The 230686-nt window shown below is 71.4% G+C and carries 191 protein-coding genes, 7 tRNA genes and 6 pseudogenes (1 of these 204 only partly in view); 135 read left to right on the top strand and 69 right to left on the bottom strand.

Going from position 1 to position 230686, the window contains the following annotated elements; translation table 11 throughout:
• The 5 genes from OG242_RS09715 to OG242_RS09695 form a co-directional block, all read right to left on the bottom strand.
• Nucleotides 1–827: the 5' portion of a carbohydrate ABC transporter permease gene (locus tag OG242_RS09715; RefSeq protein WP_405897761.1), read on the bottom strand. Its footprint begins 76 nt before the window's first position; the window shows 827 of its 903 coding nt (coding positions 1–827); it begins with the start codon at nt 825–827; the stop codon falls past the left edge of the window.
• A gap of 1 nt (nt 828) precedes the next feature.
• Nucleotides 829–1770: a carbohydrate ABC transporter permease gene (locus OG242_RS09710; protein WP_405897760.1), complete on the bottom strand. Its 942-nt coding sequence runs from the start codon at nt 1768–1770 to the stop codon at nt 829–831.
• A gap of 10 nt (nt 1771–1780) precedes the next feature.
• Complete coding sequence (locus OG242_RS09705) at nt 1781–3118, bottom strand: ABC transporter substrate-binding protein (RefSeq protein ID WP_405897759.1); 1338 nt, start codon at nt 3116–3118, stop codon at nt 1781–1783.
• A 79-nt stretch (nt 3119–3197) separates the two neighbouring features.
• Nucleotides 3198–4418 carry an ROK family protein gene (locus OG242_RS09700; protein ID WP_405897758.1) on the bottom strand — a complete coding sequence of 407 codons (1221 nt, stop codon included), beginning with the start codon at nt 4416–4418 and terminating at the stop codon, nt 3198–3200.
• A 165-nt stretch (nt 4419–4583) separates the two neighbouring features.
• Nucleotides 4584–5642 carry a mechanosensitive ion channel family protein gene (locus OG242_RS09695; RefSeq protein WP_405897757.1) on the bottom strand — a complete coding sequence of 353 codons (1059 nt, stop codon included), beginning with the start codon at nt 5640–5642 and terminating at the stop codon, nt 4584–4586.
• 281 nt (nt 5643–5923) lie between these two features.
• Here OG242_RS09695 and OG242_RS09690 point away from each other — a divergent pair, with 281 nt between their 5' ends.
• Nucleotides 5924–6460, top strand: coding sequence for an HNH endonuclease (locus OG242_RS09690; RefSeq protein WP_356322447.1), 537 nt, complete (start codon nt 5924–5926; stop codon nt 6458–6460).
• Nucleotides 6461–6571: 111 nt separating this feature from the next.
• Here OG242_RS09690 and OG242_RS09685 read toward each other — a convergent pair whose 3' ends face one another.
• On the bottom strand, nt 6572–9574 hold the full coding sequence (locus OG242_RS09685) for a beta-N-acetylglucosaminidase domain-containing protein (protein ID WP_405897756.1): 3003 nt from the start codon (nt 9572–9574) through the stop codon (nt 6572–6574).
• A gap of 313 nt (nt 9575–9887) precedes the next feature.
• Between OG242_RS09685 and OG242_RS09680 the strand changes: the two genes are divergently transcribed.
• The 5 genes from OG242_RS09680 (at nt 9888) to alc (ending at nt 14863) form a co-directional block, all read left to right on the top strand.
• Nucleotides 9888–10154, top strand: a complete 267-nt coding sequence (locus OG242_RS09680) for a hypothetical protein (RefSeq protein WP_405897755.1) — start codon at nt 9888–9890, stop codon at nt 10152–10154.
• Entirely contained in the window at nt 10155–12287 is a 2133-nt protein-coding gene (gene malQ, locus OG242_RS09675; protein ID WP_405897754.1) for a 4-alpha-glucanotransferase, read from the top strand.
• 20 nt (nt 12288–12307) lie between these two features.
• Complete coding sequence (locus tag OG242_RS09670; protein WP_405897753.1) at nt 12308–12538, top strand: hypothetical protein; 231 nt, start codon at nt 12308–12310, stop codon at nt 12536–12538.
• A 127-nt stretch (nt 12539–12665) separates the two neighbouring features.
• Complete coding sequence (locus tag OG242_RS09665) at nt 12666–13661, top strand: LysR substrate-binding domain-containing protein (protein WP_405897752.1); 996 nt, start codon at nt 12666–12668, stop codon at nt 13659–13661.
• A 65-nt stretch (nt 13662–13726) separates the two neighbouring features.
• A complete protein-coding gene (alc, locus tag OG242_RS09660; protein WP_405897751.1) occupies nt 13727–14863 on the top strand; it encodes an allantoicase in 1137 nt (378 codons plus the stop codon).
• 100 nt (nt 14864–14963) lie between these two features.
• Here alc and pepN (OG242_RS09655) read toward each other — a convergent pair whose 3' ends face one another.
• Nucleotides 14964–17540, bottom strand: a complete 2577-nt coding sequence (gene pepN, locus OG242_RS09655) for an aminopeptidase N (RefSeq protein WP_405897750.1) — start codon at nt 17538–17540, stop codon at nt 14964–14966.
• 114 nt (nt 17541–17654) lie between these two features.
• Between pepN (OG242_RS09655) and OG242_RS09650 the strand changes: the two genes are divergently transcribed.
• The gene (locus OG242_RS09650; RefSeq protein ID WP_405897749.1) at nt 17655–18155 is read left to right on the top strand and encodes a DUF1203 domain-containing protein; all 501 of its coding nucleotides are present in this window, start codon (nt 17655–17657) and stop codon (nt 18153–18155) included.
• A gap of 141 nt (nt 18156–18296) precedes the next feature.
• Here the strand turns inward: OG242_RS09650 and OG242_RS09645 are convergent, their stop codons facing one another.
• From OG242_RS09645 to pepN (OG242_RS09630), 4 genes are all read right to left on the bottom strand, one after another.
• Entirely contained in the window at nt 18297–19325 is a 1029-nt protein-coding gene (locus OG242_RS09645; RefSeq protein WP_405897748.1) for an aspartate-semialdehyde dehydrogenase, read from the bottom strand.
• Nucleotides 19326–19503: 178 nt separating this feature from the next.
• Entirely contained in the window at nt 19504–22812 is a 3309-nt protein-coding gene (locus OG242_RS09640) for a S8 family serine peptidase (protein WP_405897747.1), read from the bottom strand.
• A gap of 210 nt (nt 22813–23022) precedes the next feature.
• Nucleotides 23023–24066, bottom strand: a complete 1044-nt coding sequence (locus tag OG242_RS09635) for a hypothetical protein (RefSeq protein WP_405897746.1) — start codon at nt 24064–24066, stop codon at nt 23023–23025.
• Nucleotides 24067–24221: 155 nt separating this feature from the next.
• Complete coding sequence (pepN, locus tag OG242_RS09630; RefSeq protein ID WP_405897745.1) at nt 24222–26813, bottom strand: aminopeptidase N; 2592 nt, start codon at nt 26811–26813, stop codon at nt 24222–24224.
• A gap of 143 nt (nt 26814–26956) precedes the next feature.
• On the opposite strand from pepN (OG242_RS09630), the gene OG242_RS09625 reads away from it, so the two are divergent.
• Together OG242_RS09625 and OG242_RS09620 are read left to right on the top strand one after the other, a co-directional pair.
• A complete protein-coding gene (locus OG242_RS09625) occupies nt 26957–27607 on the top strand; it encodes a DsbA family protein (protein WP_405897744.1) in 651 nt (216 codons plus the stop codon).
• Between the two features lie 123 nt (nt 27608–27730).
• Nucleotides 27731–28618 (top strand): DUF4232 domain-containing protein, encoded by an 888-nt coding sequence (locus OG242_RS09620; RefSeq protein WP_405897743.1) that lies wholly within the window; start codon nt 27731–27733, stop codon nt 28616–28618.
• 4 nt (nt 28619–28622) lie between these two features.
• On the opposite strand, the gene OG242_RS09615 is transcribed toward OG242_RS09620, so the two are convergent.
• Together OG242_RS09615 and OG242_RS09610 are read right to left on the bottom strand one after the other, a co-directional pair.
• A complete protein-coding gene (locus OG242_RS09615; protein ID WP_405897742.1) occupies nt 28623–29462 on the bottom strand; it encodes an MOSC domain-containing protein in 840 nt (279 codons plus the stop codon).
• A gap of 165 nt (nt 29463–29627) precedes the next feature.
• Nucleotides 29628–30269 carry a superoxide dismutase gene (locus OG242_RS09610; protein ID WP_329025207.1) on the bottom strand — a complete coding sequence of 214 codons (642 nt, stop codon included), beginning with the start codon at nt 30267–30269 and terminating at the stop codon, nt 29628–29630.
• Between the two features lie 355 nt (nt 30270–30624).
• Here OG242_RS09610 and OG242_RS09605 point away from each other — a divergent pair, with 355 nt between their 5' ends.
• From OG242_RS09605 to OG242_RS09585, 5 genes and pseudogenes are all read left to right on the top strand, one after another.
• Complete coding sequence (locus tag OG242_RS09605; RefSeq protein ID WP_405897741.1) at nt 30625–31218, top strand: biotin transporter BioY; 594 nt, start codon at nt 30625–30627, stop codon at nt 31216–31218.
• Nucleotides 31219–31360: 142 nt separating this feature from the next.
• Nucleotides 31361–31849, top strand: coding sequence for a ribose-5-phosphate isomerase (locus OG242_RS09600; RefSeq protein ID WP_405897740.1), 489 nt, complete (start codon nt 31361–31363; stop codon nt 31847–31849).
• A gap of 77 nt (nt 31850–31926) precedes the next feature.
• Nucleotides 31927–32736 (top strand): Fpg/Nei family DNA glycosylase, encoded by an 810-nt coding sequence (locus tag OG242_RS09595; protein ID WP_405897739.1) that lies wholly within the window; start codon nt 31927–31929, stop codon nt 32734–32736.
• Nucleotides 32737–32841: 105 nt separating this feature from the next.
• Complete coding sequence (locus OG242_RS09590; protein ID WP_405897738.1) at nt 32842–33987, top strand: PP2C family protein-serine/threonine phosphatase; 1146 nt, start codon at nt 32842–32844, stop codon at nt 33985–33987.
• An 87-nt stretch (nt 33988–34074) separates the two neighbouring features.
• Nucleotides 34075–34257: pseudogene (locus OG242_RS09585) on the top strand (phosphohydrolase); the annotation flags it as partial.
• A 69-nt stretch (nt 34258–34326) separates the two neighbouring features.
• On the opposite strand, the gene OG242_RS09580 reads toward OG242_RS09585, so the two are convergent.
• Nucleotides 34327–35478: an acyltransferase family protein gene (locus tag OG242_RS09580; protein WP_405897737.1), complete on the bottom strand. Its 1152-nt coding sequence runs from the start codon at nt 35476–35478 to the stop codon at nt 34327–34329.
• 490 nt (nt 35479–35968) lie between these two features.
• On the opposite strand from OG242_RS09580, the gene OG242_RS09575 reads away from it, so the two are divergent.
• Nucleotides 35969–36163: a hypothetical protein gene (locus tag OG242_RS09575; RefSeq protein ID WP_093708837.1), complete on the top strand. Its 195-nt coding sequence runs from the start codon at nt 35969–35971 to the stop codon at nt 36161–36163.
• Between the two features lie 86 nt (nt 36164–36249).
• Here OG242_RS09575 and OG242_RS09570 read toward each other — a convergent pair.
• Nucleotides 36250–36323: transfer RNA gene (locus tag OG242_RS09570), tRNA-Gly, on the bottom strand.
• Nucleotides 36324–36476: 153 nt separating this feature from the next.
• Here OG242_RS09570 and OG242_RS09565 point away from each other — a divergent pair.
• From OG242_RS09565 to clpX, 5 genes are all read left to right on the top strand, one after another.
• Nucleotides 36477–36553 (top strand) — tRNA-Pro (locus OG242_RS09565).
• Nucleotides 36554–36704: 151 nt separating this feature from the next.
• Complete coding sequence (gene tig / locus OG242_RS09560; RefSeq protein WP_405897736.1) at nt 36705–38090, top strand: trigger factor; 1386 nt, start codon at nt 36705–36707, stop codon at nt 38088–38090.
• A gap of 266 nt (nt 38091–38356) precedes the next feature.
• Nucleotides 38357–38962 (top strand): ATP-dependent Clp protease proteolytic subunit, encoded by a 606-nt coding sequence (locus OG242_RS09555; RefSeq protein WP_191134184.1) that lies wholly within the window; start codon nt 38357–38359, stop codon nt 38960–38962.
• Nucleotides 38963–39040: 78 nt separating this feature from the next.
• The gene (locus tag OG242_RS09550) at nt 39041–39724 is read left to right on the top strand and encodes an ATP-dependent Clp protease proteolytic subunit (protein ID WP_405897735.1); all 684 of its coding nucleotides are present in this window, start codon (nt 39041–39043) and stop codon (nt 39722–39724) included.
• Between the two features lie 154 nt (nt 39725–39878).
• The gene (clpX, locus tag OG242_RS09545) at nt 39879–41177 is read left to right on the top strand and encodes an ATP-dependent Clp protease ATP-binding subunit ClpX (RefSeq protein WP_018103185.1); all 1299 of its coding nucleotides are present in this window, start codon (nt 39879–39881) and stop codon (nt 41175–41177) included.
• Between the two features lie 79 nt (nt 41178–41256).
• On the opposite strand, the gene OG242_RS09540 is transcribed toward clpX, so the two are convergent.
• Nucleotides 41257–42261: a hypothetical protein gene (locus OG242_RS09540; protein ID WP_405897734.1), complete on the bottom strand. Its 1005-nt coding sequence runs from the start codon at nt 42259–42261 to the stop codon at nt 41257–41259.
• Nucleotides 42262–42400: 139 nt separating this feature from the next.
• Between OG242_RS09540 and OG242_RS09535 the strand changes: the two genes are divergently transcribed.
• The 20 genes from OG242_RS09535 to obgE all read left to right on the top strand — a co-directional run bounded on the left by OG242_RS09535 (nt 42401) and on the right by obgE (nt 69492).
• The gene (locus OG242_RS09535; RefSeq protein ID WP_405897733.1) at nt 42401–45049 is read left to right on the top strand and encodes a valine--tRNA ligase; all 2649 of its coding nucleotides are present in this window, start codon (nt 42401–42403) and stop codon (nt 45047–45049) included.
• A 121-nt stretch (nt 45050–45170) separates the two neighbouring features.
• A complete protein-coding gene (locus OG242_RS09530; RefSeq protein ID WP_405897732.1) occupies nt 45171–46691 on the top strand; it encodes a bifunctional folylpolyglutamate synthase/dihydrofolate synthase in 1521 nt (506 codons plus the stop codon).
• A gap of 2 nt (nt 46692–46693) precedes the next feature.
• Nucleotides 46694–47050 (top strand): DUF4233 domain-containing protein, encoded by a 357-nt coding sequence (locus tag OG242_RS09525; protein WP_405897731.1) that lies wholly within the window; start codon nt 46694–46696, stop codon nt 47048–47050.
• Nucleotides 47051–47159: 109 nt separating this feature from the next.
• Nucleotides 47160–47573, top strand: coding sequence for a nucleoside-diphosphate kinase (gene ndk, locus OG242_RS09520; RefSeq protein WP_405897730.1), 414 nt, complete (start codon nt 47160–47162; stop codon nt 47571–47573).
• A gap of 293 nt (nt 47574–47866) precedes the next feature.
• A complete protein-coding gene (locus OG242_RS09515) occupies nt 47867–48886 on the top strand; it encodes a rod shape-determining protein (RefSeq protein ID WP_405897729.1) in 1020 nt (339 codons plus the stop codon).
• A gap of 99 nt (nt 48887–48985) precedes the next feature.
• Nucleotides 48986–50014: a rod shape-determining protein MreC gene (mreC, locus tag OG242_RS09510; protein WP_405897728.1), complete on the top strand. Its 1029-nt coding sequence runs from the start codon at nt 48986–48988 to the stop codon at nt 50012–50014.
• Nucleotides 50015–50025: 11 nt separating this feature from the next.
• Nucleotides 50026–50691: a rod shape-determining protein MreD gene (gene mreD, locus OG242_RS09505; protein ID WP_405897727.1), complete on the top strand. Its 666-nt coding sequence runs from the start codon at nt 50026–50028 to the stop codon at nt 50689–50691.
• A gap of 73 nt (nt 50692–50764) precedes the next feature.
• Nucleotides 50765–52930 (top strand): penicillin-binding protein 2, encoded by a 2166-nt coding sequence (mrdA, locus tag OG242_RS09500; RefSeq protein WP_405897726.1) that lies wholly within the window; start codon nt 50765–50767, stop codon nt 52928–52930.
• Complete coding sequence (gene rodA, locus OG242_RS09495) at nt 52930–54120, top strand: rod shape-determining protein RodA (protein ID WP_405897725.1); 1191 nt, start codon at nt 52930–52932, stop codon at nt 54118–54120. The genes mrdA and rodA overlap by 1 nt, the downstream gene beginning before the upstream one ends.
• 31 nt (nt 54121–54151) lie before the next feature.
• Nucleotides 54152–55666, top strand: coding sequence for a CHAD domain-containing protein (locus tag OG242_RS09490; protein WP_405897724.1), 1515 nt, complete (start codon nt 54152–54154; stop codon nt 55664–55666).
• A 50-nt stretch (nt 55667–55716) separates the two neighbouring features.
• On the top strand, nt 55717–57642 hold the full coding sequence (locus OG242_RS09485) for a TIGR03960 family B12-binding radical SAM protein (protein WP_405897723.1): 1926 nt from the start codon (nt 55717–55719) through the stop codon (nt 57640–57642).
• A 77-nt stretch (nt 57643–57719) separates the two neighbouring features.
• Nucleotides 57720–58937, top strand: a complete 1218-nt coding sequence (locus tag OG242_RS09480) for a hypothetical protein (protein ID WP_405897722.1) — start codon at nt 57720–57722, stop codon at nt 58935–58937.
• A 121-nt stretch (nt 58938–59058) separates the two neighbouring features.
• Nucleotides 59059–59841, top strand: a complete 783-nt coding sequence (locus tag OG242_RS09475) for a TIGR03936 family radical SAM-associated protein (protein WP_405897721.1) — start codon at nt 59059–59061, stop codon at nt 59839–59841.
• A gap of 232 nt (nt 59842–60073) precedes the next feature.
• Nucleotides 60074–64264 (top strand): Rne/Rng family ribonuclease, encoded by a 4191-nt coding sequence (locus OG242_RS09470; protein WP_405897720.1) that lies wholly within the window; start codon nt 60074–60076, stop codon nt 64262–64264.
• A gap of 103 nt (nt 64265–64367) precedes the next feature.
• Nucleotides 64368–65258: a UTP--glucose-1-phosphate uridylyltransferase GalU gene (gene galU, locus OG242_RS09465; protein WP_405897719.1), complete on the top strand. Its 891-nt coding sequence runs from the start codon at nt 64368–64370 to the stop codon at nt 65256–65258.
• Nucleotides 65259–65322: 64 nt separating this feature from the next.
• Nucleotides 65323–66075, top strand: a complete 753-nt coding sequence (locus OG242_RS09460) for a sugar phosphate nucleotidyltransferase (RefSeq protein ID WP_405897718.1) — start codon at nt 65323–65325, stop codon at nt 66073–66075.
• Nucleotides 66063–67124: an iron-containing alcohol dehydrogenase family protein gene (locus tag OG242_RS09455; protein WP_405897717.1), complete on the top strand. Its 1062-nt coding sequence runs from the start codon at nt 66063–66065 to the stop codon at nt 67122–67124. The genes OG242_RS09460 and OG242_RS09455 overlap by 13 nt, the downstream gene beginning before the upstream one ends.
• Before the next feature lie 197 nt (nt 67125–67321).
• On the top strand, nt 67322–67642 hold the full coding sequence (gene rplU / locus OG242_RS09450) for a 50S ribosomal protein L21 (RefSeq protein WP_014045903.1): 321 nt from the start codon (nt 67322–67324) through the stop codon (nt 67640–67642).
• Nucleotides 67643–67656: 14 nt separating this feature from the next.
• Nucleotides 67657–67914, top strand: coding sequence for a 50S ribosomal protein L27 (gene rpmA, locus OG242_RS09445; RefSeq protein ID WP_018103204.1), 258 nt, complete (start codon nt 67657–67659; stop codon nt 67912–67914).
• Nucleotides 67915–68052: 138 nt separating this feature from the next.
• Nucleotides 68053–69492, top strand: a complete 1440-nt coding sequence (gene obgE / locus OG242_RS09440) for a GTPase ObgE (protein WP_405897716.1) — start codon at nt 68053–68055, stop codon at nt 69490–69492.
• A 90-nt stretch (nt 69493–69582) separates the two neighbouring features.
• On the opposite strand, the gene OG242_RS09435 is transcribed toward obgE, so the two are convergent.
• The gene (locus OG242_RS09435; protein WP_405897715.1) at nt 69583–71805 is read right to left on the bottom strand and encodes a CDP-glycerol glycerophosphotransferase family protein; all 2223 of its coding nucleotides are present in this window, start codon (nt 71803–71805) and stop codon (nt 69583–69585) included.
• A gap of 189 nt (nt 71806–71994) precedes the next feature.
• Between OG242_RS09435 and galE the strand changes: the two genes are divergently transcribed.
• From galE to rfbD, 4 genes are all read left to right on the top strand, one after another.
• Entirely contained in the window at nt 71995–72966 is a 972-nt protein-coding gene (gene galE, locus OG242_RS09430) for a UDP-glucose 4-epimerase GalE (protein WP_405897714.1), read from the top strand.
• Between the two features lie 238 nt (nt 72967–73204).
• Nucleotides 73205–74275, top strand: a complete 1071-nt coding sequence (locus OG242_RS09425) for a glucose-1-phosphate thymidylyltransferase (RefSeq protein ID WP_405897713.1) — start codon at nt 73205–73207, stop codon at nt 74273–74275.
• Nucleotides 74272–75261, top strand: a complete 990-nt coding sequence (rfbB, locus tag OG242_RS09420) for a dTDP-glucose 4,6-dehydratase (protein WP_405897712.1) — start codon at nt 74272–74274, stop codon at nt 75259–75261. The genes OG242_RS09425 and rfbB overlap by 4 nt, the downstream gene beginning before the upstream one ends.
• On the top strand, nt 75258–76232 hold the full coding sequence (rfbD, locus tag OG242_RS09415; protein ID WP_405897711.1) for a dTDP-4-dehydrorhamnose reductase: 975 nt from the start codon (nt 75258–75260) through the stop codon (nt 76230–76232). The genes rfbB and rfbD overlap by 4 nt, the downstream gene beginning before the upstream one ends.
• On the opposite strand, the gene OG242_RS09410 is transcribed toward rfbD, so the two are convergent.
• Nucleotides 76142–76804 (bottom strand): dTDP-4-dehydrorhamnose 3,5-epimerase family protein, encoded by a 663-nt coding sequence (locus tag OG242_RS09410; RefSeq protein ID WP_405897710.1) that lies wholly within the window; start codon nt 76802–76804, stop codon nt 76142–76144. The genes rfbD and OG242_RS09410 overlap by 91 nt on opposite strands.
• 235 nt (nt 76805–77039) lie before the next feature.
• Between OG242_RS09410 and proB the strand changes: the two genes are divergently transcribed.
• The 5 genes from proB (at nt 77040) to OG242_RS09385 (ending at nt 82052) form a co-directional block, all read left to right on the top strand.
• Complete coding sequence (gene proB / locus OG242_RS09405) at nt 77040–78125, top strand: glutamate 5-kinase (RefSeq protein WP_405897709.1); 1086 nt, start codon at nt 77040–77042, stop codon at nt 78123–78125.
• 141 nt (nt 78126–78266) lie between these two features.
• Complete coding sequence (locus OG242_RS09400) at nt 78267–78770, top strand: hypothetical protein (protein WP_405897708.1); 504 nt, start codon at nt 78267–78269, stop codon at nt 78768–78770.
• Nucleotides 78771–78852: 82 nt separating this feature from the next.
• The gene (locus OG242_RS09395; protein ID WP_405897707.1) at nt 78853–80136 is read left to right on the top strand and encodes a glutamate-5-semialdehyde dehydrogenase; all 1284 of its coding nucleotides are present in this window, start codon (nt 78853–78855) and stop codon (nt 80134–80136) included.
• Nucleotides 80137–80201: 65 nt separating this feature from the next.
• Nucleotides 80202–80783, top strand: a complete 582-nt coding sequence (locus OG242_RS09390; RefSeq protein ID WP_405897706.1) for a hypothetical protein — start codon at nt 80202–80204, stop codon at nt 80781–80783.
• A 150-nt stretch (nt 80784–80933) separates the two neighbouring features.
• Nucleotides 80934–82052 (top strand): hypothetical protein, encoded by a 1119-nt coding sequence (locus OG242_RS09385; protein WP_405897705.1) that lies wholly within the window; start codon nt 80934–80936, stop codon nt 82050–82052.
• On the opposite strand, the gene OG242_RS09380 is transcribed toward OG242_RS09385, so the two are convergent.
• The gene (locus OG242_RS09380) at nt 81985–83103 is read right to left on the bottom strand and encodes a M48 family metallopeptidase (protein ID WP_405897704.1); all 1119 of its coding nucleotides are present in this window, start codon (nt 83101–83103) and stop codon (nt 81985–81987) included. The genes OG242_RS09385 and OG242_RS09380 overlap by 68 nt on opposite strands.
• 112 nt (nt 83104–83215) lie before the next feature.
• Here OG242_RS09380 and OG242_RS09375 point away from each other — a divergent pair, with 112 nt between their 5' ends.
• The 7 genes from OG242_RS09375 (at nt 83216) to OG242_RS09345 (ending at nt 87454) form a co-directional block, all read left to right on the top strand.
• Nucleotides 83216–83368, top strand: coding sequence for a hypothetical protein (locus OG242_RS09375; RefSeq protein ID WP_405897703.1), 153 nt, complete (start codon nt 83216–83218; stop codon nt 83366–83368).
• Between the two features lie 83 nt (nt 83369–83451).
• The gene (locus OG242_RS09370) at nt 83452–83613 is read left to right on the top strand and encodes a hypothetical protein (RefSeq protein ID WP_018518201.1); all 162 of its coding nucleotides are present in this window, start codon (nt 83452–83454) and stop codon (nt 83611–83613) included.
• A gap of 38 nt (nt 83614–83651) precedes the next feature.
• Nucleotides 83652–84269, top strand: coding sequence for a nicotinate-nucleotide adenylyltransferase (gene nadD, locus OG242_RS09365; protein WP_164635327.1), 618 nt, complete (start codon nt 83652–83654; stop codon nt 84267–84269).
• A gap of 19 nt (nt 84270–84288) precedes the next feature.
• Nucleotides 84289–86040 (top strand): LCP family protein, encoded by a 1752-nt coding sequence (locus OG242_RS09360; protein WP_405897702.1) that lies wholly within the window; start codon nt 84289–84291, stop codon nt 86038–86040.
• A 142-nt stretch (nt 86041–86182) separates the two neighbouring features.
• Nucleotides 86183–86614: a ribosome silencing factor gene (gene rsfS / locus OG242_RS09355; RefSeq protein WP_405897701.1), complete on the top strand. Its 432-nt coding sequence runs from the start codon at nt 86183–86185 to the stop codon at nt 86612–86614.
• A complete protein-coding gene (locus tag OG242_RS09350; RefSeq protein ID WP_405901562.1) occupies nt 86611–87264 on the top strand; it encodes a histidine phosphatase family protein in 654 nt (217 codons plus the stop codon). Before rsfS ends, OG242_RS09350 begins: the two co-directional genes overlap by 4 nt.
• 117 nt (nt 87265–87381) lie before the next feature.
• Nucleotides 87382–87454, top strand: a tRNA-Ala gene (locus OG242_RS09345).
• Between the two features lie 49 nt (nt 87455–87503).
• On the opposite strand, the gene OG242_RS09340 is transcribed toward OG242_RS09345, so the two are convergent.
• Entirely contained in the window at nt 87504–88397 is an 894-nt protein-coding gene (locus OG242_RS09340; protein WP_405897700.1) for a helix-turn-helix transcriptional regulator, read from the bottom strand.
• Between the two features lie 102 nt (nt 88398–88499).
• On the opposite strand from OG242_RS09340, the gene OG242_RS09335 reads away from it, so the two are divergent.
• From OG242_RS09335 to OG242_RS09280, 12 genes and pseudogenes are all read left to right on the top strand, one after another.
• Complete coding sequence (locus OG242_RS09335) at nt 88500–89972, top strand: MFS transporter (RefSeq protein ID WP_405897699.1); 1473 nt, start codon at nt 88500–88502, stop codon at nt 89970–89972.
• A 133-nt stretch (nt 89973–90105) separates the two neighbouring features.
• Entirely contained in the window at nt 90106–90339 is a 234-nt protein-coding gene (locus tag OG242_RS09330) for a hypothetical protein (protein WP_018103228.1), read from the top strand.
• A 114-nt stretch (nt 90340–90453) separates the two neighbouring features.
• Nucleotides 90454–90526: transfer RNA gene (locus OG242_RS09325), tRNA-Ala, on the top strand.
• Between the two features lie 291 nt (nt 90527–90817).
• On the top strand, nt 90818–93691 hold the full coding sequence (gene leuS / locus OG242_RS09320; protein WP_405897698.1) for a leucine--tRNA ligase: 2874 nt from the start codon (nt 90818–90820) through the stop codon (nt 93689–93691).
• A gap of 149 nt (nt 93692–93840) precedes the next feature.
• Complete coding sequence (locus OG242_RS09315; protein WP_405897697.1) at nt 93841–94551, top strand: hypothetical protein; 711 nt, start codon at nt 93841–93843, stop codon at nt 94549–94551.
• 156 nt (nt 94552–94707) lie between these two features.
• On the top strand, nt 94708–95553 hold the full coding sequence (locus OG242_RS09310; RefSeq protein WP_405897696.1) for a DegV family protein: 846 nt from the start codon (nt 94708–94710) through the stop codon (nt 95551–95553).
• 428 nt (nt 95554–95981) lie between these two features.
• Entirely contained in the window at nt 95982–96716 is a 735-nt protein-coding gene (locus OG242_RS09305; RefSeq protein ID WP_405897695.1) for a helix-hairpin-helix domain-containing protein, read from the top strand.
• Nucleotides 96713–98602 (top strand): annotated as a pseudogene (locus OG242_RS09300) (ComEC/Rec2 family competence protein); the annotation flags it as partial. The gene OG242_RS09305 and the pseudogene OG242_RS09300, both read left to right, overlap by 4 nt.
• A 54-nt stretch (nt 98603–98656) precedes the next feature.
• Nucleotides 98657–100201, top strand: a complete 1545-nt coding sequence (locus tag OG242_RS09295; RefSeq protein WP_405897694.1) for an integrase — start codon at nt 98657–98659, stop codon at nt 100199–100201.
• Complete coding sequence (locus tag OG242_RS09290) at nt 100198–101946, top strand: hypothetical protein (protein WP_405897693.1); 1749 nt, start codon at nt 100198–100200, stop codon at nt 101944–101946. The genes OG242_RS09295 and OG242_RS09290 overlap by 4 nt, the downstream gene beginning before the upstream one ends.
• Nucleotides 101943–104060: an integrase gene (locus OG242_RS09285; RefSeq protein WP_405897692.1), complete on the top strand. Its 2118-nt coding sequence runs from the start codon at nt 101943–101945 to the stop codon at nt 104058–104060. The genes OG242_RS09290 and OG242_RS09285 overlap by 4 nt, the downstream gene beginning before the upstream one ends.
• Nucleotides 104057–104476: a hypothetical protein gene (locus tag OG242_RS09280; protein ID WP_405897691.1), complete on the top strand. Its 420-nt coding sequence runs from the start codon at nt 104057–104059 to the stop codon at nt 104474–104476. Before OG242_RS09285 ends, OG242_RS09280 begins: the two co-directional genes overlap by 4 nt.
• A 634-nt stretch (nt 104477–105110) precedes the next feature.
• Here the strand turns inward: OG242_RS09280 and OG242_RS09275 are convergent.
• Complete coding sequence (locus tag OG242_RS09275; protein ID WP_405897690.1) at nt 105111–105413, bottom strand: helix-turn-helix transcriptional regulator; 303 nt, start codon at nt 105411–105413, stop codon at nt 105111–105113.
• A gap of 30 nt (nt 105414–105443) precedes the next feature.
• Between OG242_RS09275 and OG242_RS09270 the strand changes: the two genes are divergently transcribed.
• The 5 genes from OG242_RS09270 to OG242_RS09250 all read left to right on the top strand — a co-directional run bounded on the left by OG242_RS09270 (nt 105444) and on the right by OG242_RS09250 (nt 111839).
• Nucleotides 105444–106574, top strand: a complete 1131-nt coding sequence (locus OG242_RS09270; RefSeq protein ID WP_405897689.1) for a site-specific DNA-methyltransferase — start codon at nt 105444–105446, stop codon at nt 106572–106574.
• 123 nt (nt 106575–106697) lie between these two features.
• Nucleotides 106698–107822 carry a hypothetical protein gene (locus OG242_RS09265; RefSeq protein ID WP_405897688.1) on the top strand — a complete coding sequence of 375 codons (1125 nt, stop codon included), beginning with the start codon at nt 106698–106700 and terminating at the stop codon, nt 107820–107822.
• A gap of 42 nt (nt 107823–107864) precedes the next feature.
• Nucleotides 107865–110093, top strand: coding sequence for an ATP-binding protein (locus OG242_RS09260; RefSeq protein ID WP_405897687.1), 2229 nt, complete (start codon nt 107865–107867; stop codon nt 110091–110093).
• Between the two features lie 29 nt (nt 110094–110122).
• Nucleotides 110123–110455, top strand: coding sequence for a winged helix-turn-helix transcriptional regulator (locus OG242_RS09255; protein ID WP_405897686.1), 333 nt, complete (start codon nt 110123–110125; stop codon nt 110453–110455).
• 100 nt (nt 110456–110555) lie between these two features.
• Nucleotides 110556–111839, top strand: a complete 1284-nt coding sequence (locus tag OG242_RS09250; protein ID WP_405897685.1) for an endonuclease domain-containing protein — start codon at nt 110556–110558, stop codon at nt 111837–111839.
• Nucleotides 111840–112012: 173 nt separating this feature from the next.
• On the opposite strand, the gene OG242_RS09245 is transcribed toward OG242_RS09250, so the two are convergent.
• On the bottom strand, nt 112013–112864 hold the full coding sequence (locus OG242_RS09245; RefSeq protein WP_405897684.1) for a hypothetical protein: 852 nt from the start codon (nt 112862–112864) through the stop codon (nt 112013–112015).
• A 47-nt stretch (nt 112865–112911) separates the two neighbouring features.
• Nucleotides 112912–114420 (bottom strand): AAA family ATPase, encoded by a 1509-nt coding sequence (locus OG242_RS09240; RefSeq protein WP_405897683.1) that lies wholly within the window; start codon nt 114418–114420, stop codon nt 112912–112914.
• Between the two features lie 116 nt (nt 114421–114536).
• Here OG242_RS09240 and OG242_RS09235 point away from each other — a divergent pair.
• The 3 genes and pseudogenes from OG242_RS09235 to OG242_RS09225 all read left to right on the top strand — a co-directional run.
• A pseudogene (locus tag OG242_RS09235) lies at nt 114537–115283 on the top strand (ComEC/Rec2 family competence protein); the annotation flags it as partial.
• A gap of 67 nt (nt 115284–115350) precedes the next feature.
• Nucleotides 115351–115860 (top strand): annotated as a pseudogene (locus OG242_RS09230) (arylamine N-acetyltransferase); the annotation flags it as partial.
• 146 nt (nt 115861–116006) lie between these two features.
• Nucleotides 116007–116891: a YceI family protein gene (locus OG242_RS09225; protein WP_405897682.1), complete on the top strand. Its 885-nt coding sequence runs from the start codon at nt 116007–116009 to the stop codon at nt 116889–116891.
• A 23-nt stretch (nt 116892–116914) separates the two neighbouring features.
• Here the strand turns inward: OG242_RS09225 and OG242_RS09220 are convergent, their stop codons facing one another.
• Nucleotides 116915–117160: a hypothetical protein gene (locus tag OG242_RS09220; protein ID WP_405897681.1), complete on the bottom strand. Its 246-nt coding sequence runs from the start codon at nt 117158–117160 to the stop codon at nt 116915–116917.
• Nucleotides 117161–117243: 83 nt separating this feature from the next.
• On the opposite strand from OG242_RS09220, the gene holA reads away from it, so the two are divergent.
• Entirely contained in the window at nt 117244–118239 is a 996-nt protein-coding gene (gene holA, locus OG242_RS09215) for a DNA polymerase III subunit delta (protein ID WP_405897680.1), read from the top strand.
• Between the two features lie 308 nt (nt 118240–118547).
• Here holA and rpsT read toward each other — a convergent pair whose 3' ends face one another.
• Nucleotides 118548–118814: a 30S ribosomal protein S20 gene (rpsT, locus tag OG242_RS09210; protein WP_405897679.1), complete on the bottom strand. Its 267-nt coding sequence runs from the start codon at nt 118812–118814 to the stop codon at nt 118548–118550.
• A 215-nt stretch (nt 118815–119029) separates the two neighbouring features.
• Between rpsT and lepA the strand changes: the two genes are divergently transcribed.
• The 4 genes from lepA (at nt 119030) to hemW (ending at nt 126431) form a co-directional block, all read left to right on the top strand.
• Entirely contained in the window at nt 119030–120904 is a 1875-nt protein-coding gene (gene lepA / locus OG242_RS09205) for a translation elongation factor 4 (RefSeq protein ID WP_405897678.1), read from the top strand.
• 226 nt (nt 120905–121130) lie between these two features.
• Nucleotides 121131–123020, top strand: a complete 1890-nt coding sequence (locus OG242_RS09200; RefSeq protein ID WP_405897677.1) for an AMP-dependent synthetase/ligase — start codon at nt 121131–121133, stop codon at nt 123018–123020.
• A 221-nt stretch (nt 123021–123241) separates the two neighbouring features.
• On the top strand, nt 123242–125134 hold the full coding sequence (locus OG242_RS09195; RefSeq protein WP_405901561.1) for a SpoIIE family protein phosphatase: 1893 nt from the start codon (nt 123242–123244) through the stop codon (nt 125132–125134).
• Nucleotides 125135–125189: 55 nt separating this feature from the next.
• Nucleotides 125190–126431 carry a radical SAM family heme chaperone HemW gene (gene hemW, locus OG242_RS09190; RefSeq protein ID WP_405897676.1) on the top strand — a complete coding sequence of 414 codons (1242 nt, stop codon included), beginning with the start codon at nt 125190–125192 and terminating at the stop codon, nt 126429–126431.
• Nucleotides 126432–126456: 25 nt separating this feature from the next.
• Here hemW and OG242_RS09185 read toward each other — a convergent pair whose 3' ends face one another.
• The 3 genes from OG242_RS09185 to OG242_RS09175 all read right to left on the bottom strand — a co-directional run bounded on the left by OG242_RS09185 (nt 126457) and on the right by OG242_RS09175 (nt 131091).
• The gene (locus OG242_RS09185) at nt 126457–129327 is read right to left on the bottom strand and encodes an ABC transporter substrate-binding protein (RefSeq protein WP_405897675.1); all 2871 of its coding nucleotides are present in this window, start codon (nt 129325–129327) and stop codon (nt 126457–126459) included.
• Between the two features lie 117 nt (nt 129328–129444).
• Complete coding sequence (locus tag OG242_RS09180; RefSeq protein WP_405897674.1) at nt 129445–130263, bottom strand: DUF3097 domain-containing protein; 819 nt, start codon at nt 130261–130263, stop codon at nt 129445–129447.
• A 108-nt stretch (nt 130264–130371) separates the two neighbouring features.
• Nucleotides 130372–131091, bottom strand: coding sequence for an MBL fold metallo-hydrolase (locus tag OG242_RS09175; RefSeq protein ID WP_405897673.1), 720 nt, complete (start codon nt 131089–131091; stop codon nt 130372–130374).
• A gap of 185 nt (nt 131092–131276) precedes the next feature.
• Here OG242_RS09175 and hrcA point away from each other — a divergent pair, with 185 nt between their 5' ends.
• The 9 genes from hrcA (at nt 131277) to OG242_RS09130 (ending at nt 141879) form a co-directional block, all read left to right on the top strand.
• Complete coding sequence (gene hrcA / locus OG242_RS09170) at nt 131277–132293, top strand: heat-inducible transcriptional repressor HrcA (protein ID WP_405897672.1); 1017 nt, start codon at nt 131277–131279, stop codon at nt 132291–132293.
• Nucleotides 132294–133430, top strand: a complete 1137-nt coding sequence (gene dnaJ / locus OG242_RS09165; RefSeq protein ID WP_405897671.1) for a molecular chaperone DnaJ — start codon at nt 132294–132296, stop codon at nt 133428–133430.
• Between the two features lie 108 nt (nt 133431–133538).
• Complete coding sequence (locus tag OG242_RS09160; protein WP_405897670.1) at nt 133539–134612, top strand: nitronate monooxygenase; 1074 nt, start codon at nt 133539–133541, stop codon at nt 134610–134612.
• Nucleotides 134609–135355: a 16S rRNA (uracil(1498)-N(3))-methyltransferase gene (locus tag OG242_RS09155; protein ID WP_405897669.1), complete on the top strand. Its 747-nt coding sequence runs from the start codon at nt 134609–134611 to the stop codon at nt 135353–135355. Before OG242_RS09160 ends, OG242_RS09155 begins: the two co-directional genes overlap by 4 nt.
• A 72-nt stretch (nt 135356–135427) precedes the next feature.
• Nucleotides 135428–135961 (top strand): hypothetical protein, encoded by a 534-nt coding sequence (locus tag OG242_RS09150; RefSeq protein ID WP_405897668.1) that lies wholly within the window; start codon nt 135428–135430, stop codon nt 135959–135961.
• A gap of 123 nt (nt 135962–136084) precedes the next feature.
• Nucleotides 136085–139303, top strand: a complete 3219-nt coding sequence (locus tag OG242_RS09145; protein ID WP_405897667.1) for a S41 family peptidase — start codon at nt 136085–136087, stop codon at nt 139301–139303.
• Between the two features lie 273 nt (nt 139304–139576).
• Entirely contained in the window at nt 139577–139936 is a 360-nt protein-coding gene (locus tag OG242_RS09140; protein WP_405897666.1) for a histidine triad nucleotide-binding protein, read from the top strand.
• Nucleotides 139937–140845 carry a ribonuclease Z gene (locus tag OG242_RS09135; RefSeq protein ID WP_405897665.1) on the top strand — a complete coding sequence of 303 codons (909 nt, stop codon included), beginning with the start codon at nt 139937–139939 and terminating at the stop codon, nt 140843–140845.
• Nucleotides 140846–140886: 41 nt separating this feature from the next.
• Nucleotides 140887–141879 carry an adenosine deaminase gene (locus tag OG242_RS09130; RefSeq protein WP_405897664.1) on the top strand — a complete coding sequence of 331 codons (993 nt, stop codon included), beginning with the start codon at nt 140887–140889 and terminating at the stop codon, nt 141877–141879.
• Here OG242_RS09130 and OG242_RS09125 read toward each other — a convergent pair.
• Entirely contained in the window at nt 141843–143195 is a 1353-nt protein-coding gene (locus OG242_RS09125) for an MFS transporter (RefSeq protein WP_405897663.1), read from the bottom strand. The genes OG242_RS09130 and OG242_RS09125 overlap by 37 nt on opposite strands.
• A 303-nt stretch (nt 143196–143498) precedes the next feature.
• Between OG242_RS09125 and OG242_RS09120 the strand changes: the two genes are divergently transcribed.
• The 7 genes from OG242_RS09120 (at nt 143499) to era (ending at nt 150529) form a co-directional block, all read left to right on the top strand.
• Nucleotides 143499–144605 carry a PfkB family carbohydrate kinase gene (locus OG242_RS09120; protein ID WP_405897662.1) on the top strand — a complete coding sequence of 369 codons (1107 nt, stop codon included), beginning with the start codon at nt 143499–143501 and terminating at the stop codon, nt 144603–144605.
• A gap of 121 nt (nt 144606–144726) precedes the next feature.
• Complete coding sequence (locus OG242_RS09115; protein WP_405897661.1) at nt 144727–146859, top strand: PhoH family protein; 2133 nt, start codon at nt 144727–144729, stop codon at nt 146857–146859.
• Nucleotides 146860–146868: 9 nt separating this feature from the next.
• On the top strand, nt 146869–147366 hold the full coding sequence (gene ybeY, locus OG242_RS09110) for an rRNA maturation RNase YbeY (RefSeq protein WP_405897660.1): 498 nt from the start codon (nt 146869–146871) through the stop codon (nt 147364–147366).
• Entirely contained in the window at nt 147363–148658 is a 1296-nt protein-coding gene (locus OG242_RS09105; RefSeq protein WP_405897659.1) for a hemolysin family protein, read from the top strand. The genes ybeY and OG242_RS09105 overlap by 4 nt, the downstream gene beginning before the upstream one ends.
• The gene (locus OG242_RS09100; protein WP_405897658.1) at nt 148655–149008 is read left to right on the top strand and encodes an MmcQ/YjbR family DNA-binding protein; all 354 of its coding nucleotides are present in this window, start codon (nt 148655–148657) and stop codon (nt 149006–149008) included. The genes OG242_RS09105 and OG242_RS09100 overlap by 4 nt, the downstream gene beginning before the upstream one ends.
• Before the next feature lie 60 nt (nt 149009–149068).
• On the top strand, nt 149069–149422 hold the full coding sequence (locus OG242_RS09095) for a cytidine deaminase (RefSeq protein WP_405897657.1): 354 nt from the start codon (nt 149069–149071) through the stop codon (nt 149420–149422).
• Between the two features lie 132 nt (nt 149423–149554).
• Nucleotides 149555–150529: a GTPase Era gene (gene era / locus OG242_RS09090; RefSeq protein ID WP_405897656.1), complete on the top strand. Its 975-nt coding sequence runs from the start codon at nt 149555–149557 to the stop codon at nt 150527–150529.
• Nucleotides 150530–150744: 215 nt separating this feature from the next.
• Here the strand turns inward: era and OG242_RS09085 are convergent, their stop codons facing one another.
• Together OG242_RS09085 and OG242_RS09080 are read right to left on the bottom strand one after the other, a co-directional pair.
• Nucleotides 150745–151011: a protealysin inhibitor emfourin gene (locus OG242_RS09085; protein ID WP_405897655.1), complete on the bottom strand. Its 267-nt coding sequence runs from the start codon at nt 151009–151011 to the stop codon at nt 150745–150747.
• Between the two features lie 58 nt (nt 151012–151069).
• Nucleotides 151070–152146 carry a M4 family metallopeptidase gene (locus OG242_RS09080; RefSeq protein WP_405897654.1) on the bottom strand — a complete coding sequence of 359 codons (1077 nt, stop codon included), beginning with the start codon at nt 152144–152146 and terminating at the stop codon, nt 151070–151072.
• Between the two features lie 293 nt (nt 152147–152439).
• Here OG242_RS09080 and leuA point away from each other — a divergent pair, with 293 nt between their 5' ends.
• The 6 genes and pseudogenes from leuA to OG242_RS09050 all read left to right on the top strand — a co-directional run bounded on the left by leuA (nt 152440) and on the right by OG242_RS09050 (nt 158548).
• The gene (gene leuA / locus OG242_RS09075; RefSeq protein ID WP_405897653.1) at nt 152440–154227 is read left to right on the top strand and encodes a 2-isopropylmalate synthase; all 1788 of its coding nucleotides are present in this window, start codon (nt 152440–152442) and stop codon (nt 154225–154227) included.
• Between the two features lie 209 nt (nt 154228–154436).
• On the top strand, nt 154437–155114 hold the full coding sequence (locus tag OG242_RS09070) for a TerB family tellurite resistance protein (RefSeq protein ID WP_405897652.1): 678 nt from the start codon (nt 154437–154439) through the stop codon (nt 155112–155114).
• Nucleotides 155115–155206: 92 nt separating this feature from the next.
• Nucleotides 155207–156235, top strand: a pseudogene (locus OG242_RS09065) (sensor histidine kinase); the annotation flags it as partial.
• Nucleotides 156232–156903 carry a response regulator gene (locus tag OG242_RS09060; protein WP_405897651.1) on the top strand — a complete coding sequence of 224 codons (672 nt, stop codon included), beginning with the start codon at nt 156232–156234 and terminating at the stop codon, nt 156901–156903. The pseudogene OG242_RS09065 and the gene OG242_RS09060, both read left to right, overlap by 4 nt.
• A 58-nt stretch (nt 156904–156961) precedes the next feature.
• Nucleotides 156962–157708: a DNA repair protein RecO gene (gene recO / locus OG242_RS09055; protein ID WP_405897650.1), complete on the top strand. Its 747-nt coding sequence runs from the start codon at nt 156962–156964 to the stop codon at nt 157706–157708.
• Between the two features lie 21 nt (nt 157709–157729).
• On the top strand, nt 157730–158548 hold the full coding sequence (locus OG242_RS09050) for an isoprenyl transferase (RefSeq protein ID WP_405897649.1): 819 nt from the start codon (nt 157730–157732) through the stop codon (nt 158546–158548).
• A gap of 50 nt (nt 158549–158598) precedes the next feature.
• Here OG242_RS09050 and OG242_RS09045 read toward each other — a convergent pair whose 3' ends face one another.
• From OG242_RS09045 to OG242_RS09030, 4 genes are all read right to left on the bottom strand, one after another.
• A complete protein-coding gene (locus tag OG242_RS09045; RefSeq protein WP_018518251.1) occupies nt 158599–159033 on the bottom strand; it encodes a Fur family transcriptional regulator in 435 nt (144 codons plus the stop codon).
• A gap of 65 nt (nt 159034–159098) precedes the next feature.
• Complete coding sequence (locus OG242_RS09040; RefSeq protein ID WP_405897648.1) at nt 159099–159992, bottom strand: metal ABC transporter permease; 894 nt, start codon at nt 159990–159992, stop codon at nt 159099–159101.
• Nucleotides 159993–159994: 2 nt separating this feature from the next.
• The gene (locus tag OG242_RS09035) at nt 159995–160777 is read right to left on the bottom strand and encodes a metal ABC transporter ATP-binding protein (protein ID WP_405897647.1); all 783 of its coding nucleotides are present in this window, start codon (nt 160775–160777) and stop codon (nt 159995–159997) included.
• 56 nt (nt 160778–160833) lie between these two features.
• A complete protein-coding gene (locus OG242_RS09030; protein ID WP_405897646.1) occupies nt 160834–161802 on the bottom strand; it encodes a metal ABC transporter substrate-binding protein in 969 nt (322 codons plus the stop codon).
• 146 nt (nt 161803–161948) lie between these two features.
• Here OG242_RS09030 and OG242_RS09025 point away from each other — a divergent pair, with 146 nt between their 5' ends.
• Together OG242_RS09025 and OG242_RS09020 are read left to right on the top strand one after the other, a co-directional pair.
• Nucleotides 161949–163331: a glycine--tRNA ligase gene (locus tag OG242_RS09025; RefSeq protein ID WP_405897645.1), complete on the top strand. Its 1383-nt coding sequence runs from the start codon at nt 161949–161951 to the stop codon at nt 163329–163331.
• A 247-nt stretch (nt 163332–163578) separates the two neighbouring features.
• Nucleotides 163579–163815: a DUF6243 family protein gene (locus OG242_RS09020; protein ID WP_405897644.1), complete on the top strand. Its 237-nt coding sequence runs from the start codon at nt 163579–163581 to the stop codon at nt 163813–163815.
• Nucleotides 163816–163905: 90 nt separating this feature from the next.
• On the opposite strand, the gene OG242_RS09015 is transcribed toward OG242_RS09020, so the two are convergent.
• Nucleotides 163906–165327, bottom strand: coding sequence for an MFS transporter (locus OG242_RS09015; protein WP_405901560.1), 1422 nt, complete (start codon nt 165325–165327; stop codon nt 163906–163908).
• Between the two features lie 163 nt (nt 165328–165490).
• Here OG242_RS09015 and OG242_RS09010 point away from each other — a divergent pair, with 163 nt between their 5' ends.
• On the top strand, nt 165491–166381 hold the full coding sequence (locus tag OG242_RS09010; protein WP_405897643.1) for a helix-turn-helix domain-containing protein: 891 nt from the start codon (nt 165491–165493) through the stop codon (nt 166379–166381).
• A gap of 77 nt (nt 166382–166458) precedes the next feature.
• Here the strand turns inward: OG242_RS09010 and OG242_RS09005 are convergent, their stop codons facing one another.
• Nucleotides 166459–167940: an MFS transporter gene (locus OG242_RS09005; protein WP_405897642.1), complete on the bottom strand. Its 1482-nt coding sequence runs from the start codon at nt 167938–167940 to the stop codon at nt 166459–166461.
• A 15-nt stretch (nt 167941–167955) separates the two neighbouring features.
• The gene (gene bla / locus OG242_RS09000; protein WP_405897641.1) at nt 167956–168873 is read right to left on the bottom strand and encodes a class A beta-lactamase; all 918 of its coding nucleotides are present in this window, start codon (nt 168871–168873) and stop codon (nt 167956–167958) included.
• Nucleotides 168874–169027: 154 nt separating this feature from the next.
• Between bla and dusB the strand changes: the two genes are divergently transcribed.
• The 4 genes from dusB (at nt 169028) to OG242_RS08980 (ending at nt 175475) form a co-directional block, all read left to right on the top strand.
• A complete protein-coding gene (gene dusB / locus OG242_RS08995) occupies nt 169028–170176 on the top strand; it encodes a tRNA dihydrouridine synthase DusB (protein ID WP_405897640.1) in 1149 nt (382 codons plus the stop codon).
• A gap of 561 nt (nt 170177–170737) precedes the next feature.
• Nucleotides 170738–173449, top strand: a complete 2712-nt coding sequence (ppdK, locus tag OG242_RS08990; RefSeq protein WP_405897639.1) for a pyruvate, phosphate dikinase — start codon at nt 170738–170740, stop codon at nt 173447–173449.
• Between the two features lie 504 nt (nt 173450–173953).
• Nucleotides 173954–174958 carry an ArsR/SmtB family transcription factor gene (locus OG242_RS08985; RefSeq protein WP_405897638.1) on the top strand — a complete coding sequence of 335 codons (1005 nt, stop codon included), beginning with the start codon at nt 173954–173956 and terminating at the stop codon, nt 174956–174958.
• 106 nt (nt 174959–175064) lie between these two features.
• Nucleotides 175065–175475 (top strand): VOC family protein, encoded by a 411-nt coding sequence (locus OG242_RS08980; RefSeq protein WP_405897637.1) that lies wholly within the window; start codon nt 175065–175067, stop codon nt 175473–175475.
• A 1-nt stretch (nt 175476) separates the two neighbouring features.
• Here the strand turns inward: OG242_RS08980 and OG242_RS08975 are convergent, their stop codons facing one another.
• The 3 genes from OG242_RS08975 to nirB form a co-directional block, all read right to left on the bottom strand.
• Entirely contained in the window at nt 175477–176400 is a 924-nt protein-coding gene (locus OG242_RS08975) for an oxidoreductase (RefSeq protein WP_405897636.1), read from the bottom strand.
• Nucleotides 176401–176485: 85 nt separating this feature from the next.
• Nucleotides 176486–176845 (bottom strand): nitrite reductase small subunit NirD, encoded by a 360-nt coding sequence (nirD, locus tag OG242_RS08970; protein WP_405897635.1) that lies wholly within the window; start codon nt 176843–176845, stop codon nt 176486–176488.
• Nucleotides 176845–179436: a nitrite reductase large subunit NirB gene (gene nirB, locus OG242_RS08965; protein ID WP_405901559.1), complete on the bottom strand. Its 2592-nt coding sequence runs from the start codon at nt 179434–179436 to the stop codon at nt 176845–176847. The genes nirD and nirB overlap by 1 nt, the downstream gene beginning before the upstream one ends.
• A 270-nt stretch (nt 179437–179706) precedes the next feature.
• Here nirB and OG242_RS08960 point away from each other — a divergent pair, with 270 nt between their 5' ends.
• A complete protein-coding gene (locus OG242_RS08960; RefSeq protein WP_405897634.1) occupies nt 179707–180495 on the top strand; it encodes a sulfite exporter TauE/SafE family protein in 789 nt (262 codons plus the stop codon).
• Between the two features lie 8 nt (nt 180496–180503).
• Here OG242_RS08960 and OG242_RS08955 read toward each other — a convergent pair whose 3' ends face one another.
• The 4 genes from OG242_RS08955 to OG242_RS08940 form a co-directional block, all read right to left on the bottom strand.
• Nucleotides 180504–181127: a class F sortase gene (locus OG242_RS08955; RefSeq protein ID WP_405897633.1), complete on the bottom strand. Its 624-nt coding sequence runs from the start codon at nt 181125–181127 to the stop codon at nt 180504–180506.
• 101 nt (nt 181128–181228) lie between these two features.
• Nucleotides 181229–182017, bottom strand: coding sequence for a hypothetical protein (locus OG242_RS08950; RefSeq protein WP_405901558.1), 789 nt, complete (start codon nt 182015–182017; stop codon nt 181229–181231).
• Between the two features lie 380 nt (nt 182018–182397).
• A complete protein-coding gene (locus tag OG242_RS08945; protein ID WP_405897632.1) occupies nt 182398–182877 on the bottom strand; it encodes a DUF5990 family protein in 480 nt (159 codons plus the stop codon).
• Nucleotides 182878–182881: 4 nt separating this feature from the next.
• Nucleotides 182882–183682 (bottom strand): aminotransferase class IV, encoded by an 801-nt coding sequence (locus tag OG242_RS08940; protein WP_405897631.1) that lies wholly within the window; start codon nt 183680–183682, stop codon nt 182882–182884.
• 93 nt (nt 183683–183775) lie between these two features.
• On the opposite strand from OG242_RS08940, the gene OG242_RS08935 reads away from it, so the two are divergent.
• Nucleotides 183776–184399 (top strand): NADPH-dependent FMN reductase, encoded by a 624-nt coding sequence (locus OG242_RS08935; RefSeq protein ID WP_405897630.1) that lies wholly within the window; start codon nt 183776–183778, stop codon nt 184397–184399.
• A gap of 66 nt (nt 184400–184465) precedes the next feature.
• Nucleotides 184466–184807 (top strand): divalent-cation tolerance protein CutA, encoded by a 342-nt coding sequence (cutA, locus tag OG242_RS08930; protein WP_405897629.1) that lies wholly within the window; start codon nt 184466–184468, stop codon nt 184805–184807.
• A 15-nt stretch (nt 184808–184822) separates the two neighbouring features.
• Here the strand turns inward: cutA and OG242_RS08925 are convergent, their stop codons facing one another.
• The gene (locus OG242_RS08925; protein ID WP_405897628.1) at nt 184823–185401 is read right to left on the bottom strand and encodes a vancomycin high temperature exclusion protein; all 579 of its coding nucleotides are present in this window, start codon (nt 185399–185401) and stop codon (nt 184823–184825) included.
• A gap of 279 nt (nt 185402–185680) precedes the next feature.
• Between OG242_RS08925 and OG242_RS08920 the strand changes: the two genes are divergently transcribed.
• The 6 genes from OG242_RS08920 (at nt 185681) to OG242_RS08895 (ending at nt 193611) form a co-directional block, all read left to right on the top strand.
• On the top strand, nt 185681–186511 hold the full coding sequence (locus OG242_RS08920; RefSeq protein ID WP_405901557.1) for a Cof-type HAD-IIB family hydrolase: 831 nt from the start codon (nt 185681–185683) through the stop codon (nt 186509–186511).
• A gap of 89 nt (nt 186512–186600) precedes the next feature.
• Entirely contained in the window at nt 186601–187410 is an 810-nt protein-coding gene (locus OG242_RS08915) for a sirohydrochlorin chelatase (RefSeq protein ID WP_405897627.1), read from the top strand.
• 36 nt (nt 187411–187446) lie between these two features.
• Complete coding sequence (locus OG242_RS08910; protein ID WP_405897626.1) at nt 187447–188784, top strand: deoxyguanosinetriphosphate triphosphohydrolase; 1338 nt, start codon at nt 187447–187449, stop codon at nt 188782–188784.
• An 88-nt stretch (nt 188785–188872) separates the two neighbouring features.
• Nucleotides 188873–190132 (top strand): NAD(P)/FAD-dependent oxidoreductase, encoded by a 1260-nt coding sequence (locus OG242_RS08905; RefSeq protein ID WP_405897625.1) that lies wholly within the window; start codon nt 188873–188875, stop codon nt 190130–190132.
• A gap of 116 nt (nt 190133–190248) precedes the next feature.
• The gene (gene dnaG / locus OG242_RS08900) at nt 190249–192159 is read left to right on the top strand and encodes a DNA primase (protein WP_405897624.1); all 1911 of its coding nucleotides are present in this window, start codon (nt 190249–190251) and stop codon (nt 192157–192159) included.
• Nucleotides 192160–192513: 354 nt separating this feature from the next.
• The gene (locus OG242_RS08895) at nt 192514–193611 is read left to right on the top strand and encodes an RNA polymerase sigma factor (RefSeq protein ID WP_405897623.1); all 1098 of its coding nucleotides are present in this window, start codon (nt 192514–192516) and stop codon (nt 193609–193611) included.
• A 74-nt stretch (nt 193612–193685) separates the two neighbouring features.
• Here the strand turns inward: OG242_RS08895 and OG242_RS08890 are convergent, their stop codons facing one another.
• The 4 genes from OG242_RS08890 to OG242_RS08875 all read right to left on the bottom strand — a co-directional run bounded on the left by OG242_RS08890 (nt 193686) and on the right by OG242_RS08875 (nt 199306).
• The gene (locus tag OG242_RS08890) at nt 193686–195617 is read right to left on the bottom strand and encodes an ABC transporter ATP-binding protein (protein ID WP_405897622.1); all 1932 of its coding nucleotides are present in this window, start codon (nt 195615–195617) and stop codon (nt 193686–193688) included.
• The gene (locus tag OG242_RS08885) at nt 195617–197350 is read right to left on the bottom strand and encodes an ABC transporter ATP-binding protein (protein ID WP_405897621.1); all 1734 of its coding nucleotides are present in this window, start codon (nt 197348–197350) and stop codon (nt 195617–195619) included. The genes OG242_RS08890 and OG242_RS08885 overlap by 1 nt, the downstream gene beginning before the upstream one ends.
• A gap of 135 nt (nt 197351–197485) precedes the next feature.
• Nucleotides 197486–198931, bottom strand: coding sequence for an FGGY family carbohydrate kinase (locus OG242_RS08880; RefSeq protein WP_405897620.1), 1446 nt, complete (start codon nt 198929–198931; stop codon nt 197486–197488).
• A gap of 69 nt (nt 198932–199000) precedes the next feature.
• Complete coding sequence (locus tag OG242_RS08875) at nt 199001–199306, bottom strand: YtxH domain-containing protein (protein ID WP_405897619.1); 306 nt, start codon at nt 199304–199306, stop codon at nt 199001–199003.
• A gap of 180 nt (nt 199307–199486) precedes the next feature.
• Between OG242_RS08875 and OG242_RS08870 the strand changes: the two genes are divergently transcribed.
• The 5 genes from OG242_RS08870 (at nt 199487) to OG242_RS08850 (ending at nt 200875) form a co-directional block, all read left to right on the top strand.
• A tRNA-Asn gene (locus tag OG242_RS08870) sits at nt 199487–199559 on the top strand.
• Nucleotides 199560–199564: 5 nt separating this feature from the next.
• Nucleotides 199565–199637 (top strand) — tRNA-Asn (locus OG242_RS08865).
• Between the two features lie 166 nt (nt 199638–199803).
• Nucleotides 199804–199880: transfer RNA gene (locus OG242_RS08860), tRNA-Ile, on the top strand.
• Nucleotides 199881–200237: 357 nt separating this feature from the next.
• Nucleotides 200238–200471 carry a type II toxin-antitoxin system VapB family antitoxin gene (locus tag OG242_RS08855; RefSeq protein ID WP_015577068.1) on the top strand — a complete coding sequence of 78 codons (234 nt, stop codon included), beginning with the start codon at nt 200238–200240 and terminating at the stop codon, nt 200469–200471.
• Nucleotides 200468–200875 (top strand): PIN domain nuclease, encoded by a 408-nt coding sequence (locus OG242_RS08850; protein WP_405897618.1) that lies wholly within the window; start codon nt 200468–200470, stop codon nt 200873–200875. The genes OG242_RS08855 and OG242_RS08850 overlap by 4 nt, the downstream gene beginning before the upstream one ends.
• Nucleotides 200876–201308: 433 nt before the next feature.
• Here the strand turns inward: OG242_RS08850 and OG242_RS08845 are convergent, their stop codons facing one another.
• Both OG242_RS08845 and OG242_RS08840 read right to left on the bottom strand, forming a co-directional pair.
• Nucleotides 201309–201797 carry a cupin domain-containing protein gene (locus tag OG242_RS08845; protein ID WP_405897617.1) on the bottom strand — a complete coding sequence of 163 codons (489 nt, stop codon included), beginning with the start codon at nt 201795–201797 and terminating at the stop codon, nt 201309–201311.
• Nucleotides 201798–201926: 129 nt separating this feature from the next.
• On the bottom strand, nt 201927–202565 hold the full coding sequence (locus OG242_RS08840) for an NADPH-dependent F420 reductase (RefSeq protein WP_405897616.1): 639 nt from the start codon (nt 202563–202565) through the stop codon (nt 201927–201929).
• Between the two features lie 335 nt (nt 202566–202900).
• Between OG242_RS08840 and OG242_RS08835 the strand changes: the two genes are divergently transcribed.
• Nucleotides 202901–203536 carry a TetR/AcrR family transcriptional regulator gene (locus OG242_RS08835; RefSeq protein WP_405897615.1) on the top strand — a complete coding sequence of 212 codons (636 nt, stop codon included), beginning with the start codon at nt 202901–202903 and terminating at the stop codon, nt 203534–203536.
• A gap of 183 nt (nt 203537–203719) precedes the next feature.
• On the opposite strand, the gene OG242_RS08830 is transcribed toward OG242_RS08835, so the two are convergent.
• The 5 genes from OG242_RS08830 to OG242_RS08810 form a co-directional block, all read right to left on the bottom strand.
• Complete coding sequence (locus OG242_RS08830) at nt 203720–203983, bottom strand: Txe/YoeB family addiction module toxin (protein WP_185301023.1); 264 nt, start codon at nt 203981–203983, stop codon at nt 203720–203722.
• Entirely contained in the window at nt 203980–204264 is a 285-nt protein-coding gene (locus OG242_RS08825; RefSeq protein WP_405897614.1) for a type II toxin-antitoxin system Phd/YefM family antitoxin, read from the bottom strand. The genes OG242_RS08830 and OG242_RS08825 overlap by 4 nt, the downstream gene beginning before the upstream one ends.
• A 678-nt stretch (nt 204265–204942) precedes the next feature.
• Entirely contained in the window at nt 204943–205401 is a 459-nt protein-coding gene (locus tag OG242_RS08820) for a S26 family signal peptidase (protein ID WP_405897613.1), read from the bottom strand.
• The gene (locus OG242_RS08815) at nt 205398–206159 is read right to left on the bottom strand and encodes an ABC transporter ATP-binding protein (RefSeq protein ID WP_405897612.1); all 762 of its coding nucleotides are present in this window, start codon (nt 206157–206159) and stop codon (nt 205398–205400) included. Before OG242_RS08815 ends, OG242_RS08820 begins: the two co-directional genes overlap by 4 nt.
• Nucleotides 206160–206264: 105 nt before the next feature.
• The gene (locus OG242_RS08810) at nt 206265–209048 is read right to left on the bottom strand and encodes an FtsX-like permease family protein (RefSeq protein ID WP_405897611.1); all 2784 of its coding nucleotides are present in this window, start codon (nt 209046–209048) and stop codon (nt 206265–206267) included.
• A 279-nt stretch (nt 209049–209327) separates the two neighbouring features.
• Between OG242_RS08810 and OG242_RS08805 the strand changes: the two genes are divergently transcribed.
• The 5 genes from OG242_RS08805 to OG242_RS08785 all read left to right on the top strand — a co-directional run bounded on the left by OG242_RS08805 (nt 209328) and on the right by OG242_RS08785 (nt 214083).
• Nucleotides 209328–209537, top strand: a complete 210-nt coding sequence (locus OG242_RS08805) for a hypothetical protein (protein ID WP_405897610.1) — start codon at nt 209328–209330, stop codon at nt 209535–209537.
• 120 nt (nt 209538–209657) lie between these two features.
• A complete protein-coding gene (locus tag OG242_RS08800) occupies nt 209658–210215 on the top strand; it encodes a MauE/DoxX family redox-associated membrane protein (protein ID WP_405897609.1) in 558 nt (185 codons plus the stop codon).
• Nucleotides 210216–210289: 74 nt separating this feature from the next.
• Nucleotides 210290–210823, top strand: coding sequence for a TlpA family protein disulfide reductase (locus OG242_RS08795; RefSeq protein WP_405897608.1), 534 nt, complete (start codon nt 210290–210292; stop codon nt 210821–210823).
• A 4-nt stretch (nt 210824–210827) separates the two neighbouring features.
• Nucleotides 210828–212723 carry an ABC transporter ATP-binding protein gene (locus OG242_RS08790; protein ID WP_405897607.1) on the top strand — a complete coding sequence of 632 codons (1896 nt, stop codon included), beginning with the start codon at nt 210828–210830 and terminating at the stop codon, nt 212721–212723.
• Nucleotides 212724–212790: 67 nt separating this feature from the next.
• The gene (locus OG242_RS08785; protein WP_405897606.1) at nt 212791–214083 is read left to right on the top strand and encodes an MFS transporter; all 1293 of its coding nucleotides are present in this window, start codon (nt 212791–212793) and stop codon (nt 214081–214083) included.
• 6 nt (nt 214084–214089) lie between these two features.
• On the opposite strand, the gene OG242_RS08780 is transcribed toward OG242_RS08785, so the two are convergent.
• The 4 genes from OG242_RS08780 to OG242_RS08765 form a co-directional block, all read right to left on the bottom strand.
• On the bottom strand, nt 214090–214887 hold the full coding sequence (locus OG242_RS08780) for a VOC family protein (RefSeq protein ID WP_405897605.1): 798 nt from the start codon (nt 214885–214887) through the stop codon (nt 214090–214092).
• 54 nt (nt 214888–214941) lie between these two features.
• Nucleotides 214942–216297 (bottom strand): carboxyl transferase domain-containing protein, encoded by a 1356-nt coding sequence (locus tag OG242_RS08775; protein ID WP_405897604.1) that lies wholly within the window; start codon nt 216295–216297, stop codon nt 214942–214944.
• The gene (locus tag OG242_RS08770; protein WP_405897603.1) at nt 216290–217747 is read right to left on the bottom strand and encodes an acyl-CoA synthetase; all 1458 of its coding nucleotides are present in this window, start codon (nt 217745–217747) and stop codon (nt 216290–216292) included. The genes OG242_RS08775 and OG242_RS08770 overlap by 8 nt, the downstream gene beginning before the upstream one ends.
• Nucleotides 217748–217841: 94 nt before the next feature.
• Complete coding sequence (locus OG242_RS08765) at nt 217842–219053, bottom strand: nitrate/nitrite transporter (protein ID WP_405897602.1); 1212 nt, start codon at nt 219051–219053, stop codon at nt 217842–217844.
• Nucleotides 219054–219158: 105 nt separating this feature from the next.
• Between OG242_RS08765 and OG242_RS08760 the strand changes: the two genes are divergently transcribed.
• Nucleotides 219159–219590: an Lrp/AsnC family transcriptional regulator gene (locus OG242_RS08760; RefSeq protein ID WP_093708939.1), complete on the top strand. Its 432-nt coding sequence runs from the start codon at nt 219159–219161 to the stop codon at nt 219588–219590.
• A 9-nt stretch (nt 219591–219599) separates the two neighbouring features.
• Here OG242_RS08760 and OG242_RS08755 read toward each other — a convergent pair whose 3' ends face one another.
• The 4 genes and pseudogenes from OG242_RS08755 to OG242_RS08740 form a co-directional block, all read right to left on the bottom strand.
• Entirely contained in the window at nt 219600–221183 is a 1584-nt protein-coding gene (locus OG242_RS08755) for a GAF domain-containing sensor histidine kinase (protein WP_405897601.1), read from the bottom strand.
• Between the two features lie 21 nt (nt 221184–221204).
• The gene (locus tag OG242_RS08750) at nt 221205–222242 is read right to left on the bottom strand and encodes a rod shape-determining protein (protein ID WP_405897600.1); all 1038 of its coding nucleotides are present in this window, start codon (nt 222240–222242) and stop codon (nt 221205–221207) included.
• Nucleotides 222243–222771: 529 nt separating this feature from the next.
• Nucleotides 222772–223196, bottom strand: a pseudogene (locus tag OG242_RS08745) (hypothetical protein).
• A gap of 16 nt (nt 223197–223212) precedes the next feature.
• Complete coding sequence (locus OG242_RS08740) at nt 223213–223638, bottom strand: MarR family winged helix-turn-helix transcriptional regulator (RefSeq protein ID WP_405897599.1); 426 nt, start codon at nt 223636–223638, stop codon at nt 223213–223215.
• Nucleotides 223639–223757: 119 nt separating this feature from the next.
• Between OG242_RS08740 and OG242_RS08735 the strand changes: the two genes are divergently transcribed.
• The 3 genes from OG242_RS08735 (at nt 223758) to OG242_RS08725 (ending at nt 226133) form a co-directional block, all read left to right on the top strand.
• Nucleotides 223758–224777 carry an NADP-dependent oxidoreductase gene (locus OG242_RS08735; protein ID WP_405897598.1) on the top strand — a complete coding sequence of 340 codons (1020 nt, stop codon included), beginning with the start codon at nt 223758–223760 and terminating at the stop codon, nt 224775–224777.
• Between the two features lie 88 nt (nt 224778–224865).
• Nucleotides 224866–225294 carry an organic hydroperoxide resistance protein gene (locus tag OG242_RS08730; protein ID WP_405897597.1) on the top strand — a complete coding sequence of 143 codons (429 nt, stop codon included), beginning with the start codon at nt 224866–224868 and terminating at the stop codon, nt 225292–225294.
• Nucleotides 225295–225347: 53 nt separating this feature from the next.
• Entirely contained in the window at nt 225348–226133 is a 786-nt protein-coding gene (locus OG242_RS08725; RefSeq protein ID WP_405897596.1) for an EI24 domain-containing protein, read from the top strand.
• Nucleotides 226134–226135: 2 nt separating this feature from the next.
• On the opposite strand, the gene OG242_RS08720 is transcribed toward OG242_RS08725, so the two are convergent.
• Together OG242_RS08720 and OG242_RS08715 are read right to left on the bottom strand one after the other, a co-directional pair.
• Nucleotides 226136–227134, bottom strand: a complete 999-nt coding sequence (locus OG242_RS08720; RefSeq protein WP_405897595.1) for an aldose epimerase family protein — start codon at nt 227132–227134, stop codon at nt 226136–226138.
• 11 nt (nt 227135–227145) lie between these two features.
• Complete coding sequence (locus OG242_RS08715; protein WP_405897594.1) at nt 227146–228063, bottom strand: SGNH/GDSL hydrolase family protein; 918 nt, start codon at nt 228061–228063, stop codon at nt 227146–227148.
• A 277-nt stretch (nt 228064–228340) separates the two neighbouring features.
• Here OG242_RS08715 and OG242_RS08710 point away from each other — a divergent pair, with 277 nt between their 5' ends.
• Complete coding sequence (locus OG242_RS08710) at nt 228341–228835, top strand: DUF3145 domain-containing protein (protein WP_164643353.1); 495 nt, start codon at nt 228341–228343, stop codon at nt 228833–228835.
• Nucleotides 228836–228992: 157 nt separating this feature from the next.
• Here the strand turns inward: OG242_RS08710 and fabF are convergent, their stop codons facing one another.
• Both fabF and OG242_RS08700 read right to left on the bottom strand, forming a co-directional pair.
• Nucleotides 228993–230255 (bottom strand): beta-ketoacyl-ACP synthase II, encoded by a 1263-nt coding sequence (gene fabF, locus OG242_RS08705; RefSeq protein ID WP_405897593.1) that lies wholly within the window; start codon nt 230253–230255, stop codon nt 228993–228995.
• A 77-nt stretch (nt 230256–230332) separates the two neighbouring features.
• Entirely contained in the window at nt 230333–230581 is a 249-nt protein-coding gene (locus OG242_RS08700) for an acyl carrier protein (RefSeq protein WP_018518371.1), read from the bottom strand.
• Nucleotides 230582–230686 lie beyond the last annotated feature (105 nt).

Genomic DNA, 230686 nt, shown 5'->3' with positions numbered 1-230686 from the left:
GCCATGACCAGAACGGTCGCGGCCATGGTCAGGTTCCAGTCGGTGTGGTGTGCGCCCTTGAAGGACTCCAGTCCGTAACTCAGCGTCCAGGCGCCGGGGTTCTCGGAGGCGTAGATCTGGGGGCCGAAGTAGTCGTTCCAGGCGTAGAAGAACTGGAAGAGGGCGACGGCGGCGATGCCCGGCTTGGCCATCGGCACCACCACGCGCAGCAGGGTGCGCAGTTCGCCGCAGCCGTCGACCTTCGCCGCGTCGAGGTACTCGTCGGGGATGGTCAGCAGGAACTGCCGCAGCAGGAAGATGGAGAACGCGTCGCCGAAGGCCATCGGGATGATCAGCGGCCACAGCGTGCCGGACAGGTCCAGCTGCTTGGCCCAGAACAGGTACATCGGGATGACCACGACCTGCGGCGGCAGCATCATCATCGAGATGACGAGCATCAGCGACAGATGCCGGCCGCGGAAGCGGAACTTGGCGAGCGCGTACGCCACGGGCAGCGAGGACACCACCGTGAGGACGGTGCCCAGACCCGCGTACAGCAGGGTGTTGCGCCACCAGGTCAGGAAGCCCGGGGTGTCGAACACCCGCTTGTAGTTGGCCCACTCGAAGGGGTGCGGCCACAGGTCCCGGGTGAGGGCCTGCTGGTCGCTCATCAGCGAGGTGAGCACGAGGAAGACGAACGGCAGCACGAAGAAGAGCGCGGCGGCCACGCCGAGCGAGTGGACGGCGATCCAGTGCAGCAGCGCCTTGCGGCGCGCCACGCGCTGGGCCGGGGTGACGGGGTCACTCACCGGTCCGGCGGCCTTCGGGTGGTCGAGAACCTGCGCCATGTCACTCACCTGCCTGGATCAGTCCGCTGCGGCGCCGCATCAGCAGTGCGGTGAACGCCATGGCGAGGACGAAGAGTACGAGCGCGACCACACAGGCGGAGCCGTAGTCGAAGCGCTGGAAACCGAGGTTGTAGACCAGCTGCGGAAGCGTCAGTGTCGACTTGTCGGGATAGCCGGGTTCGAACTGCTGGCCCGAGCCGCCCATGACACCGGACGCGACCTTCCCGGCCACCAGGGGCTGGGTGTAGTACTGCATCGTCTGGATGATGCCGGTGACCACGGCGAACATGATGATCGGCGAGATGTTCGGCAGCGTGACGTACCGGAACCGGTGGTACGCGGTCGCCCCGTCCAGCTCCGCCGCCTCGTACTGCTCCTTCGGTACGTCGAGCAGCGCGGCCATGAAGATCACCATCAGGTCGCCCACCCCCCACACCGCGAGCGCGGTCAGCGCGGGCTTGGACCAGGTGGCGTCGGTGAACCAGCCGGGCGTCCCCATCCCCAGGTCCCCGAGGATCGAGTTGACCGGCCCGGTCCCGGGGTTGAGCAGGAAGACGAAGCCCAGCGTGGCGGCGACCGGCGGGGCCAGGTACGGCAGGTAGAACAGCGTCCGGAAGACGCCCGTACCTGTCTTGATCTTGGTGATCAGCAGCCCGACACCGAGTCCGAAGACCACCCGGCAGGCCACCATCACGACGACCAGCCACAGCGTGTTGCGCAGCGCCGGCCAGAACAGGGGGTAGTCGTTGAAGACGAACGACCAGTTCTTGAAGCCGCTGAACTCGGGGGCGGTGAAACCGTCGTAGCTGGTGAAGGAGAAGTAGACCGTGGAGATCAGCGGGTAGGCGAAGAAGACGCAGAACCCGATCAGCCAGGGCGACATGAAGGCCGCCGTCCGAAGCGCCGACCTGCGGCGCTTCGAACGGAGTGTGTACGTGCTCATGGTGTCGGCTCTACTTCGCCTGGGCGATCGCCGCGTCGATTTCCTTCGCGGTCTTCTCCAGGCCCGCCTTGATGTCCTTCTGCTCGCCCTTCTCGACGTCGTAGCCGAGGTTCTGCAGCGAGGTCAGGTACGCGCCGCCGTTCACCGAGGGCGGGGTGGTGGTGGACTTCGGGTTGGCCGCGATGTCCAGGAAGGTCTTGAAGCGCGGGTCGTACTTCAGCTTCGGCGACTTCAGCGCGGCCAGCGTGGAGGGCACGTTGTGGATGGCGTTGGCGAAGTTCACCACCGCGTCGGTGTCGGTCGTCATGAACTTGACCAGCTCCCAGGCCGCGTTCTGCTTGCTGGAGGTGGCCGCGATCCCCGCGATCGTGCCGGTCAGATACCCCTTGCCGTACGTGTCGGCCTCGTCGTCGGCGACGGGCATCGGGGCCACGCCGATCTCGAACTTCGGCTTGGTGTCCTCGGCCATGCCGAGCCGCCACTCGCCGTCCAGCTGCATCGCCACCTGGCCGGTGTGGAACGGGTGCTTGGCGCCCCACTCGTCACCGAAGCCGGCACGGAACTTCTCCAGCTTCGTGTAGCCGCCGAGCGAGTCGACCAGCTTCTTCTGGTTGGTGAGCATCGCGGCGAACGCCGGGTCCTTCGCGATGTTCGACTTGCCGTCGGCGTCGAAGTAGCTGGGGTTCCAGCCGCCGAGGTAGTGCTCGGTGGTCGCCTCGTAGCCGTGGTAGGTCGGCATGAAGCCCAGCTGCTCGTACGAGTCGCCCTTGGTCTTCGTCAGCTTCTTCGCGTCGGCCGCGAACTCGGACCAGGTCTTCGGCGGGTTCGCGATCCCGGCCTTCTCGAACGCGTCCTTGTTGTAGTACAGCCCGTACGCGTCACCCAGCAGCGGGACCGTGCAGCGCACCCCGTCGAACTGGGTGTACTCGTTCATCGCCTTGGGGAAGGTGGTCTCGGGGTCGATGCCGTCCTTCTCCAGGAACGGGTTGAGGTCCACGAACGCCTTCGAGGAGCAGAACTTGCCCACGTTGTTCGTGGTGAACGACGAGACCACGTCCGGCGCCTTGGAACCGCCGGCCCGCAGCGCCTGGTTGATCTTGTCGTCGGTCATGTTGCCGACGACCTTCACGTGGATGTTGGAGTGGGCCTTCTCGAAGGCGGCGATCGTCGCCTCGATGCCCTTCACCTCGCCCGGCGCGCTCCAGCCGTGCCAGAAGGTGATGGTCGTCTCCTTGGACGCGTCGTCGTTGGCCCCGGAGCCGCTCTGCCCGGTACAGGCGGAGGCGAACAGGGCTATCGCGGCGGTCGCGGCGAGTGCGGCGGCCGGCTTCCGGCGGTTTCCGGACATGGTGAGGTCTCCCGGTGAAGCGGTGGGCGGCGAAGGACGGAAGGACGGAACGTGTACGGGGAAGCGGTGGCGCGAGGGGTCAGCGCGAGGTGTCGAACACTTCGTCGCGGGTGGTGGCGAGCGCGCTCTCCAGCGCGCCGCGCAGTACGGGCCGGTGGGTGACGTCCCCGGCGAGCAGCCGGGGCCTGGACGCGGCGAGTTCGGCCAGCTCGGCGGCGACCCGGCCGCGCAGCTGCTCCCCGCCGCGCGAGAACAGCGCACCGGAGAGCACGACGATCTCCGGGTCGAGGACCGCGACCAGGGAGGCGAGACCGGTCGCGAGGCCGGTGGCGAACCGGTCGAGCAGCGCGGCGTACGGCCCCTCCTGACCCTGCTCCACGGCCTCGGCGGCCCGGCCCACCAGCTCGGCGGCGATGTCGTGATGGGTGCCGGAGCCGGGCACCACGTCCTCGATGCCGAGCTCCCGGGCCAGCCGCGCGAGCACCTGGGCGCCCGCCAGCTCCTGGAAGCCGCCCGCGTTGGCCTTGGTGACCTGGCGGACCAGCGGCGCCCCCGGCACCGGCAGGAAGCCGACCTCGCCGGCGCCCCCGGTGAAGCCCCGGTGCAGCCGGCCGTTGATCACCAGGGCGGCGCCGAGCCCCTCCTCGTTCCACAGCAGGACGAAGTCGTCGTGCCCCCGGGCCGCGCCGCGCCGCTGCTCGGCCACCGCGACCAGGTTCACGTCGTTCTCGTACTCGACGGGCATCGGCAGCACGGCCGCCAGCTCGTCCAGCAGCGCGGGGGAGTGCCAGCCGGGCAGGTGCGAGGCGTAGCGCAGCCGCCCGGTGTTCGGGTCGAAGGCGCCCGGCGTGCCGATGACCACGCGGTGCAGATCCGCCCGGGTCAGCCCGGCGTCCGCGACCGCCCCGTCCAGCGCCTCCGTCACCTCGCGCACCACGCTGTCGGCGCGCCGCCCGGGGGTCCGCAGCTCGAACTCCCCGACCGTCTCGCCGGTCACATCGGCGACGGCGGCGACGATCCGGTGGGCGTTCACATCGAGCCCGGCGACATGGGCGGCCGCGGCGTTGACCGCGTACAGCTGGGCGTTCGGCCCGGGGCGGCCGGCCGCGGTCCCGGTGGCGACGACGAGCCCGGCGGCTTCGAGACGGGCCAGCAGCTGGGAGGCGGTGGGCTTGGAGAGCCCGGTGAGCTTCCCGATCCGGGTCCGCGAGAGGGGGCCGTGCTCCAGGAGCAGATCCAGGGCGGCCCGGTCGTTCATGGCGCGCAGAACGCTGGGGGTGCCCGGCGTGGTTCCGGCCATGAGCACTGCACCTGTCCCTCTGTTAGGAAAGTTTCCTGTTCGGTGAGAGGAAGGTAGGGCCGGGGACGTCGGGGCGTCAATGACCTGACCACCGGTGGCAACCAAAGCGTTACCTGGCTGGAAACGACAGCGGCCGGGGACCACGCGGGTCCCCGGCCGGGAGGGCTACTTCGTGGTGCTCGGCGGCGGGATCGGGGTCGCCGCCAGCGACTGCGGGGAGGTCGCCGATGCGTACGCCGAGGGGGCGGCCATCCCGGCCGTGGGATCGGCGCCCTCCGGGGCCTCTTCCGGGGTGCCGCCCACCATGCTGATGCCCGCCGCGTCCAGGGCCACCTTGATGCGCCAGCGCAGCTCGCGCTCCACGCCGACCGCCTGGCCCGGCATGGTCTTGGCGCTCACCCGGACCGTCATGGACTCCAGCAGCACCGTGTCCAGGCCCAGGATCTCGACCGGGCCCCACAGGCGCTCGGTCCAGGGATCCTCCTTGGCCATCTCCTGGGCGGCCCCGGTGATCACCGCACGGATGCGTTCCAGGTCCTCGGTGGGGCGGACCTGGACGTCGACGCCGGCGGTGGACCAGCCCTGGCTGAGGTTGCCGATCCGCTTGACCTCGCCGTTGCGGACGTACCAGATCGCACCGTTCTCGCCGCGCAGCTTCGTGACCCGCAGGCCCACCTCGATGACCTCGCCGGAGGCGACGCCCGCGTCGATCTGGTCGCCCACGCCGTACTGGTCCTCCAGGATCATGAAGACCCCGGACAGGAAGTCGGTGACCAGGTTGCGGGCGCCGAAGCCGAGCGCCACACCGGCGACACCGGCGGAGGCGAGCAGCGGGGCCAGGTTGATCTGGAACGCGCCCAGGATCATCAGCGCCGCGGTGCCCAGGATCAGGAACGAGGCCACCGAACGGAGCACCGAGCCGATCGCCTCCGACCGCTGGCGGCGCCGCTCCGCGTTGACCAGGAGACTGCCCAGCGCGGTGCCCTGGACGGCCTGCGCGCTGCGGTTCATCCGTTCTATGAGCTTGGTCAGGGCGCGGCGGATCGCGATGCGCAGGACGATCGCGATCGCGGCGATGAGGACGATCCGCAGGCCGGTGTTCAGCCAGGTGGACCAGTTCTCCTCCACCCACCCCGCGGCGTTGCCGGCCTGCTTCGCGGCTTCGTCCAGCGAGCCGCCCGGCTCGGGTGACGGGGCTGCGGCCAACAGGGCGGACAGGGGCACGGCTGAACCTCCAGGGGGCGAGCGCTGAGCGGAAGAGCGCTGAACAACCACACTAACGGGGCATCACCCGTGCTCCGTTGCCGTGACCGGGGGGAGAGACGCGGCTCACCCGGAGATACGGAACGGATAAGGACCGAGGAGGCCCCGAGCGGCCCGGCGGGGAAAATTCCTTCCCGCCCGTTACCCGCACGTGGTGGCGCTTCGACCAGGCGTGAGGGGAGACTGAGAGCGGAGATCGTCCCGGCGCGAGCCACGTGCCGCCGGCGTACAAGGAGGCATCCGTGCCGCATGTCCTGGTTCTCAACGCGTCGTACGAGCCGCTCGGCGTCGTACCGCTCCGCCGCGCGCTCGTCCTCGTCCTCGAGAACAAGGCCATCTGTCTTGAGGAGTCCGGCGCCCTCATGCACAGCGCCACCCGGGCCGTCCCGGCCCCCAGCGTCGTCCGTCTCAAGCGGTTCGTCCGCGTCCCCTACCGGGGGCCCGTGCCACTGACCCGGCGGGCCCTGTTCGCCAGGGACGGCGGGCGCTGCATGTACTGCGGGGCCGCCGCGACCAGCGTCGACCACGTCATTCCGCGCAGCCGCGGCGGGCAGCACGCCTGGGACAACGTGGTGGCGGCCTGCCGCCGCTGCAACCACGTCAAGGCCGACCGCCATCTGCCCGAGCTCGGCTGGCGGCTGCACCAGCAGCCCGCCCCGCCGACCGGACTGGCCTGGCGGATCATCGGCACGGGCCACCGCGACCCGCGCTGGCTGCCCTATCTGCAACCGTTCGGCGCGGACGACGCGATGGCCCGGATCGACGGCATCTCAGCCTGAGACCGGGCCTGTGCGCTTTCCGGGGCGGTACGCCGTGCCGGGGCCCGGTCCGGGGTGCGCGGCGGCGGTCCGGCACGTGGTCCGGGGGCGGTCAGCCACGCCCTGGTCCCGTCAGTCGCCCTTCGCCACCGCGTACGCCCGGACGGACCACAGCGAGATCCCGTACTTCGTGGCCCGCTCGTCGCCCTGGACGCGGACGAACCGGGTGTCCTTGGCGTCCATGCGCACCGACTCGTGGCCGCCCGCACCCTCGCGGACGGTCGCGGCGGTGCGCCAGGTGCGGCCGTCGGCGGAGACCTGGACGCGGTAGCGGGAGGCGTACGCGTCCTGCCAGTCCAGCTCCACCTTGCCGAGGCGGACCGCGGCGGGAAGTTCCGCCTGCCACCACGCGTCGTCCTCGGCCGGTGAGGACCAGCGGGTCTCCGGGTCGCCGTCGGACGCGGCGGACGCCGGGAAGCCGGCGGTCTCGTCGCCCGACGAGGAGGCGGTGGCCCCGCGCAGCAGGTCGGGACCGGCGGTGCGCGGGTAGGCCCGGACGGTCAGCGTGGTCTTCTCGTCGCCGAAGGAGAACGGCACCTCGTACTCACCGGCCGGGGTGTCCGCCGGCACGGTGATCTCCACCGGGACCTCGGTCCGCGTCCCGCGCGGCACGGTCGTACGCTTCGGCACCCGGACCTCGATGCCCTCGGGCGCCTTCGCGGTCAGCCTGCCCCGCACCTCGGCCGGGCGGCGTCCGGACAGCCGGGCCCGCACCTCCTGCGGCCCGCCGCCGATCACCGCGTCCGTCTCGCCGCGCGCCAGGTCCAGCCGGGCGGCGGGCTCGTCGCCGAACCAGGGCACCAGGGAGCGCACGTCCGGGGCCGTCCCCGCGCCGACGGACACGCCGGCCAGCGGCGGGATGATCAGCGGCGGCGCCCCGGCGACCAGGGGCGTCGCGGCCGGCCAGCTGATCCGGACCGCGTCGGCCCGCAGCCCCTCGCCCGCCGCCTGGGTCCAGCCGCTCGCCGACAACGGGCCGAGCGTCAGCCAGCCCTCGTCCGGCACATGGGCCTGGACCGTCGCGCCCGCCGCCGCCTCGCCGCCCGGCAGGGTCGTCGCGGTGACGGCCTCCAGCGGGCGGGCCCGGTCCAGCCGCACCGTATAGCTGCCCGGCGCCTCGCTCACCCTGCCGCCGGACCGGTCCGTGCCGGTCCAGGAACGGGCCTCGTCGCGGACCCGGTCGAGGAACGGGCCGAGCACGCCCTCGCCGACCTTCGCGCCGCCCGCCGCGACGTCCTCGCGGACCGGCTCCAGCGCCAGCGACGCCCGCCACGCGGCGGCCCCGTCGCCCCGGGCCTGGGCGCGCAGCAGGTCGACGGCCAGCTCGCCCGCGTGGCCGTAGCGCGCCAGCTGCGAGGTCCAGGGGCGTACCTCGGCGCCGAGCCGGCCCCCGGCCACGCCCGCGAGCCGCCCCGGGGCCCCGCGCATCTCGCCGAACGCGGCCCGCAGCCGGTCCGCCGCCGTGTCGAGCGCCTTGGCGTCGTCGCCCGCGTACGCCTTCCAGAACGCGGCGATCAGGGGCCGCAGATACGCGGACTCGGTGGAGCCGAGCACGGAGCCCGCGCTGTTGCCCGCCAGGGCCCGCAGCGCGTCGCCGCTGCCGCCGGCGGAGCCCGCGAGGTCGTCGATGGCGGCCTGCCAGGACTTCTCGGAGTCGTAGGCCCTGGGATTCCACGCGAAGTCGGCGGCCGTGAACAGCGGGATGCGGGAGGCGGCCGGCTGCTCCATCGCGTTGGCCAGCAGCGCCGCCGAACCGGCCGCGACCGCCGGGTCCCGGCCGGTGTACGGGCCGAGGAAGATCCGGTCCTGGGCGTAGTCGTTGACCGGGTAGTTGTCCATGGTCACCAGCGGATGCCCGAACGCGGCGCGCGCCTGCGCCAGTTCCGTGCCGGTGATGGTCCTCGGCACGACCCCGACGCCCGTCCAGGCGACCTCGACGCCGTCCGCCAGCTCCCCAGCGAGCGCGGTGCGGTACTCCGTGGTGCCGTCCTGGTAGAACTCCGTCGGCATCACCGACAGCGGCCGCGCGCCCGGGTGACGCTCCGCCAGGTGCCGGGCCACGCCGTTCACGACGCGGGCCTGAGCCCGGGCCGCCGCCCGGGGCCCGCTGCCGAAGGCGTCCGCGTCGGCCGCGCAGTGCCACTCGCTGTAGCTGACGTCCTGGAACTGCACCTGGAAGACCCGCACCCCCAGGTCCCACATCGCGTCGATCTTCCGGCTCAGCGCCTTCAGGTCGCGGTCCGAGGACAGGCACATGGACTGGCCGGGGGCCACCGCCCAGCCGAGCGTCACGTGCGAGGCCGCGGCGCGCTCGGCCAGCGCCCGGAAACCGGCGCGCCGCGCCGCCGGGTACGGGTCGCGCCAGCGGGCCTGCCGGTACGGGTCGTCGCCCGCCGCGTAGAGATAGCGGTTCTGCTTGGTGCGCCCCAGGAAGCCGATCTGCGCGAGCCGGTCCTCCTGGCTCCACGGCTGCCCGTAGAACCCCTCGGTGAGCCCGCGCACCGGGGTGGAGGGCCAGTCCCGGACGGTGACCCCGGCGGCCTTGCCGCCCCGGACGAGCTGGCGCAGCGTCTGCACGGCGTGGAACAGGCCGTCCTCACCGACGCCCTCCAGGGCCACGGTGTCCCGCTTCGCGACCCGGCCGGCCGCCAGCCGGTAGCCGCCCGCGGGCAGGTCCGCCCGGTCCGCCGCGCCCAGCGCGCGCAGCGCGTCCGCCGCCCCGTCGCCGCCCACCCGGATCACCGGCCCGGCGCCCGGCAGAGCCTCGTGGACCGTCCGCACCCCGGCGTCCCGCAGGACCGTGCGCAGCGCGTCCACGGCGTACGGATCGGCCTCCGCGTCCGCGACCAGGGTGACCTCGCCGGTCAGCGCGACGGCCGGTCCGGCCGCCGCCATGTTCTGCGGGCGCGGCCACACGGCGGGCGGAGCGGAGCCGGCCGCACGGTCCCGGTCCGCGGCGGAGCGGGACGCCGGGTCCGGGGGAGCGGCGAGCGCCGGCGGCGCCCCTGCGGCGAGCAGCCCGCCGAGCACGGCCACGGCGACAGCCGTCGCCCGCGTCCTGGCACTGAGCCGCATCCCTGTCTCTCCCCTCGTCCCACCAGTGGGTTCCGAGCCCACCACCCCGCGCGCGAGAGTGTCAATGCGCGAGGCGATCGGTGCGGAAATGCCCGGTTGTGACCGGTGTGATGAGCGGGGTGCGTGCGACGGGCTGATACGCGAAAGACAGCGCCGAATGGCCGAAAAAGGCGGACGTCTTGCGGACAGCGGGCCCTTCGGGAACGGAATGTGACCCGGAGCACGTTGAACTCGTTGTTGTAACGCCTACGTCTGCGGCAGCGCCCGCTGGGTAGGCCGTCTCTGTCCTGTTCTCCACGGCCAGGAGGCCACCATGCCCGCCACCGCGCAGCTCCCGCTCTCCGCCCTCTCCAAACAGGCATCCGGTCCCGCCCCGCTGATCAGCGCGTCCCCCGCCACCGTGCCCGGCCCGCTCACGAGCGAATCGCCGCTCGCCGACGCCATACCCCTGACCAGCGAGCCCCCGCTCGCCGAGGCCGTCCCCCTGACCAGCGAGCCGCCGCTCGCCGTCCTCGCCCCGCTGACCAGCGAACCGGCCGCGTCCGGCAGCGCGTGGGGCCCGGAGTCCCCAGGAGTCTGAATGGGCTTGTCCCGGCTCGCCGCACTGCACGGCGTCGCCACCTCCTTCTCCCCTTCCGCCGGTGTCACCGAGCCCGTCCCCGAGACCACGGTCGTCGCCGTGCTCGGCGCGCTCGGCGTCGACGCCACCACGCCCGAAGCGGTACGGGACGCGCTCGCCGCCGCCGAACCGGCGGCCCGCGCCCGGCTCCTCCCGGCCACGCTGGTGGTGTGGTCCGGAGAGCCGCTGCCGCCCGCGCTCACCGCCCTGCCGCCCGGCACGGAGCTGTCCGTCCGGCTGGAGGAGGCCGACGAGCCGGTGCCGCTGCGGGTGCCCGCCGGGGAGCCGGATCCGGCCGAACCGGGAAGCGCCTGGTGGGCCGAGCCCCCGCTCGGGGTGCACCGGCTCACCGCCCACGCGCCGGGCCGCGAGCCGCAGGACTGCACGCTCGTCGTCGCCCCGGACCGCGTACCGCAGCCGCCCGGCCGCAGCCACGGCCTCCTCGTCCAGCTCTACTCCCTGCTCTCCGCCCGCTCCTGGGGCATGGGCGACCTCGGTGACCTCGCCGACCTCGCCTCCTGGTCCGGCCGACGGCTGGGCGCCGGCTTCGTCCAGATCAACCCGCTGCACGCGGCGGTGCCCGGCGACCCCACCGACCCCTCGCCCTACCGCCCGTCCTCCCGCCGCTTCCCCGACCCGGTGCACCTGCGCGTCGAGTCCGTCCCGGAGTACGGGCACGTGCCGGACCCGCTGGCCCTGGACGCGCTGCGCCGCAAGGGCGCCGAGCTGCGCGAAGCCGTCCTGGACAAGGGCGCCCTCATCGACCGGGACGCCGTCTGGGCGCTCAAGCGGCAGGCCCTCGACCTGATCCTCGGCGTCCCCCTCACCCCCGGCCGGCACGCCGCCTACTGCGACTTCCTCGCCGCCCAGGGGCAGGCCCTGGAGGACCACGCCCTGTGGTGCGCCCTGGCCGAGGTGCACGGCCCCGACTGGCACGGCTGGCCCCAGGAGCTGCGGGATCCCCGCTCCGACGCCACCGCCCGCGCCCGCGCCGGACTGCTCGACCGGGTCGACCACCACTGCCGGCTCGCCTGGCTGACCGACACCCAGCTCGCCGACGCCCAGCGCGCCGCCCTGGACGCCGGGGCGGCCGTCGGCATCGTCCACGACCTCGCGGTCGGCGTGCACCCCGGCGGCGCCGACACCTGGGCCCAGCAGGACGCCTTCGCCCACGGCATGTCCGTCGGCGCGCCCCCGGACGCGTTCAACGCGCGCGGCCAGGACTGGGGCCTGCCGCCCTGGCGCCCCGACGCCCTCGCCGCCTCCGGCTACGCCCCGTACCGCGGGCTGCTGCGCGGCCTCCTCGCCCACGCGGGCGCCCTGCGCATCGACCACGTCATGGGGCTGTTCCGGCTCTGGTGGGTGCCCGAGGGCCGCCCGCCCACCGAGGGCACCTACGTCACGCACGACGCGGAGGCGATGCTCGCCGTCCTGGTCCTGGAGGCGCACCGGGCCGGCGCCGTCGTCATGGGGGAGGACCTGGGCACGGTCGAGCCCGGCGTCCGCGAGGCGCTGGCCCGGCGCGGCGTCCTCGGCACCTCGGTGCTCTGGTTCGAGCGGGACTGGGCGGGCGACGGCCGCCCCCTCGCCCCCGAGCGGTGGCGCGCGGACTGCCTGGCCACCGCGACCACCCACGACCTGCCCTCCACCGCCGCCCGGCTGACCGGCGACCATGTGACGCTGCGCCACCGCCTCGGCCTGCTCACCCGCCCGCTCGACGAGGAACTGAGGGAGGACCGCGCGGAGATCGCCGAGTGGCTGGCCCTGCTCACCCGGCTCGGGATGCTCCCCGAGGGCGGCGGCGACGAGGAGGCGGCCGTCCGGGCCGTCCACCGCTTCCTGCTGCGCACCCCCGCGCGCATGGCCGGGGTCTGGCTGCCCGACACCGTCGGCGACCGCCGCCCGCAGAACCTGCCGGGCACCTGGGACCAGTACCCCAACTGGCGGCTGCCCATCGCCGACGCGGAGGGCGTCCCGGTCACGCTGGAGCAACTGGCCGCCTCGCCCCGGCTGCACCGCCTGATGGACGTCCTGCGCACCGCCGAGGCGCCCCCGCAGACTCGTACGGCACCCCCGGGCGCGCGGCCCGCGTAGGCGTTCGCTACGTTTGCACCGTGGACAAGAAGAACGCTATGCGCGCCGGCGCCGTCGCCGCCGGAACGACGCTGATGATGCTGCTCATGTCGTCCCCCGCGCTCGCGCTCACCCGCGACGACGGCGACGACCCGGGTCCCGGCCTGAGCGTGATCGACACGATCGGCCTGTACGTCGTGGCGCCCATCGCCCTGTTCGCGGTCATCGCGGGCCTGGTCATGGTCCTCGACAAGTCCAAGAAGCAGGCCTGACCCACCTGCCCGGCGACCGGGGCCCCGCCCCGGTCCCGCCCCGCACGGCACGGGTGCGCCGCACGGTAGCCACTACCGCGTGGCGCACACCCATGTCCGGACCCGGATGCGGCGGTAGGTTGCGGCCATGACCGAGTGGGACGTCAAGAAGCTCCGCATCCTGCGCACCCTGCGCGACCGGGGCACGGTCACCGCGACCGCCGACGCCCTGCTGATGACCCCGTCGGCCGTCTCCCAGCAGCTCTCCAACCTGGCGAAACAGCTCGGCGTGCCCCTCCTGGAGGCCCAGGGCAGGCGCGTCCGGCTGACCGACGCCGCCCATCTCGTCCTGCGCCACGCCGAGGCGGTCTTCGCCCGACTGGAGCGCGCCGACGCCGAACTGACCGGCTATCTGCGCGGCGAGGCCGGCGAGGTCCGCGTCGCCGCGTTCGCCACCGCCGTGCCCGCCCTCGTCGTCCCCGCCGTGCAGCGGCTGCGCGCCGACGGCCGCCCCGGCCCCGAAGTCCGGGTACGCGAGGCGGAAGCCGCCCAGGCGTTCGAACTGCTCGCCGCCGCCGAGGCGGACCTCGCCCTGTCGCTCGCCGCCCACGCCCCGACGGCCCGCGACCCCCGGTTCTCCGTACTGCCGCTGCTCGCCGACCCCCTCGACGTGGCCCTCCCGGCCGGCCACCGCCTCGCGGACGCGCCCGGGCTGCGGCTGGCCGACCTGTCCGCCGAGCCGTGGATCTTCGGCGGGTCGGAGCCCTGGTCGGAGATCACCGTCTCCGCGTGCCGGGCCGCCGGCTTCGTACCCGAGCAGGCGCACAGCGCGTCCGGCTGGACCGCGATCCTCGCCATGGTCGCCGCCGGCCTGGGCATCGCCCTGGTCCCGCGCATGGCGTCGGCGGAACGGCACGGCAGGGACGGCGTCGTGATGCGGGTCCTGGACGCGGACCGGCCCCGGCGCCACGTCGTCGCCGCTGTCCGGCGCGGGAGCGAGGACGCCCCGGCGGTGTCCCGGGTCCTCGCGGCGCTGCGCGAGGCGGCGGAGCCGTACGGGGACGGCGCGGAGCCGTACGGGGACGGCGCGGAGCCGTACGGGGACGGCGCGGAGCCGTACGGGGACGGCGCAACCGTTCAGTAGAGCTGAACGATTCGTGCGGAAACTTTCGATGGACCTACCGACTTCCGTCGTACGACAGTGGGCGCATGACCACCGAACAGAATGAGATCCGGCACGACGATCCCCACGCCAACGACGCGGCCCCGTACGGGGGCGGTGACCCCTACGCCGACTACCGCACCGCCGACCTCCCCTTCACCGAGCTCGTCGACCTCGCCGACCGCCGCCTCGGCGCGGGCGTGATCGCCGCCAACGACGAGTTCTTCGCCCAGCGAGAGAACCTCCTCGTCCGGGAGCGCGCGGTCTTCGACCCCGAGCACTTCGGCCACAAGGGCAAGATCATGGACGGCTGGGAGACCCGCCGCCGGCGCGGCGCCGACGCCGGGCACCCCTTCCCGGCCCCCGACGAGCACGACTGGGCGCTGATCCGCCTCGGCGCCCCCGGCGTCATCCGCGGCATCGTCGTCGACACCGCCCACTTCCGCGGCAACTACCCGCAGCGCGTCTCCGTGCAGGCCACCTGTGTCCCGGGTTCGCCCGGTGCGGAAGAGCTCCTCGCCGACGACGTGAAGTGGGAGGAGATCGTCCCGCCGACCCCCGTACGCGGCCACGCCGCCAACGGCTTCGAGATCACCGGCGGACGCCGCTACACCCACATCCGCCTCTGCCAGCACCCCGACGGCGGCATCGCCCGCCTCCGCGTGCACGGCGAGGTGGTCCCCGACCCGTCCTGGCTGGCCACGCTCTCCACCTTCGACCTGATCTCGGTCCTCAACGGCGGCAGTTACGAGGACGCCTCGGACCGCTTCTACTCCTCGCCGACCCAGATCATCCTGCCCGGCACCTCCCGCAAGATGGACGACGGCTGGGAGAACCGCCGCCGCCGGGTCCGCGACACCAACGACTGGGTCCGCTTCCGGCTGCCCGCGCAGGGCGCCGTCCGCGCGGTCGAGATCGACACCGCCTACCTCAAGGGCAACGCGGCCGGCTGGATCGCCCTGCACGGCCGGGACGGCGAGAGCGGCGAGTGGTTCGAGATCATCCCGCGCACCCGCCTCCAGCCCGACACCCCGCACCGCTTCCCGCTGCCGACGGAGGCCGTGGTCACCCACGTACGCCTCGACGCCTTCCCCGACGGCGGGGTCGCCCGGATGCGCCTGCACGGCTCCCTGACGGAGTCCGGCGCGGCCGACCTGACCGCCCGCTACGAGGCGTCGGCCTAGGGGGTGTCCCGCCCGGCGGACGGCTGCGCTTCAGCGCCTGCCCGCCGGGCGGTTTCCAGCAGGGCCGGGGCCTGTCCGGCCCCGACCCGCAGGACACGGCCTACGCGGTCGCGGCCGCCGCGTCCGCCGTCCGGGCCCGCAGCGCGCGCTCCACGCCCGAGCGGGACTCCGAGATCAGCCGGCGCAGACCCGCGCCCGGCTCCGCCGAGGCCAGCCAGGCGTCCGTGGCGTCCAGGGTCTCCTGTGAGACCTGGAGCGCCGGGTACAGGCCGATCGCGACCTGCTGGGCCATCTCGTGGCTCCGCGAGTCCCAGACGTCCTTCACCGAGGCGAAGAACTTCTCCGTGTACGGGGCCAGCAGCTCACGCTGGTCCGTCTGCACGAAGCCCGCGATGACCGCCTCCTGGAGGGAGTTCGGCAGCTTGTCGGACTCGACGACCGACGCCCACGCCTCGGCCTTCGCCTCCTCGGTCGGCCGCGCCGCACGGGCACAGGCCGCGTGCCGCTCGCCGGCCGCCGTGCGGTCGCGCGCGTACTCGGCGTCGATCTCCTCCTCCTCGATCAGCCCGGTGGCCGCGAGCCGCTGGACGAGCGCCCAGCGCAGGTCGGTGTCCACGGTCAGGCCCTCGACCGCCTCGGTGCCGTCGAGCAGCGAGCGCAGCAGGTCCAGCTGCTGCGGGGTGCGGGCGGTGGCCGCGAAGGCGCGCGCCCAGGCCAGCTGGTGGTCGCTGCCCGGCTCCGCCGCGCGCAGGTGCGCGAGCGTCGCGTCGGTCCACTGCGTCAGACCCGCCTCGCGCCACTCCGGCGTCGCGTACTGGTCCAGCGCCATCTTCACCTGGCGGTGCAGCGACTGCACGACGCCGATGTCCGACTCCTTGCCGATGCCGGACAGGACCAGCGCCAGGTAGTCGCGGGTGGCCAGCTCGCCGTCGCGGGTCATGTCCCAGGCGGACGCCCAGCACAGGGCGCGCGGCAGCGACTCGGTGAAGTCGCCCAGGTGCTCGGTGACGACCCGCAGCGACTCCTCGTCGAGGCGGACCTTCGCGTACGACAGGTCGTCGTCGTTGAGCAGGATGACGGCCGGGCGCGCCTGGTCGGCCGGGAACGGCACGGTGGTGCGCTCGCCGTCCACGTCCAGCTCGATCCGGTCCGTACGCACGAGCTTGCCGGCCTCATCGAGGTCGTAGCAGCCGATGGCGATCCGGTGCGGGCGCAGCGTCGGCTCGCCCTTGGCGCCGGCGGGCAGCGCGGGCGCCTCCTGGAGCACGGTGAACGAGGTGACGCGGCCGTTCTCGTCGGTCTCGGTCTCCGGGCGCAGGACGTTGATGCCGGCCGTTTCCAGCCACGCCTTCGACCAGGTCTTCAGGTCGCGTCCCGAGGTCTCCTCCAGCGCGCCCAGCAGGTCGGTCAGCCGGGTGTTGCCGAAGGCGTGCGCCTTGAAGTACGCCTGGACGCCCTTGAAGAACTCGTCCATGCCGACGTACGCCACCAGCTGCTTCAGGACCGATGCGCCCTTGGCGTACGTGATGCCGTCGAAGTTGACCAGGACGTCGTCCAGGTCGCGGATGTCGGCCATGATCGGGTGGGTCGACGGCAGCTGGTCCTGCCGGTAGGCCCACGTCTTCATGGAGTTGGCGAACGTGGTCCACGAGTGCGGCCACCCCGAGCCCTCGGCGTACGCGAGGCAGGCGATCGAGGTGTACGTGGCGAACGACTCGTTCAGCCAGAGGTCGTTCCACCACTCCATCGTGACGAGGTCGCCGAACCACATGTGGGCCAGCTCGTGCAGGATGGTCTCGGCGCGCGTCTCGTACGCCGCGTCCGTCACCTTGGACCGGAAGACGTACTGGTCGCGGATGGTGACCGCGCCCGCGTTCTCCATCGCGCCCGCGTTGAACTCCGGTACGAAGAGCTGGTCGTACTTGGCGAACGGGTACGCGTAGTCGAACTTCTCCTGGAACCAGTCGAAGCCCATCCGGGTCACGTCGAAGATCGCGTCCGCGTCCAGGTACTCGGCGAGCGAGGGCCGGCAGTAGATGCCCAGCGGGACGGTCCGGCCGTCCTTCTCGTAGCTGCTGTGCACCGAGTGGTACGGGCCGACGATCAGGGCCGTGATGTACGAGGAGATGCGCGGCGTCGGCTCGAACGACCAGACGTCGTCCTTCGGCTCCGGCGTCGGCGAGTTGGAGATCACGGTCCAGCCGGACGGGGCCTTCACGGTGAACCGGAAGGTCGCCTTCAGGTCGGGCTGCTCGAAGCTCGCGAAGACCCGGCGGGCGTCCGGCACCTCGAACTGGGTGTACAGGTAAGCCTGTTCGTCGACCGGGTCGACGAAGCGGTGCAGGCCCTCACCGGTGTTGGTGTACGCGCAGTCGGCGACGACCTTCAGCTCGTTGGCGCCGGCCTGCAGGTGCGGCAGCGTGATGCGCGAGTCGCGGAACACCGCCGCGACGTCCAGCGCCATGCCGTTCAGCTCGACCTCGTGCACCGCGGGGGCGACCAGGTCGATGAAGGTCTCCGCACCGGTTTCGGCGGAGTCGAAGCGCACGACGGTGACGGACCGGTAGGTCCCGCCCTCCTGCGCTCCGGAGAGGTCGAGATCGATCTCGTACGCGTCCACGGTCAGCAGGCGCGCCCGCTCCTGTGCCTCTTCGCGGGTCAGATTCGTGCCAGGCACGCGGTCATCTCCTTGTTCTGTGATGTTTCCCGCCATACTTCCACGGGACCCACACCCAGGGCGATGTCCGTTTTCCGCCGGACCGGGGCGTCGCGGCGCGGCACGCTCGGGACCATGACCACTTACGAGGCACGCGCCATCGAACCGGACGCGCTCGGTGAACTCCGGAAGACCGACGACGCCGGACAGCCCTGCGTCCCGTACGCCGCCACCGAGGGCGGCGACCCGCTGCGGTGCTGCCTGCGCGGCAGCGAGCCGGGGGAGCGCATCGCCCTCGTCTCCTACGCCCCGCTGCGCCGCTGGGCCGCGGCGGCCTGGGCCCGCCCGGGGGCGTACGACGAGCAGGGCCCGGTCTTCATCCACGCCGACGCCTGCGAGGGGCCGGAGCCCGGCCGGAAGGGCTACCCCTTCTCCCGCGCGGGCGCGCTGCGCACGGTCCGCCGCTACGACGCGGACGGCCGCATCGTGGGCGGCCGGCTGCTGGGGATCCCCGCGGACGAGGAGCGCGGCTACGACGAGGCGTTCACGGAGGCCTTCGCGGACCCGGCGGTGGCCCTGGTCCACGTACGAGCCGTGGAGTACGGGTGCTGGCACTTCGAGGTACGGCGCCCCTGAGCGCCCCCGGGGCTCCGCCCCGGACCCCGCTCCTCAAACGCCGGAGGGGCTTGTTTCCCTCGGTCGAGCGGAACCTGAAGCCCGAGGAGGGGACAGCTCCGCGCAGCGGCACCGCACCCGCACCCCGCGCCGCACCCGGCGTCAGCCGGCGAGCTCCGCTGCGACGAGCTCCGCGATCTGGACCGCGTTCAGCGCGGCGCCCTTGCGCAGGTTGTCGCTGGAGACGAACAGCGCCAGCCCGTTCTCCACGGTCTCGTCGTTGCGGATGCGCCCCACGAAGGACGCGTCCTTCCCCGCGGCCTGCAGCGGCGTCGGGATCTCGGACAGCTCGACGCCCGGCGCGTCCTTCAGCAGCTCGTACGCGCGCTCCACGGAGACCGGGCGGGCGAAGCGGGCGTTGACCTGGAGGGAGTGGCCGGAGAAGACCGGGACGCGGACGCACGTACCGGAGACCTTCAGCTCCGGGATCTCCAGGATCTTGCGGGACTCGTTGCGGAGCTTCTGCTCCTCGTCCGTCTCGAAGGAGCCGTCGTCGACGATCGAACCGGCCAGCGGCAGCACGTTGAAGGCGATGGGGCGCTTGTAGACGTCCGGCTCCGGGAAGTCCACGGCCGAGCCGTCGTGCGTGAGCCTGTCCGCGTCGGCGACGACCTTGGACGCCTGGCCGTGCAGCTCGGCGACACCGGCCAGACCGGAGCCGGAGACCGCCTGGTACGTGGCGACGGTCAGCGTTTCGAGCCCCGCCTCCTCGTGCAGCGGGCGCAGCACGGGCATGGCGGCCATCGTGGTGCAGTTCGGGTTGGCGATGATGCCCTTGGGGCGGTCCGCGACCGCGTGCGGGTTGACCTCGGAGACGACCAGCGGGACCTCGGGGTCCTTGCGCCAGGCGGAGGAGTTGTCGATCACGACGGCGCCCTGCGAGGCGACCTTCTCGGCCAGCGCCTTGGAGGTCGCGCCGCCGGCGGAGAACAGCACGATGTCCAGGCCCGTGTAGTCGGCCGTGGCGGCGTCCTCGACGGTGATCTCGCGTCCCTGCCACTCGATGACGGAGCCCGCCGAGCGCGCGGAGGCGAACAGCCGCAGCTCGTCGGCCGGGAACTTCCGCTCGGCCAGGATGCTGCGCATGACTGTGCCTACCTGACCGGTGGCGCCGACGATTCCGACCTTCACAGGAACTCCCTCAGACGTACGAACGGGCACGGTTGCCGGTCCATGATGCGTCTGTCCACGGCAGCCTTGTCCAATCCATTGTCCGACCTGCGGACGAGTGGCGTGCAGCACAGTGGGGCGGGTGCCCGGTGAGCACCCGCCCCACTGCCGTACGGATCACACGTTCAGCACGGTGTGACTACGAGATGACCTTCTGGATCACGACGCTGCCGGTGCCCGCCGAGGTGCCCCGGGCGTTCACCAGGCTCACCTCGCCGAAGAACTGCCGGCCCGCGGGAGCCGCGCCGGCCACCTTCACCTGCGCGCCGACCGTGGCCGACGCGCCGGCGGCCAGGTTCACGGCCTTCGACTCGTCGACGGAGATCGTGCCGAGTGACGCCGAGTAGTACACGTCCCGGTAGTCGTACTCGGTGGTCCCGGCCGGGACGTCGTACCCGTCGATGAGCACGGTGTACGTGCCGGCGGCCGGCTTCACCAGGCTGACGGACTCCTCGGAGCCCGCCGTGGTGGAGGCGCCCACCTGAGCGGCACCCTTGTACACGTACAGGTCGAGGTCGGCGTTGGCGTCGGAGGTGCCACCGATGGCGACGTCCAGCTTCTCGACGCCCTCACCGATGGTGACCTCCTTGACGTACGAGCCGCCGGTGGAGATCGACGGGCGCTCGACCGCGGCCGAGCCCAGCGAGCCGCCCTTGAGCTTGCCCTCCAGGGCGCCGGCGTTGTTGGTGACCTTCCAGTCGACCGGGGCCGGGGTGCCGATCTTCGCCTCGGCGAGGGTCCGCACCGCCGGGTCGAACGTCGCGCCGAGCAGCGCCACGTCCAGCTTGTACGGGTTGTCCAGCAGCGGCGACGTGCGCCGGGCCTCGACCTCGATCTCCCAGACACCGGGCTGCGGGTCCGCGTAGGAGCGCGCGTCCGGGCGGCAGGTGTTGGACGGGTTCTCGTAGTTCGGGTAGCAGTACGGCGTACCGCTGTCGTCGACCGGCACCCCGTACGGGTGGATGGAGATGAAGCGGGTCTGGCTGCCCGAGCGCAGGGCGCTCATCGCGACCTCAAGGGTCCTGGCGCCCTCCGGCACGGTCACGAAGTACGACGTGGTGCCGTTGCGCTGCACCGAGCCGGACGCCTTGAACGCGTAGGACGGCTTCACCAGCTCCTTGGAGACGACGACCGTGGTCAGGATCTGCTGGTCCGTCCCGGCGGTCTTCTTGTCGTCGAGCTGCAGGATCGCGCTGTGCACGCCCGCGCTGCCCGGCTTCGCCTGGACCTTGACCGTCACCGGCTTGCCCAGCGGCAGCGAGACCTTCTTCGAGCCGACGAGCTTGAACGTGCCGTCGTTGTACTTCCAGGAGAGCTTGTGCGCGACCTTCTTGTCCGGGCCCGTGGTGCGGGTGACCGTGACGTCGTAGGTCTTCTTCTGGCCGGCCTTGAGGCCGCCCTCGCGGTCGTACAGGCCGGTGCCGAAGCCGGGGGTCTTCAGCGCGAAGTCGATCGCGGTGTCGACGGGGGCCTTGACCGTGTACTCGTGTGCCGGGGCGCCCTGCTTCGCGATCAGCTTCCAGGCGTCGACGATGTTGATCAGACCGGCGCCCTGGGCGTGCGCGGGCACGTCCTTGATCTTGGTGGCGGTGCTGGTCAGCGCGGTGCGCAGGTCGGCCGGGGGCAGCTCGATGTGCTTCTGCTTCGCGGCGGACAGCAGCAGCGCGGTCGCGCCGGCGGCCTGCGGGGAGGCCATCGACGTGCCCTGGAGCATGGAGTAGCCGGCCGGGAGCGAGTAGCCCGCCTCCTTGACCGGTGAACCGGGCAGCCAGGTCTGCGTCGAGTTGATCGCCGCGCCGGGGGCCGTCAGGGTCGGCGCGAAGCCGCCGTCCTCGCGCGGACCCGCCGAGGAGAAGGGCAGCATGTCGTACTTCTTGGTGACGTTCGAGCCGTAGTTGGCGGCCCAGGTCTCCTTGGAGATGGACGCGCCGACCGAGATGACGTGGTCGGCGAGGCCGGGGTCACCGATGGTGTTGACGCCGGGGCCGTCGTTGCCGGCCGAGATGACCAGCTGGACGCCGTAGATGTCGACGAGCCGCTTGTACAGCTCGGCGCGGGCGTTGTTGCCGTCGTTCAGCGGCGGCAGGCCGCCGATCGACATGTTGACGACGTCGACGCCGCGGTTCACGACGAGGTCGATCATGCCCTCGGTGAGTGCGATGTTGGTGCAGCCGCCGGACCAGGTGCAGGCGCGCGAGGAGACGATCTTCGCGCCGGGCGCGGCACCGTTCATCTTGCCGCCGAACAGGCCGTTGGCGGCGGTGATGCCCGCGACGTGCGTCCCGTGCTCGGACTCGATGACGCCGATGGAGACGAAGTCGGAGGTGTCGCCGGCCGCGTTGTAGACGACGTCCGCGCGGTTCTCGACGACGAACGGGATGCGCTCGGAGACGTCGGTGCGCGGGTTGTCCTTGCCGAAGTAGGAGACCTGGTGCTTCTCCTTGTACGGCCTGAGGGCGGTGTCGTCGGTGAAGTCCGCGTTGTCGTTCAGGTCGACGCGGGAGGCGCCGGAGACCGGGTCGTACAGCACGGCCCAGGTGTCGGTGGTGTCGCCGTCGCGGTTCAGGTCGCCCGCCATGTCGCCGCCCTTGGTGGCGGCCTCGGCGAACACGCTGATGCGGTACGAACCCTTGGGGGCCTTGTACGTACGCCCCTTGTACGTGAACACCGGACCGGAGACGGCGTCCGTCATCCGCAGCCAGGTGCCGTCGCCGTCGCTCACCGGGTCGGTGGCGGTCACCCAGTCGGTGATCTTGCGCTCGCCGGTGGTGGTCTTCTGCAGCGCGGGGTGCGCGATGTCGACGCCCGCGTCCAGGACGCCGATGGTGATCCCGCGGCCGTCGGCCTTGGGGTGCTGCTTCACGAAGTCGACCGCGCCCGTCTCGAAGGACGGGTTGTACGGGTTCTTCGCCGGCGTCTTCTTGCCCGGCGCCGGGTAGCTGCCGGTGGACTTCACCTTCGCCTTGCTGCCCGTCGCCCGGTCGGCCGCGGGCGTCGGGTCGTCCAGCTCGACCTCCTGCTTGAGGTCGATGCCGTGGACGGAGCTGAGCTTGGAGGCCGCCTTGATGGTGGCCTCGGCGGTCGCGGTCGGCACGGTCGCCCGTACGTACCCGAGCTTGTCGTACGCACGCCCCAGCACGGAGCCCTTGACGGCGTCCAGCTGCTCGGTGACCTGCTCGGTCGCGCCGGGGGCGGTCGCGACCATCATGGTGACGTTCTTCTCGCCCTTGGCCTTGGCCTTGGTCAGGACATCGGCGTCGGCGGTGCCCAGCTTGTCCGCGGGAGCGGTGCCGGCGGCCTTGACGGGTGCGGTGGCCGGGTCGTCGGCGGCGAACACGGGGGCGACACCGGTGGCGGCCAGCGCGGCCACCAGACCGGCGGCGGCCGCCACCCGGGCGGCACGTCTCGCTCCGGATATGTGAGCGGGGGATTCGGAGGTCATCAGCATCCCTGTATGTGAAAGAGAGAGTCCGGAAATCGGTACCGGATGACCGCTCACCCTGTCGTAAATGACAGGGCCTTGTGGAGAGTTGCGGGATGCTTGTTGCGGACATGGCGGAATTCCGCCACCGGGTCCGAAGTGTCACAGGGGACGAATGGGCCCATAGGTGACGAGAATTCGGTCATGTCGGGCGATCGGCAAGGTGTCGCCGCCGATTCAGCGGGGCAGGATCATCACATACGCCGCCGGCTCCCGGTCCGCCGCGGCCATCAGCGCTGTCCGGACCACCGTCGCCTGCTGCTCGCGCGCGTCGCGCAGATTCCTCGGCGTGAGATGGACGACCGTGACACCGAGCCGCTCCAGGTGCTCGCGCCGCGCGGCGTAGGCGGACCAGTCCGCCTCGTGCTTCTCGTCGTGCCGGCTGTGGCGCGGCGCTCTGGTGTCCAGTTCCACGGCGACCGCCTCCTCGGGCCAGTAGGCGTCCACGCCGCCCAGGTGCGGTCCGCCGGGCAGCCGCAGGTCCACGTTCCACAGGGGCTCCTTGAGCCCGTGCGTGCGCACCATGTCGTACAGCCGCTCCTCCGCCATGGCCCGGCCCTCCGCCAGCAGGGTGTCCACCGCGTGCACCACCTGCGGCCGGCCGAGCACCTTGGCGCGGTTCAGCTCGCCGACCACCGCGGCCGGTTCGCAGTGGCCGCCGCGCACCGCCTCGGTGAGCAGCCGGCGCACCGTGACCCCGTCCCCGAGCCCGGCCACCGCGTCCGCCAGTGCCCGCGCCACCGGGGCCGCCGGCAGCCCCTCCACCCGTTCCGGGCAGGGCGGTTCGGCGGTCCGCAGCAGCCTGGCGTATCCGGCCGACCGCAGCCGCCGCACCCGGGGCACCAGCACGTCGATCCGCTCCACCGAGGCGGCGGGCGGCGCGACGGCGAAGCCGTACAGCGAGAGCGCGGCGAGCCCGGTGAGCATCGCCTCGCCGTACGCCGGGTCGGCGGCCCGCGAGGATGCCGCCCGGCGCCCGGAGACCGGCGGGCGGCCCGCGTACAGCAGGGCGGACCGCAGCCGCTCCGGGCCGCTGAGCGGGCCCGGGTGCAGGACGAAGACACCGGGCAGCGGCTGCTGCCACGGCCCGCCCGCCCCGCACTGCTCGACGGCCCGCGCTGCGGGCACGCCCATCGCCTTCAACTGGGCGGCGGACAGCACACGTTGACGCGCACGGGCGGTGACGGAGTGACAGGGCGGGAGCGGGGTGTTCTGGGTCATGCTCCGGTGTATCCCGCCGACGGACGGGACTTTAACCCCTGTTACAGGGCCGTCGACATACCCGGACAAGAACACCGTCCTGCATCACAACCCAGCCCGTCCGGCGTTTGAGGACGGAACCCCTGCCCGGGACCGGGGCAAGGGTTCCCGGACGGTCAGGCCACCGAATCCGCCGCCTGCGCCCGCAGACCCCGGGCCAGGTCGTCCCGAGCCTCCAGCACCAGCCGCCGCAGCGCCGGCGCCGCGTCCGGCCGGGACTCCAGCCACGCGTCGGCAGCCTCCAGCGTCGCCGGGTCGTCCTGCAGGGACGGGAACAGCCCCTTGACCACGGCCATCCCGATCTGGATCGACCGCTCGGCCCAGACCCGCTCGATCGCCTCGAAGTACCGCTGGGCGTACGGCGCCAGCAGCTCCCGCTGGGACGACTGCGCGAAGCCCGCGATCGTCGCCTCCACCAGGGCGTTGGACAGCGCGTCCGATTCCACGACGTCCGCCCACGCCCGGGCCTTGACCCCGGCGGACGGCCGGGAGGCCAGGCACCGCACGTGGTGCCGCTTGCCGGAGGCCGTGTCGTCCCGGGCCAGCTCCGCGTCGACCGCCGCCTCGTCGGCCGCGCTGTGGGCGACCAGCGGCGACAGGAACGCCCAGCGCAGCTCCTGGTCGACGTCGAGCCCGTCGATCCTGGCCGTGCCGTCGAGCAGCCCGGACAGCAGCTGGAAATCGGTGTCCGACGTGGCGACCGACGCGAAGAACCGCGCCCAGGCGAGCTGGTGCTCGCTGCCCGGCTCGGCGAGCCGCAGTTCGCCGAGGGCGCCCTCGGCCAGCGCCCGGCCGCCCTCCGCGCGCCACTCGGGAGCGGCGTAGTGGACCAGCGCGGTACGGGTCCAGGCGTGCAGCATCTGGAGCACCCCGATGTCCGTCTCGCGCCCGGCGAAGGCCAGGACCAGGGAGACGAAGTCGCGGGCCGGCATCAGCCCGTCCCGGGTGAGGTTCCACAGCGCCGACCAGCACAGGGCGCGGGCCAGGGGGTCCGTGATGTCGCCGAGGTGCGCGCGCAGGGTCGCGAGGGAGACCTCGTCGAAGCGGACCTTGCAGTACGTGAGGTCGTCGTCGTTGACGAGGATCAGCTCGGGCCGCTCGGCCCCGGCCAGCTCCCCGATCACCGTGCGCGGGCCCGACACGTCCGCCTCGGCGCGCGCGTAACGCACCAGCTCCCCTTCGGGGGTGCGGCGGTACAGGCCGACGGCGACCCGGTGGGGGCGCAGCTCCGGGTGGGACTCGGCGGCCTCCTGGAGGACGGCCAGCTCGGTGATCCGGCCGGCCGCGTCGTACGTCGCCATCGGGGTCAGCGAGTTGACGCCCGCGGTCTGGAGCCAGGAGCGCGACCAGGCGGTCATGTCCCGGCCGGACGTCTCGGAGAGCACCGACAGCAGGTCCCCGAGCCGGGTGTTGCCGTAGGCGTGCTTCTTGAAGTAGCGCCGGGCGCCCTCCAGGAACGCGTCCCGTCCCACGTACGCCACGAGCTGCTTGAGGACGGAGGCGCCCTTGGCGTACGTGATGCCGTCGAAGTTCAGCTTGGCGTCCTCCAGGTCACGGATGTCGGCCGTGACCGGGTGCGTGGAGGGCAGCTGGTCGGCGCGGTACGCCCAGGACTTGCGGTTGTTGGCGAAGGTGATCCAGCCGTCCTCGAAGCGGGTCGCGCCGGTCATCGCGAAGACGCCCATGAAGTCCGCGAAGGACTCCTTCAGCCACAGGTCGTCCCACCACCGCATGGTGACGAGGTCCCCGAACCACATGTGCGCCATCTCGTGCAGGATGACGTTGGCCCGGCCCTCGTACGCCGCCTGCGTCACCTTGCCGCGGAAGATGTACTCCTCGCGGAACGTGACGCAGCCCGGGTTCTCCATCGCACCGAGGTTGTACTCCGGTACGAACGCCTGGTCGTACTTCCCGAACGGGTACGGGTAGTCGAAGTTGTCGTGGAAGAAGTCGAGGCCCTGCTTGGTGATCAGGAAGACGTCGTCGGCGTCGAAGTGCTTGGCGAGCCCCTTGCGGCACATCGCGCCGAGCGGGATCTCCAGCGTCGTCCCGTCCTCGAAGGTCCGGCTGTAGGAGTCGGTGACGTAGTGGTACGGGCCAGCGACGACGGCCGTGATGTACGTGGAGATCGGCTTGGTCTCCGCGAACCGCCACACCCCGCCCTCGCGGGACTCCTCCGCGCCGTTGCTCCACACCGTCCACTCCGCGGGCGCCGTCACCCGGAATCGGTAGGGCGCCTTGAGGTCGGGCTGCTCGAAGTCGGCGAAGACGCGGCGCGCGTCGGCCGGTTCGTACTGGGTGTAGAGGTAGACCTCGCCGTCCTCCGGGTCCACGAACCGGTGCATGCCCTCGCCGGTCCGGCTGTACGCGCACTGCGCGTCGACCACCAGGACGTGTTCGCCCTCCGCCAGGTCCGTCAGCGCGATCCGCGTCCCGTCGAAGACGGCCGCCGGGTCCAGCCCGGTGCCGTCCAGTGTCACCGCGTTCACCGAGGGAGCGATGAGCTCCGCGAAGGTGGACGCGCCGCCGCGCGCCGCGCGGAACCGGATCGTCGTCACCGAACGGAAGGTCAGCGGACCCTCCGCCCGCTCGTCCCGGCCGGGCTCGCCGATCGCGGAGCGGACGTCGAGTTCGACGTCGTAACCGTCGACGGTCAGCAGCTCCGCCCGCTCGCGGGCCTCGTCTCGGGTCAGGTTCTCGCCGGGCACGGCACACTCCTTTGTGTCACGTTCGAATAATTTGATCCTCCCATGCCGCCTCCCGGCCCCGCGGGCGGGAATGGCCGGAGCGTCGTCCGGTGTTCTCGCGCACAGACTTGCCTACAAATGCGATCGTCCGTTCGAGGAGAGAGATGTCTGACAACAGCACCGCGACCGGCAGGACCCCCGTCGACTTCTGGTTCGACCCGGTCTGCCCCTGGGCCTGGATGACCTCCCGCTGGATGCTGGAGGTGGAGAAGGTCCGCGACGTCGAGGTCCGCTGGCACGTGATGAGCCTGTCCGTGCTCAACGAGGACCGGCTCGACGACCTGCCCGCCGAGTACCGCGACATGCTGGAGAACAAGGCGTGGGGCCCGGTACGCGTGGTGGTCGCCGCCCAGCAGCTCCACGGCGACGAGGTGGTCGGCCCCCTCTACACCGCGCTCGGCACCCGCTTCCACAACCTGGGCGAGGGCGTCACCCGCGAGGCCGTCGAGGCCGCGCTGAAGGACGTCGGCCTCCCCGTCGAGCTGGCGGACCATGCGGACTCCGACGCCTACGACACCGAGCTGCGCGCCTCCCACAAGGAGGGCATCGGCAAGGTGGGCCAGGAGGTCGGCACGCCGGTCATCGCCGTGCCCGGCTCCGACGGCGAGCAGCTCGCCTTCTTCGGCCCGGTCGTCACCCCCGCGCCCAAGGGCGAGGAGGCCGCGAAGCTCTGGGACGGTACCCTGATGGTCGCCTCGATCCCCGGCTTCTACGAGATCAAGCGCACCCGCACCCAGGGCCCGATCTTCGACTGAGCGCACACCGCGTCACGGGGACCGGTCGCGGACCGGTCCCCGCCGCCGTCTGTGACGCCACCGTGACGCAAGATGTGACCTGGCACACAGCCCGGCCCCGGCGCCCTTTGATCTTCTGGGCGGATGCGTCCCGCCACCGCCACCGCCCTCGTCCTGTGTGCCGCCCTCGCGAGCACCGCGCTGCTCGCCGGATGCGGAAAGGAGACGGCCGCCGGTGGTGCCTCGCCCGGGGCCACCTGCACGCCCGCCGAGCCGGTCGCGGACCCCGCCGGGCGGACCTGGGACAACGTCCGGGTCGTCAGCGGCGAGTGCGGCCCCTCGGGCGCCCCGTCCACCGGGTTCGAGGTCACCAACACCGACAAGGTGCCGCTCACCTTCACCCTCACGTTCACCCTGGTCAACGGCTTCGGCGAGGCCATGGACAGCACCACGCGCACCGTCGAGGCGGTCGAGCCCGGCCAGACCGTGCGGCGGCCCCTGGACGCCGAGGACGGACCGGGCTCCGCGCGGACGTACCGGGCCAGGATCACCAAGGTGCGGGCCGTCCCGGCGGACGGAGCGGGCGGCGACTGCCCGTCCTCCGGGGTTCGCATCACCAACGACCGGGGCGACGCCGCGATGGGCCTGCGCGTCGTGGGCATCCACCTCGCCAACTGCGGCACCACCGACTACCGCCTGAACGGCTACCCCGCCCTCCGGCTCCTCGACGAGGACCGCGAGCCGGTGAGCGGGGTCGAGATCCTGCACGGCACCACCGCGATCTCCACCGGCATCGGCGGCGACGCGGCGCCCCGCCTCGTCACGCTGCACCCGGGCGAGAGCGCGTACGCCAACCTCGCCTGGCGCAACACCACCACCGAGGGCGACCCGGTGAACGCCCCCTACGCCGAGGTCACCGCGAAGCCCGGCGCCAAGCCCGTGACGGTCACCCCGGAGCTCGACCTCGGCACCACGGGCCGGCTCGGCGTCGGCCCGTGGACGAAGACCCCGGCAGGTGCCGGTCAGGAGTAGGCGTTCAGCCGCCCACCGGGCTGTGCACGAGGACCGGGTCGCCGACCCGCACCACACCCTCGCGGACCACCGCGTTCTTCACGCCGAAGCTCAGCTTGTTCCCGAAGTCGGGCTCCCTGCGGTACGTGGCCAGCGTGCGCACCGGCTCCGGACCGGCGCGGCGGCCGGTGCGCTGGTCGACGAGGGGGACGTTGCACCGCAACGCCCGTACCGAGTAGGCGAGTTCGGCGGTGCCCAGGGTCATCCGCGCCACCCGGTCCTCGAAGTGCGGCTCGTCGTCACCGGTCAGCACGATGTTGGCCCGGAAGCGGTCCATGGGGACGGGCGCGGCGTCGCCCCGGGCCGCGATGCGGGCGTTGAGACCGGCCAGCGAGGACGTCGAGGCGACCAGGACCGCGTGCGCGTCGGCGAAGTTGAGCTTGCCGGGGGTGTCTCCCCAGCCGTCCCGGTCGAAGCCGGGACGCACCCGTACCAGCCGGGAGGCGGCTCCCAGCACCTCGGAGAACCACTCGGCGGCCTCGTCCCCCTGGTCGACGGCCTCTCCGAGGTCCCGGCCGAACATGCCGACCTCGCGGCGCGGCCCGTCCGGGGTCACGTCGAACCGCAGCGGTCCGGTGCCCTCTGCGGACAGGGCGAGGACCGCCCCGGAGTCCACGACCCGGGCGCCGACCGCCGCCATCGCGGGGTGGGTGCGCTGACTGCGGAAGGCGCCGTCGGCCGCGTCGACCACCATGAAGGTCCGGTCGTGCGCGAGGCCGGTGGCGGTGACCCGCGCGGAGTCGACCGCGGTCCCGGCACAGCCCTTGACCGGGTAGTACACCAGCTCGTGGACGGTGATCGTCATGACGTGCTCCTCATGCCGGACATCATGACAGCCGGGGGATGCGACAGGGAGGCCCCCGCCTGTCACGTCCAGGCAGGGGCCTCCCCTTCATCCGCCTGCCCGGTGAAGGCTGAGAAGACGATCACGAGGCAGGACGTTCGGCGCGCCCCGGTGCGGGGCGCCGGCTCAGGGCGCGAGCAGCAGGACGTCCGCGCGCTCCTTGGCGGCGGCGTAGCGCTTGGCCACGTCCTGCCAGTTGACGACGGCCCACATCGCCTCGATGAAGTCGACCTTCTGGTTCTTGTACTGGAGGTAGAAGGCGTGCTCCCAGGCGTCGAAGACGAGGACCGGGACCGAGCCCTGGCCCACGTTGCCCTGGTGGTCGTAGACCTGCTCGACGATCAGCTTGCCGCTGACCGGCTCGTACGCGAGGACGCCCCAGCCGGAGCCCTGCGTGGTGGCCGCGGCCTTCGTCAGCTGGGACTTGAAGCCGGCGAAGGAGCCGAAGGACTCGGTGATCGCGTCCGCGAGGTCGCCGACACCGTCCGCGGCCAGGGGCTCGCCGCCGCCGTCACCGGTCATGTTGTGCCAGTAGATCGAGTGCAGGATGTGGCCGGACAGGTGGAAGGCGAGGTTCTTCTGGAGGCCGTTGACCGCTCCCCACGCCTCCTTGTCCCGCGCCTCCTCCAGCTGCTCCAGGGTGTCGTTGGCGCCCTTCACGTACGCGGCGTGGTGCTTGTCGTGGTGGAGCTCGATGATCTGCGGATTGATGACCGGTTCGAGCGCGGCGTAGTCGTACGGAAGTTCCGGGAGCGTGTACGTGGCCATTGGTTTCGAACCCTCCAACTGCTGACAAGTTGTTATTGCAACCTCTATGCAGGAGCAGGCTAACAGCAGAAAGGCGAAACGCCGGGTCAGTCCTTCGGCTTAGGACTCGTGTCTTGGAGGAAGTGCACAGTTCCGTCTACGTGCTCCCGCCGGCCCGCTCCTGACGCATCCGCCCCCACCTCCGTGACAAGCGTCACGCCCCGCGGCGATTGCGCGGCCCTTCTTGTGTGAATCCCACCAACGCCCCAACCGCCGCTTTGTGGGCCGTTGATGGTGATCGAGCACGGCTCCGTCGGATAGCGTCACGATCAGCCCGTCCCCGTATGCCCCACCCTCAACCCCCGCGGAGTCCCCGATGAGCACTGCTGCCGCCCCCGCCCGCACCGGAGCGGTCCTCGCCGACCTGCTGCCCGCCGCCCGGCACCGCTACGCCGTGGACACCGCCCTCGTGCTCGGCGGCGCCGCGCTCACCGGCATAGCCGCCCAGATCGCCGTGCCGGTCCCGGGCTCCCCGGTCCCCGTCACCGGCCAGACCTTCGCCGCCCTCCTCGTCGGCACCGCGCTCGGCGCCCGCCGCGGCTTCCTCTCCCTCGCCGTGTACGCCCTCGTCGGCATGGCGGGCATGCCGTGGTTCTCGGCCGGCAGCTCCGGCGCTGGCGGCGCCTCCTTCGGCTACGTCCTCGGCATGCTGCTGGCCGCCACCGTCGTCGGCGGCCTCGCCCGGCGCGGCGGCGACCGCTCGGTGCTGCGGACGGCCGGGACGATGGTCCTCGGCTCGGCCATCATCTACGCGGTCGGCGTGCCGTACCTGGCGCTGTCCACCGGCATGTCGGCGAGCGCCGCGATCGCCGCGGGCCTGACGCCGTTCCTGCTCGGCGACGCGCTGAAGGCGGCGCTGGCCATGGGCGCGCTGCCCGCCTCCTGGAAGCTCATCGGCCGCCGGGGCTGAACACCGCAAGAGCTCCGCAAGACTGCAGCGGAGGCCCGCCGTCCCGCACCGCGGACGGCGGGCCTCCTCGCGTCTGCCCGGCACCGGGCACGCCCCACCCCCTTCGTCGGCGCCCCTGCGCCGCACGTGCCACACTCCTCCCATGCGCGTGTACCTCGGATCCGACCATGCCGGTTACGAACTCAAGAACCACCTCGTCGAGTGGCTCAAGGCACAGGGCCACGAAGCCGTCGACTGCGGCCCCCACATCTACGACGCCCAGGACGACTACCCGCCGTTCTGCCTCCGGGCCGCCGAGAAGACGGCAGCCGACCCGGACAGCCTCGGCATCGTGATCGGCGGCTCCGGCAACGGCGAGCAGATCGCCGCCAACAAGGTCAAGGGCGTACGCGCCGCACTCGCCTGGAGCGAGCAGACCGCCGCGCTCGGCCGCGAGCACAACGACGCCAACGTGCTCTCCATCGGCGGTCGGATGCACACGGTCGAGGAGTCCACGAAGTTCGTCGAGATCTTCCTCGCCACCCCGTACTCCGGCGAGGAGCGGCACACCCGCCGCATCGACATGCTCACGGCGTACGAGAACACCGGCGAGCTCCCCCCGATCCCCGCCCACCACCCGCAGCAGGGCTGACCCCGCTTCCCGTGCCGCCGGTCCGTCCGGCGGCACAGCCATGTCCGCCCCCCGTACCACCCAGGAGACCCGCCAGCGTGCCCGAGGGACACACGATCCACCGCCTCGCCGCCGACCACCGCGAGCGCTTCGCCGGCGGGCCGGTGCGGGTGAGCAGCCCGCAGGGGAAGTTCGCGGACAGCGCCGCCCTGCTCGACGGCCGGGTCCTCGGCACGGCCGACGCCCACGGCAAGCACCTCTTCCTCGGCTTCCCGGACACCGGCTGGGTCCACATCCACCTCGGCCTGTTCGGCAAGCTGAACTTCGGTACGGTGCCGGCCCCGCCGCCCACCGACACCGTCCGGCTGCGCCTGGTCAACGACGCGCACCACGCGGACCTGCGCGGCCCGACCACCTGCGCCCTGATCACCGACGCCGAGAAGCGCGCGATACACGACCGGCTCGGCCCCGACCCGCTGCGCGCCGGCGAGGACGGCGAACGGGCCTGGCAGCGGATCTCCCGCAGCCGGACCACCGTCGCCGCCCTGCTGATGGACCAGAAGGTCATCGCGGGCGTCGGCAACGTCTACCGCGCCGAGGTGCTGTTCCGGCACGGCATCGACCCGTACCGGGCGGGCAGGAACCTCACCCGCCGCGAGTGGGACGCGATCTGGGCGGACCTGTGCGAGCTGATGCGCGAGGGCGTACGGAACAACCGGATCGACACCGTCCGCCCCGAGCACCTGCCCGAGGCGATGGGCCGCCCGCCACGCGTCGACGACCACGGCGGCGAGGTCTACGTCTACCGGCGCGCCCGCCAGGGCTGCCACATCTGCGGCACCGGAATCCGCACCGCCGACCTCGCGGCCCGCAACCTCTTCTGGTGCCCCGGCTGCCAGTCCGCGTAATCCGCACGGTCTACTCGCCGGTACGGCACCGAGCGCGCCGATTTCGAACACATTGTCACCGGGTCCCCCTGCACCGGAGGCCCCCGGGTGGATAAGGTCCCCGCAATGGCCCGACGCGCAGGAGCAGAGACGTACCCGGCCCGATTGCGGAAATCGGCGCACCGGGCCTACAGCACGCTGCGCCGGTCCGGGGTCGACTACTTCCGCGGCGACGGCTCCGACTGGATCGCCCTGGCCGGCCTGCTGCTCGTCATCCCGGCCATCACCGCGGTCACCCTGGCCGACCCGGTCTGGTGCGCGCCCACCATGCTCGTCCTGCCGATCGTCGCGGGCGGCCTGCTGCTGCGCCCCGCCAGCCTCCTCGGCCTGTACGCGACGGCCGCCGCCGCCCTCATCGTCGAGTCCATCTGGCTCGGCCCCTACGAGGACGGCCCGGCCAGGGTCACCCCCGGCACCGTGCTCACCGTCGCCGCCTGCGGGCTCTTCGGGCTCGTCCTCGCCCAGTTCCGCGCCCGGGTCGGCGTGCCCTGGCGGCGCGGCGGCACCATGCTCTTCGACCTGCGCGAACGCATCCGGGTCCAGAGCTCGCTGCCCCGCCTCCCGCAGGGCTGGCACCGCGAGATGGCCCTGCGCCCGGCCGGCGGGCAGTCCTTCTCCGGGGACTTCGTCGTCGCGGCCCGCACCCACGGCGGCCGCACCCTGGAAGCCGTCCTCACCGACGTCTCCGGCAAGGGCATGGACGCCGGCTCCCGCGCCCTGCTGCTGTCCGGCGCCTTCGGCGGGCTCCTCGGCTCACTGCCCCCGCACGGCTTCCTGCCCGCCGCCAACGGCTACCTGCTCCGCCAGGACTGGGACGAGGGATTCGCCACCTCCATCCACCTGGTCCTCGACCTGGAGACGGGCGACTACGAACTCCTGTCGGCGGGCCACCCGCCCGCCCTCCAGCTCCACGCCGGCAGCGGCCAGTGGGAGGAGATGGCGGCGGAGGGCCCGCTGCTCGGGGTGTACGACGGCGCCGAGTTCGACCCGGTGAAGGGCCATCTCGCCCCCGGCGACGTGCTGATGCTGTTCACCGACGGACTGGTGGAGGCGTCCGACCGGGACATCGCGGAGGGCATCGACCGGCTGACCGGGGAGGCCGACCGCTATGTCAGCACCGGCTTCGAGGGCGCGGCCTGGCACCTGATCGAAGCCTGCGCCAAGGACGTCAACGACGACCGGGCCCTGCTGCTCCTGTCACGGAAGTCCTGAGCCGGCCCCGACCGGACCGGGCTCACGAAGTGCCGGCCAGGATGGTGGAGGGAGGCTGACCGCGACGGCGGCCGGCACCGGCCACAGCGCATCCTGGCCACCCCCGGCGCCCTGCTCGTCAAGGAGGCCGATCTCGCGCACAACGCCGACCCGGCCCGCCTCGCGGTGCTGGAACCGGCCACCCGTACCCGGCTGACCGCGAAGTATGCGCGGACACGGAGGTTGTTGGGGCTCACCGCGCCGGACGCGCCCCCGAAGCGTCAGGATTGAGCCAACACCGCCCGATGACACGACGAAGCCCGGCCACCGGGGCCGGGCTTCGTGAGGTGCGCGGAGACGTCAGATCTTGGCGGCGTCCCGGCGGAACGCCCAGTCCATGTCCGGTTCGGTCACACAGCGCAGCGCCCGCCGCACCGGCGGCGTGCACAGCAGGGTGACGGCGGCGGAGGCGACCACGGTCACGATCACCAGGCCGGCCGGGCCGACCAGCCAGGGGTGGTCGTCGAAGATCCCCGCGTAGTCGGCGCCCTTCACCAGGAAGCCGTGCAGCAGGTAGCCGCAGATCGTGCCGGCGCCGAGCACCGTGAACCACATGTGGCGGCGCGGGACCAGGGCCAGGAACCCGGCCGTCAGCAGCACCGCGCAGCCGAACATCGCCAGCGTCATCACCGCGCCCGACCACCAGGGCGCGCCCATGTCCTGGGCGCTGGAGTCGCGCAGGAACCAGCCCAGCTGCATCCGGGGCGCCGCCCAGTACGCGAAGACCAGCGCGACGGCGAACAGCGGGAGGGCGAGCAGCCGTGCCTCGCGGCGGCGGACCAGGTCGAAGTGCTCGGGCTTCAGCTGGAGTCCGAGCACGAAGAAGGGCAGGAACTGCAGGACGCGCGGCAGGTCGAGGTCGTCGCCGACGCTGGGGGCGAGCGAGGCGAGGACGGCGATCACGAGCGAAACGGCCAGCGGGTGGCGGAGATTGCGCCACAGCGGTGTGGTGAGCCGCCAGATGAACAGGGCGGCCAGGAACCAGGTCAGGTACCAGGGCTCCAGCAGGCTGACGGCCGCGTCCGGCTGGTCGTTCGCGTACCGGCGGAACAGCGAGTACGCCGTCTCGAACACCACGTACGGCACGGCGACACCGGTGACCAGCCGCTTTACCTTGGCGGGACTCAGGTCGAACGACCGGGAGAAATAGCCCGAGATGAGGATGAAGGCGGGCATGTGGAACGTGTACACCACCATGTACAGCGCGCGGGCCGTCCGGCTGCCGTCCATGACCGGGACCCACGAGTGCGCCACCGCGACGAGCACGATGGCGAGGTACTTGGCGTTGTCGAAGAAGGCGTCACGCTTCTTGGCCGGGCCGCTCCGGGCGGGCCGCTCCGCCACCGGCGCCGGGGCCTCCCGGACGGCCGTCGGCGCAGGGCGTCTGGGCTCCGGCTCCCCGGTCGCCGGGGGAAGCGTGGCCCTCTGCATTGCGTTCGGAGCGTGGAACATCTCAGGCACCCTAGACGTCTCGATTGCCATCCGTAAAACCGCCGTTGAATAGCGCGTCTTCCCTGCATATCAAATGGCAAACCCATGGAACGTGCCCCCTATGACCCGTTTCATGCGCATCAAATGGTGCAAACCGCCGGGTGGTTGACGGAAGTGAATTACCTCGCGTTCGCCACCCAATTCGCCTGTGAATAAACTGTGTGGATACGGAAACGATCAACGTTGCATATCGCGTCCGAAGTGCGGTCGCGTGAGAACGGGCGGACCGGTGCCGACGGCCCGGAACGCCGCCCGGGCCCCGGACCGTGCGGTTCCGTTCCCGCCGGGCGCACAGGGGGCGCAAGGGGCGCAGGATGGCGCGATATCGACAGGTCGCTACGTCACCCGGCCACACCCCGGGGGGAGTTGGTGGCACGATGGATACGACGGAGGGTGCACGGCCGCACATCTCCGGGCCGGCAAGGCGGACCGACCGAGGGTGTGAGCAGTCGTGGCCATTTCGCTGTCTGTGGTGCTTCTGTTGGGGATCATCCTGGTGGTCATGATCCGAAGCGGCTCCATCAAAGCCGGGCCTGCGATCGTCGCGGCGCTCTTCGGCTTCTTCCTGGCGCCGACGGGCATGGGCCCGTCGATCAACAGGTTCATCGACTCGATCGTCGACTCGATCAGCCAGATCACCTTCTGAGCCGCCGCACGGCGCCTCGCGGCCCCGGGCCGCGAGGCCGGTGCGACGCGGAAAGGGCCCGGTCCACCGGACCGGGCCCTTCGCGATGGAGCGGGCGACGGGAATCGAACCCGCGTAGCTAGTTTGGAAGACTAGGGCTCTACCATTGAGCTACGCCCGCAGACACGGCACCGCAGGTCACGACGACCGCGGCACGGAAAGCATCGTAGCGGGTCGCGGGCGCCGCCCGCACATCCCTTCCCCGGGCGACGCGCGCCGCGCGCAAAGCGGGCCGCCCGGCGCCGGGCGCCATGTACCCTACGTGTCGCACCGACGGGGTGTGGCGCAGCTTGGTAGCGCGTCCGCTTTGGGAGCGGAAGGTCGTCGGTTCGAATCCGGCCACCCCGACCATCGGCAAGATCGCATTGCGGGAGTTCTCCCCCTTGCCGTTACTATGCAAAATGCGTGCCCGTGTGTCTGATGTACCGGGCTCGGTCCGCGAAGCCGCCCCCCGTGCGGTGGAGCAGAACCCCAAGAAGTCAGCCACCAAGGAGACCGAACCGTGAAGAGCGCCGTGGAGACCCTGAACCCGACCCGGGTTCGGCTCAGCATCGAGGTGCCCTTCGAGGAGCTCAAGGACAGCCTCGACGCGGCGTACAAGAAGATCAACCAGCAGGTCACGGTGAAGGGGTTCCGCAAGGGCAAGATCCCCAGCCGGGTCATCGACCAGCGGTTCGGCCGTGGTGCTGTGCTGGAGGAGGCCGTCAACGACGCGCTCCCGAAGTTCTACACCGAGGCCGTCAACGAGGGTGAGCTCAACGTCCTCGGCCAGCCCGAGGTCGACATCACGGAGCTGAAGGACGGCGAGCTGCTGGCCTTCACCGCCGAGGTGGACGTGCGCCCCGAGATCGAGATCCCGGACTACTCCGGCATCGAGGTCACCGTCGACGCCATCGAGGTCACCGACGAGGACCTCGAGAAGGCCGTCGAGCAGCTGCGCGGCCGCTTCGCCTCCACCAACCCGGTCGAGCGCGCCGCCGCCGACGGCGACGTCGTCACGATCGACCTGGAGGCCAAGGTCGACGGCGAGATCCTGGAGGACGGCGTGGCCGAGGGTGTCTCGTACACCATCGGTTCCGGCGAGCTCCTCGAAGGCATCGACGAGGCCGTGACCGGTCTGGAGGCCGGTGGCGAGGCCACCTTCACCTCGCAGCTGAAGGGCGGCTCGGCCGAGGGCAAGGACGCCGAGGTCACCGTCAAGGTCAGCGCCGTCGCCGCCCGCGAGCTCCCCGAGCTGGACGACGACTTCGCCCAGATGGCCAGCGAGTTCGACACGCTGGAGGAGCTGAAGGCCGACAGCCGCAAGCGCCTGGAGAGCACCAAGCAGTACGACCAGGCCACCCAGGCCCAGGAGCGCGTCCTGGAGGAGCTGCTGAAGCTCGCCGAGGTCCCGATCCCGGAGAAGCTGCTCGCGGACGAGGTCCAGACCCGCAAGCACAACCTGGAGCACCACCAGCTCGGCCAGATGGGTCTCACCCTCGACAAGTACCTGGAGATCCAGGGCAAGACCCTCGAGGAGTTCGAGGCCGAGACCTCCGAGCAGGCCGTCAAGGGCATCAAGACCCAGTTCATCCTGGACGAGCTCGTCAACAAGGAGAAGCTCAACGTCAACCAGGAGGAGCTCACCGAGCACCTCATGCGGCGCGCCGCTTCCTCCGGCATGAGCCCGGACCAGTTCGCCCAGGCGGTCGTCGAGGGCGGCCAGGTGCCGATGCTCGTCGGCGAGGTCGCCCGCGGCAAGGCGCTCGCCGTGGTCGTCGAGGCCGCCAAGGTCGTCGACACCAACGGTGAGGTCGTCGAGCTGGAAGATGATGAAGACGCGGCGGAGGAGACCACGGAGGCCGCTGAGGCCACCGAGGCCGCCGCCGAGGAGAAGACCGAGGCCTGAGCCTCGCGCCGACCCCGTACGACGGGCCCCGGACGCCACCGCGTCCGGGGCCCGTCGTCGTACCGGCGGACGTTTCGCCACAACCCGCGTGCCCGCTGCGGACCTTGCGCTCCCAGCGAACAGTCGCGGAAGCGGGATGGCGTTGTTCCACCTGCGCGTTAGGGTCCATGAAGAGGAAGGGTCGGGTAGTCCCGGCCCACCCGGTACGAAGACGCTGAGACGGCCGGAGCCGTCAGAGACGAGCAGGTGGATACGTGACGAATCTGATGCCCTACGCCGCCGGAGAGCCGTCCCTCGGTGGAGGCCTCGGTGACCAGGTCTACAGCCGGCTGCTCGGCGAGCGCATCATCTTCCTCGGTCAGCAGGTCGACGATGACATCGCCAACAAGATCACCGCGCAGCTGCTTCTCCTCGCCGCCGAGCCGGAGAAGGACATCTACCTCTACATCAACAGCCCCGGCGGCTCGGTGACGGCCGGCATGGCGGTCTACGACACCATGCAGTACATCCCGAACGACGTGGTCACCATCGGTATGGGCATGGCGGCCTCGATGGGCCAGTTCCTGCTCACCGGCGGCACCGCCGGCAAGCGCTTCGCGCTTCCGAACACCGACATCCTCATGCACCAGGGCTCGGCCGGCATCGGCGGTACGGCCTCGGACATCAAGATCCAGGCCCAGTACCTGCTGCGCACCAAGCAGCGCATGGCGGAGATCACCGCCCGCCACTCCGGCCAGACCGTGGAGACGATCATCCGCGACGGCGACCGCGACCGCTGGTACACCGCGGAGGAGGCCAAGGACTACGGCCTCATCGACGAGATCATCTCGATCGCATCGGGCGTTCCGGGCGGCGGCGGCACCGGCGCCTGATCCGGGCCCCCGGACAGCGCCGTACCGCACCGCGCATCTCTCGTACGCCGAGACACCCAGCCACAGAACGCCACCAGGATGGTGAACACCCACATGAACAACTTCCCCGGCGCCTCCGCGAGCGGCCTCTACACCGGCCCGCAGGTGGACAACCGCTACATCGTCCCGCGCTTCGTGGAGCGCACCTCGCAGGGCGTGCGCGAGTACGACCCGTACGCGAAGCTCTTCGAGGAGCGCGTGATCTTCCTCGGCGTGCAGATCGACGACGCCTCCGCCAACGACGTCATGGCGCAGCTGCTCTGCCTGGAGTCGATGGACCCGGACCGGGACATCTCCATCTACATCAACAGCCCCGGCGGCTCGTTCACCGCGCTCACCGCGATCTACGACACGATGCAGTTCGTGAAGCCGGACATCCAGACGGTCTGCATGGGCCAGGCGGCCTCCGCCGCCGCGGTGCTGCTCGCCGCGGGCACCCCCGGCAAGCGCATGGCGCTGCCGAACGCCCGCGTCCTGATCCACCAGCCGTCCTCGCAGACCGGCCGCGAGCAGCTCTCCGACCTGGAGATCGCGGCCAACGAGATCCTGCGCATGCGGACCCAGCTGGAGGAGCTGCTCGCCAAGCACTCCACCACGCCGATCGACAAGATCCGCGACGACATCGAGCGCGACAAGATCCTCACCGCCGAGGACTCCCTCGCCTACGGGCTCGTCGACCAGATCGTGTCGACCCGCAAGAGCGCGGCCGGAGCGATCGCCTGACACGCCCTGGCCCCTTGGCACGGTGGCGAAACCCGGCTCCGGCCGTGTGAACCGTGCCAAGGGGGGCCCGAATGGGGGGCCAGGCAAGGTACCGTCGGATAGAGGCACAGGAGCCGCTGAACCAGGCGTCTCCCAGGCGAAGGGGAAGCACCTCGTGGCACGCATCGGTGATGGCGGCGACCTGCTCAAGTGCTCGTTCTGCGGAAAGAGCCAGAAGCAGGTGAAGAAGCTCATCGCGGGACCCGGTGTGTACATCTGCGACGAGTGCATCGATCTCTGCAACGAGATCATCGAGGAGGAGCTCGCCGAGACGAGCGAGGTCCGCTGGGAAGAGCTTCCCAAGCCGCGCGAGATCTACGAGTTCCTCGAGGGATACGTCGTAGGCCAGGAGCCCGCGAAGAAGGCCCTCTCGGTCGCTGTGTACAACCACTACAAGCGGGTCCAGGCCGGCGAGAACGGCGGCGGCGCGGGCCGCGACGACGCGATCGAGCTCGCCAAGTCCAACATCCTGCTGCTGGGCCCCACGGGCTCCGGCAAGACGCTGCTCGCGCAGACGCTGGCCCGCATGCTCAACGTCCCGTTCGCCATCGCCGACGCGACGGCGCTGACGGAGGCCGGCTATGTCGGCGAGGACGTCGAGAACATCCTGCTGAAGCTGATCCAGGCCGCCGACTACGACGTCAAGAAGGCCGAGACCGGGATCATCTACATCGACGAGATCGACAAGGTCGCCCGCAAGAGCGAGAACCCGTCGATCACCCGTGACGTCTCCGGCGAGGGCGTCCAGCAGGCCCTGCTGAAGATCCTGGAGGGCACCACCGCCTCCGTACCGCCGCAGGGCGGCCGCAAGCACCCGCACCAGGAGTTCATCCAGATCGACACGACGAACGTCCTGTTCATCGTGGGCGGCGCCTTCTCCGGCCTGGAGAAGATCATCGAGTCCCGGGCCGGCGCCAAGGGCATCGGCTTCGGCGCCACGATCCGCTCCAAGCGGGAGATCCAGGCGAGCGACCAGTTCCAGGAGGTCATGCCGGAGGACCTGGTGAAGTTCGGGATGATCCCCGAGTTCATCGGCCGCCTCCCCGTCCTGACCTCGGTCCACAACCTGGACCGCGAGGCCCTGCTCCAGATCCTCATCGAGCCGCGCAACGCGCTGGTCAAGCAGTACCAGCGCCTCTTCGAACTCGACGGCGTGGAGCTGGACTTCGAGCGCGAGGCGCTGGAGGCCATCGCCGACCAGGCGATCCTGCGCCAGACCGGCGCGCGCGGCCTGCGCGCGATCATGGAGGAGGTCCTCCAGTCGGTGATGTACGAGGTCCCGTCCCGCAAGGACGTCGCCCGCGTCGTCATCACCGCCGACGTGGTCCGCAACAACGTCAACCCCACCCTGGTCCCGCGCGAGCCGCGCACGATCGGCAAGGGCGACGAGGGCCGCCACGAGAAGTCCGCGTAACGCTTCGCGGTAGTCGCACGTGCGCGAAGGGGCGCCCCGCCGGAAGAACCGGCGGGGCGCCCCTTCGCGTCGCCGCGGGTCAGATCTTGGTGCGGGAGGCGTTGTAGAGCTTGGCGGCGAGGTCGGCGACTTCCTCGGTCGGCATGCTCTTGTCGGTCATGGCTGCGCCGAGGTCGACGGCGATGACGATGCCGACGGTGCTGTAGTCGGTCCAGATGCACACCGGGGTGAGGATCTCCTTGGGCCCGTTCTGCACGGTCCCGTCTGCCTTCTTGTTGACAGTCTTGAAGGTCTGGCACTTCATCAGCGCCCCGTCGAAGTCCTTCGGACTGGCGGCCTCGGGCGAGCCGACGAGCGAGACCTCGGTGTCGCCGTCGCCCTCGTCCTTGATCATCGCCTCCTTGGCGCTGGCGAAGGCGGCGTCGAGCGTCTTCGCCGGGTTCTCGACCTCGCCCCACACGCCCTTGAGCATGAGCATCTTTGACGTGAGCGGGTTCTTCTCGATGTCCCCGCTGCCGTAGACGGCGCTGGCCTCGACGGGCGACTTGACGCCCATCTCCTCGGTCTCGGTCTTGTCCTTGCCGGTCAGCGGCCCGGTCTTGTTGTCGGAGTCGGTCTTGTCCTGCTTGTACTCGCCCACCGCGTCCGGCGGCGTCAGCTTGTAGCCCTTGGTGGAGGACGCGACGGAGGTGCTGCCGCCGTCCGACGTCAGGAAGTACACCCCGCCCCCGATGACGGCCAGCGCGACGACCGCGGAGGCAACGATCAGGCCCGTCTTCTTCTTCTGTGGGGCCGGGGCCAGCGGCGGGAAGCCCGGCTGCTGGCCGTAGGCCTGCTGGCCGCCGTACGGGGGAGTGGGGGGCTGCTGGCCGTACGGGCCGGGCTGCTGGGCCGGCGGGTAGCCGTAACCGGGCTGGGGCTGCTGTTGGGGCGGAACGCCCTGGGGGGCCTGCTGCGGGTAGCCGTAGCCGGGCTGGCCCTGCGGCGGCTGCTGACCGCCGTACGGGCCCGGCTGCTGGCCGTAGGGTCCGGGCTGGCCCTGCGGCTGCTGGCCACCGTACGGACCCGGCTGGTTGTAGCTCATCTGCGGTGTCCCCTGTTCGTGATACTTACGCGTTGCGAACATCCTGACGGAAGGCTCGCGCGCGCGGACCACCGGGAGGCACACCGTTACGGAACAAACCGGTTTCAGTGCACTCCTGTGACGGCTCTAAACTGTCCGCGTGACCGAGAACCCAGCGCAGCAGCCAGCCAGCAACCCCGAACTGCCGACCCAGTACACGCCGGCCGAGGTAGAGGGGAAGCTGTACGAGCGCTGGGTGGAACGCGGGTACTTCGAGGCGGACGCGAAGAGCGACAAGCCGCCGTTCACGATCGTCATCCCGCCGCCCAACGTCACCGGCTCGCTCCACCTGGGCCACGCCTTCGAGCACACGCTGATCGACGCCCTCGTCCGCCGCAAGCGCATGCAGGGCTTCGAGGCGCTGTATCAGCCGGGCATGGACCACGCCGGCATCGCCACCCAGAACGTCGTCGAGCGCGAACTCGGCAAGGAGGGCAAGTCCCGCCACGACCTGGGCCGCGAGGCGTTCGTGGAGCGCGTCTGGCAGTGGAAGAACGAGTCCGGCGGCCAGATCTCCGGCCAGATGCGTCGCCTCGGCGAGGGCGTCGACTGGACCCGCGAGCGGTTCACCATGGACGAGGGCCTGTCCAAGGCCGTCCAGACCATCTTCAAGCGGATGTACGACGACGAACTCATCTACCGCCGTGAGCGCATCGTCAACTGGTGCCCCCGGTGCCTCACCGCGATCTCGGACATCGAGGTCGAGTACCAGGAGGACGACGGCGAGCTCGTCTCCATGGCCTACGGCGAGGGCGACGAGACCATCGTCGTCGCCACCACCCGCGCCGAGACGATGCTCGGTGACACCGCCGTCGCCGTCCACCCGGACGACGAACGGTACAAGCACCTGGTCGGCAAGCAGATCAGGCTGCCGCTGACCGACCGCACCATCCCCGTCGTCGCCGACCACCATGTCGACCCGTCGTTCGGCACCGGTGCCGTCAAGGTCACCCCCGCTCACGACCCGAACGACTTCGAGATCGGGCAGCGCCACGACCTGCCCTTCCTCACCGTCCTGGACGAGCGCGCGGTCATCACCGTCCCCGGCCCCTTCGAGGGCCTGGACCGGATGGAGGCCCGCTCCGCGATCGTCGCCGCACTGCGCGCCGAGGGCCGGATCGTCGCCGAGAAGCGGCCGTACGTCCACTCCGTCGGCCACTGCTCGCGCTGCAAGACCACCGTCGAGCCCCGGCTGTCGATGCAGTGGTGGGTCAAGGTCGCCCCGCTCGCCAAGGCGGCCGGTGACGCCGTCCGCGATGGCAAGGTCCAGATCCACCCCCAGGAGATGGAGAAGCGCTACTTCGACTGGGTCGACAACCTCCACGACTGGTGCATCTCGCGCCAGCTCTGGTGGGGCCACCGCATCCCCGTCTGGCACGGCCCCGACGGCGAGATGGTCTGCGTCGGACCGGACGACGAGCCGCCCACCGGAGAGGGCTGGACCCAGGACAGCGATGTCCTGGACACCTGGTTCTCCTCCGGCCTGTGGCCGTTCTCCACGCTCGGCTGGCCCGAACAGACCGAGAGCCTCGCGAAGTTCTACCCGAACTCCGTCCTGGTCACCGGCTACGACATCCTCTTCTTCTGGGTCGCCCGGATGATGATGTTCGGTCTGTACATCAACAAGGACGTCCCGCCGTTCGAGAAGATCGTGCTGCACGGCATGGTCCGCGACGAGCACGGCAAGAAGATGTCGAAGTCCTTCGGTAACGTCGTCAACCCGCTGGACTGGATGGACAAGTACGGCTCCGACGCGCTGCGTTTCACGCTCGCGCGCGGTGCCAACCCGGGCACCGACGTCCCGATCGGCGAGGACTGGGTCCAGGGATCCGCGAAGTTCTCCAACAAGATCTGGAACGCGACCCGGTTCGCCCTGATGAACGGGGCGACGATCGAGGGTGAGCTGCCGTCCGCCGACGAGATGTCGGTGACCGACCGCTGGATCCTCTCCCGCCTGAACAAGACGGTCGCCGAAGTCGACGCGTACTACGAGGACTTCCAGTTCTCCAAGCTCAGCGAGGCGCTGCGGCACTTCGCCTGGGACGAGGTTTTCGACTGGTACGTCGAGCTGTCCAAGACCACGTTCTTCGGCGGCGGCCGACCGGCCGAGGTCTCCGGCCGGGTCCTGGGCGAGGTCCTCGACGTGATGCTGCGCCTGCTGCACCCCGTCGTCCCCTTCGTCACCGAGACCCTGTGGACCGCGCTCACCGGCCGCGAGTCCGTCGTCATCGCCGACTGGCCGAAGGCTGCGGTCGTTCCTGGCGCTGACGCGCCGGGCGGCTTCCGCGACGACGCCGCCGAGCGCGAGATCGAGCTCGTCCAGCAGGTCGTCACCGAGGTCCGCCGCTTCCGCTCCGACCAGGGCCTCCAGCCCGGCCAGAAGGTCCCCGCCGAGCTGACCCTGACCGGCACCCCGCTCGCCCCGCACGAGACGGCCATGCGGCAGCTGCTCCGGCTCCAGCCGGCCGGCGACGGCTTCCACGCCACCGCCTCGCTGCCCGTCGCCGGGGCGACCGTCGCGCTGGACCTGTCCGGCACGATCGACGTGGCGGCCGAGCGCAAGCGCCTGACCAAGGACCTGGAGGCGGCCCGCAAGGAGAAGGGCCAGGCCGAGGGCAAGCTCGGCAACGAGGCGTTCCTGGCCAAGGCCCCGGACAACGTGGTCGACAAGATCCGCGGCCGGCTCGCCAAGGCCGAGGCCGACATCGAGCGGATCACCGGCCAGCTGGCCGCCCTGCCGCAGAGCTGAGCCGCCCGCCGGAACGCACCCGGAGCCCCCGCACCCCTCACCCGTAGGGCGCGGGGGCTCCGGCGTGTCCGGCCCCCGGGCGGCTGCGCGCGATGTCCGCGGCCATCCGTAGACTGGCCCCGTGAGTGAGCCCCGCCCCGACCGGCCCGACGCGTCCGACCCCGACGACACCTTCGCGGAGATCGTCGACGAAGCGACCCAGCGCGACCCCGACCTGGCGGTGATCGAGGCCGGCAGCCGCACGCTGCGCGCCGCCTCGGGGCCGCCCCCCACCGATGAGGTCCCCGCCCGCCCCGCCGACCCGGAGGTCGACAGGGCGCTGCGCGCGGTGGAGCAGGAGCTCGCGGGCCGCTGGGGCGAGACCAAGCTGGAGCCGTCCGTCACGCGCATCGCCGCCCTGATGGACGTGCTCGGCGAGCCGCAGCGCGCGTACCCCTCGATCCACATCACCGGCACCAACGGCAAGACGAGCACCGCCCGCATGATCGAGGCGCTGCTCGGCGCCTTCGACCTGCGCACCGGCCGCTACACCTCGCCGCACGTCCAGTCGATCACCGAGCGGATCAGCCTCGACGGCGCCCCGATGGACCCGGAGCGGTTCGTCTCCACGTACGAGGACGTCAAGCCGTACGTCGAGATGGTCGACGCCCAGCAGCCCTACCGGCTCTCCTTCTTCGAGGTGCTCACCGGCATGGCGTACGCGGCCTTCGCCGACGCCCCGGTCGACGTCGCCGTCGTCGAGGTCGGCATGGGCGGCACCTGGGACGCGACCAACGTCATCGACGCCTCGGTCGCCGTGGTCACGCCCATCTCGCTCGACCACACCGACCGCCTGGGCTCCACGCCGGGCGAGATCGCGACGGAGAAGTCCGGGATCATCAAGCAGGGCGCGACGGTCATCCTCGCCCAGCAGCCCGTCGACGCCGCCCAGGTCATGCTGAAGAAGGCCGTCGAGGCCGACGCCACCGTGGCCCGCGAGGGCATGGAGTTCGGCGTGGTCTCCCGGGAGATCGCGGTCGGCGGCCAGCTGCTGACCCTGCGCGGCCTCGGCGGCGAGTACGACAACGTCTTCCTCCCGCTGTACGGCGCCCACCAGGCGCACAACGCGGTGGTGGCGCTCTGCGCGGTCGAGGCGTTCTTCGGCGTCGGCGCCGAGCAGCCCGGCGCACTGGACGCGGACATCGTGCGCTCGGCGTTCGCCTCGGTGATCTCGCCCGGCCGCCTCGAAGTCGTCCGCTCCAGCCCGACCGTCGTCCTGGACGCCGCGCACAACCCGGCCGGCGCCCGCGCCACCGCCGAGGGCCTGTCCGAGGCGTTCGGCTTCTCCCGGCTGATCGGAGTGGTCGGCGCCAGCGGCGACAAGGACGTGCGCGGGCTCCTGGAGGCCTTCGAGCCGATCTGCGCCGAGGTCGTCGTCACGCAGAACTCCACCCCGCGCGCGATGGACGCCGACGCCCTCGCGGCCGTCGCCGTCGAGGTCTTCGGCCACGACCGGGTGCAGGTCGAACCCCGGCTCGACGACGCGCTGGAGGCGGCGATCACCCTCGCCGAGGAAGAGGACGAGTACGCGGGCGCCGGAGTCCTGGTGACCGGTTCCGTGATCACGGTCGGCGAGGCCCGGCTGCTCCTGGGAAGGCGCTGACCATGCGCATGCTCTGTGCGTCCACGCTGATCGGCGAGTTCTTCGTGATCGGCTTCGCCGGACTCGTCGCGATGAAGTCGGACGACCTGACGAACGCCACGGTCTGGACGGTGTGCGGCATCGGGATGCTGGTCTCCGTGCTGCTGTGCGGCATGATCACCCGGCCCGGCGGCATCCAGCTCGGCTGGGCCCTCCAGGTCGCGCTGGTCGCGAGCGGCTTCGTGATCCCGGTGATGTTCGTCCTCGGCATCGCCTTCGGCGCGCTGTGGTGGGCCTCGGTGCACTACGGCCGCCGCATCGACGACGTGAAGGCCCGCTGGGCGGCCCAGGCGGAAGCGGAATCGCCCGCCGGCGGCTGACCCCCGCGCCGCCCCGGCCGCGCCCGCCACCGCAAACCCGGCGGCGGGCCCGTCGCCGGGCCCCTGTACTGTCGCCTCACCGCACCCGTATGCCTGCAAGGAGCCGCAGATGACCCAGCGCACCCTCGTTCTTCTCAAGCCCGACGCCGTCCGCCGCGGACTGGTCGGCGAGATCGTCGGCCGCATCGAGCGCAAGGCCGGCTGGAAGATCACGGCGCTGGAGCTGCGTACCCTGGACCGCGCCACGCTGGAGCAGCACTACTCCGAGCACGTCGGCCGCCCCTTCTACGAGCCGCTGGTCGAGTTCATGCAGTCGGGTCCCGTCGTCGCCCTGGTGGCCGAAGGCGAGCGGGTCATCGAGGGCGTCCGCGCCCTGGCCGGCCCCACCGACCCGATCGCCGCCGCGCCCGGCTCGATCCGCGGTGACTTCGGCACGATCACCCGGGAGAACCTCATCCACGCCTCGGACTCCGAGGAGTCCGCGGAGCGGGAAATGAAGCTGTTCTTCCCGGGCCTTTCCTGAACCGCGCTCAGCCGAACAGCGCTCATGACCTGGGGCGACCGAATTAATTCGGTCGCCCTTCGGCATAGGGTGTCCGATCGCGGGAACGCATCCCCCCGACGTAACGTCACCATGAGTGGAACGGCCACCCGTTCTGCCCAGCAGGGCGGCGTACCCTCGCGCTGTGTCGGTGCATCCGGCACTACGATGGAACCTTCCACGCCCGCAGCGCCCATCTCGCCTACCAAAACAAGCCATCCTCGCTTTCGCTTGGGAAGGCCCGACGCATCCTCATGGGGAACAAGGGGAACTCAATGTCGTTCATCGGCCGTGACATGGCTATCGACCTCGGGACTGCCAACACGCTGGTGTACGTCAGGGGGCGCGGCATCGTCCTGAACGAGCCGTCCGTCGTGGCCATCAACACCAACACCGGCGGAATCCTGGCGGTCGGCGCCGAGGCCAAGAAGATGATCGGCCGCACGCCCGGCAACATCGTCGCCGTACGGCCCCTGAAGGACGGCGTGATCGCCGACTTCGAGATCACGGAGCGGATGCTCCGCTACTTCATCCTGAAGATCCACAAGCGCCGCTACCTGGCCCGCCCCCGGGTCGTGGTCTGCGTGCCCTCCGGCATCACCGGAGTCGAGCGACGCGCCGTGATCGAGGCCTCCACGCAGGCCGGCGCCCGCCAGGTGCACATCATCGAGGAGCCCATGGCGGCGGCCATCGGCTCGGGCCTCCCCGTCCACGAGGCCACCGGCAACATGGTCGTCGACATCGGCGGCGGCACCACCGAGGTCGCCGTGATCTCGCTCGGCGGCATCGTCACCGCCCAGTCCATCCGGGTGGCCGGCGACGAACTGGACAACGCGATCATCCAGCACATCAAGAAGGAGTACTCGCTCCTCCTCGGGGAACGCACCGCCGAACAGATCAAGATCACCATCGGCTCGGCGTTCGAACTGGAGAAGGACGAGCACACCGAGATCCGCGGCCGCGACCTCGTCTCGGGCCTGCCCAAGACCGTGGTCATCTCGGCCGGCGAGGTCCGCAAGGCCATCGAGGAGCCGGTCAACGCGATCGTCGACGCGGTCAAGACGACGCTCGACAAGTGCCCGCCGGAGCTGTCCGGCGACGTCATGGACCGCGGCATCGTCCTCACCGGCGGCGGCGCCCTGCTGCGCGGCCTGGACGAGCGGCTGCGCAACGAGACCGGCATGCCGATCCACATCGCCGAGGACCCGCTGGACTCGGTGGCGCTCGGCTCCGGCAAGTGCGTCGAGGAGTTCGAGGCGCTCCAGCAGGTCCTGGACGCCCAGCCCCGACGCTAGTAACCCCACGGCCCTCCGCGCGGACGCTGCCGCTCCGCGCGGGGGACCGCCGACACACAGGCACGATCATTCCTACGAGGAAGGCACGGCCGCCGCACTGTGAGGGACACACGAGAGAGCCGGCTGCTCCTGGTGCTGCTGATCGCCATCGCGTTCGCACTGATCACGGTGGACATCCGCGGCGGTGAGGCGTCACCGGTGGACGGCGCCCGGCAGGCCGCCGCCACGGTCTTCGGACCCGTGGAGAACGGCGTGGCGTCGGCGGTCGACCCGGTGGGCAACGCCATAGGAGCGGTACGCGCCTCCGGCGCCCGCCACGACAAGATCGCCACGCTGGAGAAGCAGAACGCCGAGCTGAAGGCCAAGCTCGGCAGCGACGACCGCAACCGCAGCCGCGTCCGCCAGCTGGACGACATGCTGAAGAAGTCGGCCACCGGCCAGTACGGCATCAAGGCCGCGGAGGTCATCGCCATAGGAGCGGCCCAGGGCTTCTCCTGGACGGTCACCATCGACGCGGGCTCCAAGGACGGCGTCAAGCGCGACATGACCGTCCTCAACGGGGACGGGCTCGTCGGCCGCGTCACCACCGTCGGCCCGGACACCTCCACGGTGCTCCTCGCCAACGACCCCGACTTCACCGTCGGCACCCGGATGGAGTCCACCGACGAGCTGGGCTTCGCCACCGGACAGGGCTCCCGGCCGCTGGCGGTGCAGTTCCTCAACGGCAAGGCCAAGGTCAAGAAGGGCGACCGGCTCGTCACGTTCGGCTCCAGCAAGGACAAGCCGTTCGTGCCCGGCGTCCCGGTCGGCGAGGTCGTCCGTGTCGACCCGTCGGGCGGCGACCTCACCCGTACCGTCTACGTCCGCCCGTACGTCGGCTTCACCAAGCTCGACATCGTCGGCATCGTCGTCCAGGCCCCGCGCGAGGACCCCCGCGACATGGTCCTGCCGAAGAAGCCGAAGGCGCCCGCCAAGCCGAAGCCCACCCCGACCGTCACCGTCACCATCTCGCCCAACGGCGACATCGTCGACACCGAGGGCAACGTGGTCGGCAACACCCACGAGAGCCCGAGCCCCAGCGGGAACGCCACCCCGAACGCCGACAACGCGGTCAACGAACAGAGGTAGAGCTGATCCCCATGCACGTCAACCGGACCCTGCTCTCCATCGTTCTGGTCGTATTCGCCCTCGTCGTCCAGGTGTCGGTCCTGGCCCGGCTCCAGCTCCCCGGCGCCGTACCCGACCTGCTGCTCATGGTCGTCCTCGGCCTTGCCTTCGTCTACGGACACGTCAGCGGCGCACTCATCGGCTTCGGCGCGGGCCTCCTCGCCGACCTCGCGCCCCCCGCCGACCACGCCGCCGGGCGCTACGCCCTGGTCCTCTGCGTCATCGGCTACCTCGCGGGCCTCGCGCGGCCGGAGAACGGCCAGCTCAAGTCCGCGTTCCTGCCGATGGCCGTGGTCGTCGCGGCGGCGATCGGGTCGACCCTGCTGTACGCGGGCGTCGGCGCCCTCGTCGGCGACACGGCGGCCCGTCACGTGGGCCTCGGCAGCCTGCTGTTCACCGCCGCGGTGTACGACCTGCTGCTCGCGCCGTTCACCGTGCCGCTCATCATGGCGCTCGCCAGACGTACGGTGAACGACCCCGTCGCCGAGTCCTCGTCGGGCCGCGGCGACGTGGCGGCCGGCTGGCTCGCGGCGGGGACCGGGCTGCGGATCGGCGGCCAGCGCGGCGGACTGCGCGTGAAGGCGGCCCGCAACCGGGCGGCACGCGCCGGACGGATCAAGGGAGTCAAGCGACTGTGAGGCTGCATTCCGCCGGGCCGAACCCCCGGCACCACGCCGGGCCCCGGCCCCGGAACACCACCGGGGGCGCCCCGTGAGCAACATCCCCGAGACGGGCCGGACCCAACGCGTCCAGATCCGGCTCATCGTCATCCAGGTCCTCGTCTTCTCACTGCTCCTCACCCTCGGCGGCCGCCTCTGGTACCTCCAGATCCGCAACGGCCAGGAATACTCCGACGAGGCGAAGAACAACCACGTCCAGCAGGTCGTCCAGCCCGCCGCCCGCGGCTCCATCCTCGACGCGCGCGGCGTACCCCTCGCCGACAACGAGACCCGCCTCGTGGTCTCCGCCAGCCGCACCGACCTCATGAAGATGGACGACGACGGCAAGGCCGTGCTGACCCGGCTCGCCGGCGTGCTCGACATGAAGCCGAAGGACGTCTTCGACAAGGTCAGGCTCTGCGACGCCAAGACCCCGCAGCCCTGCTGGAACGGTTCGCCCTACCAGCCGATCCCCGTCACCGACGAGGCCACCACCCAGCAGGCCCTGACGATCCGCGAGCGCGCCGAGGACTTCCCCGGCATCACCGCGGAGCCCACCGCCGTACGCCGCTACCCCGCGCCCGGCAAGGCCAACACCGCCCAGGTCCTCGGCTACCTCTCGCCCGTCACCGACGAGGAGATCACCAAGGCCCAGGACAGCGAGTCGCCGTACCTGCGCTCCGACATGGTCGGCCGCTCCGGCCTCGAGCGCACGTACGACAAGGAGCTCCGCGGCAAGGCCGGCGTCACCCGCTACGAGGTCGACAACCTCGGCCGGGTCATCGGCCAGGCCAAGAACGACAAGGCGGAGGCCGGCGCCAGCGTCGTCACCTCCATCGACGCCCGCGTCCAGGCCGTCGCCGAGTACGAACTCAACGACGCCATGAAGAAGGCCCGCCTGGAGTTCGACCACAACACCGGCGAGAACTACAAGGCGGACTCCGGGGCCGTCGTCGTCATGGAGGCCAAGACCGGCCGGGTCGTCGCCATGGCCTCCCTGCCCAACTACGACCCCAACGCCTGGGTCGGCGGCATCTCCGCCAAGGACTACGCCGACCTCACCGGCAAGAAGTCCAACTTCCCGCTGCTGAACCGGGCCATCCAGGGCCAGGCCGCCCCCGGCTCCATCTTCAAGGTCATCTCCTCGACCGCCGCCGTCAACGCCGGCTACCCCTTCGACGGCCACTACCCCTGCCCCAGCTCGTACTCCATCGGCGGGCAGACCTTCACCAACTACGAATCCCAGGGCTACGGCGACATCACCATCGGCCGCGCCCTGGAGGTCTCCTGCGACACCGTCTACTACGGCCTCGCGCACAAGGAGTGGCTGAAGGACGGCGGCAACAACCCCAAGAAGCACCCCAACGACTGGTTCTACAAGACCGCCCACCAGTTCGGCCTCGGCAAGGAGACCGGCATCGACCTCCCCAACGAGGTCACCGGCCGCGTCCCCGACCGCGAGTGGAAGAAGAACTTCGCCAAGGCCAACCACGACGCCTGGTGCAAGCAGGGCAAGAAGGACGGCACGTACGTCGAGAAGATCGCCTACGAGAACTGCCTCGAAGGCGACAAGATGCGCGCCGGTGACTCCGTCAACTACTCCATCGGCCAGGGCGACACACTCGTCACCCCGATCCAGATGGCCACCATCTACGCGGCCATCTCCAACGGCGGCACGCTCTACGACCCCACCGTCGGCAAGGCGATCGTCAGCGGCGACGGCAAGACCGTCCAGGAGATCGAGCCCGAGTCGCACGGCAAGCTGCCCTTCACCAAGAAGACGCGCAACGAGATAGACCAAGCCCTCGCGGGTGTCGCGACCCGCGGTTCGGCCGCCTGGCGATTCGGCGGCTGGCCGCAGGACAAGATCCCGATGCACGCCAAGACGGGCACCGCCGAGGTCTACGGCAAGCAGACGACCTCCTGGTTCGCCACGTACACCAAGGACTACTCGATCGTCATGACGATCTCCCAGGGCGGTACGGGTTCCGGCGCGTCCGGGCCCGCCGTCCGCAACATCTACAACGCGCTCTACGGGCTCGACGCCACCGGCAAGCAGGACCTCAAGAAGGCCCTCCTGCCCACCCCCCAGAAGGGCCTGCCGAAGGTCCGGACGGACGGCACCATCGACGCCCCGACGGTCAAGCCCTACGACCCCGCCTCGCAGAAGCCGCCCACCGAGCAGACGCTCGCCGCAGTGCTGGGGAGGCGCGACTGATGGCCGGATTCTCCGTCCCGCGCTACGGCCCCGAGCGGTCCGGCTGGGGCCGGCTCATGGCACGCGACTCCGTCGTGCGCCGGCTCGACTGGCCGCTCCTAGGCTCGGCGCTCGCCCTCTCCTTCATCGGCTCGCTGCTGGTCTGGTCGGCGACCCGGGGACGCGACTCGCTGACCCACGGCGACCCGTACTACTTCCTCATCCGGCACGCCCTCAACACCGGCATCGGCATAGCGCTGATGATCGGCACGGTCTGGCTCGGCCACCGCACCCTGCGCGGCGCGGTGCCGGTCCTGTACGGGCTGTCCGTGCTCCTGGTGATGGTGGTCCTCACCCCGCTGGGCGCCACGGTCAACGGCGCGCACGCCTGGATCCTGCTGCCCGGCGGGTTCTCCCTCCAGCCCTCCGAGTTCACCAAGATCACCATCATCCTGGGCATGGCGATGCTGCTCGCCGCCCGCGTCGACGCCGGCGACCAGGACCACCCCGACCACCGGACCGTCGCCAAGGCCCTCGGCCTGGCGGCCCTCCCGATGGCCGTCGTCATGGGGATGCCGGACCTCGGCTCCGTGATGGTCATGGTCGTCATCGTGCTCGGCGTGCTGCTCGCCTCCGGCGCGTCCAACCGCTGGGTCTTCGGGCTCCTCGGCGCGGGCGTGGCCGGGGCGGTCGCCATCTGGCAGCTCGGACTGCTCGACGACTACCAGATCGCCCGCTTCGCCGCCTTCGCCAACCCGGCGCTCGACCCCGCCGGCGTCGGCTACAACACCAACCAGGCCCGCATCGCGATCGGCTCCGGCGGCCTGCACGGCACCGGCCTCTTCCAGGGCACCCAGACCACCGGGCAGTTCGTCCCCGAGCAGCAGACCGACTTCGTCTTCACGGTCGCCGGCGAGGAACTCGGCTTCCTCGGCGCCGGGCTCATCCTCGTCCTGCTCGGCGTCGTCCTGTGGCGCGCCTGCCGCATCGCCCGCGAGACCACCGAGCTGTACGGCACGATCGTCGCCGCCGGGATCATCGCCTGGTTCGCCTTCCAGGCCTTCGAGAACATCGGCATGACGCTCGGCATCATGCCGGTCGCCGGCCTCCCGCTGCCGTTCGTCTCCTACGGCGGCTCCTCGATGTTCGCCGTCTGGGTGGCCGTCGGCCTGCTCCAGTCGATCCGGGTGCAACGGCCGATAACGGCCTGAGCGTCGAGCCGCAGCGGGTTAGATTCGATACATGGCGGACTCCAAGCGCGAGGTCGAGCGGAAGTACGAAGCCACGGACGCCACCCGGCTGCCCGACCTGGGCCGGGCGGCCGGGGTCGGGGCCGTCGAACACGAGGGCGTCATGGAACTCGACGCCGTCTACTACGACACCGATGACCTGCGCCTCGCCGCCGCCAAGGTCACCCTCCGCCGCCGCACCGGCGGCTCGGACGCCGGCTGGCACCTGAAACTCCCCGTCGCCGCGGGCGTCCGCGACGAGATCCGGGCCCCGCTCTCCGAGAGCGTGCCGGACCGCCTTACCGCCCTGATCCGCTCCCGGGTCCTGGACACCCCCGTCGTCCCCGTGGTCCGGCTCGTCTCCACCCGCGACGTCCATGTGCTCACCGGCCCCGACGGCACGCCCCTGGCCGAGCTCAGCGTCGACGAGGTCCTCGCGGAGCGGCTGCACGGCGGGGACCGCACCGCGGCCTGGACCGAGATCGAGGTCGAGCTCGCCGACGACGGCGACCCCGCCTTCCTCGACACCGTCGGCCGCGCGCTGGAGGAGGCCGGCATCCGGCCCTCCGCGGCCCACTCCAAGCTCGCCCGCGCCCTGGAGGAGACGGCGCCCGACGCCGCGCGCCCCCGGGAGGACGAGCCGCGCACCACCGGCGACCACGTCCTCCTCCACGTACGCCGCCAGGCCGAGGCGATCGTGGCGCTCGACCCCGCAGTGCGGCGGGGACTGCCCGACTCCGTGCACAAGATGCGCGTCGCCACCCGCCGGCTGCGCAGCGCCCTGCGCACGTACCGCCGCGTCCTGGACCGCGAGGCCACCCGCGCCCTCGGCACCGAGCTGAAGTGGCTCGCGGGGGAGCTGGGCGTCGACCGCGACCAGGAGGTCCTGGACGCCCGGCTGCGCGCCCGGATCGACGAGCTGCCCCGCACGCTGGCCATCGGGCCGGTCGAGGCGCGGCTGCAGCTCCGGTCGGCGGCGGCCCGCAGCGGTTCGCGCCGGCGCACCACCGCCGTCCTGGACTCCCCGCGCTACCTGGACCTGCTGCGGGCCCTGGAGGCCCTGCTCGCCGATCCGCCGCTGCTGCCCGGGGCGGACGCCCCGCCCGGCGACGAGCTGACCCGCGCCGTCCGCAAGGACCACAAGCGCCTCGCCGGACGGGTGGCCCACGCCCTGGAGCTGAACCCCGGGCCGGACCGGGACGCCGCCCTGCACAGCGCCCGCAAGGCCGCGAAAAGGGCCCGGTACGCGGCGGAGGCCGCCCGCCCCGCCCTGGGGAAGCCCGCGAAGAAGGCCGCCAAGCGGCTCAAGGCCGTACAGAGCCTCCTCGGCGACCACCAGGACGGCGTCGTCGCCCGCGAGACCCTGCGCGCCCTGGCCGTACAGGCGCACGCGGCGGGCGAGCCGTCGTTCACCTGGGGACTGGTGTACGGGCGCGAGGAGGCGGCCGCCGCGGAGGGCGAGCGCGAGCTGCCCGGGGTGTGGCACCGGGCGGCCCGGGCCCGTATCCGGCGGTCCTCCAGAAGCTGAGCAGCGAGGTACGCTGGATGGTCACCCCTGCCGGCTCTCGAAAGTTCGCGATGTCTGTCGATTCGGTCTTCCCACAGCTCGAAGCTCTGCTCCCGCATGTGCAGAAGCCCATCCAGTACGTCGGCGGTGAGCTGAACTCCACCGTCAAGCCGTGGGACGAGTGCGACGTCCGCTGGGCGCTGATGTACCCGGACGCGTACGAGGTCGGGCTGCCCAACCAGGGCGTCATGATCCTGTACGAGGTACTCAACGAGCGCCAGGGCGTCCTCGCCGAGCGCACCTACAGCGTCTGGCCGGACCTCGAAGCGCTGATGCGCGAGCACCGGGTGCCGCAGTTCACCGTGGACAGCCACCGCCCGGTCAACGCGTTCGACGTCTTCGGGCTCAGCTTCTCCACCGAGCTGGGCTACACCAACATGCTCACCGCCCTGGACCTCGCCGGCATCCCGCTGGCCGCCAAGGACCGGGACATCGACGACCCGATCGTGCTCGCGGGCGGCCACGCCGCGTTCAACCCGGAGCCGATCGCGGAGTTCATCGACTGCGCGGTCATCGGCGACGGCGAGCAGGCGGTCCTGGAGATCACCGAGATCGTCCGCGCCTGGAAGGCCGAGGGCCGCCCCGGCGGTCGCGAGGAGGTGCTGTTCCGCCTCGCGAGGACCGGCGGCGTGTACGTCCCCGGCTTCTACGACGTGGAGTACCTCCCGGACGGCCGCATCGGCCGCGTCGTACCGAACAAGTCGGGTGTGCCGTGGCGGGTGTCCAAGCACACCGTCATGGACCTCGACGAGTGGCCCTACCCGAAGCAGCCGCTGGTCCCGCTCGCCGAGACCGTCCACGAGCGGATGTCCGTGGAGATCTTCCGCGGCTGCACCCGCGGCTGCCGTTTCTGCCAGGCCGGCATGATCACGCGCCCCGTGCGGGAGCGAAGCATCACCGGCATCGGCGACATGGTGGAAGCCGGCCTCAAGGCGACCGGCTTCGAGGAGGTCGGCCTGCTCTCGCTGTCCTCCGCCGACCACACCGAGATCGGTGAGATCGCCAAGGGCCTCGCGGACCGCTACACGGACGACAAGATCGGCCTCTCGCTGCCGTCCACCCGTGTCGACGCGTTCAACGTGGACCTGGCCAACGAGCTGACCCGCAACGGCCGCCGTTCCGGTCTCACCTTCGCCCCCGAGGGCGGCTCCGAGCGCATGCGCAAGGTCATCAACAAGATGGTCTCGGAGGAGGACCTGATCCGCACGGTCGCCACCGCGTACGGCAACGGCTGGCGGCAGGTGAAGCTGTACTTCATGTGCGGGCTGCCCACCGAGACCGACGAGGACGTCCTCCAGATCGGCGACATGGCGGTCAACGTGATCGCCAAGGGCCGCGAGGTCTCCGGGCAGAACGACATCCGCTGCACGGTCTCCATCGGCGGCTTCGTGCCAAAGCCGCACACCCCGTTCCAGTGGGCGCCGCAGCTCTCCGCCGAGGAGACCGACGCCCGCCTCGGCAAGCTCCGGGACAAGATCCGCGGCGACAAGAAGTACGGCCGCTCGATCGGCTTCCGCTACCACGACGGCAAGCCCGGCATCGTCGAGGGCCTGCTCTCGCGCGGCGACCGCCGGGTCGGCTCCGTCATCCGCGCGGTCTACGAGGCCGGCGGCCGGTTCGACGGCTGGCGCGAGTACTTCAGCTACGACCTGTGGATGAAGAGCGCCGAGGCGACGCTGCCGGACTTCGGCGTGGACGTCGACTGGTACACCACCCGCGAGCGGACCTACGAGGAGGTCCTGCCCTGGGACCACCTGGACTCGGGCCTCGACAAGGACTGGCTCTGGGAGGACTGGCAGGACTCGCTCGACGAGACCGAGGTCGAGGACTGCCGCTGGACCCCGTGCTTCGACTGCGGGGTGTGCCCGCAGCTCTCCACGAGTATCCAGATCGGCCCCACCGGCAAGAAGCTCCTGCCGCTGACGGTCGTGAAGTGACCGCCGGCGTGTGACAGCTCGGTGACGAAGGCCCGGTCCGGGGAAACTCCCGGCCGGGCCTTCGCGTCATTGAGGGCATGGAACAGGGAAAGCACCGGGCACCGGCGGAGTACGGCGCCCATCAGGCGCCCGCGCACTACGAGGGCGGTGACGGCTGCCTCACCACGCTGATCCGGATCCCGGTCCGGATCGTGGTGCTCCTCGTCGTCCTGCCGGTCCGGATGCTGTGGGACGCACTCGTCGTCACCGCCCGCGCCGCCGAACGGGTGCTGCTCCGGCCGCTCGGACGCGCCCTGGCCTGGCTCTTCGACGTGCTGGTGGCGGTGCCGGCGCGGTGGCTGTGGCGGTACGTGTGCGTCCCGCTGGGGCACGCGCTGGTGTGGCTGGCGCGGGCGGTGTTCGTCTGGCCGTGGGTCGCGCTCTGGCGCTACGTCGTGGTGCCCGTGGTGCGGTACGGGATCGTCCTGCCGCTCCAATGGGCGTACGCGCATCTGCTCACCCCGCTCGGCCACGGGCTGCGCTGGGTAAACCGCGAGGTGCTGGTCCCGGTGGTGCGGTGGCTGGGCACCGGACTGAAGTGGCTGCTCGCCGTGGTGCTCGTGCTGCCGGTGGTGCTGCTGTGGCGGTACGTCCTGGTGCCCGTCGGGCTCGCCGTGGCCTGGCTGGTCCGGTATCTGATCGTGGTCCCGCTCGTGTGGACGTACCGGAACGTGCTCACCCCGGTGGGCCATGGCATCGCCTGGGCGCTGGATCTGCTGATCCGGGGGATCGAGGTGTTCTTCCGGGGGCTGGGCATCGCCCTGCGGTGGCTGGTCGTCACGCTGCTCGTGGCCCCCGTCGTCCTGGTGTACCGGCACGTCCTGACCCCGGTGGGCCGCGAGGTCGCCGCCGCGCTCGGTGTCGCCTGGCGCGTCGCCGGGTTCGTCTCGCGGGCCGTCGGCCGGGGGATCGCCTGGTTCGCCCGGAACCTGATCGCCGCGCCGGTGCGCTGGGCGTACCGCACGGTGTGCGTTCCGGTCGGCCATGCGGTACGGGGCGCGGTCCTGGTTCCCGTCGGGCGCGGGCTCCGGGCGGTCGGCCGCACGGCCCGGCAGACGCTGCGCGCGGCCCGGGAAACGATCAGGCAGGCGCGCCGCGACGCATGGCGCGCGCTGGTCGGCGGGCCCGCCGAACATGAGCCCGGGGAACTCGGAAGCCCCCTTGCGCGTACTCTGGGTAGTGCAACGACCGTGCCCAGCGCGGTGCCCGGACCAGAGATCTCCCCGCTCCCGGAGAAATCCGCACAGCAGGGGTGAGCCGGTCCGGACCCCCGGGCCACCCGTATTTCGAGGGCGGCGCGCCACCGCGCCCGCCCCGCACCGAGGAGAAGAACCACTGGGCAAGCGACAGCCCGAAGGCCCGCCGCCCGCACCGGCGGTGCAGCGCATCCGACTGCGCTACACCAAGCGCGGCCGCCTCCGGTTCACCAGCCACCGCGACTTCCAGCGTGCCTTCGAGCGGGCGCTGCGCCGCTCCCAGGTACCCATGGCCTACTCGGCGGGCTTCACCCCCCACCCCAAGGTGTCGTACGCCAACGCCGCCCCCACCGGTACGGGCAGCGAGGCCGAGTTCCTGGAGATCGCCCTCACCGAAGCCCGTGATCCGGGCGTCCTGCGTGAGCTGCTCAACGACTCCATGCCGGACGGTCTGGACATCACGGACGCCGTCGAGGCCCGCACCTCGGGTCTCGCCGACCGGCTGACCGCCTCCATCTGGGAGATCCGCCTCGACGGGGTGACCCCGCAGGACGCGGAGAAGGCCGTTTCCGCCTTCAACGCGGCGGAGACCGTCGAGGTCGAGCGCCGCACGAAGAACGGCATGCGGGCCTTCGACGCCCGTTCCGCCGTGGTCGACCTCAAGACCCTCGATCTTCCGGCTGATAGGTCCGGTGACAGGGCCTGTGCGATACTGCGGCTGGTTGTTCGGCACGTGACACCTGCCGTACGGCCTGACGACGTCCTGTCCGGTCTCCGCGTTGTGGCCGACCTGGCGCCGCCGGTCCCCGCAGCGGTGACCAGGCTGGCGCAGGGGCTCTTCGACGAGGAGTCCGGCACGGTGACCGACCCGCTCGCGCCCGACCGCGAGGCAGCCCCGGCCGCATCAACCACGGCCACCGGGACCGCCGTCGCGACGGCGCCGGAAGGTTCAGGTTCCGCGTAAGGCGGTCGTTGTAGCGCAGCCCTCGCGCTCGGGAGCCACCTGGGCCGGGCCGCGCGCTGACCCATAAGACTTTCGCCAGGCCGTCCGCACACCGCGGACGGAACCGGCGAGCCAGACATTCAGCTCCCGTGCGGCGCCCGCGCCCCGGACGGCGGTGCCGCGAACACCAAGCGGACCGAGCCGGACCGGAATCAGGTGCGGCGCCCGGGAGCGCGACGGGAGAAACGCCCGCATGCCCCAGCCGAACGAATCCGGCACCGCCGGGAACGCAGAGGACAACAACACCCCCGGGGACAAGCTGCCGCCGCGCCGCAGGCGCCGCGCCGCTTCCCGCCCCGCCGGCCCGCCGTCCGCGGGCGAGCGCGCCGCCGCCGACGCGTCGGCCATACCGGCCGTTGACGCCGGAGAGTCCCCGAACAGCGCGGAACCGGCCGCCGAGGCCACCCCGGCCCGCCCCCGCCGCCGCGCGGTCCGCAAGGCCACCTCCCCGGTCGGCGCGCCGCAGGCCGCCGAGCCGGCCGAGACCGTCGAGTCCGCTCCGGCCGCCGCCGAGCCGGTCACCGAGGAGCCCGCGGCCGAGGCGCCGCGTACCCGCCGCCGTGCGGTCCGCAAGGCCACATCGCCCGCCGGCGCGCCCGAGAAGGCCGCCGAGAAGGCCGCCGAGGAGGAGGCCCCCGTGGTGGAGAGCTCCGAGCCCGCCGCCGAGCCCGTGGCAGAGGCGCCCCGCGCCCGCCGCCGTGCCGTGCGCAAGGCCACGTCCCCCGCCGGTGCGCCCAAGGCCGCCGAGCCGGCCGAGATCGTCGAGGAGGCCCCCGTGGTGGAGAACCCCGAGCCCGCCGCCGAGTCCGCGGCCCCGGCACGCCCCCGCCGTCGCGCGGTCCGCAAGGCCACGTCCCCGGCCGGTGCGCCCAAGGCCGCCGAGCCCGTGGAGATCGTGGCCGAGGCCGCGCAGGCCCCCGAGCCCGCCGCTGCCGAGCCGGCCGCCGAGCCCGTCGAGGCGGCCCCCCGCGGCCGCACCCGCCGCCGCGCCTCCGCCCCGGCCGGTGCCCCGCAGGCCACCCCCGTGGAGCCGGCCGCCGAGGTCACCGACGAGACGGAAGATGCGGAGGAGACCGAAGAGGTCACCGAGCCGGTCGCCGCCGAGCCGGTCGCCGACGAGACGCCCGCCGAGGCCCCCCGCGGCCGCCGCCGCGCCACCCGCAAGGCGACGTCCCCGGCCGGTGCGCCGAAGGCCGCCGAGGAGAAGCCGGCCGAGCAGCCCGCCGAGGCCCAGGCCGGTGAGAGCCTGCCCGAGGCCGCCGTGGAGGAGCTGGCCGCCGAGCCCGTCGAGGTCGAGGAGGCCGCCCCGCGCGGCCGTCAGCGCCGCCGGGCCACCGCCGCCGCCGGCCGCCCCGAGTTCACCGCCAAGGCCGAGGAGCCCGCGCGCCGGAGCCGTCGGGCCACCCGCCCGGCCGTCGCCGTCTTCCAGGCGCCGGTCTTCGCCGAGCCGATGTTCCAGACCCCGGAGACCGCGGCCGCCGCAGCGGCTGCCGCCTCGCCCGAGGAGGAGCCGGAGGACGAGATCACCCCGGCCCAGGAGGAGCGGACCGCGCCCGCCGAGGCCGCGCCCGCCGAGGCCGCGTCCCAGGGTGGTTCGCGCCGCCGTCGCCGCCGTCGCGGTGAGGCCGCCGAGACCGACACCACCGAGGCCGTGCCCGCCGCCCAGGCGCCGGAGCAGGCCGAGGACGGGCAGGAGCCGGAGGCCGCGGCCGAGCAGGACGGCGAGGACTCCGACGAGTACGGCGACCGCCCGTCGCGCCGCCGTCGCCGGGGCGGCCGTCGCCGTCGCCGGGGCGAGGCCGCCGACGACGAGTCCGCCGAGGCGCAGCACGCGGACGACGCGGACCACGCCGAGGACGAGCACGAGGCCGCCCAGGAGTCCGAGGACGAGGGCGACGAGGAGGACGACGAGCACGAGTCCGCCGCCTCCGGCACGAGCAGCAGCCGCCGTCGCCGGCGCCGCCGTCGTCGTAGCGGTGACACGGTGTCCGACGCCGGGAACGGCTCGGACGACCCGGAGCGCACGGTCGTCAAGGTCCGGGAGCCCCGCAAGAAGGAGGAGCGGGAGCCCGGCACCGGCTTCGACGAGGTCCAGTCCATCAAGGGCTCGACCCGCATGGAGGCCAAGAAGCAGCGCCGCCGCGAGGGGCGTGAGCAGGGCCGCCGCCGGGTGCCGATCATCACCGAGGCGGAGTTTCTGGCGCGCCGCGAGGCCGTCGAGCGCGTCATGGTCGTCCGCCAGAGCGGTGAGCGCACCCAGATCGGCGTCCTCGAGGACAACGTGCTCGTCGAGCACTACGTCAACAAGGAGCAGGCCACCAGCTACGTCGGCAACGTCTACCTGGGCAAGGTCCAGAACGTGCTGCCGTCCATGGAGGCCGCGTTCGTCGACATCGGCAAGGGCCGCAACGCCGTCCTGTACGCCGGTGAGGTCAACTTCGAGGCGCTCGGCATGGCCCACGGGCCGCGCCGTATCGAGACCGCGCTGAAGTCCGGCCAGTCCGTCCTGGTCCAGGTCACCAAGGACCCGATCGGCCACAAGGGCGCCCGACTGACCAGCCAGGTCTCGCTGCCCGGCCGCTACCTGGTCTACGTGCCCGAGGGCTCGATGACGGGGATCAGCCGCAAGCTGCCCGACACCGAGCGCGCCCGGCTGAAGACCATCCTCAAGAAGATCGTCCCCGAGGACGCGGGCGTCATCGTGCGCACCGCCGCCGAGGGCGCGAGCGAGGACGAGCTGCGCCGCGACGTCGAGCGGCTGCAGCAGCAGTGGGAGGACATTCAGAAGAAGTCGAAGAGCACCGGCAGCTCCAACGCGCCGACGCTCCTGTACGGCGAGCCGGACATGACCGTCCGGGTCGTCCGCGACATCTTCAACGAGGACTTCTCCAAGGTCATCGTCAGCGGCGACGACGCGTGGGAGACCATCCACGGGTACGTCTCGCACGTGGCGCCCGACCTGACGGACCGGCTGTCGCGGTGGACCTCCGAGGTCGACATCTTCGCGACGTACCGGATCGACGAGCAGCTCATGAAGGCGCTGGACCGCAAGGTCTACCTGCCGAGCGGCGGCTCGCTGGTGATCGACAAGACCGAGGCGATGGTCGTCGTCGACGTCAACACCGGCAAGTTCACCGGCCAGGGCGGCAACCTGGAAGAGACCGTCACCAAGAACAACCTGGAGGCGGCCGAGGAGATCGTGCGCCAGCTGCGGCTGCGCGACCTCGGCGGCATCGTGGTCGTCGACTTCATCGACATGGTGCTCGAGTCCAACCGGGACCTGGTGCTGCGGCGCCTCCTGGAGTGCCTGGGCCGTGACCGTACGAAGCACCAGGTCGCCGAGGTCACCTCGCTGGGCCTGGTCCAGATGACCCGCAAGCGGGTCGGCCAGGGGCTGCTGGAGTCCTTCTCCGAGACCTGCGTCCACTGCAACGGCCGCGGTGTGATCGTCCACATGGAACAGCCCGCCTCGCAGGGCGGCGGTGGCAGCGGCAAGCGCTCCAAGAAGCGCCGCGGCGGCGTCGGCCAGGACCACGGCCACGAGCACGACCACGGTCACGAGCACGCCGTCGAGGTGGAGGCCGAGACCGAGGCCGAGGTGGCCGCGGAGGTCGCCGCGCCGGTGGCCCTGCCCGAGCCGGAGTTCGTCCCGGACGAGGAGCTGTACAGCAGTGCCGCCGAGGCCGAGGCGGCCGTGGCGCGCGGTCGTGGCCGCCGCCGGGCGACCCGCAAGGCGTCGGCCCCGGCCGGTGCCCCGAAGTCCGCCGCCGCCCCGGCACAGGAGATCGTGGCCGAGCCGGCCGCGGAGCCCGTCGCGGCCCCGGAGCCGGTGGCCGAGACGCCCGCCGAGGCACCTCAGGGCCGTACGCGCCGCCGGGCGACCCGCAAGGCGACCGCCCCGGCGGGTTCGCCGGCCCCGGCCGAAGCGGTCGTGGCCGAGCCCGCCCCGGCGGCCGAGCCCGCGCCGGCCGCCGCCGAGGAGCCGGCCCAGGGCCCCGACCCGGTCGCCGCCGAGGACCCGGTCGTCGAGGCGTCGCACGCCGAGGCCCCGGCCGAGGAGTCCGCCGCGCCGCCGCGTGTCCGGCGCCGCGCCACCCGCAAGGTGAGCGCGCCCGCCGGTTCGCCCACGGGCGCCGAGGAGGCCGCCGTGGTCGTGGTGGAGGCCCCCGAGGCCGAGCCCGAGGCCGAGCCCGAGGCGGCTCCGGCCAAGAAGGCGGCCCGCAAGACCGCCAAGAAGGCCACGGCCAAGAAGGCGGCCGTGAAGAAGACCGCGGCCAAGAAGACCGCCGCGAAGAAGACGACGGCCAAGAAGGCGGCGGCGAAGAAGACGGTGGCTGCGGAGCAGAGCGGCTCGTCCGTCACGGCCGCGGCCGACGAGGCCTGACCTCCTCGTACCGTGCGCGGCGCGGTCCGGCCGGTCCCTTCCGGGGCCGGCCGGCCGCGTCGCGGCGCCGGGCCGCTCCTGCCCCCGACACGAAAGCCCCGAGATGCGCAAGATCCAGAAGGCCGTCATACCGGCCGCCGGGCTCGGCACCCGGTTCCTGCCGGCGACGAAGGCGACTCCCAAGGAGATGCTGCCGGTCGTGGACAAGCCGGCGATCCAGTACGTCGTGGAGGAGGCCGCCGCCGCGGGCCTGAGCGACGTCCTGATGATCACCGGGCGCAACAAGCGGGCGCTGGAGGACCACTTCGACCGGAACTACGAGCTGGAGTCGGCGCTCACCCGCAAGGGCGACGCCCAGCGACTGGTCCGGGTCCAGGAGTCGAGCGACCTCGCGACCATGCACTACGTCCGCCAGGGCGACCCGCGCGGCCTCGGCCACGCCGTCCTGTGCGCGGAGCCCCATGTGGGGGACGAGCCGTTCGCGGTGCTGCTCGGTGACGACCTGATCGACCCGCGCGACCCGCTGCTGACCAGGATGACCGAGATCCGGGAGCGCGAGGGCGGCAGCGTCGTCGCGCTGATGGAGGTGGCGCCCGAACAGAGCCACCTCTACGGGTGCGCGGCGGTGGAGCCCACCCCGGACGGCGACGTCGTACGGGTGACCGGCCTGGTCGAGAAGCCGGACCCGGGCGACGCCCCCAGCAATCTGGCGGTCATCGGCCGCTATGTCCTGGACCCCGCCGTCTTCGGGGTGCTGCGCGAGACCGAGCCGGGCCGGGGCGGCGAGATCCAGCTGACCGACGCGCTGCAGCAGCTGGCCGCCGACGAGAAGCTCGGCGGTCCGGTGCACGGCGTGGTCTTCCGGGGCCGCCGCTACGACACCGGCGACCGCGGCGACTATCTGCGGGCCATCGTCCGCCTCGCCTGCGAGCGCGAGGACCTGGGCCCCGACTTCCGTACCTGGCTGCGCGACTACGTGGCGTCGGAACTCTGACCCGCCCGCAGGGCCCCGTACTCCTGATCCCAGACACCCGTACCACCGCATTGAGGAGAACCCCATGATCGGCATGATTCTGGCCGCCGGCGCCGGCCGCCGTCTGCGCCCCTACACCGACACGCTTCCCAAGGCCCTGGTGCCCGTCGGGCCCGAGGGCGACGAGGAGAGCCTGACCGTCGTCGACCTGACGCTCGGCAACTTCGCCGAGGTCGGCCTGACCGAGGTCGCGATCATCGTGGGCTACCGCAAGGAGGCCCTGTACGAGCGCAAGGCGGCGCTGGAGGCCAAGTACGGCGTCAGCATCACGCTGATCGACAACGACAAGGCCGAGGAGTGGAACAACGCCTACTCCCTGTGGTGCGGCCGGGACGCCCTCAAGGACGGCGTGATCCTCGCCAACGGAGACACCGTGCACCCGGTCTCCGTCGAGAAGACGCTGCTGGCCGCGCGCGGTGACGGCAAGAAGATCATCCTCGCCCTCGACACGGTGAAGACCCTCGCCGACGAGGAGATGAAGGTCGTCGTGGAGGAGGGCAAGGGCGTCCGGCGGATCACCAAGCTCATGGACCCGTCCGAGGCGACCGGCGAGTACATCGGCGTCACCCTCATCGAGGGCGAGGCGGCCGAGGAGCTGGCCGACGCGCTGAAGACCACCTTCGAGCGCGACCCGGACCTGTACTACGAGGACGGCTACCAGGAGCTCGTCAACCGCGGCTTCAAGGTCGACGTGGAGCCGATCGGCGACGTGCGGTGGGTCGAGATCGACAACCACGAGGACCTGGCCAAGGGCAGGAAGATCGCGTGCCTGTACTGACCCGGCTGATACCCGCGCCGGTCGTCGTCGACATCCGGGCCGGGGCTCTCGCGGATCTGGCGGGCGTCCTCGCCGATCAGCGGATCTCCGGCTCGGGCAAGCTGGCGGTCGCGATCAGCGGGGGGTCCGGCCGGGCCCTGCGGGAACGGCTCTCGGACGGCCTGCCGGGCGCCTCCTGGTTCGAGGTGGGCGGCGGCACGCTGAACGACGCCGTCAAGCTCGCCGAGTCCATGAAGTCCGGCCGGTACGACGCCGTGGTGGGCCTCGGCGGTGGCAAGATCATCGACTGCGCCAAGTTCGCCGCGGCGCGCGTCGGGCTGCCCCTGGTCGCCGTCGCGACGAACCTGTCCCACGACGGGCTCTGCTCCCCGGTGGCGACGCTGGACAACGACGCGGGCCGTGGCTCCTACGGCGTGCCGAACCCGATCGCCGTGGTCATCGACCTCGACGTCATCCGCGAGGCCCCCGCCCGCTTCGTACGGTCCGGGATCGGGGACGCGCTCTCCAACATCTCCGCCGTCGCGGACTGGGAGCTGGCCCACCGGGTCAACGGCGAGGACATCGACGGCCTGGCCGCCGCTATGGCCCGGCAGGCCGGCGAGGCCGTGCTGCGCCACCCCGGCGGCCTGGACGACGACACGTTCCTCCAGGTGCTGGCCGAGGGCCTGGTGCTCACCGGGATCTCCATGTCGGTGGCCGGTGACAGCCGCCCGGCCTCCGGCGCCTGCCACGAGATCAACCACGCGTTCGACCTGCTCTTCCCGCAGCGGGCCGCCAGCCACGGTGAGCAGTGCGGGCTGGGCGCGGCGTTCGCCATGCATCTGCGCGGCGCCGTCCAGGAATCCGTCCGGATGACCGAGGTGCTGCGGCGCCACGGGCTTCCGGTGACCGCCGAGGACATGGGCTTCGATGTGGCGGAGTTCGTACGGGTGGTGGCGTTCGCGCCGAAGACCCGGCCGGGCCGCTACACGATCCTGGAGCACCTGAACCTGTCCGAGGACGGCATCAGGGACGCGTACGCCGAGTACGTGAGAAGCGCCGCGGTCTGAGGGGCCGGGCCCGGTTTGACCGGCTGTGCCGGGCCCCGTAACCTTGACCGTCGGCGTTTGTTCGCCACACCTCTGAGCACCGACCTCCCGCTCGTACGGGAGAGGCCGCTCGTCCACTCCGGATCGTCATGGGTCTCAAGGACCCGTGTGAGCGGCTGGCATCAGGGGTTTCCGTTTCGAGTGAGAGTGAGATCCGCGTGTACGCCATCGTGCGCAGCGGTGGCCGCCAGCACAAGGTTGCTGTCGGCGACATCGTTGAGGTTGACAAGATTTCCACTGCCAAGGTTGGCGACACGGTAGAGCTCTCTACCCTGCTCGTTGTCGACGGCGACGCCGTGACCAGCGACCCGTGGGTGCTCGACGGCATCAAGGTCCAGGCCGAGGTCGTGGACCACCACAAGGGCGCGAAGATCGACATCCTTCGCTACAAGAACAAGACCGGCTACCGCCGTCGCCAGGGTCACCGCCAGCAGTACACGGCGATCAAGGTCACCGGTATCCCCGCGGCTGCGAAGTAAGGGACTGAGAACACATGGCACACAAGAAGGGCGCATCGTCCACCCGGAACGGGCGCGATTCCAATGCTCAGCGGCTCGGCGTGAAGCGCTTCGGCGGCCAGGCCGTCAACGCCGGTGAGATCCTGGTCCGCCAGCGCGGCACCCACTTCCACCCGGGCACGGGCGTCGGCCGTGGCGGCGACGACACGCTGTTCGCCCTCGCCGCCGGTGCGGTCGAGTTCGGCACGCACCGTGGCCGCAAGGTCGTGAACATCGTTCCGATCGCCGGCTGAATTCCCGGCGCTCGTCGAGCGGTATGACGTGGAGGCGGACCTCACTTCCTGTGAAGGGAAGTGGGTCCGCCTTTCGCGTGTTGTCCCTACGGGGGCGAGCGAAGTATTTCCGCAGGTATGCAACTGGAGGTTCCACCCATGACCACCTTCGTGGACCGCGTCGAACTGCATGTCGCCGCGGGTAACGGAGGCCACGGCTGTGCCTCCGTTCACCGTGAGAAGTTCAAGCCGCTCGGCGGCCCGGACGGCGGCAACGGCGGCCGTGGCGGTGATGTGACCCTGGTCGTCGACCAGTCCGTCACCACGCTTCTCGAGTACCACCACCACCCCCACCGCAAGGCCACCAACGGCCAGCCCGGCGCCGGCGACAACCGCACCGGCAAGGAGGGCCAGGACCTGGTCCTGCCCGTGCCGGACGGCACCGTCGTCCTCGACCGCCAGGGCAACGTGCTCGCCGACCTCGTCGGCCAGGGCACCGCCTTCGTCGCGGGCCAGGGCGGCCGCGGCGGCCTCGGCAACGCCGCGCTGGCCTCCGCCCGCCGCAAGGCCCCCGGCTTCGCGCTGCTCGGCGAGCCCGGCGAGGCGCGGGACATCGTCCTGGAGCTCAAGACCGTCGCGGACGTGGCCCTGGTGGGGTACCCGAGCGCCGGCAAGTCCTCGCTGATCTCGGTCCTGTCGGCCGCGAAGCCGAAGATCGCGGACTACCCGTTCACCACGCTCGTGCCGAACCTGGGCGTGGTCACCGCGGGCAGCACCGTCTACACCATCGCCGACGTCCCGGGCCTGATCCCGGGCGCCAGCCAGGGCAAGGGCCTCGGCCTGGAGTTCCTGCGCCACGTCGAGCGCTGCTCGGTGCTCGTGCACGTACTGGACACGGCGACGCTGGAGTCCGACCGCGACCCCGTCTCCGACCTCGACACGATCGAGGAGGAGCTGAAGCTGTACGGAGGTCTTGAGGACCGGCCCCGCATCGTCGTCCTGAACAAGATCGACATCCCGGACGGCCAGGACCTCGCGGACATGATCCGGCCCGACCTGGAGGCGCGCGGCTACCGCGTCTTCGAGGTGTCCGCCGTCGCCAGGACCGGGCTCAAGGAGCTGTCCTTCGCCCTGGCCGGCGTCATCGCCGAGGCGCGCGCCGCCAAGCCGGTGGAGGAGGCCACCCGCATCGTCATCCGGCCCAAGGCCGTGGACGACGCCGGGTTCACCGTCACCCTGGAGGAGGACGGCGTCTACCGGGTGCGCGGCGAGAAGCCGGAGCGCTGGGTGCGCCAGACCGACTTCAACAACGACGAGGCCGTCGGCTACCTCGCGGACCGGCTGAACCGGCTGGGCGTCGAGGACCAGCTGCGCAAGGCCGGGGCCCGGGCGGGCGACGGCGTGGCCATCGGCGCCGAGGACAACGCGGTCGTCTTCGACTGGGAGCCGACCGTGTCGGCCGGTGCCGAGATGCTCGGCCGCCGGGGCGAGGACCACCGCCTGGAGGAGCAGCGTCCGGCCACCCAGCGCCGTCGCGAGCGCGAGGCCGAGCGCGACGAGGCCGTCAAGGAGTTCCAGGACTTCGACCCGTTCGCGTAGAGCGGCCGGCGTCCACGAGGACGACCGCGGTCCCGGCCCCTTCCGTATGACGGAGAGGGGACCGGGACCGCGGTCGTTGTACGAGGCCCGTCAGGCGCGGGCGGTCGCCTCGGTGGGGGAGGGGACCGGCGTCCGCCCGGCGAGCGGGACGACCGGCAGCAGGGCCTCCTCGCCCAGGAACACCTTGCGCACCACGCGCTCGGCGGCCCGCCCGTCGTCGTAGTCGCAGTAGCGCTCCCGGAACGCCGTGCGCAGCGCCGCCGCCTTCTCGTCGCGCCACTCGTCCGAGCCCAGGATCGCGGTCAGCCGCTCCTGGGTCGTCGCGACGGCGCCCGGCGGCTCGGCCATGAGGTCGAAGTAGGTGCCGCGTACCACCCGGTAGGTGTCCCAGTCGTCCGCGTGGATGACGATTGGCCGGTCCAGGTTGGCGTAGTCGAACATCGCCGAGGAGTAGTCGGTGATCAGGGCGTCCGCCGCGAGGTAGAGCTGCTCGACGTTCCCGTGGCCGGAGACGTCGATGATCCGGCCGCCGGCCTGGAGCTCGGCGAGCCGGCCCGCGGGCTTGTAGAAGTAGTGCCCGCGTACCAGCAGGGTGACGTCCGGGCCCAGGTCCTCGGCCAGCTGCGACAGGTCGAGCCGGGGCGCGAAGGACTTCTCGTACTCGCGGTGGGTCGGCATGTACAGGAAGGCGGTCGTGCCGTCGGCCAGGCCGAGCTCCTGACGGGCCTTCACGACGTCCGCCGCGGTGGCGTTGACCAGCACGTCGTTGCGCGGGTAGCCGGTCTCCAGCGTGGTGTACCGGCAGGGGTAGACCCGCTCCCAGACGGTGGTGGAGAACCGGTTGGCGGACAGGCTGTAGTCCCAGCGGTCGCACCGGTTCAGCAGCTTCTCCATGTCCATGGAGGTGGACGCGGGGTACTGCGCCTGGTCGAGGCCCATCGTCTTCAGCGGGGTGCCGTGGTGGGTCTGGAGGTGGATCTGGCCCTCGCGCTTGACGATGGTGTCGCCGAAGTTGACGTTGTTGGTGAGGTACTTGGCGCGGGCCATGACCGCCCAGTAATCGCGTGAGCCGACGATCACCTTCTCGACGCCCGCGGGGACCCGGTCGCGGTGCTCGGAGCGCACGGCCCAGACGCGGCGCACCCGCGGCGCGAGGCGGCCCAGCTCGGCCTCGATCGCGGCCGGGTTGCAGGAGTACCCGCGCCCCCAGTACGCGGAGAACACCGCGAGGTTCTCGTCCAGCGGCATCCGCAGCTGGGACCGGTAGAACATGCCGAGGGCGGCCCGCTTGGCCCGGCCGACGCGGGCCTGCCCGCCCAGCCGGGCGCGGTGGCGGACGTTGTTGGCGCGGGTCAGGCCGTAGAACGCGGAGTACGAGTCGATGCCGAGCAGCGCGTACTTGTAACCCCGCCCGCCCGGCGGCCGCTCGAAGCCCTCCGGCAGGCGTGCGCGGTAGTCCTTGGCGGCCCGGTGGAAGAACTCGCCGCGTGCGTTGCGCGGCAGCCGGCCCGGCTTCTCCAGCACGGTCAGGAAGTGGTCGACCATTTTCCGGAAGAGCGCCGGACGCCAGGAGTCGAACTCGGGCCGCTCGTCCAGGAAGGCGAACACCCGGTCGTACTGGTCGAAGACGTCGAAATGTTTCCGGCTGACCGTGCGGAGGATGTTGCCGCCCTCACGCCGCTGCCGGTAGAGCACGCAGGAACGGTCCAGCACCGCGATGCGCTCCGCCGCGATGAGCGAGCTGTACGTCCACGGCGCGTCCTCGTAATAACCGGGCGGGAACCGGAAGCCGTGCCGGGTGACGAAATCGCGGCGGTAGGCCTTGTTCCACACGATCTGCAGCAGATCCAGCAGCTGCGGGCGCTCCGCGAGCGAGAAGACGGCCGGGCCGTCCTCGGTCATCAGCTCGGCGCGCTTGTTGCGCAGGTGCCGCCCGTCCCAGTACGTCCGGGTGTAGTCGTAGACCAGGACGTCCGGGTCGTCCGTCGCGTCCAGCCGCGCCGCGATGGCCGCCAGCGAACCCGGCGCCAGGGTGTCGTCGCTGTCCAGGAAGAGGACGTAGTCACCGGCCGCCAGCTCCAGACCCGCGTTGCGCGCCCGGCCCAGGCCCACGTTCTCCGTGAGGTGCAGCACGCGCACCCGGTCGTCACGCGCCGCGTAGGTGTCGAGGATCGCGCCGGAGCCGTCCGGGGAACAGTCGTCGACGCCGATGACCTCGAAGTCGGCGAAGTCCTGCCCGAGCACGGAGTCCAGACACTCTCCGATGTACCCCTGCACGTTGTACGCAGGCACGATGAGTGTCAGTCGAGGCATCGTCCACCAGTTCCAGAGGGCTGTCCGAGGGTCTGTTACGAGGGGCGCGGTCGGACCGTGCAACAGTGGTCGGCGTCCGGCTCCCGGACAGCGTAATTGATGGCCCCGGCCGCCCTCGGGGGGTGCCCAGGGGCGTCCACGTAGGGTGGAACGCCGACGGGGTTCAGCATCCGACAGGAGACGCACGACATGACCTGGATGGTTACAGGCGGGGCGGGGTACATCGGGGCGCACGTGGTGCGCACGATGCTTGCGGGTGGTCAGCAGGTGGTCGTGTTCGACGACCTGTCCACCGGCAGCGCCGACAAGGTCCCCGCAGGGGTTCCCCTGGTGACCGGCAGCGTTCTCGACCGCCGGGTCCTCGACGCCGCGATCCGCGAGCACGGGGTGACCGGTGTCGTGCACATCGCGGGCAAGAAGCAGGTCGGCGAGTCCGTGGAGCGTCCCCTGTACTACTACAAGGAGAACGTCACCGGCCTGGAGGTCCTGCTGGAGAGCATGGTCGCCGGGGGCGTCGACCGGCTGGTGTTCTCCTCGTCGGCCGCGGTCTACGGCATGCCCGACGTCGAGCTCGTCACCGAGACGACGCCGTGCGCCCCGATGAGCCCGTACGGCGAGACCAAGCTCGTCGGCGAGTGGCTCATCCACGCCGCCGCCAGGGCCCACGGGCTGCGCTGCGCCTCGCTGCGCTACTTCAACGTGGCGGGCGCGGCCGAGCCGGAGCTGGCCGACGCCGGGGTCTTCAACCTGATCCCGATGGTCTTCGAGCGCCTGGAGGCGGGCGAGTCCCCGCGCGTCTTCGGCGACGACTACGCGACGCCGGACGGCACCTGCATCCGCGACTACATCCACGTCGAGGACATCGCCTCCGCCCACCTCGCGGCCGCCCGCCGGCTGGAGTCCGCCGAGGCCGGGACGGACCTCACGCTGAACATCGGCCGCGGCGAGGGCAGCTCGGTGCGCGAGATGGTCGACCGCATCCTCAAGGTCACGGGCAACGAGGACACCGCCGCCGAGGTCGTGGCGCGCCGCCCCGGCGACCCGGCCCGCGTGGTCGCCGGCGCCGACCGCATCCGCGCGGAGCTGGACTGGTCGGCGCGGTACGGCGTGGACGAGATGATCGAGTCCGCCTGGCAGGGCTGGCGCCTGCGCCACCCGTAAAAGCCGCACGAAGGGCCCGGCACCGCTCCACGGGGAGCGGTGCCGGGCCCTTCGCGTGCCGTCAGGCGGTCCGGGTTACGGGCGACCACCACTTTTCCTCCGGATGTGGGGGCAATGGGTGGCAGAGGCCCGTTTTGTCACGGAAGTGCGGCCGCATCTCAGTATGGTCGGCCGATAGGTCGCGGCTACGAAGCGGCCACCGTCTCATCGGCCACATCTCATCGTGGGGGCAGAAACTGTGAAGGCTCTCGTACTTTCCGGTGGGGCGGGCACCCGGCTTCGTCCCATCACCCACACCTCCGCCAAACAGCTGGTGCCGGTGGCGAACAAACCGGTGCTGTTCTACGGCCTGGAAGCCATCGCGGAAGCCGGGATCACCGAGGTCGGCATCATCGTGGGCGACACCGAGGAGGAGATCCGGGCGGCGGTCGGCGACGGTTCCCGCTTCGGCATCGACGTCACCTACATCCGGCAGTCCGAGCCCCTCGGCCTCGCCCACGCGGTCCTGGTCGCCCAGCGCTTCCTGGGCGACGACGACTTCGTGATGTACCTGGGCGACAACTTCATCGTCGGCGGGATCGCGGACCTGGTCGAGGAGTTCCGCGCGGACCGGCCCGACGCGCGGATCCTGCTGACCCGGGTGCCCGACCCGGCCTCGTTCGGCGTCGCGGAACTGGACGGGGACGGCAGGGTGGTGGCCCTGGAGGAGAAGCCCGAGCACCCCAAGAGCGACCTCGCGCTCGTCGGCGTCTACCTCTTCACCCCGGCCGTCCACGAGGCCGTCCGCTCGATCCGCCCCTCCTGGCGCGGCGAGCTGGAGATCACCCACGCCCTCCAGTGGCTGATCGACCGGGAACGCGACGTGCGCTCCACGATCATCCGGGGCTACTGGAAGGACACCGGCAACGTCACCGACATGCTGGAGGTCAACCGGACCGTGCTGGAGAGCGTCGAGCCGTCCACCGAGGGCGCCTACGTCGACGGCGAGAGCGAGATCATCGGCCGCGTGCTGATCGAACCGGGCGCCCGGGTCACCCGCAGCCGGATCGTCGGACCCGCCATCATCGGGACCGGTTCGGTGATCAGCGACGCCTATGTCGGCCCGTTCACCTCGGTCGCCCGGAACTGCCGCATCGAGGACAGCGAGATCGAGTACTCCATCGTGCTCGGGGGCGCGTCCATCGACGGGGTACGGCGCGTGGAGGCGTCGCTGATCGGCCATGACGTCGAGGTGACGCCCGCGCCCCGCAGCCCCTCCGCCCACCGACTCGTCCTCGGCGACCACAGCAAGGTGCAGATCTCCTCATGACCGCGTCCCGCATCCTCGTCACCGGCGGTGCCGGCTTCATCGGCTCCCACTACGTCCGTACGCTGCTCGGCCCGGGCGGCCCCGGGAACGTCGCCGTCACCGTGCTCGACGCCCTCACCTACGCGGGCAACCCGGCCAACCTCGACGAGGTCCGGGACCACCCCGGCTTCTCCTTCGCGCACGGCGACATCTGCGACGCGGAGCTGGTGGGGCGGCTGACGGCCGGCCACGACCAGGTGGTCCACTTCGCCGCCGAGTCCCACGTCGACCGCTCCATCCACGGCGGCGCCGCCTTCGTCCGTACGAACGTCGTGGGCACCCACACCCTGGTCCACGCCGCGCACGAGGCGGGCGTCCGCACCTTCGTCCACGTCTCCACCGACGAGGTCTACGGCTCCATCGACGAGGGCTCCTGGACCGAGCACGAACCCCTCGCCCCCAACTCCCCGTACTCCGCCTCCAAGGCGTCGAGCGACCTCATCGCGCTGGCCTACCACCGCACCCACGGCCTCGACGTCCGCGTCACCCGCTGCTCCAACAACTACGGGCACCACCACTTCCCCGAGAAGGTCATCCCGCTCTTCGTGACCAACCTGCTGGAGGGCCGGCCCGTCCCGCTCTACGGGGACGGCGCCCACGTACGCGACTGGCTGCACATCGACGACCACGTCCAGGGCATCGAACTCGTCCGCACCAAGGGCCGCCCCGGCGAGGTCTACAACATCGGCGGCGGCACCGAACTCTCCAACAAGGAGCTCACCCGGCTGCTCCTGGAGGCGTGCGACGCCGACTGGGACACCGACGTGATCCACGTCGAGGACCGCAAGGGCCACGACCGGCGCTACTCCGTCGACTGCACCAAGATCCGCGAGGAGCTGGGCTACGCGCCCCGCAAGGACTTCCGCACCGGCCTCGCCGAGACCGTCCGCTGGTACCGCGAGAACCGCTCCTGGTGGGAGCCGCTGAAGGAGAGGGCCGCCCTGTGAACCGGCGCTGGCTGGTCACCGGGGCGGGCGGCATGCTCGGCCGGGACCTGACGACCGCTCTGGCCCGTGCCGGCGCCACCGTCTTCGCGGCGGACCGCACGGCCCTGGACATCGCCGACCCGGCCCGCGTCCGCGCCGCCTTCGACGCCCACCGGCCCTCCGTCGTCGTCAACTGCGCCGCCTGGACCGCCGTCGACGACGCGGAGAGCCGGGAGGAGGAGGCGCTCCGGGTCAACGGCACCGGCCCCGCCGTCCTCGCGGACGCCTGCCGCGCGCACGGCAGCGTCCTGCTGCACGTCTCCACCGACTACGTGTTCGCGGGCGACGCGGACCGGCCGTACCCGGAGGACGCCCCGACCGCCCCGCGCGGTGCCTACGGCCGCACCAAGCTGGCCGGCGAGCGCGCGGTCCTGGAGACCCTGCCCGACACGGGCCACGTCGTCCGCACCGCCTGGCTCTACGGCGCGGGCGGCGCCAACTTCGTCCGTACGATGATCAGGCTGGAAGCCGTCAAGGACACCCTCGACGTGGTGGACGACCAGCGCGGACAGCCCACCTGGACCGCCGACCTCGCCTCACGCCTGGTCCTGCTGGGCCGCGCCGCGCTCGACGGCACCGCGCCGGCGGGCGTCTACCACGGCACCAGCGGCGGCGAGACGACCTGGTACGGCCTGGCCCGGGAGATCTTCCGGCTGCTCGGCGCCGACCCGGCCCGCGTCCGCCCGACCAGCAGCGCCGCCTTCGCCCGCCCCGCGCCCCGGCCCGCGTACAGCGTGCTCGCGCATGACCGCTTCACGGCCGCCGGCATCGACCCCGTCCGCGACTGGCGTACGGCGCTGCACGCGGCCTTCCCCGCACTGCTCGCCGCCGAACGCCCCACTCAGCCGGCGGCCGGGCTGAGCGGGGCGTTCGGCGGCGAGCCCGACCTGACCCCCGGGACCGCCGGGCCGCCCGCCCGCAGCCGCGCGTAGTACGCCTCGCACGCCGCGTACGAGGGCAGCAGCCCCCGCTCCCCGGCCTCGGCGAGCGTCGGGGCCGAGGCGTCCTTCGGGGACAGCAGCGGTGCGATGTCCGCCGGCCACTCGATGCCCAGGTCCGCGTCGAGCGGGTCGACGCCGCGCTCGCGCTCCGGCGCGTACCCCTCGGAGCACAGGTACAGCACGCACGCGTCGTCCGTCAGCGCCATGAAGCCGTGCCCGAGGCCCTCCGCGAGGTAGACCGCCCGGTGATCGGTGTCGTCCAGCCGGACCGCCTCCCACCGCTTGTACGTGGGCGAGCCCGCGCGTACGTCCACGATCACGTCGAGCACCGCGCCCCGCACGCACTTCACGTACTTCGCCTGGCCCGGCGGCACGTCCGCGAAGTGGATCCCGCGCAGCGTGCCCCGGCGCGAACTGGAGAAGTTGGCCTGCGCGAGCCCCAGTTCGTGACCGGCCGCGGCGCCCAGGTCCGCCGCCCTGAACCACTCGTGGAAGCTGCCGCGGCCGTCCGGGATGACCTGGGGCTCGTGCACCCAGGCCCCGGGAACGGAGAGCCGGCGCATGCGATCACATCCTCTTCGCGGTCCGCGGGACCTCCTGCCGGCCCCGGTACCTCTGTCCAACGAGTCCGCGGACCGAACGGACACGGAACGGGACGCACCGGTACGTACGGGGTTCCACGGTACGGAACGCGAAGGCGCCGGAATCCGCTCTCGCGTAGATTGCGGGGTCCAGCGAGCCAACTTGGGGGACCGGGTGTCAGGGGCAAGGCAGGGCGTCACAGAAGCCCGCAGGATCGTGGTCAAGGTCGGTTCCTCCTCCCTCACCACCGCCGCCGGGGGCCTCGACGCCGACCGGGTCGACGCGCTCGTCGACGTACTCGCCAAGGTCCGCGACGGCGGCGAACGCGAGGTCGTCCTGGTCTCCAGCGGCGCCATCGCGGCCGGCCTCGCCCCGCTCGGGCTGCACCGCAGGCCCAAGGACCTGGCCCGCCAGCAGGCCGCCGCCAGCGTCGGCCAGGGGCTCCTCGTCGCCCGCTACACCGCCTCCTTCGCCCGCTACGGCGTCCGCGTCGGCCAGGTCCTGCTCACCAGCAACGACACCAGCCGCCGCGCCCACTACCGCAACGCCTACCGCACCCTGGACCAGCTCCTGGACATGGGCGCCCTGCCCGTCGTCAACGAGAACGACACCGTCGCCACCGACGAGATCCGGTTCGGCGACAACGACCGGCTCGCCGCCCTCGTCGCCCACCTGGTCCGCGCCGACCTGCTGGTCCTCCTCTCCGACGTGGACGGCCTCTACGACGGCGACCCGAGCATCCCCGGCACCACCCGCATCGCCGAGGTCACCGGCCCCGCCGACCTGGCCGGGGTCAGCATCGGCAGCGCCGGCAAGGCGGGCGTCGGCACCGGCGGCATGGTCACCAAGGTCGAGGCCGCCCGGATCGCCACCGCCGCGGGCGTCCCCGTCGTGCTCACCTCCGCCAGCCACGCCGCCGACGCCCTCGCGGGCCGCGACACCGGCACCTACTTCCACCGCACCGGCCGCCGCTCCGCCGACCGGCTGCTCTGGCTCGCCCACGCCTCGACCCCGCGCGGCGCGCTGACCCTGGACGACGGAGCGGTGCAGGCGGTCGTGGAGCGCCACAGCTCGCTGCTGCCCGCCGGGATCGCGGCGGTCGAGGGCGACTTCACCGCGGGCGACCCGGTGGAGCTGCGCGACCTGAAGGGCCGGCCGGTGGCCCGCGGGCTCGTCAACTTCGACGCCAAGGAGATGCCGCAGCTCCTCGGCCGCTCCACCCGGGACCTCGCCCGGGACCTCGGCCCCGCCTACGAGCGCGAGGTCGTACACAGGGACGATCTCGTCGTCCTGCACGGCTGACACACCCCTGAAACGGCTGAAAGTCCAGCCATCGGACGGAGACCTTCACGAAAACCGCCCCAGACCGGGCCGCGGACTGGTCCACTTTGTAGCAGGGAAACTGCGGGGTACAGCAAGGCAACACATCACAGGAGGCCGCCGGTGAGACGAGCGCGCCCGGGGGCGCCGCCCCGAGGAACGGGTGGCCGCACCCTGACCAGTGTCGGTGCGGGGTCCGGTTTCGACGGGAGCGGGCCCGTGGACCGGACGGACGAGCGCACCACCGCCCGGCCGGAGCCGAGACCGGCCGGCCATGAGCACGCCCCGTCGAAGCTGTGGCACATCACCCTCTGCGTCTCCGGGACCGAGTTCCCGCTGAAGGAGGTCAGACGCGGTCTCGAACAGCTCGCGCACGACCACCCGTTCCTGCTGACCAGCCGTTATGCCAACGACCACGCGGAGATCCGCTACTGGGAGGAGGCCCGCGACCTGCACGACGCGGCGGCGGTGGCCCTGCGGCTGTGGGGCGAGCACCGCTCCAGCGCCGGCCTGCCGCCCTGGGCGATCGTCGGCCTCGAAGTCATCGACCGCGAGACCTACCACCAGCGCGTCGCCGAGGGGTACGGACCGCCCCCGGCCGCCCCGGTCGGCGTCCACCCGTACTGACCCGGCCGCAGCCGGTGGGACGGCCGTCTCGCATCACGGGATGCGTGCGGAATGCCCGCAGTGTGCGCACTACTCTGCGGGCATGACCACGCTCTCGCCGTACGACAACATGTCTCCCGTGGCCCAGGCCGCCTACCGGGCCCGCTCAGCGGCCGCCGACATCGCGCCACTTCCGCGCGCGGCGAAGGACGACGCGCTCCTGGCGATCGCGGACGCGCTGGAAGTACGGACGAGCGACATCCTCGCGGCCAACGCCGAGGACGTGGCCCGCGCCCGTGAGGCGGGGACCAGCGAGTCCGTCGTCGACCGGCTGACCCTCACCCCCGAGCGCATCCGCGCCATCGCCGCCGACGTACGGGACGTCGCCGCCCTGCCCGACCCGGTCGGCGAGGTCGTGCGCGGCTCGACCCTTCCCAACGGCATCGACCTGCGCCAGGTCAGGGTGCCGCTCGGCGTCGTCGGGATCATCTACGAGGCCCGGCCCAACGTGACGGTGGACGCCGCGGCCCTCTGCCTGAAGTCCGGCAACGCCGTCCTGCTGCGCGGCTCCTCCTCCGCCTTCGCCTCGAACACCGCCCTGGTGCGGGTCCTGCGCGACGCGGTGGGCGGCTCCGGGCTGCCGGCCGACGCGGTGCAGCTGGTCCCCGGCGAGAGCCGCGACTCGGTGCGCGAACTCATGCGCGCCCGGGGCCTCGTCGACGTGCTCATCCCGCGCGGCGGCGCCTCGCTGATCCGCACGGTGGTCGAGGAGTCCACGGTCCCGGTCATCGAGACCGGCACCGGCAACTGCCATGTGTACGTCGACGCGCAGACCGACCTGGACATGGCCGTGGAGATCCTGGTCAACTCCAAGGCCCAGCGCCCCAGCGTCTGCAACGCCGCCGAGACCCTCCTCGTCCACAAGGACATCGCCGACGCCTTCCTGCCGCGCGCCCTGGACGCCCTGGCCGAGGCCGGGGTGACCGTGCACGGCGACGAGCGTGTGCTGGAGTACGCCGAGGGCTCCAAGGCCGCGGTGGTGGCGGCGACGGCCGAGGACTGGGAGACCGAGTACCTCTCGTACGACATCGCGGCAGCCGTCGTGGAGTCGCTGGACGCGGCCGTGGCGCACATCCGGCTCTGGTCCTCCGGGCACACCGAGGCGATCGTGACCACCTCGCAGGCCGCGGCGCGCCGTTTCACCCAGCTGGTGGATTCCACCACGGTGGCCGTCAACGCCTCGACCCGGTTCACCGACGGAGGCCAGTTCGGGTTCGGCGCCGAGATCGGTATCTCCACGCAGAAGCTGCACGCCAGGGGCCCCATGGGCCTGCCGGAACTCACCTCGACCAAGTACATCGTCACCGGCGACGGCCACGTGCGATGACTCCCGGCCGGGGCGAATCCGCCGTCTCCCTGCCCAAAGCGGTCTCGCGGGTCTAGTCTGAAACCGTGCCGGACGACGTGGGGGGCAGGCCGTATCCGAACGGCCGGGAGCCCGACGACGACCGCGGGGGTGCGGACGAGGACTTCGCCTCCGTGGTGTTCGACGAGGACTTCGTACGGGCCGCCGCCTTCCACGAACCCACCGCCGTCGAGCGGCTGCTGGCGGCGGCCGAGGCGCGCGCCGAGGCCGACGCCCGGCGCGCCGGTGCCCGCGGCGGCCCCTTCGGCGACGAGCTGTACGACGAGGGCTACGGCCCGGGCGGCTACGACCCGCTGGACGCGGACGACGACGGCTTCTACGAGCACGGCCCCTACGGGCGCCACGGCGGCTCCCTGCGCCCGTACAAGGGGGCGGCCCGCTGGCACCGGCCGGTCGCCTGGCTGCTGGCCGTCCTGATGGGCGTCGGCATGGTCGCCCTGGCCTTCAGCGCCGTCTACCGCAACAGCTCGGGCGACCGGCAGGACCAGGTCCCGCCGCCCGCCACCAGCGGCGTGGACAGCGCGCCGGGCCCCGGCCCGGGTTCCGCCCCGTCGGACGCGGACGAATACTCCCGCCCGATGGTCTCCGCCGTCCCGCGCACGCCCTGATCCCTCCACCGGCGTAGAACGGCTCCCCGGCGGAACTCCCCGGTGGTTGCCGGGCGTCACCGCGTTTACCGTCGTCGTGTTCGACCCACCCTGAATGTATGACCCCTCCTCCGCTCGAAGAGGGGACTTCTCACGGAGTCGGGAGAAGTCATGGCACACGGCGGCGACCCACCCGATGGCCCGGCGGACAACGGCGCGGGCGGCCAGGACGACGAGTACGGCTCACTCGTCTTCGACGAGTCCTTCGTACGGGCCGCCCGGCTGCAGGAACTGTCCGCCCAGGAACGCATGGGCGACCACGCCCGGGCCGTCCGCAGCCTGCCCGGACGGGCCGTCCGCAGCGGCTCCCGGATCGCCCTCGCCCTGATCATCCTGATCGCCCTGGCCTTCGGCGGGGCCGTCTTCATGGGCCTGAGCCACCCGTACGAGACCCCGGACGCCCGGCGGCCCGAACCGCTGCGGATGACCCTCGTCCCCCTCGCCCCGCGCGGCACCGTGCCCGGGGGCGCCCCCGCCGCCCTCTTCGCGAGCAGCCCCGCCGCCCACTACCCGAAGGGCAGGGACGGCATCAGCCCACCGGCCGCCCGGGCGACCGCCGACTTCTCGGAGAGCCAGGTCAGCGCCGCCCTGGCCACCGTCAAGGACTACCTGGCGGCCTCCTCGCTCGACCCCGACGTGCTCAGCGGGAACGCCGTGCGCCCGGTGGAGTCCCTGCTCGACCCCGACCAGATGGAGCAGTTCGCCCGCAGCGTCGACGAGCCCTACGACGACGGGCAGCACGCCGCGACCGGCTGGCTCGTCCGCTTCGACCCGGCCCGGGTCACCCCGGACCCCGAGATCCGGGTCCGGGGCACCCTGCGCTATGCCCAGACCGGCTCAGACACCCTGGAGGTCGTCTCGGACCACACCTTCACGTACGCGCTGCGCCCCGCCGCCTCCGGGCCCCAGCCCAAGGGCGGCGCCTCGCTGTTCACCGTGCGGCGGGAGATGCGCTTCCGGTTCGACCGGGAGGACCTGCGGCTGCACCGGCTGGAGGTGCAGACCAGCTACCTCCAGGCGGGGCCTCAGTCCTGCCCGGCCGACGCCTCGGGCGCCCTGCGGCCACTGCTCGCCGGGGAGCGCGCGGCCTCGCGCGGACCGGCGGGCACCGACCCGTACGCCACGGAACGGCCCGTCGCCGCGCTCTGCGGGTCGCTGGAGGTCAGCTCCCCTCCGTCCGGGGCCCCTGAGAGTCCTCAGGGCCCTCCGTCTCCGACGAGCCGCCCGTAGCACCGCCCTTGGCGCCACCGGCGGCGCCGCCGGTGAACTTGTCCCGGAGCTTGCCGCCGAGGTCCCCGGCGCCGCCCGCGATGTCGCCGACCAGCTTCATCAGCGGGTCCTTGCTGTTGCGCACCGAATCGGCGTAATGCGAGGCGGACTCCTTGAACGAGTCCGTCACCGAGGTGTCCTTGTCCTCGTCGCGGCGCGGGTAGTGGCCGTCCATGATCCGCTGGTGGTCACGGGTCTCCGACCACTTCTTCAGCTCGGCCGCGCGGACCGTGGTGAACGGGTGCGATCGGGGGAGCACATTGAGGATCTTGAGCACCGAGTCGCGCAGGTCCCCGGACTTCTCGTACTCGTCGGCCTGGGCGAGGAACGCGTCCACGTTCATCTCGTGGAGGTGGTTGCCGCCGGCGATCTTCATCAGGCCGCGCATCGAGGCCTGTATGTCCTGCCCGACCAGCAGCCCGGCCCGGTCCGCCGACAGCTCCGACTTGCGGAACCACTCGCGCAGCGCCGTCACGATCGCCATGATCGCGACGTTGCCCAGCGGAATCCAGGCGACCTTGAGCGCCAGGTTGGTGAGGAAGAGCAATATCGTCCGGTACACCGCGTGACCGGACAGGGCGTGTCCGGCCTCGTGGCCGATGACCGCCCGCATCTCCTCCTCGTCGAGCAGCTCCACCAGCCCCGTGGTCACCACGATGATCGGTTCGTCGAGCCCGATGCACATGGCGTTGGGCCTGGGGTCCTGGTTGACGTACATCGGAGGGACCTTCTCCAGGTCCAGGATGTAACAGGCGTCGCGCAGCATGTCGTTGAGGTGCGCGAACTGGGCGTCGCTCACCCGGACGGAGTCCGACAGGAAGAGCAGTCGCAGGCTGCGCTCGGGCAGCAGTCCGCTCAGGGCCTTGAAGAGGGTGTCGAAGCCGCTCAGCTTGCGCAGCGCGACCAGCGCGGAGCGGTCCGCGGGGTGTTCGTAGGCCCGGGAGGAGATCCCCGGGAAACGCTTGCGCTGCCTGCTCGGTACGCCGCCGCGGTTCTCGTGGCTGTCGGTCATGAATGGGCCCCCTGTGTTCGTACGAGACGTCGCTCGCCCCCTGACGCCGCCCAGCCTAGGTGCTGGGGCTACGGTGTGCGGGGGGCTGTGGATAACTGAGGAGACGCCCGACATGCCGCACACCGTTGCTCTGTTCGCCGCCGCATCCGGGGACCAGGGACCGGGCAACACGATCCGCGTCGTGCTGGTCGTCTCCCTCCTGGGCGTCGCCCTGCTGGCCTGGTTCCTGCTGCGCGGGTACCGCAACGACGACAACAACGACTGAGTCGGCGTGAGCGTGCCCGGGGCGCCCGCATACGATGTCCGCGACGTCTTCCCCCGACTCCCGATCGATAGGTCCTGCCGAAGATGAGCCTCACGAGCACCGCACACCAGCTGGTCACCGTCGCCGCCGAGGGCGAGCACGGCGGCAATCACGAGAGCCTGAGCCCCTACCTCACCGGTGGCGGTGCCTTTGTCGTGCTTCTCCTCCTTCTGTGGATCACCACGCGCTTCAACCGCGACCGCTGAGGCCGAGGCGTACAGCTGTGCCAGTAGGCTCTGCACGCATGGGAGAGCAGGAAGTGCCTACCGGCCGCGGAAAGCGCCGACTCGGCGTGATGGGCGGGACGTTTGACCCGATTCATCATGGACACCTGGTGGCGGCCAGTGAAGTGGCCGCCCAGTTCCACCTCGACGAGGTGGTCTTCGTACCGACCGGGCAGCCGTGGCAGAAGAGCCACAAGCACGTCTCCCCGGCCGAGGACCGTTATCTGATGACGGTCATCGCGACGGCGTCCAACCCCCAGTTCTCGGTCAGCCGCAGCGACATCGACCGCAAGGGCCCCACCTACACGATCGACACCCTGCGGGACCTGCGCGAGGTCCACGGTGACGCGGACCTCTTCTTCATCACCGGCGCCGACGCGCTCGCCCAGATCCTGACCTGGCGCGACGCCGACGAACTGTTCTCGCTGTCCCATTTCATCGGTGTGACCCGGCCGGGCCATGTGCTCACGGACGACGGGCTGCCGAAGGGGGGCGTCTCCCTGGTGGAGGTCCCCGCGCTCGCGATCTCCTCGACGGACTGCCGCGCGAGGGTCGCCCAGGGGGAGCCGGTCTGGTACCTCGTGCCCGACGGTGTGGTCCGCTACATCGACAAGCGCCAGCTGTACCGCGGCGAGTGAGCCACGGAAAGGGGCACCGGTGAACGACCGACAGAACCCGTACGACCCGTACTACCAGCAGCAGCCGCAGATCATCGGCTACGACGAGTACGGGCAGCCGGTGTACCAGCAGCCGGGGCAGCAGCAGTACGACCCGTACGGGCAGCAACAGCAGCAGTCCTACGGGAACCAGCAGGCGCCGCAGCAGGCTCCGCAGGGCGGTGGGCAGGGGTACGGCTACGACCCGTACGCCCAGCAGCAGCCCCCTGCTCCGCCGCAGGGCTACGACCCCTACGCGGACCGCTCCCAGCAGGCCCCGCAGCAGGACTACGGCTACGACCAGTACGGCTACGACACCGGGCAGACGCCCGCGTACGACACCGGGCAGATGCCGGCAGCGGTCGACACGACGCAGCAGTGGAGCGTCCCGCAGCAGGCACCGGCCCCCGCGCCCGCCCCCGCCCCCGCGCCTCGCCGGGAGCCCGAGCCGCAGCCGGCGCCGGAGGCGGCCGTGCCCGGGCAGCGCCGCGGCGGCGAGGACTACCGCACCGAGCAGTTCGCGTTCATCGAGGAGCCCGACGAGGACTCCGAGGACGTCATCGACTGGCTCAAGTTCACCGAGAGCCGCAGCGAGCGCCGTGAGGAGGCCCGCCGCCGGGGTCGCAACCGGATCATCGCGCTGATCGTCGTCGCGGTCCTGGCCGTGCTCGGCGGCGTCGGCTACCTGTGGTCGGCGGACAAGATCCCCGGCCTGTCCGGCGGGGAGAAGGAGAACACCGCGACGACCGGTCCGCAGCGCCGGGACGTCATCGTGGTGCACCTTCACAACACCAAGGGCGGCGGCACCTCCACCGCGCTGCTCGTCGACAACGTCACCACCAAGCAGGGGACCACGGTCCTGCTCCCCAACTCCCTCGCCGTCTCCGACGACGACGGGACGACGACGACGCTCGGCAAGTCGGTCGACGACGACGGCACCTCCGGGACCAGGGAGTCCCTGGACGCCCTGCTCGGCACCGACATCAGCGGGACCTGGCGGCTCGACACCCCGTACCTGGAGAACCTCGTCGACCTCGTCGGCAACATCGAGGTCGACACCGACACCGCGGTGCCGGGCGCCAAGAAGGGCTCGGGCGACCTGGTGAAGAAGGGCGAGGCGCAGACCCTCAGCGGCCCGATGGCCGTCGCGTACGCCACGTACCGCGGGCCCGGCGAGGCCGAGGCCAAGCAGCTGATGCGGTTCGGGCAGGTCATGCGCGGGGTGCTGCGGAAGATCTCCGACGACCCGAAGGCCGCCACGGTCACCGTCCAGACGCTGGCCCAGATCCTCGACCCGTCGCTGCCCGAGAAGGACCTCGGGGCCTCGCTGGCCAAGCTCGCCGAGCACGCCAAGATCGGCGACTACAAGACGGCGCTGCTGCCGGTCCAGGACGACGGCACCCTCACCGACGCGGCCACCGACAGCGTGGTCAAGGACATCCTCGGCGGCACGGTCAAGGCGCCGTCCGCGGACGGGGTGATCCGGGTCGGCATCAAGAACGCCACCGGGGACACCGGCTCCACCGAGTCCGCCCGGGGCAAGCTGGTCAACGGCGGTTTCGCCTTCGTCAACAGCGGGAAGGCCGACGCGGTCGCCTCCTCGCAGGTGGTCTACGCCGAGGCCGCCGACAAGGAGAAGGCGACCCAGGCCGCCAAGACCCTCGGACTGCCGACGAGCGCGGTGAAGAAGGGCAAGCCGGCCGGGAACGCGGACGTGTCCGTCCTCCTCGGCCAGGACTACAAGATCGAGTAGCGGGCGGCGGGAGGAGGGGCCGGTCCCTCCTCCCGCGAGACGGCCGGGGCCTTCCCCGGCCGGCCCTGGAATATGGCTGCGTGCGCCGGTGGTTCGCCGTGAGACCCTAGGGGTCTATTCGACCGACGACGAAAGCCTGCTTGTGACCGCCACTGACCGCTCCATCGAGCTCATCAACGCCGCCGCTCAGGCGGCCGCCGACCGGCTCGCGCACGACATCATCGCCTACGACGTCAGCGAGGTGCTGTCGATCACCGACGCCTTCCTGCTGGCCTCGGCCCCCAACGACCGCCAGGTCAAGTCGATCGTCGACGAGATCGAGGAGCGGCTCCAGAAGGAACTCGGCGCCAAGCCGGTCCGCCGCGAGGGCGACCGCGACGCCCGCTGGATCCTCCTCGACTACGTCGACATCGTCATCCACGTCCAGCACAGCGAGGAGCGCGTCTTCTACGCGCTGGAGCGCCTGTGGAAGGACTGCCCGGAGATCGACCTGCCCGAGGACGCCGTGAAGACCCGCGGCAAGGCCGCCGAGCACGCGCAGCTCAACGGCGGCACGGAAGGTGAGCAGAACTGAACGGCAGCAGAAGCGGCAGGGGCCGCAGGATCGTCCTCTGGCGGCACGGGCAGACGGCGTGGAACCTCGAGCGCCGTTTCCAGGGCTCCACGGACATCGAGCTGACCGAGACCGGCGTCGCGCAGGCCCGTCGGGCCGCGCGGCTGCTCGCCTCGCTGAAGCCGGCCGCCATCGTCGCCTCCGACCTGCGGCGGGCCGCTGCCACGGCTGCCGAGCTCGCCGCGATCACCGGTCTCGACGTGGTGCACGACCAGGGCCTGCGGGAAACCTACGCGGGTGCCTGGCAGGGCCTCACCCACGAGGAGATCGTGGAGCGGTACGGCGAGCAGTACGCCGCCTGGAAGCGCGGCGAGCCCGTGCGGCGCGGCGGTGGCGAGCTGGAGACCGAGGTCGCCGACCGGGCGGCACCCGTGGTCCTCGGGCACGCCGGGAAGCTTCCCGACGAGGGCACACTCGTCGTCGTCAGCCACGGCGGCACGATCCGGACCACCATCGGCCGGCTGCTGGGCCTGGAGGCGCACCACTGGGAAGGGCTCGGCGGGCTGACCAACTGCTGCTGGTCCGTGCTGGGCGAGGGCGCCCGCGGCTGGCGGCTGCTGGAGCACAACGCCGGCACCCTGCCGGAACCGGTGCTCGGCGACGACACCTGAGCCGGCCGCCGCGGGCCGCCCCCGGGCGGCAGGGGCCGGATTTCACTTTCCGGCTGGTCACAGGCTAAAGTTCTTCTTGTCCGCAGCGCACAAGCGCAGGGAAACGCAGCGGACAGCGGGGCTATAGCTCAGTTGGTAGAGCGCTTGCATGGCATGCAAGAGGTCAGGAGTTCAATTCTCCTTAGCTCCACAATCGGAAATCCCGTCCCCACCAGGGGGCGGGATTTCCGCATGTACGGTCACGTGCAGGCCGCGGGGCCCCGGCGGTGTGTCCGCAGGTCCGCGAGCAGTTGCCTGCTCTGCTCGTCGGCCGCCGTGTACGTGACGATCCGGCACTCCGGCAGCCCGTTGACGGTCAGCGAAACCGAGGTCATCCGTATCTCCCCGGCCACCGCGCGGTGCTGGAAGGTCTTCACCCGGCGTCCCGGCGGAAGGACGTCCCCACTGAGCCACAGCTTCGCGAAATAGGGGCTGGCCTCCGACAGTGCCTCGATGAACGTCTCCCACGCCGGCTCGCCGACATGGCGGCCGTAGCCGCTGCGCAGGGTCGCCGCCATCAGGGGCAGCTCCTGGGCGCGGTGGACGATTGGGCAGTCCTCCTCCGAGGCCGTGAACACCGACCACAGGGCGTTGCGGACCCGCGTCCCCTTCATGGGGGAGACGCCGAAGAGGTCGAGGTAGGCCGGATTGGTCGCCAGCACGTCGTAGCGCGCGTTGTAGACGACCGAAGGCAGCGGATCGAGCGCGTCGATGATGCCCTGGATCTCTTCGCCGACCTCGAAGACGTCGGACGCCCGGCCCGGCAGGAAGGGGGCCCCGGCCAGCTCGTAGAGGTGCTCGCGCTCCGGCGGGTCCAGCCGGAGCGTCCGCGCCACCGCGTCCAGGACCTGCGAGGAGGCGTTGATCGGGCGGCCCTGCTCCAGCCAGGTGTACCAGGTGACACCGACGCCGGAGAGCTGGGCGACCTCCTCACGGCGCAGTCCCGGCGTGCGGCGGCGTAATCCGGGGGGCATGCCCACGTCGGCCGGGGTCACCCGGGCCCGGCGGCTGCGCAGGAAGGCGGCGAGCTCGGGCCGCTTGCCGTGCGCCGGTCCCTTCCGCCGCGTGTGCTGTTGTGTCGTCACCGTCGTCACGCCCCCATCGTCCGTGCTGCGCCCGGGTGTTGCCAGGTGCTGCCAGTACCAGCATCAGTGGGCTCTCGTTACCCGTATGCGCCCGGCACCAGCCTGGAACGCATGACCGCGACATCCGAGACGACGGCCTCACGCTCCGTCACCAGTAAAGCCCCCGCCACTGACAAGGCACCCGCACGGCTGCTCGCCGTGGTGCTCACGGCCCAGTTCATGGCCATGCTCGACATCTTCATCGTGAACGTCGCAGCCCCGACGATCCGTACCGAACTCGGCGCCTCCGGGGCCCAATTGCAGCTGGTGGTGGCCGGATACACCATCTCGTACGCCGTCCTCCTCGTCGCCGGCGCACGGCTCGGCGGCCTGCTCGGCCACGGCCGCGCGCATCTGGCCGGGCTCGCGGTCTTCACCGCGGCCTCGCTCGCCTGCGGACTGGCGGCGGGCTCGGGCCAGCTGATCGCCTTCCGGGTGATCCAGGGGGCGGGCGCGGCGGTGATGATCCCGCAGGTGCTCAGCCTGATCCAGCAGCACTTCACCGGGGCGGCGCGGGTCCGCGCGATCGGCGCCTACAGCGCCGTGCTGGCCACGGGGGCCGCCGCGGGACAGGTCGTGGGCGGGGTCCTGGTGAGCGTCGACCTGTTCGGGGCGGGCTGGCGCCCGGTCTTCCTGGTCAACGTGCCGATCGGGCTGGTCCTGCTGGTGCTCGGCGCCCGCGTCCTGCCGGGCGAGCCGCGCACCGGGCAGGCCCGGCGCGAGGCGCGGGCGCGCGGCTTCGACCCGGTGGGCCTGGTCGTGCTCGCCCTGGGCGTCACCCTGCTGACCGTCCCGCTGGTGCTCGGCCAGGAGCTGGGCTGGCCCGACTGGACGTGGATCTGCCTGCTCGCCAGCGCGGTGGTCCTCGCCGGCTTCGTGGCGTACGAGACACGGCTCGCCGCACGCGGCGGTGCGCCCCTGATCGCGCCCCGTGTGCTCCGGTTGCCCGGAATCGCCGTGGCGTCGGTGCGCATCCTGCTGGTGATGGCGGTCAACGCGGGCTTCCTCTTCACGCTGACCCTGCACCTCCAGGGCGGTCTCGGGTACGCGCCGCTGCGCGCCGGGCTGATGTGCGCGCCGACCGCGGTGGCCTTCGGCGTGGCCGGGCTGACCTGGCGGCGGTGGCCCGCCCGGCTGCAGAGGGGCCTGGTCCCCGGCGGCTTCGTGCTGGTGGCCGTGGGCAACGCGCTGATCGGGCTGGCGCTGCGGGGCGGTGACGGCGGGGGCCTCATGCTGTACGCGGGTTTTCTGCTGCTGGGTACGGGTATGGCTCTCGCGTTCAGCCCCAACCTCGCGGGCGCCCTGGCGGACGTACGGCCCCAGGACGCCGCCGACGCCAGCGGTGTGCTGGTGACCGTGACCCAGCTCGGCCAGGTCGTCGGCGTCGCCGCCATCGGCACCCTCTACCTCAACCGCCTCGGTGGCCCGGGGCCGCAGGGTTCGGGGCACGCGCTGTGGGTCTGTGAGCTGGCCCTGGCCGGGGTCGCGTGCGCGGGCGCCGCCGCGGGGCTCGTACGGCGGCGGGCGGTGACTCGCGCGGGCTGACCCCCTTGCGGGGTCATGGCAGAATCGGACCGCCGGAGGGAGCGACGGACCGAACGGGAGGGTGTGCGCGATGCCTGGGAGCCGCCACGAGGTCCCGAAGCCCCCCTCCTTCCGCCGGAGCCGGAGCTGATCCATGGGTGCACACAGGCGGAAATGCGACTGGTGCGGCAGCGGTACGCCCATCGTCAGGGACATGGACCCGGTCAACGCGGACTACCAGTACTGGTGCGAGGAGTGCGCGCGGGCGCTGATCATAAAAGGCGACCCCATCGAGACCTACCGCGAGCTGGAGGGGGAGCCGATCTACGGCCGGCTCCTGGAGGAGCACTGCACGCTCAAACGGTTCTACTCCTTCGCGACGGCCTGACCGCTTCCCCTCCCGAGGCCGGCGGAAACCGGTCAGCCCGGAATCGATTTGGTGGACGGCCGGGGTGACCGGTACTGTTCTCGATGTCGCCAGGGAAACCGGGCGGCGCAACGAGGGGCTATAGCTCAGTTGGTAGAGCGCTTGCATGGCATGCAAGAGGTCAGGAGTTCAATTCTCCTTAGCTCCACAATAAAGAGGAACGGCGGGTCATCCGGATCGGATGGCCCGCTGTTCTGCGTGCGGGGGCCGGTCAGCGGCTGTCGCCCGGAGGCCGGCCGGCTCTGTGCGGTACCCTGACGCCATGCGTGCCGTAGGCCTTCTGCTTAGCGAGCCGCGCTGATCAGTCCCGACCGGTGAGAATGCCTGGTCGGCATCAGCGCGGCGTCCCCTCCTGTGCGAGGGGATTTTTCGTTTCCGTGGACGTGTGTCCGTACGACGTGGGCGCCGGCAGATGACGATCGATGGAGCTTTGAGGATCATGAGCGAGACGAATTCCGCAGCCGACGTTGCTGCGCCGCACCGCTACACGGCAGCGATGGCCGCCGACATCGAGGCACGCTGGCAGGACTTCTGGGACGCCGAGGGCACGTACGAGGCACCCAACCCGACCGGTGACCTGGCGGGCGACCCCGAGCTGGCCGCCAAGCCCAAGAAGTTCATCATGGACATGTTCCCGTACCCCTCGGGTGCGGGACTGCACGTCGGCCACCCGCTGGGTTACATCGCCACCGACGTCTTCGCCCGCCACCAGCGGATGACCGGGCACAACGTCCTGCACACCCTGGGCTTCGACGCCTTCGGCCTGCCCGCGGAGCAGTACGCCGTACAGACCGGCACCCATCCGCGGATCTCCACTGAGGCCAACATCGAGAACATGACGGCGCAGCTGCGCCGGCTGGGCCTGGGCCACGACAAGCGCCGCTCGTTCGCCACCATCGAGTCCGAGTACTACAAGTGGACCCAGTGGATCTTCCTGCAGATCTTCAATTCCTGGTACGACACCGAGGCGGACCGCGCCCGGCCGATCGACGAGCTGGTCGCCCAGTTCGAGAGCGGCGAGCGCGCCACCCCCGACGGCCGTGACTGGAGCGCGCTGAGCGCCGCCGAGCGCGCCGACGTCCTGGGCGAGTACCGGCTGGCCTACGCCTCCGACGCGCCGGTCAACTGGTCGCCCGGCCTGGGCACCGTCCTGGCCAACGAGGAGGTCACCGCCGACGGCCGCTCCGAGCGCGGCAACTTCCCCGTCTTCAAGGCCAAGCTGCGCCAGTGGAACATGCGCATCACGGCCTACGCCGACCGGCTGCTGAACGACCTGGACGGGCTGGACTGGCCCGAGGCCATCAAGCTGCAGCAGCGCAACTGGATCGGCCGCTCCGAGGGCGCGCGCGTCGACTTCCCGGTCGACGGCGCGGGCAGCGTCACCGTCTTCACCACCCGCCAGGACACCCTGTTCGGCGCCACCTACATGGTGCTGGCGCCCGAGCACGAACTGGTCGAGCGGATCATCCCCGCCGCCTGGCCCGAGGGCACCCACCCGGTCTGGACGGGCGGCCACGCCTCCCCGGCCGAGGCGGTCACCGCGTACCGCAAGCAGGCCGCGTCCAAGTCCGACGTCGAGCGGCAGGCCGAGGCCAAGGACAAGACGGGCGTCTTCACCGGCGCGTACGCCACCAACCCCGTCAGCGGCGAGCAGATCCCCGTCTTCATCGCCGACTACGTCCTGATGGGCTACGGCACCGGTGCGATCATGGCCGTACCCGCGCACGACGCCCGCGACTTCGCCTTCGCGCGCGCCTTCGAGCTGCCGGTGCGCTGCGTCGTCGAGCCGTCGGACGACCGCGGCACCGATGCCTCGACGTGGGAGGACGCCTTCGCCTCGTACGACGCGAAGCTGGTCAACTCCGCCAACGACGAGATCTCGCTGAACGGTCTGGGCGTCGCCGACGCCAAGGCCCGCATCACCGAGTGGCTGAAGGAGCACGGCGTCGGCGAGGGCACTGTCAACTTCCGGCTGCGCGACTGGCTGTTCAGCCGCCAGCGCTACTGGGGCGAGCCCTTCCCGATCGTGTACGACGAGGAGGGCATCGCCCACCCGCTGCCCGAGTCGATGCTGCCGCTGGAGCTGCCCGAGGTCGACGACTACTCGCCGCGCACCTTCGACCCGGACGACGCCGACACCCAGCCCGAGACCCCGCTGTCGCGCAACGCCGACTGGGTCAACGTCACACTGGACCTGGGCGACGGCGCAGGCCCGAAGAAGTACCGCCGCGAGACCAACACCATGCCCAACTGGGCCGGCTCCTGCTGGTACGAGCTGCGCTACCTGGACCCGAACAACTCCGAGAAGCTGGTCGACCCGGCCATCGAGGAGTACTGGATGGGCCCGCGCGAGGGGCAGCCGACCGGCGGCGTCGACCTGTACGTGGGCGGCGCCGAACACGCCGTGCTGCACCTGCTGTACGCCCGCTTCTGGTCGAAGGTGCTGCACGACCTGGGCCACGTCTCCTCCGCGGAGCCGTTCCACAAGCTGTACAACCAGGGCATGATCCAGGCGTTCGTCTACCGGGACAGCCGCGGCATCGCGGTCCCGGCGGCCGAGGTCGAGGAGCGCGACGGGGCGTACTACTACCAGGGCGAGAAGGTCTCCCGCGTCCTGGGCAAGATGGGCAAGTCCCTGAAGAACGCCGTCACGCCCGACGAGATCTGCACCGAGTTCGGCGCGGACACGCTGCGCCTGTACGAGATGGCCATGGGCCCCCTGGACGTGTCGCGGCCCTGGGACACGCGCGCGGTCGTCGGCCAGTACCGGCTGCTGCAGCGGCTGTGGCGCAACGTCGTCGACGAGGAGACCGGTGAGGTCACCGTCGTCGACGCCGAGCCCGGCGAGGACACGCTGCGTGCGCTGCACAAGGCGATCGACGGCGTCGGCGGCGACATGGCCGGCATGCGGTTCAACACGGCGATCGCCAAGGTCACCGAGCTGAACAACCACCTGACCAAGGCGGGCGGCCCGCTGTCCCGCCCGGTCGCGGAGGCCCTGGTGCTGCTGATCGCGCCGCTGGCCCCGCACATCGCCGAGGAGCTGTGGCGCCGGCTGGGCCACCCGGAGTCGGTCGTGCACCAGGACTTCCCGGTGGCCGACCCGGCGTACGTCGTGGATGAGACCGTGACCTGCGTGGTGCAGATCAAGGGCAAGGTCAAGGCCCGCCTGGAGATCTCCCCGTCGATCACGGACGTGGAGCTGGAGGCCCTGGCCCTGGCCGACCCGGCTGTCGTCGCCGCGCTGGACGGGGCGGGCATCCGCAAGGTGATCGTCCGCGCGCCGAAGCTGGTGAACATCGTTCCCGCGTAGTCACGGACGCGCCGGCACGAGCGCGTGAGGGCTTTCCCCTACGGGCAGGTTGGGGGTTCCGTCGGAACCCCCAACCTGCCTGTTCCGTTTACGGTGGAGAGGACCGGTGTACCTGTACCGGAGGCCGTCACACCATCCGAGGAGCGCTCATGGAAGCCGTGTTCCTGATCCTGGGGCTGCTCGTGGTCTTCATGGCCCTGGGCGTGTACGCGACCGTCAAGGCCGTCGGGGCGGCCCGGCGCGGTGTGGACCGCACGATCACCCAGGCGCGCCGCACCGTCGAGGACACCACCCTGCGGGCCAAGAGCTACGGACAGCTGGGCGTCGGCGGCGAACTGGCCCAGCTGCGCCTCTCGCTGCGTACGTCGATGCGGGCCACTGAGGAAGCGCTGCGGGCGGGCGTGGCCGATGACGCGTCGCTCTCCGAGTCCCTGGGCCTGTTCGACCGGCTGAGCGTGTACGGGCGTGAGCTGGACGCGGAGCTGAAGGCGCTGGAGCGCGAGCCCGACAAGGCGACGGTGACCTCGCGGCTTCCCGGCCTGAAGGAGCGCACCGCACAGATCACCCGGTCCGCCGATGCGCTGCGCTGGGCCGCCCGGGACCGGGCCCGCAAGTTCGCCGACGACGAGCTGTCGGCGCTGAACGCGCAGATCGATGTGGAGGCGGGGGCCCTGCGGCACTGGACCACGGGCCCGGAGGAGCTGGTGGCGGGCCAGGGCCCGCGTCAGGGCCGGGGTCCGGGGGCGCCGGGGGAGCGGAGTGCGGAGCCGGACACACCGGAGGCCATCACCGCCCGGGATCCCCGGCAGAGCACCACCTGCCTGTGGCAGAAGACGGCCCGGCCGGAGACCTCCAACTGAGCGGGCTCCCTGGGTGAACCGGCCGTGACGCGCCGGGAGAAACGCTGCGACCACCGGTGACCGAGGGTGGCAGGATGCGGTGCGAAGCGACCGCGGCTGATCACTCGCGCGGGGCCGGACTGCCGACTCCCCGGCCCTGCGGGTAACCTCCCGCTCATGTCCCGCCATGTCGCGATCGTCACCGATTCAACGGCCTACCTGCCGCCCGACACGATGCGGCGGCACGACATCACCGCGGTGCCGCTGACCGTGGTCCTGGGCGATCAGGCCCTGGAGGAGGGCACCGAGATCTCGGCCCGTTCCCTGGCCCTGGCCCTCCAGAAACGCCGTTCCGTGACGACGTCCCGGCCCAGCCCCGAGGTCTTCGCCGCCGCCTACCGGGCCGTCGCGGAGACCGGTGCGAGCGGCATCGTCTCCCTCCATCTGTCCGCGGAGTTCTCCGGTACCTACGACGCGGCGGTGCTCGCGGCCAAGAACGCTCCGGTGCCGGTGCGGGTGGTGGACACGGGGATGGTCGCGATGGCCCTCGGCTTCTGCGCTCTGTCGGCCGCGGAGACCGCCGAGAGGGGCGGCGGCCTGGACGAGGCGGTGGCGGCGGCCGAGAAGCGTGCGGCGGGCACCTCCACGTACTTCTATGTCGACACCCTGGACTATCTGCGCCGGGGCGGCCGGATCGGGGCCGCGCAGGCCCTGCTCGGCTCGGCGCTCGCGGTCAAGCCCCTGCTCCAGCTGGACGGCGGCCGGATCGAGCTGCTGGAGAAGGTCCGGACGGCCTCGAAGGCCATCGCCCGGCTGGAGGAGATCGTCGTCGAACGCGCGGGCAGCGGGTGCGTGGACATCGCGGTGCACCATCTGGCGGCGCCCGAGCGCGCGGACCGGCTGGCCGAGCGGCTACGGGAGCGCGTGCCCGGGCTGGGGGACCTGCACGTCAGTGAGGTGGGCGCGGTGATCGGCGCGCACACCGGCCCGGGGCTGCTGGGCGCGGTGGTCTCGCCGCGCTGACGGCCGCTCCGCCGACCCGTCGCTCTCCGGAGTGGCCGAGTTATCCACATCGGGTTGGTTATCCACTGAAATCGCATGTGCTCAGCGGGCTTTGGCGGGAGTGCCTAGCGTCCTGAGGCATGGCTTCCCGATCACATCGTGCAACCAGCGGGCCCGGACGCGACCAGGCTTCCGACGGCCGCGTCCGGCGGACGGCGGGCTCAGGACCGGGCCGCCGCCGGCGGACCACGGGCCGCGCGGAGGCGGCCGCGGCGGCAGCGGCGGCGCGCAGCCGGGCCGATGCGCTCATGGCGGGCGGGTATGGGGGACGGGTCGCGCGGTGGGGAGTGGGCGCGGCCTCGGCTCCGGTTTCGGGTGTACCGGGAGCCGGGGACGGTGTCACGGACGCACCGGGGGCCGTGGATACGGGGGTGGTCGACGCTGTTCCGGTGGCGACTGCTCCCGTGGGGCGGTGGGCGGCGGCCGTGCTCGCGGTGCGGGAGCGGCTGCCGGTGTGGGTGCAGCTCAGGTGCGGCCTGGAGCCGAAGACCCTTGCCGCGCTGGTCGTGGTTCTGGCCGCCGCCGCCGTGTTCGCCGGTATGCACTTCTGGTCCGCCCGGCCCGAGGGCGTACGGGCTCCGGACGTGGTCGGTGAGGCGGTGCACGCGCCCGGGCCGGAGACGGACGCGGAGCCGGAGGACGACGATCGGCCCGAGCCGTCGCCCGGTGCCGTGCCTGCCGCGGGGCCCGGTGGGCAGATCGTGGTGGACGTCAGCGGGAAGGTGCGGGACCCGGGGCTGCGCCGGCTGCCCTCCGGGTCACGGGTGGACGACGCGTTGACGGCGGCGGGCGGGGCGCGGCCCGGGACGGACCTGGCGGGGCTCAACCGGGCCCGGGTGCTCGTGGACGGCGAGCAGATCGTGGTGGGCGCCCCGCCGGCCCCGGTCCCGGCCGGGGGCGCAGGCGGTCCTGCGGCTGCCGGGGGCGGCGGCGGGCCGGTGCGCCTGAACGCCGCGACGGCGGACCAGTTGGAGGGCCTGCCGGGCGTCGGCCCCGTCCTCGCCCAGCACATCGTCGACTACCGCACCCAGCACGGCGGATTCCGGTCCGTCGACGAACTCCGCGAGGTCAACGGGATCGGTGACCGCCGGTTCGCCGATCTGCGCCCGCTGGTGCAGCCGTGAGCGCGCCGGACGTCCACGCGGCGTCGGGCAGCGCGCCGGACGTCCACGCGGCGTCGGGCAGCGCGCCGGACGTCCACGCGGCGTCGGGCAGGCGCCTGGGCCTCTCCGACCCCCGCCAGGAAGGTCCCGCCGATCTCCGCCTGCTCGCCCCGGCAGCGGCGGCCTGGGCTGGTGCGGGGTTCGCCGTCGGCGTTCCCGGGCGCTGGGCGGCGATGGGGGTGGTGCTGTGCCTGGGAACGGCGATGGTCCTCCTGTCGGTGCCGGGGCTCAGAGGGCCCCGCAGGGCGGCCCCGGGACGGGACGGGTCTCCCGCCCCGGCAGGACAGGGCGATGTCGGGGGAGGGGCCGGCGAGGGAAGGCCGGCCCGTGCGGCCCGTGCGCGCCGGCGGCTGCCCGCCACCGCTGCCGCGGCCGTGCTGCTCTGCGCAGCGGCAGGGGCGGCGTCCGCCGGGCTGCACAGTGCCGATGTACGCCGGGGCCCGGTGCCCGGACTGGCCCGGCAGTTCGCACGCGTCGAGGCGGAGATCACCCTCACCTCCGACGCCCGGCGCACGTTCCCCCGGGTGCGCGGCGACCACAGCACGCCCGCCTCCCTGCTCCTGGACGCGGAGGTCACGCTCCTGACGCGGCCCGACGGCACGGCCGTGCGGCTGCGCACGCCGGTGCTGGTCATCGTCCCGCCGGGTGACGCGACGGCCTCCTGGCAGCGGCTGCTCCCCTCCACCCGGCTGCGGATCAGCGGGCGGCTGGCGCCACCGCTGCACAAGGGCGAACGGCTCGCCGCCGTGCTGCGGCCCGACGGCAAGGCCCCGCCCCGGGTGACCGGCCCGCCCAGCCTCCTCCAGCGCACGGCGGGGCGGCTGCGCGCCGGACTGCGCGAGGCCACCGACGGACTGGGCCCCGACGCACGGGCGTTGCTGCCCGGTCTGGTCGTCGGCGACACGTCACGGGTCACCCCCGAACTGCACGACGCGTTCCGGGCGACCGACCTCACTCACCTGATGGCGGTATCCGGATCGAATTTGGGCATTCTTCTCGTTCTGCTCATCGGGCCGCCCGGCCGGGCACTGCGCGCCGAACGCGGGGGTCTGGCGCCCAGGCTCGGGATCTCGTTGCGGACGACCGCGCTGCTCGGCGGCGGGCTCACGCTCGCCTTCGTCCTGGTCTGCCGACCCGAGCCGAGTGTGCTGCGGGCCGCCGCGTGCGGGCTGATCACGCTGCTCGCCATCGGCACCGGGCGGCGCCGGACGCTGATCCCCGCGCTGTGTGCCGCCGTGCTGCTGCTGGTGCTGTACGACCCGTGGCTGGCGCGCAGTTACGGCTTCGTCCTGTCGGTGCTGGCCACCGGCGCCCTGCTCACCCTCGCCCCCAGATGGAGCGAGGCGCTGCGCCGGCATCGGGTGCCGCCGCGCCTGGCGGAGGCGCTGGCCGCCGCGGCCGCCGCGCAGGCGGTGTGCTCCCCGGTCGTGGTGCTCCTCGCCTCCCGGGTGAGTCTGGTGGCGGTCCCGTGCAATCTGCTCGCCGAGTGCGCCGTGGCGCCGGCCACGGTCCTCGGGTTCGCCGCGCTGGCCCTGGCGCCGGTGGCGATGCCGGTGGCCGGGCTGCTCGCCCGGCTCGCGGGATGGCCGGCCGGGTGGATCGCCTCGGTGGCCAGGACCGGGGCGGCGTTCCCCGGGGCGGAGGCCGACTGGCCCGGCGGCCTGTCCGGGGCGGCGCTGCTGGCCGTCCTGACCCTGGGTCTGGTGCCGGTCGTCCGATGGCTGGGCCGCCGCCCCTGGGTCTGCTCGGCCGCCGCGCTGCTCCTGGTGCTCGCCGTGCTCCGGCCGGCCCCGCTGACGCGGGTACTGACCGGGTGGCCGCCGCCCGGCTGGGCGTTCGCGATGTGCACCGACTTCCCTGTTTGATCTACGTGTTGAAGCGGATTGAACAGGAGATGGTCAGTGGCGAGTTGGCAGGTTTACTGGGTGCCGAGGCATTCGGTCGCGCTACCGGATCGAGTGCTGGTACTGACGGGCTACGGGGATCTGTCTGAGCGGGAGGAGCGGGTCGGGATCCACGTTGGAGATCCCATCCTGCTGTCGCCGGACTACCGGATTGATGACTGGTTGAGCCTGTACCTGTGCCGTTCGTCATTCGTACGGCTGGCGCCGGAGACCAAGCGGAACTACACGGACGACTACTGCCTTCTCTTCGATTTCCTGTGGGTACGCGGGAAGATCTGGAACGAAGCGACCGCGGATGATCTGTGGGACTTCGAGGACTGGCGGACACGGTCACCGCGCAATCCTCGGAAGATCGGCGGATCGCGGTGGGACCGCGGACTCGCGGCGTTCACGCGGCTGTACGCGTGGGCGGTCCGCAAGGAGTTGATGGCGGTCAATCCGATCGTGATGCGCACGGTGGTCGACCGCCACGGGCAGCTGGTCGAGGTGCCGGAGGCCCGCTCGAAGAACGCCCGGTCCAGCAACGTGCACTGGCTGACCCCGCGGGCTTTCCGGCTCTGGGTGAATGTGGGCTTGCGGGGCTACACCGCCGATGGGCTGCCCGCGTCGTGCTGGGCGGGGCGGATGGAGGATCGCAACGTGGCCTTCGCCGAGCTGCTGTTTTCCTCCGGGATGCGGCTGACGGAGGGCGGCTCGCTGTTGACGATCGAGATGCCGCGTTCGGCCTTGCAGGCCCGCCGCTACTACTCGGGCCGGTTGGCGAGGGAGGTCACGAAGTCGAAGAAGGCCCGGACGTACTACGCCGCTGCCCCGGTGGTGGGCCTGGTCGAAGGCTATGTGGAGTCGACGCGGGCGGCAGCGGTGCGACGCGCGCAGGCCAAGGGCCGGTACGACAGCCTGCCCGAGCGGAGGCTTGTGACCCGGATAACCGGGCTGCGTAAGCGGGTTCTGCACTGGGTTGACCAGGACGGCGTCATCGGCGAGACCGCGCTGAACGACGCCACGGTCGAGGAACGGATGACGCTGTTCACGGAGGGGCCGACCGGGCCGGAGCCGTTGTGGCTGTGGCTGAACGAGTCGGGGCTGCCGTTCCAGCCGGCGTCCTGGGAGAACGTCTTTCGGGCCGCGTCGCAGCGGTGTCAGGACGTTCTGACGGGGGTGGTGGCGGAGCCGCCGTTCTGCACGCCCCATATGTGCAGACATTCCATGGCTCTCTACATGCTTGTCGTGCTACACTACGTCGTCGACTTGCGGATGGGGCTGACGCCGGAGGAACGCCGGGATTTCCGTCTCCTCTACGGGGATCCGTGGAGGATGGTGCAGGACCTGTTGGGCCACTCGGGACTTGAGACCACCCGGGCGATTTACCTCGCACCCGTGTCTGACCTGCAACTTCGGTCCCTTCTGGCTGATCCGGACCCGCTGGACGAAGAGGGGAGCGTCGCGGTCACGCAGCACCGGGTGACCGCGCTGCTGTCCCGCCTCGCCCAGGAGAGCGAAGGCATCCAGGATCTGGACGAGAAGCTGGTGGTGCGAGCATGAGTCGGCGCGGACGCAAGGCGTCCTTGCCGACCGGACCCCACCACCGGCCCGTCGTCCTGGCCGAGGACGGCCTGCGGGTCTGCCACCGCGACAAACAGGGCGTCGTCCGCAACTACGACTTTGGGGTCCTGCCGGTGGCCCCGGCGTTGCAGCGGTCCTTGGCCGCCACCTTCGCCGCGCGATGTGCCCCCGGCGGCGGCTGGGATTCCGCCGACACCGGGTTCAACGTCTGGGTCCTGGTGAGGGCCTTCGTGAAGTTCCTGTCCGAGCAGGACAACCCGCCGAGAGACATCGACGAGATCACTGCGGCCTTGTGGTCGTCCTGGCGACTCAGCAGGCCGACCACAAACACCGGATACCGGCAGGTCAAGACGCTGGCGAACTTCCTGCTGCGCAACGAACGGCTCTCGCAGCCGGTCCGCGACGCGATGGCCAAACGGATGCCGAAGTGGAAGGCCCAGGAGAAGGCTTACCAGCCGCAGGAGTTCACCGAGATCCGTGTCACGGCGCGACAGATGTTCCGGGCTGCGCTGCTGCGGATCCGGGCGAACACCGCGCATCTGGAGTCCTGGCGGGCCGGGGCCTTCGAGCCCGGCAGCCGGGATTGGCTGGTCGGGGAGGCCCTGGACAGCCTCGCCCGGACCGGGCACGTTCCCCGCTACCCACAGGCCAGAGGCAAGATGGTGGTGGTCAACCGCTACCGGGTGGCGCTGGGCGGAGCAAAGCCAGAATTTACCTGGCAGCGGCTCTACTTAAGCCGGATCGAAGTCACCTCGCTGGCGGTGCTGCTGGTGACTGAGCAGGGGCTGAACGCCACCACGGTCGCTGAACTGCCGGTGCCCCGGGCGACGCCGGACTCCGGGGAGGGTGGCGGGTTCCCGGTCTATCGGTTGGAGTTGGAGAAACGGCGTCGCGGCGACGGCCGGCACTTCGAGACGCGCAACCTCACCGACTTCGGCGCCGACTCCCCGGGTCGCCTGATCACCGAGGCCCTGGAGGCTACCGCTCACGCCCGCGCGTTCGTCACCGCCGCCGGATCCGGCCCGGACCGCCTGCTGGTCTGGCACGAGAGAAACGCCAGCAACGGACGCGTTGATCCGGAAACGCCTCGGGTGGGGCCGTTCGCCTTCGGTCTGGCGAGGTCCGCCGGCACCCACTGGGCCATCAAGGTGGGACTTTCGGGGTCGCCGCTGCGGCGTACGCGCAAGACCGTCAATGTTCTGCACCGGCGCGAGCCGGGACAGAACACTCAGGACACCCACGACCGCGTCTATGTCATGAACGAGCCGCAGGCCCAGGAGGCGGCCGCCCCGGTGATCGCGGACGGCGTGACTGCGGCACTGGAGGCTGCCCGCCGGACGGTGTTCCGGGCCCAGCTCACCGATACTCCCGAGGCCGGTGACCAGCAGACCGCGACGACGGGTTGCACGGACTACGAGAACAGCCACTTCACCCCACCGGGGTCGAGCTGCGGGGCGTCTTTCCTGCTTTGCACCGCCTGCCCGAATGCCAGGGTCCACCCTGGGCATCACGCCCGGCTCGCCTACCTGCACCGCGCGCTGGAAAGCCTTCGCACGGCTGTAAACCCCGGGTTCTGGGAAGCGGACTGGTCCGATGCCCACGCTCGGCTGGAAGACCTCAAGGGCCGTTTGGGCACGGCTCTTTGGAAGGCGAGGCTCGCTGAGGCCACTGCCGAGGACCGCGAGATCGTCGACCATCTCCTGAACGGACATTACGACCTGTGACGACTTCGTACACCGAACTGCCCCTGGTCGTTCCCAGCCCGGACGGACCCTCGGTCGAGCCCTTGCTGGTCGTGGCGGGCTACCAGGGCACCGTCAACCGCTACGGCGCTCCCACCTGGCCGATGGCGCCGCTGATCGGCAACCCAAGCGCACCCCGCGAGACGATCCACTGGATGAAGTTCCCGGACGCTACCCGGGAGGAGTTCCGGCTCATCGCCTGGCGCCTGGTCAACCGCGCGCTGCCCGACACGTTCCTGGTCGGCAAGGTTCCCTCCTGGCGGACCAGGCAGAGCGGGCCCGCGATCTACCAGGCAGTCCTGGCCTGGCGGCACTTCGCCCACTGGCTCGACAAGCGCGGCATCACCAGCCTGGGCGCCTGCACCGAGGAGATCTTCCACGACTACGGACTGCACCTGAGCCGTCGGCCGGGCATCGGCCGCTCGACCGTGGGCCAGCGCCTGACCGCGCTGACCCGGCTCTGGGCATTCGACGAAGACAGCGTGCTCCCGCGCGGGATTGCCGAACCTCCCTGGAACCGTGAAGGCCGCGACGACTACCTTCCCGCGGCGACATCGTCCGGCGGAGAGAACAGCACGGAGCCGCTTTCCCCCGCCACCATGGGGCCCCTGCTCATCTGGGCTCTGCGGGTGGTCGAGGATTTCGCCGATGACATCCTCGCGGCCTGGGCCGAGAAGCGGCGGCTGACCGCGCGAGTCGCTGAGGTGAAGCCGACACCTGCATCACGGGCCTTGCTCAAGACCTTCTTCAACGACCTGGTCGAGCGCGGCCAGCCCATCCCCACCCACGACCATCCGGGCGGTCGGCGATTCGCCCTCACCTACATTGCCGGTACCATCGGCGCCTCTTACGGCCAGACCAACGGTGTCGTCGGCAGCCGACACGGAGGATTGGGGCTGGAGCAGTACATGCTGAGCAACCCCGGCGGATGCCCGCTGGACGTCCCCGTCACTGGCCTGGTCGAGGGGAAGCCGTGGAAGCGGTCGCTGGACTTCACCGAGGCCACGGCCATGATGCGGCACCTGGGCACAGCCGCTTTCATCGTCCTGTCGTATTTGACGGGAATGCGTCCCGGGGAGGTTCTCGGGCTGAGGACAGGGTGCTGCCCGGACCTCGCATCCGGACGGCACCTCATCCACGGACGCGTCTACAAGACGGCCACCGACGAGAACGGCAACCACCGCTCCGAAGGAGAGCTGCGCGCTGTCCCCTGGGTCGCCATCGCCCCGGTGGTCAGCGCCATCCGCGTCCTGGAACGCATCGTCCCCGACGGTTCGTTGCTCTTCGACGGTGCCGCCCACGACTTCGTCAGCAAGCGCAGCTCCGTCGGTTCGGTGACCTTCAGTTCCTGGCGCGATCGGGTCGAGGACTTCGCTGTCTGGGCCTCTGACCTCGCCCGATCCCTCGATCGACCGCACGAGGCCGTCCCCGCAGACCCGCACGGAGCGATCGGAACGGAGCGATTCAGAAGGACGCTCGCCTGGCACATCGCCCGCCGTCCCGGCGGGCTTGTCGCCCTCGCAATTCAGTACGGCCATCTGCGCACTTCCATCAGTTCCGGATACGCATCCCGCAGCCGGGACGGCATCCACCAACTCCTCGACGTCGAGACCGCTCGCGCCACCGCGGACACCCTCAGCACTCTCCACGCCGACCTCGCCGACGGCGTCGGCATCTCCGGCCGCGCCGCACGACGCGCGATTCACGCCGCCAGCCAGGCCCCCGCCTTCGTCGGCACCATCTTTACCCTCCGTGCCGCCCGCGCCGTTCTGGAGGACACCTCCCTGGCCGTCCACGACAACCCGCACGCCTACCTGATGTGTGTCTACAACCGGGAGAAGGCCCTCTGCCACCGGCTCGCCGACCGTCGTGACGCACCCACCCTGGACCGCTGCCAGCCCACCTGCGCAAACGTCACCCGGACCGACCACCACGCCGACCAGCTCATCGCCCAGGCCGAGGTCCTGGAAAAGCAGTCCGTCGATCTCGTCCCCGTCCCCCTGGCTCACCGATTGCAGACGCGGGCCCAACGGCTCCGGGACCTCGCAGAGAAGCACCACCACGACCGCATCACCCTGCCGGAGGCATCCGCATGACCCCCGCTATCGACGAACGCGACCGCATCCGCGCGGCCATGGAGCGGATCCTCAGCGGCTCGCACGTCCACTCCAACGGAGCCCTGACCGTCGTCGCCCTGGCGACCGAAGCGCGCGTTCCCCGCAATGCCCTGACTCAACGGCACCAAGACCTGAAGAACGAGTTCTACGAGCGCGTCCGCGCCCGCGGCGGGGTTCCCGACAGCGAAAAACGGCTTCGCGCCCGAGTAGTGAAACTCAAGGAACAGCATGCCGACGACGTCAAAGAGATCCAGGAACTCAAGACGGCCAACGAGATCCTTGTCCGGGCGCTTCACCAAGCACAGATGGAGAATCGACAGATCCGGCTCCAGCTAGTCGAGCGGCTAGACAACTTCCGTGTCCTACCCACGCAACCGTGCCCACCAGCGAGGTGAGACTGCCGCGGCGAAGGCACCATGCGCGTAGATGAGGAGGAGGCAGCCGAAATGATCGAGGACGGTGGCTGTACTCCGATCCGCACGCCGGCTTCGTGAACATCGCGGCTGTGATTGTTTTCTAGGGATTTCAACCCTCATGGCTGGTAGCAGCCCTAAGTGCCCGTCAGCAACGCGAGGCATGTCGCCGGGCAGTTGTCGCCGCTGAGGACTGAGGCGTCATCACCGGCTGGTGGGATCAACGTGCCCTCCGTGAACGGCTGGCCGTACCGCGTACACGGCGGCGGTCCGACCGAACGATCGCCTTCCCTCGCACCTACCAGCGCCTTGTTGACCAGGTCGAGGGACACCTACCCAGCTGAGACCAGTAGCGAGCCGCACAGCCGACCATCAACTCGCCGACGGTTCCCAGGTAACCCGGCCGAACACCCGCCTCACCATGCTGACCACGCACGGCAGCGCTAGGAGGTGCATCAACATCTGCGGTCCAAATATGGCGCATGCGCCTCGCCATCCCACGACTCCGTGCCCCCCACGTTCCCGCCGGGCATGTACCTGGCCTCATAGTCGAGCAGGAAGCGGGACTGACAACAACCCTTAGATGCAGGGAAGTTCTCGGGTCGTCGTGGGTGGATCAGCCAGAGGTTGCAACGCTAGGGTCACCCGGTGCGTGAAGATCGCTTCGGGAGGGCTGACGAACAAATGTGTACAGCTCATCGAGCGAGAGCCCCAGCTCGGCGGCCAGGGCGGCAACGGTGAAGAACTCCGGCGTCGACGTGCGGCCCTTCTCGATACTGCGCACGGTCTCGACAGAGATTCCCGCACTGCGGGCGACGGCCTCGGCCGAGCGCCCGGAGGCGCGCCGGGCCTGGGTCAGACGGAAGGCCAGCATCTGCCCACGGCGTTGAGCGGCGGGATCAAGCCTCCTTCGTGACATGGGTATAACTATACCTGTATCGTTACCCCCATGACGGTGACCGCGGCGGCCCCTTCCCCCAGCTGGCCTGAAGATGTGCTGCGGCTGAACGCCGTCTGCCCGTACTACACGATGTTTCCGCTGGACTTCCCCCTCCAGCAGCTTGCCGCCCATCCTGCGGCCACCCGGGTGCTGGACCCGTTCTGCGGCCGGGGCACCACGCTGTACGCCGCACGTCTGGCCGGACTGCCGGCAGTGGGCATCGACATCAATCCGGTGGCTGCCGCCATTGCCCAGGCCAAGCTCATCCAGGTCACGCCCGGCGCGGTGGTCCGGCTGGCCCGGCAGATCCTCGCCGGCGACATGCGGGGCAGGGTGCCTGAAGGAGATTTTTGGCAGTGGTGCTTCGAGCGGGAGACGCTGCGCGAACTGGCGACACTGCGCGAGTCCCTGCTGGAGATGACCACGCCGACGGCGGCCATGCTGCGGGCGGTCATGCTGGGCATCCTGCACGGACCCCGCAACAAAAATCTCCCCTCGTACCTGTCGAATCAGATGCCGCGCACCTACGCGTCCAAGCCCGCCTATGCGGTCAAGTTCTGGGCCAAGCGCGACATGGAGCCGGTGCGTGTCCCGGCTTTGGAGGTCATCGAGAGGCGGGCCAAGCGCCTGCTGGACGCGGCGCCGCTCGCCCACGGTGGGAAGGTCTACCTGGGCGACTCCGTCGAGACCCTGGACGGGCTACGGCAAAAGTTTGATCTCGTGGTCACGTCACCCCCGTACTACGGAATGCGCACCTATGTGGCCGACCAGTGGCTGCGCTCGTGGTTCCTCGGCGGGCCCCCGGAGGTCCCTTATGGCACGCACGGGCAGATCGCCCGCCAGCCCAACCAAGAGTCCTTCGTTCAGGCCCTTGCCGAGGTATGGGCTGCCGCTGCCCGCCGCTGCAATCAGGGCGCCCGCCTCGCGATCCGCTTCGGCGCCCTCCCCTCGGCCCGCACCGATCCGGAGAGCATGCTGCTGGCCTCAGTCAAGGAGGCGAAGGCCGGATGGGTCGTCAGGGAGGTCCGGCAGGCCGGCATTCCGCCCAAGCGTAAGAGGCAGGCCGAGCAGTTCGGCAAAGCTGGCTCCGCCGTCGATGAGATCGACCTGATCGCTGAATTGGTCGGGCTGCCCCGCTGAGCAGGTAACCCGGTTACTTTCCACAACTTCATAACTGATTGTCAGTGCCTCGTGTCATGCTGTGTGGGCCAGACGAGTGAACCACTCGCCTGTGACAGTCAGAGCGTGGTGTTGGGGAGAAGCATGTTCGACGCGGACCAGATCAAGCAGCTCAAGCAACTGATCGGCGAACAGGTCGAAGCTGGCCGCGCGGAGCTGGACAAACTGGTTGAGCAGACCCACGCCATCCGCTCCGACGTCAGGGTGATCAAGCCGCGGGCCGCGACTTCGGTCGCGCTGATGGCATCCGACGGCGGCAACAACAAGGTCGCCTTCAACCCCTTCTACCTTCAGGTCGTCCGCGTCGTGGACTCCAGCGGCAAAGAGCTGTGCATGGAGGTAGTCGCCCCGATCTCCGACATCGACGCCCTGAGTCGCCACCAATTCAACGAGGACGGCAGCCCCCACACCGCCCTGGGCAGGATGATGCACGGCCTTGGTGTCGAACGACTCCAGGACCTGTCACCGATGATGTCCGGCAAATCCCCCAGCTGGGTACAGGTCTTCCGGGACCTCTGTGAGTGGGCCACGCTGTATGACCTCATCTGCCACCGTGACTACGCGGTCGACACCCTGATCGTCCGAGACGGGCTGCTACGAGCCAAGATCTTCAAGGGCGAACTGTTCGTAAAAATGGGTGAGTTGATTTACGAGGCCATAGAGCGGATCCGGCGCGAGGACCGGCGCAAGGTGTGGCTGGTGGGACTGGCGAAGAACACCCAGGTCCTGGAGTACTACCGCCTGGCGATGTCGCTGTCCGGTGTGTTCGACAACGGTTCCCCCTGCTTCGCCAAGGTCCCCGCAGAGATGCTGGACGAGGTGTATCTCTGGGACGAGTACACCAGGGACATCGAGGATGATTCCACGGGCGAGAAGCCGAAGTTCAACATCGGTTCGATGTACTTCGTCCGCTTCGGCCCGCACTCTGGCGACCCCATCTGGACCGTGGACGTCATGTCCCGCCAGGACAGTGAAGCCCAGGCGATCTTCGGCTACCTGCAGGCCGACGCGGTGGCCGGCTTCCCCATCCCGTTCTACCCGAACTGCATCCAGCAGGCCGACAGCTTTTCTCGCGTCGCCGACTTGGACATGGACATCATCGAAGACCAGCTCGTCGACGCAGTTCGCGAGCAAGTCGGCGAGGACAAGGCCCCGGTCATCGACGCCCTGCGGCTGGCCTCCGACGTGGCCGCCCGCCGCTACGAGTAACGCACCCTGCCCGTCCCGAATCCTGCGGAGTCACGAACCATCATGAGCCTGTTCGAGCGCGACAAGATCGTCGGAACCTTCCGCGGCTTCGCCGAAAGCGGCATGGAATTCCACGCTGACCTCGTCCTGCCGCACCACGACAACTTCCAGACCATGGCCATGCACGGCCAGTTCGTCCTCGTCCAGCTCGAGCATGAGAGGGAGGCCATTCTCGGACGCATCACCACCATCTCTTCCCAGGGCCGTCTCGTCTCTCCCATTGGCGAGGACTACGCCACCCGCGCTGTGCGAGACCAGCGCCCCATCCCTGACGAGCTGCGTGAGCGCTACCTGAAGTACAAGGTCGACATCCGAATCCTCGGTGTGCTCCGCCAGGAAGGCGACAAGCACATCTTCGTCCCCAGCCACCGGCGTCTCCCGCATGTCGGGGCCCAGGTTGCCCTCTTGGGGGACGACCTGCTCGCCGAGGTCGTCAACGCCAACGACACCGACGGAGGCGCGGTCCCCATCGGCTACCTCGCTTTCGGCGAATTCGTCTACGCCGGCAAGGACAAGCGCGTCGGCGACACCTCTTGGATGCAGATCCAGCACCCCGCGATCATGCCGACCTTCCAGATCGACAAGCTCGTCGCCCGCCGCAGCTTCGTCTTCGCCCGCGCCGGCTTCGGCAAGTCCAACCTCGTCAAGCTGCTCTTCTCCGCTCTGTACGAGGAACAGCCCACGGTTGATCGGCGTAACGGCAAAGCCCCGGTCGGCACGATCATCTTCGACCCCGATGGCGAGTACTTCTGGCCCGACTTCAAGGGCCGCCCCGCACTGTGTGACGTACCGCACCTGCGCGACAAGCTGGTCGTCTTCACCAACCGCAAGGGCCCCAGCGACTTCTACCAGTCCTTCGTCGTCAACGGCGTCAAGATGAACATCAAGGAACTGCAGGCCTCCCGGGTGCTGGGCATCGCCCTGCCGCCGGAAAAGCAGGATCAGCAGAATGTGGTCAAGCTCAAGTCCCTCGACGGTCCCAAATGGAGCCGCCTCGTCGACCTGATCCACCGCGACAAGTACGGTGCAGACCGCGACCAGGTCCGGGAGATCCTGAACCTCGAATCCGGCCAGGAAGCGGAGACCAACGCTGCGATCGGCAACATGACCCGCGTCGTCAATGCACTGCACGATCCCGACAGTCAGCTGCTCAGCGCGCTGAAGGACTGTCTATCCCAGGGCAAGCTGTGCGTCGTCGACATCTCCCAGATGCGCGGCTCCCAGGGACTGCAGCTCGCTGGCGTCATCCTGGGCGACATCTTCGAGCACAACCAGAACCAGTTCACCGAGGCCGAACCGAAGTCCATCCCCACAATCGCCGTCATCGAAGAGGCCCAGTCCGTCCTTGGTGGCTCCTCCCAGAGCGAAGACGGCCCCTTCGTCTCCTGGGTCAAGGAAGGTCGTAAGTACGATCTCGGTGCCCTGCTGATCACCCAGCAGCCCGGAAGCCTCCCCCAGGAACTCCTCAGCCAGGGCGACAACTTCTTCGTCTTCCATCTGCTGTCCCAGGGAGACCTCATCTCCCTTAAGAAGGCCAACGCCCACTTCTCCGAAGACCTGCTGGCCACCCTGCTCAACGAGCCGCTCGTCGGCAACGGCATCTACTGGTCCAGTGCCCCCGGCACCGACCGCCACTCGCGTCCCTATCCTGTCTCTGTGCGCGTCCTCAGCTTCGAGGACTCCTACAAGATGGCCGACCCCGACTACTCGCTCCCGGCCCCCGACAGCTTCGCCGCCCAGGCTCGGACCGCCGTCGACGACCGACGTTCCGAAGCTCGGGCTGCTTCCCAGAGTCTCGCCGCCAGCCACCCCCAGGGCGCCCGCAGCGAAGCAGCCGGGGAAGACGTCACGGCGGACGACAGTGCGATCGCGATCGTGCACCTGCGGGACAATAAGCCGGAGTTCCACAAGATGATCAATACTCCGCGGGGCATCAAGTGGGGACACCTCTCCCACATGCTGGCCGAAAAGGCACCCGCACACGCCAAGCGCGACGGATCCGACTTCGGCTGGGGCAAAAGCCTGGTCAAGCAGGCGCTTGACCAGCTGTATCCGGACCAGTGGGTCTCGGTAGCCCGAGAAGACGACAAGAAGCCGGGCACATTCCCCAAGTTCATCATGCTCAAGGAGCATGCTCCGAAGTCCGAGCCGGAAGCGGACCAGAAGGCGGACGTGAAACAGAGCGACGCGCTGTTTGACACCGAGGAGTCTGGACAGGAGCCCCCCTTCTGAACTCGTGCCACCAGCGAGGAAGGAGGGGCATGACCGCCAGCAACCGAAGCACCCCGCTAACCCCGTCCCAGAGCGACCTTCTTCAGGCCCTCTCAGCTCGGTGGACGATGCACATCCTGCTGGCCCTTCATGCCTCCAATGGAGCGGGGCGATTCACCGAGATTCAGGAAGCCGTCTCCGGGATCTCCAACCGCGTGCTCTCCAGCCGTCTCGCGAGCCTGGAGAGCCGCGAGCTGGTGTCCAGGAGCGTGCTCCCGACCCGACCGGTCACTATCACCTACCGGCTCACCAGCCTCGGCCAGCAAGCTGCGGCCGCTCTGACCCATCTACGCGACGTGGCAAACAGATCTCTTGACATGTGATGTGCCTTGCCCGCCAACTCCAGGATGAACTCGCTGAGGCTTTTCAGCTCGTCCTCGATCGGGTGACGTGGACCGGGTTGGCAAGAGGCGGCGACGCAAAATGCTCGGCTGGCTGCTCTCGAGCTCGACTGTCTACAGGCGCATTCGCTGGCCAGCCAGCGCACCGACCGAGTCCGCCGAGCTGCGAGCTGCCCTGGACGATCGTGCTTCTAAGGCACCTGAGGAGGACGGGGTCACGGGTGTTGTCACCGAAGGGAGTGACTACGCGATGAGTGTCAGTGGTCCCGCATACTGTGCCCTCGTGAGTCGGAAGAAGAAGCTGTGCTCGTTTCAAAGCTGCGACCGCGAGGCCAACCGTGGGACGTACTGCCAAGGGCACTACCAACAACGCTGGCGTGGGCAGGAAATGACACCTCTGCGCCAGCTAGGGTCTAGACGCTGCGACCTTAACGGATGCGATCGACCACACCTGGCAAGAGGATTATGCAAGGGACACTACCAACAGCAGCGTGACGGCAAAGAACTAACACCACTGGTCCCTGCTACGCATGGCAGGGCATGCAGCTTCGAGGGATGCGATCGCCCTCACCAAGCTAAGGGGCTCTGTAGCGCTCACTACCAACAGAAGAAGAAGTATGGAGGGCTTCGACCCCTGTACTCGTGGCTCGTGCAACCGGAAGCAGTGTGTAGTGCTATCCCAGGTTGCCAACATCGTGTGTATTCGTCCGGACTCTGTCGGACACATGACGACCAGCGAAAGGGCGAGCGCCCATTCACGGTTCTTCGACCTCCGGTACGTCAGGAAGACATGTGCTCGGGACCGGAATGCGTCCAGGAGGCCGAACTGACCGGCCTGTTGTGCAGGTCGCACACGCTGATGAAGGAGCGAGGGGCTCCACTCAAGCCTTTGGTTCTCAGGACTCGGTCGAAAGATGCAGCGGATCTTATCGCACGAGGTCTGTACTGGTGCACGTGCTGTCAGCAGGAACTGCCACTAGGCGACTTTCGCCTTGATAGTCAACGTGGGCTCCCGCGAAGCCAATGCAGACTGTGTGCAGGAATCGATCTCCGGGCCGCGAAGCACCAACGCTCATTCGTGGAGATAGTTCATCTATTCAAGCACCAGGGCTTCAAGTGTGCCCTCTGCCCGGTAGTGCATGAACATGAGAGCGGTCTACATCTTGACCACGATCACAAGTGCTGCCCAACTAAGGGCGAGTCTTGCGGAAAATGCATCCGCGGGCTGCTGTGTTGGGGATGTAATGCCGGGGTGCTGCCCTGGTATGAGCGCGTCCGGAGCGTACAACTTCCCTATGCGCCATTGGAGTCCTACTTGGATCGGCCGCCTGCTCTCGTGATTGGGCTCACTACCAGGAACACATGAGTGGTGTGGTTGGGCAGCGTCTCAGACGCCTTCGTACGCTCAGGGCCGGCCGGTCTGCCGGTACTTGTCCAGGCCGGGCACCCACCAGGCATGCGTGCCTCTTGCATGCACGGGTGGAGTCTTGCTCCGGCCAATTCGGGACGTTGAGGCCGGAAAACGATTGCGAACGAACCTCAGCCAGCCGCTACTTGACGAAATCCCCCGCTGCAGAACCAGTCGTTGTCGGCGAGCGCTTCATATAGGGCCGCCATCCAGGAGTTCTTGTACTGCCGTGCACGTGTGCGTGCGAGTCCTAGCAGGTGAGCACGAACGTCCGGCGCTCCGCCGGCCTGGAAGGCTTCCTCGATCGCCCCTTCGATACCTGGCAGGTCGTCGGCCGCCTGGTCCTCATACAAGTCGGCCAGCTTGAAGGTCTTGAAGTGCTGTCGGACGCGCTCCGCGTGTCCGGTATCCCAGGATGCGGGCGGATCGACGTAGAACTCGATCAGCCAGCTCGCCGGGCTGTCCAGAGGCTTTGCCTCAAAGGCTTGGCCGTCGGCGGAGCAGGCTATCAACCTGGCCCTCAGCCATCGATCGTCGTCTACGTAATCAAAGTAGGGATGGAGGGTCTGTTCCGCATAGCAGGTCGGCGCCTTGTCCTTCTTTGCGAAGTTGCAGTCCGAGCAGATGGGCAGCAAGTTGATCGGCACAGCTGCGAGGTAGGGGTAGATCGACTTGGGCATGTGGTGATCGACCTGGCGCACGGAGCCAACACCACACATGGGGCACTTGCCCTTGCGGTTTCGAGCCTCTTCGTACACAGGGCGGCCAGGTTTATCTGGCTTCATCCGCTGCTCGTACATAGCGATCAGCGCCTTCTTGTCATCTTCCTTCAACGGAAGAGGAGAGAAATCCGCTGGATTCAGCAGGTGGAGCGTGGAAGTTCGGCACGCTCGCTCATAGGCACCGGCAGCGACTACAACCCTCAGCTCATAGCTGCTGAGCAGCTTCCATATCGGATGGCTGATCTTCGCGCTGATGCACATGCGGAACGCCTCTCGCGTTCCGATTCGAGGAGGGTCGAGTCGGCGCATCAGTGCCTGCCCTCGCGGCGGCGGGTAGCGGAGCGGGCCAGAGCTCGTCCCTCGGCTCCCAGCTGGTCATCGAATTCTTCAATGATTTCCTCGAAAGACATACCCTCGTCGGCGAGCAACTGGATCAACCGGTTAAACCCTGTGCGGCGCACCTCCAACCCGAAGATCTCCCGGGTGATCACTCCGACGTTCTCGCCGAATGTCTCGATCTCGGGGTGATCCACACGCAGGTCATCGCCGGCTCTACGGAGGGCCCAGACGGCCTCACGAGGCGTCTCCTGAAGAACGACAGGGGAGTGCGTAGCGATAATCGCGAGGCCGTTTCGGTCTCTCAGCAGCTCGGACAAGGTCCGCACGAACGTCGACAGCAACGGCGGGTGGAGATGGGCCTCCGGTTCGTCGATCAGGACGAGGGTGCGTTCGGTGGTGTGCTGTACCAGCCGGGCCAGGGTCAGCAGGACGATCTTGTGTCCCGAACTCAGCCCAGCGAAGACCCGCTGAGGGTCAGGCCGGTCCTGGTCCTGGGCCAACTCCGTGATCTCCAGGTCGTGGAAGAGAGGATCCGTCTCTTCGAGCTTGGCCAGGACATCGCCCCAGCGGCGCGCCTTCGCGGGATGATCTTCAACGCAGCGCTCTACGCACTGAGCGAACTCCGAACCCAAAGCCGCGTAGTTCTTTACTTCCTCACCGTCGTCCGTCTTCAGGCCGACATACTGGTAGTCGACTCCGTCGCCAACCCGGTTGACCGCCCTGCTGACCTGGTGTGGAGTGTGCGAGTCGAAAGCGCTGAATGATACGTACACGACATTGGTGAAGGGGTGTAGACGGTGGTCGAGCCTGTCCTCCAACCAGCTGCGGCCCCGCCTGTTACGTGAGTTGAGTGTGGTGTGGGCGATCTTGTGCAGCAGGACCGTCTTGCCTACGCCGTTACTTCCGATGACTGCATGGATGTTGCTCGGAGGATTCTTCTCGGGGTCTACCTTCAGTTCGAGGGTGAGTGGCGGGGCGCTTTCGGACTGCGCCTCCTGCTGGTAGCGGATGTGGAACCGGGAAAGTGTGGGGCCACCATTGACGATTCTTTGGTACTGCATGCGGACCGTGTCGGCGTCGGTGCCGCGCAACAGCGAGTCACGCATGACGGGCTCGCTTAGTGCTTGCTCGAATAGCTCGGGGTAGTAGGCGACATCGCGCAGGCCAGAGAGGATGGCCAGGCGCGTTTCCTCATCGAACTCGTCACGGAGCGTGGCGTAGTAGCTCTCGTCGGCTCCCAGGGAGAAAAACTCTGGAGGAAGAGCTTTGAAGCGCTCGGGAAGACCTGTTCGGCCGTCCTCCATGCCGAAGAAGCCGATCTTCACTGCGCCGACGTTCACGCTGCGCCTGCCGTTGTGGCAACGCATGTGGAAGAGGGTCTTGAACCCGTAGTCGTCCCAGTTGTCGTCGCCCAGCCAGGCTATGCCTGGGCGCGTACGCGCTGTTTCCCGCGCGTTGGGCACCGTGGTGAAGCGCATCGCGTCACATTACCGAACGCGCAGGCCCTCCATCACTCGCATCGGACTTCCGAGGTCGATCGAGTGCCTTCATCGCGATGCTGGCGTCGTTTCAACTAGCAGAACTTGACAGAGAAGACGTCGGGCAGGGCGACGCCCTGGTGCTCGCCGCGGGGCGGGGCTCGGGTGTCGTCGTCGACGCGGGCCCCGATCCCCGGCTCGCCGACCGGTGCCTGCGCGAACTGGGCGTCAGCCGCATCCCGTTGCTGCTGCTCACCCACTTCCACGCCGACCACGTGCGGGGCCTGCCCGGGGTGCTGCGCGGCAGAACGGTGGGCGCGATCCAGACGACGAGCCTGGACGAACCGCCGGAGCAGGCCGCGTTCGTCCGGAGGACGGCGGCCCGGGCGCGGGTCCCCGTGCTGCGGGCCGCCCCCGGTGAACGGCGCCGGATCGGCACGCTCGACTGGCAGGTGCTGTGGCCGCCGGGCGCGGCTGGGGCGGCCGGTCCCGTCCCGCAGGACCCGAACGACGCCAGCGTCACCCTGTTCGTGCGCGCCGGCGGGCTGACCCTGCTGCTGCCGGGTGACCTGGAACCGCCCGCCCAGCAGGCGCTGTTGCGCAGCCACCCGGAACTGCCCCGGGTGGACGTGCTCAAGGTCGCCCACCATGGCTCCGCGCACCAGGACAGCGCCCTGCTCCGGGCCGTCCGGCCCAGGTTCGCGCTCGTGAGCGTGGGACGGGACAACCCGTACGGGCATCCGGCACCCCGGACGGTCGACGCGCTCACGGGGCAGGGGGCGGTGGTCCTGCGCACCGACAGGGACGGGGCGATCGCGGTGACGGGCAAGGGGAGCGGGCTGCGGGCGGTGGGGCGGTCATGAGGGCGTCCGCGACGGTCGGGCCCCGGTGGGCGGACCGGGCACCCGCGTCCCGGACCGCGGCGCCGCCGGAGACGGGGGACGGCTCGGCGTCCCGTGCGACCGCATGGCGCTGCGCGTCGAGACGGACGACGGTACCGGGCCGTGGCTCGCCGACATCGGCTTCGGCGACCATGCCAGGCGCCCACTCGCGCTCGACGACCGCGCCGGCCAGGAGGACCCGGGCGGCACCTTCCGGATCGCGCCGGCCCCGGCGGGGGAGGGCTTCGGGGACCTCGACGTGCTGTGCGACGGCAGGCCCCGGCTCCGTCTGGAGACACGGCCCCGGGTGCTGGCCGGCTTCCGGGCCGGCGCCTGGTACCACCGGACCTCGTCCGACTCCCACTTCACCCGGGCCCCGGTCTGCTCGCGCTGCACGGAGGACGGCCGGATCACACTCACCGGCCGCAAGCTCCTCACGACGGTGGGCACCGAGCGGCACGAGACGCCGCTCGGGAGCGACGAGGAGGTGCTCGCCTCCTATCGCGAGCACTTCGGGGTGCGCCTGGACCGGCTCCCCGCGAAATCGGACCTTCGGTAACACCTACGCCCAAGCCCAGGCGAGATGCTCTGTTTGCCTCGAACACCCCAAGGGTGATCGAATGCATGCTCGTCGGCGGGCCGCTGCTCCGACAACGACGTCTGCCATCCGGCCCGAGGTGAAAACGCGCCCGGGAGTGTGTGGAGATGTTCGGCCGTTGGTTCGGAAACAAAGGTGCGACGGGTGCCGCTCGTGGCAATGCCCTCGCCGGACTGGTCGTGCCGGACTCGGCCGGTGTCCTCAGCTGCCGGGTGCTCGACCCGGTCAACGAGCCGGTGCCGCTTGCGGAGTTCGTGCTGACGGACCGCGCGGGGCGCAAGGTGGTCGGGGGCGAGACCGACCCGTACGGCAGTGTCCTCGCCACGGTTCCGGCGGGGGAGTACCGGCTGGCCGTCACGGCGGAGGGGTTCACGCCCTTCCACGGCTCGGCCACGGTCACCGAGGGCGGCCATGCGAGCCTGGGCGATGTGACCCTCCAGGTCTCCGCGCCGCCGCAGCTGCCCGAGCCGGGGGACTGGGAGATCGAGCCCACGCACTCCCAGATCGGCTTCACCGCCCGGCACATCGGGATGGCCCGCATCCACGGCCGGTTCAACACCTTCGCGGGGGCGGTCCGGATCGCCGACCGCATGGAGGACTCGGCGATGCACGTGGTCATCGACGCCGCGTCGATCGACACGAACGTCCAGATGCGCGACGACCACCTGCGGTCCAGCGACTTCCTGGACGTCGGCCGCTACCCGACGCTGGAGTTCTACAGCGAACGCTTCGTGCACCGGGGCGGGACCCGCTGGGGTGTGAGCGGTGCGCTCACGCTGCACGGGGTGAGCCGCACGGTGACCCTCGACACCCAGTACCTCGGGCTCGGCAACGGGATGGAGGGCGAGCCCCGGGCCGCCTGCCGCGCCATCACGCAGCTGCACCGCGAGGACTTCACGCTCACCTGGCAGACGATGCTGGCCCGCGGCATCGCGGTCGTCGGTCCGAGCATCTCCATCGAGATGGACGTGCAGATCGTCCCGAAGGGCTGAGCCCTCGCCCCGCGGCGCCGGCCTTACGGGGCCTCCAGCCACCCCTCGTACTCCGCGGCGAAGGCGTCGAGCGCCGTGGCGTCGAGACGGTGGTCCGGGTCCTCCACGACCACGAGCCACTGGGCGTCCTCGGCGTCGTCCTCGCCGGCCAGCGCGTCGCGCACGAGCTGCGGTTCGTCGGCGACGCCGAAGCGGTCGGCGAGCTCCGCCGCCGCCTCCTCGGCGGCATCGCGGTCGGGCAGCACCAGCACGTGTCTCTCATCGCTCACCCGCCCATTCTCGGATACGGGGGAGGGTGGGGCGGACCCGGCCGCGGCCGGGCTGTCGGTGGCCCGTGGGATGCTGGACGGCGATGGCCACCAGAAGGAATTCCGCCGACGACCCGCTCGCCCCGCTCACGCTCGCCGTGGGGCAGGAGGACCTGCTCCTCGACCGCGCCGTACAGCAGGTGGTGGCGGCCGCGCGCGCCGCCGACGCCGATACGGACGTCCGGGATCTCACCCACGACCAGCTCCAGCCGGGCACGCTGGCCGAGCTGACCAGCCCCTCGCTGTTCGCCGAGCGTAAGGTCGTGGTCGTGCGCAACGCGCAGGATCTCAGCGCGGACACGATCAAGGACGTCAAGAAGTATCTGGACGACCCGGTCGAGGAGATCACGCTCGTCCTGCTGCACGCGGGCGGCGCCAAGGGCAAGGGCCTGCTCGACGCGGCACGCAAGGCGGGGGCCCGCGAGATCGCGTGTCCGAAGACGACGAAGCCGGCCGAGCGGCTGTCCTTCGTCCGCGGTGAGTTCCGCGCGCTGGGGCGCTCCGCGACGCCCGAGGCGTGCCAGGCGCTGGTCGATTCCATCGGCAGCGACCTGCGGGAGCTGGCCAGTGCGGTGTCGCAGCTCGTCGCGGACATCGAGGGCACGATCGACGAGGCGGTCGTCGGGCGCTACTACACGGGGCGGGCGGAGGCGTCGAGCTTCACGGTCGCCGACCGGGCGGTCGAGGGGCGGGCGGCGGAGGCGCTGGAGGCCCTGCGCTGGTCGCTGTCCACGGGGGTGGCGCCCGTCCTGATCACCAGCGCGCTCGCGCAGGGCGTCCGGGCGATCGGCAAGCTGTCCTCGGCCCGCGGGGGGCGGCCGGCGGATCTCGCGCGTGAACTGGGGATGCCGCCGTGGAAGATCGACCGGGTGCGGCAGCAGATGCGGGGGTGGACGCCGGACGGCGTCGCGGTGGCGCTGCGGGCGGTCGCGGAGGCGGACGCGGGAGTGAAGGGGGGCGGGGACGACCCCGAGTACGCCTTGGAGAAGGCGGTGGTTGCCGTGGCGGGGGCGGCGAGGAGCGGGCGTGGCCCGCGGTAGGTGGCGGCCGCGGTTGTCCTCAATCGCCGGACGGGCTTGAACTCGCCGTTCGGGCGTCCTCAATCGCCGGACGGGCCGTGGGCGTGCTGGTCCGTGCGTCCTCGGTCGCCGGACGGGCCGGGGGTCGCTCGCCGGGCCGCACGCGTACGCCGAAGGCCCCGCTCCCTGGGGAAAGGGAGGCGGGGCCTCGGTTCAGACTGGGTGCGTCGCACCCGCGTGGCGAACGCAGGTTCGGTGTGCGACGCGGGGGCCGGTCAGGAGCGGGGTAGAGGGCCCGCTTGGTCCGTCCCGGCGGTGGCGCAGACCGCTCAGGCCTGGAGGGTGGCAGCCTTGGAGGCCAGCGCCGACTTCTTGTTGGCGGCGGCGTTCTTGTGGATGACACCCTTCGAGACGGCCTTGTCGAGGGCACGCGAAGCGTCGCGAACGGCCACGGTGGCCTTCTCGACGTCGCCCGCGACAACGGCCTCACGGGCCTTGCGGATGGCGGTCTTGAGCGACGACTTGACGGCCTTGTTGCGCAGGCGCGCCTTCTCGTTCGTCTTGTTCCGCTTGATCTGGGACTTGATGTTCGCCACGAAAGAGCCTTTTCAGGTTCGTTGGATCTTCGATGTGTGTCCGCGCGGCCCGAGAGCCACGAGGCACAGCTGTCCACGGTAGCAGGAGCCGTCGGAGCGGCCCAAACCGGTCGCCGCCCCGTAGGCGTGGGACGATGGAAGCTACGTACAGATCCGCCCCGACCCGACATCGACCCGAGACACGGCGTCCGGCGTCTCAAGAATCAGGACCCTGCGTGCCCGCGACTCCTCTCCACGTGCCCGAGCCGAGCCGTACCGACCCGGCGCTGATCCGCAACTTCTGCATCATCGCGCACATCGACCATGGCAAGTCGACCCTTGCCGACCGGATGCTCCAGCTCACCGGCGTGGTCGACCAGCGGCAGATGCGCGCTCAGTACCTCGACCGTATGGACATCGAGCGCGAGCGCGGCATCACCATCAAGTCCCAGGCGGTCCGGCTGCCCTGGGCGCCGACCACAGGTGACGGCCAGGGCAGCACCCACATCCTCAACATGATCGACACGCCGGGACACGTCGACTTCACCTACGAGGTCTCCCGGTCGCTCGCCGCCTGCGAGGGCACGATCCTGCTGGTCGACGCCGCGCAGGGCATCGAGGCCCAGACCCTGGCCAACCTCTACCTGGCGATGGAGAACGACCTCACCATCGTCCCGGTGCTCAACAAGATCGACCTGCCGGCCGCGCAGCCGGAGAAGTTCTCCGAGGAGCTGGCCCACCTCATCGGCTGCCAGCCGGAGGATGTGCTGAAGGTCTCCGCGAAGACCGGCATGGGCGTGGACGCGCTGCTCGACCGCGTCGTCCGGGACGTCCCGGCACCCGTCGGAAACGCCGACGCGCCCGCCCGCGCGATGATCTTCGACTCGGTCTACGACTCGTACCGCGGTGTCGTCACGTACGTCCGTGTCGTCGACGGTTCGCTCAACAAGCGCGAGCGCATCCGGATGATGTCGACCGGCGCCACCCACGAGCTGCTGGAGATCGGCGTCTCCTCCCCGGAGATGACCCCGTCCGACGGCATCGGCGTCGGCGAGGTCGGCTACATCATCACCGGGGTGAAGGACGTCCGGCAGTCCAAGGTCGGTGACACGATCACCTCGCTGAACAACGGGGCGACCGAGGCGCTGGGCGGCTACAAGGACCCCAAGCCGATGGTGTTCTCCGGGCTCTACCCGCTGGACGGCTCGGACTACCCGGACCTGCGCGAGGCCCTGGACAAGCTCCAGCTCAACGACGCCGCCCTGGTGTACGAGCCGGAGACCTCCGCGGCGCTCGGTTTCGGTTTCCGCGTCGGCTTCCTCGGCCTGCTCCACCTGGACGTGGTCCGCGAGCGGCTGGAGCGCGAGTTCGGCCTCGACCTCATCGCCACCGCGCCCAACGTGGTCTACCGGGTCGAGATGGAGGACGGCAGCGAGCACGTCGTCACCAACCCGAGTGAATTCCCCGAGGGCAAGATCGACAAGGTGCACGAGCCGGTCGTCCGGGCCACGGTCCTGGCGCCCAGCGAGTTCATCGGCGCGATCATGGAGCTGTGCCAGCAGCGCCGCGGCACCCTCCTCGGCATGGACTACCTCTCCGAGGACCGCGTCGAGATCCGCTACACGCTGCCGCTCGCCGAGATCGTCTTCGACTTCTTCGACCAGCTGAAGTCCAAGACCCGGGGTTACGCGTCCCTCGACTACGAGCCCACCGGCGAGCAGTCGGCCCAGCTCGTCAAGGTCGACATCCTGCTGCACGGCGACAAGGTCGACGCCTTCTCCGCGGTCACGCACAAGGACAAGGCGTACGCGTACGGTGTGCGCCTCGTCGCCAAGCTGCAGAAGCTCATCCCCCGGCAGAACTTCGAGGTGCCCATCCAGGCGGCCATCGGCTCCCGGGTCATCGCCCGTGAGACCGTCCGCGCCATCCGCAAGGACGTCCTCGCCAAGTGCTACGGCGGCGACATCTCCCGTAAGCGGAAGCTGCTGGAGAAGCAGAAGGAGGGCAAGAAGCGGATGAAGATGGTCGGCAACGTGGAGGTGCCGCAGGACGCGTTCATCTCCGTGCTGTCGACCGACGAGTCCGCCGGGGAGAGCAAGACGAAGAAGTAGTCCCGGCAGCGCAGGACCGGCGGCCCCCGTATCGCAGCACGCTGCGGTGCGGGGGTCCGTTCGTTATCAAGCGGGGTCCGATTGCCTCTTACGCGGGGCGCGCGTGCCCTTTACCCTGATCACGACTTCTTAGTTACTCGCCAGTTAAGCAAGCGGGATCGCAGCACACAGGATCACATCAAGCAGCAGCCGGTCGTGAAGTAACGCCGCAGGCCCGGAGGATGTCGTGAGCGACACACAGACCATGATCGATAACCGTCCGCCCTCCGTGGCGACCCTCTTCATCGACCGGGTGGCGGCCACCCCGGACGGGGAGGCCTACCGCTACCCGGTCCCCGCGGCCGGGGGCGAGGGTCCCGACGAGTGGAAGTCGCTCAGCTGGGCGCAGGCCGCCGAGCGGGTGTACGCCGTGGCCGCCGGGCTGATCGCGCTCGGCGTGCGGCCGGAGGAGCGCGTCGCGCTCGCCTCGTCCACCCGGGTCGAGTGGATCCTCGTCGACCTCGGGGTCATGTGCGCGGGCGCCGCGACCACCACGGTCTACCCCTCCACCAACGTCGAGGAGTCGGCGTTCATCCTCTCCGACTCCGAGAGCCGGGTCCTGATCGCCGAGGACGCCGTCCAGCTGGCCAAGGCCCGCGAGCGCCGCGCCGAGCTGCCGGACCTGGCCCACGTCGTGGTCATCGACCCCGAGGGCGCGGGACCGGCCGAGGGCGATCCCGAGGGCTGGGTGCTCACCCTGGCCGAGCTGGAGGCCCTGGGCGCCGAGCACCTGGCGAAGAACCCGGAGGCGATCCGCGAGCGCGTCGACGCCATCACCTCCGAGCAGCTGGCGACCCTCATCTACACCTCGGGCACCACCGGCCGCCCCAAGGGCGTACGGCTGCCGCACGACAACTGGTCGTACATGGCCAAGGCCACCGTCTCCACCGGCCTGATCACCAAGGACGACGTCCAGTACCTCTGGCTGCCGCTCGCCCACGTCTTCGGCAAGGTCCTCACCTCCGGGCAGATCGAGGTCGGCCACGTCACCGCCGTCGACGGCCGCGTCGACAAGATCATCGAGAACCTGCCGGTCGTCCAGCCGACCTACATGGCCGCCGTCCCGCGCATCTTCGAGAAGGTCTACAACGGCGTCGCGGCCAAGGCGCGCGCGGGCGGCGGGGCCAAGTACAAGATCTTCCAGTGGGCGGCCGGCGTCGCCCGCGAGTACGCCCGGGTCTCGCAGGACAACTTCCGGCGCACCGGCAAGGCGTCCGTGCCCTTCGCGCTCGGCGCCAAGCACAAGGTCGCCGACGCCCTGGTCTTCGCCAAGATCCGCGAGGCGTTCGGCGGCCGGCTCCGCGCCTGCGTCTCCGGCTCCGCCGCGCTCGCGCCCGACATCGGGCTCTTCTTCTCCGGCGCCGGCATCCACATCCTGGAGGGCTACGGGCTCACCGAGTCCAGCGCCGCCTCCTTCGTCAACCCCGGCGAGAGCTACCGCACCGGCACGGTCGGCAAGCCGCTCCCCGGCACCGAGGTCCGCATCGCCGACGACGGCGAGATCCTGCTGCGCGGCCCCGGCATCATGCAGGGCTACCAGGGCCTGCCGGACAAGACCGCAGAGGTGCTGGAGGCCGACGGCTGGTTCCACACCGGCGACATCGGCGAGCTCTCCGTGGACGGCTACCTGCGGATCACCGACCGCAAGAAGGACCTGATCAAGACCTCCGGCGGCAAGTACATCGCGCCCGCCGAGGTCGAGGGGCAGTTCAAGGCGGTGTGCCCGTTCGTCTCCAACATCCTGGTGCACGGCGCGGACCGTAACTTCTGCACCGCACTGATCGCGCTCGACGAGCCCACCATCCTCGGCTGGGCCGCCGAGAACGGCATGGAGGGCAAGTCGTACGCGGACGTCGTGGCCTCCCCGAAGACCGTCGAGCTGATCGACGGCTACGTGAAGCGGCTCAACGAGGGCCTCCAGCGGTGGCAGACCATCAAGAAGTTCCGGCTGCTCCCGCGCGACCTCGACATCGAGCACGGCGAGGTCACGCCCAGCCTCAAGCTGAAGCGGCCCGTCGTCGAGCGCACCTACAAGGACCTGATCGAGGACATGTACGCGGGCTCCCGCGAGGCCTGACCAGCGCCCGCAGCACCCTCGTACGCCCCCCGAAAGCCCCCCGCGCGCTCCGGCGCGGGGGGCCGGCGCGTTTTTCGCGCAACGTCTTCACCACCCACTTCGGTAACTCGGCGCGTATGGGGAGGGCCGATCTGTCACTCTGTCCGTGTCGTCAGCGGCGCACAGCGGAGAAGCAGGCAGAGCGAGAACAGGTCAGGAGCCGCCCTGTGGGGTCCATTCCCTTGCAGCGGGACATCGTGCAGCGTCCCGGAACCACCGCCGCGACGGGCACGCAGCCGGTCGCCCGGACCAGCCTGCCCGGCAACCTCCTCGCGCCCGCCGCGGCCCGGCGGTTCGTCACCGTCGCGCTCGAGGAGTGGACCGGGCTCGGGCTGCCCGCGGCGGTGGGGTTCAGCGAGCGGCTGTCCGAGGACGCGGCGGTCATCGTCAGCGAACTGGTGACCAACGCCGTGGTCCACGCGGGCACCACCGTCGAACTGCTCTTCCGGCTGGAAGAGGCCACCGAGGACGAGGAGTCCGCGCTGGTCCTGGAGGTCTCCGACCACCACCCGGCCCGCACGGTGCGCGGCGACCACGGGCACAGCGCCGAGGGCGCGGGCGAGCCCGCCGACTACGGGCGCGGCCTGGAGATCGTCGCCGCCCTCGCCGAACGGTGGGGCATCACCTACCGCACGGGCACGAAGACCGTCTGGGCCCGGCTCCCCGTCGACGACTGGAACCCCTTCCCCGAGGCGCGCGGCGAGTCCGGCCTCGACCGCGGACTGCGCACCGCCGAACTGCTCGCCCCGACCGCCCGGCGCACCGCGCGCGACGACGGGGACTGGGCCGGGCGCGGCGCGCTGTCCTTCCTCGCCGAGGCGTCCGACCTGCTGGCCGGGCAGCTCGACGAGGACATCGTGGCGGCCCTGGCCGCACAGTTACTCGTCCCCCGGCTCGCCGACTGGTGCGCGATCTGGCTGGAGCCCGAGAGCGGCGGGCCCGCGGCCGTCCCCCGCCTCGCCAAGGTCTGGCACGTGGACGAGGAGCGCATTCCGGCGCTGCGCGCCCTGCTGGAGGGCGACCCGCTCCGGCTCCCCGAGCGCGTCGGCACCGGTGCCGTCTCCATGCCGTGGCCCGGCGGCAACGAGGACGGCGAACCGCCGGACGGGGAGGAGGGCGTCGCCTTCGCCTACCGGATCACCTCGGGCGGCCGCACTCTCGGAGCCGTACTCCTGGGCCGCGAGTCGACCGTCCGCGTCCCCGACGAGCTGACGGCTCTGATCGAGGACTTCGTGCGCCGGGTCGGCCTCGCCGTGGGCGCCGCCCGCGCCTACACCCGCCAGGCCACCATCAGCCGCATCCTGCAGCGCGGGCTGCTGCCCAGCAAGGTCGCCGAGATACCGGGCGTCGCCAGCTCCCTGGTCTACGAACCGAGCGACGACGGCGTCGTCGGCGGCGACTTCTACGACATCTTCCCGTGCCCCGGCGACCGCTGGTGCTTCGTGCTCGGCGACGTCCAGGGCAGCGGCCCCGAGGCCGCCGTCGTCACCGGCCTCGCCCGCCCCTGGCTGCGGCTGCTGGCCCGCGAGGGCTTCCAGGCCGGCGAGGTGCTGGTCCGGCTCAACCGGCTGCTCCTGGACGACGCGATGGAGGCCGCCGAGGCCGCCGCGCTCATGGTCGCCGCCGCCGGAGGCCAGCACTCCGAGGACAACGGCGGGCAGTCCCGCTTCCTCTCCCTGCTGTACGGGGAGCTGGTGCCGCTGCCCGGCGGCGGTGCCCGCTGCACCCTGGCCAGCGCGGGCCATCCGCTGCCGCTGCTGCTGCGCCCGGACGGCACCGTGCGGCCCGCCGCCGAGCCGCAGCTGCTGCTCGGCCTCATGGACGACGCCGTCTACGAGACCCAGAGCTTCGACCTGGCGCCCGGCGACAGCCTGCTCTGCGTCACCGACGGGGTCACGGAGCGGCGCTCGGGCGGGCAGATGTTCGACGACGGCGACGGGCTCGCGCAGGCGCTGTCCGGCTGCGCGGGGCTGAGCGCGGAGGAGATCGCGGAGCGCATCAAGCACGCCGTGCACGACTTCGCCGAGCGCCCGCCGGACGACGACCTGGCGCTGCTGGTGCTCCAGGCCGAATAGGAGCGGGCGGGGAGGGGAAGAGGCGTGGCGTCCGGTTGCCGGGCGGCGCGCGACAATGGACGGTATGCCTTCCGTACTGCCCGATGGTGAACCCGTGCCCGACGACGGGGCGCTGCCCCGCCACGCCCTGGAAGGCGCAGCAGGCCGCCCGTTCGGCTTCTACCTGCACGTGCCGTACTGCGCGACCCGCTGCGGCTACTGCGACTTCAACACCTACACCGCCACCGAGCTGCGCGGCTCCGGCGGTGCGCTGGCCTCACGCGACAACTACGCCGCCCATCTGACCGGCGAGGTCCGCCAGGCCCGCAAGGTACTCGGCGACGACCCGCGCCCGGTCCGCACGGTCTTCGTCGGCGGCGGTACTCCGACCCTGCTGGCCGCCGCCGACCTGGTACGGATGCTGGCGGCGGTCCGCGAGGAGTTCGGGCTCGCGGAGGACGCCGAGATCACCACCGAGGCCAACCCGGAGTCCGTGGGCCCGGACTACCTGGCCGAGCTGCGCGAGGGCGGCTTCAACCGGATCTCCTTCGGCATGCAGAGCGCCCGGCAGCACGTCCTGAAGATCCTCGACCGCACCCACACCCCGGGCAGGCCCGAGGCGTGCGTCGCCGAGGCCAGGGCGGCCGGCTTCGAGCACATCAACCTCGACCTGATCTACGGCACCCCCGGCGAGTCCGACGACGACTGGCGCGCGTCCCTGGACGCGGCGATCGGCGCCGGACCCGACCACGTCTCCGCGTACGCGCTGATCGTCGAGGAGGGCACCGGCCTGGCCCGCCGGATCAAGCGCGGCGAGATCCCGATGACCGACGACGACGCGCACGCCGACCGGTACCTCATCGCGGACGAGGCGATGGCCGCCGCCGGCTACTCCTGGTACGAGGTGTCGAACTGGGCCCGCACGCCCGAGGGCCGCTGCCTGCACAACGAGCTGTACTGGCGAGGCGCCGACTGGTGGGGCGCCGGACCCGGGGCGCACAGCCACGTCGGCGGTGTGCGCTGGTGGAACGTGAAGCACCCGGGGGCGTACGCGCAGGCGCTCGCGGAAGGGCGCTCACCGGGCGCCGGACGCGAGATCCTCTCCGCCGAGGACCGCCGCGTCGAGCGCATCCTGCTGGAGCTGCGGCTCGTCGACGGCTGCCCGCTCTCCCTGCTGGCCCCCGCCGGGCTCGCGTCCGCCCGCCGGGCGGTGGACGACGGCCTCCTGGAACCGGCGCCGTTCGAGGACGGGCGGGCCGTGCTGACCCTGCGCGGACGCCTGCTGGCCGACGCCGTGGTGCGCGACCTGGTGGACTGAGCGGGGCGCCGGTGCGGGCCCGCGCTCACTTCAGCGGGCACCCCGAAGGCTCCAGAGCCCGCGCCCCCGCCGCCCGGCCGCAGATGATCCGGGCACGGCTCCGTCCTTCCGGGTAGGTGATCTGCACGACGTCCAGACCGTGGCCCGCCTGTGCCTCGTACGGGATGAAGCCGCGGAAGGTGATCGTCCCCGTGGGCATGGTCCGCAGTTTCACCGCGTACAGGTTCGCCCAGGTCTCGGCGGCGCTGTTCACCGCGTCGCCGTGGCTCGCCGCGTCGTACAGGGCGGCCGTGGCGCTGTACGACATCACCGACTGGCCGCTCGCGAAGAGCGGGTCCTCGTACGGTTTCGACGCCTGCAGCCGGGGAAGCGTCCTGCTCTCGGGGAGCAGCTCCTCAAGGGCCCGGTGCGACTCCCCGTAGAAGCCGTCGGCGCGGCCGCGGCCCATCGGCGCGAGGGCGGTGTGGTAGAGCGTGACGTTCTTCGTGGTGTCCGTGCTCGCGTCGAGCCGGGCCTTCGTCAGGTCGTCGCCCGTGAAGACGGTGATGGGGCGGCGGGAGCAGCTGTGGGCGAGCCGGCTCATCAGGTTGGCGACATCCTCGACCCGGCCCGCGAAGTACAGCGCCTGCGGCGCCGGGTCCGCCGCGCAGATCTGCTGCACCGGCCGGTCCAGGTCGGCGCTGCTGCGGCGGCCGAGGCTGTACTCGACCGGCTCCGAGAGCGCGAAGCCCGACTTGGCGAGCATCGCGCTGCCCACCTTGCGCTGCTCCACCGTGTAACGGTCCTTGTCGTTGTTGCCGAGCTTGCGCGACAGGACCAGGGCCCGCGGCCTGCCCTTGCCGCCCGCCTTCCCCGCCACCTGCTTCGCGATCAGGCCGAGGGCGTCCGCCTGCTCCTGGTCGGTGGCCGCCAGACCGAAGTAGTTGGAGTAGTCCGTCGCCAGGTAGCCGCCGGAGTTGGTGGTGTCGACCACGGGCAGGCCCGCACGCTGGAGGAGCGCGGTGGCCTCCGGGCTGTCGGTGGTGTCGCGGCCGAGCCCGACCACGCCGACGACCGAGGGGTCCTTTCCGGCCACCTCGATGATCTTCTTCACCGCCGGTATCTGCTGGAGCATGTCCTGACCGCCGTTGGCCGTCAGGACCCGCAGCTTCACGGAGAAGTCCAGCGTGTTGGTGTGGTGCTGGTACAGGTAGACGCCGGTCAGCTCCTCCAGGGCCTTGCGGGTGCGCTCCGGGGACGGGGCGGTGAACGGGCCCGCGTAGATCAGGGTGACGTACTTGTCGCCCGGCTCGATCGAGGCGTTCTCCTCGGCCACCGCCCGCTCGATCCGGTCGAAGGTGATGCCCGCCCCGGCCCCGTCCAGCTCCAGGTCGTTGCCCTCGGCGAAACGCACCCGGGTGGTCGTCGCCACGCCGACGCACTCCTTGTCGCCGCCCGGACCGGGCAGCCGCACCGAGTCCGTGTTGACGTCCGTGAGCGGCCCGTGGCAGTAACGGTTCGCCAGATGGTTGCTCAGCAGCAGCGTCCCCAGCAGCGCACCGGCCACCAGGCAGGCGACCGTCGTCCGCGACACCACCCACCACACCCACGTCCTGCGCACCCGCTCCGTGGACAGCTGGGCGTCCGCGTGCTCATGGGTCAGCTGAGCCGTCGACAGCGGCAGCTGCAGCACCCAGGCGGGCGTGGCGGTGGCGGTGGGCGACTGGCCGACGCTGAGGTGACCGACCCAGTCCTCGTACCGGGCACGGGCCGCACCGGTGTGCACGGGCGGCGGGTCGGGCGGCAGCGGCGGGGTGTGCCGCAGGATCTCGGCGGCCGGCAGCGAGGCCAGGAGCAGCAGCGGATCGACCTCGCTGCGCCGGGAGCGCACGTTGTTGAGGGCGTTGATCAGCTGGATGCCGCCGTTGCCCTGGTTGGCCGTCGGCAGGAAGACCACCGGCGGCACCGTGCGCTTGCCGCGTCGCCAGTCCGCCGCGTGCGGCCGGTAGTTGTGGCGCAGGTCCTCCAGCAGCGCCTGCACCCGCAGCTCCAGGTGGAACTGGCGGGACCGCTCGTCGCCCGCCGCCGCGTCGGCCACCCGCCCCGCGACCACCGCCGCCCGCGCCCGGATCACCCGCCACGAACCGCTCGGCGAGAACCGCGACCAGCCGTCGGACGGGTAGCCCGTACTGGCGGCGGCCAGCGACGAGGTGGTGGCGAACCACTTGCTGGCCCGGCGCAGCCACAGCAGCGGCGGCGCGGATGTCGTGAGCAGCCGGACGACCGAGAGCCCGAGGACCGCCCCCACGGCCACCAGCGTGGTCGGCAGCCAGCCGATCTCGCCGAGCAGCACACCCAGGACCGCGATGACCACGGCCCCCACGAACGTCTCCGGCCGCGCCGACTCGCGCAACGCGCTCCACCAGGTGCCCCGGCCGCGCCGCCCGGCCCGCCAGCGCAGCGCGCTCAGCTCCTCCAGGATCCGCTCGTCGCGCCGGCCCCGGGAGCCGCCCGGGTCCGGATCGCGCAGCACGGCCTCGGAGGCCTGCTCGATGGCCCCGAGCAGCCGGGAGCGAGGGAAGGCGAACGGCTTGTACTGCGATCCGCCCCGGGTCTCCCACGGTCTCTCGGTCAGCGTGCGGACCATGTCCAGGGCCGCGTCGTACGGCGTCGGGCCGCGCCCTTCGAGCAGCTTCAGCGGGACGCGGCGCGGCTGGTTGGCCCGGTGGATCTGCCGCACGATCTGTTCGACCCGGGCGTCCACGGCGGCCGGCACGTCGGCGTCGGCGGCCTGGAGGACCACCAGCGGCATCACGGGCCGGTTGTCGCGGTAGCGGTCGATGAGCTGCTGGACGAAGTGGAAGACGGCGGAGGCCGCCTCGTTCTCCGCACTGTCCCGCCAGACCTCGCGCGCCATCGCCCCCGTGCCTTCCCTCGCGAAAAGAGCCTGGCCCCACTCAATAACCGATGATGCGTGCGAGGCGCAGGCATTCGTCCGTATCGGTACGGGATCGACGGGAAGGCCCGCCGGACATCAGTCCGGAAGGGTGACGAAATCGATCAATTCCTCTACTCGGCCCAGGAGTTCGGGCTGAAGGTCCCGGTAGGACCGGACCGAGGACAGAATCCGCTGCCAGGCCGCGCCGGTGTTCTCCGGCCAGCCCAGCGCCCGGCACACCCCCGTCTTCCAGTCCTGCCCGCGCGGCACCACCGGCCAGCCGGCGATCCCCACCGACGCGGGCTTCACGGCCTCCCACACGTCGATGTACGGGTGCCCGACCACCAGCACGTTGCCGTCCGACACCTGGGCCGCGATCCGCGACTCCTTGGAACCGGGCACCAGATGGTCGACCAGCACCCCCAGACGGGCGTCCGGCGCGGGCGCGAACTCCCGCACGATCGCCGGCAGGTCGTCGACGCCCTCCAGGTACTCGACGACCACGCCCTCGATGCGCAGGTCGTCGCCCCACACCCGCTCGACCAGCTCCGCGTCGTGCCGCCCCTCCACATAGATCCGCCCGGCCCGCGCCACCCGGGCCCGCGCCCCGGGCACCGCCACCGAACCGGAAGCCGTGCGCGTGGGCCGCACCGGTCCGCCGGCCGACGGGCGCACCAGCGTGACGACCCGGCCCTCCAGCAGGAAGCCGCGTGGCACCATCGGGAAGACCCGGTGCTTGCCGAACCGGTCCTCCAGGGTCACCGTCGGCCCCTCGGCGGTCTTCTCGCACCGGATCACCGCACCGCAGAAGCCGGTGACGGCCTCCTCCACGACCAGATCGGTCTCGGCGGGCACCTCGGGGGCGGGGGCGGACTTCTTCCACGGCGGGGTCAGATCCGGCTGGTAGCTGCGCATCGCACGACGATAAGCGGGGAAGACCCGCGACACGCCGAACCGTGAGGCCGCCCGCCCGGCCGCCCTTCCCCGCTACGACCCGCCGAACCGCGCCGCCGGCGCGTCCCGCTACGACCCGCCGAACCGCGCCGCCAGCGCGTCCCGCTGCGCCCGGACGAACGCCGCGTCCACCACGGCCCCGTGCCCCGGCACGTACAGCGCGTCCTCGCCGCCCAGCTCCAGCAGCCGGTCCAGCGCCGCCGGCCAGCGGGCGGGACGGGCGTCCGGACCGGCCTGCGGTTCGCCCGACTCCTCCACCAGGTCGCCGCAGAACACCAGCGCCGGGGAGCCGGGAACCAGCACCGCCAGGTCGTGGCCGCTGTGCGCCGCGCCCACGTTCACCAGCACCACCTCCCGGCCGCCCAGGTCCAGCGCCCGCTCCCCGTCCACCTCCTCGCGCGGGGCGACCAGCACATCGGCGGACTCCGCCGCGTCCGGCTCGGGCAGGCCCTGGGCCACCGCGTCCGCGTACAGCTCGCCCGCCCCCCGCCGCAGCAGCTCCGCCATCCCCGCGGCGCCGTACACCCGGGCCCCGGCGAACGCGGCCGTGCCCAGCACATGATCGAAATGAGGGTGACTGAGTGCGATGTGCGTCACCCTCCGGCCGAGCAGTGCCTCCGCCTGCGTACGCAATTCGACGCCCTCACGCAGTGACGCACCGGTGTCGCAGAGCAGCACTCCGTCCGCACCGGCCACCAAAAGGGCCGTCGCGTCCCACACCGGCAGGCGCCGGCGGCCCGCTCCGTGACCCAGCCGCTCCCACCCGAAGTCTTCCCAAGAGGCGTCCATGCGGCGACGCTATCGGCAGCGACCTGCGCGGTCCCCCGGCAGCGTGGCCGACCGCTCTTGCTAGGAAGCCACCCCGTCGCCGTACACTGGCCGGGGATCGCTGGCACTCGTACGCACCGAGTGCCAGGAGGAATCCCGGGAACGGCCCGAGGACCACGAGATGGACAGCTGGAGGTGTGCGCGCGATGCTCAGCGAACGCAGACTCGAAGTGCTGCGCGCCATCGTCCAGGACTACGTCGGCACCGAGGAGCCCGTCGGCTCCAAGGCGCTCACGGAGCGGCACAAGCTGGGGGTCTCCCCGGCCACCGTCCGCAACGACATGGCGGTGCTGGAGGACGAGGGCTTCATCGCCCAGCCCCACACCAGCGCCGGGCGTATTCCGACGGACAAGGGCTACCGGCTCTTCGTCGACAAGCTCGCGGGCGTCAAGCCCCTCTCGTCGCCGGAGCGCCGCGCCATCCAGAACTTCCTCGGCGGCGCGGTCGACCTCGACGACGTCGTGGGCCGCACCGTACGGCTGCTCGCGCAGCTGACCCGGCAGGTCGCCGTCGTGCAGTATCCCTCGCTGACCCGTTCGACGGTGCGGCACGTGGAACTGCTGTCCCTGGCCCCGGCGCGGCTGATGCTCGTGCTGATCACGGACACCGGCCGGGTCGAACAGCGGCTGGTCGACTGCCCGGCGCCGTTCGGCGAGACCGCGCTCGCGGACCTGCGGGCCCGGCTCAACAGCCGGGTGGTGGGACGCCGTTTCGCGGACGTCCCGCAGCTGGTGCAGGACCTGCCGGAATCCTTCGAGAGCGAGGACCGGGGAACCGTGTCCACCGTCCTCTCGATCCTGCTCGAAACCCTCGTCGAGGAGACGGAGGAGCGGCTGATGATCGGCGGCACCTCCAACCTCACCCGCTTCGGACACGACTTCCCGGTGATGATCCGGCCGGTGCTTGAGGCACTGGAGGAGCAGGTCGTGCTGCTGAAGCTGCTCGGCGAGGCCACGGACTCGGGCATGACCGTACGCATCGGGCACGAGAACGCCCACGAGGGGCTCAACTCCACGTCCGTCGTCGCGGTCGGCTACGGTTCGGGCGACGAGGCAGTCGCCAAACTCGGCGTGGTCGGACCGACCCGCATGGACTACCCCGGAACGATGGGAGCGGTACGCGCAGTGGCACGTTACGTCGGACAGATCCTGGCGGAGTCGTAAGTGGCCACGGACTACTACGCCGTACTCGGCGTGCGCCGCGACGCTTCCCAGGACGAGATCAAGAAGGCCTTCCGGAGGCTCGCCCGCGAGCTGCACCCGGACGTCAACCCCGATCCGAAGACCCAGGAGCGGTTCAAGGAGATCAACGCCGCCTACGAGGTGCTGTCGGACGCCCAGAAGAAGCAGGTCTATGACCTCGGCGGCGACCCCCTCTCCCAGTCCGGGGGCGGCGGCGCCGGCGGCTTCGGCCAGGGCGGCTTCGGCAATTTCTCGGACATCATGGACGCGTTCTTCGGTACGTCGTCGCAGCGCGGACCCCGTTCGCGCACCCGGCGCGGCCAGGACGCCATGATCCGGCTGGAGATCGACCTCGCCGAGTCGGCCTTCGGGACCACCAAGGACATCCAGGTCGACACGGCCGTCGTCTGCACGACGTGCAGCGGCGAGGGGGCGGCCCCCGGCACCTCCGCGCAGACCTGCGACATGTGCCGCGGCCGCGGTGAGGTCTCCCAGGTCACCCGGTCCTTCCTCGGCCAGGTCATGACCTCGCGGCCCTGCCCGCAGTGCCAGGGCTTCGGTACGGTCGTGCCGACCCCCTGCCAGGAGTGCGCCGGCGACGGCCGCATCCGCTCGCGGCGCACGCTGACCGTGAAGATCCCCGCCGGTGTCGACAACGGCACCCGCATCCAGCTCGCGGGCGAGGGCGAGGTCGGCCCCGGCGGCGGCCCCGCCGGCGACCTCTACGTCGAGATCCACGAGCTGCCGCACGCGGTGTTCCAGCGCCGCGGGGACGACCTGCACTGCACGGTCACCATCCCCATGACGGCTGCGGCCCTCGGCACCAAGGTGCCGCTGGAGACGCTGGACGGCATGGAGGAGGTCGACATCCGGCCGGGCACCCAGTCCGGCCAGTCCGTCCCGCTGCACGGGCGCGGCATCACGCACCTGCGCGGCGGCGGACGCGGCGACCTCATCGTGCACGTCGAGGTGATGACCCCGACGAAGATGGACCCCGAGCAGGAACGCCTCCTGCGCGAACTGGCCAAGCTGCGCGGCGAGGAGCGGCCCACCGGCCAGTTCCAGCCCGGCCAGCAGGGCCTGTTCTCCCGCCTGAAGGACGCCTTCAACGGCCGCTGACGGCATCCACGCGGTACGGACCCGGCCTCCGGGTCCGTACCGCGCCGGGACCGGACACTGTCGCGGGGCGGGCATCACGGGACAGGGAGGACATGACACGATGCGGTCATGTCCTCCGCGCTGACCGATCTCTGCCGGCACCCGATCGTGCAGGCCCCCATGGCCGGCGGTCCCTCCTGCCCGCAGCTCGCCGCGGCCGTCTCCGAGGCCGGCGGGCTCGGCTTCCTGGCCGCCGGGTACAAGACGGCGGACGGCATCCGCGATGAGATCGACCAGGTGCGCGGCCTGACCGGGCAGCCCTTCGGCGTCAACCTCTTCATGCCGCAGCAGAGCCACGCCGACCCCGCGGCCCTGGAGGCCTACCGCCTCCGGCTCGCGGGCGAAGCCGCCTGGTACGAGACGGCCCTCGGCGACACCGACGTCCCCGGCGACGACGGGTACGAGGACAAGCTCGCCGTCCTCCTCGACGCCCCGGTCCCGGTCGTCTCCTTCACCTTCGGCTGCCCCTCGCGCGACACCCTCGACGCCTTCGCCGCGGCCGGTACGTACACCGTCGTCACCGTCACCTCGCCCGAGGAGGCCCAGGCCGCCCAGTGGGCCGGGGCCGACGCCGTCTGCGCCCAGGGCACCGAGGCGGGCGGCCACCGCTCCACCTTCCAGGACGACCCGGCCACCGAGGACGGCGGCACGGGGCTGCTCAGCCTGGTCACCCAGGTCCGCGAGACCGTGCAGATACCGGTCATCGCCGCGGGCGGCCTGATGCGCGGCTCGCAGATCGCCGCCGTGCTCGCGGCGGGCGCCGACGCCGCCCAGCTGGGCACCGCCTTCCTGCCCTGCCCGGAGTCCGGCGCCCATGTGCTGCACAAGAAGGCCCTGACCAACCCGCTGTTCGTCCGGACCACCCTGACCAGGGCGTTCTCCGGACGCCCGGCACGCGGCCTGGTCAACCGCTTCGTGCGCGAGCACGGCCCGTACGCCCCGGCCGCCTACCCCCAGGCCCACCACATGACCTCCGTGCTGCGCAAGGCGGCCGCGAAGGCCGGGGACGCACAGGGCATGGCGCTGTGGGCCGGGCAGGGCCACCGGATGGCCCGCGAACTGCCGGCGGCCCGGCTGGTCCGGCTGCTCGCCGAGGAACTGGACGCCGCACGGACGGCAGTGAGCACGAGGAGCACCCAGTGACGGCACCCGTCTTCGTCGTCGAACAGCTGCCGGACGCACCGGAGTTCGTTCTCGACGGCCCCGAGGGGCGGCACGCGGTCTCCGTGAAGCGGCTGCGCACCGGCGAGGAGGTCGTCCTGACCGACGGCCGCGGCCGCTGGGCCCAGGGCGTCGTGCGCTCCGCCGAGGGCAAGGACCGGCTGGTCGTCGGCGGGCTGGACCCGGTCCACGAGGAGCCGGCCCCGGCCGTCCGGATCACCGTCGTCCAGGCCCTGCCCAAGGGGGACCGGGGTGAGGTCGCCGTGGAGACGATGACCGAGACCGGTGCCGACGGGGTCGTGCCGTGGCAGGCGGCGCGCTGTGTCACCCAGTGGAAGGGCGACCGCGGCCTCAAGTCCCTGGCGAAGTGGCGCAGTACGGCCCGGGAGGCCGGCAAGCAGTCCCGCCGGGTGCGCTTCCCCGACGTGGCCGACCTGGCCACCACCAAGCAGGTCGCGGCGCTGCTGGCCGCGGCGGACTTCGCGGCCGTCCTGCACGAGGACCGCGCCTGCGACAGCGAGGCCCTGGCCACCGTCGCCCTGCCCGACGCGGGCGAGATCGTGCTGGTCGTCGGCCCCGAGGGCGGTGTCTCCCCGGACGAACTGGCCGCGTTCACCGCCGCCGGTGCCCGCACCTGCCGGCTCGGCCCCTCGGTCCTGCGCACCTCGACGGCGGGCACCGCGGCGACCGCGCTGCTGCTGGGACGTACGGGGCGCTGGTCGTAAACCGTCCCCGATGGGGTGGTTGTGCCCGGAAGTGCACTACCGCGTCGCCAGGCGCGGTGGGAGGCTGCCCGTATGGGGACATCAAGGGCATGGGGCCGGCGTACGGCCCGTCGCTTTCCGGCCGCACTCTGCCTCGCCGCCGCGGCCGTCACCGGTCTCGCGGCCTGTGAACCGGCGGACGGTGTCGGCGCGTTGAACACCGCGTCCGTCGCCGTGACCACCGACCGGACCGCCACCCGCGCGCTGGAGCACGAAGGCGTCCATGTGCGCTGGCTGACCTGCACGGCTTCCCTCGACGGGGGCGGCGCCACCCGCCCCGCGGCGCCCTCCGCCTCCCCGCGCCGAGTGGCCGAGGTCCACTGCGACGGCGAGACGAGGTCCGGCGGGGACATCGCGCTGGACGGGCGGGTGACCCATGCCGTCGAAGGCCGGTGCGTGCGCGGCGACATGACCGCGAAGACCGGCGGGCGCGCCGTCTTCCGGGCCGCCCTGCTCGGCGACTGCACCACCCCGGCCACGACCGCGCCGCCCGCCGGAGGCCCGGGCCGGGGCAACGGCCCGACAGCCACGGTGACGGTCACGGTCACCGCGTACCCCGGCAAATAGCGGTGTGGCCACGACGGTTGACGGATTACCCGGCCCGCACGTCCCCGGGGCGCAGGCGGCGGTGGGTGACGTACTCCGGCCAACCCCGTGCCACCAGGCACACCCGCGGCCTAGGGTGATCGTGTGACACAGCCTTCCTACCTCCGGTACCCCCATGTCCAGGGTGACTTGATCGCCTTCACCGCCGAGGACGACGTCTGGCTCGCCCCGCTCGACGGCGGCCGGGCGTGGCGGGTCAGCGCAGACAACCGTCCCGTGACCCAGCCGCGCATATCGCCCGACGGCACCCTCGTCGCCTGGACCTCCACCCGTGACGGGGCGCCCGAAGTGCACCTCGCACCCGCGGACGGCGGACCCTCACGCCGGCTCACCCACTGGGGAGACACCCGCACCACCGTGCGCGGCTGGACCCCCGAAGGGGACGTACTGGTCACCAGCACCCAGGGCCAGGTCTCGCTGCGCCGCAGCTGGGCCAGGGCCGTCCCGGTCGACGGCGGTCCCGCGCGGATCCTCCCGTACGGCCCCGTCGGCTCCCTCGCGTACGGGCCCGGCGGACGCGTCCTGCTGCTCTCGGCCACCATGGGGCGCGAGGCCGCCACCTGGAAGCGCTACCGGGGCGGCACGGCCGGCAAGCTCTGGATCGCGGCCGAGGGCGACCCGCTGGAGTTCGTCCGCGTCCACGAGGACCTCGACGGCAACCTCGAATGCCCGATGTGGGTGGGGGAGCGCATCGCGTTCCTCTCCGACCACGAGGGCGTCGGCGCCCTCTACTCCTCGCTGCCCGACGGCACGGACCTGCGCCGGCACACCCCCGTCGACGGCTTCTACGCGCGACACGCCACCACCGACGGCACTCGGGTCGCCTACGCCTCCGCCGGTGAACTCTGGCTCCTGGACGGCCTGGAGGGCGACGAGCCCCGCCGCGTCGAGATCCGGCTCGGCGGCCAGCGCGCCGACCTCCAGCCTTACCCGCTGCACGCCGACAGCCACCTGACCAGCGCCTCGCCCGACCGCACCGGCCGGGGCAGCGCCGTCCTGTCGAGGGGCGCCGTCCACTGGGTCACCCACCGCGAGGGCCCGGCCCGCGCGCTCGCCGCCGAACCCGGCGTACGGGCCAGGCTGCCGCGCACCTTCCAGGCCGACGGCGACCAGCACGTCGTCTGGGTCACCGACGCCGAGGGCGACGACGCGCTGGAGATCGCCCCCGCCACCGGCACCTCGCCGGGCGCCGTGCCCCGCCGCCTGGCGGCCGGCCGGATCGGCCGCGTACTGGACCTCGCCCCCGCCCCCGACGGCAGCCGGTTCGCGGTCGCCGCGCACGACGGCCGCGTGCTCATCGTCGAGCGGGACAGCGGCGAGATCCACGAGGTGGACCGCAGCGAGCACGGCGACGCCTCAGGCCTGGCCTGGTCGCCCGACTCCGCGTGGCTCGCCTGGTCGCACCCCGGCCCCGAGCCGCTCAGCCAGCTCAAGCTGGCCCATATCGCCGACCTCTCGGTCTCCGAGGCGACCCCGCTGCGGTTCCGGGACTTCGCGCCCGCCTTCACCACCGACGGCAAGCATCTCGCCTTCCTCTCCGAGCGCGCCTTCGACCCCGTCTACGACGCGCACGTCTTCGACATGGCGTTCATCGGGTCCTGCCGGCCGCACCTGCTGACGCTCGCGGCGACCACGCCTTCCCCCTTCGGGCCGCAGCTGCACGGCCGGCCCACGGAGAAGGAGAAGGGCGCCGACGGCGAGGACAACCCCACCGCGCTCCCCATCACCCGCATCGACCTGGACGGCCTCGCCGACCGGATCGTGCCCCTTCCCGTCGAGGCCGCCGTCTACTCCTCGCTCCGTGCCGCGCGGGACGGGCTGCTCTGGCTGCGCCACCCGCTCACCGGGGTCCTCGGCACCAGCGGCGCCGGGCCGGACGCGCGGCGCCCGGACACCGTCCTGGAGCGGTACGACCTGGAGAAGCTGCGCTGCGAGGAACTCACCTCGGACATCAGCCGTTTCGCGGTCAGCGGTGACGGGAAGCGGCTCGCGGTCATCAACCACGGCAAGCTGTCCGTCGTCCCCTCCGACAGCCGCGTGCCCGCCGGTGACGACGACCACGACGACGCCGTGACCGTCGACCTCTCCCGGATCCGCCGCACCCTCGACCCGGCCGCCGAGTGGCGCCAGATGTACGCCGAGGCCGGCCGCGTCATGCGGGACAACTTCTGGCGGCCCGACATGGGCGGCGTCGACTGGGACGGCGTCCTGGACCGCTACCGCCCGGTCCTGGAGCGCGTCGCGACCCACGACGACCTCATGGACCTGCTCTGGGAGGTCCAGGGCGAGCTGGGCACCTCGCACGCCTACGTGACCCCGCCCGGCGGGTGGCGCGACGAGGCGGCCCGGCAGGGGCTGCTCGGGGCGGACCTCTCCCGCGCGGAGGACGGCAGCTGGCGCATCGACCGCGTGCTGCCCTCCGAGACCTCGGACCCGGCGGCCCGCTCGCCGCTCGCCGCGCCGGGCGTGGCGGTCCGGGCCGGGGACGCGGTCCTGGCCGTCGACGGGCACCCCGTCGACCCCCTGACCGGCCCCGCGCCGCTGCTCACCGGCTCGGCCGGCAAGCCCGTCGAGCTGACGGTCTCCCCGGCCGACGGGGGCGACCCGCGCCACGTCGTCGTCGTACCCGTCGCCGACGAGGAGGCCCTGCGCTACCACGCGTGGGTCGCCGACCGGCGGGCGTACGTGCACGAGCGCTCGGGCGGCCGGCTGGGCTACCTCCACGTCCCCGACATGGTCGGCGGCGGCTGGGCCCAGATCCACCGCGACCTGCGCACCGAGATGGCGCGCGAGGGCCTGGTCGTGGACGTCCGGGAGAACCGGGGCGGCCACACCTCCCAGCTCGTCGTCGAGAAGCTGGCCCGCCGCATCGTCGGCTGGGACCTCCCGCGCGACGTGCGGCCCTACAGCTACCCGGCCGACGCGCCGCGCGGGCCGGTCGTGGCCGTCGCGAACGAGTTCTCCGGCTCGGACGGCGACATCGTGAACGCCGCGATCAAGGCCCTGAAGATCGGGCCCGTGGTCGGCGTGCGCACGTGGGGCGGCGTGGTCGGCATCGACAGCCGCTACCGGCTGGTCGACGGCACGCTGGTCACCCAGCCGAAGTACGCGTTCTGGCTGGAGGGGTACGGGTGGGGCGTCGAGAACCACGGCGTCGATCCGGACGTGGAGGTCGTGATGACGCCGCGGGATCACGCCGAGGGGCGTGATCCGCAGTTGGACGAGGCGGTGCGGATCGGGCTGGAGTCGTTGGAGCGGGTGCCGGCGAAGGTGCCGCCGGAGCTGCCGGGGCTGTCCGGCTGAGGCGGGCGGGTGGGGGCGGTGCGCCTGCGGCGGGCCTGTTCCCCACCCCGCCCCTTCCCGGACCCGGGGCTCCGCCCCGGACCCCGCGCCTCAATCGCCGGCGGGGCTGAAAGCGCCGCCGCAGGTGTGCGGCGGCGGCGGCAAAATCAAGCCCCTCCGGCGATTGATGACCGGGGGTACGGGGGCAGCGCCCCCGAAAGCCGTCGCCCCCGGGCCCGCCCGGATAGGCTGGCCCGCAACGGATCACCCGAGACCCAAGGAGCGCGCAAGCAAATGGCAGGAGAACCCCAGCCCGACTGCCTGTTCTGCAAGATCGTCTCGGGCGAGATCCCGGCCACCATCGTCCGCGAGACCGACACCACCGTCGCCTTCCGCGACATCAACCCCCAGGCCCCCACCCACGTACTGGTCATCCCGCGCCTGCACCATCCGGACGCCGCCGCCCTCGGCGCCGCCGAACCGCAGGTGCTCGCCGACGTGCTGTGCGAGGCGGGCAACGTGGCGGCGGACGAGAAGATCGACCAGAGCGGGTACCGGGTCGTGTTCAACACCGGCGCCGGCGCCGGCCAGACCGTCTTCCACGCGCACGCGCACGTGCTGGGCGGCCGCGGCCTGGAATGGCCGCCCGGATAGATGTCCGCACGTGAACTCGTCGTGCTCGGGACCGCCAGCCAGGTCCCGACACGGCACCGCAACCACAACGGCTATCTGCTGCGCTGGGACGGCGAGGGCATCCTCTTCGACCCCGGCGAGGGCACCCAGCGCCAGATGCTGCGGGCCGGTGTCGCCGCGCACGACATCAACCGGATCTGCGTCACGCACTTCCACGGCGACCACTCGCTCGGCCTCGCCGGGGTGATCCAGCGGATCAACCTCGACCAGGTCCCCCACCCGGTGACCGCCCACTACCCGGCGAGCGGGCAGCACTTCTTCGACCGGCTGCGGTACTCCACCGCCTACCGCGAGACCGTGCGGCTGACCGAGGCCCCGGTCGCCGCCGACGGGCCGCTGGCCACCACCGCCGCGTACACGCTCGACAGCCACCGGCTCTCGCACCCCGTCGAGTCGTACGGCTACCGGCTCACCGAGCCCGACGGGCGGCGCATGCTGCCCGCGAAGCTCGCCGAGCACGGCATCGAGGGGCCCGACGTCGGACGCCTCCAGCGCGAGGGTGACCTCGGCGGGGTCACCCTCGCGGACGTGTCCGAGCCCAGGCGCGGACAGCGGTTCGCGTTCATCATGGACACCAGGCTCTGCGACGGCGTGTACGCCCTCGCCGAGGGGTGCGACCTGCTGGTCATCGAGTCGACCTTCCTCGACGAGGACCGGAGACTGGCCGCGGACCACGGCCACCTGACCGCGGCCCAGGCGGCCACGGTCGCCCGGGAGGCGGGCGTACGGCATCTCGTCCTCACGCACTTCTCCCAGCGCTACCCGGAGCCGGAGGCCTTCGAGGCCGAGGCGAGGGGGGCCGGGTACGAGGGCGGGCTGACCGTCGCGGAGGATCTGATGCGGGTAGCGGTGCCGAGCCGTCACCCGTGACAGCCCCCCACCCAGCACCACCTGCGTAAGTGAGAAACACCGTGCACCTCCCCAAAGCGGAACTCCACCTCCACATCGAGGGGACCCTCGAACCGGAACTGGCCTTCGCGCTCGCCGCGCGCAACGGCGTGACCCTGCCGTACGCGGACACCGAGGCCCTGCGCACCGCGTACCTCTTCGAGGACCTGCAGAGCTTCCTGGACCTCTACTACGCGCTGATGGCGGTGCTGCGGACCGAGGACGACTTCACCGAGCTCGCCGACGCCTACCTCGCCCGCGCCGCCGCCCAGGGGGTGCGGCACGCCGAGATCTTCTTCGACCCGCAGGCCCACACCGCACGCGGCGTGCCCATCGGCACCGTCGTCGAGGGTCTCGGCCGGGCGCTGGAGCGCAGCGAGGAGAAGCACGGCGTCTCCACCCAGCTGATCATGTGCTTCCTGCGCGACCATTCCGCCGAATCGGCCCTGGAGACCCTGGAGGCGGCCCGGCCGCACCTGCACCGGATCAGCGCCGTCGGCCTGGACTCCGCCGAAGTCGGCCACCCGCCCGTGAAGTTCCGCGAGGTGTACGAACGGGCCGGGGAGCTCGGCCTGCGCAAGGTCGCCCACGCGGGGGAGGAGGGGCCGCCCTCCTACATCCGCGAGGCGCTCGACGTGCTGGGCGTGGAGCGGATCGACCACGGGCTGCGCTGCATGGAGGACCCGGACCTGGTGAAGCGGCTGGTCGCGGAGCGCGTACCGCTCACGCTGTGCCCGCTGTCCAACGTACGGCTGCGCGCGGTCGACACGCTGGAGCAGCACCCGCTGCCCGCCATGCTGGAGGCCGGGCTGCTCTGCACGGTCAACTCCGACGACCCCGCCTACTTCGGCGGGTACGTCGGAGACACCTTCCACGCCGTGCACGAGGCCCTCGGCCTGGACCGCGAGCAGCTGCGCACGCTGGCCCGCAACTCCTTCGAGGCGGCCTTCCTCGACCACGACGAGGAGCGCAGGACGCGCTACTTGTCGGAGGTCGAGGCGTACGCGTTCGACTGACCGCCCTCCGGGCCGGCCGTGCGGAACGCGTTCCTGCCGAGGCGCCTGCGGCGCAGGGCCGGGATGCTGATCTCCGTGACGGCCTGCTCGGGCGCGCCCACCTTGGGCACCGCGCCGGGCACCGCGCCCGTGGTGACGGCGAGCAGGGCCGCGGGCGCACCGCCCCGGCGGCGTACCGAACCGGGCACCAGCGGACGGCCGCCGGTGTGCAGCGCCACCGCGGTCACCGGGAGCGCTATCAGCAGGGTCGTCACGCCCAGGATCAGGCCCATCCCCTGGTAGCCGGCCTCCTCGGAGAGCACACTGCCGAGCACCGGCCCGCAGGCGACGCCGACGGACGAGGCGGACCCGGCGAGGACCGCCCAGCGACCGCGTACGTCGAGGGAGGCGGCCAGGCCGATCAGGTACGAGAGGACCACCGGGTAGACGGTGTTCCAGAGGATCTCGCCGGTCGCGAAGGAGCCGAAGCCGTCGGCGGAGGAGCTGAGCACGATGCTCCCCGCGATGACCGCGGTGCCCACGCCGATCGGGACCGCGCGGCCGAGCTTGGAGCCGAGCACCCCGGCGCCCATCACGCCGAGCAGCCCGGCGCCGAGCGCGGCGGCGAACACGGCACCGATGGTCACCTCGGACAGCCCGACCTGGTCCACGCCGATCCGGCTGCTGACGCCCCACAGCGCGTTCTGCGCCATCGACCAGACGAGCATGCCGCCCGCGAGGACCAGGCCGGAGCGGCGGTTGGGCAGCCGGCCCGCCGCGGGGACGGCCGGTCCGGCCGGGGCGGAGCCGCCGAGCCGGGAGGTGGCCGGCCAGACCAGGAGCGCGACCAGGGCGATCGAGGCGAACGGCAGCCGGTGGCCGCCGCCCAGGTGCGGGACCGTCAGGTACAGGGCGCCCGCGGTCGCCGAGACGCTCAGCAGGCCCAGGGACGAGGTGCGGTGCGGGTCGCGCTGGGCGGCGATGCCCGCCGCCGCGACGGCGGTCGCCGTACCGGAGCCGAAGCCGCCGACCACGGCGCCGGTGACGATCAGCGGCACGGACCCGGCCAGCGCGGCGCAGCCGTACCCCACCACGCACAGGATCAGTCCCACGCGTGCCGGTCTGCACGGCCCGTACGTCTCCACGCGACCCGCCAGGGAGAAGCCGGCGGAGGCCGAACTCAGCAGCAGCGCGCTGCCGACGAGCCCGGCCTGCGCCGTGCTGAGGCCCAGGTAGACGGAGAGCCGTCCCACGATGGTGGGGAGGAGATAGGCGGCGAGGTAACCGGCGGTGAACACGGCGACCAGGGGCCACGCGGCGCGAGGGCGCGAGGACATGGGCGTTCCTGAAGACATGCCGGGAGACGGCAGAAGGCAGAGGGGGAAATACGAGGAAATCGGCGCTTCCGTCGGGTACGTCTCCAACGGTGCTCGCGGGCCAATTTGTATCAAGTGCTCCCGGCCCACCGAAAGCCGGTCTTCTGTGATCTGGGGCACATTTGTGTTTACGTGGTTCTCGGATGGGTAGCTGCGGATGTTTACGCAGGTCAGCTGCCGTGAACACACGCACGGCGCGCACTCGTCCATCACCGCCGCGTATCGGGCACACTGGCCGCAACCGCCACGACCGGGGAGTGCAAGGTGAGCGCTGACATTCCGCAGATCGACCCGCTGGACGGGCTGCGCGCCCCGCAGGACCCCGACTGCGACGTCTTCCTCACCGGCACGGTCTTCCTCGACATCATCTTCACCGGCCTGGACAGCGCCCCCGTGCGCGGCACCGAGTCCTGGGCCCGCGGCATGGGCTCCAGCCCCGGCGGCGTCGCCAACATGGCGACCGCGCTGGCCCGCCTCGGCCTGCACACCTCCCTGGCCGCCGCGTTCGGCGACGACCACTACGGCGAGTACTGCTGGGACGCGCTCGAACAGGGCGAGGGCATCGACCTCTCCCGGTCGCACACCGTCCGCGGCTGGCACTCCCCGGTGACCGTCTCCATGGCGTACGAGGGCGAGCGGACGATGGTCTCGCACGGCCACGAGGCCCCGGCGCTCCCCACCACCGCCTCGCCCGAGGCCCCCGCCTTCCCCCGCTGCCCGCCCAGGGCCCGGGCCGCCGTCACCTCGCTCGTCCCCGGCCGCACCGAACCCTGGGTCGCCGAGGCCGCCCGCCGGGGAGCCCTGATCTTCGGGGACGTCGGCTGGGACGAGACCGGGCGCTGGGACCTGGACGCCCTGAACGGCCTGGAGCACTGCCACGCCTTCCTGCCCAACGCCGGGGAGGCGATGCGCTACACCCGTACCGACTGCCCCCGGGCCGCCGCGCACGCCCTCGCCGAACGCGTACCGCTCGCCGTCGTCACCCTCGGCTCCGAGGGCGCCTACGCGGTCGACGCGGTCACCGGAACCGCCGCCGAGGTGCCGGCCATCGAGGTCGAGGCCCTGGACCCCACCGGGGCGGGCGACGTCTTCGTGGCCGGCTTCGTCACCGGCACCCTGGCCGGCTGGCCCCTCGCCGACCGCCTCGCCTTCGCCGGACTGACCGCGGCCCTCTCCGTCCAGGAGTTCGGCGGCTCGCTCTCGGCCCCCGGCTGGGCGGAGATCGCCGCCTGGTGGCAGCAGGTGCGCACCTGCGCCGGCCAGGACCCGGCGGCGCTCAGGCGCTACGCCTTCCTCGACGACCTGCTGCCGGCCGCCGCCCGCCCGTGGCCGCTGCGCCGGGCCGTACCCACGATCGGCTTCCGCCCGTAATCCCACCGCCCCGGAAAACCTCTGGTGTTGTCACCGCGGAGTCGTAGGCTTGTGACACACGAGGTTTTCGAGCAGCGAGAACCCTGCAACGGGAGGTATGCGCAGGCCCGAGGGCCGGCCCATGACTCAGTCACCCACACAGCCGCAGGCGCGTGCCCACATCAGCATCCCGGCCGCTCACCCGATGGTGATGCTGCTGGGAGCGGGCGACTCGCTGCTGCGCGTGATCGAAGCGGCGTTCCCGGCGGCCGACATCCACGTCCGGGGCAATGACATAAGCGCGACGGGCAACGCGGCGGACATCGCCCTGATCCAGCGCCTGTTCGACGAGATGGTGCTGGTGCTCCGCACCGGACAGCCGATGACGGAGGACGCCGTGGAACGGTCGATCGCGATGCTCAAGGCCAGTGACAACGGTCAGGCGGACGGCACCGAGACCCCGGCCGAGGTGCTCACGCAGAACATCCTCTCCAGCCGCGGCCGCACGATCCGTCCCAAGACGCTCAACCAGAAGCGGTACGTCGACGCGATCGACAAGCACACGATCGTCTTCGGCATCGGCCCCGCCGGTACGGGCAAGACCTACCTCGCCATGGCCAAGGCGGTCCAGGCCCTGCAGTCCAAGCAGGTCAGCCGGATCATCCTGACCCGCCCGGCCGTCGAGGCGGGCGAGCGCCTCGGCTTCCTGCCCGGCACGCTGTTCGACAAGATCGACCCGTATCTGCGCCCGCTCTACGACGCGCTGCACGACATGCTCGACCCCGACTCGATCCCGCGCCTGATGGCAGCGGGCACGATCGAGGTGGCACCGCTGGCATACATGCGTGGAAGAGCCCAACCCGTCTTTACCAATGTGCTGACGCCGGACGGCTGGCGCCCCATCGGCACCCTTGAGGTAGGTGACCTCGTCATCGGCTCCGACGGTGCGCCTACACCGGTGCTCGGCGTGTACCCGCAGGGCGAGAAGGACATCTACCGAGTCAGCGCGCAGGACGGCTCCTGGACCCTGTGCTGTGGTGACCACCTGTGGACGGTTCGTACGGCGTCGGACAAGCGGCGGGACAAGCCGTGGCGGGTCCTGGAGACCAAGGAGATGATCGGCAACCTTCGTGCGGCACACGCGCGCCGTTACGAGCTTCCGATGCTCACCGCGCCGGTCAGCTTTCCCGAGCGCGAGGTTCCCATGGACCCGTACGCGCTGGGGCTGCTGCTGGGCGATGGTTGCCTGACCGGTTCGACGACCCCCTCGTTCGCCACCGAAGACCCCGAGCTGGCCGAGGCCCTGGAGAGTTCGCTGCCAGGCGTTTCCGTACGTCACAAGGGCGGGCCCGACTACATCCTGAACCGGGTGAAGGCTCCGGGCGATGTGGTGACGCTGGAGAACCCGGTCACTCGTGGGCTGCGTGAACTCGATCTGGTGGGCACGCGCTCCCACTCCGAGTTCGTTCCGGACGCGTACCTCTTCAACTCCGCCGAGGTCCGTCTCGCGGTCCTTCAAGGTCTGCTCGACGCGGACGGAGGTCCGGTCACCCAAACGGACCGCACCTGCCGGATCCAGTACTCAACGGCGTCCATCCTTCTGCGCGACGACGTGATCGCCCTCGTGCAATCCCTCGGTGGCGTCGCCTATACCCGGTGCAGGGCCGCCGAAGGCCGTGCACCGGTGCTGGCGAGGGGACGCGAGGTCCACCACCGTTACGACTTGCACGTCGTCGACATCCGGCTCCCCGAGGGCATCGAGCCCTTCCGTCTCGCTCGCAAGGCGGAGAAGTATCACGCCGCGGGCGGCGGCGGTCGTCCGATGCGTTTCATCGACAGCATCGAGCCGGCCGGCCGAGAGGAGGCCGTGTGCATCCAGGTGGCGGCGGAGGACTCGCTCTACGTCACTCAGGACTACCTGCTGACGCACAACACGCTCAACGACGCCTTCATCATCCTGGACGAGGCGCAGAACACCAGCGCCGAGCAGATGAAGATGTTCCTCACCCGGCTCGGCTTCGATTCCAAGATCGTCGTCACCGGCGACATCACCCAGGTCGACCTGCCGACGGGGACGAAGAGCGGTCTGCGTCAGGTCCAGGAGATCCTGGAGGGCATCGACGACGTGCACTTCTCCCGCCTCACCTCCCAGGATGTCGTCCGGCACAAGCTGGTCGGCCGTATCGTCGACGCGTACGAGAAGTACGACAACAGCAAGGGCGAGCAGGACGGCAGCGGCCATCGGGGCCGCGGCCGCCACAACGGGAAGCAGTAGCAGCGCACCATGTCGATCGACGTCAACAACGAGTCCGGAACCGAGGTCGACGAGCAGGCGATCCTCGACATCGCCCGCTACGCGCTCGCACGCATGCGGATCCACCCCCTCTCCGAGCTGTCGGTGATCGTGGTGGACGGCGCCGCGATGGAGCAGCTGCACATCCAGTGGATGGACCTGACGGGCCCGACGGATGTCATGTCCTTCCCCATGGACGAGCTGCGTCCGCCGGCCAAGGACGACGAGGAGCCCCCGCAGGGGCTCCTCGGTGACATCGTGCTCTGCCCCGAGGTCGCCAAGAAGCAGGGCGAGGAAGCCGAGACGCAGCACTCCATGGACGAGGAGCTTCAGCTGCTCACCGTCCACGGGGTGCTGCACCTGCTGGGCTACGACCACGAGGAGCCGGACGAGAAGGCCGAGATGTTCGGCCTCCAGGCGGCCATCGTGGACGGCTGGCGCGGTGAGCGCGGGCTGACCGGCCCGTCCCCCGCCCCGACCGTCTCGTGAGCCTGCCGCTGATCTTCGGCGTCGTCCTGCTGGTCGTCGGCGGCTGGCTCGCGGCCTGCGCCGAGGCCGGCATCGCCCGTACGTCGAGCTTCCGGGCGGCCGAGGCGGTCCGCTCGGGGCGGCGCGGCAGCGCCAAGCTGGAACAGGTCGCGGCCGATCCGACGCGTTATCTCAACGTCGCCCTGCTGGTGCGGGTCGCCTGCGAGATGGCCGCCGGGGTGCTCGTCACCTACGCCTGCCTGAAGGAGTTCCCGGAGACCTGGGAGGCGCTGGCCGTCGCCATCGGCGTGATGGTCCTCGTCTCCTACGTCGCGATCGGCGTCTCGCCGCGCACCATCGGCCGCCAGCACCCGCTGAACACGGCCACCGCCTCGGCGTACGTGCTGCTGCCGCTGGCCCGGATCATGGGGCCGATCCCGCAGCTGCTGATCCTCATCGGCAACGCGCTGACCCCCGGCAAGGGCTTCCGCAAGGGCCCGTTCGCCAGCGAGGCGGAGCTGCGGGCCATGGTGGACCTCGCCGAGCAGGAGTCGCTGATCGAGGACGAGGAGCGCCGCATGGTGCACTCCGTCTTCGAGCTCGGTGACACGCTGGTGCGCGAGGTGATGGTCCCGCGCACCGACCTCGTCTGCATCGAGCGCTACAAGACGATCCGGCAGGCGCTCACCCTCGCGCTGCGCTCCGGTTTCTCGCGCATCCCGGTCACCGGCGAGAACGAGGACGACATCGTCGGGATCGTCTATCTGAAGGACCTGGTCCGCAAGACGCACATCAACCGGGAGTCGGAGGCCGATCCGGTCTCCACGGCGATGCGCCCGGCGGCGTTCGTGCCCGACACGAAGAACGCCGGTGACCTGCTGCGCGAGATGCAGCAGGAGCGCAGCCACGTCGCCGTCGTCATCGACGAGTACGGCGGCACGGCGGGCATCGTCACCATCGAGGACATCCTGGAGGAGATCGTCGGCGAGATCACCGACGAGTACGACCGCGAACTGCCGCCCGTCCAGGAGTTGGAGAACGGCTGCTTCCGAGTGACCGCCCGGCTCGACATCGGAGACCTCGGCGAGCTGTTCGGCCTCGACGAGTACGACGACGAGGACGTGGAGACGGTCGGCGGCCTCCTCGCGAAGGCGCTCGGCCGGGTCCCGATCGCCGGCGCGTCCTCGGAGGTCGAACTGCCCGACGGGCGGCGGCTGCGGCTCACCGCTGAGTCCCCGGCGGGCCGCCGGAACAAGATCGTCACGGTCCTTGTGGAGCCGGTGGCTCCCGAGCAGGAGGAGACGCCGGAATGACACCGCAGCAGCTGAGGGCGTTCTGCCTGGGCTTCAACGCGAGCGTCGAGGAGTTCCCGTTCGGGCCGGAGGCGTCCGTCTTCAAGGTGCTCGGCAAGATGTTCGCGCTGAGCGCGCTGGACGCCCGGCCGCTGACGGTGAACCTCAAGTGCGACCCCGACGAGGCGATGCGGCTGCGCGAGGAGTACGAGGCGGTGGCGCCGGGCTGGCACATGAACAAGCGCCACTGGAACACCGTCACGGTCTCCGGACTGCCCGACGCGAAGCTGCGCGAGCTGGTCGAGGACAGCTACGACCTGGTCGTGGCCGGCCTCCCCAGGGCGGAGCGGCTCCGCCTCGACCGGCCCTGAGGCGCACCGGGCCGGGCTCCCGCGTGCCCGGCCCCGCGCCGGGCTTCGTATGCTCGGCACATGACTGAGAGCACCGACCTCGGGGCCGAGGACCGCAAGATCGTCACCCTGGCGCGCAGCGCCCGCGCCCGCAACGGGGTGCCGGAGGGCGCGGCCGTCCGGGACGAGACCGGACGCACCTACGTGGCGGGGACCGTGGAGCTGGACTCGCTGAAGCTCAGCGCCCTGCGGACGGCCGTCGCGATGGCCGTGGCCAGTGGGGCCAAGTCCCTGGAGGCCGCCGCGATCGTCTCCGAGGCCGAGACCCCCTCCGACGAGGACCGGGCCGCCGTACGGGACCTGGGCGGGGCCGGCACGCCGGTGCTGCTCGCCGGGCCGGACGGACAGCTGCGGCTCAGCGTCACGGCCGGCTGACCTCCGCACGCACGGGCGCCCCGTTTCACCGCGCCGTGACGCGCCCGGCGCGGGCGTGGCGGGGCCGCCAGGACGGGGCCCGGGGGCCGTGACGGGCGCCTCGGTGCCCCGCGGCTCCCGGGATCGGGGACAATGGGCGCCATGAGCGTTCGCCCTAACCCCGAAGCCGCCGCGCGGCAGGCCGAGAACCCCGCCCCCCACCGGGCCGGTTTCGCCTGCTTCGTGGGACGCCCCAACGCGGGCAAGTCCACCCTGACGAACGCTCTGGTCGGGCGGAAGGTGGCCATCACCTCCAACCGTCCGCAGACGACCCGGCACACCGTGCGCGGCATCGTGCACCGGCCGGACGCCCAGCTGATCCTGGTCGACACCCCCGGGCTCCACAAGCCGCGCACCCTGCTGGGCGAGCGGCTCAACGACATCGTGCGCACCACGTGGGCCGAGGTCGACGTCATCGGCTTCTGCCTGCCCGCCGACCAGAAGCTCGGCCCCGGCGACAAGTACATCGTCAAGGAGCTCGCGGGCATCAAGAAGACGCCCAAGATCGCGATCATCACCAAGACCGACCTGGTCGAGTCCAAGCAGCTCGCCGAACAGCTGCTGGCCGTCTCCCGGCTCGGCGAGGAGCTCGGCTTCGAGTGGGCGGAGATCATCCCCGTCTCGGCCGTCAAGGACCAGCAGGTCGACCTGCTGTCCGACCTGATCGCCCCGCTCCTTCCCGAGAGCCCCCCGCTCTACCCGGAGGGCGACCTCACCGACGAGCCGGAGATGGTCATGGTCGCGGAGCTGATCCGCGAGGCCGCGCTCGAAGGCGTACGTGACGAGCTGCCGCACTCCATCGCGGTCGTCGTCGAGGAGATGCTGCCGCGCGAGGACCGGCCGGCGGACAAGCCGCTGCTGGACATCCACGCCAACGTCTACATCGAGCGCCCCAGCCAGAAGGGCATCATCATCGGCCCGAAGGGCAAGCGCCTGAAGGACGTCGGCACCAAGTCCCGCAAGCACATCGAGGCCCTGCTCGGCACCCCCGTCTTCCTCGACCTGCACGTCAAGGTCGCCAAGGACTGGCAGCGCGACCCGAAGCAGCTGCGGAAGCTGGGGTTCTGAGCCGGCACCGCGAACCGGCGGCCGGAGGCCGGCGCAGCCGCCCGAAGCCGCTGAGGCCCCCTGGGGCCGAGGGGTGCGAGGGGGCCGTGTGGGTGGGTCCCGAAGCAGCTGCGGAAGCTGGGGTTCTGAGCCGGCACCGCGAACCGGCGGCCGGAGGCCGGCGCAGCCGCCCGAAGCCGCTGAGGCCCGTCAGGCGCCCCGGCCCGTTCCCCGTCTCACGCGCCCTCCTTCAGGACGCGTGAGATCAAGGCGCGCTGGGCGTCGGTCAGGCGGGGGTCCACGCAGTGCACGGTGCGGCCGTCGACCGTTATCCGGTAGCTGAAGCCGTCCGGGACGCCCCTGGGCGCGGCGGCCTGGCCGCCGGCGAGGGCCGAGACCGCCAGGGCCTCCCACTCCTGGGCGTCGGCCCGTCCGGACGTGTCGATCTCGCGGTGGCGCGCGATACCGGCGAAGCCGCCGGTCCTGCTCACCTGAATCCGCATGCGGTGTCCTTCCACGGCGGACGGGCCGGTCGGAGGGTGTTGTGAGCGGCTGGGGTGCCTAACTGGTCGGAACGCCCACCTCCGACCACGCCTTGAGGACGGCCTCCACCTCGTCGCCCTCGCCGAAGCGGCTGCGTGCCGCCGCCACGGTGAGCCGGGCGAAGTCCGCGAAGTCCGCGTCCACCGCCAGTTCACCACCTGTGAGCACATCGAACCAGAGCTGGCCCGCCCGCTCCCAGGAACTGCCGCCGAGCGCGGTCGCCAGGAGGTAGAACGCGCGGTTGGGGATGCCGGAGTTGAGATGCACCCCGCCGTTGTCATCGCCGGTGTGGACGTAGTCGTCCATGGAGGCCGGCTGCGGGTCCTTGCCGAGCACGTCGTCGTCGTACGCCGTGCCGGGCGCCTTCATCGAGCGCAGGGCCACACCCTGGACCCGGGGCGCGAGCAGCCCCTCGCCGATCAGCCAGTCGGCCTGCTCGGCGGTCTGGCCCAGGGAGTACTGCTTCACGAGGGAGCCGAAGACGTCCGAGACCGACTCGTTGAGCGCGCCGGACTGGCCGTAGTAGCTGAGGTTGGCCGTGTACTGCGTGAGCCCGTGGGCCAGTTCGTGGGCGATGACGTCGATGGCGACGGTGAAGTCGAGGAAGATCTCGCCGTCCCCGTCGCCGAAGACCATCTGTTCGCCGTCGAAGAAGGCGTTGTTGTACTTCTCGTCGTAGTGGACGGAACCGATCAGCGGCAGACCGTTGCCGTCGATGGAACGCCGGCCGTAGGCGGTGAGCAGCAGGTCGAAGGTGGCGCCGAGGCCCGCGTACGCGCGGTTGACGCTGGCGTCCTTCGTGGGCTTCTCGCCCTCGCCGCGGACCTTGGTGCCCGGCAGGTCCGTGCCGTGGCGGCAGTCGTAGAGCGTGCGGTCGGGCTTGGCGGAGCCGTCGTCCTCGGGCTGAGCGGTGGGGGTGGGCCGGACGACGGTGGTCATCCGGCGGCGGGTGCGTCGGGCCGCGTCGGACTCCAGGGTGCGGCGGGCCGGGTCCGCGAGGACGGGGTCGTCGGACTGGGACAGCTTGTCGAGGAGGTGGGGCGGGACGATGGTGCAGAAGACGGGGTGGAACCCCTGCTGTGAACGAGGCTGCATACACACGACTGTGGCACTGCGTAAGCACAATGTCACTGGTTGCAACCGGGGTTGATGAAATGGAGTGATTGGTCACCGTTGGGCGTTTAGAACGTCCGATCCCGCATACTGATACAGCACCCACGTCTCCGGTGTCCCTCGGCTAATCTCGACGCATCATGCGTTTCGGGCTGCTTCTTCTTAGCTGCCGCGGCGAGGGCCTGTAGTCGTAGGCCGACCCCCTCCCCGCGGAGTCTGGTGTTGCAGTGACACAGTCGGCCGTCCCGTAGAAGGACCCCGAGGAGCCCTACGCCATGACCGAAGTGAATCCCGCCCAGACCCCCGCCTCGCAGGCCGTCGGCCGCCCCACGCCAATCACCAACGCCACGGTGCTGCAGAAGCCGTCCGGGATGCCGGTCCACAAGTACGGCCGCTACGAGGCAGTGGACATCCCCGACCGCACCTGGCCGGAGCAGCGGATCACCAAGGCTCCCCGCTGGCTCTCCACCGACCTGCGCGACGGCAACCAGGCCTTGATCGACCCCATGTCGCCGGCCCGCAAGCGCGAGATGTTCGACCTGCTCGTACGCATGGGCTACAAGGAGATCGAGGTCGGCTTCCCGTCCTCGGGCGAGACCGACTTCGCGTTCGTCCGCTCCATCATCGAAGAGGGCGCGATCCCCGAGGACGTGACGATCTCCGTCCTGACGCAGGCCCGCGAGGAACTGATCGAGCGAACCGTTGAATCACTGGTCGGTGCTCGACGCGCCACCGTCCACCTGTACAACGCGACCGCCCCCACCTTCCGCCGCGTGGTCTTCCGCGGCTCCCGCGAAGAGGTCAAGCAGATCGCGGTGGACGGCACCCGGCTGGTCATGGAGTACGCCGAGAAGATCCTGGGCGAGGAGACGGTCTTCGGCTACCAGTACAGCCCCGAGATCTTCACCGACACCGAGCTGGACTTCGCCCTGGAGGTCTGCGAGGCCGTCTGTGACGTGTGGCAGCCCGAGGAGGGCCGCGAGATCATCCTCAACCTGCCCGCCACCGTCGAGCGTTCGACGCCGTCCACGCACGCGGACCGGTTCGAGTGGATGTCGCGCAACCTGTCGCGCCGCGAGTTCGTCTGCCTGTCCGTCCACCCGCACAACGACCGCGGCACCGCCGTCGCCGCCGCCGAACTGGCCCTGATGGCCGGGGCGGACCGGATCGAGGGCTGCCTGTTCGGCCAGGGGGAGCGCACCGGCAACGTCGACCTGGTGACGCTGGGCATGAACCTGTTCTCGCAGGGCGTCGACCCGCAGATCGACTTCTCGCAGATCGACGAGATCCGCCGCACCAGCGAGTACTGCAACCAGATGGAGGTCCACCCGCGCCACCCCTACGCGGGCGACCTGGTCTACACCGCCTTCTCCGGCTCCCACCAGGACGCCATCAAGAAGGGCTTCGACGCCATGGAGGCCGACGCGGCGGCCCAGGGCAAGACGGTGGACGACATCGAGTGGGCGGTCCCGTACCTGCCGATCGACCCGAAGGACGTCGGCCGCTCCTACGAGGCGGTCATCCGCGTCAACTCGCAGTCCGGCAAGGGCGGCATCGCGTACGTCCTGAAGAACGACCACAAGCTGGACCTGCCGCGCCGGATGCAGATCGAGTTCTCCCGGATCATTCAGGCCAAGACCGACGCCGAGGGCGGCGAGGTCACGCCGACGCAGATCTGGACCACGTTCAAGGACGAGTACCTGCCCAACCCCGAGAACGCCTGGGGACGCGTACAGATCCGCTCCGGCCAGAGCACGACCGGTTCCGACGGCCGGGACACGATCACCGTCGAGGCGACCGTGGACGGCACGGACACCGTGCTGACCGGTACCGGCAACGGCCCGATCTCGGCCTTCTTCGAAGCGCTGCAGGCCATCGGCATCGACGCCCGGCTGCTGGACTACACCGAGCACACCATGAGCGAGGGCGCGAGCGCGCAGGCCGCCTCGTACATCGAGTGCGCCATCGACGGAAAGGTGCTGTGGGGCATCGGCATCGACGCCAACACCACCCGCGCCTCGCTGAAGGCGGTCGTCTCGGCCGTCAACCGCGCCACCCGCTGATCCGGCGCCCGAAAGGCCCCGAAGTCGTACGGTCCGCGAACCCCGTCCACCCGTCTCCGGGGGGCGGGGTTCGGCCATTCTCCGGACGGTTGTGACGGGCGGGGTGCTGACGGCGCAACGGGGATGTGGTTAACATCACGTCGACACGGCAGTGTTGCCGGAGTGTTACGGAGGTGTGCGACGTGCGGTCAGCCCTGGGACAACGCGCCATGAAACTGCGTATCTGCGGCATCCGTACGCTGTGGGACACCGTCGGTGACGGGGAGTTCTTCTGCCCCGGCTGCGGCGGGGACCGCAACTACCGCCGCCTCACCGGACGCCGCCGCTTCGCCGTGCTGGGCGTGCCGCTGCTGCGGCGCGGCACCACGGGCCCGGTCGTCGAATGCGCCGCCTGTCACGGGCACTTCGACTGCGAGGCGCTCGACCACCCCACGACCACCCGGTTCTCCGCGATGCTCAGGGACGCCGTGCACACGGTGGCCCTCGGCGTTCTCGCGGCCGGCGGCAGCACCTCCCGTACGGTCCTGGAGACCGCGGTCGAGACCGTGCGCGGCGCCGGTTTCGACGACTGCACGTCCGAACAGCTCGCCACCGTCGTCGAGGTGCTGTCCGCCGACATCGGCCACGGCTCCGCGTTCGACCCGGCCGCCGAGGCCTGCGGTGCGGCTCTCGCGATCGAGCTCCACGAGGCGCTGGAACCGCTCGCTCCGCACCTTGCCCCCACCGGGCGTGAATCGATTCTGCTCCAGGGGGCCCGGATCGCCCTCGCCGACGGCGCGTACAGCCCGGCGGAGCGCGAGGTGCTGACCACGGTCGGCGGGGCGCTGCGGCTGCGCGCCGAGGACACCGCCCGGCTGCTCGCCGCCGCGGCCCGTACGCCCTCCTGAACCCGAACCTGCAACCGTCCGCTACTCCCCCCGCGGGAGTAACTGGCCCTTCGCGCCCTCCCGGGCAGTAGCCGGGAAGCCGGCCGCTGGCGCACGCCGTCGCCGACCTCCACTCCGCGCCGATGCCGCAGACCTGGATCGTGCTCTACACGGTGGCCGTCACCGGCCGCCCGCTGCGCACCCTGGCCGTCGGCGTCGGCGTCACCTCCGTGATGGTGACGGTCGTGCTCGCCCTCAGCGCGCACGACGGCCTCGAACTGCTGCGGATCTCCGGGTGGGTCGTCGCCGTGCTGTTCTGCGGGGTCGACGTGCGCATCTACCGCCAGTACGTCGCCTCGGTGCTGGAGCGCGCCGAACGCGCCGAACGGACCCGGGAGGAGGAGGCCGCCCGGCGGGTCGCGGAGGAGCGGCTGCGCATCGCCCGCGATCTGCACGACCTCCTCGCCCACAGCATCACCCTCATCGGGGTGCAGACCTCGGTCGCCGCGCACATCCTGACCGTCGACCCGGAACGGCTGGACCGGCAGGCCGTCGCCGCCTCGCTGGACGACATCGCCGAGACCTGCCGGGAGGCCAGGGCCGAGCTCAGGACCACCCTGCGGGTGCTGCGGGGGACCGGGCAGGAGGGCGGGGGAACGGCCCCGGACGGCCCGCTGCCCGACCTGGCCGCCCTGCCCGGCCTCGTACGGGCCGCCGAGGCGGCCGGGGCCCGGGTCGACCTCGACGTCGGCGTCCCGGCCGGCCGCCTCGCCCCGGCCACCGGGGCCGCCGCCTACCGGATCGTCCAGGAGTCCCTGACGAACGCCGTGCGCCACGCGGGCGCCGGCGTCCGCATCCGCGTCGTCGTCGCGCCCGCCGCCGGGGCCCTGCGGGTCACGGTCACCGACGACGGCACCGGTCCGGTGGACGACGGCTCCGCACCCGGGTTCGGGATCGTCGGAATGCGGGAACGCGCCCGCTCCACGGGCGGCACCCTCACGGCGGGCCCCCGTCCCGGCGGCGGCTTCGAGGTGTCGGCGCTGCTGCCGTTCCCGCCCCCGCCCCCGGCGAACCAGCCGGACGACCCACACACGTACGCGCATGAACACGCGCCGGAACGGGAAGCGGAGACCACCTCATGATCCGGGTACTGCTCGCGGACGACCAGACGCTCGTCCGGGCGGCCTTCGCGATGCTCGTCGGTTCCGACCCCGGCATGGAGGTGGTCGGCGAGGCGGCCACCGGCCTCGAAGCGGTGGCGCTCGCCCGCTCGGCACGCGCCGACCTCGTCGTCATGGACATCCGGATGCCCGAACTCGACGGCATCGAGGCGGCCCGGCGCATCGCCGCCGACGAGGACCTGGCCGGGGTGAAGGTCCTGGTCCTCACCACGTACGACACCGACGACCACATCGTCGACGCGCTGCGCGCCGGTGCCTCCGGCTTCCTGGTCAAGGACACCCGGCCCGCCGACCTGCTCGCCGCGATCAAGACGGTCGCCGCGGGCGAGTCGCTGCTCTCGCCCGGCCCGACCGCCCGGCTCATCGCCCGCGTCCTCAGTGCCCCGAGCGCCCCCGCCGGGCCGGGACCCGGCGGCCTGGGCATGCTCTCCGAGCGCGAACGCCAGGTCCTGGCCCTGGTCGCGCGCGGCCTCAACAACACCGAGATCGCCGAGAGCCTGGGCCTCAGCCCGCTCACCGCCAAGACCCACGTCAGCCGGATCATGGGCAAGCTCGGCGTCCGGGACCGGGCCCAGCTGGTGATCGCCGCATACGAGTCGGGGCTTGTGGTGCCCGCCGGGGGAAGCTGACCGGGCCGCTTCCGGGGGCGGGCCCCGCGTGTCGGTGGCGTACCGGACAATGGGACGCATGAGCTTGTTCCGGGACGACGGCGTGGTGCTGCGCACGCAGAAGCTGGGCGAGGCCGACCGGATCATCACGATACTGACCCGGGGCCACGGCCGGGTGCGGGCCGTCGCGCGCGGGGTGCGCCGCACCAAGTCCAAGTTCGGGGCCCGGCTGGAGCCGTTCTCCCATGTGGACGTGCAGTTCTTCGCGCGCGGCAGCGAACTGGTCGGGCGCGGGCTGCCGCTGTGCACCCAGAGCGAGACCATCGCCCCGTACGGCGGCGGGATCGTCACCGACTACGGGCGCTACACCGCCGGAACCGCGATGCTGGAGACCGCCGAGCGCTTCACCGACCACGAGGGCGAACCCGCGGTCCAGCAGTACCTGCTGCTGGTGGGCGGGCTGCGCACGCTGGCCCGCGGCGAGCACGAACCGCATCTGATCCTGGACGCCTTCCTGCTGAGGTCCCTCGCGGTCAACGGCTACGCTCCCAGCTTCGACGACTGCGCCCGCTGCGGACTGCCCGGACCGAACCGTTTTTTCTCCGTGGCGGCGGGCGGCATCGTATGCGGCGACTGCCGGGTGCCCGGCAGCGTCGTACCCTCGGCTGAGGCCGTCTCTCTGCTGAGCGCCCTGCTCACCGGCGACTGGGAGACGGCGGACGCGTGCGAGGCGCGTCATGTCAGGGAGGGGAGCGGACTGGTGTCCGCGTATCTGCACTGGCATCTGGAGCGCGGGCTGCGTTCACTGCGGTACGTAGAGAAGTGACACAGGGAGACTGAGAAGCTCATGGCAGTACGCGGGATGCTCGGCGGCCGTAACCGGCGCGACTACAAGACCCCGGAGCCGCACCCGTCCGGTGCCGTGCCCCCGAAGATCCCCGGTGAGCTGGTGCCCAAGCACGTCGCCATCGTGATGGACGGCAACGGCCGCTGGGCGAAGGAGCGCGGTCTGCCGCGCACCGAGGGACACAGGGTCGGCGAGGGCGTCGTCATGGACGTGCTCAAGGGCTGCATCGAGATGGGCGTCAAGAACCTCTCGCTGTACGCCTTCTCGACGGAGAACTGGAAGCGGTCCCCGGAGGAGGTGAAGTTCCTGATGAACTTCAACCGGGACGTCATCCGCCGCCGCCGCGACGAGATGGACGAGCTGGGCATCCGCATCCGTTGGGTGGGCCGCATGCCCAAGCTGTGGAAGTCGGTCGTCCAGGAGCTCCAGGTGGCCCAGGAGCAGACCAAGGACAACGACAGGATGACGCTGTACTTCTGCGTCAACTACGGCGGCCGGGCCGAGATCGCGGACGCCGCGCAGCGGATCGCGCAGGATGTCGCCGCCGGGCGGCTCGACCCGTCGAAGGTCAACGAGAAGACGTTCGCGAAGTACATCTACTACCCGGACATGCCGGACGTCGACCTCTTCGTGCGCCCCAGCGGTGAGCAGCGGACCTCGAACTACCTGATCTGGCAGAGCGCGTACGCCGAGATGGTCTTCCAGGACGTGCTGTGGCCGGACTTCGACCGCCGGGACCTGTGGCGGGCCTGCCTGGAGTTCGCCCAGCGCGACCGCCGCTTCGGCGGCGCCGAGGAGATCGAGGCCTCCGGCCGCTGAGCAGTCGCGCGACGGGCCCGGCGGGTGCGCCCCGCCGGGCCCGGATCACGTCACTTCCCGGCGCTCGCGCAGTCCGCGCAGGTGCCGAAGACCTCGACCGTGTGCGCCACGTTGACGAAGCCGTGCTGGGTGGCGATGGTCTCCGCCCACTGCTCGACCACGGGGCCCTCGACCTCGACGGCCTTGCCGCACATGCGGCAGACCAGATGGTGGTGGTGCTCGCCGGTCGAGCAGCGCCGGTAGACGGACTCGCCCTCCGTGGTGCGCAGGACGTCCACCTCGCCGGCGTCGGCGAGGGACTGCAGGGTGCGGTAGACCGTCGTCAGGCCGACCGAGTCCCCGCGGTGCTTGAGGACGTCGTGCAGCTCCTGGGCGCTGCGGAACTCGTCCACCTCGTCGAGCGCGGCCGCCACGGCTGCCCGCTGCCGGGTCGACCGGCCGCGGACCGGGGCCGCGTTCGTTCCACTGATCGGCGCCGTCGCCACAGGAGCCTCCTCGTGTCGCCCGTACATCTGTCGGGCCATTGTGCCAGCCCGCCCCGTCCGGGGGATCAGACTCGGACGTCGTCCGGTGCCGGGCGGGCCGCCGGTACTTCCAGGGTGCACCGCTCCGTCTCGGTTTCGCCGCGCCGGGCCCGGCGGCGGGCCAGCGGGGCGGCGAGCAGGGTCAGCGCGACGAAGACCCCGATGGCCAGCAGCACGATCGTCGCGCCGGGCGGGACGTCCTGGTAGTACGAGGTGATGGTGCCGGACAGGGTGACGCCGACGCCGATGACGACGGAGAGGACGAACGTCACCTTGAAGGAGCGGGTGATCTGCTGCGCGGCGGCGACGGGGACCACCATCAGGGCGCTGACCAGCAGCAGCCCGACGACCCGCATCGCGACCGTGACGGTGACCGCGGCGGTGACCGCGACCAGCAGGTTCAGCAGCCGCACCGGCAGACCGGTCACCCGGGCGAACTCCTCGTCCTGGCTGACGGCGAACAGCTGCCGCCGCAGCCCCACCGTCACCAGCAGCACGAACGCGGCCAGCAGCGAGATCGCGGTGACGTCCTCGGAGGAGACCGTGGACAGCGAGCCGAAGAGGTACGAGGTGAGGTTGGCGTTCGAACCGGTGTCGGAGAGGTTGATCAGCAGCACACCGCCCGCCATGCCGCCGTAGAAGAGCATGGCCAGCGCGATGTCGCCGCGGGTGCGGCCGTACCAGCGGATCAGCTCCATGACGACCGCGCCCGCGACGGCGACGGCGGTGGCCATCCAGACGGGGCTCGTGGAGAGCAGGAAGCCGAGGCCGACGCCGGTCATCGCGATGTGGCCGATGCCGTCGCCCATCAGGGCCTGCCGGCGCTGGACCAGGTAGATGCCGACGGCGGGCGCGATGACGCCGACCAGCACGGCGGCGAGCAGGGCCCGCTGCATGAAGGGAGGGTTGAGGAATTCCATGGTCAGCTCAGCAGTCCCGTCCGGACGGGCTCGGAAGCCGCGTGGGGGTGTACGTGGTCGTGGCCGGGCAGCGCGTGCTGCCCGACGGCCTTCGGTGGCGGACCGTCGTGCAGGACGCAGCCGTCGCGGAGGACGACCGCCCGGTCGATCAGGGGCTCCAGCGGGCCCAGTTCGTGGAGCACGAGGAGCACGGTGGCCCCGTCGGCGACCTGCTCGCGCAGGGTGGCGGCGAGGATCTCCTGGCTGGCCAGGTCCACGCCCGCCATCGGCTCGTCCATGATCAGGAGTTCGGGTTCGGCGGCGAGCGCGCGGGCGATCAGCACGCGCTGGTGCTGGCCGCCGGAGAGGGCGTTCACCGAGTCCTTGGCGCGGTCGGCGAGACCGACGAGCCTGATGGCCCGGTCGACGGCGGCGCGGTCGGCCTTGCGGGGGATGCCCAGCCGGGTCCGGGAGAGGCGTCCGGCGGAGACGACCTCGCGGATCGTGGCGGGCACACCGCCGGCCGCCGTGGTGCGCTGCGGCACATAGCCGACCCGGGCCCAGTCGCGGAAGCGGCGCAGCGGGGTGCCGAAGAGCTCGACGGTGCCGCCGGTCAGCGGGACCTGGCCGATGACGGAGCGGACCGCGGTGGACTTGCCGGAGCCGTTGGCGCCGAGCAGGGCGACGACCTCGCCGCGGTGCACGGTCAGGTCGACGCCGCGCAGCACGGGACGTGCTCCGAGGGTGGCGGTGGCGTCGCGGACGACGATCACGGGTTCGCGGTCGGGGTTCTGGGGCTCGGGCATGAGCGCCTCCGGTGCTGCTGCGCGGTTCGGGCCGATGGGTGCGGTGGGGTCGTCGCTCACTTCGCGCCGAGTGCCGTGCGCAGGGCGGCGAGGTTGGACTTCATGACCTCGATGTAGTCATCGCCCTTGGATGCCTTGGTGATTCCCTCCAGCGGGTCCAGGACGTCGGTGCGCAGCCCGGTGTCGCGGGCGACGGTCTTCGCGGTCTTGTCGCTGGCGAGCGTCTCGAAGAAGACGGTGGTGACCTTCTTCTTCTCCGCGATGGAGTGCAGGGCGCTGATGCGGGCGGGGCTGGGCTCGGCCTCGGGGTCGATGCCGGCGATGCCCTCCTGGGTGAGGCCGTAGCGCTCGGCGAGGTAGCCGAAGGCGGAGTGCGTGGTGATGAACGTCCTGGTCCCGGTGTTCTTCAGCCCGGTCCGGTACGCGGTGTCGAGCGTCCCCAGCTCCTTGACCAGCGTGTCCGTGTTCTTGCGGTAGTCCGCGGCGTGGTCCGGGTCGGTCTTCTCCAGGGCCTTGCCGACGCCCTTGGCGACCTCGGTGTACTTCACGGGGTCCAGCCAGATGTGCGGGTCGGCACCGGCCTCCCCGTCCTCGTGCTCGTGGGCGTGCTCGTCGTGGCCGTGTTCCTCGCCACCGACCTCCGTGCCGTGGTCCTCCAGCGTGGTCAGCGTCGTGGCGTCGAGGGTGTTCTTGGACTCCGAGAGCTTGATCGCGTCGTCGACGGCGGGCTGGATGCCCTTGAGGTAGAGGATGAAGTCGGCGTCGCTGAGGCCGCCGATCTGCCGGGGGCTGAGCTCCAGGTCGTGGGGCTCCACGCCGGGCTTGGTGAGGCTGGAGACCGAGACGTGGTCCCCGCCTATGCGCTCCGCCAGGAACTGCATCGGATAGAACGACGCCACCACGTCGAGCCGGTCGCCGCTCTTGTGGTCGGAGGCGTCGGACGACGAGCAGGCGGTGAGGGCGGTGAGGCCGAGGGCGACCGCGCCGGTGATGGCGGCCGTGGGTATGAGGCGGCGTACGTTCATGACAGTCATTTTCAACAAAAGTGGAAACGATTGTCAACAAGCGGGGTTCGTGGCCGGGACCGATACCGATTTGATCGAAGGGGCGTGGCCGCCGGTAATCTGGGCCCTTCGCCCACCCGTTCCGTCGTCGTAATGAAGAGAGCACCGTGGCCGCCGACAAGATCGACACCATCGTCAGCCTGAGCAAGCGCCGTGGCTTCGTCTACCCCTGCAGCGAGATCTACGGTGGCCAGAAGGCCGCCTGGGACTACGGGCCGCTGGGTGTCGAACTCAAGGAGAACCTCAAGCGCCAGTGGTGGCGCTACATGGTCACCTCCCGCGAGGACGTGGTCGGTCTCGACTCGTCGGTCATCCTGGCCCCCGAGGTGTGGGTGGCCTCCGGCCACGTCGCCACGTTCTCCGACCCGCTGACCGAGTGCACCTCCTGCCACAAGCGCTACCGCGCGGACCACCTGGAGGAGGCCTACGAGGAGAAGCACGGCAAGGCGCCGGCCAACGGCCTGGCCGACCTCAACTGCCCGAACTGCGGCAACAAGGGCACCTTCACCGAGCCCAAGCAGTTCTCCGGCCTGCTCTCCACGCACCTCGGCCCGACCCAGGACTCCGGCTCGGTCGCCTACCTGCGCCCCGAGACCGCCCAGGGCATCTTCACCAACTTCGGCCAGGTGCAGACCACCTCGCGCAAGAAGCCCCCGTTCGGCATCGCGCAGATGGGCAAGTCCTTCCGCAACGAGATCACTCCGGGCAACTTCATCTTCCGCACGCGCGAGTTCGAGCAGATGGAGATGGAGTTCTTCGTCAAGCCGGGCGAGGACGAGCAGTGGCAGGAGTACTGGATGGAGCAGCGCTGGAACTGGTACACCGGCCTCGGCATGCGCGAGGAGAACATGCGGTGGTTCGAGCACCCGCAGGAGAAGCTCTCCCACTACTCCAAGCGCACCGCTGACATCGAGTACCGCTTCCGCTTCGGCGGCAGCGAGTGGGGCGAGCTGGAGGGCGTCGCCAACCGCACCGACTACGACCTCACGGCCCACTCCAAGGCCTCGGGTACGGACCTGTCCTTCTTCGACCAGGAGAAGAGCGAGCGCTACACCCCGTTCGTCATCGAGCCCGCGGCCGGTGTCGGCCGCGCGATGCTGGCCTTCCTCCTCGACGCCTACAACGAGGACGAGGCGCCGAACGCGAAGGGCGTCATGGAGAAGCGCGCCGTGATGCGCCTCGACCCGCGCCTGGCACCGGTCAAGGTCGCGGTCCTCCCGCTGTCCCGCAACCCGCAGCTCTCGCCGAAGGCCAAGGGCCTCGCCGCCGACCTGCGGCAGAACTGGAACATCGAGTTCGACGACGCGGGCGCCATCGGCCGCCGCTACCGCCGCCAGGACGAGATCGGCACGCCGTTCTGTGTCACCGTCGACTTCGACACCCTGGACGACAACGCGGTCACCGTCCGCGAGCGCGACACGATGAAGCAGGAGCGCGTCTCCCTGGACCAGATCCAGGGTTACCTGGCCTCCCGGCTGCTCGGCTGCTGACGGCCGCACCCGCTGAACGAAGCCCCCGGTTCCGCGCCCGCCGCGGGACCGGGGGCTTCGGGGGTCCCGGGGGCCCGGCTGCGGAAAACCGGGTGAGGAGGGCGCCCGGCATGGGTACCGTCTTCCGCATGTATTCGTTCTTCCAGATCTACGAGTGAGAGCGCGGCGGGCCCGACCACCCGCCGCCCCCTCCGGATCGATCCAAGGTCGCGACAGACCTCACCGAGACCAGACATTGGGAGAACCCATGGCCAAGAGCCGCAACAACCTCCTCGGCGTCGGCGGACAGCGCAAGAAGCTGTCCCGCACCGGGGCGCAGGGCGCCGGCACCGCACGCGAGGCCGACCGCAGGACGGCCGCCGACCAGAAGCAGGAGCTGCTCCGCAAGATGCGGGAGCGGGCCACCGGCACCGAGCAGCCCGACACCGCGGACGCAGAGGCCGAGGCGCAGGCCCTCGATCCGGAGGCCCCGGCGCAGAGCTGACGCCCCCGCCACGCGCACACCGGCCCCGGCGGGCGGACCCCTGGTCCGTCCGCTGGGGCCGCGCCGCGTCCGCCCCGCGTCCGCAGGGCGTCACCCCACCGTGCGCGGCAGCCGCAGGCTCAGCGCTGTCGTCAGGGCGACTGCCGCAAGCTGCACCAGCAGGGTCACCACCAGTGCGTCCCGCATCCCCGAACCAGGTGCCAGGGCCAGGAACAGTGAGCCGAGCGTCGCCACGCCGAGGGTCAGCGTCGCCTGCTGGGTCGTCGTCATCACGCCGCCGCCCACCCCGGCCCGCTCCGGCGGTACGTCCGACAGGATGATGCGGAAGATGACGGGCAGCTGGAGGCCCTGGCCGAAACCGGCGACGGCCATTCCGGGCATCAGGCCCGCCATGCCCAGGCCGGACCAGCCCCGCCACACCGTGAGCGCGAGCACCACCACACCCACCGCCTGGATCAGTCCACCGGCCGTCACGACCCGGCTGCCGTGCCGCCGTACCAGCCGGGGGCCGGCCAGCGACGCCACGAAGAAGGCCACCGCCATCGGAGCCATCGACAGGCCGGACTGCGCCGGGCCCAGCCTCAGGCCCTGCTGGAGCGCCACCGCGATGACGAACATGAAGCCGCCGAAGCCCACCGAGAACGGCACCACCAGCGCCAGCCCGCGCCGCAGCGACTCCAGGCGCAGCAGGCTCGGCGGCACCAGCGGGACCAGCCCGCGCCGGTCCGCCCGCCGCTCCACCCGGTAGAACGCGGCCGCGGCGAACGGGAACAGCGCCAGCGACACCCAGGTCCACAGCGGCCACCCCGCCGCCCGCCCCTCCGTCAGCGGGGCCAGCAGCGTCAGCAGCGACACCGCGAGCAGCAGCGTGCCCGGTACGTCGACGGGCGCCGGCTTGTCCGCCCGTGTCTCCGGCACCGCGCGTGCCGCCAGGACCAGGCCGACCGCCGCGACGGGCACGTTGACCAGGAACACCGAGCGCCAGCCCGCGCTCTCGCCGAACACCGAGGACATCGGCGCGGCGGCGACCAGCGCGCCGCCCAGGATCTGGCCCGCGACCATCGAGAGCCCGGCCGTCGCCCCGTACAGGCTCATCGCCCGGGCCCTGCGGTGTCCGGTGGTGGCCGCCTGGATGGTGGCCAGCACCTGCGGCAGCATCAGGGCCGCCGACGCGCCCTGCGCGACCCGCGCCCCGACCAGGGACCAGGCGTCCGGGGCCAGCCCGCAGGCCAGCGAGGTGAGCCCGAAGGCCGCGATGCCCGCCAGGAACAGCCGGCGCCGGCCGGCCATGTCGCCGAGCCGCCCGCCGAGGACGAGCAGCACGGCGTACGCGAGCCCGTAGCCCGCGACGACCAGTTCCAGCAGGGCGGGGCCCGCCGCGAGGTCGTGGTCGATGGTGGGCAGGGCCACGTTGACGATGAAGAAGTCGATCAGGGGGAGGGCCGCGCCCAGCAGCACGGTGAACAGTCCCAGCGTGCCGAGCACCGGGCCGGGATGGTCGTGCCGCACCATCGGGGAGGCCGTGGCGCTTGCCGTTGTCGTCCGTACAGAGGATTCACTCACGCCACCGACGATCGCCCGGCTCGCAGCCTGGTACCAGAGTGTCTTTATCCTGGTACAAGGACCACCAGGCACAGACGGTCCGCAGTCCGCACACGGCCCGCACTCTGGAGCGATGACGACCATGGCGACGCCGGCCGCGCAGACGGCCGCCCCCGGCGGGAGCGAGCCCGACATCCGGCGGCACGAACTCGCGAACTTCCTGCGCAGTCGCCGCGAACGGATCACCCCCGAGCAGGCCGGCCTCGTCCGGGGCCGCCGCCGGCGCACGCCCGGGCTGCGCCGCGAGGAGGTCGCCCAGCTCTCCGCCGTGGGCGTCACCTGGTACACCTGGCTCGAACAGGCCCGGGACATCCAGGTCTCGCCCCAGGTTCTCGACGCCCTCGCCCGCGCCCTGCTCCTGGACCGCAGCGAGCGCAGCCACCTCTTCTCGCTCGCGGGAGCCATCGACCCCGCCCCCGGCACCGAGTGCCCGCACATCACCCCCGCGCTGCGCACCATGCTGCGGCAGCTGGAGCCGATCCCCGCCTGTGTGCAGAACAGCCGGTACGACATCCTCGCCCACAACCGCACGTACGGGCGTCTGCTCTGCGACATGGACGCGGTCGCGCCCCAGGACCGCAACGTCATGCTGCTCGCCCACACCAACGAGCAGTGGCGCGCCTCGGTCATGGACACGGCCGAGGTGACCCGCTTCATCACCGCAAAGTTCCGCGCGGCGATGGCGGAACACCTCGCCGAGCCCGCCTGGAAGGAGCTGTTGGGGCGGCTGGAGGCGGCGTCGCCGGAGTTCCGCGAGAACTGGGCCCGGCACGAGGTCGTCGGGGTGGGCAGCCGGTCCAAGGTCTTCCGCAACGCCTGGGTGGGGCTGCTGCGCGTCGAGACCACCGACCTGTGGCTCGGCCCCTCGGCCGGCCCCCGCCTGGTCAGCTACGCGCCCCGCGACGCGGAGACGCACGAGCGGCTGGAGCAGCTCCAGGAACTGGTCCGCGCGACGGAGTCCTGAACGCGGGTGGGCGCCGCCGGTTCAGGACCGCCGCGCCGCCTGCGGCCTCGGCCCCGACCGGATGCCCGCCCTCGCCCTCACACCCCCGTCCGCGTCTCCGAGGCCCGGCCGGGGGACCCGGCGGCCGGGGCCGCGCCCGCCGGCTCCGCCAACCGCTCCGCCGTCCGGCGGGCCGTCCCCCGCGCCCACCGGCCGCTGCTCAGCGCCCCCACCAGCAGGACCGCCAGACCGCAGCCCGTGACGACCCACCAGCCCGGCCTGCTCGCCTCCACGAAGCCATCCGAACCGGCGGACCCGCTCATGCCCGCCGCCAGGACCGCGCCGATCACGGCGACGCCGAGGGTCTGGCCGATCTGGCGGCTCGTGGAGGCGACGGCCGCCGCCACTCCCGCCTGGGAGCGGGGCATGCCGGAGACCGCGGTGTTGGTGATGGGCGCGTTCACCGAGCCGAAGCCCAGGCCGAACAGCACGTACGCGCCGAACATCGAGACCGTGCCGGTCTCCGCGTCGAACGCCGCCAGCATCAGCCCGCTCACCGCTATCGCGCCGCCCGCGACCAGCAGCGGGAGGCGCGGTCCGCGACTGGCCACCAGCCGCCCGGACACCGGCGAGAGCACGCACACGACGGCCGCCATGGGCAAGGTGTACAGGCCGGCGTCCAGCGCGCTCAGGCCCCGGACGTCCTGGAGGTAGAGCGTGTTCAGGAAGAGGAAGCCGCCGAGCGCGGCGAACGCGCTGACCGCGATCACGGTGGCCCCGCTGAACGGGACGCTGTGGAAGAACCGCAGGTCGATCAGCGGATCGGCACGCCGGGGCTCGTACACCAGCAGCCCCACCAGGGCCGCCGCCGCGAGCCCGGCGAAGAGCAGGATCTCTCCGGAGGCCCACCCCTTCTGCGGGGCCTCGATGATCGCGTACGTCAGCGAGCCGAGCAGTGTGATCACCAGGACCTGGCCCACCGGGTCCGGGCGGCGGGCCCGGTGGGCGCGCGACTCGGGGACGTAACGCCAGGTCAGCAGCAGCGCGGCGATACCGACCGGGAGGTTGACCCAGAAGATCGAGCGCCAGCCGACCGAGTCGACCAGGCCGCCGCCGACCACCGGGCCGGCCGCCATCGAGATGCCGACGACCCCGCCCCAGACCCCGATCGCACGGGCGCGCTCGCGGGGATCGGTGAAGGTGTTGGTGATGATCGACATCGCGACCGGGTTGAGCATCGAGCCGCCCACGGCCTGCACCATCCGGAAGGCGATGAGGGCCTCCAGGCTCGGCGCCAGCGAGCAGAGCGCCGAACCCAGGGTGAACAGGACGAGGCCGGCCATGAAGACCTTGCGCCGGCCGATCCGGTCGGCGGTGGAGCCCGCGAGCATCAACAGGGCTGCGAGGACGAGCGTGTACGCGTCGATCGTCCACTGCATCCCCGCGACACTCGCGTCCAGCTCCCGGCGCATGGCGGGCAGGGCGACATTAAGGGCGGTGGTGTCGAGGCTGACGATCAGCAGGCTCATGCAGCAGATCGCCAGCACCAGCATCCGTCGCCGGTGGCTGAGCTCAGGCATCCATTGATAGTACGACTAACTAATGACTTCCGCTGCCAGTGCCTTCGCCGCGTCCCGGACCAGCGGGTGGTCGCCCGCCGCGTCGGAGGCGCCCGCGGGCTTCGTCGTCAGCACCGCCAGCACCACGGGCACACCCTCCGGCGTCCACGCGACGCCCACGTCGTTGCACGAGCCGTACGAACCGCCGCCCGTCTTGTCGGCGACCGTCCACTCCGGCGGCAGCCCGGCCCGGAACCGCGTACCGCTCGTCCGGCAGTTGAGCAGCCAGTACGTCAGCCGCTCGCGGTCCCGGCGCTCCAGCACGTTCCCCAGGACGAGCCGGGCGTAGTCGCGGGCGAGCGCGGACGGGGTCGTGGAGTCCGTGACCCGGCCCGGCTCGGCGGAGTTCAGATCGGGCTCCCAGCGGTCCAGCCGGGTCACGCGGTCGCCCAGGGAGCGCGCGAAGCGGGTGACCGCGGCCGGGCCGCCCAGCTCGCGCAGCAGCAGGTTGGCCGCGGTGTTGTCGCTGTCGCCGATCGCGGCGTCGCAGAGACGGGCGACGCTCAGCCCGCTCGCGAGGGCCTCCGGGGTGTCGGTGACCGGCGAATCGGACACGCAGTCCGCCTCCGTGTAGCGGATCACCTTCTCCAGCACCTCGCCGTCCCGGTCCAGATCCCGCAGGACGGCCGCCGCGGCGAGCGTCTTGAACGTGGACAGCATCGGGAAGCGCTCGTCGGCCCGGTGCCGCACCGTGACCCCGGTGGCCACGTTGTACGCGAAGGCGCCGACGCGGGCCCCGTGCGTCCGCTCCAGCTCGCGCAGCCGGGCCGTCGTGGAGCCGGCCGCGGCATGCGCGGGGCCCGCGCCGAGGAGCAGCGCCCCGGCGCCGCCGAGCGCGAGCAGTGCGCGACGGCTGGGGGAGCCAGGGGTTAAGCGGGACATGGGCGTCGTCATGAGTTTCGTCTCCTTCGTTCGCGGCAAACCTTCACCGGCTCCGCGCCGGAGACCTCACGCTACGGGCCGGGTCCGACAACGCCGCCTCTTTCCCTCGCCCCGGCGGGCCGCGACCGCTTCGGGAGCAGTCGCCGGGGTGCGGGACAATGGGGCCATGACCACGCTCGCCCCCTCGCCCTCGCTGCTCCGCATCGGCCCGCACACCGTGCAGCCGCCGGTGGTCCTCGCGCCCATGGCCGGTATCACCAACGCCCCCTTCCGCACGCTGTGCCGGGAGTTCTCGGGCGGCAAGGGGCTGTTCGTCAGCGAGATGATCACGACGAGGGCCCTGGTCGAGCGCAACGAGAAGACCATGCAGCTCATCCACTTCGACGCGACCGAGACCCCGCGCTCGATCCAGCTCTACGGGGTGGACCCGGACACCGTCGGCAAGGCGGTCAGCATGATCGTCGACGAGAACCTCGCCGACCACATCGACCTCAACTTCGGCTGCCCGGTCCCCAAGGTCACCCGCAAGGGCGGCGGCTCGGCCCTCCCGTACAAGCGGCCGCTGCTGCGCGCGATCCTGCGCGAGGCCGTCTCGCGCGCCGGGGAGCTGCCCGTCACCATCAAGATGCGCAAGGGCATCGACGACGACCACCTCACCTACCTCGACGCCGGCCGGATCGCCGTCGAGGAGGGCGTCACGGCGGTCGCCCTGCACGGCAGGACCACCGCCCAGCACTACGGCGGCACCGCCGACTGGGACGCCATCGCCCGCCTCAAGGAGCACGTCCCGGAGATCCCGGTGCTCGGCAACGGCGACATCTGGTGCGCGGACGACGCCCTGCGCATGATGCGCGAGACCGGCTGCGACGGCGTGGTCGTGGGGCGCGGCTGCCTGGGCCGGCCCTGGCTCTTCGGCGACCTGGTCAGCGCGTTCGAGGGCACGCGGACGCGGCAGGCGCCCACGCTGCGCACCGTCGCCGACGTGATGCTGCGCCACGCGACGCTGCTGGGGGAGTGGATCGGCGACGAGACCCGGGGCGTGATCGACTTCCGCAAGCACGTGGCCTGGTACCTCAAGGGCTTCGCGGTCGGCTCCGAGATGCGCAAGAAGCTGGCGATCACCTCCTCGCTGGAGGAGCTGGGCTCCCAGCTCCAGGAACTGGACCTCGACCAGCCCTGGCCGGACGGCGCCGACGGACCGCGCGGGCGTACCTCGGGCAACAACCGGGTGGCCCTCCCGGACGGCTGGCTGAAGGACCCGTACGACTGCGCGGGCGTGAGCGCCGACGCGGAGCTGGACACCTCCGGGGGCTGAGAAGGGCCGCATACGGGTGGGCACTCGGTGCCCACCCGCACCTCCCCGCATCCCTCGCTCATCTGAGCGCTGAATGGGCCGCTAAATGGCCCTCGGGATCTCGAATCAACGCTCTACGCACACGTATGGCCACGATTGGTTACTCTATGTAAAGGTAAAGGGTACGCGGAGTCACCAAACGGGTGTCCGGATGGTGACATCTGAGCGGCCCCCATGGAGTGATTCTCGCCACCTTGAGAGCTCCAGTGCTCACATGAGCGTGAAATTGGGTGCTGCACTTCTCAAAGGATGGCACTGGGTGCCAGGTGGTCGTACTTTGATCGATCGACACTTCGGTTACTTTCAGCCACTGAATGGCGGATTCCGGTTGGCGCTGAGTCATCCTGCGTACGAGTCCTGAACGCATCGTTCCGAGCGTCCTCCGAACGGCCGACTTTCGATCTGCTGGCGGACGGGTGGTTACAGCCGCACGACGCGCAAGTGGACGTACCCACACACCTTCGATCTGGGTATGTTCCTCGCCGTCAGGGCAGCCACCGCGTCCTCGAGGAGTCGAGACCCGTGTCGGAAAACAAAGATGTGCAGAAGTTCGTCTACGACTTCACCGAGGGCAACAAGGATCTGAAGGACCTGCTCGGCGGGAAGGGGGCCAACCTCGCCGAGATGACCAACCTCGGGCTCCCCGTCCCTCCCGGATTCACCATCACCACCGAGGCGTGCAAGGTCTACCTCGACAGCGGTGAGGAGCCGGCCGCCCTCCGCGACGAGGTGAGTGCGCACCTCGACGCCCTGGAGAAGCGGATGGGCAAGAAGCTCGGCCAGGCCGACGACCCGCTGCTGGTCTCCGTACGCTCCGGCGCCAAGTTCTCGATGCCCGGGATGATGGACACCGTCCTCAACATCGGGCTCTCCGACGCCTCCGTCGTCGGCCTCGCCACCCAGGCCGGTGACGAGCGGTTCGCGTGGGACTCCTACCGCCGGCTGATCCAGATGTTCGGCAAGACCGTGCTCGGCGTCGACGGCGACCTCTTCGAGGAGGCGCTGGAGGAGGCGAAGGCGGCCAAGGGCGTCACCGTCGACGTGGACCTCGACGCGGGCGATCTGAAGAAGCTGGTCAAGCAGTTCAAGAAGATCGTCACGCGCGACGCGGGACGCGACTTCCCGCAGGACGCGCGTGAGCAGATGGACCTGGCCATAAAGGCGGTCTTCGACTCGTGGAACACCGGCCGGGCGAAGCTCTACCGCCGCCAGGAGCGCATCCCCGGCGACCTCGGCACCGCCGTCAACGTCTGCTCGATGGTCTTCGGCAACCTCGGCCCCGACTCCGGTACGGGCGTCGCCTTCACCCGTGACCCGGCCAGCGGCCACCAGGGCGTCTACGGCGACTACCTGCAGAACGCGCAGGGCGAGGACGTCGTCGCGGGCATCCGCAACACCGTGCCGCTCGCCGACCTGGAGGCGATCGACAAGAACTCGTACGACCAGCTGCTCAAGATCATGGAGACGCTGGAGACGCACTACAAGGACCTGTGCGACATCGAGTTCACCATCGAGCGCGGTCACCTGTGGATGCTCCAGACCAGGGTCGGCAAGCGCACCGCCGGTGCCGCCTTCCGCATCGCCACCCAGCTGGTGGACCAGGGGCTGATCGACGAGGCCGAGGCCCTCCAGCGGGTCAACGGCGCCCAGCTCGCGCAGCTGATGTTCCCGCGCTTCGACGACACCGCGAAGACCCGGCGGCTCGGCCGGGGCATCGCCGCCTCGCCCGGTGCCGCGGTCGGCAAGGCGGTCTTCGACTCGTACACCGCCGTCAAGTGGTCCCGGTCCGGCGAGAAGGTCATCCTGATCCGCCGCGAGACCAACCCGGACGACCTGGACGGCATGATCGCCGCCGAGGGCATCCTGACCTCGCGCGGCGGCAAGACCTCGCACGCCGCCGTCGTCGCCCGGGGCATGGGCAAGACCTGTGTCTGCGGCGCCGAGGAGATCGAGGTCGACACCAAGCGCCGGCGCCTGACGGTCGGTGACATCGTCGTGGAGGAGGGCGACGTCGTCTCCGTCGACGGCTCCACCGGCAAGGTGTACCTCGGTGAGGTCCCCGTCGTGCCGTCCCCGGTCGTCGAGTACTTCGAGGGCCGGATGCACGCGGGCGCCGACGACGCCGACGAGCTGGTCGCCGCCGTGCACCGGATCATGGCGTACGCGGACCGGGTGCGCCGGCTGCGGGTGCGGGCCAACGCGGACAGCGCGGAGGACGCCCTGCGCGCCCGCCGTTTCGGGGCCCAGGGCATCGGGCTGTGCCGCACCGAGCACATGTTCCTCGGCGAGCGCCGCGAGATGGTCGAGAAGCTGATCCTCGCCGACACCGACAAGGAGCGCGAGACGGCCCTGGAGAAGCTGCTTCCGCTCCAGAAGGCGGACTTCATCGAGCTGTTCGAGGCGATGGACGGGCTGCCGGTCACCGTACGGCTGCTTGACCCGCCGCTGCACGAGTTCCTGCCCGACATCACCGAGCTCTCGGTACGGGTGGCGCTCGCCGAGGCCCGCAAGGACGCCAACGAGAACGACCTGCGGCTCCTGCAGGCCGTGCACAAGCTGCATGAGCAGAACCCGATGCTCGGGCTGCGCGGGGTCCGGCTCGGCCTGGTCATCCCCGGCCTGTTCGCCATGCAGGTGCGCGCCATCGCCGAGGCGGCCGCCGCCCGCAAGAACGCCAAGGGCGATCCCCGCGCCGAGATCATGATCCCGCTCGTCGGCACGGTCCAGGAGCTGGAGATCGTCCGCGAGGAGGCGGACCGGGTCATCGCCGAGGTGCAGGCCGCCACCGGCACCGACCTCAAGCTGAAGATCGGCACGATGATCGAGCTGCCGCGCGCCGCGCTGACGGCGGCGCAGATCGCGGAGGCGGCGGAGTTCTTCTCGTTCGGCACCAACGACCTGACCCAGACGGTGTGGGGCTTCTCCCGCGACGACGTGGAGGCCTCGTTCTTCACCGCGTACCTGGAGAAGGGAATCTTCGGGGTGTCGCCGTTCGAGACGATCGACAAGGACGGCGTCGGCTCGCTGGTCAAGAACGCCGTCGCGGCCGGCCGGGCCACCCGCCCGGACCTGAAGCTCGGCATCTGCGGGGAGCACGGCGGCGACCCGGAGTCGGTGCACTTCTTCCACGAGGCCGGTCTCGACTACGTCTCCTGCTCGCCGTTCCGCATTCCGGTGGCGCGCCTGGAAGCGGGGCGCGCCGCTGCCGGACCGCGGGGCAGCGACAGCCGCTGACGCGGCGCCGCTCACCCATTCCGCGTCCGCCGCCGGTACACCCCACCCTCACCGAACCGGCGGTGGACGCGGAATTCCGGAGACGGCGGCACCCTGTGCGGGGGTGCCGCCGTCTTGTCATGCGGACGGCGCCCACGCAGGCGCTTGTCATGCTCCGGTAAATGCGATGGCCGGCGTCCATTGCTTCGTTTAATGCGCAAAGAAATCGAGCTGAACGGACCGGGGTGCGGCCCGTGGATCCCCATCCACGGGCCGCACCCGGCTTACCCCCATCGAGTGCGGAGCCGCACCATTGCCAACCGCCGCCGAACGAGCAAAACCCCCCACGGCCTTCACTCGCTCTTCCGGTGGCTCCGGAATCGCACCCGACGACGCACAGCCTTTCGTCCGGCGGCGGGTCGGGGCGAGGCGTTTCACCTCTGGCCGAAACCCCGTGGTGACGTGCTGTTACGATTCGCATACGCTTGCGAGGGGGTAATTGCAGGTGCAAGGGGTGGGAGTTCGGTGCTGCGTATCCATGTCTCCGGATGGGACCTTTCCAGGGTGCGGATGGCCGCCGGGCCGGACGCGCTGTGGGAGACCATTCTCAGCTTTCACCGGCTGAGGGACCGAAGGGCTTCCGCGGTCTTCGGGAAATGGCGCACGGAAACCCGCCCGAGGCTGAGCGGTGAAGTACGTCTGCTGTCCGCGATCGTTCCGCAGCGCGGATATTTTCCCGACTTCCTGACGCCTTCTCAGGAAAACTCCGAACCGCTCGGACTCGACGCCGGAATCGAAGCCGTGCGCGCCACGTCGCCCGAGCGCCTGCGCGCCGAGATAGCCCTGCTGGACGGGCCCGGGCAGCCGGCCGCCCGGCGCACCGCCCGCCGCGCCCGCCTGGAGCCGCTGCGCGAGGGCGGCCCCGAGCCCCTGGGCCGGCTCGTCGGCGCCTTACGGGAATACCACCGCGCCGCCGTCGAGCCGTACTGGCCGCACATCCAGTCCGCCGTCGAGGCCGACCGCGTGGTCCGGGGCCGAGCCCTGCTGGACGGCGGCACCGACGAACTGCTCCACTCGCTCCCACCGGTCATCCGGTGGCGGGCGCCCGTCCTGGAGGCGGACTACCCCGTCGACCGGGACCTCCACCTGGACGGGCGAGGGCTGCTCCTCCAGCCGTCGTACTTCTGCCGGGGCACCCCCGTCGTCCTGCGGGACCCCCTGCTCCCGCCCGTCCTGGTCTACCCGGTCGCCCACCCGGCCGCCCCGGCGTTCGCCGAACCGGGCCCCTGGCTCGGCCGGCTCCTCGGGCAGACCCGCTCCACGGTCCTGCGGGCCATCGGCGACGGCTGCACCACCAGCGAACTGGCCCGGCGCGCCGGGGTCTCGCTCGCCTCGGCCAGCCAGCACGCCTGCGTCCTGCGCGAGGCGGGCCTCGTCCACACCCTGCGGCACGGCGGCTCGGTCCTGCACACCCTGACCCCGCTGGGCGGTTCGCTGCTGAGGGGCGGGGCGCCGCTGGCGGTTTCGTGAGGGGCTTCGTACCCAAGAGATCTGCGGCCGCACCGATGAGTTCCGGGCACCCCCGGCGTCTACCTGTCGAGAAGTGCTCGAAAGATACCGAGAGAGCGAGACGGCCATGCCTCAGATGATCTTCGTGAACCTGCCGGTCAAGGACCTGGAGACGTCCAAGGGCTTCTACGGCAAGCTGGGCTACTCCTTCAACCCGCAGTTCAGCGACGAGCACACCGCCTGCCTCGTCATCAGCGACACGATCTTCGCGATGCTCCTCCAGGAGGAGCGCTTCAAGGACTTCACCAAGAAGGAGATCGCGGACGCCTCGACGTCCACCGAGGTGATCCTCGCCCTCAGCGCCGACACCCGCGAGAAGGTGGACGAGCTGGCCGACGCGGCCCTGGCGAGCGGCGGATCGCCCGCCAACGAGCCGCAGGACCTCGGCTTCATGTACGGCCGGTCCTTCCAGGACCCGGACCACCACATCTGGGAGGTCGTGTGGATGGACCCTTCCGCCGTCGAGGACCAGGGCTGACCTACAGCCCCGCGTACGTCACGCCGGTCAGCTGCTCCGAGGCCACCCACAGCCGCTCGCCCGCCACCTCGTCGCGCGTCCAGCCCGCCCGCCAGGACGGGCCGGGCGCGCCGCGCCAGCCCAGCAGCCGGGGGCCGGTGAACGAGTCGGGGCGCACGCCCGGCGCGGTGGCCGCGTACAGCGTGGGCAGGGCCCCGGCCGACGCGGACTGGGCGACGACGCGGTTGGCGAGGCCCATGACCCGCTCCGCCGCCCTGCGGTTCTCCATCCGGGCGGCCGCCGTCTGGAGGTTGGTCGAGGCGTAACCGGGGTGCGCGGCGGCGGCGACCAGACCGCTGCCGGCCGCCGCGGCCCGCCGGGCCAGCTCGTGGACGAAGAGCAGATTCGCGGTCTTCGAGCGCCCGTAGGCGATCCAGCGGCGGTAGTTCCGTTCGCTGTTGAGGTCGCCCATGTCGATGTCGGCCAGCGCGTGCAGCCCGCTGGAGACGGTCACCACCCTGGCCCCCTCCGTGGCCAGCAGCCTCGGCAGCAGCAGGCCGGTGAGCGCGAAGTGCCCGAGGTGGTTGACGCCGAACTGTGTCTCGAAACCGTCGGCGGTCCGCCCGTACGGCAGGGCCATCACCCCGGCGTTGTTGATCAGCAGGTCGAGCCGGTCCGCCCGGTAGCCGGCGGCGAACTCGCGTACGGAGGACAGGTCGGCCAGATCCAGGGCGGCGAACTCCACGTCCGCGCCGCGCACCGCGTACCGGATGCGGTCCGCCGCCTCCTTGCCGCGCCGTTCGTCACGGCACGCGAGCAGCACCCTGGCCCCGCAGCGGGCCAGTTCGCGGGCGGTGAGCAGCCCGATCCCGCTGTTGGCTCCCGTCACCACGGCCGTGCGGCCGCTCTGGTCGGGTATGTCGCGCGCGCTCCAGCCCTGGGTCATGGATCAAGCGTACGACCGGGGGTGCGGATGGCCGGAAGTGCCCGTTCGGGGGTTCTTCCGGCCACCGGCGCACGAGCGGAGGCGGTCAGTCCGCGCGTACCTCGAAGACCGGTACGGAGACCTCGTCGTCGTCCAGGCAGGCGCCCGTCGCCAGGTCGAAGCGCTGCTTGAGCAGGGGCGACGCGACGAAGGGCTGCCCGCCCTCCGAGCCGACCAGGCCGCGCGAGAGGACGTAGGCGCCGGTGAACGGGTCGCGGTTGTCGATGGCGTACGTCCGTCCCGCCCGGTCCAGGAACAGCGCGACCTGCCGGCCGTCCGGGAGGAGGGCGGCGACCCCGCGGCCCGGGGTCAGCAGCGAGCGGTCGCACACGGTGAGCCAGCCGTCCCCGGCGGCGAGCCGGATGCTGCGGGTGTCCTGCGCGGTCTCCAGCGTCTGCGTGGTCATCAGGAGGCGGTCCCTTCGAGAGTGCGGATGGCGAGAACCGGGCCGGCGAGGATGTCCAGGTCGGGCTTGACCTGGTCGCGTTCCGGGACGAACTTCACCGACGGGTCGGGCGCGTCGGGCGCGTTGACGAAGGTGACGAACCGGCGCAGCCGCTCCGGGTCGTTGATGGTCTCCGCCCACTCGTCGCGGTAGCCGCGGACGTGGTCGGCCATCAGCCGCTCCAGCTCGTCGCAGAGCCCGAGCGAGTCGTGCACGACGACGTCCCGGACGTGCTCCAGGCCGCCCTCGATCCGCTCCAGCCAGGCCGAGGTGCGCTCCAGCCGGTCCGCGGTGCGGATGTAGAACATCAGGAACCGGTCGATCAGCCGGACCAGTTCGGCGTCCGACAGGTCCTGGGCGAGCAGGTCCGCGTGGCGCGGGGTGGCGCCGCCGTTGCCGCCCACGTAGAGGTTCCAGCCGCCGGCCGTGGCGATGATCCCGAAGTCCTTGCCCCGGGCCTCCGCGCACTCCCGGGCGCACCCCGAGACCGCCGACTTCAGCTTGTGCGGGGAGCGCAGGCCCCGGTAGCGCAGCTCCAGGTCGATCGCCATCTTCACGGAGTCCTGCACGCCGTAGCGGCACCAGGTCTGCCCCACACAGGACTTGACCGTGCGCAGCGACTTCCCGTACGCGTGCCCGGACTCGAAGCCCGCGTCGACGAGCCGGGTCCAGATCAGCGGCAGCTGGTCGACGCGGGCGCCGAACAGGTCGATGCGCTGGCCGCCGGTGATCTTGGTGTAGAGCCCGAAGTCGCGGGCCACCTCGCCGATCACGATCAGCTTGTCCGGGGTGATCTCGCCGCCGGGTATGCGCGGCACGATCGAGTACGAGCCGTTGCGCTGGAGGTTGGCCAGGAAGTGGTCGTTGGTGTCCTGGAGGGCCGCCTGCTCGCCGTCCAGGACGTAGCCGCTCGCGCCGACCGTCGGGGCCAGCGAGGCGATGACCGAGCCGACGGCCGGCTTGCACACCTCGCAGCCGTCGCCGCCGCGCGCCTCCTCCCGTCCGTGCGAGTCCAGCAGGTCCGCGTACGAGGTGATCCCCAGGGTGCGGACGATCTCGTACAGCTCGCTGCGGGTGTACGCGAAGCAGCCGCACAGACCCGCGTCCTGGCTCTGCGGGAGCAGCTGGCCGATCACCTTGACGCAACTGCCGCAACCGGTGCCCGCCTTGGTGCACTTCTTCACCTCGGACAGCGTGGTGTGCTCGCAGATCGCGCCCTTGCTGACGTTGTGGCAGGAGCAGATCACCGCCTCGTCGGGCAGCGAGGAGGGGCCCAGCGCGACCGGGCCGCCCGCGCCCGCCGGGAGAACCAGCTGCTCCGGGGCGACCGGCAGCACGCTGCCGGTCATCGGGCGCAGCGTGCCGTACTGGTCGGCGTCGCCCACCAGCACCCCGCCCAGCAGGGTGCCGTCCGCCGCCATCACCAGCTTCTTGTAGACGCCGGAGCGGGCGTCCGAATACACGACGTCCAGGCAGCCATCGACGGTGCCGTGCGCGTCGCCGAACGAGGCCACGTCCACACCGAGCAGCTTCAGCTTCGTCGACAGGTCGGCGCCGGTGAACGCGGCCTCCTCGCCGGTGATCACCTCGGCGGCCGTGAGCGCCATCTCGTACCCGGGCGCCACCAGCCCGTACACCCGGCCGTCGGAGGCGAGCGCGCACTCCCCGATGGCGAAGACCGCCGGGTCGGAGGTCCGGCACTCCTCGTCCACGACGATCCCGCCGCGCTCCCCGACCGCCAGACCGCAGTCCCGGGCCAGCTGGTCGCGGGGGCGCACCCCGGCCGAGAACACCACCAGGTCCGTGGCCAGCGAGGAACCGTCGGAGAGCGCCATCCCGGTCACCGCGCCGTCCTCGCCCGAGATCACCTCCTGCGTGCCGACCCCGGTGTGGACGCTCAGGCCCATGTCCTCGATGGTGCGCAGCAGCGCAGCGCCCCCGCCCTCGTCGACCTGGACGGGCATCAGCCGGGGCGCGAACTCCACCACGTGCGTCTCCAGGCCGAGGCCCTTCAGCGCACCCGCCGCCTCCAGGCCGAGCAGCCCGCCGCCGACCACCGCGCCGGTCGTCGCGTCCTTCGCGTACTCCTCGATGGCGAGCAGGTCCTCGATCGTCCGGTAGACGAAGCAGCCGGTGCTGTCCTTGCCGGGGACCGGCGGCACGAACGGGTAGGACCCGGTCGCCAGCACCAGCGTGTCGTACGCGAAGACCTCCCCGGACCGCGCGGTGACCGTGCGGGCCGTGCGGTCCACGGACACCGCCGGGTCACCGATCCGCAGCTCGAAGCCGTGCCGCTCCATGAAGCCGGGCTCCACCAGCGACAGGTCGTCCGGGGTCTTCCCCGCGAAGTACGAGGTCAGCTGGACCCGGTCGTAGGCGGCGCGGGGCTCCTCGCACAGGACGACGACCCGGGCGGTGCCGGCGGCGCCGGTCAGCCCGCGCTCGGCCAGGGCCTCCAGGAAACGCTGGCCGACCATCCCGTGCCCGACGACCACGAGGGCCGGCACGGCGGCGGGGGAGGTGGGGGTGGTCGGGGGAGTGGACACCGGCATCTCGGGGCCTCCGTCGTCGGTGAGCAGTTTCGGCAGGGCCACAGGCGCCGGGCCTGTGTGCTCATGACGGAAAGCGTGTCCCGGCGGTGTTACCCGGCCGGTTCCCCGCTGTTTCCCGGGAGGAACCTTGCGCTCAGCACCCGCCGCGCGGACCTGTGAGGGCCCGGAAACGGCCCGTGGGCTGCGGGAACCTCAGGCTTGGCTCAACTTTCCCGCTGCGGCACCGCGACGGTTGGACGGTGCGTGCGTCCGCTCCATAGGGTCTGGACCATGCCGGACATAACCCTGACCACCCTCGTCGTGCTGTGCCTCGCCGCCGCCGCGGCCGGCTGGGTCGACGCGGTGGTCGGCGGCGGCGGGCTGCTCCTGCTGCCCGCGCTGCTGCTCGGCCTGCCGCACCTGCCGGCCGCGCAGATCCTCGGCACCAACAAGGCGGTCGCCATCGTCGGCACCTCGGGCGCCGCCGTCACCTACGCGCGCAAGGCGCCGGTGAAGGTCGGTACCGCAGTCCGGATCGGGCTCGCGGCCCTGGCCGGATCGATGACCGGCGCGTTCTTCGCCGCCGGGATCAGCAGCGAGGTGCTGCGCCCGGTGATCATGGTGGTGCTGCTCGCGGTCGCCGCGTTCGTGATGCTGCGGCCCCAGTTCGGCCGGGCGCCCGGGGACGGCGTCCCGCCCGGGGTCACGCGTGCCCGCATGGTCACCGCGATCGTTCTGGTGGGCGGCGGCATCGGCCTGTACGACGGGCTGTTCGGCCCCGGTACGGGCACCTTCCTGGTGCTCGCCCTGACCGCCGTGCTCCACCTGGACCTGGTCACCGCGTCCGCCACCGCGAAGATCGTCAACGTCTGCACCAACGCCGGGGCGCTCGCGATGTTCGCCCACCAGGGCAACGTGCTGTGGCAGTTGGCGGCCCTGATGGCGGTGTTCAACCTGGCGGGCGGTCTGCTGGGCGCGCGGATGGCGCTGCGCAAGGGCAGCGAGTTCGTACGCGGGGTGCTGCTGGTGGTCGTGTTCTCCCTGGTCGCGAAGCTCGCGTTCGACCAGTGGCACGCCTGATCGGAGCTTCAGCGCACGCTCGTGAGGTGGGCGTACGCCACCACGTTCCCCCGGTAGCCCGTCGCCTCCGAGTACCCGCCGCCGCAGGTGATCAGCCGCAGCGAGGCGTGGTCGGACGCGCCGTAGACCCGCTGGTCGGGGAAGTCGTCGTTCTCGTACACCTCGATCGCGTCGAGGGTGAAGACGGCGGTACGGCCGTCCTGCCGGTCCACCTCGACGGTGCTGCCCTTCTTCAGTGAGCCCAGGTCGTAGAAGACGGACGGGCCCTCGGCGTTGTCGACATGTCCGGCGACGATCGCGGTGCCCTCGGTGCCGGGCGGCGTGCCGTCCTTGTACCAGCCGACGATGTCGGTGTTCCCGGCCGGTGGTACGTCCAGGCTGCCGTCGGCCCCGAGTCCGAGCCGCATCATCGGCGCGTCCACCCGGATGGCGGGAATCCGGATGCGTACGGGCGCGGAGGGGCGCAGCGGCTCGGCGACCGGCGAGCCGGGCAGCAGGGCGGGCCCGGCGGCGAACGCCTGGGCTGCGGCCGGTCCGGGCGGGGTGAGGCGGGCGCCCGCGCCGCTCTGGATCAGCCAGACACCGGCCAGCGCCACGACGACGAGCAGCCAGCCCTTGGCCTTCTGGGACACGGTCGTCCTCCGGGGTGCGGAAGAAGGGGAAACGGTCCCGTCCCGGTGGCGCGGGGCCACCGGGACGGACACCGGGCGGTACGGAGGGGTGGATGCCTCCGTCAGCCGGCGTCCCGCGTGCCGCTCGCCCGGCGACGCAGGAGCCAGGCTCCGCCGACGGCGGCAGCGGCGAGTACGCCGGCTCCCGCCGCGATCTGGGTGGTGTCCGGGCCGACGCTGCCGCCGACTCCGGTCTTCACGTGCCCGGTGGGGGCGGTGGGCGCGGCCGAGGTGCGGTGGCCCGAGGGCTCGCGCTGACCGGACCCGGTCTCGCCGCGGCCGGGCGCGGTCGTGTGGCCGGACGGGGCGGGGCGCTCGGTGGGCGTCGTGCGGCCCGCATCCGAGGGCGCGTCCGGTACGAGGGCGGAGCCGGCGGCCTCGGCGTCGAGGCCCTCCGTGTCCTCGTCGCCGTCCAGGCCGTCCAGGTCGGAGAAGTCGTACTCGGGGGAGTCGGTGGCCCCGGCGGGGTCGCCGGTGCCGGCTTCCGCGTCGCGAGAGGAGCCGGCGGCCTTCACCTCGATCTCACCGGTGGCCTTCTTGCCGTTCGCGCAGTCCACACCGATGCCGTACGAGCCGGGCGCGACGCCGCCAGGCACCCGGAAGGAGCCGGCCAGGGTCTCTTCGAGGGAGGCGGGCACCAGCGGGAACTCCGGGGCGTCCAGAGCGCTGGCGTCACCCGTGGCGCTGCCGTCGCTGCCGCAGGCGGTGGTGTCCACGGTGACCGTGGCGCCCGGGGCGGCGCTCGCGGGAGTGATCCGCAGGGATGCCGGCCCCTCCCCGTACGCGGACGGGGCGGCGGCGCTGAGGCCGAGCGCGGCGGCGGCGAGGGCCGCGGCAGCGGTGCCGGTCACGAGTCGGGCAGGACGGCGCATGGGGTTTCCTCCGGACCTGGGGCGCTGGCGGGTGTGTCCTGGCTCCGAGCCAACAGCCGGACCGCTCCCCATGCCTGCTGACACCAAGTCAGCTCTCACTCGTTCGACCCGGCGCGGCGTCCTTGCCAAACCAAATCTCCGCAGGTCAGTGCGGTGGCGGCAGCCGGGGCGCGCGACCCGCGGCACCCCGGTGCCGTTCGGGTGACGGGCCCGTCGCTGCATGTGATGTACATCACATGCGTGAGGCGGCGCTGGGCGGGAACACGCACCACAACCCCCCACGGGACGGTGTGCACAGCCGCCCCCGGCCGCCGCCCCCTCCGGATCTACCCCCCTGGGTCCGAAGGGGGCGGACTGCGTCAGGGGCGCCGCGGCGCGGTGGCCGACCACTCGATGGCCGGGGGCCGGACGCGGGCGCAGCGCGGTCGCCCCTCGGCGTCCGAGAGCGGAAGCCGGGCGGTGAGATTTCCGGAGCGCACGGCCGCCGCCAGGACGGCCGGGTCGACGTCGGCGAACATCAGCTTCGCCCGCCGGAACATCGAGAAGAGACCGTCCTCGTCGACCGTGCCCCAGGACAGGTAGACGAAGCACCCGCCGAGCCGGTTCTGCACGTACGGCCCCCGGACCACGGCCCCGTCCTCGGTCGCGGCGGCCGTGCACTCCAGGGTCCAGCGGGCCTCCGGCGCGTCACCGGGGGTCGGGCCGAGGAGTTCGCCGGGGCGGTCCTTGCGCTGGACGCCGATGTGGACGTTCTCGTAGCCGGGGAAGCCGGGCCCGGCCGGGCAGACGCGGCCGGGCAGGCGCGAACCCTCGATGTGGACGATCAGGGAAGTCTCCATGGGGTCAGACCGCCTCGTCCGGAGCCGCCTCGTACGTCGCCGTCAGCCGCTTCATCAGCTCTTCGTCGACTGCGAACGCGGTGTCGCCGATCCGGGCGACCGGGGCCAGGCCCTGCGAGTTGGTGAGGAAGGCCGACCGGTAGGCGCCGAGCCCGTCCAGGGTGACCGTCCGGCACACCGACTCCAGGCCGGCGCCCGGCAGCTCCCGTTCCAGGATGCCCATGGTGATGCCTGGCAGCGCCGGTGCCTGCGGCCAGATGACCGCGGCGCCGTCCCAGAAGCCGATGTTGGCGATCGTCCCCTCGGCCACGGAGCCGTCGGGCAGGGTCAGCAGCGCGTCGTCGAAACCGGAACGGCGGGCCAGGAGCGCGTAGTAGGTCTGGCCGAACTCGCCGGGGCGCTTGAGGTGCGGGGCGGTCCGTGCGTAGGGGACCGGCATCAGGCTCCTGGGCTCGGGCGACATCCGGGCCGGCCCGCCCACCGTGACCATGACGGTGACCGCGGGGTTCCCGAGCGGCGGGTACGCGTACACCCGCACCGAGGCGTCCGCCGCGCCCGCGCTCTCCAGCGCGTGCCGGATCAGCCCGCGCACCAGGCCGCCGTCCAGGGGGAGTTCGAACAGCTCCCGGTTCGCCGAGTCCAGCCGGGCCAGATGCAGATCCAGCCCGCGCACCCGGCCCTCGCGGACCTGCATCGCCGTGAAGTGCCCGAAGTTGACGAGGAGCGCCCGGCGCAGATCGTCCTCGGTGGCGGGCCGGCCGTCGAACTCGGCGTACGGAAGGGCTGCCGCTGCTGGAGTCGTCATACGGCCACGGTATGCGGCCGCCTCCGCCCGGCAGGAGGTGCGTTCCCTGTCGCGCTTGACCTCAACCATGGTTGACGTAAGAACGTCTTCGGCATGGACCTCATCACCGCGGAATCCACCGCCACCGCCATGACCGAAACCGCTCCCCTGAAGGTGGCCGTCATCCTCGCGAGCAACCGCGAGGGCCGGTTCGCCCCCGTCATCGCCGACTGGTTCCTCGCCCACGCCGACGGACATCCGGCGCTCGAGACCGAAATCGTCGACGTCGCCGCCCTGGACCTGCCCACCGCCCTCGCGTACCGGCTGGAACCAGGCCCCCGCGAGCTGCTGGCCGACGTCTCAGCGCGGCTGGACGGGGCGGACGCCTTCGTCGTCGTCACCCCCGAGTACAACCACTCCTACCCGGCGCCGCTGAAGAACCTCATCGACTGGCACCGCGCCGAGTGGCAGGCCAAACCGGTCGCGTTCGTCTCGTACGGCGGGGTCTCCGGCGGGCTGCGCGCGGTCGAGCACCTGCGGCAGGTCTTCGCCGAACTGCACACCGTGTCGATCCGCGACACCGTCTCCTTCCACAACGCGGGCGCCCAGTTCGACGACGGGGGCAGGCACCGCGACCCGGCCGGTCCGGACGCCGCCGTGAAGACGATGCTCGACCAGCTCGTCTGGTGGGGCCGGGCGCTGCGGGACGCGAAGAGGGCCCATCCGTACGGCGGCTGATGGCGCGGCGGGAGGCGGCGGTCCACAATCGGGGGGAACCGCCGACCGCTGCGAGGAGACGCCCAGGTGACGACGGAGCCGGCATGGCTGACCGTACTGACCACGACGGACAGCGAGGAGAAGGCCAGGGAGCTGGCGCGGGGACTGGTCGAGGCGAGGCTCGCCGCCTGCGTACAGATCTCCGCGCCCGTCACCTCGGTCTACCGCTGGCAGAACGCCATCGAGGCCACCGAGGAGTGGCAGCTGTTCTGCAAGACGACGGCCGAGCGCTACGACGAACTGGAGGCCCATCTCCAGGAGGCGCACGACTACGACACCCCGGAGATCATCGCCCTGCCGGTCCTCCGGGGCAGCGCGCGCTATCTGGGCTGGGTCTCGGCCGAGACGGCCCCGGTCACCTCGGTCTGAGGGCCGGGGCCCCGGTCAGCGGGAGGCCGCCGCCAGCGCGTCGGCGACTCCCCGCTCCCGGGGCCCCAGGAAGTGCGGGTCCGGCTCGAACAGGGCGTCGAGCGCCGCCTTCCCCGCCGCGAACACCTCCCGCGCGCCGCCGTAGTACCAGGTGACGTCGTGCTCGGCGTCCACCCCGACGCCGTACGCGTCGATCCCCGCCTCCCGGCACAGCGCGATGGCCCGGCGGATGTGGAACCCCTGGCTCACCAGCACCGCCCGGTCCACGCCGAAGATCTTCTTCGCCCGCACGCACGAGTCCCAGGTGTCGAACCCCGCGAAGTCGCTGACGATCCGGTCGTCCGGCACGCCCTTCCCGACCAGGAACGTCCGCATCGCGTCCGGCTCGTCGTACTCCTCACGGCTGTTGTCCCCGGTCACCAGGACGACCTTCACCCGGAACCTTCGGGGGCGCCCCGGCTTTCGAGGTGGGGAAGGACCGGACGCCTGTCGGAGCAGGGCGAAAGACCACCCACCTGATCGGGTAGGCTGCCCGATGTACGGTGCGAGAACCAAGCTCCGTACGCGTGCCGGTCGAGAACCAAGACGGCACATGCACCACCGAGCTTTGCCGTTCCAAACCGGGCAGGTTTCGTCCCGGCTGGTGTTGATCGCATAAGACCTGTCGGGTCGCTGACCCGCAGGCGGCGTGAGCCAGGAATCCCCTGCTTCAGCTGGGGGAGGATTCAACTTGCCGTCCCGGTAGAGGCGAGGCGCGCGGCCGGTCGCCGTTCGGCGGTCCGGCCCCCGCTCTCCTGGACGATCCGACGGCCGAAAGGGTTCTCCACCCGGCCCGCGCGGTCCACGTACGATCGGGCGATGTCGCTCCCACGGTTGATCGCCTCCGATCTCGACGGCACCCTCCTGCGCGGTGACGGCTCGCTCTCGCCCCGCACCCTGCGCGCCCTGCGCACGGCCGAGGAAGCCGGGGCGGAAATCGTCATCGTGACCGCCCGGCCGCCGCGATTCGTGGACCGGCTGGCCGAGGCCACGGGGCTCGTCGGCACGGCGGTGTGCAGCAACGGCGCGCTGATCTACGACATCGCGAGCCGCAGCGTCGTCTCCTCCCAGGTGCTGCCCCTGACCATCGCCCGGCAGGTCGCCACCGCACTCGCCGCCGCCGTGCCCGGCGTCGGTTTCGCCCTGGAGACCGGCAACCAGGTGTTCTACGAACCGGCCTACCGGCTGCGCCTGTCCGAGGACGCGGGCGCCGAACTCCCCGTGGCCTCCCTCGCCGAGCTGTGGCTCACCGAAGCCCCCGTCACCAAGCTGCTCGCCTGGTCGGAGCAGCTCGACGCGGACACCCTGCTGGCCGCCGCCCGCCAAGGGGCCGGCGACACCGTCCAGCTGACCCACTCCGGCGGGCGCGGGCTGCTGGAGATCAGCGCGCCGGGCGTCACCAAGGCCGGCGCGCTCGCGGTGCTGTGCGCGGACCGGGGCATCGAGGCGGCGGACGTCATCGCGTTCGGGGACATGCCCAACGACCTCACCGTCCTCGCCTGGGCCGGTACGGGCTACGCCATGGCCAACGCCCACCCGGCGGTGCTGGCCGCCGTGCCGGCGCACGCCCGGACCAACGAGGAGGACGGGGTGGCGCGGGTCATCGAGCGCCTGTTCGCGACGCGGGAGCGCGCTGAGGGCGCCGCACCGGAGGTCTCCGCCTGACGGCCCCCGCCCTTCCCCCGTGAGGCCGCGGAAAACCCCCGTGACCGGCGTGCAACGCCCCGGCAACGTGCGTCCGCCACCATCGGCCCATGCACCGCATCCGGCACCTTCCCCCGCCCGGCCACGCGAACCGCCCGGCGCCCGCCGCCCCCGCCCTGGTCGCCGTGGCCCACGGCAGCCGGGACCCGCGCGCCCCGCACGCCGTGGCCGCCCTGCTGGACCGGGTGCGCGAGCTGCGCCCAGGGCTTGACGTCCGCCTCGGGCACATCGAGCTCAACGCACCGCTCCTGCCGGACACCCTGCACGCCCTCGGTGCCGGCGACGCCGTCCTCGTACCGCTGCTGCTCGGGCGCGGGTACCACGTCAAGCACGACATCCCCGCGTCCGTCGCGGACGCCCCTGCCCTGCGCGCCCGGGTCGCGGGCCCCCTCGGGCCGCACCCGCTGCTGGTGGAGGCGCTGCACGACCGGCTCACCGAGGCCGGCTGGCACGCCTCGGACCGGGAGAACCGCGACAGCGCCGTGGTGCTGGCCGCCGCCGGGTCGCGGGACCCCGAATCGGCCGCCGACACCCGGCGTACCGCACGGCTCCTCGGGGAACGGCTCGGCGGCGTGCCCGTGGTGCCCGCGTACGCGTCCGCCGCCTCGCCCACCGTGCCCGCCGCCGTGCGCGCGCTCGCAGCCCGGGGCCACCACCGGATCGCCGTCGCCTCGTACTTCACCGCACCCGGCCGCTTCGCCTCGGCGGCCGCCGCCCACGCACCCTGGATCGCCGCCGCCCCGCTCGGCGCCCACCCCGCGATGGCCCGGCTGATCCTGCACCGCTACGACCGGGCGCGCGCGGCCGGCGCAGCCGCGTACGACATACCCATGAACACACGTTTTCCGGCCTCCGCCTGACCCGTCCTGTCGGTGCGGCCGATTACTGTCGGACCCATGAACGGCACGGACAGCACGGTCGGCACACAGCACCCCGGCAAGGCGCCGCCCTACGGCCCGGCCGACGCCGAGCGGTGGGACCCCGAGCCGGACAAACGCCCGGGCCGCACCGCCTTCCAACGCGACCGCGCCCGCGTGCTGCACTCCGCGGCCCTGCGCCGGCTCGCCGGCAAGACCCAGGTCGTCACTCCGGGCACCCGCGGCCCGGCCTGGGACGCCAGCCCGCGTACCCGGCTCACCCACTCCCTGGAGTGCGCCCAGGTCGGCCGCGAGCTCGGCGCCGCCCTCGGCTGCGACCCCGACCTGGTGGAGGCGGCCTGCCTCTCCCACGACATGGGACACCCGCCTTTCGGCCACAACGGCGAGCAGGCGCTCAACGACTTCGCGTCCGACTGCGGCGGCTTCGAGGGCAACGCCCAGTCGCTGCGGCTGCTCACCCGTCTCGAACCCAAGCGCTTCGTCCCCGACACCCGCACCGGCGACCTGGTCAGCGTCGGCCTCAACCTCACCCGCGCCGCCCTCGACGCCGCCACCAAGTACCCCTGGCCCCGGGGCGCCCATCCCACGGACCCCGGCTCGCCCAAATTCGGGGTCTACGAGGACGACCTGCCAGTCTTCGACTGGTTCCGCAAGGGCGCGCCGCGCCACCGCAAGTGCTTCGAGGCCCAGGTCATGGACTGGTCCGACGACGTGGCGTACTCGGTCCACGACTTCGAGGACGGGCTGCACGCGGGGCACATCGACCCCGACTGCCTGGAGGCGGAGCCGGAGCGCCGCGAGATCTGGGGCGTCGCCATCGGCCGCTACGTCCCGGCCGGCACCGACCCGCAGGAGCTGGCCGAGGCGCTGGACCGGCTCATCGCCCAGGACTGGTGGCCGCACGGCTACGACGGGTCCGCCGTCGCCCAGGCCCGGCTGAAGGACGCCACCAGCCAGCTGATCGGCCGCTTCTGCCTCGCCGCCGAGACCGCCACCCGCCAGGCGTACGGCACCGGACGCCTCAGCCGTTACGCCGCCGAGCTGGTCGTCCCGCGCGCCACCCGCAACGAGTGCGCGGTGCTCAAGGCCATCGCCGACCGCTACGTCATGCAGCGCGCCGAGCAGGAGGAGATCCGCGCCGACCAGCGCATCGTCATCGCCGAACTGGCCGCCGCGCTCACCGCCCGCGCCCCCGAAGGGCTCGAACCGCAGCTGCGCGCGCTGTACGAGGCGGCGCCCGACGACCGCGCCCGCAAACGGGTCCTCGTCGACCAGATCGCCGCCCTCACCGACGCCTCCGCCCGAGCCCTGCACCGCTCGCTCACCACCCCCGGGGCCGGCCACCACCGGGTGTGACCTGATCGGGCCACACCCCCTTTCGCCACTACGCTGCGTGCGGGACGCTCGCAGTTGGCGCCGCGCAGCAAGCACCGAGGAGGCACAAGTGGTCGACGCACATCGGACGTTCGTCATCGTCGGCGGAGGGCTGGCCGGGGCGAAGGCAGCCCAGACGCTCCGGTCGGAGGGGTTCAGCGGCCGGGTCATCCTGATCGGCGACGAGCGCGACCATCCGTACGAACGCCCGCCGCTGTCCAAGGGCTACCTGACCGGGAAGGAGGACCGCGACACCGTCTTCGTCCACGAGACCGCCTGGTACGCGGGCGCCGACGTCGAGCTCCACCTCGGCCAGCCCGTCACCGCGCTCGACCGCGAGGCACGCACCGTCGAGACGGGCGACGGCGCCGTCTTCCACTACGACAAGCTGCTCCTGGCCACCGGCGCCGAACCCCGCCGCCTCGACGTACCCGGCACCGACCTGGCCGGCGTCCACCACCTGCGCCGCCTCGCCCACGCCGACCGGCTGCGCAACGTGCTGGCCGCCCTCGGCCGGGACAACGGCCACCTGGTCATCGCCGGGGCCGGCTGGATCGGCCTGGAGGTCGCGGCGGCGGCCCGCGGTTACGGCGCCGAGGTCACCGTCGTCGAACCGGAGGCCACGCCGCTGCTGCGGGTCATCGGCCCCGAGCTGGGCCAGATCTTCACCGAACTCCACAGCGACCACGGCGTCCGCTTCCACTTCGGCGGCCGGCTCACCGAGATCGTCGGCCAGGACGGCATGGTCCTCGCGGTGCGCACCGACGACGGCGAGGAGCACCCCGCGCACGACGTGCTCGCCGCGATCGGCGCCGCCCCGCGCACCGCGCTCGCCGAGGCCGCCGGCCTGGAGATCGCCCCGCGCGAGCAGGGCGGCGGCATCGCCGTCGACGCCTCGCTGCGCACCAGCGACCCGCACATCTACGCCGCCGGCGACGTGGCGAACGCCGCCCATCCGCTGCTCGGGACCCGGCTGCGCGTCGAGCACTGGGCCAACGCGCTGAACGGGGGCCCGGCGGCGGCCCGCGCCATGCTCGGCCAGGACGTCAGCTACGACCGGGTGCCCTACTTCTTCTCCGACCAGTACGACCTCGGCCTCGAATACTCCGGCTGGGCCCCGCCCGGCAGCTACGACCAGGTGGTCATCCGGGGCGACGCGGGAAAGCGCCGGTTCATCGCGTTCTGGCTGAAGGACCGCACCGTACTCGCCGGGATGAACGTCAACGTGTGGGACGTCACGGAGCACGTGCAGAAACTGATCAAGGCGGGCCGGCCCGTCGACCCGGACGCCCTGGCCGACCCGTCGGTGCCCCTGGAATCCCTGGTCTGAGCGGCCCCGGACCGGTGCGCGGGGCGCCGCTCCCGGCCCCGCGCCGGTCCGGGACCCGGCCCCGGACCGCACCCGCCCGCGCCGTCCCTGTCCGAGCCCACCCGTAGACTTCATGCGTGGCAGGCAGGATCAATGACGACGATGTGAAGGCGGTACGGGACGCGGTCCCGATCGACGCCGTCGTTTCCGAGTACCTCCAGCTGCGCAACGCGGGCGGGGGCAACCTCAAGGGCCTGTGCCCCTTCCACGACGAGAAGTCCCCCTCCTTCCAGGTCAGTCCGAGCAAGGGCCTCTTCCACTGCTTCGGCTGCCAGGAGGGCGGCGACACGATCGCCTTCGTGCAGAAGATCGACCACCTGACGTTCGCGGAGGTCGTCGAGCGGCTCGCCGCCAAGGCCGGCATCACCCTGCGCTACGAGGAGGGCGGCTACAACCCCTCCCACCAGCGCGGCGAGCGGATCAGGCTGGTCGAGGCGCACAAGGCGGCCGCCCAGTTCTACGTGGACCAGCTGAACGGCCCCGAGGCCGAGATCGGCCGCAAGTTCCTCGCGGACCGGGGCTTCGACCAGGCCGCCGCCGCCCACTTCGGCGTCGGCTACAGCCCGGCCGGCTGGGACCACCTCACCCGCTTCCTGCGCGGCAAGGGCTTCAGCGACAAGGAGCTGATCACCTCCGGCCTCTCCCAGGACGGCAGGCGCGGCCCCATCGACCGTTTCCGCGGCCGCCTGATGTGGCCCATCCGCGACACCGCCGGGGACGTCGTCGGCTTCGGTGCCCGCAAGCTCCGCGACGACGACAACGGCCCGAAGTACCTCAACACCCCCGAGACCCCGATCTACAAGAAGTCCCAGGTGCTGTACGGCATCGACCTGGCCAAGAAGGACATCGCCAAGTCCAGCCGGGCCGTCGTCGTCGAGGGCTACACCGACGTGATGGCCTGCCACCTCGCCGGGGTCACCACCGCCATCGCCACCTGCGGCACCGCCTTCGGCGGCGACCACATCAAGATCCTGCGCCGCCTCCTCATGGACAACGGCAGCGCCCGCGTGATCTTCACCTTCGACGGTGACGCGGCCGGTCAGAAGGCCGCCCTGCGCGCCTTCGAGGACGACCAGAAGTTCGCCGCCGAGACCTACATCGCCATCGCCCCGGACAACATGGACCCCTGCGACCTGCGGCTGGTCAAGGGCGACGACGCCGTCCGCGACCTGGTCGAACCCCGCACGCCGCTCTTCGAGTTCGCGCTGCGCCAGATCGTGGGGCGCTACGACCTGGAGACCCCGGCCGGCCGCGCCGCCGCACTGGACGAGGCCGCCCCCGTCGTCGCCAAGATCAAGACGGGCAGCGTGCAACGGGAGGTCGCCGTCCAGCTGGCCGGCTTCGTCGGCATCCTGGACCAGGAGTACGTCGTCCACCGGATCAACCAGCTCGCCCAGTGGGCCCGGGGCCGGGGCGGCGACCGGCGCGGACCGGCCCCCGCAGGCCGCGGCGGCGCCCGCCACCAGCAGCAGGTCCAGGCCCCGCCCGTCCCCTCGGGCCCCGCGCTCAACCTCCGCAGCCCCGCCCACCGCACCGAGCGCGAACTGCTCAAGCTCGCCCTCCAGCGCCCCGAGCTCGTCGCGCCCGCCTTCGACGCCTACGGCTCCGACGAGTTCACCGCACCGCCCTACACCGCCGTGCGCGAGTGCATCGCGGAGGCGGGCGGCGCCGAACAGGGCCTCGCCGACAGCCGCGAGTACCTGGTCCGGGTGCTCGACGCCACGCCCAACGAGTCCGTCCGCAAGCTGGTCACCGAGCTCGCGGTCGAGGTCTTCCACGGCAAGTCCATCGACGAGACCTACGCCGGCGAACACCTGGTCAAGGTCCGCCTGCGCGCCGTCGACCGCCGGATCAACGACGTCCAGAGCAGCCTGGCCCGCCTCGGCAGCAACGTGGCCCCCGACCACCTGGCCGCCGCGCAGAACGAGGTCTGGGTCCTACAGCAGTACGCCCAGACCCTGAGCAACCACGGCGCCGACGCGCTCTGACGCAGGGCCTGTCGTCTGGATCGGGCCGGGCTCGCGGGCACCGGCACCGCACCTCGCCGCGTTGTCGTCAATCACCAACGCTCCTTCCCCTAGTTCTCGGCTCCGCTCGAACGGGGGAGACCCCATCTGCCTCAATCCTCCGCCTTGCGATGCACGGCACCGGAGCCCGCTCCCTGATCCGGCCCGATCCAGACGACAGGCCCTGACCGGGCCGTCACGCGACGACCTCAGAAAGTCACCGCACGCCCCTCGTGGCGGCTGTGTGTCGTACCCCACACTGGATGGCGGTGCCCTGAGTCATCGGAGCGCGGCCCCGTCCCGCGGTCCGGCAGCGATCACCTGGAGGTCGCCCCCGTGCAGACCCGGACCGTGCCCGAAACCGAGAGCCTGGCCGCCATACCCGTGCAGGCCAGGGCCGCGCGCCACCCCGAAGCCGGCGGGCACCCCCCGGCAGCGGCGCCCGAGCCGGCCGAGGCCGCCGTGATGGAGGAGGCCGTCGAGCCGGAGGAGCCCCCTGAGCCGCGCGGGAAGCCGGAGACCGGGCCCACCTCGGACCTGTTCCGCCAGTACCTGCGCGAGATCGGCCGCATCCCGCTGCTCACCGCCGCCGAGGAGGTGGAGCTCGCCCGGTGCGTCGAAGCCGGCCTGTTCGCCGAGGAACACCTCGCCCGCACCCCGGACCCCGACACCCGCCTCGCCGTCGACCTGGACCGCCTGGTCGTCATGGGCCGCACGGCCAAGCGCCGCCTCATCGAGGCCAACCTCCGGCTCGTGGTCTCCGTCGCCAAACGCTACGTGGGCCGCGGCCTGACCATGCTCGACCTCGTCCAGGAGGGGAACCTCGGGCTGATCCGGGCCGTCGAGAAGTTCGACTACGCCCGCGGCTACAAGTTCTCGACGTACGCGACCTGGTGGATCCGCCAGGCCATGTCCCGCGCCCTCGCCGACCAGGCCCGGACCATAAGGGTCCCGGTCCACGTCGTCGAGCTGATCAACCGCGTCGTCCGGGTCCAGCGCCGCATGCTCCAGGAACGCGGCTGCGAACCCACGCCCGAGGAGGTCGCCGCCCACCTCGACCTGACGCCCGAACGGGTCGGCGAGATCCTGCGCCTCGCCCAGGAACCCATCTCGCTGCACGCCCCGGTCGGCGAGGAGGAGGACGTCTCGCTCGGCGACCTCATCGAGGACGGCGACGCCGCGTCCCCCGTGGAGTCCGCGGCGTTCCTGCTGCTGCGCCAGCACCTGGAGGCGGTCCTCTCCACCCTGGGCGAGCGCGAACGCAAGCTGGTCCAGCTGCGCTACGGGCTGGTCGACGGGCGGCCCCGCACCCTGGAGGAGATCGGCCACATCTTCGGCGTGACCCGCGAACGCATCCGCCAGATCGAGTCGAGGACCCTCAGCAGACTGCGCGACCACACCTCCGCCGACCAGCTCCGCGGCTACCTCGACTAGGGCCTGCGCCCCGAGGCAGCCGCGGAGCGGCCGTACCGCCGCGCCCTGTCCGACCCTGATCCGCCGGACAGGCCCTAGTCGACCTCGGCGACCGCCTGCGCGAACTGCGCCGCGTACAGCCGGGCGTAGGCGCCCTTCGCGTCCAGCAGTTCGTCGTGCGTGCCCTGCTCGACGATCGAGCCGTTCTCCATGACCAGGATGACGTCGGCGTCCCGGATGGTGGAGAGCCGGTGTGCGATCACGAAGCTCGTACGGCCGTGCGCGAGGCCCGCCATCGCCTTCTGGATCAGCACCTCGGTCCGGGTGTCGACGGAGCTGGTCGCCTCGTCGAGCACGAGTATCACCGGGTCGGACAGGAACGCCCGGGCGATCGTGATCAGCTGCTTCTCGCCCGCGCTGACCCCGGAGCCCTCGTCGTCGATCACCGTGTCGTAGCCGTCCGGCAGGGTCCGGATGAAGCGGTCGGCGTGGGCGGCCCTCGCCGCCTCCTCGATCCGCTCCCGGCTGACGTCGCCGGAGGCCCCGTAGGCGATGTTCTCCGCGATGGTCCCGCCGAACAGCCAGGTGTCCTGGAGGACCATGCCGATGCCCGAGCGCAGGTCGGCCCGCGACATCTTCGCGATGTCGACGCCGTCCAGCGTGATCCGGCCGCCCGTCACCTCGTAGAACCGCATCAGCAGGTTGACCAGCGTCGTCTTGCCGGCGCCGGTCGGGCCGACGATCGCGACCGTGTGGCCCGGCTCGACGTTCAGCGACAGGTCCTCGATGAGCGGCTTCTCCGGGTCGTAGCGGAACGCCACGTTCTCCAGCGCGACGCTGCCGCGCAGGACGCCGGGGTGTTCGCCCTCGCCCTTCGCCGGGTCGGGCTCCTGCTCCTCGGCGTCCAGCAGCTCGAAGATCCGCTCCGCCGACGCCACACCGGACTGCACCAGGTTCGCCATCGAGGCGACCTGGGTCAGCGGCATCGAGAACTGCCGCGAATACTGGATGAACGCCTGCACATCACCGATCGACAGCGCGCCCGACGCGACCCGGAGCCCGCCGACCACGGCGATCAGCACGTAGTTCAGGTTCGACACGAACATCATCAGCGGCTGCATGATCCCGCTGTTGAACTGCGCCTTGAACCCGGCCTCGTACAGCGCCTCGTTCTGCTCGGCGAAGCCCTTCGCGGACTCCTCCTGCCGGCCGAAGACCTTCACCAGGGTGTGCCCGGTGTACATCTCCTCGATGTGGGCGTTGAGCTTGCCCGTCACCTTCCACTGCTGCACGAACTGCGGCTGCGAGCGCTTGCCGACCTTCGTCGCCACGACCACCGACAGCGGCACGGTCACCAGAGCGACCAGCGCCAGCAGCGGCGAGATCCAGAACATCATCACCAGCACGCCGATGATCGTCAGCAGGGAGTTGATGAGCTGGCCCATCGTCTGCTGCATCGTCTGCGAGATGTTGTCGATGTCGTTCGTCGCCCGGCTCAGCACCTCGCCGCGCTTGGCGTGGTCGAAGTACGAGAGCGGCAGCCGCGACAGCTTCGTCTGGATGTCCTCGCGCAGCCGGAACACGACCCGGTTGATCACCCGGATCGACAGCCGCGTCGACACCAGCATCAGCAGCCCGGCGCCGACGTACACCGCCAGCGCCATCAGCAGGACGTCGCCCACCGCGCCGAAGTCGATGCCCCGGCCCGGTGTGAAGTCCACCTTGGAGAGCATGTCGGCCAGGCCGCTGTTGCTCCTGCGCAGGCCCTCGACGGCCTGCTCCTTGGTCGTCCCGGCGTCCATGCCGCGGCCGACGACCCCGGCGAACACCAGGTCGGTCGCCCTGCCGAGGATCTTCGGGCCGACCACGGAGAGCCCGACGCTGAGGGCCACCGCCAGCAGCATCACGTACAAGGTGTTCTTCTCGGCGGCGAAGCGCTTCAGCAGCCGCTTCGAGGACCCCTTGAAGTCCATGGACCGCTCGGTCGGCGCCCCGCCCGCCATCATGCGTCCGCCAGGCCCGGCCATTACGCGGCCTCCGCTTCCGTCAGCTGGGAGAGCACGATCTCCCGGTACGTGTCATTGCCGTCCATCAGCTCGTGATGGGTGCCGGTCCCGACGACCCGCCCCTCGTCCAGCACGATGATCCGGTCGGCCTCGCGGATCGTGGAGACCCGCTGGGCCACGATCACCACGGTCGCCTCGGCGGTCTCCCGCCCGAGCGCCGCCCGCAGCGCCGCGTCGGTCGCGTAGTCCAGCGCCGAGAACGAGTCGTCGAAGAGGTAGATCTCCGGGCGCTGCACGAGGGTCCGCGCGATCGACAGCCGCTGGCGCTGACCGCCCGAGACATTGGTGCCGCCCTGCGCGATCGGCGCGTCGAGCCCGTGCTCCAGGGCCTCGACGAACTCCTTCGCCTGGGCGACCTCCAGCGCGTGCCACAGCTCCTCGTCGGTCGCGTCCGGATTCCCGTACCGCAGGTTCGTCGCGACCGTCCCCGAGAACAGGTACGGCTTCTGCGGGACCAGGCTCACGGTCTTGGCCAGGAGCACCTGGTCCAGCGTCCGCACGTCCGTGCCGTCGACCAGCACCTGGCCGTCCGTCACGTCGAACAGCCGGGGTACGAGCCCGAGCAGCGTCGACTTCCCGCTGCCCGTCGACCCGATGATCGCGGTCGTCTCGCCCGGCCGCGCCACCAGGTCCACCGCCCGCAGCACCGGCTCCTCGGCGCCCGGGTAGCGGAAGTCCGCGCCGCGCACCTCCAGATGCCCGTGGGCGCGCAGCTCCCGCACCGGCTCCACCGGCGGGACGACGCTGGACTCGGTCTCCAGGACCTCCTGGATGCGCTCCGCGCACACCTCGGCGCGCGGCACCATCATGAACATGAAGGTCGCCATCATCACCGACATGACGATCTGCATCAGATAGGCGAGGAACGCCGTCAGCGCGCCGATCTCCATCCCGCCGCTGTCGATGCGGTGCGCGCCGAACCAGACGACGGCGATCGACGACACGTTCACGACGGTCATCACCGTCGGGAACATCAGGGCCATCAGCCGGCCCGTCGACAGCGCCACGTCCGTCAGCTCGGTGTTGGCGCCCCGGAAGCGCCCCTCCTCGTAGTCGTCGCGCACGAAGGCGCGGATGACGCGGTTGCCGGTGATCTGCTCGCGCAGCACCCGGTTGACCGTGTCGAGCCGCTTCTGCATCTGCCGGAACAGCGGGCGCATCTTCCGCACGATCAGGCTGACCGCGACCCCGAGGACCGGCACCACCGCGAGCAGCACCGCCGAGAGCGGCACGTCCTGGCCCAGCGCCATGATGATGCCGCCGACGCACATGATGGGCGCCGACACCATCAGCGTGAACGTCATCAGCACCAGCATCTGTATCTGCTGGACGTCATTGGTCGTACGGGTGATCAGCGAGGGCGCGCCGAACCGCCCGACCTCGCGCGAGGAGAACGACTGCACCCGGTCGAAGACCGACGCCCGCACGTCCCGCCCGAGCGCCGAGGCCGTACGGGCGCCGATGTAGACGGCTCCGATGTTGCAGACCACCTGGGCGATGCTGACGACGATCATCACGCCGCCGTACTGGAGGATGTAGCCCGTGTCCCCCTGCACGACACCGTTGTCGATGATGTCGGCGTTGAGGGTCGGGAGGTAGAGGGTGGCGCAGGTCTGCAGCAGCTGGAAGACGACCAGCACCGCGATCGGTTTCTTGTACGGACCGAGATAGGCCCGCAGAATTTTTATGAGCACGCGTGTCTCTCGGAGTCGGCGTAGGTCGGGGGAGCCGACCCATCTTCCGGCACCGCTCGCCGGGACCGCGAACGTTTTTATTCAAGTCCAGGTCAAAAAACGGACCCGGTCCATAATTTCGCGGTCCCGCCGCACTCAGCGTGTCGAGTCGAACGCTCCCGGGTGAATCTGGTCCCGCGTCGCGATGTACTGCTGGCGCACCGCCTGCCCCACCGGCAGCTCCTCGCCCGGCTCCAGCACCTGTGCCGCCGCGCCCTGCCAGGCCGGGGGAGTGCGCCCGTCGAGCGCCCCCTGCGAGACCCCGAGCGCCCAGGCCGCCTGCCGGGCCGCGCCCCGCGCCGCGTACTGGGCGGGCTCCGGCACGACCACCTGCGTCCCCAGCAGCGCGGGCGCCAGCTGCTGCACGGCCGGCAGCTCGGCCGCCGCGCCCAGCAGGAAGACCCGCCGCACCTCCACGCCCCGGCCGCGCAGCACGTCGAGCGCGTCCGCCAGCGAGCAGAGCATCCCCTCGAACGCGGCCCGCGCCAGGTGCTCCGGCTTCATCGACTCCCGCCTCAGCCCGCACAGCGTCCCCGCGGTGTGCGGCAGCTGCGGGGTGCGCTCACCCTCCAGATACGGCAGGAGTACGAGCCCCGAGGAACCGGCCGTCGACTTCAGCGCCAGCGCCGACAGCGCGTCCAGCCCCTGAACGTCCAGCATCTCGGCGGTGCCGCGCAGCGCGCGTACGGCGTTCGACGTGTGCACCACCGGCAGGTGCATGCCCGTCGCGTCGGCGAACGAGGTGATCATCCCGGTCGGGTCGGCCAGCGCCTCGTGGTGCACCGCCATCACGGAACCCGAGGCCCCCAACGACACGACCGCGTCCCCGACGCCGACCCCCAGCCCGAAGGCCGCCGCCATGGTCTCACCGGTCCCGGCGGAGATCAGCAGCCCCTCCGGTGTCATCCCGGCCGCCTCGGAGGGGCCCAGCACCTCCGGCAGCGCCGCCTGGTGCCCGAGCGCCAGCTCCACCAGATCCGGCCGGTAGGACTCGCTGCCCGCCGACCAGTACCCGGTCCCGGACGCGGCGCCCCGGTCGGTGGTCCGCCGGGCCGGCCGCCCGAGCAGCTGCCACACCAGCCAGTCGTGCGGCTGGAGCACCGCCGCCACCCGCTGCGCCTGCTCCGGCTCGGCCCGGGCCAGCCAGCGCAGCTTGGCCACCGGCTGCGCGGCCTGCGGCACCGCCCCGACCGCCTCGGCCCAGGCCTGCCGTCCGCCGAGCCCGTCGATCAGATCGGCCGCCGCGGCCTGCGCCCGCTTGTCGTTGCCGAGCAGCGCCGGGCGTACGAGGTTGCCCTGGTGGTCCAGCGGTACGAGCCCGTGCTGCTGCGCGGAGACGCCGATCGCCTGCACCCCTTCGAGGAGCCCGCCGGTGGCTGCCTCACCGAGGGAGAGCAGCCAGGCCTGCGGGTCGACCTCGGTGGCCTTCGCCTCGACGGGGTGAGGGGCGTACCCCTCGCGCAGTACGGCACCCGTGTCCGTATCGCAGACCACGATGTGTGTGAACGCGGAAGAACTGTCCAAGCCGGCGACTATGCCCATACACAGATTCTGCCGCACCCCCGGCGGTTTCCCGTACCGGTGGCGCGGCAGAAGCGACGGCGCGGCCGGCTAGGTGTTGGTCGTCCCCCAGTCGTCCCCCACGCCGTTCCCGGTCCCGCGCCCGCGGAAGGACCGCACCCGGTCCGTCACGGACGCCGGCACCTTGTCGCCGACCTTCTCGCCCACGGCGTGGTACGCCTTCCCCGCGAACTCCCGGCCGCTCTGGGCCGCGGTCTCGCAGGTATTGCGCACGGCCGGGTTCTGGGCGAACTGGCGTGCGGACTTCTTCAGCTGCTCGTAGCGCTCGCGCCCGGCCCGCGTGCCGAGCACGTAACCGAGGGCCACTCCGGCGATGAACGTGAGCCGGTACCGCATGGCTGCCACCCTTCCTTCGCTCCGTGCGACGTGTGCTGCTCGCCTACCCGCAGACGCCCGAGATCACCCCGGCCGATACCGATTGGCAAAGCACCCCCCTGCTTGCGCTAATGTATGTGTCGCAGCGAGCGCGCGCCGCCCGGCATCCGCCAGGCAGGTACGTTCGAGGCACCGCAGCAATCCCCTGTAGCTCAATTGGCAGAGCAGCCGGCTGTTAACCGGCAGGTTACTGGTTCGAGTCCAGTCGGGGGAGCGCGATCCCCTGTAGCTCAATTGGCAGAGCATTCGGCTGTTAACCGGAGGGTTACTGGTTCGAGTCCAGTCGGGGGAGCGATCGGAAGAGGGCCCCTACGGGGTCCTTTTTCGTGTGCCCGGAACCGGCCGGCGAGCAGCGCCGTCTTCATGGTCATCAACAGCCGGGCATCCGCAGCGGGAGATCGTATGACCGGCTATGCTGCGGCAGACGGTGCGCACACATGTACGCGCCACGCCGAAACGGGGCGGTAGCTCAGCCGGTTAGAGCAGCGGACTCATAATCCGTCGGCCGTGGGTTCGAGTCCCACCCGCCCCACCAGTAGTCACCCCGAGGAAACGTTCTGACCTGCGGAAACGCGGTTTTCGCGGGATTGGGTGTCCCGAATCGGTGTGGCGAACGTGTGCCGTTTCGTGTCCCCTGTGAGGGTCAAGAGGCCTGTGACCTGGGGTTTTGTTCGAGTCTTCGATGGGGTGCGTGGTGAAGGCTCCCACGGCTGCTGAGGCAGCGGCCCTGCCTCACCGCATCGACGTCATCCGCTCGGTATGCGGCTCGTGGCCGCCGGCTCGGCGGCCGGGGCGGGTCCTCTCCGTCTCGTGCTCGATGATCTGCCGCCGCGAATGTTGGTGATGTATCGTAGTTATGTACATCATGGACTCAGGGTGAGGGGTGGCTGATATGTCCGTGACTCAGGTCGATCTCGATGACGAGGCGCTGGCTGAGGCGATGCGTCTCATGGGTGTCTCGACGAAGAAGGAGACGGTCAACGGGGCTCTGCGGGACTACGTGGCGCGCATCAAGCGACTGGAGGCCGCCGAGAAGCTGGCCGCGCGAGGTGAGCGGGGAGAGTTCGAGGCTGCGGCTGCGGCGCATGCAGCGGCCAAGCAGGCCCGGCGAGCAGCCTTCGAGTGATCGCATACCTGCTCGACACGTCCGCCCTCTGGCACCTCTTTCGTACACCGGGGGCATTGCGTCCCTGGGAGGGGCACATCGCCGCCGGCGTGTTCCATATCTGCGAGCCCACGAGGGCGGAGTTCCTCTTCTCGGCCACAAGCCCTGCTCATCGGGACGAGTTGGCCGAAGAGGTCGACGACCTCTGCCATCTCGCCCCGGTTCCCAAGGGTGCGTGGCGCTGGGTCGACACCGCGCAGTACAAGCTCACCCAGCGAGGGCAGCACCGTGCCGCCGGAGCCATCGACCTCCTGGTGTGCGCGACGGCGGTCCATCACGGTCACACGGTGCTTCACGTGGACAACGACTTCGCCACGGTGGGAGCGGTCCTGAAGGAAGTGCAGCAACGAGACGTACGCGCCTGACCTTCGCCCTCGGCCGTGATCCCGGCTCCGGCGAATGCCATCCCGAGGCGGAAGAGTGTCCGGCCCGTTCGCGAACCAGGGCATCAGTGTGTCTCTGCTCTTCGACGAGGCTGGAGCGGGGAGTGTCCGGTGCCGTGAACCCTGCGTGTTGCTGGAAAGGTGGTGCAGCGAACGCTGCACCACCCCCGATCGAGCCGGATCGAGCCAGACGCATCCCGATCGAAACGACGGTGTAAATCGGGCTCTTTGGTAAGGCCGCAGGTGAGAAGCCTCACTGATCTGGGTTCGGGTCCCACCCGCCCCACCCAGCATCTCCAGGCAGAATCCCGTACGCCTGGCAGCGGTAGGACCAGGCGCGCCGGGCACTCCGACGTGCTGGTCCACAGCCACCGCGGCACCCGCGAACTGTCCGGGATTGTCAAGGCTCGTTGATTTACTGCAGTGGGGGCCCGACGTGCTCGGTATCGTACGTGACCGCAAGCGCCTCGATGCGCGAGTCATTGTCATTGATGACCCCGCCATTTTCCTGGGCGAGTGCGGCGATCTCATAGAACAGCCCGTCCGGGCCGGCGGGTGCGAACATGACCAGGAACCTGGCCTGCTCGCGTCCGACCACCCGGGGCGCGTGGACCGTTCCGCGCGGCACCATGACGAGCGTGCCGGGCGTGGCGCTTACCCGCTGGTCGCCGATCTGGAAGTCCATCTGGCCCTGGAGGACATAGAAGAGCTCCTCGCTGCTGTGATGGATATGAAGAGGGGGCCCGAAGCCGGGCTCGGCGGTCCCCTCCATCACGGCGATGGAGCCTGAGCCCTGGTCGGCGGTGACCTTGCCGAGCAAGTTGGGGATCAGCAGGCCGTCGCCGGGGATCGGCCGGCCCGCGCCGGCCGGTAGGACGATCGCCCCATGTGGCAGGTAGCTCACGAGGTTCCCTTCTGAACGGAAGCGGAAACGAGATTGGGTGTGAGGCTTCTTCCCCGCCGAGAGCGCCACGGATCGCAGCCGGGTGGCCGATGTCGGCGTCTCCAGTACGGATGGAGAAGATGCGTATGGTCAGTCGCGGACGGTGAGGCCGATGGAGAAACTGCTGCTGTGGACGGCTTTGCCGGACATGGCGCGCATCAACAGCACGCTCGTTCCTTCGAGCCAGCGAGCGTTCGTCAGGTCGCCGACGTCGAGCGGGCGCAGCGCGAGGCTCTCGACGAACGATGACACGCGCGCCTTTGCTTCGGCATCGTCACCGGCGATGAACACGTCCAGCGGGCGGGGATCCTCGGGCGTGTAGGCGGTCAGCACGTGGCCGAAGACGGTGTTGAACGCCTTGACGACGTGCGCTCCCGGGGGAGCGGACTTGGCGATCTCCTGCGCGCCGGAACTGCCCTCTGGCGTAACCAGTCCCGTGAGGTCGGGATTGAACGGGTTGGTGATGTCGACGATCACCTTGCCCGACAGCGCGTTGCCGAACTGGCGCACGAGCGGTGCGGTGTGGGCGTAGGGCACGGCGAGGATGACTATGTCGCCGGTTGGTGCCGCGCCGATCGTCCCCGCTGTGGCGCCGCCGATCGCCCTGACCAGAGCGTCGACCTTGGAAGCATTACGGCCGATGACCTCGACCGCGTTGCCGCCCGCGAGTGCGCGGCTGCCCAGGGCGCGGGCCATGTTCCCCGTTCCGATGATGCTGATTCTGCTCATGGTGTGCGTTCTCCTTCTTCTCGATCTTTCGGCTTCCCTCGCCGACGCCGGGTCAGGCGCACGGTCGAGGGCGTGGGCCGTGTTCAGTTCAGGCGGTGAAGCGCAGGTCGAGGTTGATGGTGGCCGTAGCCGCCGCGTGAACTGAACGCGGCCCACGCCGGCGATCTCCGCGCCGGCGGAGGCCGCGGGCAGGATGCCGGCATTGGAACAGGGTCATGGTTGAACTCCTTGGTCGGTCCCGGCCGTGCACGCGGCGGTGGGGGTTGTGATGCGGGCTCGGTGGCTCGCGTCATCGTAAACGGACTTTACCCCGCTTGTATTCCCTCGGCTACCGTATGACCGTGGACACCCCCCTGCTGCCCATCGGGCCTCCTCCGGCCGAGCGTGCCGACGCTGTGCGCAATCGCGAACACCTGCTCAACGTCGCCCGCGAGATGATCTCCGAAAGCGGGGCGAGGCGGGTCACCATGGACGCACTGGCCGAGCGGGCCCAACTGGGCAAGGGAACCGTCTTTCGGCGTTTCGGCAGCCGGGCGGGCATTTTCGCCGCGTTGCTCGACGATGCCGACCGCACATTCCAGCAGCAGGTGCTCTACGGGCCGCCGCCACTGGGTCCCGGCGCCGACGTGATCGCCCGGCTGGTCGCCTACGGCCGCGCGCGCACCGGATTCCTGCTCGAGCACCATGCGATCGAGCGCGCCGCACTCGATCGCAACCAGCAGGTGACCATCGCTGCCGGAGGGATGTCGACCACCCACATCCGGATGCTCCTCGGGCAGGCCCGGCGCGAAGGCCTCCTGCCCATCGTCGATATCGACAGCTTGGCAATGCAGCTCGCCGCAGCTCTCGAGGGGCCCTTCGTGATGTACCTGGCGCCCGCGGAGAGCACCGCCCCGGAGTCGGCACGCCGAGAAGCCGCACTCGCCGACAGCTGGGAATCACTCGTCGAGCGCGTCTTGAAGTTCAGGTGACCGCGAAGATCGAGGGGACGCGGGGGAAACTGAAGCGGCGGAGCAGGCGTACGCGGAACATCTCAAGCGAATCGGCGGAGAGGACGGGGCGCGACGCCCCCGCTCCAGAAAGGCCCTCGCGGGCTGCGAGGGCTGACGGGCGCTATCAAGAGCCGAGGCCCAACCCCTCGGTGTGCGCCTGGTTCACCGTTCGTAGTGGAAGCGGCACGCCACCACGTGAATGATGGCGTTCTCATCGATGCGGTACACCAGTCGGTGTTCGGAGTTGATGCGCCGCGACCAGTAGCCGGAGAGGTCGTTCCGCAGCGGTTCGGGCTTGCCGATTCCTTCGTGGCCGCCCCGGTCGATGTCGGCGATCAGCTGGTTGATGCGCTTCAGTATTTTGCGGTCGTTCCCCTGCCACCACAGGTAATCGTTCCAGCCGTCGTCGACGAACAGCACCTTCACGCGGCGCCCCGCCCGGCCGCCTCGTCATCGGGATCCACCAGCTCGCGAAGCACAGCCTGGCCGGCCCGGTCCTGCTCGATGGACCTGCGCAAGCGCTCGGCCATCGCGGGCGACCGCAGCAGGTAATCGGTCTCTTTCAGCGCCTCGTACTCGGCGAGCGAGACGACGACCATCGGCTCGTGGCCAGTCCGGGTGATGACCAGCTCCTCGGCGTCGTTCTCCACCGCGTCGAGGGCGTCGGCGATGCCCGCGCGTAGCTCGGTGACACTCATCGTCTTCATGACGTACACGATAACGTACAGAGAGGATCCCCGTGTGGCTGATCGCGATCCGCCTCCGGACGGCCATGCGGTTCAGTCTTCGGTGACATTGGGGTGCGGCAGAGCCCGTTGGGCGGCTCAGTTGGTGTGGTGACCTCGTCGTTTTCGCGGTCGACCCGCTCCATGAGCGTGATCGTCGCGAACTCGGGAATGATCACTTACGGACACGGTGGTAGCGGACTTCGTCTGCGCGGAGTTGACGGCGTTCGAGGCGGGCACAGTGGGGCGGCGTGCTCCTCGACCCGCGCCTGCGGCAGTCTGCGGTGGCGTTCGACGAACGTTACTGATGGTTATGCCGGTCGTTCGGCTGGCCGATGTCTCAGATTCTCTGGTCGGCCTGCCGGCCGGAAGCGAGACTTCCGCTCGGTGCGGTTGAGAGGGACGTGATCGGACGGCCCGGATGCGGCCTCATGTGCCTCTCGGGTCGGTGCAGCGAACGCTGCACCGCAACCCGCTGGAGTCGGATCGAGCAGGATGCAGCCGGATGGAAACAGGCGGGTATGTCGCACTCTTTGAGATAACCGCAGGTGAGACGCGTCACCGATTTGGGTTCGAGTCCCACCCGCCCCACCCAGCATCCCCAGGCAGAATCGATCTGACCTGGGAAACGTGCATGGTGCGGCGGTTTTCCACGCGGTCCTAGTCCTCCGGCGCCGCGCTGCGCCGTATCCGCCCCAAAATCACGCCCACCACCCGGTCGTTCCGCAGGACGCCCCACTCGCGGGAATCCGTGCTGCGCGCGGAGTTGTCGCCGAGTACGGCCACGTGGCCGGCCGGGACGGGCGTCCCGTGGACGACGCCGGCGGTTCCCGCGGGGGCCGGCTGGCCGGATGTCGCGGCCAGGCGCTTGACGGCGTACCGGTTGCCGGCCGCCCGGGGCGCCGGCACGTCGCACCCCGGTGGTTCCCACAGGACGACCGCCTGCCCCCGCCGCGGCCGGGCCAGGGGGCGGCGCACCATGAGCAGCAGGTCTCCGTCGGCGTAGGAGGGCTCCATGCTGATGCCCTCGACCGTGATCAGGAGCAGGGACGAGCGGGCCACTGCCAGGAGGGCGATCGCTCCGCCCAGGACCCATGGCGTGGCGCCGCCCAGGGTCATGGACGTACGGCCGGAGCCGGGGCGGTGCGGCTGTCCTCCAGGACCCGGCCGTCCCGCATGGTCACGACGCGTCCGCAGCGCGCGGCGATGCCCATGTCGTGGGTGGCCAGGACGAGGGTGGTGCCCTGTTCGGTGTTGAGGCGCAGGAGCAGCTCGATGATCTCCGTGCCCGTGGCGGAGTCGAGGTTGCCGGTGGGTTCGTCGGCCAGCAGCAGGGACGGCCGGCTGATCAGGGCGCGGGCGATGGCCACGCGTTGCTGCTGACCGCCCGAAAGCTGCGACGGCAGCCGGTCCTCACGGCCTGCCAGGCCGACGGCGGCGAGGAGTTCGTCGGCCCGCCCCCGTGCGGACGCGCGGCTGCGGTAGGGCAGTACGGGCGCGACCACGTTGTCCCGGGCGGTCAGCGCGGGCAGGAGGTGGAAGCGCTGGAAGACGAAGCCGATGCCGGCCCGATAGCGGGTGAGTTCGGCCCGTCCGGAGGCCGTGATCTCGGTGCCGCCGACCGTGATGCTCCCGGCGTCGGCGGCTTCGATCGCGCCGAGCAGGTGCAGCAGGGTCGACTTGCCCGACCCGCTCGGCCCGATGAGCGCCACACTGCTGCCCGCTTCCAGGGTGAGCGAGACGTGATCGACGGCGGTGACCGGGTCGGCCGCGCCGGAGCCGAACACCTTCACGACGGACTCGGCGGTGATCACGGCTCCCGGGGCGGCCGCGGCCGCCGGGGGAATGGTCCGGGTCTTCGGGATGCGGAATCTCAACTCTGTTCTCCTCGATGGCTCCGTGGGCTGGTACCCGGTGTCCGGCCGCGCGCCGGGGGGTGGCGGACCGGACCCGCCGTCCCCCGGCTCCGTGCGGTGACCGCGTCACTCCTCCTCCGCCAGCGTCTGCGCCGTCGAACCCGTCCGGAGCGTCCGCGCGGGCAGCGCCGCACAGGCGACGGTGGTCAGGACCGCCCCGACGGCCACCGCCCCGGCGACCCATCCGAGTACCGGGAGGTACCCGCCGGTGAGCGCCGAGCAGGCGGCCAGCGCGAGTCCGGCGCCGAGCACCGCCCCGGCGGTGGCCGTGAGAGCCGCCTCGCCGAGCACCAGCCGGGTGAGGGAGCCGTCCGGCCAGCCGGTCGCCCGCAGCACGGCGTACTCGGCCGCGCGATCACGGATGTTGGTGTAGAGGACGTCGGCCACGCTCGCGGCGCCGAGGAGGGCCGTGATCGCGGCGGCGACGTAGTCGGTGGTGCGGACCTGGACGGTGACGGCGTTGCCGAGCAGCGAGCCGGCGACCTCACCCTGGAACGCGGCCCCGATCCCGATCAGGATCACCAGCGCCGCCACCCCGCCGGCCAGCGCCGTCGCGCCGAGCGCCGTCCGCCCGGGCACCCGGCGCACGTTGGCCCAGGCGAGGCTCGGGACTCCGGTGACCTTTGTGCGGTGGGCGCGCGCGCTCACCGAGGGGCGTATCGCCTCACCCGGGTGGGAGCGCGCCGACTGCAGGGCCGGCCACAGCGAGGCCAGAGCGGCCAGCCCGACCGCCGCCGGGATCGCGAGGAGCGCCCGCGACCACCGCACCTCCACCCCTGCCAGGGCCCCGGCCGGAACGGCCAGTACGGCTCCGACCAGCCCGGCCGCCGCCCCGATCGTGACCACCTCGGCCAGGACCAGCGCGAACAGCCTTCGGGCCGGCCAGCCCACACAGGCGAGCACCCCCAGCTCGGTGCGGCGTGACCGCACCGCCGCGGAGGTGGCCCCCGTGACGAACAGCGCGCACACCGCGAGGACCAGCAGGAACAGGATGAGGGACTTGCGGTCCACCGCGTCGGCGATCGCGGTGGCCACTCCCTTGCGGGACCACATCTGGCTGAGTGTCAGGGCGGGGCGTCCGAACTTTCCGGCCGGGTCGACGACGTCGACGGCGGTCGGCGACGAGCCCATGGTGATGTCGACGGCCAGCCCGGTGCGGTTGCGGATCTGCTCCGCGGCCAGCCGTACGCGTTCGCGGGAGAGGGCATCGGTGCCGAGGGTGCCGTCCAGCCTGACGCGGATCGCGCTGATCGGTTCGGCGGCGTTCACGCCCCCCTGGAGGCTGATCCCGCTGAACTGCTCGGGGTCGTGGAGGAGAGGCAGGGAGGAGAGCGTGGTGATCATGGAGGGGGCGACGGACAGGAGACCCGCGACGTTGCCGTTCGGCAGCAGCGACTTGCCCTTGAGCGCCGCCTTGGAGGCCGCGTCGGCGCCTTCGGCCTGCGGAGGGAAGAACGTCTCCAGCGGCACCGCACCGAAGTGGCTCTGGCCGGCCGTGAGCCTGTCGGGATCGAAACGGCCGATCGGCTTGATCAGGGGCATGGGCTCGTCGGTGGTGTTGCTGCCCACGTACATGTGCGAGACGTGCTGGTCCAGCGACCGCACCGCCGTGTCCCCGAGATCGGATCCGTCGCCCAGCTCGCCTTCCCCCAGGTCCGGTTCCAGCAGGGGGCCCTGTCGGACGGGGCGGGCGGCCAGCTGGTCGCCGGACGACTCGTAGGTGACCGGGGACGCGCTGAGGTAGTAGCTCAGGTTGCTCCAGGCGAATGGCTCCCCCGGCGCCCTCTCCTCCTGGCCGAGACCGCGGGTCATGGCGTCGTACGCGGCGTCCGACGTGAACTCCACGCTGTGGCTGCGCAGGGCGGGAGCGTCGGGCAGCGACCGGGCCAGGGTGCCCGAGTTCTCGCCCGAGGAGATGTGTGCGGCCGCCTCGGGGGAGAGTTCCTCGACCTCGACGCGCAGCTTCTCCTCGACCGGGGAGCGGTCGGCCAGCAGCACCGGGATGTCCGCGAACCGCGAACCATCGCGCTCGACGACCGCCGTCTTCTGGTCCGGTGCGAAATAGGATCCCTCCACGACCGCCTTGTCCAGGCCCACCAGACGGGCCTCCTGGACCGGATCCACCGCCGCCACCAGATACGGGAAGCGCCATGTGACGTAGCCGATGCCGGCCGGGGGGACGTCCGTCCCGGTGGCCTTCGGACTGGCCCCGCCTGGTTCGTTGACGTTGTTGCGCGCGTGGGTGGACCCGCAGGTGGGAACCAGGCCCTCGGCCCGATTGGTCTTCGGGTCGTTCCCCGTCGCCACGCTGCAGACCTCGCGGCGTTCGCCGTCCGCGCCGACCAGATCGATCTGCCCGCTCAGCTCCCCGCCCTTTCCGCTTGCGCTCTTCGGGTGATCGAGCCGCTGCGGCGCCACGTAGAGGTACGAGCTCTCGGCCGGAACCTTCGTCAGGCCCCGCTCGGAGATCAGCTCCGGCTTCAGGCGCCAGAGCTGGGCCTTCCCGCCCGGACGGACGGACTTCGATACGTCGACCGGCAGATGGACGGTCGACGGCAGGTAACCGACGACGGCGACGGGCGCCGCGGCCCGGATCCCCGGGATCTTCAGGATCCGCCGCCACTGCTCCTCGCTGATGCCCCCCTGGAGGTCGCTCAGCGCCGTGGCGGAAACCAGCTTCTGCTGTGTTTCGAGCGCGGACCGCGCTCCGGGTGGCCGCACCAGCAGGTCGTACGCGCCACGGGAGTTGGCCGCCACCGTGCCCTGGACCTCAAGGCGCTGACGGCCCGCGGTCGCGGTCAGCACGGTGAAGGAGGTGACCGCCACGACCAGTGCGATGAGCAGTGCCACCGCCCGTCCGGACCGGAATCCGATCTGTGCCCTGACCGTGTGCCACACGCGCTCCCCCTGGCTGGATCGGCGGCCACCCCGGTGCCGCGTCCGTCGCAGGCCGAAGCCGGGCAGTCGCTTGTGCCTGACGGGAGGAGATGTTCACACCGGGAGTCGGGGGCGTCAATACGATGCGCGAAAGTCTGTGTTCTTTTCATTAAACACTTGTTTTTTTGCAACCTGTGCACGCAGGGTTGCAGGGCTACATACCGAAAGTGTGCACCGACCTGAGGAGTTTTCATGCGTCGCACGTTCGACCGGGTGGGCGATCGGATCCTGCGGGCGGTCCTGCCGTCCGCGAAGGCGTCCGCGGCCTGCTGGGGGCCATGGAAGACGATCTTCACCAGCTCGGCCTACGTCCTGCAGCAGCGCAACGCCTGCACCGGCAGCGCACGGCAGTGCCGGGTCAGCATCAGCGGGGCGCCCTACACGTCGGCCACCTGCCCCTGAGCAGCGGCTGACCCGTTGACGCGGTAGTTACGGGACCGCGTCGACGCGACAGTGCGTGGGGGGCGACCGCAATTCGCCCCCCACGCGCCTTCGACAGTATCCGGCGCGAACGGAGGCATCGTGTCAGCCGTGTGGTACTGGACGCAGCTGGAGGCCCGCCTGGTCCTGGCCGTGGTCTTCGCGCTCTCCGCCGCGGCCAAGGTCCGGTCCCCGCGGGCGTACGGGGAGTTCCGCGCAGCCGCGGTGGCTCTCGGGGGCCCGCTCGCTGCCAGGGTGACCGCCTTCGGGCCGTCGTCGGCGCTCCTGACGGCGGTGCCGGCCGCCGAAGCCGTGCTGGCCGTGCTGCTGGTCGCGCCGGCCACCGCCGTCACGGCCCTCGTGGGAGCGCTCGCCCTGCTGCTGGTCTTCAGCCTTGTGCTGGCCCGGGCCGTGCGGCGGGGGGCACAGGTGGCCTGCCACTGCTTCGGCAGCTCCCGCGCACCCGTCCGCGGGGCACAACTCCTGCGCAACGGACTGCTTATGGCGATGGCCTGCCTGGGTCTGGCCGGTACGTACGCGGACGGCACGGTCCGCCACCCAGCCCCGGCCCTGCTGGTCGCCCTCGGGGCCGCGGCAGCGCTCAGCTGGGTGGTCGTCCTGTGGGACGACCTCACGGAGCTGCTGGCGGGGCCGGCCTGATGGATGCCTCGCCTCCGCGCGCCCCCTGACGTCGCCCTCGACCGTTCCGCGCCCTTCCGGAGGAGATTCCCGCCATGACTGTCCTGACGGCCGCTGTCGTCGTACTCGGTCTGCTCTGCCTGCTCAACCTCGCCGTGAGCACCGCGGTGATACGCCGGCTCCGCCTCCTCGGCGTGCGCATGGACCCTGCCCCGGGAGCCGGTCCGGCGATCGGCGGTCCCGTGCCCGCCTTCGACGTCGTGGCCGATGACGGCACCTCGCTGGACCCGGACTTCCTGCGCGGGCGGCACACCTTGGTCGCGTTCCTCTCCACGACCTGCTCGGCCTGTGTGGCCGATGCGCCGAAACTGGCCCTGCGCGCGGCCGAGTTGGATGCATCCGGGACGCGGGTGCTCGTGGTGCTGCTGGACGACGGCGAGGACGCACGGGGCCTGCGCAGGCTGCTCTCGCCCGTCGGGACGCTGCTCACCGGCGAGAACGCGCTCGCGTTCATGACCGCCTGGCGGGTCGAAGCGACCCCGACCTACTGGCTGACGGGCGAGGACGGCACCCTCGCCGCGGAGCTCCAGGATCTTGACTCGCTGCCGCTGCCCCTGTGGGCGGACTGACACCTTGACCGCCCACGACCGCGCGTCCTCCGCTCCTTCCGCCTTCCGGCTGCTCCGCGGCGCCTGCCTGCTGTATCTGCGTGCCGCACCCGGCCCGGCCGTGCTTCTGCTCCTCACCGCCCTGCTGTCCGGCGCCGCGCCCGTGGTCACCGCCTGGGCGGCCAAGGCGATCCTGGACCAGCTGGGACGCCACACGGGCCCGCCGCTCTGGGTGTCCGTCACCGTCCTCGCGGTCACCGGGGGAGCGGTCGCGATCGCGACGCAGGCAGCACAGTACGGCGACAGGGAGGCGGACCGGCTGGTCACCCTCCACACGCAGACCCAACTCTTCAGCGCGGTCAGCCGCGCGCAAGGGCTCGCCGAGCTGGAGGACCCCGCGTTCCGGGACCGTCTGCAACTCGCCGGACAGGCCAGCCAGACCAGCCCGCAGCTGGTGGCCGGCACGGTGCTCGGCACGGTGCAGAGCATGCTGACCGTCGGCGGATTCGTCGCCGTCCTGTGGGCCTTCTCCCCGCTCATCGCCTTCCTGGTGCTCTCCGCCACCGTCCCGGCGCTCTACGCCCAAGCGAAGCTGGGCCGCCGGCGAAGCGACATGGCGCAGCTCGTCACGCCCTTCATCCGGCGCCAGATGTTCCACGCGGCCCTGCTGACCGATGTGCGGGCCGCGAAGGAGATCCGCCTGTACGGGCTCGGCCGGTTCTTCCGGGAACGGATGCTCGGCGACCTCCGCTCGGCTCAGGCGGGTGACCGCCGCGTGGACCGGACCGTCCTCCGGGTCGAGTCCGCCCTCGCCCTGATGTCGGCAGGTCTTGCCGGGGTCTCGATCGCCCTCGCCGTGCACCTGATCGATACCGGGCGGGGGAGCATCGGGCAGCTGGCGGTCGTCACCGCGGCACTCGCCACCGTCCAGCTGACCATCTCCTCACTGACCGGGGTCTACGGCACCATCAGCCAGGCCCTCACACTCTTCGGCCACTACAGCGAGCTGGTCGCTCCGAGCCCGGCACCGGCCGGTGAGCTGTGCGAGGCGCAGCCCCTCACCGGAGGCGTCGCTCTTCGCGATGTCTGGTTCCGCTACCACCCCGGCCATGAATGGGTCCTGCGCGGAGTGGACCTGGAGATCCGCCCCGGCGAGTCCGTGGCGCTCGTGGGCCTGAACGGCGCGGGCAAGTCCACGCTCGTCAAACTCATCGCCGGTCTCTACCGGCCGACGCGGGGCGAGGTCACCTGGAACGGCACCGACCTGTCGGCCGTCGACCTGACCTCGCTGCGCCGCCGCATCGGCGTGGTGTTCCAGGACTTCATGGCGTACGACATGTCCGCCGCCGACAACATCGCCATCGGCGACCTCGGCGCGGCGGGGGACCGGCCGAGGCTGCGCGGCGCGGCCGAGCGGGCCGGCATCGACGCTGTCCTCCACGGACTGCCCCATGGATACGACACCTGGCTCAGCCGGACGCACCTGCCCGAGCCCGCCTCGACCACCACGGTGCCGCGCCGCGGGCGCCGACGCCTGTCACGCTCCGCACCCCCGGACGTGGACCCGGCTCCGGACCGGACCGGGGTGCTCCTGTCCGGAGGTCAGTGGCAGCGCGTCGCCCTGGCCAGGGCACTTCTGCGGACCGACGCCGACCTCCTGATCCTCGACGAGCCCTCTTCCGGTCTCGACCCGGTCGCCGAGCGCGAGATCCACCTCCGACTCCGGGAACACCGGCAGGGCCGGAGCAGCCTGCTCATCTCCCACCGGCTCAACACCGTCCGCGATGCGGACCGGATCCTGGTCCTGGAGCAGGGCCGGGTGGTGGAGGAAGGCACGCACTCCGCCCTTCTCGACCTGGACGGAGAATACGCGCGCATGTTCCGCTCGCAGGCGGACGGCTATCAGCCGGCGGACGGCTAGGGCTCCGCCACGCCATCGACCACTTACCGGCGCATACGGCGCCGGTAAGTGGTCGATACCATTCCGCGTGACCGAATCCCTGACCGATGCCGCCGATGGCTCCGACGAGCCGGCGGCTCGTGGGCGAATATTCGCCGATCTGACCCCCTTGCGGACCTCGCCCGACTACCGGCGGCTCTGGTTCGGGAACACGGTGTCCTGGACCGGGCAGGGGATGACGGCACTCGCGGTCTCGTTGCAGGTGTACGACCTGACCGGTTCGGCGTTCTCCGTGGGGCTCATCGGGGCGTGTTCGCTGGTGCCGCTCGTGGTGTTCGGACTGTACGGCGGGGCCGTCGCGGACACCGTGGACCGGCGGAAGCTGGGGCTGGCCAGTGCGTTCGGGTCGTTCCTGCTGTCGGTGCTGCTCGTCGGGGTCACCGTCGCCGGGGTCGAGCAGGTGGGGGTGCTGTACGGGGTCGTCGCGCTCCAGGCGGTCTGCTTCGCGCTGAACTCGCCCGCCCGGTCCTCGATGATCGCCCGGCTGCTGCCGGCCGAGCAGCTGCCCGCCGCCAACGCGCTGAACTCGATGACCAGCACCACCGGCACCCTCGTCGGGCCCATGCTCGGCGGGCTCATCGTCGGCTGGTGGGGGTACCGCGCCGCGTACGGGGTCGACGCCGTCACCTTCACCGCGTCCCTCTACGCCATGTGGCGGCTGCCCTCGATGCTGCCCGAGCGGGGCGAGGAGGATGCCGGAAGCAGGAAACGGGCTTCCGTGCTCGACGGGCTGCGGTTCCTCGGGACCCGGCCCAATCTGCGGATGACGTTCCTCAGCGACATGTGCGCGATGGTGCTCGCCCAGCCCCGCGCGCTCTTCCCCGTCGTCGCCGTCCTCTGGTACGGGGGCGACGCGAAGACCACCGGGCTGCTCGTCGCCGCACCGGCGCTCGGGGCGCTGCTCGGCGGGGTGTTCTCCGGGTGGCTGGGGAGCGTGCGGCGCCACGGGCTCGCGGTGCTGGTCGCCGTCGGGTGCTGGGGCGCGGCCGTCGCGGTCTTCGGGCTCACCCGGCAGCTCTGGCTCGGGCTCGTGTTCCTGGCGCTCGCCGGGGCTGCCGACACCACGTCCATGGTCTTCCGGAACACCATGCTCCAGGCCGCCGTCCCGGACGAGCTGCGCGGACGGCTCCAGGGCGTCTTCATCGTGGTGGTGGCCGGCGGGCCCCGGCTGGGCGACTTCCTCGCCGGGTCCGCCGCCGGCCTGACCTCCCCGGGTCTCGCCGTCACCGGGGGAGGGATCGCCTGCGTGGTCGCGGTGGCGCTGCTCGCGCTGCGCTGGCCCGCCTTCGCCCGGTACGACGCGCGCCACCCCGAGGCGTAGGGCCGGCTACGACACCCGCTCCAGCTTCGGCATCTCGCCGCCCGTAGTGCCGTTGTCGATCAGCGAGAACGGCGAGCCCTGCGGGTCCGTCAGCGCCGCGAACCTGCCGAACGGGATGGTCATCGGGCCGAACCGCAGCGTCGCGCCCAGGGACTTCGCCTTCTCCACCGCCGCGTCGCAGTCGTCCACCGTGAAGTACACGTTCATGTACGGCGGCACCTCCGGCGGGAACTCCTCCGTCATCCTCATGCGCCCCAGGACCGGGTCGGCGCCCAGGTCGTAGAGCGTGAAGTCGACCCCGTCGTCCGTCATGCGCTGCACTCCGTACCCGAAGACCTCGGAGAAGAAGGCGTCCGCCCGCTCCGGGGCACGGGTGAAGACCTCGGCCCAGTTGAAGGCGCCCGGGACGGTCCGAGCCTCGAAGCCCTTGTGCGTGCCGGGCTGCCATACGCCGAAGGTCACCCCGCCCGGGTCGGCGGCCAGCACCATCGTGCCGAACTCGCCGACCCGCATGGGCTCCACCAGGAGCGTGCCGCCGGCGCCGCGGATCTTCGACGCGGTGGCCTCCGCGTCCGGCGAGGCCAGGTACAGGCACCAGCCGACCGGCATCTGCCCGGGCCCCGGCGGCATCAGCGCGGCGACCGCCTTGCCGTCCACGTACGCCTGTGTGTAGTTGCCGTACTCCGGCAGCGTGTCGCCGAACGTCCAGCCCAGCAGCTCACCGTAGAAGCGTTTCGCGCCCTCCGGATCGGTGAACGTCGCGTCGGCCCAGCACGGTGTGCCCTCGGTCGCTTCTGCGGGCATCGTCGGTCATCTCCTCGGGTGAGGCGCGGCCCCCTTGTTCAAGCTAGCCACCCTTCACGCCCCCCGCCCGTCGGCGCGGTGCCCGGTCACCGAGCGGGCCACGCCCAGGTCCACCAGGTCCTGCGGGCGCAGCCGCAGCTGGCCGGCCGTGGCCCGGACCTGGTCCGGGGAACGCTTCAGGATCGCGGCAGCGAGCTCGGGGGCGATGACCGAGAAGTAGCTGTCCGGGGTGACGTGTGTGCTGCCCGGCGCGGCCAGGGCCAGCGCCCCGCCCGAACCGCCCTCGCCGATCACCAGGGTCGTGACCGGGACCCGGGCCGCCGCGATCGCCGCGAAGGCGTCCGCGATGGCCGCACCGGCACCGGCCCGTTCCGCCTCCGCGTCGTTGGCCGCGCCCGGGGTGTCCACCAGCGTGAGGACCGGGACGCCCAGCCGGTCGGCGAGCCGGATCACCCGGGCCGCCGTGCGGTAGCCGGCCGGGCGGGTCGCGGTGCCGCACTGCGCCACGTACGCCACCGCACGCCCCTCGCGCACCCCGAACCCGCAGAGCAGCCCGGGGTCCGTGCCGCCGCAGCGGTCGCCGCTCAGCGGGAGGCGCGCGTCGAAGTAGTCGTCCAGATAGGCCCCGGCGCGCGGCCGGTCCGCCGCCCTGGCCCGGAGCACCGCGTCCCAGCCCGTCTCCGGCAGGCCGGTCGCCCCGAGGGCCGCCGGGACCGGGGCGGGGGAGGGCGGGGTGGCGTGGTGGGCGAGCAGGCCGAGCCAGCGCCCGACCGTGGCCGGCAGGTCCCGGGGCGCCACGACCGCGTCGACCGAACCGGCCGCGAGCTGGCCCTCGGCCCCGTACGCGGCGGGGTCGGCGTCGGCCGGACGCACCCGCGACCCGGCGAACCCGATCTGCGCCCCCGGCAGCGCCAGGATCACATCCGCGCCCGCGCCCAGGGTGGCCCAGCCGCCCCCGGTCGTCGGGTCGCGCAGGACCGCGAGCTGCGCGGGTCCCGCCGCCCGCAGCCGGGCCGACGCGCGGGCGACCCGCTGGAGCTGGGTCAGCGCGATCATGCCCTCCTGCATCCGGCTGCCACCCGTGGCGATCAGCGAGACCAGCGGCAGCCCCCGGGTCATGGCCTCCTCGTACGCCGCCTCCAGCCGGTCCCCGGTGCGCTGCCCCAGCGAGCCGCCCAGGAAGCCGAACTCGAAGGAGAGCACGACGCAGGGGTGCCCGCCGACCGTGGCGGTGCCGTGGACGACGGACTCCCGCTCGCCGGTACGGGCGGTGGCCCGGGCCCGTGAGTCCGCGTAGCCGGTCCAGCCGAGCGGGCCGTCACCGTCGGTGTCCCCGGCGGGGGCGGGCAGCTCCGTGAAGTCGGCGGTGAGCGCGGCGATCGCCTCGCGTGCCGTCAGCCGCTCAGCCATGGAGCGCCCGCTTCATGATCTTGCCCAGGTCGTTGCGCGGCAGCGCGTCCAGGTAGCGGACGGTGCGCGGGCGCTTGTGCGGGGCGAGCTGGGCGGCGACGTGGTCCGCCAGCTCCTCGGCGGTGGGCGGGGCGGCGGGGTCGGCCGGCACCACCCAGGCCACGATCCGCTCGCCGAGGTCCGCGTCGGGTTCGCCGGTGACGGCAGCCTCCCGCACGCCGGGGTGGTCGAGCAGCGCGTTCTCGATCTCGCCGGCGCCGATCTTGTAGCCGCCGCTCTTGATCAGGTCCGTGGCCTTGCGGCCGACGATGCGTACATAGCCGTCCGGGTCGAGCGTGGCCATGTCGCCCGTCCGGAACCAGCCGTCGGCGGTGAGCGCGGCGGCCGTCGCGTCGGGCCGGTTGAGGTAGCCGGTGAACAGGTTCGGGCCGCGCACCTGGATCTCGCCGATCGCGTCCGCGCCGGTGAGCGGGGAGCCGTCCTCCTCGACCAGGCGCAGCTCCACCCCGCGCAGGGGCGGGCCGACCGTGCCGGGGCGCGGAGCCCCGTCGGCCCGTACGCCCGTGTTCATCAGGGTCTCCGTCATGCCGTACCGCTCGATGACCCGGCGGCCGGTCGCCGCCGCGATGCGCTCGTGGTCGTGGACCGGCAGCGCGGCCGACCCGGAGACCAGCAGCCGGGCGCCCGCGAGCGCCTTGGCCAGCCCGGCCGACGCGTCCGGGTCCGCCAGCGCCTCCGCGAGCCGGTGGTACATGGTCGGTACGCCGAACAGCATCGTGCCGCCCGAGGCCAGCTCCCGGGTCACGCCCTCGGGCGAGAACCGGCCCAGGTGGCGCACGGAACCGCCCCGGCGCAGGGGGCCCAGCACGCCCAGGATCAGCCCGTGCACATGGAACAGGGGCAGGGCGTGGACGAGGACGTCGCCGGCGGTCCACTGCCAGGCGTCCTCCAGCGCGTCCAGCGACGCGGCGAGCGCCCGGCGGGGGAGGACGGCGCCCTTCGGCGGGCCGGTCGTGCCGGAGGTGTACACGACCAGGGCGGGGGACTCCGGGTCCGGCTCCGGGAGGGCGGCGGGCGCGGGGCCCGGTGCCGCGGTGGTGACGTCGAGGCGTTCCAGGCCGGCCAGCGCGGGCGGCAGCACGTCACCGGACGCGGCCAGCACCAGGGAGGGCGCGCTGTCCGCGACGATGTGCGCGAGCTCCCGCTCCCCGGTCTTCGGGTTCAGCGGGACGGCCGGCACCCCGGCCCGCAGCGCGGCGACCACCGCGACGACGGTCGGCGCGCTCGGCGTGGCCCAGACGGCGACCCGGACCGCGCCGGTCAGCCGGGCCGCGAGGGCGGCCGTGACATCGGCCAAGCCGGAGTAGGTGAGGGTGACGTCATCGAACCGGACGGCTTCGCGGGCGGCCGCCGGACCGGACGCGTCCTGGAGTGCGGGCAGAAGTGGCATCACCCTGCGCACCCTAGATCGACACGGAGCCCCCGGCCCTCGAAACCGGCTCGAATGAGGTCCGCCTCACGCCCCGAGGCGCGCGCCGCTGCCCTCAGCCGTCCCGCTGTGCGTTCCGCATGCGGCCGTACGCGTACACACAGCCCGCGAGCGCCAGGTCGGACAGCAGCATGAAGCCGATCGAGTACGAGTCCTTCGCGCTGTAGATCGCGCCCATCACCAGCGGCGGCACGAACCCGCCGAGTCCGCCCATCGCGCCGACGATGCCCGTCACGCTGCCCACCTTGGGCTGCGGGGTGACCTGCGAGACCAGCGCGAAGACACTGCCGCTCGCGGTGCCCAGGCCCGCCGCCATGACCAGGAGTGCGATCGTGCCCGTCGGGTCCAACCGTGGGTCGAAGGCCTGGACGATCGCCATCAGCGCCGCCACACCGAGGGCCACGGAGGTGACGAGCGCCGGGTGGACACGGTCGGAGAGCCAGCCGCCGAACGGCCGGAAGATGACGGTGACCAGGGCGAACCCGGCCGCCTTCGTACCGGCGTCGGTCGGCGACAGCTCGTACCACGTCTTCAGATACGTCGGCAGGTACACGCCGAACGCGACGATCCCGCCGAAGCCGATCGCGTACAGCGCGGACAGCTCCCAGGTGACCCGCAGCCGGCCCGCCGAGCCCAGCCGGTGCGCCAGCGAATCCGTCGGCACCTTGCGGCCCGGGTGGTCGTTGATGAGTACGGCCGACAGCGCCGCGTACACCACCAGGGCGCCCGCGACCACGAGGAACGGCAGGTTGTCGCCGTGCTTGGCGATGCGCGGGGTGAAGTAGCCGGACAGCGCGACACCGCCCATGCCCATGCCGAAGACACCGAGCGCGAGGCCGCGCTCGGCGGGCGGGAACCACGAGTTGACCAGCGGGATGCCGATCGCGAACGTCGTGCCGCCGACCCCCAGCAGGAAGCCCACGGCCAGCATCGCGCCGTACGAGTTCTTCGCCGGGATCAGCAGCAGCACCGGCAGGATCGTCAGCGCCGAGGTGAGCGGGAACATCAGCCGCGCCCCGTACTTGTCGGTCAGCGCGCCCACCGGGATGCGGCCCAGCGAGCCCACCAGCACCGGCACGGCGACCAGCAGGGACTGCTGGAAGGAGTTCAGGTCCAGGCGGTCCTTGTACTCCCCCGACATCGGAGCGATCAGGTTCCAGGCCCAGAAGGTGAGCGTGAAGCCGACCGTGGCCACGGTCAGGTTGCGATAGGCGGCGGAGCCCGGGGCCTCCGGGGCGGCGGGTGACTGCTTCACGGCTGTGTCCACACCGCCAGTCAAGGCCGGACACGGGCCGTGAGCGCGTCGGCCTGCGCCGAACGGGGGACATCGCCCGCGCTTCGCGTATGCGCTGAATCTGTGACAATTGGGACCATGGATCGTCTGGACAGGGAAATCCTCGGCGTCCTCCAGGAGGACGCCCGGATCTCGTACCGCGACCTGGGCGTACGGGTCGGACTCAGCGCCAACGCGGCGGCCGACCGGGTCAGACGGCTGCGCAAGGACGGCGTCATCCGCGGCTTCACGGTGATCGTCGACCCCGCCGCCGACACCCGCACCGGGCTCGTCGTCTTCATCGACGTGACCCTGCGGATGGACACCACCAACGAGACGTTCGAACGGGCGGTGCTGGCCCTGCCCGGCATCACCGAGCTGGTGCACGTGACGGGAGCGCACGACTACCTGGTACGCGCCACCGCCGCCGACACCGCCGCGCTCGACACCCTCCTGCGCCGCCTCAAGCGCGAGGCGGGCGTCGCCCACTCGAACACCCGCGTGGCGCTGAGGGCTGCGCCGGGGCCGTGACCCGGGCGTTCAGAGAGGGGCCTCCCAGACCACCGTGTCCGCCCGCGAACCGTCCGGCTCGTGCCCGTCGTCCGCGACCGTGAGGCGGACCGCGCCCCGCCCGTCCGCCAGGGTGGCCGTCGCGTCGACCTCCACCTCGATCGCCGAGACCCCGGTCCGCCGGTGCGCCGCCGCAAGGGAGCCCCGCAGCGCCGCGAGGAGCCGGCCGCCGACCGGTTCGGACACCAGCGCGTCCACCGCCCCGGCGAAGCGCACCGACGGCTGGAAACCGAGCACCGCCGCCGCGCCCCCGGTCTCCCGCAGCACCCGGCCGCGGAAGGTGGCGGGCGCCTCGGCGGGCGGCTGCTGGAGCGCGAAGATGGCCGTCCGCACCTCCTGGATCGTCGAGTCCAGCTCGTCGACGGCCGTACCGAGCAGCTCGCCCGTCTCCCCGGCCCCGGCCCTGCGGCGCGTCGACTCCAGCATCATCTCGGTGGCGAACAGCCGCTGGACGACCAGGTCGTGCAGGTCACGCGCGATCCGGTCGCGGTCCTCGTACACCGCCAGCCGCTCCCGGTCCTGCTGTGCGTCCGCGAGCACCAGGGCCAGCGCCGCCTGGGAGGCGAACTGGGCGGCCAGCAGCCGGTCCACGTCGGTGTACGGGCGGGCTCCGCGCCGCCGGGGCAGCGCGAGCGTCCCGATGAGCCGGCCACCGCTCTGCAGCGGCAGCATCATGCTCGGCCCGAACCGTGACCGTACGGGGGTGGTCATCCGGGGGTCGGTCGCCGAGTCGTCGATGAAGACGGCCTCACCTCCCAGCAGCTGCACCAGGACGGGCGAACCGGGCGCGATCGCCGTGCCCACGAGCCCCGCCGGGTCCTCCCGCGTCGAGGCGACGACGATCTCCATCCCGCCCTCCTCGGTGGGCTGGAGGATCACCCCGGCCGAGGCGTCGCTGAGGATGCGGGCCCGCTCGGCGACCGTCGTCAGCGCGTCGGACAGGTTCTCGCCGGTGAGCAGGGTGTTGGTGACGGCCGCCGCGCCCTCGATCCAGCGCTCCCGCTGGCGGGCGCTCTCGTAGAGGCGGGCGTTGCCGATCGCGATGCCGGCCTGCGCGGAGAGGACCTTCAGCAGCCCCGCGTCGGTCTCGGTGAAGTGCCCGGTGTCCTTCTCGGCCAGATAGATGTTGCCGAAGACCTCGTGGTGGACGCGGATCGGGGCGCCGAGGAACGAGCGCATCGGGGGATGGCCGGGCGGCATGCCGGTGGCGCGCGGATCGGCGGTCAGGTCGTCGGAGCGCAGCGGGCCCGGCGCGTCGACGAGCGCGCCGAGCATCCCCGTGTGCCCGTCGGGGAAGTCGCCGACGGCCGCCTGCTCGGCCTCGGTCATCCCGCAGACGTACAGCTCGCGGATCGTGCCGCGCCCCGGGTCGAGTACGCCCAGCGCCCCGTACCTCGCGTCGGTCAGGGCGGTCGCGGTGTCGATGATCTGCTGGAGCGTGGCCCGGAGTTCGAGGTCCGAGCCGACGCTCAGCACGGCCTCCAGGAGCCGCGGCAGCAGCGGCGACCTGGGCAGGCCGCGGTCCGGCGGTCCGCCGGGCGGCCGGTCCGTCACGGGCCCGTCCCGCCGTCGGGGTCAGCTCGCCAGCGGGTCGAGGGCCATGGGGCTGATCTCGCCCTCCAGCATGGCGCCCAGGCCCAGGATCGCGCAGGTGTCGGGCCGCTCCGCGATGTGCACCGGGACGCCGGTCGCGTCGCGCAGCATCCGGTCGAGGCCGGGCAGCAGGGCGCTTCCGCCGACCATCATGATCCCGCAGTCCGCGAGGTCGGCCACCAGGTCGGGCGGGCAGTCCCGCAGCACCTTGCCCACGCCGTCCAGGACCGCGGTGAGCGGGCGGTGGATCGCCTGCCGGATCGCGGCGGTGTCGACCTCGACGGACCGGGCGAGCCCGGTGGCCACGTCGCGGCCGTGGATCTCGGTGACCGAAGGGCCCTGCGCGGTCAGCCCGTTGCCGTTGAGCGCGAGCTGCAGGGGGCGCACGGACTGGCTCGGCAGCATCAGCTCGTGGTGCTGGCGCAGGTGCTGGATCACCGCGTGGTCGATCGCGTCGCCGCCGACCGGGAGGCGCACCGCCGTCACGATCGAGCCGAGCGAGAGCACCGCGATCTGCGTCGTCGCGGCCCCGCACACCATGATCATGGTCGCGGTCGGCTGCTCGACCGGAAGCCCGCTGCCGACGGCCGCCGCGACCAGGGTGTCCACGAGCTCCACCCGCCGGGCGCCGAGGCCGACCAGGGTCTCCACCGTGGCCCGCCGGGCGAGCGGGTCGCTGTCGTGCGGGGTGCAGGCGGCGGCGCGCAGCCAGGGCTTGCGGCGCAGCTGGCGGCGGAGCTTCTCGCCGAGCAGGTGGCGCAGCATGCGCTGGGCCATCTCGATGTCCACGACGGTCCCACCGGACACCGGACGAGCCACCCGGATGTAGTCGGGGGTGCGGCCCGTCATCTGCTCGGCGAGCGCGCCCACGGCGATCAGGGAGCCGGTACGGGTGTTGACGGCGGCGACGCTCGGCTCGTCCACGACGAGGCCGGGCCCCTTGACGTACACCCGGGTGCGGGCGGCCCCGAGGTCGACGGCGACGTGGCAACGGCGCAACTGCTCAAGGCTGACGGTCACGGCGGGTTCCTCCCGAGAGCGTTGAGGGGGACCGACGGGCAGCCGGCTCTCCTGAAAGCCTGCGCCGTTCGGGGCCCCCGCGCCCGCTGGGCTGAGCCGTAGGAGGGACCACCTGACGGCGTGTCGAGCGCGTTGCGCGCGTTGCGCGCGGGGCCTACGAACCCGACGCGTCGCCGGCGTCGGCGCGCACGACGCCGGGACCCGCGCGTATGACGCCTGGACCCGCAGGTCCAAGGTCCGCCCGGCAAAGTCCAGCCTGTCCGGCGTTGGAGGACGCTTGGACCCGTGCGTCCAACGTCCGCCCGGCAAAGTCCAGCCCGTCCGGCGTTTGAGGACGGGCGTTTGAGGACGCCTGGACCCGCAGGTCCAAGGTCCGCCCGGCAAAGTCCAGCCCGTCCGGCGTTTGAGGACGGGCGTTTGAGGACGCCTGGACCCGCAGGTCCAAGGTCCGCCCGGCAAAGTCCAGCCCGTCCGGCGTTTGAGGACGCCTGGACGGCAAGTCCCAGCCCGCCGGCGTTGGAGGCCCCCCTCAGCCCCCCGGCAACACCCGCTGCAACAACCCCCACGTGAACTCCGCGACGTACCCACCGTCCGCGCCGTCCCCGATCCCCAGCGCCCACCGCGTAGGCGCGCTCCCCTCAATCGGCCGGGCCGGCGCGAAGGCCCGGGCCACCGTGCACGACCAGGGCACCAGGTCGTCCACCGTGACCAGAACCGGCGCGGCAGCGCCCCGCGCCCGTACCAGCCACTCGTTCCACACCGCCCCGCCCGGACCAGACGCCGCGGCCTGATCCGGCCCTGGCCGGCGAGACACCCCCTCCGCATCTCCGCGAGCGTCGCGCTCAGCTCGTGCCGCGCGTCCTCCACCAGCCCCGGCTGGTGGTCCGCCATCCGGCGCAGCAGGACGAGCTGGAACTCCCGGGGGCCGAAGGCGGCGGCGTTCATGCCCCCCATCGTGCCCGCCCGCCGCTCAGGCGCCCAGCATCCGCCGCAGCAGATCCCGCAGCACCGTCCGGTCCGCGTCCGACAGCCCCGCCAGCGGCTCCCGCGCGAAGTCCAGCGCGTCGCGCAGCCGCAGCGCCGTCGCCGCCCCCCGCTCGGTGGGCGCTGCCAGCTTCACCCGGCGGTCGGCCGGATCGGGGCGCCGCTCCACCAGCCCGCGCGCCTCCAGCCGGTCCACGATCCCGGTCACGTTGGATGGTTCGCACTTCAGCTTCTGGGCGATCCGGCGCATGGGAAGCGGCTCGACGGACAGCAGTCCGAGGACCCGGGCCTGTGCGCCGGTGAGGCTGTGCGCGGCGGCGGCCTGCTCGTACTCCTCGTAGTAACGCGCCACGACGGTGCCGATGAGCTCGATGACTTCGAGGGTCAGGGGATCTGTGCGCGAGGTGGCCATGACACACAGGATACCCAGTTGCTTGACAACATGAAATATCCAGGAGCATGGTTGTTTCATGTGGTGAAGCTTTTTCGCCGCCGAGATACCGCACCCCACACCGAGGAGACCCCGAGCCCATGTCTGCAGCTCTTCCCGCGTCCGGCCGTGAATGGCACCTCGTAGCCCGTCCGCACGGCTGGCCGAAGGCCGAGGACTTCGCGCTGCGTGAGGCACCGGTCACCGCCCCCGCCGAGGGCCGGGTCCTCGTGCGCAACCTGCACTTCTCGGTCGACCCGTACATGCGCGGCCGGATGAACGACGTGAAGTCGTACACTCCGCCCTTCAAGCTCGACCACCCCATGGACGGCGGCGCCGTCGGCGAGGTCGTCGCGTCGAACGCCGAGGGCTTCGAGGTCGGCGACCACGTCCTGCACGGCCTCGGCTGGCGCGAGTACGCGAGCGTCCCCGCCAAGCACGCGGTGAAGGCCGACGCCTCGCTCGCCCCGCTCTCCGCCTACCTCGGCGTGCTCGGCATGACCGGCCTCACCGCCTACGCCGGCCTGTTCGACGTGGCGTCCTTCAAGGAGGGCGACGCGGTCTTCGTCTCCGGCGCCGCCGGCGCGGTCGGCAGCCAGGTCGGCCAGATGGCGAAGATCAAGGGCGCGTCCCGGGTCATCGGCTCCGCCGGCTCCGACGAGAAGGTCAAGCTCCTCACCGAGGAGTACGGCTTCGACGCGGCCTTCAACTACAAGAACGGCCCGGTCAAGGAGCAGCTCGCCGAGGCCGCCCCCGACGGCATCGACGTCTACTTCGACAACGTCGGCGGCGAGCACCTGGAGGCCGCGATCTCCTCGTTCAACGTGCACGGCCGCGCCACCATCTGCGGCATGATCGCCCAGTACAACGCCACCGAGCCCACCCCCGCCCCGCGCAACCTCGCGCTCGTCATCGGCAAGCGGCTGCGCCTCCAGGGCATGCTCGTCGGCGACCACGCCGGCCTCCAGCAGCAGTTCGTCCAGGAGGTGGCCGGCTGGCTGAACTCGGGCGAGCTGAAGTACCGCGAGACGGTCGTCGAGGGCATGGAGAACGGCGTCGACGCCTTCCTCGGCCTGCTGCGCGGCGAGAACACCGGGAAGATGATCGTCTCCCTCGGCTGAACCGCTCTTCCCCGCACCCGTTAGGCTCATTCCAGCCGTCGCGATCGTGGGCGCGAGTCGCGGCGAACCAGCAGGAGGAATCCTCAGCATGACCATTCAGGACATCGCAGTCGCTTACACCGCCGTCGCCACCGCCGAGAACGGCCGTGACGGCCGCGTCGCCTCGGACGACGGCAAGCTCGACGTCGTCGTCAACCCGCCGAAGGAAATGGGCGGCAGCGGCGCCGGCACCAACCCGGAGCAGCTCTTCGCCGCCGGCTACAGCGCCTGCTTCCAGGGGGCGCTGGGCGTCGTCGCCCGCCAGGAGAAGGCCGACATCTCCGGCTCCACGGTGACCGCGGCGGTCTCCATCGGCAAGACCGAGGCCGGCGGCTTCGGCCTGGAGGTCGCCATCACCGCGACCATCCCGAACGTCGACGAGGCGACCGCGCAGGCGCTCATCGAGAAGGCCCACCAGGTCTGCCCGTACTCGAACGCCACGCGCGGCAACATCAAGGTGGAGCTCGCGGTCGCCTGACCGCCCCGCCCCACTGAACCGAGCCCCGTCCCGGACCCCGCTAGGCTGACGCCATGCGTGATCTCGGGGCGGGGCTCGGTTTTCTGATCAAGGGCCAGCGCTGGGTGTTCGGCCACGGCAAGTGGTTCGGGATAGGGCTGCTGCCCGGTCTGATCACCCTCGTGCTGTACGCGGGCGCCCTCGTCGGCCTCGGCTACGGCGCCGACGACCTGGTGGCGTGGGCGACGCCGTTCGCCGACGACTGGTCCTCGCCCTGGCTCGGCCTGCTGCGCAACACGCTGACCGTGCTGGTCTTCGTCCTCGGCCTCTTCCTGGCCGTCATCACCTTCACCGCCGTGACCCTGCTCGTCGGGCAGCCCTTCTACGAGTCGCTGTCCGAGGAGGTCGACCGCACCGAGGGCGGCACGGTCCCCGAATCCGGACTGCCGCTCTGGCGGGAGCTGTGGATCTCCGCCCGCGACAGCGTGCGCATCCTGGTGCGGGTCGGGCTGTACGCGATCCTGCTCTTCGCCCTCGGTTTCGTCCCCGTCGCCGGGCAGACCGTCGTCCCCGTCATCGGCTTCTGCGTCACCGGCTACTTCCTCGCCGAGGAGCTGACCGCCGTCGCCCTCCAGCGCCGGGGCATGGTGCTCAAGGACCGTCTCGCCCTGCTGCGCGGCCACCGCATGCGGACCCTCGGCTTCGGCGTACCGCTGGGGCTGGCCTTCATGCTGCCGTTCGTCGCCGTGTTCCTCATGCCGGGCGCCGTCGCCGGGGCCACCCTGCTGGCGCGCGGCCTGGTCGGCGACGAGGAGCCGGCGGACGGCGCCGGGAAGGGCGAGACGGTCTCCGGGGACTGAGCTCAGCGCACCGAGAACCCGTACACCGTCGTCGACACGAACTCCTCGCCCGGCCGCAGCACCGTGCTCGGGAACTCCGGGCGGTTCGGCGAGTCCGGGAAGTGCTGGGTCTCCAGGGCGATCCCGGCGCACGGGCCGAACGGCCGGCCGTCGAAGTGGTCCGCCGTGTACAGCTGGAGCCCGGGCTCCGTCGTCGTGACCGTCAGGACCCGCCCCGACTCCTCGTCGTACAGCTCGGCTGCCGGAACGGCCGCGTCCGCGTCGAGCACGAAGTTGTGGTCGTACCCCTTGGTCACCGGACGGGCCTCCCGGAAGTCGAACCGGGTGCCCTCCACCGGCAGGAGTTCGCCCGTCGGCAGCGACTCCGCGTCCACCGGCGTGACCGCCCCCGCCGCGATCCGCAGCCGCTGGCCGAGCGCGCTGCCGGCATCGGCGCCCGCGAGGTTCCAGTACGTGTGGTTCGTCACGTTCAGCACGGTCGGCGCGTCCGTCACCGCCCGGTACGCGATGCGCAGCGCGCCGTCCTCGTCCAGGGTGTACGACGCCGTCAGCTCCACGCGCCCCGGGAAGCCCTCCTCGCCGTCCACCGAGACGAGGGACAGCTCCACCCCGTCCGCGATCTCCCGGGCGTCCCACACCCGCTTGTCGAAGCCGCACTCCCCACCGTGCACGTGGTTGCGGCCCTCGTTGCGCGTGAGGTGGTGGGTCCGGCCGTCCAGCTCGAAGGACGCCCCGCCGATCCGGTTCGCGTACCGCCCGACCAGCGCCCCGAAGTAGGGCCCGGCGTACTCCTGGTACGAGGCCAGGTCCGGCAGCCCGAGCGCGATCCCGGCCCGCACCCCGTCCCGGTCCGGCACCTCGGCCGACTGCACGATGCCGCCGTACGTCAGGACGCGCACCCGCGTACCGTCCCGCTCCAGCGTCCAGCGCTGCACGGCGGTGCCGTCCGCGAGGGTGCCGAAGTGTTCCGTACTCATCACCGTGTTCGAACCCGTCTGCATGATCAGCGACTTTACGCGGGCGGACGGACCGCCGTGACGTTGCGGTACGCGATCTCGGCGAGCCTGGCCTGACCGTTGCGGCCGGGGTGGAACCAGTCCCACTGGCTGAGCTGCTTGCCGGTGAACCGGTAGTCGAAAACCGCCCCGCCGTCGTACCGGCAGCGGCTGTCCTTCGCGCACACCTCGCGCAGCACCTCGTTGTACGCCACGACGCGCTTCTGCACCGCCGTGCGCCGGGCCACCGCCGCCGCGCCCATGTCGTCCGCGTCGCTCAGCATCGACTGGCAGATGCCCAGCTTCCAGATCTGCTTGCCCAGCTGGTTGGCCCGCCCCTGCGACCACAGCCGTTTCAGGTCCGGCACGCTCGACACGTACACCTGCGCCTTCGGCGCCCCGCTGCGCAGCTTGCGCATCGACGTCTCGAACGACCGCCGGAAGTCGGCCACCGGGGTCATGGTCCGCACCGAGTCCCGGCAGGCGTCGTTGGCGCCGATCATCACGGTCACCAGGTCGGGGTCCTCGTCCGCCGCCAGCGCCATCTGCTCCGGCAACTGGGCCATCCGGGCGCCCGTCACCGCGTGGTTCCAGCTGTGGTCCGCCGCCCGGGAAGCGCCGAGGAGGCGTACCGCCAGACTGCGTACGGAGCTGTCCGTACCGGTCGACCAGGAGACCTCCGGACAGTCGGCCAGCACCGAACACGCGTCGAAGCCGCGCGTGATCGAGTCCCCGACCGCGGCGATCGACGCGGGCTTCGGGTCCCAGACCGGGCCCGCCGCCGGGGACGGCCGGCGATCGGCCGACGCCGGGCCCTTCGTCGTCCCACCGGACCCCGAGTCGCAGCCCGCCAGCGCCCCGGTGCCCAGGCAGGCCAGCGCGGCCAGCCCGGCCAGTGCGGTGCGCGAGCGGTGCCGTACGGACCGATCCGGCATGGCCTGGTCTCCTCCTGTTCATGACCCGACGCCCCGCCAGGTGAAGACTGAGCGAAGAAGGGCCCCGGACCGACGGTACGTCACACCTCCGACCCCCGGGCGCGGTAGCTTTTCCCCGTCGAACCAGTGGCTCCTGCGATGCCCGGCTCCACTCGGGTGGCATCCGAACATCACACCACGTCACATACTGTCGCTTTTCCGGAGAATAACTCCCGATGCTGTTTACTGATGACAGGCCGCTGGGGAAGGCGAACCTCGTCCCACACTGGAGGTCCCGGTGACGACACGTGGAGTCCTGTACGTTCACTCCGCACCGCGCGCGCTCTGCCCACACGTCGAGTGGGCGGTGGCGGGAGTCCTCGGTGGGCGGGTGCAGCTCGACTGGATCAGACAGCCGGCCTCGCCGGGCACCTGGCGCTCCGAATTCTCCTGGCAGGCACGGCCCGGCACGGCCTCCAAGCTGGCCTCCGCGCTGCGCGGCTGGGACCTGCTCCGCTTCGAGGTGACGGCGGAGCCGTCCCCCACGGCGGAGGGCGAGCGCTACAGCTCGACGCCGGCCCTGGGCATCTTCCACGCCGTCACCGGCATGCACGGCGACATCCTGGTCCCGGAGGACCGCCTCCGCGCCGCGCTGGCCCGCTCCGCGGGCGGCGAGACGGACCTGGCGGCGGAGATCGCCAAGCTCCTCGGCAAGCCGTGGGACGACGAACTGGAGTCGTTCCGCCATGCGGGCGAGGGCGCGCCCGTCCGCTGGCTCCACCAGGTCGTGTAACCCGGGGCTCCGCCCCGGACCCCGCGCCGGGCGGCACGACCAAGCCCCTCCGGCGATTGAGGAGCGGGGGCCCGGGGGCAGAGCCCCCGAACACCACGACGAAGCCCGCACCCCCGAGGGGGCACGGGCTTCACGCGCAAGCGACGCGCTTCGCGCGTCAGACGCTGCGGAACGCCAGCACCACGTTGTGCCCGCCGAAGCCGAACGAGTTGTTGATCGCCGCGATCGGCCCCTCCGGCAGCGCCCGGGGCGCATCCCGCACGATGTCCGCGTCGACCGACTCGTCCAGGTTCTCGACGTTGATCGTGGGCGGAGCCATCCGGTGGTGCAGCGCCAGGACCGTCGCCACGGTCTCGATGCCGCCCGCGCCGCCGAGCAGGTGACCCGTCATCGACTTGGTCGCGGAGATCGCGACGTGGTCCAGGTCCTCGCCCAGCACCGCGCGCAGCGCCTTGACCTCCGCGATGTCACCCTGCGGGGTGGACGTCGCGTGGGCGTTCAGGTGGGCGATCTCCGACGGCTTCAGGTCCGTCTGGTCCAGCAGGTTCTGCATCGCCGCGGCGATACCGCGGCCCGTGGGCTCCGGCTGCGCGATGTGGTGGGCGTCGGCCGAGAGGCCCTGGCCCAGCACCTCGCAGTAGACCCGGGCGCCACGCGCCGCCGCGTGCTCCGCGGACTCCAGGACGACGACACCGGCACCCTCGCCGAGGACGAAGCCGTCACGGCCCACGTCGTACGGGCGCGAGGCCTTCTCCGGCTCGTCGTTGCTCTTGGACATCGCCATCATGTTGGCGAACGCGGCGATCGGCAGCGGGTGGATCGCCGCCTCGGTGCCGCCGGCGAGGACCACATCGGCGCGGCCGGTGCGGATCATCTCGACGGCGTACCCGATCGCCTCGGCACCCGACGCGCAGGCGGAGACCGGGGTGTGGACGCCCGCCTGGGCGTTCACCTCGATGCCCACGTTCGCGGCCGGACCGTTGGGCATGAGCATGGGCACGGTGTGCGGGGAGACGCGGCGTACGCCCTTCTCCTTCAGCACGTCGTACTGGTCGAGCAGGGTGATCACGCCACCGATGCCGGAGGCGATGACCGAACCCAGCCGCTCGGGCTGGATCGTTTCGTCCTCACCGGCCTTGCCGGTGAAGCCCGCGTCCGCCCACGCCTCGCGGGCCGCGATCAGCGCGAACTGCGCCGAGCGGTCCAGACGGCGGGCGAGCGGACGGGGCAGGACGTCAGCGGGATCGACGGCCGCCAGGGCAGCGATCCGGACAGGCAGTTCGGCGAAACGTTCGCCCTCAAGAGGCTTGACGCCGGAACGCCCGGCCATCAGGCCTTCCCAGGTCGATGCGGAATCGCCACCCAGCGGAGTGGTTGCGCCGATACCGGTGACGACCACGGTGCGATTGGTCGAGTTCACTGGAAAATCTTCTCCACGTGTAGGGGATCGTGAATCAGCGGCGCCACCGCCGGGTGGCGACACACGAACCGGCTGGATCAGGCCTGGTGCTTGAGGATGTAGTCCGCGGCGTCGCCGACGGTCTTGAGGTTCTTGACGTCCTCGTCGGGGATCTTCACGTCGAAGCGCTCCTCGGCGGCGACGACGACCTCGACCATGGACAGCGAGTCGACGTCCAGGTCGTCCGTGAAGGACTTGTCCAGCTCGACGTCCTCGGCCGGAATACCGGCGATCTCGTTGACGATGTCGGCGAGACCCTTGACGATCTCTTCCTGCGTGGCGGCCATGGCGGCGCTCCTTCGGTGTGTATCTGCTGGGTTCGGGCTTCCGGGCGAAAAGCCCGGTGTGCAGGGGGTGTCTTGCCGATCAGGGTCGGACAGGCCGCGGCGTCT

The organism is Streptomyces sp. NBC_00727, assembly GCF_045161745.1.
Lineage (GTDB): Bacteria > Actinomycetota > Actinomycetes > Streptomycetales > Streptomycetaceae > Streptomyces.
Note: the sequence above shows the minus strand (reverse complement) of the source record. Positions and strands in the feature narration are given on the sequence as shown.

Coding starts and splice junctions, on each gene's coding strand:
- OG242_RS08735 (WP_405897598.1), top strand. CDS start 223,758: ATGTCTGCAGCTCTTCCCGCGTCCGGCCGTGAATGGCACCTCGTAGCC.
- OG242_RS08780 (WP_405897605.1), bottom strand. CDS start 214,887: ATGCCCGCAGAAGCGACCGAGGGCACACCGTGCTGGGCCGACGCGACG.
- OG242_RS08855 (WP_015577068.1), top strand. CDS start 200,238: ATGTCCGTGACTCAGGTCGATCTCGATGACGAGGCGCTGGCTGAGGCG.
- OG242_RS09080 (WP_405897654.1), bottom strand. CDS start 152,146: ATGCAGCCTCGTTCACAGCAGGGGTTCCACCCCGTCTTCTGCACCATC.
- OG242_RS08715 (WP_405897594.1), bottom strand. CDS start 228,063: ATGCCGGATCGGTCCGTACGGCACCGCTCGCGCACCGCACTGGCCGGG.
- rodA (WP_405897725.1), top strand. CDS start 52,930: ATGGCCGGATTCTCCGTCCCGCGCTACGGCCCCGAGCGGTCCGGCTGG.
- OG242_RS09435 (WP_405897715.1), bottom strand. CDS start 71,805: ATGCCTCGACTGACACTCATCGTGCCTGCGTACAACGTGCAGGGGTAC.
- OG242_RS08915 (WP_405897627.1), top strand. CDS start 186,601: ATGCACCGCATCCGGCACCTTCCCCCGCCCGGCCACGCGAACCGCCCG.
- OG242_RS09700 (WP_405897758.1), bottom strand. CDS start 4,418: ATGGCCGGAACCACGCCGGGCACCCCCAGCGTTCTGCGCGCCATGAAC.
- OG242_RS09485 (WP_405897723.1), top strand. CDS start 55,717: ATGTCTGTCGATTCGGTCTTCCCACAGCTCGAAGCTCTGCTCCCGCAT.
- OG242_RS08820 (WP_405897613.1), bottom strand. CDS start 205,401: ATGACCCTGGGCGGCGCCACGCCATGGGTCCTGGGCGGAGCGATCGCC.
- OG242_RS08935 (WP_405897630.1), top strand. CDS start 183,776: ATGGACCTCATCACCGCGGAATCCACCGCCACCGCCATGACCGAAACC.
- OG242_RS09550 (WP_405897735.1), top strand. CDS start 39,041: ATGGTGAACACCCACATGAACAACTTCCCCGGCGCCTCCGCGAGCGGC.
- OG242_RS09315 (WP_405897697.1), top strand. CDS start 93,841: ATGGAAGCCGTGTTCCTGATCCTGGGGCTGCTCGTGGTCTTCATGGCC.
- OG242_RS09555 (WP_191134184.1), top strand. CDS start 38,357: ATGCCCTACGCCGCCGGAGAGCCGTCCCTCGGTGGAGGCCTCGGTGAC.
- OG242_RS09160 (WP_405897670.1), top strand. CDS start 133,539: ATGTCCTCCGCGCTGACCGATCTCTGCCGGCACCCGATCGTGCAGGCC.
- OG242_RS09030 (WP_405897646.1), bottom strand. CDS start 161,802: ATGAACGTACGCCGCCTCATACCCACGGCCGCCATCACCGGCGCGGTC.
- OG242_RS08835 (WP_405897615.1), top strand. CDS start 202,901: ATGACCGTGGACACCCCCCTGCTGCCCATCGGGCCTCCTCCGGCCGAG.
- OG242_RS08880 (WP_405897620.1), bottom strand. CDS start 198,931: ATGGGCATAGTCGCCGGCTTGGACAGTTCTTCCGCGTTCACACACATC.
- OG242_RS08910 (WP_405897626.1), top strand. CDS start 187,447: ATGAACGGCACGGACAGCACGGTCGGCACACAGCACCCCGGCAAGGCG.
- OG242_RS09370 (WP_018518201.1), top strand. CDS start 83,452: ATGAGCCTCACGAGCACCGCACACCAGCTGGTCACCGTCGCCGCCGAG.
- OG242_RS09275 (WP_405897690.1), bottom strand. CDS start 105,413: ATGTCACGAAGGAGGCTTGATCCCGCCGCTCAACGCCGTGGGCAGATG.
- OG242_RS08740 (WP_405897599.1), bottom strand. CDS start 223,638: ATGGCCACCTCGCGCACAGATCCCCTGACCCTCGAAGTCATCGAGCTC.
- OG242_RS08980 (WP_405897637.1), top strand. CDS start 175,065: ATGCCTCAGATGATCTTCGTGAACCTGCCGGTCAAGGACCTGGAGACG.
- OG242_RS09085 (WP_405897655.1), bottom strand. CDS start 151,011: ATGCGGATTCAGGTGAGCAGGACCGGCGGCTTCGCCGGTATCGCGCGC.
- OG242_RS09270 (WP_405897689.1), top strand. CDS start 105,444: ATGACGGTGACCGCGGCGGCCCCTTCCCCCAGCTGGCCTGAAGATGTG.
- OG242_RS09395 (WP_405897707.1), top strand. CDS start 78,853: ATGACCACGCTCTCGCCGTACGACAACATGTCTCCCGTGGCCCAGGCC.
- OG242_RS08960 (WP_405897634.1), top strand. CDS start 179,707: ATGCCGGACATAACCCTGACCACCCTCGTCGTGCTGTGCCTCGCCGCC.
- OG242_RS09620 (WP_405897743.1), top strand. CDS start 27,731: ATGCGTCCCGCCACCGCCACCGCCCTCGTCCTGTGTGCCGCCCTCGCG.
- OG242_RS09480 (WP_405897722.1), top strand. CDS start 57,720: ATGGAACAGGGAAAGCACCGGGCACCGGCGGAGTACGGCGCCCATCAG.
- OG242_RS09470 (WP_405897720.1), top strand. CDS start 60,074: ATGCCCCAGCCGAACGAATCCGGCACCGCCGGGAACGCAGAGGACAAC.
- obgE (WP_405897716.1), top strand. CDS start 68,053: ATGACCACCTTCGTGGACCGCGTCGAACTGCATGTCGCCGCGGGTAAC.
- OG242_RS09095 (WP_405897657.1), top strand. CDS start 149,069: ATGACTGAGAGCACCGACCTCGGGGCCGAGGACCGCAAGATCGTCACC.
- OG242_RS09525 (WP_405897731.1), top strand. CDS start 46,694: ATGCGCATGCTCTGTGCGTCCACGCTGATCGGCGAGTTCTTCGTGATC.
- OG242_RS09125 (WP_405897663.1), bottom strand. CDS start 143,195: ATGTCCTCGCGCCCTCGCGCCGCGTGGCCCCTGGTCGCCGTGTTCACC.
- OG242_RS08725 (WP_405897596.1), top strand. CDS start 225,348: ATGCGTGATCTCGGGGCGGGGCTCGGTTTTCTGATCAAGGGCCAGCGC.
- OG242_RS08825 (WP_405897614.1), bottom strand. CDS start 204,264: ATGAAGACGATGAGTGTCACCGAGCTACGCGCGGGCATCGCCGACGCC.
- OG242_RS09625 (WP_405897744.1), top strand. CDS start 26,957: ATGTCTGACAACAGCACCGCGACCGGCAGGACCCCCGTCGACTTCTGG.
- OG242_RS09140 (WP_405897666.1), top strand. CDS start 139,577: ATGGCAGGAGAACCCCAGCCCGACTGCCTGTTCTGCAAGATCGTCTCG.
- OG242_RS09290 (WP_405897693.1), top strand. CDS start 100,198: ATGAGTCGGCGCGGACGCAAGGCGTCCTTGCCGACCGGACCCCACCAC.
- OG242_RS09640 (WP_405897747.1), bottom strand. CDS start 22,812: ATGCTGATGACCTCCGAATCCCCCGCTCACATATCCGGAGCGAGACGT.
- OG242_RS09650 (WP_405897749.1), top strand. CDS start 17,655: ATGACCACTTACGAGGCACGCGCCATCGAACCGGACGCGCTCGGTGAA.
- OG242_RS09265 (WP_405897688.1), top strand. CDS start 106,698: ATGTTCGACGCGGACCAGATCAAGCAGCTCAAGCAACTGATCGGCGAA.
- OG242_RS08890 (WP_405897622.1), bottom strand. CDS start 195,617: ATGGCCGGGCCTGGCGGACGCATGATGGCGGGCGGGGCGCCGACCGAG.
- OG242_RS09610 (WP_329025207.1), bottom strand. CDS start 30,269: ATGGCCACGTACACGCTCCCGGAACTTCCGTACGACTACGCCGCGCTC.
- OG242_RS08975 (WP_405897636.1), bottom strand. CDS start 176,400: ATGACCCAGGGCTGGAGCGCGCGCGACATACCCGACCAGAGCGGCCGC.
- OG242_RS08840 (WP_405897616.1), bottom strand. CDS start 202,565: ATGAGCAGAATCAGCATCATCGGAACGGGGAACATGGCCCGCGCCCTG.
- galE (WP_405897714.1), top strand. CDS start 71,995: ATGACCTGGATGGTTACAGGCGGGGCGGGGTACATCGGGGCGCACGTG.
- era (WP_405897656.1), top strand. CDS start 149,555: ATGGGCGCCATGAGCGTTCGCCCTAACCCCGAAGCCGCCGCGCGGCAG.
- OG242_RS08700 (WP_018518371.1), bottom strand. CDS start 230,581: ATGGCCGCCACGCAGGAAGAGATCGTCAAGGGTCTCGCCGACATCGTC.
- OG242_RS09070 (WP_405897652.1), top strand. CDS start 154,437: ATGAAACTGCGTATCTGCGGCATCCGTACGCTGTGGGACACCGTCGGT.
- galU (WP_405897719.1), top strand. CDS start 64,368: ATGCGCAAGATCCAGAAGGCCGTCATACCGGCCGCCGGGCTCGGCACC.
- OG242_RS08775 (WP_405897604.1), bottom strand. CDS start 216,297: ATGGCTGAGCGGCTGACGGCACGCGAGGCGATCGCCGCGCTCACCGCC.
- OG242_RS09015 (WP_405901560.1), bottom strand. CDS start 165,327: ATGGTGCGGCACGACCATCCCGGCCCGGTGCTCGGCACGCTGGGACTG.
- OG242_RS09515 (WP_405897729.1), top strand. CDS start 47,867: ATGTCGTTCATCGGCCGTGACATGGCTATCGACCTCGGGACTGCCAAC.
- OG242_RS08805 (WP_405897610.1), top strand. CDS start 209,328: ATGCGTCGCACGTTCGACCGGGTGGGCGATCGGATCCTGCGGGCGGTC.
- OG242_RS09180 (WP_405897674.1), bottom strand. CDS start 130,263: ATGCGCAGCTACCAGCCGGATCTGACCCCGCCGTGGAAGAAGTCCGCC.
- OG242_RS09010 (WP_405897643.1), top strand. CDS start 165,491: ATGACGACCATGGCGACGCCGGCCGCGCAGACGGCCGCCCCCGGCGGG.
- ybeY (WP_405897660.1), top strand. CDS start 146,869: ATGTCGATCGACGTCAACAACGAGTCCGGAACCGAGGTCGACGAGCAG.
- OG242_RS09600 (WP_405897740.1), top strand. CDS start 31,361: ATGCGCGTGTACCTCGGATCCGACCATGCCGGTTACGAACTCAAGAAC.
- nirD (WP_405897635.1), bottom strand. CDS start 176,845: ATGACCACGCAGACGCTGGAGACCGCGCAGGACACCCGCAGCATCCGG.
- OG242_RS09185 (WP_405897675.1), bottom strand. CDS start 129,327: ATGGCGCGCGAGGTCTGGCGGGACAGTGCGGAGAACGAGGCGGCCTCC.
- OG242_RS09665 (WP_405897752.1), top strand. CDS start 12,666: ATGACCGAGTGGGACGTCAAGAAGCTCCGCATCCTGCGCACCCTGCGC.
- OG242_RS09250 (WP_405897685.1), top strand. CDS start 110,556: ATGCTCGGCTGGCTGCTCTCGAGCTCGACTGTCTACAGGCGCATTCGC.
- ndk (WP_405897730.1), top strand. CDS start 47,160: ATGACCCAGCGCACCCTCGTTCTTCTCAAGCCCGACGCCGTCCGCCGC.
- bla (WP_405897641.1), bottom strand. CDS start 168,873: ATGACGACGCCCATGTCCCGCTTAACCCCTGGCTCCCCCAGCCGTCGC.
- OG242_RS09020 (WP_405897644.1), top strand. CDS start 163,579: ATGGCCAAGAGCCGCAACAACCTCCTCGGCGTCGGCGGACAGCGCAAG.
- rfbB (WP_405897712.1), top strand. CDS start 74,272: ATGACCGCGTCCCGCATCCTCGTCACCGGCGGTGCCGGCTTCATCGGC.
- OG242_RS09375 (WP_405897703.1), top strand. CDS start 83,216: ATGCCGCACACCGTTGCTCTGTTCGCCGCCGCATCCGGGGACCAGGGA.
- nadD (WP_164635327.1), top strand. CDS start 83,652: ATGGGAGAGCAGGAAGTGCCTACCGGCCGCGGAAAGCGCCGACTCGGC.
- OG242_RS09175 (WP_405897673.1), bottom strand. CDS start 131,091: ATGGACGCCTCTTGGGAAGACTTCGGGTGGGAGCGGCTGGGTCACGGA.
- OG242_RS09005 (WP_405897642.1), bottom strand. CDS start 167,940: ATGCCTGAGCTCAGCCACCGGCGACGGATGCTGGTGCTGGCGATCTGC.
- leuS (WP_405897698.1), top strand. CDS start 90,818: ATGAGCGAGACGAATTCCGCAGCCGACGTTGCTGCGCCGCACCGCTAC.
- OG242_RS08875 (WP_405897619.1), bottom strand. CDS start 199,306: ATGCGGTACCGGCTCACGTTCATCGCCGGAGTGGCCCTCGGTTACGTG.
- OG242_RS08770 (WP_405897603.1), bottom strand. CDS start 217,747: ATGCCACTTCTGCCCGCACTCCAGGACGCGTCCGGTCCGGCGGCCGCC.
- OG242_RS08945 (WP_405897632.1), bottom strand. CDS start 182,877: ATGGAGACTTCCCTGATCGTCCACATCGAGGGTTCGCGCCTGCCCGGC.
- recO (WP_405897650.1), top strand. CDS start 156,962: ATGAGCTTGTTCCGGGACGACGGCGTGGTGCTGCGCACGCAGAAGCTG.
- OG242_RS09060 (WP_405897651.1), top strand. CDS start 156,232: ATGATCCGGGTACTGCTCGCGGACGACCAGACGCTCGTCCGGGCGGCC.
- OG242_RS09460 (WP_405897718.1), top strand. CDS start 65,323: ATGATCGGCATGATTCTGGCCGCCGGCGCCGGCCGCCGTCTGCGCCCC.
- mreD (WP_405897727.1), top strand. CDS start 50,026: ATGCACGTCAACCGGACCCTGCTCTCCATCGTTCTGGTCGTATTCGCC.
- OG242_RS09605 (WP_405897741.1), top strand. CDS start 30,625: ATGAGCACTGCTGCCGCCCCCGCCCGCACCGGAGCGGTCCTCGCCGAC.
- OG242_RS08795 (WP_405897608.1), top strand. CDS start 210,290: ATGACTGTCCTGACGGCCGCTGTCGTCGTACTCGGTCTGCTCTGCCTG.
- leuA (WP_405897653.1), top strand. CDS start 152,440: ATGACCGAAGTGAATCCCGCCCAGACCCCCGCCTCGCAGGCCGTCGGC.
- OG242_RS09705 (WP_405897759.1), bottom strand. CDS start 3,118: ATGTCCGGAAACCGCCGGAAGCCGGCCGCCGCACTCGCCGCGACCGCC.
- OG242_RS09680 (WP_405897755.1), top strand. CDS start 9,888: ATGCCCGCCACCGCGCAGCTCCCGCTCTCCGCCCTCTCCAAACAGGCA.
- OG242_RS09135 (WP_405897665.1), top strand. CDS start 139,937: ATGTCCGCACGTGAACTCGTCGTGCTCGGGACCGCCAGCCAGGTCCCG.
- OG242_RS09255 (WP_405897686.1), top strand. CDS start 110,123: ATGACCGCCAGCAACCGAAGCACCCCGCTAACCCCGTCCCAGAGCGAC.
- dusB (WP_405897640.1), top strand. CDS start 169,028: ATGACCACGCTCGCCCCCTCGCCCTCGCTGCTCCGCATCGGCCCGCAC.
- nirB (WP_405901559.1), bottom strand. CDS start 179,436: ATGCCGGTGTCCACTCCCCCGACCACCCCCACCTCCCCCGCCGCCGTG.
- OG242_RS09580 (WP_405897737.1), bottom strand. CDS start 35,478: ATGTTCCACGCTCCGAACGCAATGCAGAGGGCCACGCTTCCCCCGGCG.
- OG242_RS09490 (WP_405897724.1), top strand. CDS start 54,152: ATGGCGGACTCCAAGCGCGAGGTCGAGCGGAAGTACGAAGCCACGGAC.
- OG242_RS09635 (WP_405897746.1), bottom strand. CDS start 24,066: ATGACCCAGAACACCCCGCTCCCGCCCTGTCACTCCGTCACCGCCCGT.
- OG242_RS08940 (WP_405897631.1), bottom strand. CDS start 183,682: ATGACGACTCCAGCAGCGGCAGCCCTTCCGTACGCCGAGTTCGACGGC.
- OG242_RS09685 (WP_405897756.1), bottom strand. CDS start 9,574: ATGCGGCTCAGTGCCAGGACGCGGGCGACGGCTGTCGCCGTGGCCGTG.
- OG242_RS09150 (WP_405897668.1), top strand. CDS start 135,428: ATGGGGACATCAAGGGCATGGGGCCGGCGTACGGCCCGTCGCTTTCCG.
- OG242_RS08925 (WP_405897628.1), bottom strand. CDS start 185,401: ATGTGCCGTCTTGGTTCTCGACCGGCACGCGTACGGAGCTTGGTTCTC.
- OG242_RS09115 (WP_405897661.1), top strand. CDS start 144,727: ATGACTCAGTCACCCACACAGCCGCAGGCGCGTGCCCACATCAGCATC.
- OG242_RS09385 (WP_405897705.1), top strand. CDS start 80,934: ATGGCACACGGCGGCGACCCACCCGATGGCCCGGCGGACAACGGCGCG.
- OG242_RS09540 (WP_405897734.1), bottom strand. CDS start 42,261: ATGAGCTACAACCAGCCGGGTCCGTACGGTGGCCAGCAGCCGCAGGGC.
- OG242_RS09035 (WP_405897647.1), bottom strand. CDS start 160,777: ATGCCCGAGCCCCAGAACCCCGACCGCGAACCCGTGATCGTCGTCCGC.
- OG242_RS09050 (WP_405897649.1), top strand. CDS start 157,730: ATGGCAGTACGCGGGATGCTCGGCGGCCGTAACCGGCGCGACTACAAG.
- OG242_RS09615 (WP_405897742.1), bottom strand. CDS start 29,462: ATGACGATCACCGTCCACGAGCTGGTGTACTACCCGGTCAAGGGCTGT.
- OG242_RS09100 (WP_405897658.1), top strand. CDS start 148,655: ATGACACCGCAGCAGCTGAGGGCGTTCTGCCTGGGCTTCAACGCGAGC.
- OG242_RS09240 (WP_405897683.1), bottom strand. CDS start 114,420: ATGCGCTTCACCACGGTGCCCAACGCGCGGGAAACAGCGCGTACGCGC.
- OG242_RS09310 (WP_405897696.1), top strand. CDS start 94,708: ATGTCCCGCCATGTCGCGATCGTCACCGATTCAACGGCCTACCTGCCG.
- holA (WP_405897680.1), top strand. CDS start 117,244: ATGGCCACCAGAAGGAATTCCGCCGACGACCCGCTCGCCCCGCTCACG.
- OG242_RS09380 (WP_405897704.1), bottom strand. CDS start 83,103: ATGACCGACAGCCACGAGAACCGCGGCGGCGTACCGAGCAGGCAGCGC.
- OG242_RS09225 (WP_405897682.1), top strand. CDS start 116,007: ATGTTCGGCCGTTGGTTCGGAAACAAAGGTGCGACGGGTGCCGCTCGT.
- OG242_RS09410 (WP_405897710.1), bottom strand. CDS start 76,804: ATGCGCCGGCTCTCCGTTCCCGGGGCCTGGGTGCACGAGCCCCAGGTC.
- hemW (WP_405897676.1), top strand. CDS start 125,190: ATGGACGGTATGCCTTCCGTACTGCCCGATGGTGAACCCGTGCCCGAC.
- OG242_RS08720 (WP_405897595.1), bottom strand. CDS start 227,134: ATGCAGACGGGTTCGAACACGGTGATGAGTACGGAACACTTCGGCACC.
- OG242_RS09280 (WP_405897691.1), top strand. CDS start 104,057: ATGACCCCCGCTATCGACGAACGCGACCGCATCCGCGCGGCCATGGAG.
- OG242_RS08760 (WP_093708939.1), top strand. CDS start 219,159: ATGGATCGTCTGGACAGGGAAATCCTCGGCGTCCTCCAGGAGGACGCC.
- alc (WP_405897751.1), top strand. CDS start 13,727: ATGACCACCGAACAGAATGAGATCCGGCACGACGATCCCCACGCCAAC.
- OG242_RS09260 (WP_405897687.1), top strand. CDS start 107,865: ATGAGCCTGTTCGAGCGCGACAAGATCGTCGGAACCTTCCGCGGCTTC.
- rpmA (WP_018103204.1), top strand. CDS start 67,657: ATGGCACACAAGAAGGGCGCATCGTCCACCCGGAACGGGCGCGATTCC.
- OG242_RS09245 (WP_405897684.1), bottom strand. CDS start 112,864: ATGTGCATCAGCGCGAAGATCAGCCATCCGATATGGAAGCTGCTCAGC.
- malQ (WP_405897754.1), top strand. CDS start 10,155: ATGGGCTTGTCCCGGCTCGCCGCACTGCACGGCGTCGCCACCTCCTTC.
- hrcA (WP_405897672.1), top strand. CDS start 131,277: ATGCTCAGCGAACGCAGACTCGAAGTGCTGCGCGCCATCGTCCAGGAC.
- OG242_RS09590 (WP_405897738.1), top strand. CDS start 32,842: ATGGCCCGACGCGCAGGAGCAGAGACGTACCCGGCCCGATTGCGGAAA.
- OG242_RS09330 (WP_018103228.1), top strand. CDS start 90,106: ATGGGTGCACACAGGCGGAAATGCGACTGGTGCGGCAGCGGTACGCCC.
- OG242_RS09335 (WP_405897699.1), top strand. CDS start 88,500: ATGACCGCGACATCCGAGACGACGGCCTCACGCTCCGTCACCAGTAAA.
- OG242_RS09040 (WP_405897648.1), bottom strand. CDS start 159,992: ATGGAATTCCTCAACCCTCCCTTCATGCAGCGGGCCCTGCTCGCCGCC.
- OG242_RS08730 (WP_405897597.1), top strand. CDS start 224,866: ATGACCATTCAGGACATCGCAGTCGCTTACACCGCCGTCGCCACCGCC.
- OG242_RS09710 (WP_405897760.1), bottom strand. CDS start 1,770: ATGAGCACGTACACACTCCGTTCGAAGCGCCGCAGGTCGGCGCTTCGG.